Origin of the sequence: Haloarcula amylolytica JCM 13557 (assembly GCF_000336615.1) — an archaeon.
Classification (GTDB): domain Archaea; phylum Halobacteriota; class Halobacteria; order Halobacteriales; family Haloarculaceae; genus Haloarcula; species Haloarcula amylolytica.
This window is the reverse complement of sequence record NZ_AOLW01000050.1, coordinates 1-178,929: the sequence shown is the minus strand read 5'-3', so window position 1 is coordinate 178,929 and position 178,929 is coordinate 1. Positions and strand designations below refer to the sequence as shown.

The 178,929-nt window shown below is 61.0% G+C and carries 180 protein-coding genes, 24 tRNA genes, 1 other RNA gene and 4 pseudogenes; 119 read left to right on the top strand and 90 right to left on the bottom strand.

Going from position 1 to position 178,929, the window contains the following annotated elements; genetic code table 11:
- Window positions 1–359: 359 nt before the first annotated feature.
- Window positions 360–1,055 carry a ThuA domain-containing protein gene (locus tag C442_RS19020; protein ID WP_008313289.1) on the bottom strand — a complete coding sequence of 232 codons (696 nt, stop codon included), beginning with the start codon at window positions 1,053–1,055 and terminating at the stop codon, window positions 360–362.
- 107 nt (window positions 1,056–1,162) lie between these two features.
- Between C442_RS19020 and C442_RS19015 the strand changes: the two genes are divergently transcribed.
- On the top strand, window positions 1,163–1,537 hold the full coding sequence (locus tag C442_RS19015; protein ID WP_008313286.1) for a winged helix-turn-helix transcriptional regulator: 375 nt from the start codon (window positions 1,163–1,165) through the stop codon (window positions 1,535–1,537).
- A gap of 46 nt (window positions 1,538–1,583) precedes the next feature.
- Window positions 1,584–1,994 carry a CoA-binding protein gene (locus tag C442_RS19010; protein ID WP_008313284.1) on the top strand — a complete coding sequence of 137 codons (411 nt, stop codon included), beginning with the start codon at window positions 1,584–1,586 and terminating at the stop codon, window positions 1,992–1,994.
- 252 nt (window positions 1,995–2,246) lie between these two features.
- On the opposite strand, the gene C442_RS19005 is transcribed toward C442_RS19010, so the two are convergent.
- Entirely contained in the window at window positions 2,247–2,630 is a 384-nt protein-coding gene (locus C442_RS19005) for a thiol-disulfide oxidoreductase DCC family protein (protein WP_008313281.1), read from the bottom strand.
- 92 nt (window positions 2,631–2,722) lie between these two features.
- Window positions 2,723–2,875 carry a hypothetical protein gene (locus C442_RS21885; RefSeq protein WP_161606638.1) on the bottom strand — a complete coding sequence of 51 codons (153 nt, stop codon included), beginning with the start codon at window positions 2,873–2,875 and terminating at the stop codon, window positions 2,723–2,725.
- 73 nt (window positions 2,876–2,948) lie between these two features.
- On the opposite strand from C442_RS21885, the gene C442_RS19000 reads away from it, so the two are divergent.
- A complete protein-coding gene (locus tag C442_RS19000; RefSeq protein ID WP_004516243.1) occupies window positions 2,949–3,191 on the top strand; it encodes a BolA/IbaG family iron-sulfur metabolism protein in 243 nt (80 codons plus the stop codon).
- Window positions 3,192–3,263: 72 nt separating this feature from the next.
- Window positions 3,264–3,602 carry a glutaredoxin family protein gene (locus tag C442_RS18995; protein WP_008313275.1) on the top strand — a complete coding sequence of 113 codons (339 nt, stop codon included), beginning with the start codon at window positions 3,264–3,266 and terminating at the stop codon, window positions 3,600–3,602.
- A 24-nt stretch (window positions 3,603–3,626) separates the two neighbouring features.
- Here the strand turns inward: C442_RS18995 and C442_RS18990 are convergent, their stop codons facing one another.
- A complete protein-coding gene (locus tag C442_RS18990) occupies window positions 3,627–3,806 on the bottom strand; it encodes a DUF5786 family protein (protein ID WP_004516241.1) in 180 nt (59 codons plus the stop codon).
- 174 nt (window positions 3,807–3,980) lie between these two features.
- On the opposite strand from C442_RS18990, the gene C442_RS18985 reads away from it, so the two are divergent.
- Window positions 3,981–5,903 (top strand): beta-CASP ribonuclease aCPSF1, encoded by a 1,923-nt coding sequence (locus C442_RS18985; RefSeq protein ID WP_008313270.1) that lies wholly within the window; start codon window positions 3,981–3,983, stop codon window positions 5,901–5,903.
- 12 nt (window positions 5,904–5,915) lie between these two features.
- Here the strand turns inward: C442_RS18985 and C442_RS18980 are convergent, their stop codons facing one another.
- From C442_RS18980 to moaA, 3 genes are read right to left on the bottom strand one after another with little or no spacing between them, the layout of a single operon-like run.
- Window positions 5,916–6,929, bottom strand: a complete 1,014-nt coding sequence (locus C442_RS18980; RefSeq protein ID WP_008313269.1) for a DHH family phosphoesterase — start codon at window positions 6,927–6,929, stop codon at window positions 5,916–5,918.
- 55 nt (window positions 6,930–6,984) lie between these two features.
- Window positions 6,985–8,070, bottom strand: coding sequence for a putative sulfate/molybdate transporter (locus tag C442_RS18975; RefSeq protein WP_008313267.1), 1,086 nt, complete (start codon window positions 8,068–8,070; stop codon window positions 6,985–6,987).
- Window positions 8,071–8,121: 51 nt separating this feature from the next.
- Entirely contained in the window at window positions 8,122–9,204 is a 1,083-nt protein-coding gene (gene moaA, locus C442_RS18970; protein WP_008313265.1) for a GTP 3',8-cyclase MoaA, read from the bottom strand.
- A 109-nt stretch (window positions 9,205–9,313) separates the two neighbouring features.
- On the opposite strand from moaA, the gene yqeC reads away from it, so the two are divergent.
- Window positions 9,314–10,033, top strand: coding sequence for a selenium cofactor biosynthesis protein YqeC (gene yqeC, locus C442_RS18965; protein WP_008313263.1), 720 nt, complete (start codon window positions 9,314–9,316; stop codon window positions 10,031–10,033).
- Between the two features lie 26 nt (window positions 10,034–10,059).
- Here yqeC and C442_RS18960 read toward each other — a convergent pair whose 3' ends face one another.
- Window positions 10,060–10,665: a molybdenum cofactor guanylyltransferase gene (locus C442_RS18960; RefSeq protein ID WP_008313262.1), complete on the bottom strand. Its 606-nt coding sequence runs from the start codon at window positions 10,663–10,665 to the stop codon at window positions 10,060–10,062.
- A gap of 78 nt (window positions 10,666–10,743) precedes the next feature.
- On the opposite strand from C442_RS18960, the gene C442_RS18955 reads away from it, so the two are divergent.
- Genes C442_RS18955 through C442_RS22955 form a run of 6 tightly spaced genes read left to right on the top strand, consistent with a single transcriptional unit; the run spans window position 10,744 to window position 14,276 of the window.
- Window positions 10,744–12,516, top strand: a complete 1,773-nt coding sequence (locus C442_RS18955) for an aldehyde ferredoxin oxidoreductase family protein (protein WP_049943107.1) — start codon at window positions 10,744–10,746, stop codon at window positions 12,514–12,516.
- Window positions 12,513–13,301, top strand: a complete 789-nt coding sequence (locus C442_RS18950; protein ID WP_008313258.1) for a DUF7124 domain-containing protein — start codon at window positions 12,513–12,515, stop codon at window positions 13,299–13,301. The genes C442_RS18955 and C442_RS18950 overlap by 4 nt, the downstream gene beginning before the upstream one ends.
- A 48-nt stretch (window positions 13,302–13,349) precedes the next feature.
- Entirely contained in the window at window positions 13,350–13,616 is a 267-nt protein-coding gene (locus C442_RS18945; RefSeq protein WP_008313256.1) for a hypothetical protein, read from the top strand.
- Complete coding sequence (locus C442_RS22325) at window positions 13,613–13,756, top strand: hypothetical protein (RefSeq protein ID WP_004591875.1); 144 nt, start codon at window positions 13,613–13,615, stop codon at window positions 13,754–13,756. Before C442_RS18945 ends, C442_RS22325 begins: the two co-directional genes overlap by 4 nt.
- Window positions 13,753–14,097 (top strand): hypothetical protein, encoded by a 345-nt coding sequence (locus C442_RS18940; protein ID WP_008313253.1) that lies wholly within the window; start codon window positions 13,753–13,755, stop codon window positions 14,095–14,097. Before C442_RS22325 ends, C442_RS18940 begins: the two co-directional genes overlap by 4 nt.
- 44 nt (window positions 14,098–14,141) lie before the next feature.
- The gene (locus C442_RS22955) at window positions 14,142–14,276 is read left to right on the top strand and encodes a hypothetical protein (RefSeq protein ID WP_008313251.1); all 135 of its coding nucleotides are present in this window, start codon (window positions 14,142–14,144) and stop codon (window positions 14,274–14,276) included.
- Window positions 14,277–14,337: 61 nt separating this feature from the next.
- Here C442_RS22955 and C442_RS18935 read toward each other — a convergent pair whose 3' ends face one another.
- A complete protein-coding gene (locus C442_RS18935; RefSeq protein ID WP_008313249.1) occupies window positions 14,338–15,555 on the bottom strand; it encodes a DUF7405 family protein in 1,218 nt (405 codons plus the stop codon).
- 97 nt (window positions 15,556–15,652) lie between these two features.
- On the opposite strand from C442_RS18935, the gene C442_RS22320 reads away from it, so the two are divergent.
- From C442_RS22320 to C442_RS18925, 3 genes are read left to right on the top strand one after another with little or no spacing between them, the layout of a single operon-like run.
- On the top strand, window positions 15,653–15,802 hold the full coding sequence (locus C442_RS22320; RefSeq protein ID WP_167320682.1) for a hypothetical protein: 150 nt from the start codon (window positions 15,653–15,655) through the stop codon (window positions 15,800–15,802).
- Window positions 15,802–16,077, top strand: coding sequence for a hypothetical protein (locus tag C442_RS18930; RefSeq protein WP_008313247.1), 276 nt, complete (start codon window positions 15,802–15,804; stop codon window positions 16,075–16,077). Before C442_RS22320 ends, C442_RS18930 begins: the two co-directional genes overlap by 1 nt.
- Entirely contained in the window at window positions 16,070–16,303 is a 234-nt protein-coding gene (locus C442_RS18925) for a hypothetical protein (protein ID WP_049943106.1), read from the top strand. Before C442_RS18930 ends, C442_RS18925 begins: the two co-directional genes overlap by 8 nt.
- An 8-nt stretch (window positions 16,304–16,311) precedes the next feature.
- Here the strand turns inward: C442_RS18925 and C442_RS18920 are convergent, their stop codons facing one another.
- A complete protein-coding gene (locus tag C442_RS18920) occupies window positions 16,312–16,938 on the bottom strand; it encodes a TorD/DmsD family molecular chaperone (RefSeq protein ID WP_008313246.1) in 627 nt (208 codons plus the stop codon).
- Window positions 16,935–19,070 (bottom strand): hydrogenase iron-sulfur subunit, encoded by a 2,136-nt coding sequence (locus C442_RS18915; RefSeq protein WP_008313245.1) that lies wholly within the window; start codon window positions 19,068–19,070, stop codon window positions 16,935–16,937. Before C442_RS18915 ends, C442_RS18920 begins: the two co-directional genes overlap by 4 nt.
- Window positions 19,071–19,303: 233 nt before the next feature.
- Between C442_RS18915 and C442_RS18910 the strand changes: the two genes are divergently transcribed.
- Genes C442_RS18910 through C442_RS18895 form a run of 4 tightly spaced genes read left to right on the top strand, consistent with a single transcriptional unit; the run spans window position 19,304 to window position 24,829 of the window.
- A complete protein-coding gene (locus C442_RS18910) occupies window positions 19,304–22,705 on the top strand; it encodes a formate dehydrogenase subunit alpha (protein ID WP_008313244.1) in 3,402 nt (1,133 codons plus the stop codon).
- 11 nt (window positions 22,706–22,716) lie between these two features.
- Complete coding sequence (locus tag C442_RS18905; protein ID WP_008313243.1) at window positions 22,717–23,379, top strand: 4Fe-4S dicluster domain-containing protein; 663 nt, start codon at window positions 22,717–22,719, stop codon at window positions 23,377–23,379.
- Window positions 23,376–23,786, top strand: coding sequence for a hypothetical protein (locus tag C442_RS18900; protein ID WP_008313242.1), 411 nt, complete (start codon window positions 23,376–23,378; stop codon window positions 23,784–23,786). The genes C442_RS18905 and C442_RS18900 overlap by 4 nt, the downstream gene beginning before the upstream one ends.
- A complete protein-coding gene (locus tag C442_RS18895; RefSeq protein WP_008313241.1) occupies window positions 23,783–24,829 on the top strand; it encodes a cytochrome b/b6 domain-containing protein in 1,047 nt (348 codons plus the stop codon). Before C442_RS18900 ends, C442_RS18895 begins: the two co-directional genes overlap by 4 nt.
- A 30-nt stretch (window positions 24,830–24,859) precedes the next feature.
- Here C442_RS18895 and C442_RS18890 read toward each other — a convergent pair whose 3' ends face one another.
- Window positions 24,860–25,258 (bottom strand): hypothetical protein, encoded by a 399-nt coding sequence (locus C442_RS18890; RefSeq protein ID WP_008313240.1) that lies wholly within the window; start codon window positions 25,256–25,258, stop codon window positions 24,860–24,862.
- An 89-nt stretch (window positions 25,259–25,347) separates the two neighbouring features.
- On the opposite strand from C442_RS18890, the gene C442_RS22315 reads away from it, so the two are divergent.
- The gene (locus C442_RS22315) at window positions 25,348–25,524 is read left to right on the top strand and encodes a hypothetical protein (protein WP_008313239.1); all 177 of its coding nucleotides are present in this window, start codon (window positions 25,348–25,350) and stop codon (window positions 25,522–25,524) included.
- 670 nt (window positions 25,525–26,194) lie between these two features.
- Here the strand turns inward: C442_RS22315 and C442_RS18885 are convergent.
- From C442_RS18885 to C442_RS18875, 3 genes are all read right to left on the bottom strand, one after another.
- Window positions 26,195–26,959, bottom strand: coding sequence for an IclR family transcriptional regulator (locus C442_RS18885; protein ID WP_008313236.1), 765 nt, complete (start codon window positions 26,957–26,959; stop codon window positions 26,195–26,197).
- A 337-nt stretch (window positions 26,960–27,296) separates the two neighbouring features.
- Window positions 27,297–28,160 carry a fumarylacetoacetate hydrolase family protein gene (locus C442_RS18880; protein WP_008313235.1) on the bottom strand — a complete coding sequence of 288 codons (864 nt, stop codon included), beginning with the start codon at window positions 28,158–28,160 and terminating at the stop codon, window positions 27,297–27,299.
- 465 nt (window positions 28,161–28,625) lie between these two features.
- A complete protein-coding gene (locus tag C442_RS18875; protein WP_008313233.1) occupies window positions 28,626–29,228 on the bottom strand; it encodes a class I SAM-dependent methyltransferase in 603 nt (200 codons plus the stop codon).
- Window positions 29,229–29,328: 100 nt separating this feature from the next.
- Here C442_RS18875 and C442_RS18870 point away from each other — a divergent pair, with 100 nt between their 5' ends.
- Window positions 29,329–31,014, top strand: coding sequence for an acyl-CoA synthetase (locus C442_RS18870; protein ID WP_049943105.1), 1,686 nt, complete (start codon window positions 29,329–29,331; stop codon window positions 31,012–31,014).
- 402 nt (window positions 31,015–31,416) lie between these two features.
- Here the strand turns inward: C442_RS18870 and ffs are convergent.
- Together ffs and C442_RS18865 are read right to left on the bottom strand one after the other, a co-directional pair.
- Window positions 31,417–31,729, bottom strand: an RNA gene (ffs, locus tag C442_RS21145) — signal recognition particle sRNA.
- 79 nt (window positions 31,730–31,808) lie between these two features.
- Window positions 31,809–32,222, bottom strand: coding sequence for a DUF7548 family protein (locus tag C442_RS18865; RefSeq protein ID WP_008313228.1), 414 nt, complete (start codon window positions 32,220–32,222; stop codon window positions 31,809–31,811).
- Between the two features lie 79 nt (window positions 32,223–32,301).
- On the opposite strand from C442_RS18865, the gene C442_RS18860 reads away from it, so the two are divergent.
- On the top strand, window positions 32,302–32,577 hold the full coding sequence (locus C442_RS18860) for a DUF5798 family protein (protein WP_008313225.1): 276 nt from the start codon (window positions 32,302–32,304) through the stop codon (window positions 32,575–32,577).
- Between the two features lie 74 nt (window positions 32,578–32,651).
- Window positions 32,652–32,726 (top strand) — tRNA-Arg (locus C442_RS18855).
- 280 nt (window positions 32,727–33,006) lie between these two features.
- On the opposite strand, the gene C442_RS18850 is transcribed toward C442_RS18855, so the two are convergent.
- From C442_RS18850 to C442_RS18830, 5 genes are all read right to left on the bottom strand, one after another.
- Window positions 33,007–33,423 carry a PIN domain-containing protein gene (locus tag C442_RS18850; protein ID WP_008313223.1) on the bottom strand — a complete coding sequence of 139 codons (417 nt, stop codon included), beginning with the start codon at window positions 33,421–33,423 and terminating at the stop codon, window positions 33,007–33,009.
- A 9-nt stretch (window positions 33,424–33,432) separates the two neighbouring features.
- Window positions 33,433–33,663: a hypothetical protein gene (locus tag C442_RS18845; protein ID WP_008313221.1), complete on the bottom strand. Its 231-nt coding sequence runs from the start codon at window positions 33,661–33,663 to the stop codon at window positions 33,433–33,435.
- A gap of 410 nt (window positions 33,664–34,073) precedes the next feature.
- On the bottom strand, window positions 34,074–34,952 hold the full coding sequence (locus C442_RS18840; protein ID WP_008313218.1) for a mechanosensitive ion channel family protein: 879 nt from the start codon (window positions 34,950–34,952) through the stop codon (window positions 34,074–34,076).
- Window positions 34,952–35,200, bottom strand: coding sequence for a YhbY family RNA-binding protein (locus C442_RS18835; RefSeq protein WP_008313216.1), 249 nt, complete (start codon window positions 35,198–35,200; stop codon window positions 34,952–34,954). The genes C442_RS18840 and C442_RS18835 overlap by 1 nt, the downstream gene beginning before the upstream one ends.
- A gap of 52 nt (window positions 35,201–35,252) precedes the next feature.
- Window positions 35,253–35,540: a ribonuclease P protein component 4 gene (locus C442_RS18830; RefSeq protein ID WP_004591847.1), complete on the bottom strand. Its 288-nt coding sequence runs from the start codon at window positions 35,538–35,540 to the stop codon at window positions 35,253–35,255.
- A gap of 508 nt (window positions 35,541–36,048) precedes the next feature.
- Between C442_RS18830 and C442_RS18825 the strand changes: the two genes are divergently transcribed.
- Window positions 36,049–37,098, top strand: coding sequence for a glycosyltransferase family 4 protein (locus C442_RS18825; RefSeq protein WP_008313211.1), 1,050 nt, complete (start codon window positions 36,049–36,051; stop codon window positions 37,096–37,098).
- A 23-nt stretch (window positions 37,099–37,121) separates the two neighbouring features.
- Here the strand turns inward: C442_RS18825 and C442_RS18820 are convergent, their stop codons facing one another.
- A complete protein-coding gene (locus C442_RS18820; protein ID WP_008313208.1) occupies window positions 37,122–38,444 on the bottom strand; it encodes an MFS transporter in 1,323 nt (440 codons plus the stop codon).
- 120 nt (window positions 38,445–38,564) lie between these two features.
- Here C442_RS18820 and C442_RS18815 point away from each other — a divergent pair, with 120 nt between their 5' ends.
- Entirely contained in the window at window positions 38,565–39,668 is a 1,104-nt protein-coding gene (locus C442_RS18815) for a glycosyltransferase (protein ID WP_008313206.1), read from the top strand.
- Between the two features lie 16 nt (window positions 39,669–39,684).
- On the opposite strand, the gene C442_RS18810 is transcribed toward C442_RS18815, so the two are convergent.
- The 4 genes from C442_RS18810 to gatC form a co-directional block, all read right to left on the bottom strand.
- Entirely contained in the window at window positions 39,685–39,870 is a 186-nt protein-coding gene (locus tag C442_RS18810; RefSeq protein WP_008313204.1) for a hypothetical protein, read from the bottom strand.
- A gap of 41 nt (window positions 39,871–39,911) precedes the next feature.
- Entirely contained in the window at window positions 39,912–41,057 is a 1,146-nt protein-coding gene (locus tag C442_RS18805; protein ID WP_049943104.1) for a M48 family metallopeptidase, read from the bottom strand.
- A gap of 206 nt (window positions 41,058–41,263) precedes the next feature.
- The gene (gatA, locus tag C442_RS18800) at window positions 41,264–42,541 is read right to left on the bottom strand and encodes an Asp-tRNA(Asn)/Glu-tRNA(Gln) amidotransferase subunit GatA (protein WP_008313199.1); all 1,278 of its coding nucleotides are present in this window, start codon (window positions 42,539–42,541) and stop codon (window positions 41,264–41,266) included.
- Window positions 42,542–42,820, bottom strand: coding sequence for an Asp-tRNA(Asn)/Glu-tRNA(Gln) amidotransferase subunit GatC (gene gatC, locus C442_RS18795; RefSeq protein WP_008313198.1), 279 nt, complete (start codon window positions 42,818–42,820; stop codon window positions 42,542–42,544). It lies immediately after the preceding gene.
- Window positions 42,821–43,044: 224 nt separating this feature from the next.
- On the opposite strand from gatC, the gene C442_RS18790 reads away from it, so the two are divergent.
- Both C442_RS18790 and C442_RS18785 read left to right on the top strand, forming a co-directional pair.
- A complete protein-coding gene (locus tag C442_RS18790; protein ID WP_008313196.1) occupies window positions 43,045–44,019 on the top strand; it encodes a transcription initiation factor IIB in 975 nt (324 codons plus the stop codon).
- A 43-nt stretch (window positions 44,020–44,062) separates the two neighbouring features.
- Window positions 44,063–44,539: an NUDIX hydrolase gene (locus tag C442_RS18785; protein WP_008313194.1), complete on the top strand. Its 477-nt coding sequence runs from the start codon at window positions 44,063–44,065 to the stop codon at window positions 44,537–44,539.
- Window positions 44,540–44,546: 7 nt separating this feature from the next.
- Here C442_RS18785 and C442_RS18780 read toward each other — a convergent pair whose 3' ends face one another.
- From C442_RS18780 to C442_RS18765, 4 genes are all read right to left on the bottom strand, one after another.
- Complete coding sequence (locus C442_RS18780; protein ID WP_008313192.1) at window positions 44,547–45,641, bottom strand: asparagine synthase C-terminal domain-containing protein; 1,095 nt, start codon at window positions 45,639–45,641, stop codon at window positions 44,547–44,549.
- On the bottom strand, window positions 45,641–46,327 hold the full coding sequence (locus tag C442_RS18775) for a PHP domain-containing protein (RefSeq protein WP_008313190.1): 687 nt from the start codon (window positions 46,325–46,327) through the stop codon (window positions 45,641–45,643). The genes C442_RS18780 and C442_RS18775 overlap by 1 nt, the downstream gene beginning before the upstream one ends.
- 248 nt (window positions 46,328–46,575) lie before the next feature.
- Window positions 46,576–47,811 (bottom strand): TIGR04347 family pseudo-SAM/SPASM protein, encoded by a 1,236-nt coding sequence (locus C442_RS18770; RefSeq protein WP_008313188.1) that lies wholly within the window; start codon window positions 47,809–47,811, stop codon window positions 46,576–46,578.
- The gene (locus C442_RS18765) at window positions 47,808–48,122 is read right to left on the bottom strand and encodes an Htur_1727 family rSAM-partnered candidate RiPP (protein WP_008313186.1); all 315 of its coding nucleotides are present in this window, start codon (window positions 48,120–48,122) and stop codon (window positions 47,808–47,810) included. The genes C442_RS18770 and C442_RS18765 overlap by 4 nt, the downstream gene beginning before the upstream one ends.
- Window positions 48,123–48,516: 394 nt before the next feature.
- On the opposite strand from C442_RS18765, the gene C442_RS18760 reads away from it, so the two are divergent.
- The 3 genes from C442_RS18760 to C442_RS18750 are packed head-to-tail and all read left to right on the top strand — an operon-like array spanning window position 48,517 to window position 51,184.
- Window positions 48,517–49,545, top strand: coding sequence for an ABC transporter substrate-binding protein (locus tag C442_RS18760; protein ID WP_080504343.1), 1,029 nt, complete (start codon window positions 48,517–48,519; stop codon window positions 49,543–49,545).
- On the top strand, window positions 49,542–50,384 hold the full coding sequence (locus C442_RS18755) for an ABC transporter permease (RefSeq protein WP_008313184.1): 843 nt from the start codon (window positions 49,542–49,544) through the stop codon (window positions 50,382–50,384). Before C442_RS18760 ends, C442_RS18755 begins: the two co-directional genes overlap by 4 nt.
- Window positions 50,375–51,184: an ABC transporter ATP-binding protein gene (locus tag C442_RS18750; RefSeq protein ID WP_008313183.1), complete on the top strand. Its 810-nt coding sequence runs from the start codon at window positions 50,375–50,377 to the stop codon at window positions 51,182–51,184. Before C442_RS18755 ends, C442_RS18750 begins: the two co-directional genes overlap by 10 nt.
- A gap of 247 nt (window positions 51,185–51,431) precedes the next feature.
- On the opposite strand, the gene C442_RS18745 is transcribed toward C442_RS18750, so the two are convergent.
- Window positions 51,432–52,583: a multicopper oxidase domain-containing protein gene (locus C442_RS18745; protein WP_008313182.1), complete on the bottom strand. Its 1,152-nt coding sequence runs from the start codon at window positions 52,581–52,583 to the stop codon at window positions 51,432–51,434.
- A gap of 211 nt (window positions 52,584–52,794) precedes the next feature.
- On the opposite strand from C442_RS18745, the gene C442_RS18740 reads away from it, so the two are divergent.
- The 3 genes from C442_RS18740 (at window position 52,795) to C442_RS18730 (ending at window position 53,920) form a co-directional block, all read left to right on the top strand.
- Window positions 52,795–53,172 carry a helix-turn-helix domain-containing protein gene (locus C442_RS18740; RefSeq protein ID WP_004591803.1) on the top strand — a complete coding sequence of 126 codons (378 nt, stop codon included), beginning with the start codon at window positions 52,795–52,797 and terminating at the stop codon, window positions 53,170–53,172.
- A 2-nt stretch (window positions 53,173–53,174) separates the two neighbouring features.
- Window positions 53,175–53,474, top strand: coding sequence for a DUF7521 family protein (locus C442_RS18735; protein ID WP_008313181.1), 300 nt, complete (start codon window positions 53,175–53,177; stop codon window positions 53,472–53,474).
- Between the two features lie 149 nt (window positions 53,475–53,623).
- A complete protein-coding gene (locus C442_RS18730; RefSeq protein ID WP_023843329.1) occupies window positions 53,624–53,920 on the top strand; it encodes a DUF7521 family protein in 297 nt (98 codons plus the stop codon).
- A gap of 1 nt (window position 53,921) precedes the next feature.
- Here the strand turns inward: C442_RS18730 and C442_RS18725 are convergent, their stop codons facing one another.
- On the bottom strand, window positions 53,922–55,235 hold the full coding sequence (locus C442_RS18725) for a hypothetical protein (protein ID WP_008313179.1): 1,314 nt from the start codon (window positions 55,233–55,235) through the stop codon (window positions 53,922–53,924).
- A gap of 89 nt (window positions 55,236–55,324) precedes the next feature.
- Between C442_RS18725 and C442_RS18720 the strand changes: the two genes are divergently transcribed.
- A complete protein-coding gene (locus C442_RS18720) occupies window positions 55,325–55,609 on the top strand; it encodes a DUF2249 domain-containing protein (RefSeq protein ID WP_014040729.1) in 285 nt (94 codons plus the stop codon).
- On the top strand, window positions 55,606–55,878 hold the full coding sequence (locus C442_RS18715; protein ID WP_008313175.1) for a glutamyl-tRNAGlu reductase: 273 nt from the start codon (window positions 55,606–55,608) through the stop codon (window positions 55,876–55,878). The genes C442_RS18720 and C442_RS18715 overlap by 4 nt, the downstream gene beginning before the upstream one ends.
- A 2-nt stretch (window positions 55,879–55,880) precedes the next feature.
- Here the strand turns inward: C442_RS18715 and C442_RS18710 are convergent, their stop codons facing one another.
- Together C442_RS18710 and C442_RS18705 are read right to left on the bottom strand one after the other, a co-directional pair.
- Entirely contained in the window at window positions 55,881–56,195 is a 315-nt protein-coding gene (locus tag C442_RS18710) for a cupin domain-containing protein (RefSeq protein ID WP_008313173.1), read from the bottom strand.
- Window positions 56,192–56,425: a DUF2249 domain-containing protein gene (locus C442_RS18705; RefSeq protein ID WP_008313171.1), complete on the bottom strand. Its 234-nt coding sequence runs from the start codon at window positions 56,423–56,425 to the stop codon at window positions 56,192–56,194. Before C442_RS18705 ends, C442_RS18710 begins: the two co-directional genes overlap by 4 nt.
- A gap of 89 nt (window positions 56,426–56,514) precedes the next feature.
- Here C442_RS18705 and C442_RS18700 point away from each other — a divergent pair, with 89 nt between their 5' ends.
- Window positions 56,515–57,051, top strand: coding sequence for a hypothetical protein (locus tag C442_RS18700; protein WP_008313170.1), 537 nt, complete (start codon window positions 56,515–56,517; stop codon window positions 57,049–57,051).
- A gap of 193 nt (window positions 57,052–57,244) precedes the next feature.
- Window positions 57,245–57,568 carry a hypothetical protein gene (locus tag C442_RS18695; RefSeq protein ID WP_008313168.1) on the top strand — a complete coding sequence of 108 codons (324 nt, stop codon included), beginning with the start codon at window positions 57,245–57,247 and terminating at the stop codon, window positions 57,566–57,568.
- 23 nt (window positions 57,569–57,591) lie between these two features.
- Here the strand turns inward: C442_RS18695 and C442_RS18690 are convergent, their stop codons facing one another.
- Window positions 57,592–57,957 (bottom strand): hypothetical protein, encoded by a 366-nt coding sequence (locus C442_RS18690; protein ID WP_008313166.1) that lies wholly within the window; start codon window positions 57,955–57,957, stop codon window positions 57,592–57,594.
- Between the two features lie 362 nt (window positions 57,958–58,319).
- On the opposite strand from C442_RS18690, the gene purL reads away from it, so the two are divergent.
- Window positions 58,320–60,536 carry a phosphoribosylformylglycinamidine synthase subunit PurL gene (purL, locus tag C442_RS18685; protein WP_008313163.1) on the top strand — a complete coding sequence of 739 codons (2,217 nt, stop codon included), beginning with the start codon at window positions 58,320–58,322 and terminating at the stop codon, window positions 60,534–60,536.
- Here the strand turns inward: purL and C442_RS18680 are convergent, their stop codons facing one another.
- From C442_RS18680 to C442_RS18670, 3 genes are all read right to left on the bottom strand, one after another.
- Window positions 60,537–61,751 carry a sensor histidine kinase gene (locus C442_RS18680; RefSeq protein WP_008313161.1) on the bottom strand — a complete coding sequence of 405 codons (1,215 nt, stop codon included), beginning with the start codon at window positions 61,749–61,751 and terminating at the stop codon, window positions 60,537–60,539. It abuts the gene before it with no gap.
- 3 nt (window positions 61,752–61,754) lie between these two features.
- Window positions 61,755–62,966 carry an FIST signal transduction protein gene (locus C442_RS18675; RefSeq protein WP_008313159.1) on the bottom strand — a complete coding sequence of 404 codons (1,212 nt, stop codon included), beginning with the start codon at window positions 62,964–62,966 and terminating at the stop codon, window positions 61,755–61,757.
- A 93-nt stretch (window positions 62,967–63,059) separates the two neighbouring features.
- Window positions 63,060–63,251 carry a DUF7550 family protein gene (locus C442_RS18670; RefSeq protein ID WP_004591771.1) on the bottom strand — a complete coding sequence of 64 codons (192 nt, stop codon included), beginning with the start codon at window positions 63,249–63,251 and terminating at the stop codon, window positions 63,060–63,062.
- A 117-nt stretch (window positions 63,252–63,368) separates the two neighbouring features.
- On the opposite strand from C442_RS18670, the gene hisF reads away from it, so the two are divergent.
- On the top strand, window positions 63,369–64,184 hold the full coding sequence (gene hisF / locus C442_RS18665; protein WP_008313157.1) for an imidazole glycerol phosphate synthase subunit HisF: 816 nt from the start codon (window positions 63,369–63,371) through the stop codon (window positions 64,182–64,184).
- A 298-nt stretch (window positions 64,185–64,482) separates the two neighbouring features.
- Window positions 64,483–65,331: a toprim domain-containing protein gene (locus tag C442_RS18660; protein ID WP_008313155.1), complete on the top strand. Its 849-nt coding sequence runs from the start codon at window positions 64,483–64,485 to the stop codon at window positions 65,329–65,331.
- 2 nt (window positions 65,332–65,333) lie between these two features.
- Here the strand turns inward: C442_RS18660 and C442_RS18655 are convergent, their stop codons facing one another.
- The 3 genes from C442_RS18655 to C442_RS18645 all read right to left on the bottom strand — a co-directional run bounded on the left by C442_RS18655 (window position 65,334) and on the right by C442_RS18645 (window position 67,359).
- Window positions 65,334–65,618 carry a DNA-directed RNA polymerase subunit L gene (locus C442_RS18655; RefSeq protein ID WP_008313154.1) on the bottom strand — a complete coding sequence of 95 codons (285 nt, stop codon included), beginning with the start codon at window positions 65,616–65,618 and terminating at the stop codon, window positions 65,334–65,336.
- Between the two features lie 95 nt (window positions 65,619–65,713).
- Window positions 65,714–66,016, bottom strand: a complete 303-nt coding sequence (locus C442_RS18650) for a C2H2-type zinc finger protein (RefSeq protein ID WP_008313152.1) — start codon at window positions 66,014–66,016, stop codon at window positions 65,714–65,716.
- Window positions 66,013–67,359: a hypothetical protein gene (locus tag C442_RS18645; RefSeq protein ID WP_008313150.1), complete on the bottom strand. Its 1,347-nt coding sequence runs from the start codon at window positions 67,357–67,359 to the stop codon at window positions 66,013–66,015. Before C442_RS18645 ends, C442_RS18650 begins: the two co-directional genes overlap by 4 nt.
- Window positions 67,360–67,518: 159 nt before the next feature.
- Here C442_RS18645 and C442_RS18640 point away from each other — a divergent pair, with 159 nt between their 5' ends.
- The 4 genes from C442_RS18640 to C442_RS18625 all read left to right on the top strand — a co-directional run bounded on the left by C442_RS18640 (window position 67,519) and on the right by C442_RS18625 (window position 70,645).
- On the top strand, window positions 67,519–68,382 hold the full coding sequence (locus C442_RS18640; RefSeq protein WP_008313149.1) for a cytochrome c oxidase subunit 3: 864 nt from the start codon (window positions 67,519–67,521) through the stop codon (window positions 68,380–68,382).
- A 42-nt stretch (window positions 68,383–68,424) separates the two neighbouring features.
- Window positions 68,425–68,667, top strand: coding sequence for a DUF7385 family protein (locus C442_RS18635; RefSeq protein ID WP_008313147.1), 243 nt, complete (start codon window positions 68,425–68,427; stop codon window positions 68,665–68,667).
- A gap of 54 nt (window positions 68,668–68,721) precedes the next feature.
- On the top strand, window positions 68,722–69,357 hold the full coding sequence (locus C442_RS18630) for a PGF-CTERM sorting domain-containing protein (protein WP_008313146.1): 636 nt from the start codon (window positions 68,722–68,724) through the stop codon (window positions 69,355–69,357).
- Between the two features lie 247 nt (window positions 69,358–69,604).
- Window positions 69,605–70,645 carry an NAD(P)-dependent alcohol dehydrogenase gene (locus tag C442_RS18625; protein ID WP_008313144.1) on the top strand — a complete coding sequence of 347 codons (1,041 nt, stop codon included), beginning with the start codon at window positions 69,605–69,607 and terminating at the stop codon, window positions 70,643–70,645.
- Between the two features lie 51 nt (window positions 70,646–70,696).
- On the opposite strand, the gene C442_RS18620 is transcribed toward C442_RS18625, so the two are convergent.
- The 4 genes from C442_RS18620 to C442_RS18605 form a co-directional block, all read right to left on the bottom strand.
- The gene (locus C442_RS18620; RefSeq protein WP_008313142.1) at window positions 70,697–71,002 is read right to left on the bottom strand and encodes a DUF7562 family protein; all 306 of its coding nucleotides are present in this window, start codon (window positions 71,000–71,002) and stop codon (window positions 70,697–70,699) included.
- A gap of 367 nt (window positions 71,003–71,369) precedes the next feature.
- Window positions 71,370–71,443, bottom strand: a tRNA-Thr gene (locus C442_RS18615).
- Window positions 71,444–71,521: 78 nt separating this feature from the next.
- Window positions 71,522–71,935, bottom strand: coding sequence for a universal stress protein (locus C442_RS18610; RefSeq protein WP_008313140.1), 414 nt, complete (start codon window positions 71,933–71,935; stop codon window positions 71,522–71,524).
- Between the two features lie 86 nt (window positions 71,936–72,021).
- Entirely contained in the window at window positions 72,022–73,002 is a 981-nt protein-coding gene (locus tag C442_RS18605; protein WP_008313138.1) for a class I SAM-dependent methyltransferase, read from the bottom strand.
- Window positions 73,003–73,077: 75 nt separating this feature from the next.
- Here C442_RS18605 and dph5 point away from each other — a divergent pair.
- Window positions 73,078–73,822, top strand: a pseudogene (gene dph5 / locus C442_RS18600) (diphthine synthase).
- Between the two features lie 22 nt (window positions 73,823–73,844).
- Here dph5 and artA read toward each other — a convergent pair.
- From artA to C442_RS18570, 6 genes are all read right to left on the bottom strand, one after another.
- On the bottom strand, window positions 73,845–74,846 hold the full coding sequence (gene artA / locus C442_RS18595; protein WP_008313136.1) for an archaeosortase A: 1,002 nt from the start codon (window positions 74,844–74,846) through the stop codon (window positions 73,845–73,847).
- A gap of 147 nt (window positions 74,847–74,993) precedes the next feature.
- Entirely contained in the window at window positions 74,994–77,795 is a 2,802-nt protein-coding gene (locus C442_RS18590; RefSeq protein WP_008313134.1) for a DUF7282 domain-containing protein, read from the bottom strand.
- Between the two features lie 621 nt (window positions 77,796–78,416).
- Window positions 78,417–81,197, bottom strand: coding sequence for a DUF7282 domain-containing protein (locus C442_RS18585; protein ID WP_008313132.1), 2,781 nt, complete (start codon window positions 81,195–81,197; stop codon window positions 78,417–78,419).
- A 506-nt stretch (window positions 81,198–81,703) separates the two neighbouring features.
- The gene (locus C442_RS18580) at window positions 81,704–82,456 is read right to left on the bottom strand and encodes a VOC family protein (protein ID WP_049943102.1); all 753 of its coding nucleotides are present in this window, start codon (window positions 82,454–82,456) and stop codon (window positions 81,704–81,706) included.
- 72 nt (window positions 82,457–82,528) lie between these two features.
- A complete protein-coding gene (locus tag C442_RS18575) occupies window positions 82,529–82,969 on the bottom strand; it encodes a TIGR04206 family protein (protein WP_008313130.1) in 441 nt (146 codons plus the stop codon).
- 106 nt (window positions 82,970–83,075) lie between these two features.
- Window positions 83,076–84,185 (bottom strand): OBG GTPase family GTP-binding protein, encoded by a 1,110-nt coding sequence (locus C442_RS18570; RefSeq protein ID WP_008313129.1) that lies wholly within the window; start codon window positions 84,183–84,185, stop codon window positions 83,076–83,078.
- A 159-nt stretch (window positions 84,186–84,344) separates the two neighbouring features.
- Between C442_RS18570 and C442_RS18565 the strand changes: the two genes are divergently transcribed.
- From C442_RS18565 to rpl12p, 5 genes are all read left to right on the top strand, one after another.
- Complete coding sequence (locus tag C442_RS18565) at window positions 84,345–84,545, top strand: VNG_1110C family protein (protein ID WP_008313128.1); 201 nt, start codon at window positions 84,345–84,347, stop codon at window positions 84,543–84,545.
- A gap of 139 nt (window positions 84,546–84,684) precedes the next feature.
- Window positions 84,685–85,173, top strand: a complete 489-nt coding sequence (locus C442_RS18560; RefSeq protein WP_004957037.1) for a 50S ribosomal protein L11 — start codon at window positions 84,685–84,687, stop codon at window positions 85,171–85,173.
- A 237-nt stretch (window positions 85,174–85,410) separates the two neighbouring features.
- Complete coding sequence (locus C442_RS18555; protein ID WP_008313127.1) at window positions 85,411–86,049, top strand: 50S ribosomal protein L1; 639 nt, start codon at window positions 85,411–85,413, stop codon at window positions 86,047–86,049.
- 1 nt (window position 86,050) lies between these two features.
- Complete coding sequence (locus C442_RS18550; protein WP_008313126.1) at window positions 86,051–87,097, top strand: 50S ribosomal protein L10; 1,047 nt, start codon at window positions 86,051–86,053, stop codon at window positions 87,095–87,097.
- Between the two features lie 17 nt (window positions 87,098–87,114).
- Complete coding sequence (gene rpl12p / locus C442_RS18545) at window positions 87,115–87,462, top strand: 50S ribosomal protein P1 (protein WP_008313124.1); 348 nt, start codon at window positions 87,115–87,117, stop codon at window positions 87,460–87,462.
- Between the two features lie 184 nt (window positions 87,463–87,646).
- Here the strand turns inward: rpl12p and C442_RS18540 are convergent, their stop codons facing one another.
- From C442_RS18540 to C442_RS18530, 3 genes are all read right to left on the bottom strand, one after another.
- Window positions 87,647–91,450, bottom strand: coding sequence for a DUF7289 family protein (locus C442_RS18540; RefSeq protein WP_049943101.1), 3,804 nt, complete (start codon window positions 91,448–91,450; stop codon window positions 87,647–87,649).
- Window positions 91,451–92,050: 600 nt separating this feature from the next.
- Window positions 92,051–93,079 carry a tyrosine-type recombinase/integrase gene (locus C442_RS18535; protein WP_008313120.1) on the bottom strand — a complete coding sequence of 343 codons (1,029 nt, stop codon included), beginning with the start codon at window positions 93,077–93,079 and terminating at the stop codon, window positions 92,051–92,053.
- Window positions 93,076–93,300, bottom strand: a complete 225-nt coding sequence (locus C442_RS18530) for a hypothetical protein (protein WP_152418493.1) — start codon at window positions 93,298–93,300, stop codon at window positions 93,076–93,078. Before C442_RS18530 ends, C442_RS18535 begins: the two co-directional genes overlap by 4 nt.
- 412 nt (window positions 93,301–93,712) lie before the next feature.
- Here C442_RS18530 and C442_RS22680 point away from each other — a divergent pair, with 412 nt between their 5' ends.
- Complete coding sequence (locus C442_RS22680) at window positions 93,713–94,036, top strand: helix-turn-helix domain-containing protein (RefSeq protein WP_049943099.1); 324 nt, start codon at window positions 93,713–93,715, stop codon at window positions 94,034–94,036.
- A gap of 309 nt (window positions 94,037–94,345) precedes the next feature.
- Window positions 94,346–95,701 (top strand): hypothetical protein, encoded by a 1,356-nt coding sequence (locus C442_RS21630; protein ID WP_152418492.1) that lies wholly within the window; start codon window positions 94,346–94,348, stop codon window positions 95,699–95,701.
- Window positions 95,702–95,917: 216 nt separating this feature from the next.
- Here C442_RS21630 and C442_RS18520 read toward each other — a convergent pair whose 3' ends face one another.
- From C442_RS18520 to C442_RS21620, 8 genes are all read right to left on the bottom strand, one after another.
- A complete protein-coding gene (locus C442_RS18520) occupies window positions 95,918–96,907 on the bottom strand; it encodes a hypothetical protein (protein ID WP_008313115.1) in 990 nt (329 codons plus the stop codon).
- The gene (locus tag C442_RS18515; RefSeq protein WP_008313113.1) at window positions 96,900–97,733 is read right to left on the bottom strand and encodes a hypothetical protein; all 834 of its coding nucleotides are present in this window, start codon (window positions 97,731–97,733) and stop codon (window positions 96,900–96,902) included. Before C442_RS18515 ends, C442_RS18520 begins: the two co-directional genes overlap by 8 nt.
- Window positions 97,730–98,284 (bottom strand): hypothetical protein, encoded by a 555-nt coding sequence (locus C442_RS18510; protein ID WP_008313110.1) that lies wholly within the window; start codon window positions 98,282–98,284, stop codon window positions 97,730–97,732. The genes C442_RS18515 and C442_RS18510 overlap by 4 nt, the downstream gene beginning before the upstream one ends.
- A gap of 22 nt (window positions 98,285–98,306) precedes the next feature.
- Window positions 98,307–98,468: a hypothetical protein gene (locus C442_RS21880; protein WP_161606637.1), complete on the bottom strand. Its 162-nt coding sequence runs from the start codon at window positions 98,466–98,468 to the stop codon at window positions 98,307–98,309.
- Window positions 98,468–100,321, bottom strand: a complete 1,854-nt coding sequence (locus C442_RS22310; protein ID WP_008313108.1) for a hypothetical protein — start codon at window positions 100,319–100,321, stop codon at window positions 98,468–98,470. Before C442_RS22310 ends, C442_RS21880 begins: the two co-directional genes overlap by 1 nt.
- A 39-nt stretch (window positions 100,322–100,360) precedes the next feature.
- A complete protein-coding gene (locus C442_RS18500) occupies window positions 100,361–100,759 on the bottom strand; it encodes a hypothetical protein (protein ID WP_008313106.1) in 399 nt (132 codons plus the stop codon).
- Window positions 100,756–101,127: a hypothetical protein gene (locus tag C442_RS18495; RefSeq protein WP_008313104.1), complete on the bottom strand. Its 372-nt coding sequence runs from the start codon at window positions 101,125–101,127 to the stop codon at window positions 100,756–100,758. The genes C442_RS18500 and C442_RS18495 overlap by 4 nt, the downstream gene beginning before the upstream one ends.
- Window positions 101,128–101,604: 477 nt before the next feature.
- Window positions 101,605–102,426: a hypothetical protein gene (locus tag C442_RS21620; protein ID WP_152418491.1), complete on the bottom strand. Its 822-nt coding sequence runs from the start codon at window positions 102,424–102,426 to the stop codon at window positions 101,605–101,607.
- Between the two features lie 250 nt (window positions 102,427–102,676).
- On the opposite strand from C442_RS21620, the gene C442_RS21615 reads away from it, so the two are divergent.
- Complete coding sequence (locus tag C442_RS21615) at window positions 102,677–103,456, top strand: hypothetical protein (RefSeq protein WP_152418490.1); 780 nt, start codon at window positions 102,677–102,679, stop codon at window positions 103,454–103,456.
- On the opposite strand, the gene C442_RS18485 is transcribed toward C442_RS21615, so the two are convergent.
- On the bottom strand, window positions 103,403–105,220 hold the full coding sequence (locus C442_RS18485) for a hypothetical protein (RefSeq protein WP_239642334.1): 1,818 nt from the start codon (window positions 105,218–105,220) through the stop codon (window positions 103,403–103,405). The genes C442_RS21615 and C442_RS18485 overlap by 54 nt on opposite strands.
- A 152-nt stretch (window positions 105,221–105,372) precedes the next feature.
- On the opposite strand from C442_RS18485, the gene C442_RS21610 reads away from it, so the two are divergent.
- A complete protein-coding gene (locus tag C442_RS21610; protein WP_152418489.1) occupies window positions 105,373–105,612 on the top strand; it encodes a hypothetical protein in 240 nt (79 codons plus the stop codon).
- Here the strand turns inward: C442_RS21610 and C442_RS21875 are convergent.
- Together C442_RS21875 and C442_RS18480 are read right to left on the bottom strand one after the other, a co-directional pair.
- The gene (locus C442_RS21875; RefSeq protein ID WP_161606636.1) at window positions 105,603–105,746 is read right to left on the bottom strand and encodes a hypothetical protein; all 144 of its coding nucleotides are present in this window, start codon (window positions 105,744–105,746) and stop codon (window positions 105,603–105,605) included. The two genes, C442_RS21610 and C442_RS21875, sit on opposite strands and share 10 nt — an antisense overlap.
- A 194-nt stretch (window positions 105,747–105,940) precedes the next feature.
- A tRNA-Ala gene (locus tag C442_RS18480) sits at window positions 105,941–106,012 on the bottom strand.
- A gap of 210 nt (window positions 106,013–106,222) precedes the next feature.
- Between C442_RS18480 and C442_RS18475 the strand changes: the two genes are divergently transcribed.
- Genes C442_RS18475 through C442_RS18455 form a run of 5 tightly spaced genes read left to right on the top strand, consistent with a single transcriptional unit; the run spans window position 106,223 to window position 109,551 of the window.
- Window positions 106,223–106,828 (top strand): DUF7287 family protein, encoded by a 606-nt coding sequence (locus C442_RS18475; protein WP_008313100.1) that lies wholly within the window; start codon window positions 106,223–106,225, stop codon window positions 106,826–106,828.
- A gap of 1 nt (window position 106,829) precedes the next feature.
- Window positions 106,830–107,417, top strand: a complete 588-nt coding sequence (locus C442_RS18470; RefSeq protein WP_008313098.1) for a DUF7288 family protein — start codon at window positions 106,830–106,832, stop codon at window positions 107,415–107,417.
- Complete coding sequence (locus C442_RS18465) at window positions 107,405–108,382, top strand: DUF7261 family protein (RefSeq protein ID WP_049943097.1); 978 nt, start codon at window positions 107,405–107,407, stop codon at window positions 108,380–108,382. The genes C442_RS18470 and C442_RS18465 overlap by 13 nt, the downstream gene beginning before the upstream one ends.
- Window positions 108,372–108,815, top strand: coding sequence for a DUF7266 family protein (locus C442_RS18460; RefSeq protein ID WP_008313095.1), 444 nt, complete (start codon window positions 108,372–108,374; stop codon window positions 108,813–108,815). The genes C442_RS18465 and C442_RS18460 overlap by 11 nt, the downstream gene beginning before the upstream one ends.
- Window positions 108,808–109,551 carry a DUF7289 family protein gene (locus tag C442_RS18455; RefSeq protein ID WP_008313093.1) on the top strand — a complete coding sequence of 248 codons (744 nt, stop codon included), beginning with the start codon at window positions 108,808–108,810 and terminating at the stop codon, window positions 109,549–109,551. Before C442_RS18460 ends, C442_RS18455 begins: the two co-directional genes overlap by 8 nt.
- Before the next feature lie 8 nt (window positions 109,552–109,559).
- On the opposite strand, the gene C442_RS18450 is transcribed toward C442_RS18455, so the two are convergent.
- Both C442_RS18450 and C442_RS18445 read right to left on the bottom strand, forming a co-directional pair.
- The gene (locus C442_RS18450; protein ID WP_049943109.1) at window positions 109,560–111,296 is read right to left on the bottom strand and encodes a polymer-forming cytoskeletal protein; all 1,737 of its coding nucleotides are present in this window, start codon (window positions 111,294–111,296) and stop codon (window positions 109,560–109,562) included.
- 141 nt (window positions 111,297–111,437) lie between these two features.
- Window positions 111,438–113,204 carry a DUF7289 family protein gene (locus tag C442_RS18445; protein ID WP_442905015.1) on the bottom strand — a complete coding sequence of 589 codons (1,767 nt, stop codon included), beginning with the start codon at window positions 113,202–113,204 and terminating at the stop codon, window positions 111,438–111,440.
- A gap of 296 nt (window positions 113,205–113,500) precedes the next feature.
- Here C442_RS18445 and C442_RS18440 point away from each other — a divergent pair, with 296 nt between their 5' ends.
- From C442_RS18440 to C442_RS18425, 4 genes are read left to right on the top strand one after another with little or no spacing between them, the layout of a single operon-like run.
- Window positions 113,501–113,971, top strand: coding sequence for a 30S ribosomal protein S15 (locus C442_RS18440; RefSeq protein ID WP_008313088.1), 471 nt, complete (start codon window positions 113,501–113,503; stop codon window positions 113,969–113,971).
- Window positions 113,972–115,090, top strand: a complete 1,119-nt coding sequence (locus tag C442_RS18435) for a hypothetical protein (RefSeq protein WP_008313086.1) — start codon at window positions 113,972–113,974, stop codon at window positions 115,088–115,090.
- Window positions 115,087–115,317 (top strand): KEOPS complex subunit Pcc1, encoded by a 231-nt coding sequence (locus C442_RS18430; protein WP_008313084.1) that lies wholly within the window; start codon window positions 115,087–115,089, stop codon window positions 115,315–115,317. Before C442_RS18435 ends, C442_RS18430 begins: the two co-directional genes overlap by 4 nt.
- Window positions 115,310–115,951, top strand: a complete 642-nt coding sequence (locus C442_RS18425; protein WP_008313082.1) for a 30S ribosomal protein S3ae — start codon at window positions 115,310–115,312, stop codon at window positions 115,949–115,951. The genes C442_RS18430 and C442_RS18425 overlap by 8 nt, the downstream gene beginning before the upstream one ends.
- Window positions 115,952–116,142: 191 nt before the next feature.
- Here C442_RS18425 and C442_RS23125 read toward each other — a convergent pair whose 3' ends face one another.
- The 3 genes from C442_RS23125 to C442_RS18410 all read right to left on the bottom strand — a co-directional run bounded on the left by C442_RS23125 (window position 116,143) and on the right by C442_RS18410 (window position 119,807).
- Window positions 116,143–116,430: a plastocyanin/azurin family copper-binding protein gene (locus C442_RS23125; protein ID WP_394324897.1), complete on the bottom strand. Its 288-nt coding sequence runs from the start codon at window positions 116,428–116,430 to the stop codon at window positions 116,143–116,145.
- Between the two features lie 232 nt (window positions 116,431–116,662).
- Window positions 116,663–117,808, bottom strand: a complete 1,146-nt coding sequence (locus C442_RS18415) for a 5-(carboxyamino)imidazole ribonucleotide synthase (protein WP_008313078.1) — start codon at window positions 117,806–117,808, stop codon at window positions 116,663–116,665.
- A 25-nt stretch (window positions 117,809–117,833) separates the two neighbouring features.
- Window positions 117,834–119,807, bottom strand: coding sequence for a flippase activity-associated protein Agl23 (locus tag C442_RS18410; protein ID WP_008313076.1), 1,974 nt, complete (start codon window positions 119,805–119,807; stop codon window positions 117,834–117,836).
- A gap of 151 nt (window positions 119,808–119,958) precedes the next feature.
- On the opposite strand from C442_RS18410, the gene ribH reads away from it, so the two are divergent.
- Both ribH and C442_RS18400 read left to right on the top strand, forming a co-directional pair.
- Window positions 119,959–120,372, top strand: coding sequence for a 6,7-dimethyl-8-ribityllumazine synthase (ribH, locus tag C442_RS18405; protein ID WP_008313074.1), 414 nt, complete (start codon window positions 119,959–119,961; stop codon window positions 120,370–120,372).
- Window positions 120,369–121,529 (top strand): pyridoxal phosphate-dependent aminotransferase, encoded by a 1,161-nt coding sequence (locus C442_RS18400; RefSeq protein WP_008313072.1) that lies wholly within the window; start codon window positions 120,369–120,371, stop codon window positions 121,527–121,529. The genes ribH and C442_RS18400 overlap by 4 nt, the downstream gene beginning before the upstream one ends.
- A 329-nt stretch (window positions 121,530–121,858) precedes the next feature.
- Here the strand turns inward: C442_RS18400 and C442_RS18395 are convergent, their stop codons facing one another.
- The 3 genes from C442_RS18395 to C442_RS18385 form a co-directional block, all read right to left on the bottom strand.
- Entirely contained in the window at window positions 121,859–122,569 is a 711-nt protein-coding gene (locus tag C442_RS18395; protein WP_239642333.1) for a hypothetical protein, read from the bottom strand.
- A 94-nt stretch (window positions 122,570–122,663) separates the two neighbouring features.
- Entirely contained in the window at window positions 122,664–123,092 is a 429-nt protein-coding gene (locus C442_RS18390) for an adenylyltransferase/cytidyltransferase family protein (protein ID WP_008313068.1), read from the bottom strand.
- A complete protein-coding gene (locus C442_RS18385) occupies window positions 123,089–123,586 on the bottom strand; it encodes a Mov34/MPN/PAD-1 family protein (RefSeq protein ID WP_008313067.1) in 498 nt (165 codons plus the stop codon). The genes C442_RS18390 and C442_RS18385 overlap by 4 nt, the downstream gene beginning before the upstream one ends.
- Window positions 123,587–123,680: 94 nt before the next feature.
- On the opposite strand from C442_RS18385, the gene C442_RS18380 reads away from it, so the two are divergent.
- Window positions 123,681–125,594, top strand: coding sequence for a DHH family phosphoesterase (locus C442_RS18380; RefSeq protein ID WP_008313065.1), 1,914 nt, complete (start codon window positions 123,681–123,683; stop codon window positions 125,592–125,594).
- A 26-nt stretch (window positions 125,595–125,620) separates the two neighbouring features.
- Here C442_RS18380 and C442_RS18375 read toward each other — a convergent pair whose 3' ends face one another.
- A complete protein-coding gene (locus C442_RS18375) occupies window positions 125,621–127,246 on the bottom strand; it encodes a phospholipase D-like domain-containing protein (RefSeq protein WP_049943096.1) in 1,626 nt (541 codons plus the stop codon).
- Window positions 127,247–127,288: 42 nt separating this feature from the next.
- Window positions 127,289–128,563 carry a HEAT repeat domain-containing protein gene (locus C442_RS18370; protein ID WP_008313061.1) on the bottom strand — a complete coding sequence of 425 codons (1,275 nt, stop codon included), beginning with the start codon at window positions 128,561–128,563 and terminating at the stop codon, window positions 127,289–127,291.
- Between the two features lie 125 nt (window positions 128,564–128,688).
- On the opposite strand from C442_RS18370, the gene C442_RS18365 reads away from it, so the two are divergent.
- The 6 genes from C442_RS18365 to C442_RS18340 all read left to right on the top strand — a co-directional run bounded on the left by C442_RS18365 (window position 128,689) and on the right by C442_RS18340 (window position 134,378).
- Complete coding sequence (locus C442_RS18365; protein WP_008313060.1) at window positions 128,689–130,311, top strand: uracil-xanthine permease family protein; 1,623 nt, start codon at window positions 128,689–128,691, stop codon at window positions 130,309–130,311.
- A 2-nt stretch (window positions 130,312–130,313) separates the two neighbouring features.
- Window positions 130,314–130,736, top strand: coding sequence for a hypothetical protein (locus C442_RS18360; RefSeq protein ID WP_008313059.1), 423 nt, complete (start codon window positions 130,314–130,316; stop codon window positions 130,734–130,736).
- A gap of 46 nt (window positions 130,737–130,782) precedes the next feature.
- The gene (locus tag C442_RS18355) at window positions 130,783–131,433 is read left to right on the top strand and encodes an AIR carboxylase family protein (RefSeq protein ID WP_008313058.1); all 651 of its coding nucleotides are present in this window, start codon (window positions 130,783–130,785) and stop codon (window positions 131,431–131,433) included.
- Between the two features lie 157 nt (window positions 131,434–131,590).
- A complete protein-coding gene (locus C442_RS18350) occupies window positions 131,591–132,004 on the top strand; it encodes an NADH-quinone oxidoreductase subunit A (protein WP_008313057.1) in 414 nt (137 codons plus the stop codon).
- Window positions 131,997–132,689, top strand: coding sequence for an NADH-quinone oxidoreductase subunit B (locus C442_RS18345; protein WP_008313056.1), 693 nt, complete (start codon window positions 131,997–131,999; stop codon window positions 132,687–132,689). Before C442_RS18350 ends, C442_RS18345 begins: the two co-directional genes overlap by 8 nt.
- Window positions 132,690–132,695: 6 nt before the next feature.
- Window positions 132,696–134,378, top strand: coding sequence for an NADH-quinone oxidoreductase subunit D (locus C442_RS18340; protein WP_008313055.1), 1,683 nt, complete (start codon window positions 132,696–132,698; stop codon window positions 134,376–134,378).
- A 22-nt stretch (window positions 134,379–134,400) separates the two neighbouring features.
- Here C442_RS18340 and C442_RS18335 read toward each other — a convergent pair whose 3' ends face one another.
- Together C442_RS18335 and C442_RS18330 are read right to left on the bottom strand one after the other, a co-directional pair.
- Window positions 134,401–135,588 carry a cytochrome P450 gene (locus C442_RS18335; protein ID WP_049943108.1) on the bottom strand — a complete coding sequence of 396 codons (1,188 nt, stop codon included), beginning with the start codon at window positions 135,586–135,588 and terminating at the stop codon, window positions 134,401–134,403.
- A gap of 85 nt (window positions 135,589–135,673) precedes the next feature.
- A complete protein-coding gene (locus C442_RS18330) occupies window positions 135,674–135,925 on the bottom strand; it encodes an MTH865 family protein (protein ID WP_049943095.1) in 252 nt (83 codons plus the stop codon).
- 91 nt (window positions 135,926–136,016) lie between these two features.
- Between C442_RS18330 and C442_RS18325 the strand changes: the two genes are divergently transcribed.
- Window positions 136,017–136,871 carry an SAM-dependent methyltransferase gene (locus C442_RS18325; RefSeq protein WP_008313051.1) on the top strand — a complete coding sequence of 285 codons (855 nt, stop codon included), beginning with the start codon at window positions 136,017–136,019 and terminating at the stop codon, window positions 136,869–136,871.
- A 225-nt stretch (window positions 136,872–137,096) separates the two neighbouring features.
- On the top strand, window positions 137,097–138,557 hold the full coding sequence (locus C442_RS18320; protein ID WP_008313049.1) for an amidohydrolase family protein: 1,461 nt from the start codon (window positions 137,097–137,099) through the stop codon (window positions 138,555–138,557).
- A 21-nt stretch (window positions 138,558–138,578) separates the two neighbouring features.
- Here the strand turns inward: C442_RS18320 and C442_RS18315 are convergent, their stop codons facing one another.
- Entirely contained in the window at window positions 138,579–139,517 is a 939-nt protein-coding gene (locus C442_RS18315) for a UbiA family prenyltransferase (protein WP_080504340.1), read from the bottom strand.
- Between the two features lie 191 nt (window positions 139,518–139,708).
- Between C442_RS18315 and C442_RS18310 the strand changes: the two genes are divergently transcribed.
- The 10 genes from C442_RS18310 (at window position 139,709) to C442_RS18265 (ending at window position 149,715) form a co-directional block, all read left to right on the top strand.
- Window positions 139,709–140,734 carry a hypothetical protein gene (locus C442_RS18310; RefSeq protein ID WP_049943094.1) on the top strand — a complete coding sequence of 342 codons (1,026 nt, stop codon included), beginning with the start codon at window positions 139,709–139,711 and terminating at the stop codon, window positions 140,732–140,734.
- Window positions 140,727–141,269 (top strand): hypothetical protein, encoded by a 543-nt coding sequence (locus C442_RS18305; protein WP_008313043.1) that lies wholly within the window; start codon window positions 140,727–140,729, stop codon window positions 141,267–141,269. The genes C442_RS18310 and C442_RS18305 overlap by 8 nt, the downstream gene beginning before the upstream one ends.
- Before the next feature lie 474 nt (window positions 141,270–141,743).
- Complete coding sequence (locus tag C442_RS18300; protein ID WP_008313041.1) at window positions 141,744–142,808, top strand: complex I subunit 1/NuoH family protein; 1,065 nt, start codon at window positions 141,744–141,746, stop codon at window positions 142,806–142,808.
- Window positions 142,809–142,854: 46 nt separating this feature from the next.
- Window positions 142,855–143,316, top strand: coding sequence for a NuoI/complex I 23 kDa subunit family protein (locus C442_RS18295; protein ID WP_004518194.1), 462 nt, complete (start codon window positions 142,855–142,857; stop codon window positions 143,314–143,316).
- A gap of 293 nt (window positions 143,317–143,609) precedes the next feature.
- Window positions 143,610–143,879, top strand: coding sequence for an NADH-quinone oxidoreductase subunit J (locus tag C442_RS18290; RefSeq protein WP_008313036.1), 270 nt, complete (start codon window positions 143,610–143,612; stop codon window positions 143,877–143,879).
- Window positions 143,876–144,232, top strand: coding sequence for a hypothetical protein (locus C442_RS18285; protein ID WP_008313034.1), 357 nt, complete (start codon window positions 143,876–143,878; stop codon window positions 144,230–144,232). The genes C442_RS18290 and C442_RS18285 overlap by 4 nt, the downstream gene beginning before the upstream one ends.
- The gene (gene nuoK / locus C442_RS18280) at window positions 144,229–144,531 is read left to right on the top strand and encodes an NADH-quinone oxidoreductase subunit NuoK (protein WP_004518191.1); all 303 of its coding nucleotides are present in this window, start codon (window positions 144,229–144,231) and stop codon (window positions 144,529–144,531) included. Before C442_RS18285 ends, nuoK begins: the two co-directional genes overlap by 4 nt.
- 3 nt (window positions 144,532–144,534) lie before the next feature.
- Complete coding sequence (gene nuoL, locus C442_RS18275; RefSeq protein WP_008313032.1) at window positions 144,535–146,628, top strand: NADH-quinone oxidoreductase subunit L; 2,094 nt, start codon at window positions 144,535–144,537, stop codon at window positions 146,626–146,628.
- Window positions 146,629–148,164, top strand: coding sequence for a complex I subunit 4 family protein (locus C442_RS18270; RefSeq protein WP_008313030.1), 1,536 nt, complete (start codon window positions 146,629–146,631; stop codon window positions 148,162–148,164).
- On the top strand, window positions 148,165–149,715 hold the full coding sequence (locus C442_RS18265; protein ID WP_008313028.1) for an NADH-quinone oxidoreductase subunit N: 1,551 nt from the start codon (window positions 148,165–148,167) through the stop codon (window positions 149,713–149,715).
- A gap of 41 nt (window positions 149,716–149,756) precedes the next feature.
- On the opposite strand, the gene C442_RS18260 is transcribed toward C442_RS18265, so the two are convergent.
- A complete protein-coding gene (locus C442_RS18260) occupies window positions 149,757–150,704 on the bottom strand; it encodes an MBL fold metallo-hydrolase (RefSeq protein WP_008313026.1) in 948 nt (315 codons plus the stop codon).
- Window positions 150,705–150,852: 148 nt separating this feature from the next.
- On the opposite strand from C442_RS18260, the gene C442_RS18255 reads away from it, so the two are divergent.
- The 21 genes from C442_RS18255 (at window position 150,853) to C442_RS21595 (ending at window position 155,261) form a co-directional block, all read left to right on the top strand.
- On the top strand, window positions 150,853–151,122 hold the full coding sequence (locus C442_RS18255; RefSeq protein WP_008313024.1) for a DUF7553 family protein: 270 nt from the start codon (window positions 150,853–150,855) through the stop codon (window positions 151,120–151,122).
- A 48-nt stretch (window positions 151,123–151,170) separates the two neighbouring features.
- Window positions 151,171–151,245 (top strand) — tRNA-Val (locus C442_RS18250).
- A gap of 759 nt (window positions 151,246–152,004) precedes the next feature.
- Window positions 152,005–152,080, top strand: a tRNA-Gln gene (locus C442_RS18245).
- 12 nt (window positions 152,081–152,092) lie between these two features.
- Window positions 152,093–152,165: transfer RNA gene (locus C442_RS18240), tRNA-Asp, on the top strand.
- A 209-nt stretch (window positions 152,166–152,374) separates the two neighbouring features.
- A tRNA-Pro gene (locus tag C442_RS18235) sits at window positions 152,375–152,447 on the top strand.
- A 3-nt stretch (window positions 152,448–152,450) separates the two neighbouring features.
- Window positions 152,451–152,536: transfer RNA gene (locus C442_RS18230), tRNA-Ser, on the top strand.
- A 173-nt stretch (window positions 152,537–152,709) separates the two neighbouring features.
- Window positions 152,710–152,795 (top strand) — tRNA-Ser (locus C442_RS18225).
- 80 nt (window positions 152,796–152,875) lie between these two features.
- Window positions 152,876–152,957: transfer RNA gene (locus tag C442_RS18220), tRNA-Leu, on the top strand.
- A gap of 3 nt (window positions 152,958–152,960) precedes the next feature.
- A tRNA-Leu gene (locus C442_RS18215) sits at window positions 152,961–153,042 on the top strand.
- 31 nt (window positions 153,043–153,073) lie between these two features.
- A tRNA-Leu gene (locus tag C442_RS18210) sits at window positions 153,074–153,155 on the top strand.
- A gap of 3 nt (window positions 153,156–153,158) precedes the next feature.
- A tRNA-Met gene (locus tag C442_RS18205) sits at window positions 153,159–153,233 on the top strand.
- Window positions 153,234–153,261: 28 nt separating this feature from the next.
- Window positions 153,262–153,335: transfer RNA gene (locus C442_RS18200), tRNA-Ala, on the top strand.
- A gap of 4 nt (window positions 153,336–153,339) precedes the next feature.
- Window positions 153,340–153,412: transfer RNA gene (locus C442_RS18195), tRNA-Tyr, on the top strand.
- A gap of 38 nt (window positions 153,413–153,450) precedes the next feature.
- Window positions 153,451–153,577 (top strand) — tRNA-Arg (locus tag C442_RS21605).
- Window positions 153,578–153,580: 3 nt separating this feature from the next.
- Window positions 153,581–153,713, top strand: a tRNA-Glu gene (locus C442_RS21600).
- 1 nt (window position 153,714) lies between these two features.
- Window positions 153,715–153,787 (top strand) — tRNA-Val (locus tag C442_RS18185).
- 3 nt (window positions 153,788–153,790) lie between these two features.
- Window positions 153,791–153,863 (top strand) — tRNA-Ile (locus tag C442_RS18180).
- A 240-nt stretch (window positions 153,864–154,103) separates the two neighbouring features.
- Window positions 154,104–154,176, top strand: a tRNA-Cys gene (locus C442_RS18170).
- 3 nt (window positions 154,177–154,179) lie between these two features.
- Window positions 154,180–154,255: transfer RNA gene (locus C442_RS18165), tRNA-Glu, on the top strand.
- A gap of 62 nt (window positions 154,256–154,317) precedes the next feature.
- Window positions 154,318–155,139, top strand: a complete 822-nt coding sequence (locus C442_RS18160; RefSeq protein ID WP_008313023.1) for a nucleotidyltransferase domain-containing protein — start codon at window positions 154,318–154,320, stop codon at window positions 155,137–155,139.
- A gap of 50 nt (window positions 155,140–155,189) precedes the next feature.
- Window positions 155,190–155,261 (top strand) — tRNA-His (locus tag C442_RS21595).
- Window positions 155,262–155,339: 78 nt separating this feature from the next.
- Here the strand turns inward: C442_RS21595 and C442_RS21870 are convergent.
- Window positions 155,340–155,483: a hypothetical protein gene (locus tag C442_RS21870; RefSeq protein WP_161606635.1), complete on the bottom strand. Its 144-nt coding sequence runs from the start codon at window positions 155,481–155,483 to the stop codon at window positions 155,340–155,342.
- Between the two features lie 245 nt (window positions 155,484–155,728).
- On the opposite strand from C442_RS21870, the gene C442_RS18155 reads away from it, so the two are divergent.
- From C442_RS18155 to C442_RS18130, 6 genes are all read left to right on the top strand, one after another.
- A tRNA-Arg gene (locus C442_RS18155) sits at window positions 155,729–155,803 on the top strand.
- A gap of 56 nt (window positions 155,804–155,859) precedes the next feature.
- Complete coding sequence (locus tag C442_RS18150) at window positions 155,860–157,389, top strand: TROVE domain-containing protein (RefSeq protein ID WP_008313021.1); 1,530 nt, start codon at window positions 155,860–155,862, stop codon at window positions 157,387–157,389.
- Window positions 157,390–157,406: 17 nt separating this feature from the next.
- Window positions 157,407–157,481 (top strand) — tRNA-Gly (locus C442_RS18145).
- Window positions 157,482–157,538: 57 nt separating this feature from the next.
- A complete protein-coding gene (locus C442_RS18140; RefSeq protein ID WP_008313020.1) occupies window positions 157,539–157,823 on the top strand; it encodes a hypothetical protein in 285 nt (94 codons plus the stop codon).
- Between the two features lie 168 nt (window positions 157,824–157,991).
- A complete protein-coding gene (locus C442_RS21130; RefSeq protein WP_008313018.1) occupies window positions 157,992–158,579 on the top strand; it encodes an RNA polymerase sigma factor in 588 nt (195 codons plus the stop codon).
- A gap of 17 nt (window positions 158,580–158,596) precedes the next feature.
- A complete protein-coding gene (locus C442_RS18130) occupies window positions 158,597–159,367 on the top strand; it encodes a hypothetical protein (RefSeq protein WP_008313017.1) in 771 nt (256 codons plus the stop codon).
- Window positions 159,368–159,720: 353 nt separating this feature from the next.
- Here the strand turns inward: C442_RS18130 and C442_RS18125 are convergent, their stop codons facing one another.
- Window positions 159,721–161,286, bottom strand: a complete 1,566-nt coding sequence (locus C442_RS18125) for an ATP-binding protein (RefSeq protein ID WP_008313015.1) — start codon at window positions 161,284–161,286, stop codon at window positions 159,721–159,723.
- A gap of 335 nt (window positions 161,287–161,621) precedes the next feature.
- Between C442_RS18125 and C442_RS18120 the strand changes: the two genes are divergently transcribed.
- The gene (locus C442_RS18120) at window positions 161,622–163,604 is read left to right on the top strand and encodes a vWA domain-containing protein (RefSeq protein WP_008313014.1); all 1,983 of its coding nucleotides are present in this window, start codon (window positions 161,622–161,624) and stop codon (window positions 163,602–163,604) included.
- Window positions 163,605–164,002: 398 nt separating this feature from the next.
- Here C442_RS18120 and C442_RS18115 read toward each other — a convergent pair whose 3' ends face one another.
- Window positions 164,003–164,275, bottom strand: coding sequence for a hypothetical protein (locus tag C442_RS18115; protein WP_008313012.1), 273 nt, complete (start codon window positions 164,273–164,275; stop codon window positions 164,003–164,005).
- A gap of 286 nt (window positions 164,276–164,561) precedes the next feature.
- Here C442_RS18115 and C442_RS18110 point away from each other — a divergent pair.
- Window positions 164,562–164,900 (top strand): annotated as a pseudogene (locus C442_RS18110) (ISH3 family transposase); the annotation flags it as partial.
- Between the two features lie 87 nt (window positions 164,901–164,987).
- Here C442_RS18110 and C442_RS18105 read toward each other — a convergent pair.
- Window positions 164,988–165,653 (bottom strand): annotated as a pseudogene (locus tag C442_RS18105) (transposase); the annotation flags it as partial.
- 122 nt (window positions 165,654–165,775) lie between these two features.
- On the opposite strand from C442_RS18105, the gene C442_RS18100 reads away from it, so the two are divergent.
- The 3 genes from C442_RS18100 to C442_RS18090 all read left to right on the top strand — a co-directional run bounded on the left by C442_RS18100 (window position 165,776) and on the right by C442_RS18090 (window position 169,489).
- Entirely contained in the window at window positions 165,776–167,344 is a 1,569-nt protein-coding gene (locus tag C442_RS18100) for an alkaline phosphatase family protein (RefSeq protein ID WP_008313005.1), read from the top strand.
- Between the two features lie 12 nt (window positions 167,345–167,356).
- Window positions 167,357–168,550, top strand: a complete 1,194-nt coding sequence (locus tag C442_RS18095) for a glycosyltransferase family 4 protein (protein ID WP_008313003.1) — start codon at window positions 167,357–167,359, stop codon at window positions 168,548–168,550.
- Window positions 168,551–168,646: 96 nt separating this feature from the next.
- Window positions 168,647–169,489: a polysaccharide deacetylase family protein gene (locus C442_RS18090; protein ID WP_008313001.1), complete on the top strand. Its 843-nt coding sequence runs from the start codon at window positions 168,647–168,649 to the stop codon at window positions 169,487–169,489.
- Window positions 169,490–169,524: 35 nt separating this feature from the next.
- Here the strand turns inward: C442_RS18090 and C442_RS18085 are convergent, their stop codons facing one another.
- The 4 genes and pseudogenes from C442_RS18085 to C442_RS18070 form a co-directional block, all read right to left on the bottom strand.
- On the bottom strand, window positions 169,525–170,427 hold the full coding sequence (locus C442_RS18085) for a methyltransferase domain-containing protein (RefSeq protein ID WP_049943092.1): 903 nt from the start codon (window positions 170,425–170,427) through the stop codon (window positions 169,525–169,527).
- Between the two features lie 140 nt (window positions 170,428–170,567).
- Window positions 170,568–171,405: pseudogene (locus C442_RS18080) on the bottom strand (transposase).
- A 223-nt stretch (window positions 171,406–171,628) separates the two neighbouring features.
- Entirely contained in the window at window positions 171,629–172,858 is a 1,230-nt protein-coding gene (locus tag C442_RS18075) for a glycosyltransferase (protein WP_008312997.1), read from the bottom strand.
- A 180-nt stretch (window positions 172,859–173,038) separates the two neighbouring features.
- Entirely contained in the window at window positions 173,039–174,034 is a 996-nt protein-coding gene (locus C442_RS18070; RefSeq protein ID WP_080504339.1) for a glycosyltransferase, read from the bottom strand.
- A gap of 71 nt (window positions 174,035–174,105) precedes the next feature.
- Between C442_RS18070 and C442_RS18065 the strand changes: the two genes are divergently transcribed.
- Both C442_RS18065 and C442_RS18060 read left to right on the top strand, forming a co-directional pair.
- Complete coding sequence (locus C442_RS18065; RefSeq protein ID WP_008312995.1) at window positions 174,106–174,924, top strand: formyltransferase family protein; 819 nt, start codon at window positions 174,106–174,108, stop codon at window positions 174,922–174,924.
- Complete coding sequence (locus C442_RS18060) at window positions 174,914–175,705, top strand: polysaccharide deacetylase family protein (RefSeq protein WP_008312994.1); 792 nt, start codon at window positions 174,914–174,916, stop codon at window positions 175,703–175,705. The genes C442_RS18065 and C442_RS18060 overlap by 11 nt, the downstream gene beginning before the upstream one ends.
- Before the next feature lie 135 nt (window positions 175,706–175,840).
- Here the strand turns inward: C442_RS18060 and C442_RS18055 are convergent, their stop codons facing one another.
- A complete protein-coding gene (locus C442_RS18055; protein ID WP_008312993.1) occupies window positions 175,841–176,053 on the bottom strand; it encodes a hypothetical protein in 213 nt (70 codons plus the stop codon).
- Between the two features lie 326 nt (window positions 176,054–176,379).
- A complete protein-coding gene (locus C442_RS21590) occupies window positions 176,380–176,676 on the bottom strand; it encodes a hypothetical protein (RefSeq protein ID WP_152418487.1) in 297 nt (98 codons plus the stop codon).
- 435 nt (window positions 176,677–177,111) lie between these two features.
- Here C442_RS21590 and C442_RS18050 point away from each other — a divergent pair, with 435 nt between their 5' ends.
- Window positions 177,112–178,566, top strand: coding sequence for a hypothetical protein (locus tag C442_RS18050; protein ID WP_008312992.1), 1,455 nt, complete (start codon window positions 177,112–177,114; stop codon window positions 178,564–178,566).
- Window positions 178,567–178,929: the final 363 nt, after the last annotated feature.

Sequence of the window (178,929 nt, the reverse complement as noted above, 5' to 3'; positions counted from 1 at the left end):
CTGCCACACCGTCTAGCTCGTCCTCTAAACTCTTGATTGCCCCCGCGCCAGCGTACCCCGCACCGAGCACGACCACGTTCTCTGTCATAGGCCATTCTCCGAAGTCATTAGATACAAACCCTTTGGAATCGGTCTACGGCTCCGCTGTTGTCCGCGCATGCTGGCTCACGGTCGTGACCCAGTCCCCTAAGTTTGCAGTCGCCTTCGGTCACCCTCCCGAGGTAAAACAGCACCTACCGTTCCGAAAGACGCCTCCTAATCACCTATTTACAGAGACAGTCTGTCCTTTCCGGTCGGCCAATCAAACAGAGGGAGGGGTAACCGGGAGCCGACAGACAGCACAACGGTTGTCCTGACCGTCAGGACTGTCCAGCACAGCGGTGGTCGGTCTCATTCGGCGCGGCCCACGTAACAGCGTTGTGCAGGAGCTTCTGGACGACCGGCCGGTGATACACTGGAAACGTCTCGTGGCCGGGTTGGAAGTAGAATATCCGTCCTGCATCACGATAGTAACAACACCCGCTGGGAAACACTGTGCCGTCGCCACACCAACTTACAGTCACCAGGGTGTCCGGTATCGGCAGGTCGAACCCCTTTCCGTAGATCTCGGCTCGTTCGAGTTCGAACTCCTCGGGAAGCCCGTCGGTAATTGGATGGCTCGATTCGACGACCCAGACGTGCTCGCGCTCGCCCTCCTCGCGCCAGCGCAGGGTGCCAGTCGTTCCCATGAGTGCCTCGAACGGCTTCGATTCGTGACTGGAGTGGAGCGGGATGAACCCCATTCCGTCACGGACAGCCTGCTCGACGCGGCTCGCAGTCGCATCGCTGACAGCATCGTGTGCGACATCTCCCCACCACAGTAACACGTCAGTTTCGGCGAGTACCTCCTCGGCTAGTCCGTTGGCAGGGTCATCGAGTGTCGCTGTCTGAACAGTGTGGCCGTACGAAGTAAGCATCTCAGCCAACGTCGTGTGGATCCCGTCGGGGTACATCGCATTGGCCGGGCCTGTCGCCCGTTCGTGCCGGTTTTCGTTCCACACGGTGACTGCAACCATACAAGAATACACTGAATAACCGGAGAAAAATATAATTACTCTCTCATGGCTGAGCTACCTGCACAGGGGTAGTTATTAGCCGGCCGCGGCCGAAATCCCGACAAGATATGAGTGATTCACCGGAGAAGCTCTCCGTCTGGTGTGCTGGCGAAGAGTGGTGTCCGATAACCACGACGGCGTCCCTCATCGGGAAGAAGTGGCACCCCGTCATCATCCACCGACTGCTTGATAACGGCCCGTCAGGATTTAACGAACTCAAAGAGAACGTCGACGGGATTTCTTCCAAAGTGCTCTCTGACAGCCTCGAAGACCTACAGGAGAAAGGGCTCGTCGACCGGGAAGTAATCAACGAACAACCGTTTCGCGTCAATTACTCGCTCACCGAACACGGGGAGTCACTTGAGTCCGTAATCACCGAAATGGCAGCGTGGGGCCAGACATACCTGCAGGAACCGACAGAGGCCGACGAGCCTACGGAGTAGGTCGTGCAGGCAATCGCTTTTGTTGCTGCCCGGCGAACATCCGTGTATGCCCGTTAATTCGGACGACGAACTCCGAGAGATCCTCGAACTGGACCGCGTCGCCGTCGTCGGGTGTTCGACCAGCCCCAGCAAGGACGCTCACGAGATCCCGAAGTACCTCAACGAACAGGGGTACGAGGTGATTCCGGTCAATCCCTTCGCAGACGAGATATTCGGACAGAAGGCCTACGACTCGCTGTCAGAGATTCCCGGCGAGATAGACATCATCGACGTGTTCAGGCCAAGCGACGAGGTCAGCGACATCGTTGACGCGGCCCTGGAACGGGACGACGACGCCGTCATCTGGCTCCAGCTCGGCATCCACGACGACGAGGCCGTCGAACGTGCCGAAGCGGCCGGCCGCCGCGTCGTCCAGGACCGCTGTATGAAGCCGACCCACCAGCAACTGATGGCCTGAACAGGCAGATAACGGCTGAATGCGGTTGACACAGCCGTCGCCCGTACGGTCAGTCTGTGTCTGGGCCACATCCGGAGTGTGCTGCCGTGGGAGCCAGAGGGTACTGGCTCGTCCGGGTGCTGTTCCACCGGGCGCTGGCGGTTATTTACCTGCCGGCGTTCCTCGTCGCGGCCACGCAGTTTCGGTGTCGATTCTGCGCTACGTCAGCCCGGTCAGCGAGGGCGATCTGCAACACGCCAGGGTCCGGGGTCGTCAGTTCGTGCCGTCCCTGCGCGCTGGCGGCGTCTTCGACATGACCTTCCCCCACTTCGAACGGTTATCGGCGACCTGTCGATAGGCCCGCTCGCGGAACCGCTCGTAGTCTTCGAACTGCCGGAAGAACGAGACCAGCGGCCGCGCCGGCTTGCCTATGTCAGTGTAGGTGAGCGCTGTCTCGATGGACTCCCCACAGGAGTACACCTCCTCCCCGGTCACCAGATGCGAGCAGGACTCGTAGTCGTCCGGAAGTCGCTCCAGCAGGTCGTCGTCGAGGTCGGAGAACCCGACGATTTCGAGGTCGGACCGCTCGTCGATGAAGTCCGCCCACCACGTACAGAAGCCGCAGTCGTCGTCGTAGACGAGCGTTGCGTCGCTCATATCCGACCTACGTACCCGAGGCACAAACACCTGTGGTTCAGCTGGCGGGAATTTACAGCCGATCACCACAGACACGGACATGAAGCGGTTCGTCAGACTGATTGTTGATCGTGGCCGGCGGGCTTGCCTTGGTGGTCGCGCTCTGGACGGTTTGGCTTGTGGCCTCGTTCTCGGCAGTCCGGTTCGGCGGGGTCGCGCTCACCCTTCTGGGACTGGCCGCCCTCGGAGTCGGTATCGGCCGGCAACTGTCGCTCAGTTAGTGACCGCGGCATGACTGTGACGCCAACTGTTTTGCCTGCCGCTCTCTTCAGAGCGCGTATGGACGAGGATGCAGTCGCCGAACTCATCGAGGAAGCGCTTCCGGAAGCACAGGCGACGGTCACCACACCGCGGGACCCCGACGACGACAAACACTACGCCGTACGCGTGGTGTCCCCGGCGTTCGAGGGAGAATCACTAGTCGACCAGCACCAGCTCGTCCACGACGCGCTGGGGGACCATCTCACCCGCGACATTCACGCTATCGAGCTGACGACACTGACGCCCGAGGAAGCCGAGTAGTCGAGCGTCCCGACGCTGTGGACTCGCTCGCCCCGTCGGTACGCCTTTATTGCCGACGCCGTTAGTGTGGGTATGGCATTCGAGCCCGAAGAACTCTCGCCCGAAGAGGTCACGGACCAGGTAGACAGCGTCATCGAGGACAACGAGGTCGTGCTGTTCATGAAAGGCAACGAGCTGATGCCACAGTGTGGCTACTCGAAGAAGGCCCTCGCACTACTGCAACAGCACCGCGACGACATCGAGACAGTGGACGTGCTCAAGGCAACCGACGCCTATCGTGAAGCCCTGGAGCGCCACAGCGACCGCGAGACTATCCCCCAAACGTTCGTCGACGGGGAGTTCATCGGCGGCAGCGACATCCTCGAACAACTGGACGAGCGCGGCGAACTCGCGGAAAAAGTCGGCCAGTAAGCGCAGTCGGGAGTGGCGGCGGCGTTACTCCTCGTCCTCGTCTTTCATGTCGCCGAGTTTGTCGACGAGGTCGCTCGTGGTCGCCTCCGTCTCGAAGGAGACCGACCCGTCGTGGTCGTTCTCGTGGACCGCAACGCCCTCGCTGTCGTCTGCGTCTACGTCGTTGTCCTTCTGTTCGGATTCATCGTAGCTACCAAAGCCCATACAACTACAACTCGCAGTCCCACACTAAAATTCGCCGGTTCCTGCCGAGACACGACCATACAATGACATACCGAGACAAGCAAAGGTTCTTTACCGTGCTTGCACTCCCGCTAGATAACGGCAGTCGAGAGCCGTGGTTTTACCGACGGCTATCGGGCCTCCATCTCCAAACTTATGAGTTCCGCAGACGAGACACTTGATCGAATCAAAGCACAGGTCGAAGAAGAGACACCGGACGACATCGAAATCGAATCCGTCGCGTTCGAGGGACCGGAACTGGTTATTTACACGCCGGACGCGCAGACGGTCGCCAACCGCGACGGGATCGTCAGAAACCTCGCACAGACGCTGCGCAAACGTATCAACGTTCGCCCCACGCAGGAAGCCCTCGTCCCGCCGAACGAAGCCCGGGCTCGAATAACGCAGACGATTCCCGAGGATGCCGGCGTCCAGAACCTGGATTTCGACCGCCAGACCGGCGAAGTGTTCATCGAGGCCGAAAAGCCCGGCCGCGTCATCGGCCGCCACGGCGCGACCCTCGACGAAATCTCCGCTTCCGTCGGCTGGACCCCCGAAGTCGTTCGGACGCCGCCGATGGAGTCCTCGACGGTCTCGAACGTCCGGAACTACCTCAAGCAGGAACGGGAGGAACGACGGGACATCCTCCAGCGCGTCGGCCGCCAGATCAACCGCCCCACCACGGCCGACGAGGACTGGGTCCGACTCACTACGCTCGGCTGCTGTCGGGAGGTCGGTCGCGCGTCGTTCATCCTCTCGACGCCCGAGTCACGCATCCTCATCGACTGCGGCGACAAGCCCGGGGCTGAGGGCGAGGTCCCGTATCTCCAGGCCCCCGAAGCCCTCGCGGCGGGGCCGAACTCCATCGATGCCGTCGTCCTGACTCACGCCCACTTGGACCACTCCGCGCTCATCCCTATCCTGTTCAAATACGGCTACGACGGCCCGATCTACACGACCGCGCCGACGCGGGACCTGATGGGGCTGCTCCAACTGGACTACCTCGATGTGGCCTCCAAGGAGGGCCGCACCCCGCCTTACGAGAGCCAGCAGGTCCGGGACGCGCTCAAACACACGATTCCACTGGAGTTCGGCAATGTCACCGACATCGCGCCCGACATCAAGCTCACGATGCACAACGCCGGCCACATCCTCGGCTCGGCGGTGTGTCACTTCCACATCGGCGAAGGGCGGTACAACGTCGCCTTCTCGGGCGACATTCACTACAAGGACACTCGGCTGCTCGACGGCGCTGTCAACGACTTCCCGCGGGTGGAGACGCTCGTGCTTGAGTCGACCTACGGCGGGAAAAACGACTACCAGACCGACCAGTCCGACTCCGAGCGCGTCCTCAAAGACGTCATCAACGAAGCCTACGAGAAGGAGGGCAAAATCCTGATTCCGGCCTTCGCTGTGGGGCGGTCCCAGGAACTCATGCTCGTCCTCGAAGAAGCGATGCGAAAGGGCGACATCCCGACGATGCCGGTGTACCTCGATGGGATGATCCGCGAGGCGACGGCCATCCACACCGCGTACCCGGAGTACCTCCGCGAGGACCTCCGTCAGCGCATCCTGTATGAGGACGAGAACCCGTTCCTCGCCGAGCAGTTCGCACAGGTCGACGGCGGCGACGAGATGCGACGGGACATCACCGACGACGAGCCGGCTATCATTCTCACCACCTCCGGGATGGTCACCGGCGGCCCCGTGATGTCCTGGCTCCGCCTGCTGGGCAGCGACCCTGACAACACGATGGCCTTTGTCGGCTATCAGGCCGAGGGAACGCTCGGTCGCCAGATCCAGCGCGGCCAAGACGAGATCACGCTCGGCGATACCAGCGGCCCGCGAGCGGAACGGGTCAGCCTCAAGATGGGCGTCGAAACGGTCGACGGCTTCTCCGGGCACGCCGACCGACAGGGACTGGAGTCGTTCGTCGAGACGATGCACCCCCGGCCGGAGAAGATCCTCTGTGTCCACGGCGACGAGTCCTCGACGAACCAGCTCTCCTCGGCGCTGTACCAGAAGTTCAACATGCGGACCCACAACCCGAAGAACCTGGAAACGTTCCGGCTGTCCTGAGGGCTGCGCTGATCAGTTCTCTTCGGAGAGGTTCAATCCGGCAAACAGCCGCGCCGAAATCACCTGCTCGACGATATCGACGAGCACGGTGTCGTCGCTCGTGTAATCGGCGAAGATGCCGAGCGGCACCTCGCCGCCGGCCATCTCCCGATGCCCGCCCGCGCTCCCCACGTCACTCAGTGACTCACTCAGAACGTCACCGATGTTGACCCGGGAGTCCGTCGAGCGGGCGCTGAGCTGGATAGTGTCCTCGACGATGCCGAAGACGATGGCCGTATCGACGCCCTCCAGGGTCGCCAGGTAGTCGGCCGCCTGCGGCAGTGCGTCCCGCTCTGGCGTCCGTCCGACGTGTGAGATCAGCACCGAGCCGCGGACCGTCCGGTTCCCGATGGCGTCCGCGATAGCGTCGACAGTTGCGCCGCTGATCGACGGCGAGGAGAGTTGTCGCAACAGGTCCGAATCAGCCGCCGCTGTCAGAAAGCCGGCCGCCCCGTACTCGTCCGGCGTCACGCCGCGAAGGAAGCCCAGCGTCTCCCGTCGAATGGCAAACAGTAGCGCCGTCGCCAAGCGGCCGTCGAGTTCGATGTCGAGGTCCCGCAGGTACTCGGTCAGTATCGTCGCCGTCGCCCCGATCTCCACGCGGTGGTCGATGAACCTGGCCGCAATGTCCTCGGCGGGATGGTGGTCGATGACGATATCGACCGAGATGTCCTCGGGAACCCGGTTGTTCGATCCCGGAATCGAGTGGTCGACGAAGGCGAGCAGTTCCGAGGATTCCCGGTCGGTCACGTCGGCTGCATCGAACTCCTGGATGTCCATCTCCAGGAGATTGACGAACGAGCGGTTCTGCTGGTGTGAAATCTCGCCGCTGTAGAGGATTCGCCGCTCGTCGATGCCGACGGCGGCCGCGATACGGCCGAGCGCAAGCGCACTGGCCAGACAGTCGGGATCGGGGTTGTTGTGACAGACGATGGTAAGTGACTCCGCCTCTCCGAGCAAGTTTTCGAGTTCCGTTGCGGGACGCATCTATCAGTCGACCCTTCGGGCTCCTGATACAAGCGTGTGGGGGCCGGCCGTCGAGTCACACCCGGGCGCGCAGTTGCTGGACGAGAACGCCGAGGGCGAACGCGAGACCGAGGTTGACGAGTACGCCGAGAACACCGATTGCCGCGACCACTACGAGGTCATCTGTTCTAGAAACGCCGGTCCAGCCCAGTTGGAGCGCGATTAGTACCAGAATGACCCCGAGTAGCGCCGTCGGGTAGGCCGCGATGACGCCGACGGCGAGGAACACGGTCAAGACGTAGCCCGCGCCGAGAATCAGGTTCGCGCCGGGCGTTCTGGCCCCGAAGGCGTACTTTCCGGCGACGCCGCCGCTCCCGTGACACATCGGGAACGCACCGAAGGGGACCGCGACCAGATTCATCAGCCCCATGCTGTTCGAGAGTTGGTCCGCGGACACGTCCCGGTCGAAGTAGTCCGCAAGCAGGACTGACGTGGCGATGGCGGCGTTGCCGACCGTGACCGCAATCTGAGCGAGGACGGCCTCTGCCGTCTGGACCGACAGTGTCATGCTTGGAAGCATGAACATGGCGTCGACAGCGGGGACGGCCGGCGTCGGCACGCCGGTCTCCGCGAGGGCGAGGACGACGCCGAGGACGAAGACGGCGAAGGCGCTCTGCCCACTGTAGCCCAGAAGTGCGAAGACGGCCACAAGGCCGACGGCAACGGCCAGGAGTGTTGGGTCGCTGAGCCCGAGACCGATGCCCGTCTCTAGCAGGACCAGTGCGACGCCGAGTTGGACCCCCCGGACCACGGTGTCGTCGACGTACCGATTGACCGTCCCGAGCGACCGCGTGGTACCGAGTACGAGCAGGATGCCCGCCAGCAGGAGCCCCGCAACGACGAGTTCACCGGTGGAGATAGTCCCGGCGATGACCAGCGCGGCGAAGGCCTTCATCGGCTCGACCGATATCGGGACGCCGTAGTACAGCCCCCAGACGACCTGAAAAACGCCGAACCAGACCAGCATGACCGGGAGCGAGAGCTCCGTCAGCACGGCGACGGCCACGACGACCGGGAGCACCGTCGCGGAGTCCCCGACAGCGCCGGTGAGTTCGTTCCACGACAGTGAAATCGCGGTTCGGTCGCGGAACGGGAAACTCATTCTGGCCGGTCTTCACGATGGAAAAACAAGAGCGTTTGCCCGCGGCGACCGCTACTCCGAGTACTCGTAGGGCGCACGGTCCCCGTCGGTGTCGATGTACTCCTCGTTTATCTCCCACTCGCCGTCCTCGGTTTCGACCATGTACTCGCCGTAGTAGGGGACGCGGGTGTCGACCGTCTCGCGGAACGCGGCGCGCATCGACTCCTTTGTCGTGCCGATGTCCCGCAGGTCGTCGTTGCGGTTCAGACAGCCCTTGAGATAGCCGTCGTGGGTGAGCCGTACGCGGTGGCAGTTCGCACAGAAGTTCTCGTTACCGACGGGGTCGACGATCTCGACCATGCCGCTGTTCTGGTTGTTGACTGGCTCCGTCTGAACGCCGCCGTCGGACGCGGCCAGCGAGGTGGTCGCGCCACTCCCTTCGACCGCCGCCTCGTTGCTGTGTATCCAGTAACGCCTGCGGTCGTGCATCTCGCGGTGTTCGACCGTGTCCGCGCGGTCTTCCAGCCAGTCGTGGACGCGGTCGATGTCGATGGCCCACTCCGGATGGCCGGCCAGTTCCGGCATGTACTCGATGAGCTGGAGCTGGAGCCCGGGGTTCTCGGCGACGTGGTCGACCATCTTCGGGACGTAGCCCGCAGTCGGCTCGAAGACGACCATGTTGAGCTTCACCGGCGCGAGGCCGGCGTCAAGCGCCGCTTCGACGCCTTCGAGGACGCGGTCGTAGGCCCCGCTCTGTGTCAGCTCGGCGAAGGCCTCGCTGTCGAGCGCGTCCTGGGAGACGTTGACCCGCTCAAGGCCCGCGTCGACGAGGTCCGGGGCGCGGCCGGGGAGGAAGGTGCCGTTGGTCGTCATCGACACCTCCATCTCGTCGGGGGCACGCCGAACAATCTCCTCTAAGTCCTCCCGGAGCATCGGCTCCCCGCCCGTGAACTTCACCGAGTCGACGCCGAACTCGGCGGCGACTTCGAGGAAGGCCACGATGGTGTCGGCAGTGAGTTCGTCGTCCTGTGCCTCCATCGGGCCCCGTGTGTCGCCCAGCCCCTCGTTGTGGCAGTAGACGCAGTCGAAGTTACACCGGTCGGTAAGGGAGACGCGGACACCGGAGACCTCGCGACCGAAGTCGTCTTCGAGCATTTCCTTGCTAACTGTTCACAGCACAACCTCTTAAATGACGTGACTGGTCCGGTTCCGTTATCGTGCGCACCAGGGTAACGGTTAATCCGACTACTGCCGTGTAGTGCGTATGGACATCGTCGACGCGCTGGACGCGCAGCACGGGACCACCTGCCTTGTCGGCGCTGGGGGGAAGAAGACGACGATGGCAACGCTCGCACGTCGCCTCGACCACGCTGTCGTCTCTGCGACGGTCCGGATTCCGATTTTCGACGGCTGGGTCGAGAACGTTGTCGTGACGGAAACCCCGCGGGAAGCAATCGAGGATGCGACTGCGTGGCCGCTGGGCGTCGTCCCGACACAGGAGCGGCCGGACCGCTACCGCGGCTACGACCCGGAAACTGTCGCCGACTTGACCGACATCGACCACCCGGTTCTGGTGAAAGCCGACGGCGCGCGGATGCGGGAGTTCAAAGCGCCGAGCGACCGCGAGCCACAGCTACCCCCGACGGCGTCGACGGTCGTGCCTATCGCAAGCGCCCACGTCGTCGGCGAACCGCTGACCGACGACCTCGTCCATCGCGTCAACGAAGTAGCCGCGATTACCGGGCTCGACCCCGGCGACGAGATTCGACCGCGAGATGTCGCCGCGGTCCTCGCCAGCGGCCGCGGCGGGCTGAAAGACGTCCCCGCCGGCGCGACAGCGATTCCATTGCTCAACATGGTCGACGACGCTGACCTCGAAGCGAGCGCGCGGGCCGTCGCCGAGGCGATTCACGACCGCGCCGACGTGCCACGCGTGGTGCTCGCGGAAATGCGAGCCGACGACCCGCTGGTGGCAGTCGTCTGAGACGAGCCGACACCGGCCCCGTTCGTTCAAAACTGTTCGGCCGCGGCCTCGAACTCCTCGCGGGTGTTGAGGTTCTCGAACGTCTCTAGCGTGGTGTGTTCGAGCACGTCCTCGCGCTCGACGACGACGTAATCGAGGTCGAAGACGGGTTCGACGACCTTGTGCTCGCCGCGTTCCAGCGCTCGCCGGCAGGCCGCCCGCATCGCCTCGGCGTGGTACACCGCCTGTGTCGTCTGGAACCACTCGTCCGGTCGCGGCACTGCGGCCTCGTGGGACGCCGCCCGCTCGAACAAATAGTCGACAAAGCCCGGGTCGACGAAGGGCATATCGCACGCGACCACGGCGGCGTACTCGCTGTCGACGGCCTCCAGCCCGGTCGCGATGCCCGCCATCGGCCCCTGGTCCGGGTCCGCATCGAGTGCGAACGTCGGGTCGAGTGTATGGCCCGACAGCGCCGCGTCGATAGCCTCGACCTGGTCCTCGCGGCAGTTCACGACGAGGTCGTCGACGACCTGTCCCAGTCGGTCGGCGACGCGGCGAATCATCGGTGTCCCCGCGAGGTCGGCGACGGCCTTGTCGCTGTCGCCGAACCGCGTCGACCGGCCGCCCGAGACGATGACTCCTGCGCGCATACCCCGACTTCTCGGGTCTGAGGGAAAGGTGCTTCGCGCTGTGGGTAATCCTTTAGTCGACAGCCGGCAGAGTGTGGGGTGATGACAGTGGCCAATCGGGACCGGATGCTCTACGTCGATCTGTCGTCGGCGTCGGTCGAGAGCCGTCCGGTCCCCGAGGCCTGGCGTCGCCAGTTCGTGGGCGGCAAGGGACTCGGCGCTCGGTATCTGTACGACGAACTCGACGCCGGCACCGACCCGCTGGGTCCCGAGAACGTCCTGCTTTTCATGCTCGGCCCTGTTTCCGGGCTGTTGCCGGGCGAGACGCGCTACGCGGCGGTCACGAAGTCGCCGCTGACCGGCGGCTTCCTCGACTCCTACGCGGGCGGGACGTTCCCGGACACGCTGGCTGGCGCACTGCAGGACCACATCGGGATTCTGGTCACCGGTCGCGCCCAAGAGCCGGTCAAGCTCGTCGTGGAGGACGACGGCGCGACCGTCGAACCTGCTGAGACGTGGGGCAAGGACACGGCCAAAACCGACGCGGCGTTCCCCGACGGGGCGGTGGCGTGCATCGGCCCGGCGGGCGAGCAGGGCGTCGCGTTCGCGACCATCGCCTCCGACGGCGGCGAACACCACGCCGGCCGGGGCGGTGCCGGGGCCGTGATGGGTGCAAAACGATTGAAAGCAGTCGTCGTCCGCGGCGACCCGCCGACGGATCTCGCGGAGCTACGGGAACAGTACGCAACCCGATATCGCGAGGGCGACACCGGGCAGTGGCTCCACGCCAGCGGCACCGTCGAGACGGTCGATTTCGCCAACGAGGTCGGCGCGCTCTCGACGCATGGCTGGGAGGACGGCCAGTTCGAGGGGGCCGACGGCGTCGGCATCGAGGCCGTGCAGGAACTCGCCGCGGGTCGGGAGTACGACGACGACGGGAGCCCCGGCGGCTTCCGCGTCGAGACGGAGAACGGCGAAACCGTCCCGCGCGGGGCGACGGCGATGAGTCTCGGGGCCGGCCTGGGAATCGACGACTTCGACGCCGTGGCGGCGCTTGGCGAGACCTGCAACCGGCTGGGGCTCGATCTCATCAGCGCCGGGAGCGCCGTCGCGTGGGCGATCAAAGCTGGCGACGCCGGCCTGCTCGACGAGTCGCTCGATTACGGGAGTCCCGACGACGCGCGGGCGCTCCTCAAAGAGATCGTCGCACGGGAGACGATGCTCGGCGACGCCCTGGCCGACGGCGTCGATGCGGCCTCGGCCCGGCTGGGCGGGGACGACCTCCTGCCGACGGTCAAGGCCATGGAACTGCCGGCGTACGACCCCCGCGGCGCACGGAGCATGGCGCTGGCGTACGCAACCAGCGACCGCGGGGCCTGTCACCGGCGGGCGCTCCCCATCGAGCGGGAAGCCTTCGACGGCGACTGGAGCCCCGAGCGGGCGGCCGCGGCCGTCATCCGCGAACAGGACCAGCGCTCGGTGCTGTGGTGTCTCGTCGTCGATGACTTCGTCGGCGACGCCTTCGAGGACCTCGGCGCGGAGTGGCTCGACGCTGTCGGCCTAGATACGGATGGCGACCTCGCGACAGTCGGCGAGCGGGTGTGGAATCTGACGCGCCTGTTCAACGTCCGCGAAGGCGTTTCCCGAGCCGACGACGAACTTCCGGCGAAGCTGCAGGAACCGCTCGACTCTGGCCCGAACGCTGGCGCGGCAATCGACGCCGAGTCGTTCGACGCGATGCTCGACGAGTACTACAGTCAGCGCGGCTGGGACGCCGACGGCCGGCCCACATCCGAGACAATCGAGCGACTCGGCCTCGCGGACGCCGTCGACCAATCGACACTACCAGCGGACACGACACTCGGAGAATGACAGACGAAATCGACCTCGACGAACTCGACGTACAGGACGACGAGGAGACGCCGAACCGGGGCGACTGGTTCTGGAGTGGTGAGGGCGACCCAGAGGACGAACCCGACCCCGGAGCGACTGGGACCGCATCGGTGCGGCCCGACAGCAACGCCGAGGCTGAGAGTCCCGGCGCGGCCGCAGGAACGGGTCCTGCTTCGGACACTGGTGTCGGAGGGAACGGCGGAGATACCGCCAGCGCGGACCCCGGAGGCCAGGCGGTCCCTCACGTCCCGCGGGAAAACAAGGACAAGCCGGTCGGCATCCCGACGGACAGCGGCGGCGCGGGCGGCGCGGCCGCGACCGACACGGACCCGGCCTCGAACGTCGCCGAGGACCCCGCTGCCGGCGAGGAACCCGTCGAAGCGAGCGGTCCCCACGGCGGCGGCATCGACGACATGACGATGGCCGTAACCTACGACGCGGCCCGGCAGTTCGCCGACCCGCAACTGGTCTTCCGCGAGGCGCGGGCGTGGGCCGACTGGGTTGGTATCGTCGGCGACGTGGAGGCGTTCGTCATCAACAAGTTCCAGCGTGACCACGGCATCGACGCCGACTTCTTCAGCGGCGCGGGTCAGGAACCGGCCGAACGCCTCGCCGACATCGACGAGCACTCGATGTTCTACGCCGAGCGGATGGTCCTCGTCGGCCGTCCGGACGACGAGCCCATCGCCGACCGGACGGGCTGGGAGTTTATCCCGCTCGCCGACGCCGCCGAGAAGGCGGAGTGGGAACTCGCTGACGAGTAACGCCCTATATTTATAATGCTTGCTGGTCATTGTCATACACGAACGACAATGACACTCCGAACCGCGGTCCACCAGTCGAAGATACTCACGTTCGTGGTATTGGGTGCGTTCGTCTGGCTGTTACTGACACTGTTCGAAGTACTGTCGGCCATCGACTTCGCGACCGGAACAGCGACGTTCGTCGGTCAGAACGCGCTGGGCGGCATCGCCGGGGTACTGGTGTTGGCCATCGTGCTCGGCGCGCTCGTGGTCCTGTACTCCGAGATAACCGAGTCGGACCCGGCCCCACAGTCGTGGCCCCCGTCCGAAGAATGACGTACTACAGTTGCGAGGAATGCGGCCAGATGATCGACCTCTCGGCGTTCGAGGGGCAGCCGCGCCGACAGAACTGTCCGGTGTGTGAGGAGACGACGCTGTGGACGCCCGAGTTCGAAGGCGAGGGGGTGTCGTTTTGACGCTCGTCTTCGAGGTAAGCGACCGCCTGTACGAGGCGGCCCAGGAATGGGCCGACCGGCGGTTAGAGGACATCGACGCGGCGATGGAAACGAAGGTCGAGCAGGCGCTGCTGGAGATTGAACACCTCGTCTCACAGTCCCACGACGTGGCGTTCGAGGTTGACGGCCGCGAGGTACAGTACGAACCGACAGAGGAACTGGCCGCGTTGCTCAGCCGACAGGCCGAGGAGAGCGGCCTCGACGAGAACGCGGTCCTGAAGATGCACGTCGACCTCTACGCGAACGCGTTCCTCGACGAAGTCACGGACGAGCAGAAACCGCCGGGAACGCCGTCTGAGTGACGGCACCAAAACTTAAGCCCGGTCACTACGACAGATGATATACAATGGCACACGAAGAGAGTGAGTGGAAGCCGAAGGGTGCGACAGAGACGTTCAACGACTTCGAGGTCTGGGACCACGGCGTCTGGCCGGGCGACGTGAACCAGAACGACACGACGACGGACGACGACGAGGAGTGAGCCGCTGCCGACGTCAGGTCTCGCACTGTTTTCGTGGCCCCTCCCTATACGCGAGCGACAGCTACGGGGCCGGGAAGGCCCGTTTGTCACGCGGCGGGACGTAGAAGTTCGAGCGTGACGCAACCTCGATAAATTCCAGCAGGCCGTTGTTCTGTCGGTCCCGGAGGTCTTCGTGCTCTTCTCGGAGCCACCAGCCGTTCATCGCGTCCCGAACTTCCTCGAAGTCCCGCGGGCGTTCCTGTAGAGACAGGAAGTGAATCCCGGCCTGGCCGCCGTCAATCGTGTTGAAGTCCCGCCGGAGGACAATCGGCTCCCCGTCCTTGCGGGCGCGGGCCACCTTCTCGAAGTGGCCGACCTCGCCCTCTGTACTCGCGTGCTCGCGGACCATGTCGGCGAAGGGGAGGGCACCTCTGTCGATGTCCTCCGGGGAGAACTCCGCCGAGAACAGTCGCTTGACGCGGTCGGACTGGGCGAGTTCCCACCAGTTGTCGAAGGCCTCGTTGATTCGCGAGAGGTGTATCGTCGTCCCGCCGGCGTAGGGGCCGTCGTCGATGGTGACGCGGTCCTCGCTGGCCTGCGTCCCGGCCCGGCCGGCGAAAAAGCCCGAGAACATATACGACTCCTCGGGGATGTCGGCGGGGACGCCCTCCGCGTCGGCGTGGGCCGCCGGAAGCCCCTCGCCGATGAAGCCGCCGCGGCGGTCGGCGACGGAGAACACGTCGCCGAGTCGACCCTGAATCTCCGCGTCCGCGAGCGTCGGCCGCGTGTCGAACATCGCCGATTCGGCGGCCGCGAGGTGTGAGGGAACGTCGCTTGCGAGGACGAGCATTGCGTCGAAGGCCTGCAGATCGGGATCGTCCGTTCGGGAGAGGACCCGCGGGCTGCGTATCGGGGACGAATCGAGCGACCCGTAAGTATCGAAGTAGCTCGTCCCCCAGCCAAGCATATGCAGGAGTCCCGAACTGGTGAACTCGTAGGCGTCTTCCAGCGTTCGCATCGCTAGCTCGACAGTCTCCGCGGCCGGATCTGACGGTGACCCGTCGAGGTCGAGCATGAACAGACGGAAATGACGCGGCAACAGGTCGTTGCCGGCGGCATCGCTCCGAAGGCGCTCGTTCCAGGCGTGTTGCCGTATTGGGAGTTCGTCGGCTCGGGGGTTCGGGTCCAAGTCACCCGTCGGCGACTCCGCTTGCCTGGCCAGCAGGGACGAACAGCCGCTGAGACCGGCCGCTCCGGTGAGTGCGGAGAGTCGGAGCAGCAGGCCACGGCGTGATGTCATGGTATGCTATCACAGGGGTAGGGCTACGTGGAGAAAAACTTTGTCTCAAGACAACAGGTCACAATGGTTTTTTACTTGCCAGTCCGTACCATAGTTCATGTTAACTATCCCCATACACTCGGAATCAGGGCTCAACCTTCCGTTTCCACCCGACATGGGCGCGATGGTCCTCGGTGTCGGCCTGGTCGTCCTCGCCGTCATTACGTACGATATCTATCAGCAACACTGGAACGGGGAGGGAACCTGATGGCCACCGAGCAATCGAACACCCGACTGACCGCTGTCTCGCTCCTCGGATATCTCCGAATCCTGGTCTACACCCTCGCCACGCTGCTGGCGCTGTCACTGCTTGTCGTCGGAACAATCGGACTCATCGCCGAGCTCAAGGGAAGCTGGCACTGGGAGATCCACCTCAAATCGACTATCAGCTACATCGGTCTGTTTGTCAGCCGTCTGCTGGCCGTCCTCGTCCCGCTGTTCGTGGTCCTCGTCGTCGGTCGGCGGGTGGTGCCCGATGCGTGAGCGACTGCGTGCGAACCCCTTTGGCGTCGTTGCGGCGGCGTCGGTCACGCTCCTCTGCGTACTGGTCGCGGGCGCGGGCGCCGTCGCGGTCGTCGCACGGTCGGTCAACTCCTGGCGGTCGCTCTTTTTCATGGAACAGGCGATGGCGTTCCTGCTGCCCGCGGTGAAGGTCCTGCTGGTCGTCGGCCTCATCGCAAGCACTGGGCTCGTGCTCCGTATCCGGTAGCCGTCCTGCTACCCGACCTGCGCGACGATTTCGTCCTCGAAGCGGACCAGTCCCTCGCAGATGAGCGCCGCCGCGAGGAACAGCCCGTCGTCGGCCTCCTTGCGCATCTCGTCGGTGAAGTCGACGACCCACTCGCTGAGGTGTTGCTCGATGAACACCCGCTCGTAGCCGACGGTCTCCTCGTCGCCCTCGCGCTGGCGCTCAATGAGATACCGCAGGAACGCCATCTCGACGGCGACGAAGTCGTTCTCTTCGGGGTAGTCCTCGGGGGGTGCCCATCCCGCTGCGGCATAGCTGGCGTCGACCTCGGCCAGGCCTTCGCCGATGAACTCCGTGTCCGCCCGATAGTTCGTCTCGTGGGGCAACACCGGCGGCCGCGGGCCGACGAGCAGGTTCGTGTACTCCCGTTCGAGGTCGTCCTGCACCGCCGAAACCGACCGGTCTGCGTTCTCGTCGATCCACGTCGCAAGCACCTCGAAGCCCTCGTCGAGTTGATCGTTGATGGAGTCTTCCGGCAGTTGAACCTCGCCGCTCAACAGCCGCTCGACGAACGCTTCCTCGGGCACGTCCCAGAACACGTCGATGACGAAGTCCACCAGTTCGAGGCGGGCCTCGTAGACGGCCGCGTCGTTCATCGTTTCTCCCCCTGGTCGAACAGCAGGCGACTCCGACAGTCGCTACAGTACTCGAAGACGCTGTGGTCGGCGTCGGGGGCCAGCCCCTCGACCTGGTCGCCGACCTCTTCTTCGATTTTGTCAGCGGAGGCGACGCTAGTGAACGGGGTGCCACAGCGGATACATTCCAGCATGTCGCCCTCGTGGACGGTCACCCAGGCCTCGCCGTCGCGGTTCTCCGGTAGCAAGGAGAGGTCCAGGCCATCGTGCATCGTAATCGCCGTCTCCGGACACCCCTCCTCACAGAGGCCGCAGTTCACGCAGTCCGCGTGGTTGAACGCCAGTTCGCCGTGGCCGGTTCGCTTGATGGCGTCGGTCGGACAGAGGGTCGTACAGGTCGGCGTCAGGGTACACGCGTCGTTGACGTCCATGACGCCGAAGTCCTTCAGCCCGCGAATCACCTCGCGTTCGGGTTCGACGTACTCCATGATGGTCCGGACGCTCTCCAAGGTCCAGCCGTGGGAATCGAAGTCGGGGTTCGGCCGCGGTTCCTCGCGGTCGGTGTCGCTGCGGCCGGTCGCCTCGTAGTCGCCGGCCGGAATCGGGGTCTCGTCGAGGCCGAACTCGACGAACCCGGACAGCGACTCGACGAAGGCCGCAGGGTTGCCCGCTTCCGGGGCGAAGAAGCCCACACGGTCACCGAGTCCGAGGTCGGTCGTCGCCCGATTGAGCCGGTCGACCAGGTCCTGCTTGGGGTCCGGGCCGGAGTGGAGGCAGGAGCCGCCACAGCCGACGATGGCGACACCGTCAGCGCCGGCCGCCAGCGCGTGCATGACGTGGGCCTCGCCGACGGTGTCCGTGCAGTTGACCCGGACCGGGAGAATCGGCGGGTAGTCGAGGTCGCCCGACCGGACGGCCTTGCGGCCGTGCGCGCGGAGCCGTTCGGCGGCGTACTCCGAGCAGACGAACGCGACGACCTGCGTATCGATACCGGCGCTGTCGCCGCGCGACAGCAAGCCCTCATCCGAGTCGTCTTCCAGCAGCGCCTCGACCTCGCGGGCGAGCCGTCGGTTCGAGGGCTCGCGGAGCTGTGTCGCGCCCGTCGGACAGGAACTCGTGCAGGCTCCGCAGTTCTCGCAGGCCACCTCGTCGAACTCCACGGAGTCGATAGTCGGCCGGTCGACCGCGCCGTGGGGGCACGCGTCCACGCAGGCCGTACACCCCTCCTGGCTGGACGCCCCCGCGGCACACACGTCCATGTCGAGGTCGAGGAACTGCGGCTTCTCGATGCCGCCCACCTGCGATTCGACTGCGGCGATAGTTCCGGCGTCGACCGGCCCGGTGTAGAAGCCGAGCCGGCCGCCGTGGGCGTCGTCGCGGCCCCCGGGATAGATGACCTGATCGACCTCGACGGTGCGGGTAACCCCCTCCAGGTCGATAGCGTCGGTCGGGCAGGTGTTCGTCCATTCGCCGTCCGGTGCGTCAGGGTGAATATCGACGGGGAACTCGGTCACCATCCCGTCCGGCCCCTCTCGAACGCAGTCCATGCAGTCGATGCAGTCGTCGGTGACGCGGGCTTCCAGCGTGAGTTCGTACTCGCCGTAGGAGCCGTCGATGTCGACGACGCGCCCGCGCTCCATCGTCACGTCACCGAGCCCTTCCACGTCGGCGAAGTCCCGCCCGTCCGCAATGAACAACACGTCGGCGTCGTCGGTCAGTGACCGCGCTGCTTCCGGATCACCAACGACGGCGACGCGGTTCCCGGCGTCTTTCGACACCGTCCGCGACGGCGCTTCCTCGCTGAGGCCGGCCCGCTTTGCATTGATGAGACGGGCCGTCTTGTCGGTGGCCGCGGCCCCGTCGTGGACCCAGGCGTTGGTTTCCCGGTGGTCGACGAACACCGATGCCTCGGGGTGAAGGCCGTGTTCGTCGGCGAGCCCGCGGATGCGGTCCTGACACGACGGCTCCGGTGTCGTCGCGATGACCTGATCGAGGTCGTACTCCTCGATGACCTGTGACATCCCGGCCAGGCCGTCCTGACAGAGCAGTTCGGAACTGGCCACGACGTCGACACTGTCGACGCCGTCCCGTACCGCTTCGAGGTCGATATCGCACGATCCTCCACAGGAACACACAAAGGCGCCCGTGTTCATTAATCATGCAAAACCCTGTCCCGGTAATAGACCTTGCGGAGTGTTCACACATCTATTCATGAATACAACCCCAAATATTTGGCCGGGTGGAAAATTTCATGAATTATTATGGCTAACTATGACACATTTTATCATGGATGACATCGAATTTGTGGCACGTCTAGAGAGACAATGACAAACCAGATCTCGTGGCAAACACGGACAGCATCGGTAATGGGTGGGCACCATTCACCATGAGTACACAACAGGAACCAGTCTCACTGGATCTCGACCGGCGCTCGTTCATGAAGGCGAGCGCCCTCGCGGGCGGGGTCGCCCTCGGCGTCAGCGGCGCTGGTCGGGCGCTTCAGGAGGACGGCGAGGAAACGGACGGGACAGACACGGACACCGAACTGACCAAGACGATCTGTAACTACTGTTCGGTGGGCTGTGGCTTCCGTGGTGAGAAGGAGGGCAACTCCTTCGTCGGCATGGAGCCGTGGCATGAACACCCGATAAATGCCGGGTCGTTGTGTTCGAAAGGGGCCGGCATCTACGAGACCGAACATTCCGAGAAGCGTCTCAAACACCCGATGATACAGGAGGACGGGGAGTGGCGCAAACTCGGCTGGAACGAGGCCTACGACCGTCTGGCAACGGACATCCGGGCGCTGTGGCCGGATGACGATACCCCCCCGAGCGAGGCTGTCGACGTCGACGCGGAACACAGTCGCGAGAGCGTGATGCTGCTGGGCAGCGCCCACCACTCCAACGAGGAGGCCTACGCCATCCGAAAGCTGGCGGCGTTCATGGGCACGAACAACATCGACCACCAGGCGCGTATCTGTCACTCCACGACGGTGACGGGACTGGCGAACACCTGGGGCTATGGCGCGATGACCAACACCGTTCAGGACTACCGGAACTTCGACCTGAACATCATCATCGGCCAGAACCCCGCCGAGGCACACCCGATTGCGATGCAGCACATCCTCGAAGGGCAGAAACGCGGCGGGACCATCCTCAATCTGGACCCGCGGTTCACGAAGACGTCGGCCCACGCCGACGAGTTCATGCGGTTCCGTCCGGGCACCGACGTGGCCCTAATGATGGGTATCATCAAAGAACTCCGCGACAAGCACGGACTCGCGATGGACCCCGACGCGGACGATTCGGGGCAGAACATGCTCACTGACCGCGTCCAGGGCTGGGAGGACGTCGACGCCGAACTCGACGAGTACGACAAGGAGACGGTCGAGGAAATTACCTGGGTGTCCGCCGAGGACATCGAGCGCATCGCCGACATGATTGACGAGGCCCGGCCACACGTCCAGATCGAGTGGGCGATGGGTGGGACCCAGCACAACAACGGGACCCAGAACATCCGCTCGTATGCGATGGCGAGCCTCGCCTCCGGGAGTGCGGCCCGGAGCGGCGGCGGCCTCCAGGTGATGCGCGGACACGCGAACGTCCAGGGGGCGACCGATCTCGCGGTCGCGAGCCACATCCTGCCGGGGTATTACGGCCTCACAGCCGGCGGCTGGTCGTGGTGGGCCGAAATCTGGGACCGTACCCCCGAGACCAGCGGCTCCACCTCGTTTGCGGACCTGTACAACCGGTTCGAGCTGATGCCGCCGGAGAAGTACGTCCGCCAGAGCCCGAACTACGAGGGCAGCGAGGACGCGAACGAACTGCCGCCGAGCGGCGATCACGGCCCGGACAATCCGGCCGAGAACTCGATGATGTTCCAGAACGGGCTGACGGTGGCCCGCTGGTTCGAGTCGGCGCTCGATAAGGCAGACCGCTATCAGGAAACGCCGATCTACCAGCCCGACCAGACGAAAATTGCGTTCTTCTGGGGGCACTCGGCGAACTCCATCAGCGAGATGGAGCAGATGAAAGAGGGGATGGAGAACCTCGACCTGCTGGTCGTTGTCGACGTGTTCCCCTCGGTCGCCAGCGTCCTGCCGGACTACGAGGACGGACCGCCGGTGTTGCTACTGCCGGCGTCCAGCCAGTACGAGCACCACCGGTCGCTGACCAACACGAACCGGTCGGTGCAGTGGTCCGAACCCGTCCGCTCGCCGGCCCACAACTCCAAGCCGGACCTCCAGATCATGCAGGAACTGGCCGGCTATCTGGGCTTCGGCCAGCACTTCGACTGGGGCGCGGGCTCGGAGCTGTACAACGGGAAGTCGAGCTACGAGGGCGTCGTCCGCGAGTTCAACCTCGGGACCAACACTATCGGCTACCGCCAGACCCCCGAACGGCTCCAGCAACACCTGGAGTACGACTGGGCGTTCTCCAACGAGGACCTCAAAGGGGCCGAGGGGACGCCGGTCGCGGGCGAGTACTGGATGCTCCCCTGGCCCTGCTGGGGTGAGGACCATCCGGGCACCCCCATCATCTGGAACGACGACTTGGACCCCAACAACGGGGGGCAGGACTTCCGGACCCGCTGGGGCGTCTCGGCACCGACCCCGGAGGACTGGGACGCGATGCCGACGGACGACGAGTACCCGATGCAGAACACGCTCGACGCCGTCGGCGACCGATACGAGAGCCAGGAGGAGGCGCTGGACCTGACCCGGGCACCGTACAACCCCGAGTGGGCCGACGACGACGACACTGCTGCAGACGGCATGATTCACGGCATCCCGGAGTATCCGGGCTGGAAGGTGACGCCGCCACAGAGCCTCGTGGACCCCGAACAGGAGGTTCAGCCGGACGAGCTCACCATCCCGCAGCAGTACGCACTCGATAACCAGGAGTCGGTGTACACCGCCGCGCAGGCGCTGAACGACCCTGAAACCGGGAGTTCGGTGTTCGACGAGTACCTCGAAACGATGATCGGACAGGGGGTCGACCCCGAGTTCTACGAGGAGTACGATTACAACCAGCCCGACGCGCCGACCGGACGCGGCCGAGCGCGGGCCGTCGTCTGGAGTTTCCTCGACAAGGTACCGGTCCACCGCGAACCCATCGAAGGGCCGGACACGGAACTGCTGAACGAGTGGCCGGCCAACGGCCAGCAACGGAACTTCTATCGGCTCGACCAGAACAACCTCGAAGAGCAGGAACAGGCCACGAACATCATCCACAATCAGGACGACGGGCCTGATCTGGACATGATCATGACCAGCGGTCGGCAGGTCGAACACCAGGGCGGTGGTGCGGAGACGCGGAACAACATCCACACCGCCGACCTCCAGCCGCATATGTACGCTGAGATAACGCCGAACAAGGCGGAGGAACTCGGCGTCGACGGCGGCGACCTCGTCGTCATCTCCTCGACGGACCGCGGCTCCGTGCTGGTGAAAGCCCGCGTGACGGACCGGCCGAACGACCAGGAAGTGTTCCTGCCCTACCACTGGGGCGGCGTGTTCAAAGGCGAGAGTCTGGAGGACAAGTACCCCGACGGCCACGTTCCCTACGCCATCGGGGACTCAGCCAACGCTATCACGTCCCGCGGCTACGACGTGGAAACCCAGATGCAGGAGACGAAGGTGTCGATGGTCGCGGTCAACCCGGCGACGCCGGCGGTGCTTGACCAGTACAACATCGACGTGGACCTCGATCTCACGTTCCCGCAAGACGAGAACGACGTCGGGACACAGAAGGACTTCGACGTCCGCGACAACTCGACGGTGAAATGAGGTGAGCTAGTATGTCAACAGGCAACGAAGTGATGCACGACGGCGTGATGAGTACCGGCGAGGACGCGAGGATCTTCCCGGACGTCGAAGCGTGTATCGACTGTGGCGGGTGTGTCGTCTCCTGTAAACGAACGTGGGACGTCCCACGGGACGAACAGCGAATCAGTATCGCGACGATGCTCGAAGGCCAGGAGGCCGCGTCGGGGCTCAACGCCAGCAGCGGCAAGGCGATGGAACAGGGTGAGTCACCCGGCGAGACCGCGGTGCCGATGCAGTGTTATCACTGCGAAAACGCGCCGTGTATCTCGGTGTGTCCGACCGACTCGCTCATCTCGAAGGAGAACGGCTTCGTCCGGGTCCGGGACGACCTCTGTATCGGGTGTCAGTACTGCCTCTCGGCGTGTCCCTTCGGCGCGCCGCAGTTCCCGAACGAGGACGAGGGCGTCGCGAACCTCGTCGGCAGCGGTGGCAACATGGACAAGTGTACCATGTGCGAGGAACGCCAGGACGTCGGCAAGGGGCCGGCCTGCGCCGAGGAGTGTGCCACTGACGCCATTCTGGTCGGGACGCCCGCCCAGATATCGGACGAACTGGACAACAGGGACAGCGGCACGTTCTTCAACGACGTGGCCATGGACATCATCTTTGGCGAGGACGCCAGTGAGTTCCAATGACTGACAGGGACGACCTTCCGGAGGTGAACGGGTATAGCCGCGTCTCGGTGCTCATCAGCACGGTCGTCGGCCTCGTGGTCGCGGGGCTGGCGCTGTTCTGGGCACAGGGATTCAGGATCGGCTACGAGTCGCTGTACCGGGTCAATCCAAGCGTCGAGGGCGGCGGTATCGGCTCGGACTGGGTGTTCGGCAACACCATCCCCGCGCTCGACTTCCTCATCGCGCTCATCCACGCGGCCGACGTCATCCTGGGTGCGTTCATCCTCGTGATGGTGTTCATCCACTGGGCGGCGTTCCAGCGGCTGGCCGACCAGATGCGTGAGCCGGGCGAGGACGTCAGCGAGGCCGTCGCGGCCGACGGTGGCTCGCCGAACAGTGGTGACAGACAGGGGGGTGACGGCGCATGAGCAATCTCGACCACGGGAAGTTCACGCGCGTGACGACCCTGTTCCACTCGCTGCTGGGGCTGGACGTGTTCCTGCTGTTTTTCACCGGCTACGCCATCATGTTCAACGACGAACTGTGGTGGATGCTCACGCTGATGGGCGGGGCCTCGGGTGTGACGGCGATCCACCGTATTACCGGCATCGGGCTGATTGCGCTCGTCGTTTTCTGGATCACGCTCCAGATTATCTCCTCGACCGGCCGGAGCAACTTCTCGAAGATCCTCCCCGCGAAGGATGACATCGACGCGTTCATCCAGGACATCCAGTTCGTGCTGGGCCGGGCCGACGAACGCCACCCGAGCGCGCGACAGTTCGCCGGCTACAAGGCCGACGAGGTCCCGCTGCTGTCCTACATCGGCAAGGGCGTCGTGTTCATCTTCTCCATCGAGCTGACCCTGCTTGCGATTTCGGGCCTGCTCATCTGGAGCAAGACCGGACTCGCCGCGATGTTCCAGACCAAGGCGGCCGCGATGGCCTTCGTCACGTTCCACGGCCTGCTGGGCGTCATCATGCTGATGGGAGTCATGTTCCACATCTTCGAGCACGGGATGCATCCCGCCTTCTACCCCGTCGAGACGAAGGCGTTCATTCCTCGAAGCATGGTGCCAGAACACCACGGCGACGACGAGGAGCCGGACACCACGGGCATCGAACGGCTCTCGCTGTCCCCGTCCTGGCGAACTGTCTCGACCATCTTCGGTGCGATGACCGTTATCGGCATCGTCTCGGTTCTCATCGGGAGCATCTTCGACGAGGGCTATCCGGTGCCGCGTGAGCTCGCAATCGGCGGCGGGCCGGCGAGCATCCTGTTGACTATCGGTATCAACCTCGGCATGATCGTCCTCGGTGTCGGGCTCGTGCTGTCGATGTACGGGAACGTCCTGCGCATCCGCTGGGAACAGCAGTTAGAGGAAGAGCGGGAACCGCCGGCCGCGGCCGACGGGGGCGAACCCCAGACTGACGGCGGCCAGCCGAACACTGACGACGCTGCGTCCGAGAACTGAATCGCCCGTGCGCCGTTTTTTGCCGTGCGACTACGCGATCAGTGCCTGTCCTTCGGGCGATAGCTCGACGTCGACGTCCTGCCGGGTCTGTTCCTGAATCTGATTCAGGTTCCGAGTCAGGACCTGGAGGATGTCTTTCGGTTCCGGGTAGACGAGCATGTTGCCGTCGCCGTCTTCCATGACCAGTTGTGTATCCGAGAGTGCAACCTGGTCACCCTCGATGCTGGCGACGATGACGTCCAGCGCCTCCGCGCCGCCGGGGTCGCCTTCCGTCACCTTCGTGATATAGAGCGCATCCAGTCCGATGAGGTCCTTGTACTCGCGGACCTGTTCGGCGCAGGCGACCATATCCTGTGTCACAGCCGTCTTTTCGGCGTTGCCGTGATCCCCCTCGTGGCAGTGTTTACAGATTCGGAGTTCGAGACGCATGCCCCTGTCTATGTGATTGGCTCTCATTATCGTTGTGGAGGGCGCGCTCAACCACTAGTGTTTACTGTACCGCTGTGAAATGGTATCATATGGCATCAGCGCTCAACGCGGTGTATCTGGCACTGGTCGTAGTCGTCGGCGTCGTCGGAACGCTTTTCGTCGCAAGTATCAGGTCCGCCGACGTGCGGTCCCGGTGGCTCGAACTGTCATCGATCGGGATCGTGGTACTGTTCCTGCTGTCCCTGGGCGTCCAGTTCCTCGCGTAACCGTACCCGATTGCCGGGAGACACTGCCGAAGCGATAGCCATCGTTGTGTCTCTGCCAAGCAAGATCCATCGACGGATGGCTCGAACTCTAGCTCAGTACCGGCAAATATAATCCAATCTACCCAAACTTATGAATATATTTTCCTTTATCTATTTTTCAGGCACTGAATTAGCGCTATATCTCGGAGACTCGTATATAAATACAGTATTTGGGTGTACTCCCCCGAAAGTCGGTGGGTTTAGCTACTACTTAGAACGTATCCAGTGATAGGAAACCGATAGTCGATATCCCTCGTTTAGAGTAACAGTAGTACATCCATTATTGAGATAGGGACCGCGTCAGGGGCGTGGTACTATATAGTACCACACGGTGTAAGATAGCGTTGGAACGTCGTTCACTCATGATGAATGATACGTATAGTGGCTATTTATCAAACAAAACCTAGAACCGGCATCTATGAGATGAAAGCCGGAACTCGTGTCTACTCGTTCGTGTCGCGGGACCGAAACACATGCTCGAAACGCCTTCCAGACATACTTCCAGTACCCTCCTGACTAGTCTGTGCTGTTCTGCAATCACTGGCCAAGGACGGTGCTATTGTCGAAATACGCTGTTTAATTACCGCTGTCACAATACTGTACTACCGTTCACCTTTTCTGAACACTGCTGTTACGAATAGGTAACGTTCAGCTCGATGACGTTGGCGACTTCCAGTACCTTCTGTGGGAGTTCCTCGCGGAACCGATCGCCACGGAACCGATTTGTCGGTCCCGAAACGCTAATCGCACCGATGATTTCGTTATCGTGGTTGAGCACTGGGGCAGCGACACAGCGGAGCCCTTCGAGACGCTCTTCGTCGTCGAAAGCGACGCCGCGGTCCCGGACGTCCGCTAGCTCTTGCTCCAGTTCCGCTCTACTACTGATCGACTTGCTGGCCTCCCCGCCGAGTCCGTGGCGGTCGACGATCGCATCGACCCGTTCGGTCGACATATGTGCGAGGATCGCTTTTCCCAGCGCTGTCGTATGAAGCGGAACGCGTGTTCCGACGTGGGCCTTGACCTGGACAGCTTTGTCTCCCCGAGCACGGTACAGGTACGACCCGCGGCCGTGTTCTTCGACGAGAATATTCGCGAGTTCGCCGGTTTCTGCGGCCAACCGATCGACCTCTGGCTTCGCGATCCCGAACAGTTTCTCCCGGTGGCGGGCGTATGCCCCCAGCTCCAGAAACCGGAGCCCTACCTCGTACACACCGTCCCTGTTGACAACGTACTCCTCCTGTTCCAGCGTGCTCAGATAGTTGTGAACCGTGCTCTTCGGGATGTCGAGATGCTGGGCCAGTTCGGTGACACCGGCCCCGTCGAGGTCTTTCAGTGCGTCAAGCACCTCGAACGTCGTCTCGGCGGATTTGACTGGGTTTTGAGCGGTCTTTGCCATACCCGATCATGGTACGCCCTCGTATTAAACAGTTGTTCAAACATCTGGGACAGAGCGGTGACCTCGATGCCACACCGGTTTCTGTCACGACATATCGATGGCATATCACCGCACACAGACACGTACGTTCCGGCCGATTGTCGCAAGTAGAGATACCCATAGAGCGTGTAGGCAACCGACGGGTGACAAAACTCTGTTGGGACAAATCCTCACAGCAGACCGACACACAGGCACGCAATCGGAACCAGTCGAGGGCCGAGTGGGGTATCACGCTGTGAAACCCCATGCGAAGGGGTTCCCAGAGAGACCGCGGCCCCGCTCCCGGTTCACTAGCCGCTCAGACGACCGTGACGGGATTTTTCAGCGTTCCGATAGACTCGATGTCGATGGTGACTTCGTCCCCTTCCTGCAGCGTAAAGTCGTCGTCGGGAACGAGCGAGGTCCCGGTAAGTAGCACCGATAGTTCGGGGACCGCGTTGTGTGCGGTGTAGTACGAGACGAGTTCCTCGCAGGTGCGTTTCATCTCGCTGGTGTTGGTCTCCCCGTGGTAGACACGCTCACCGTCGCGGTGGATCGACATCGAGAGCGCCAGCGAGTGTGGGTCTTCGATGTCCGTGACGACGGCCGGGCCGACCGAACAACAACGGTCGTACACCTTGGCCTGAGGGAGGTACAGCGGGTTCTCCCCCTCGATAGACCGACTGCTCATGTCGTTGCCGACAGTGTACCCGACGATTTCTCCCTCGTAGAGAACGATCGCAAGCTCGGGCTCGGGCACGTCCCAGTCCGAGTCGGCCCGGATACCGACTGCTTCGTTGGGGCCGACAGTCCGATTGGGCGTCGACTTGAAGAAGATCTCCGGTCGCTCCGCGTCGTGCACGTACAGATACATCTCCGGCGTGTCGCTTTCCTCTGTCCGCGCTTCTTCACTGATCTGGTACGTAACGCCGGCGGCCCAGACTTCGTCGGCAGTGACGGGGTCGGTAGCATCGGCTTCGAGTCGCCGCTCGGACACCGCTTCAGCGGCATCGAGATGGCGGGCACTGAGTTCGTCCGGTGCAGTCTCCGCAATCGAGGCCGACTTGAGGAGGTCACGGAACGTGCGGAGTTGCGGTTTGACGCTGGTCAAATCGTACACACCGTCCCCAGTTTCGACCGCTAACCGCTGTGAGTTCCCGTCGCGTAGCTGGTAGTACCTCATACAGAGTAGCAAACTGCAACAATACATCAATCTTGCGCTGCCAACGGCTTATTTTCTGCCTGTCGCAAGGGGACACAGACACTAGCTGTGGAGGGCATCAGTTGGAGAGCATCAGTTACCGGCGGTAGACATATAGTCGGTACAAACGGCACTTTTCACAGAGATACACAAGAAACTCCCTTCCGTCGGTCGGTAATCCATTTCCCATCAGGCGAACTGCCGTTCAGTAATACGGAACATCACGGATGACAGACGTACATACGTTATTCTGGTGTCCCAGTGAGTCTGTCGTGAGAGATGGACCTCTATCGAGCCACAGATCACGTCCGAAGTTGGACTTGAGTTCCCTAAGTACCACGTAATCTTCTAATTACGCTCATTCTCTTGCCGAATAGCACATATATAGGACGTACTTATCAATATCTAACTTCATATGCCCTAATATAGGCCTATCTGTGTAACTCCTCACTTAGGTGCCTGAAATATGCGGACGGTGTCCCGCTTCCCATCCATCGAATCCACTTCAGTAAGTCCACAGTCTGTGAACACCGCGTTCCAGTCCCGATAGTACAGCGGGACGTTGTCGTCGACGTAGTTTACTTCACCCGGGTCGCCGCCCTCGTTCTCGACGGTGATCAGCAGGTCATCGACGATACGCGCCAACTCCTCGAACGCCCAGTCCACGTCCGGGTGGAGGTGCTGCAGCGTCTCGACGGAGAAGACGACGTCGTACGCGTCGTCCGCGACATCCGTGACGAACTCCTCGATAGCCATCGCGTGGAACGAACCGGTGGCCGCAAGGTCGGGGTACGTCTCGGCGAGGACATCTAACGCGTCGGCGTTGATGTCGACCCCGGTCAGATCCGAGTAGCCAGCGTCAGACAGTGCAGCGAGGTGCCGCCCGGAGCTACACCCGACCTCCAGAATAGCCGCGTCCTGCTCGACGTGCTCCGCAAGTATCGACTGCACTAGCTCACTCGTCTCGTCCGCTCCATAGTAGGCATAATACGCGGGGGAGTATTCGCCGGACCGGTCGGCCCACTCCTCGCGGATGTCGGTAGAGTCCACGGTCAAGTCGGGAGGGGAAGACGGAAAGTTCTGCCGGCTCGGTCGCAGCGGCGGTGGTTCGACCGAAAGACGCAACAGCCACCCAGCCGACCGGTATGCCATGGTCTGGACAGTGATGCCGGACTTCGAGGGGTACGACGAGGCCCGCGATCAGTTCAGCTGGGACCTCCCGGCGTCGTACAATCCGGCGGTCGATTTTCTGCAAAAACACGACGACCCCGACAGGGTGGCGCTCGAACAGGCATACCCCGACGGGCGGCGCGAGCAGTACACGTTCCGCGAACTGGACGAGCTATCGGACAGGCTCGCCGCGGGGCTGGCCGGGCTCGGTGTCGAGGCCGGCGACCGGGTCGGCGTCGTCGTGCCACAGAAGCCACAGAACCCGATCACACACCTGGCGAACTGGAAGCTCGGAGCCGTCTCGGTTCCGCTGACGGTCCTGTTCGGGACGGACGCACTCCGGTATCGGCTGGACGACGCCGGCGCGACCGCCGCGGTTATCGACCCCGCCGTGCGCGACGATATCGATGCAGTCCGGGACGACTGTCCGGCGCTGGAACACGTCGTCGAGATCGAAACCGACGCACCGGCGAGCGATGTCCACGCCTTCGAGGATGTGCTCGCCGCGCCGGAACACACCGATATCGAACCCTACGAGTCCACGCCGGACACCGATACGGCGATACTGTACACGAGCGGGTCGACGGGGCCGCCGAAAGGCGTCCGTCACGCACACGCGCTCTGGCTCGGGCGAGCCGCAGCCGCGTACAACTTCTTCGATCAAGGGCTGGGACCGGACGCGACGGTCTGGACGCCCGCGGACTGGGCCTGGGGCGCGGCGCTCGGGGGGACGCTCTTCGCGACGTGGCACCACGGCGGAACCATCGTCGGCTACCCCGCCTCGGGGTTCGATGCCGAGGAGGCGTTCAGCCTGCTTTCTGAGTTCGGCGTTACCCGGTCGTTCATGCCGGCTACCGCCCTCCGAATGCTGATGGACGTCGAGAACCCGACGGCGGCGTACGACCTGGCCATCGAGACGTTCGCCGTCGGTGGCGAGTCGCTGACGCCCGAAATCGTCGACTGGGTGGCGGAGACGTTCGACTCCGTCACCATCAACGAGTTCTACGGCCAGACGGAGCTGAACCTCGTCGTCGCCAACAACTCGAACTGGTTCGACACCCAGCCCGGCAGCATGGGTAAGCCGCTGCCAGGATACGATTTGACGATTCTGGACCCCGACGCCGCCGACCGCGGCGTTGCTGAGCCGCTCTCGACCGGCGTACTCGGCGAGATAGCGCTGCGACCCCACGACCGTTCGGTGTTCTTCGACGAGTACTGGAACATGCCAGACAAAACCGCAGCCAAGGAGGTCGAGGGCTGGTTCGTCACCGGTGACCTGGCCCGACGGGACGACGACGGCTACGTCTGGTTCAAATCGCGCAAGGACGACGTCATCATCACCAGCGGCTACCGCGTCGGCCCGATGGAGGTCGAGAGCGCGATTCTCGAACACTCCGACGTGGTCCAGGCGGGCGTCATCGGCGTGCCCGACGACACGCGCGGCGAGATCATCAAGGCCTACGTCGAGGCAGCCGAGGACGCGCCGAACCACGATACGCTCCGGACAGAAATCCGGTCCGTCGTCAGAGAGGGCCTCGCCGAGTACGAGTACCCTCGCGAGATCGAGTTCGCCGATACGTTGCCACAGACGACCAGCGGGAAGATCCGGCGGAAGGAACTGCAGGAGTGGAACGCCGACGACAGTGCTGCCGGCGGGCCACCGTAGTCTCCAGTGTGGCTCTCGGTAGTCATAGAGCGTCCGAAACCAGTTGTGTATGATGGATACTGTCGACTTCAAAAGGTAAGTTGGGAGCCGATATGCAAAGTTGTGGTGTGAAAAGACCATAATCGATAGAAAATAGAGATTCCAGTCCTATCTGCTGTTTTTGGTGTTTACATTCTAAATATACAGAGCTAAATCTGAAGGACATATCTAAGACACCCCTTCATTGGTGTCCCTCTGTAGTGTGTTGGTCAATCATAAGCCGGGAGCGTGGTCCAGCGGATGGTGGACCGCGGTCGTCAACCTCCGTTGACCGGCACCCGAGCGACGTACAGATTGCGTCGATAGCTTTCGGAAAACGACTGCAATACGGCTGCTCGGGGAAATTAAACGCAGGTATGAATGGAACGGACAGCCAGGATGGCCCGGCGTTCGGACGCGGGTAATCCCGTTTGCCTCCTCCACCCCGCGACCCCACGAGCGACGGGTGTTCGATGGTCCGCTGCTCACTTCCGTGCCTGGCGGAGTGCCATCGTTTAACCACATGGGCGCACCCCTGCAGGTGCGACCACGCGGACCGCCGTCCCCGTGGGACGAGGCTTCCACGTTAGCTTACGGGGTCCACGTCCGTCAGACCGGACGCCCCCGGTGTTCGGTCCCCGCTCAAGACCACAGTGCGGGCGAGGAGGGGGGCCTAGCCCCCCGACCTAGTCCATCTGAAACTCCGCCGCCGCCCCATAAGGGCCTTTCGGATGCGCCCACAGACCGCTGGACGACGCGCCGGTGGGCAGACCGGCCTACAGCAGGTCCAGCGCCCGGGCGAACCATGTCCCACCGAGCGGGATGAGCGCACCTGCGAGGACGACACCCCAGCGGTGGTACTCCATCAGTGTCGACTCAGTCAGTCCCAGCACGAGGCTCTCGGGAACGGTGACTGCCCAGAGGACGCTGAGGGCGACGATGAACACGCCCATGCCGATGCTGGCCCCCGCCGCGACACTCGGGTCCGACCGACCCTCGCGGCCGGCCGCCAGCACGATGATACAGACGAGCGCGAATACGCCCGGTAGCAGCGGGGATAGCGCCCCTGAACTGTAGTACGCCCCCACGGCACTGGTCGTCTCGACGAGGCCGTACGGGACCGCAAGTGCAAGGAGATACAGAACGCAACCGACGATGCCGACAGCCGGAGCGAGCCGTAAGTCGTCCATACCGTTGCTCGGTCCGGCGGCGTCATAACAGCGACGTTCGAGCGAAACGAGGAAATGTCGCCTCTCCGTAACCGTGGCTATGGGACTGGGTTCCACCGCGAAAAAGATACAGAAGGTCGCCGACATCGCCGAGGACCTCTACAAGAAGGTCAACGAGCTGAAGTCGCAGCTGGAGGACCTGCGCAGCACCGTCGACGAGACGAACACCCGCGTCGACGGGATGGAACAGGAACTGGCCGAACAGCGCGCACTCATCGAGGCACTCGCCGAAGAACGAGGCGTCGACACGGAGGCTGTCGTGGCCGAGGTCGCTGCTGACACCGACTCCGACACGGCTGAAGCGGTTTCGGAGTAATCCCGTGACTGCGGTCCCATGGCGCGGCGGAACCGGTTGGTTTAAACCATAACGTCATCATACCATTGTACGTAGGGCGCTTAGCTCAGCTTGGACAGAGTGCTTGGCTTCGGACCAAACCGTCGGGGGTTCAAATCCCTCAGCGCCCGTGATTTCTGCGCGAACGACAGTGAGCGGTGAGGAGCGTCGGCTGCGGGATTTGAACCACGCGAGACGAGCGAGAGCGAGTCTCGCAGTCGGGTGCAAATCCCGCAGCGCCCGTAACGGATTTTCGAGGGGCAAATCGACAGACTGCGAAGGATCGGTATTGCTCTTAAGTGCAATGTTGTTGCTTTCGTTCGATAACCAAACGGTTCGGAACGGAGCTTGTGCCTTCTGGTGGATTTCCTCCATCTCCACTGCGCGCCGCTGAGAAACTCACTCAGGCGTTTAGCGGGTGTCAAACGAGTTGATCACGTCGGTCGTCGAGTAAGTCTCGACCAGATTCTGGTCGTTAAAGTCGGAATCATCGCTCCAGATGGCTGCATCGTTGGCAATCGCACACGCCAGATAGAGAACATCGTCCGGGTCGGTGTCACCGATTGCTTCCTTTGCCTGTTCGATAGCTTGGTAGAAGTCGTCACCAGGAACAACTTCGATGTACTGGAACAGGAGGTCGATGAATTGTGTCACTCGGTCCGGCTCCATCCCGGATTTCTTCACGATTAGCTCCTCGTAGTTCTCGATTTCTTCGTGGACGAAGGCGGGTGTCAGGAGGTCGGGTTCGAGTGTGACGATGAGCTCACGCGTTTTTGAGTCAGCGATGAGTGCAGAGATGACGACGTTGGCGTCAATGACCAGCTTCATTTGTCGTCTCTACGCCGATTCCTCGTCAACGCGCTTACGTCCGCTCTCGTTTATTTTGTCGGCGATTTCCTGTACGTCGCTCTCGGTGAGATCGCTCTCACTGGTGAGTTCGTCCATCACTTCGAGCGCCTCGATTTTTTCTACTATGGCCTGTCGCGTGACTTCGCTCCAGTTGATTTCCGGGTGGCTCTCCATTCGCTCCTTGAGGTCGTTGTCCACATTGACGGTGATACTAGGCATACAGAAACCTATGGGTTCACAGATTACTGTATTTTTCGGTGTATCTAAGAGCGCTCGAATTCGGTTGCCTCACGCCTATCAAGGGGATTCGCTCGCCCCACGAACGAGCGCCCTCAGCGCCCGTGATTTCTGTGCGAACGACAGTGAGCGGTGAGGAGCGTCGGCTGCGGGATTTGAACCACGCGAGACGAGCGAGAGCGAGTCTCGCAGTCGGGTGAAAATCCCGCAACGCCCATCGCAGATCTTCTCCACCCAAACCGTCCGACAGCGGCGGCTTAGTTCTGCCAGTGAACGGAATGGACTTACTGTCCCGAGGTGACGGAGGCCGCGACCGAAGCACGAGTATGGCGATACCGACACGGTAGCCAGATACCCCGGCCATTTACAGCCAAAATACGCTACTGTGCGGTTCAGTCGTCGGCCGGCTCCACGACGCCGTCGAGTCCGGTCATCTCCAGCCCGCCACCGATGGTCCGGTTCGGGTACGGCATATTGATGTCCTCGGCATCGAAGCGTTGCTTGACTGCCTTGACGTATTCAGCGCGCGTCTTGACGAAGTCGGACCGACTCGGGTTCTTGATCCAGATACGGGACTGCAGTCCGACGGAGGAGTCACCGAGTTCAACGAGGCGAACCGATGGCTCGGGGTCGTCCATAATCTCCGGGTGTGCCCTGGCCTCGTCGAGAATGATTTCAGTCGCCTCGTCGATGTCGTCGTCGTAGTCGATACCGAACACGAACTTCAGTCGGAGTTGCTCCTTGGCGACGGGGTTCTTGATGACGCCATCGGTCAGATTCGAGTTCGGCACGGTCAGCAGCTCGTTGTCGAAGGTCCGGACGCGGGTAACACGGAGACTAATGTCCTCGACGACGCCGGAGTTGCCGTCCCACTCGATCCAGTCGCCGATCCGGAACGGCTTGTCGGTGTAGATGAACACGCCGGCGACGAAGTTCTGGATGACGTCCTGCATCGCGAAGCCGATGGCAAGCGTCGCCGCGGCGGCGATGGTTGCCAGCGACTGCAGGAAGTTCCCGTAGTCGGCCATCCCGAAGGCGACGGAGATGGCGACGAACACGACACCGATGCTGACGACCTTCTTCAGCGGCCGCCGTGCGTGGGTATCGAGGTCCCGTGACTTGAGCGAGCGGTCGACGATGGGGAGCACTATCGCCTTCCCCAATGCGTAGACGAGGACGAAGGCGACGACGAAGACCACTGCCGAGGCGATGGACCCGGCCGCCGGTACGCCGAAGCCATTGAGTAGGTCGGTGAGCGGTTGGACCTGCATCATTTCTCGAACACCGCGGTGTGGCCCCGCACTTGAATCACCTCAGCGTTGACCATCTCGGCCAGGTCGTCAGCGAGTTCCTCGGCCGTTGTGCCGCCCCGGGACGACCGGAGGAACTTGACCTTCACGAGGTCCGTGTTTTCCAGTTGGTCGTCGAGTTCGTCCGCTACGGATTCGATGCCGTGTTTGCCAACGCGGAGCGTCGCGTCGAGGTCGTGTATCCGCGACTGTCGAGAAGAGTCACTCATGTACACCGTTTAGCGAAGACAGCCCCTTAAAACCAGCAGTCGTAAAGAATCCTCAGTCGTACGGATAGCGGGACTGTGCCCCACAGTCACACGTAATGACGACGTGGCCGGACTGGGTCCGGGATCGGGCGTTGTGTCCGTGCAGCAGGTACGTGTCGCAGGCGTCACACGTCGACCGCTCGAACGACCGCGGCAGGCGCAGGCGGTGGCGTTCGGCGACCCGACGAGCCCGGCGGACGTACGACCGGGCGCGCTCCTCGTTGCCGGCCTGGACGGCCTCGCGAGCGAGTGACTGGAGGCGCTCGATCCGCTCGCGGGCGATGGTCGCCTCGTCCGTCATTGCCGGTACTGTGTCGGCGGCGGGAAAATGCCTTCCGAACGAGCTAGCAATTGTCGACGCACGGTTTGGTAGCTTTGTGAACAGCCAGAAAGCCCCGAGACGCTGGGCTACTGCGACTCTCACGGCTCGCTTCGCTCGCCGTTCGAGTGGTCGCGGCGCGGAGCGCCGCGCACTCGCTGCGCGCTTCTTCGCTCCCTACCGTCGCTCATGCAGTGCTTGCTTCGTCTCGAACGCCCAGCGTCTCGCCCCTTTCAGTCCCACCTGTGACTGTTCGACCAGCCGACACGGGTGGGACTGAAAGGGGCCGCGCTATCGACGAACCCCGGTGAAGCAAGCACTGGACTGAGTGAACGGAGTGAGCGAGGGAAGCGCACAGCGAGCCGCGGGAGTCGATAGCGCGGGGGCTTTCTGGCTGTTCTGAACGTTTGTTTGGTAAGTAAACGCTTCTAATCACAGCCCCACAGGTGAAGTCGATAGGATTTTCGGCCCGGCCGGAGAGCCCCGAGACGTGCGCGTCCTGAACTATCTCGAACTGGCCGACCGCCTCGACCGGTCGGGCATCGGCACCGCCGTTGACCACCAGCGGGCGGCGCTGTCCGAGACCGACATCGAGGTGGAGACGACGCCCTGGCAGGAGGGCCATCCGGCGTGGGCACTGGGTGGCAATATCGCCTTCAACGACCCGGTGTTCCGCGAGTTCGACATCGCCCACTGCAACATGATCGGACCCGGATCCGTCGCCGTGGCGCAGCACGCGGCGCAGGCGGACATCCCGCTCGTCCTGCACGCTCACGTCACCCGCGAGGACTTCCGGGACAGTTTCCGCGGGTCGAACCTGGTCGCGCCGGCGCTGGGCCGCTATTTGAAGTGGTTCTACTCCCAGGCCGACCTCGTGCTCTGTCCCTCCGAATACACGAAGAACATACTCGAATCCTATCCCGTCGACGCGCCCATACGGCCGATGTCGAACGGCGTCGACATCGACGCGCTGGCGGGCTACGAGGACCTGCGCGAGGACTACCGGCGGCGCTACGACCTCGGCGGGATGGTCGTCTTCGCTGTCGGCAACGTCTTCGAACGCAAGGGGCTGACGACGTTCTGTGAACTCGCCCAAGAGACGGAGCACGACTTCGCGTGGTTTGGCCCCTACGACGCCGGGCCACAGGCCTCCAGGACCGTCTCGCGGTGGGTGAACGACCCGCCCGAGAACGTGACCTTTACCGGGTGGATCGAGGACATCCGCGGCGCATTCGGGGCCGGCGACGTGTACCTGTTCCCGACGAAGGCCGAGAACCAGGGCATCGCCGTGCTGGAGGCGATGGCCTGCGGGAAGGCGGTCGTCCTCTCGGACATCCCGGTGTTCCGGGAGTACTACGAGGACGGCCACGACTGTCTCATCTGTGCGGACGAATCGGAGTTCCGCGAAGCGCTGGAGCGTCTCGCCGAGAACCCCGACCTGCGGGAGCGACTGGGCGAGAACGCCAAAGAGACGGCCAGAGAGCACAGTCTGGACCGGGTCGGCCGGCGGCTGGTCGAGACGTACGAAGAACTGGCCTGAGCGGCGTTCGAAGCCGACGATTGTTACGCCGAGAGCGGTTCGCTGTCGACAGACATCGTCGGCGAGCGCCGCCAGACGACCGCGACCAGCGCCGCGCCGACCAGCACCAGCCCGCCTGCGACGCCGAACGCCAACAGGAAGTCGTAGCCGCCGAGCCAGCCGCCGAGTATCGACCCGCCGCCGCTCGCCAGCCCGGAGATCGCGGTGTACAGCCCGAGCGCCTCGCCGCGAATCGCCGGCGGCGCGAGCTGGGTGACGACGCTGGCCGCGGTGACGGCGATGACGGCCCAGGCGACGCCGATGAGGACGAACACGATGCCGTTGACCGCTGTGCCGACGAGCGTGACCGGGAGGAGCAGTCCCACGACGGCAACGGCCGGATGGAGCGCCGCGCGGGCGAGCAGGCCCCCGACCTGGAGCCCGCTCGGGCTGTAGCGTTCGGCGAGTCCACCGGCGCGGTCGTACCACAGCGCCGAGCCGACGCTGGAGACGAGATACAGCGCGAAGACGAGTCCCGATTCGTAGCCGAGCGTCCGGGAGAGATACAGCGGTAACGGCCCCCAGAACACGCCGAAACCGACGAAGAAGGCGACGACGGCCCCGAAGTAGATGGTCAGCGAGGGGGAGAACCGGGCCGCGACTTCTCGGGGGTGTATCGACCGCGTGAGCCAGTACAGCCGCCCCTGACCGACCGGGAACGTCGCACTCCGGACCGGGAGCCGACGCGACCGGGCGATGGCCCGCGCCACCCGACTGGGCCGCGGCCGGTCGAGTTCATCGGGGTCGGACGGCAGCCACTTCGCCCCGAGAAACGCCGACAGACCGACGGCAGCCGCACACAACCACAGGAGCGACTGCTGAGCGGGGATCTCCCCAAGCGGTCCCGAGAGCAGCGTCGTCCACACGAGGCCGAGGACTAACCCGCCGGCCCACCCCCAGCCCTGGTAGCGGTTCAGGACAGCGAACCGCGCCGGCCAATCTCGCTCGACAGTTCCGGCGGTGACAAGCAGCGTCAGCACCGGCGCTGCCGCGCCGGCCGCGAACCACAGCAGGCCGTTGCCGACGATGACCAGCCACGGCTGTTCGGTGAGCGAGACGAGCAACAACGCGGAAGTCGCCAGCCCCAGTGCGAGGAGGACGAGCGACCGCCGCTTCCCCGTTTTGTCAGCGACGCGTCCGAAGATGAGTGCGCCCGGCGCACCCGCGGCGGCGGCCACCCCGGCGAGGACGCCCAGCATGAACGTCTCGCCGCCGATGGCGACGAAATACAGTGGAACGAGCAACGAGCCCGCGCCAAACGCGACCGATGCGATTGCCCAGGCGTACAGCCAGCCGTCCCGATCCATTACCCCAACTGTGCCACGGTCCCCCAAAAGAACTCTGGCACCCGCCAGCGAGTGACAACTGTCTGACTTATGGCGTGCCAATGGCAACGGTTTAAGGCCTGGTCCTGCTACGCCGCGGCGATGACACTGCCGCACGTCGCGACGTTCACCGACACGTACTTGCCGACCGTCAATGGGGTGACCTACACGGTCCAGACGTGGCGGGACCGCTGGCGCGACCGCGGCGGTCGCATGGGCGTGGTCTATCCGAAGAGCAATCACGACCCGTCCGAGAACGAGTATCCGGTCCGGAGCCTTCCGTTCCCCTTCTACGAGGGGTTTCGCCTGGGCATGCCACAGATACCGAAGGGCGTCCGGGACGCCGAACTGGTCCACGCCCACACTCCGTTCAGCCTCGGGATGGCGGGCCAGCGACTCGCGGGCAAACTCGATATCCCGTTCGTCGCGTCGTATCACACGCCGACGAGCGAGTACGCCGAGTACGTCTCCTTCAACGGCGCTGTCGAGTCAGCGGTCCGCTCCAGCGCCGAGAGCTACGAACGCTGGTTCCTGGGCCGAGCCGACACCGTGATCGCGCCAAGCGAGCGCGCGGCGACTCACCTCCGAGAGGCTATCGGCCTCGATACGACGGTGACGGTCGTTCCGAACGGCGTCGACACGACCGTGTTCGAACCGGTCGACACGGCCGACTTCCGGGACCGCTACGACCTCCCCGATAGCCCTATCGTCGGCTACACCGGCCGCCACGGCTACGAGAAGTGCTTGGAAGACATCATCACGGCCTGCGAGGGGTTGGACGTGACTGTCGTGTTCGGCGGTGACGGCCCGGCCCGTGAATCACTCGAAGCGACGGCCGAACACAGCGACGTCGACGTGCGCTTTCTCGGCTTTCTGGACCGGACGGAACTCCCCGAACTGTACACTACCCTAGACGTGTTCGCGTTCCCCAGTCCCGTCGAGACGCAGGGTCTGGTCGCCCTTGAGGCCAACTGCTGTGGCACGCCGGTTGCGGGCGTCGACGCCGGCGCGCTCAGCGACACCATCGAGGACGGCGAGACCGGCTACTCCTACGACGAGGGCGACATCGACGGCTTCCGACGGGCTATCGAGCGCGTGCTGGACGATCAGGAACGGCTTCGGGAGCGCTGTCTTGCCCGGCGAGGCGTGATCAGCGTCGAGCACGCCATCGACAAACTGGCCGACGTGTACGACAGCGTGCTGTAGCGCTTGCCGGCCCAACTCAGGCCCGCGAGTGCGACCAGCCGATACCGAAGGCCAGCCCGTTCAGCGTCCCCAGCGCCAGGCCGAGATAGAAATCACCCAGCGAGACGGCCAGTATCAGGCCGGCCCCGATTCCCAGTGCCAGCCCCTTCAGGACTGTCGGCCAGTGGAGCCAGCTGAGTCGCCCCTCGGCGTCGTCGCTCATACGCTCTCTCGGGCCGCCGGCGAGTAAACTGTACCCCTTCGTCACGATTGCCCGCGCCGGTCGAGGGCGGACTGTCGCTCCGCCAGTGCAGCGATACGGTCGTCGGCGTCTGGATGCGACCCGGGCAGGACTCGTTCGGTGATGCTGTGCCACCGGTGGGCGAGCCGTTCGGCCCGTCCGTTCGGTGCGGTCTGCTCATCGGCCGTAATGGCGTGTGGAACCACACAGAGCTCTCGGACGCCGGTCTCGGCGGTCCGGATGTCCGTGTCCGGGCGCTGGTCGTCTGTCAGCGTCTCCAGCGCGCTGGCGAGCGCCGCCGGGGAGCCACAGATGGCGACACCGCCCGCGTCCGCGGCGTACTCCCGAATCCGCGAGAGGAGTCGGTAGCAGGCCGTGCTGGCGAGATACAGCGTCGCCGTGACCGGTATCGCGATGACAGCGAAGAGCAACATCACGAGGTGGATGTTCCCGCCAGCGACCCACGTCCCGTCCTCGTCGTCGCCGCCGAGGAACCAGTGGCAAAGCACCGAATACTGCAGTGTTCTCCCGAGCGTGCGAGTGAACAGCGCGCAGACAGTCGGGAGGAACGCGGCCGCAGTCATGACGAACGCGTCGCCGTTCTTCAGATGGGCCAGTTCGTGAGCGATGACGGCGTCGAGTTCCGCGTCGTCGAGGTGGTCGACGAGCGCCGTGGTCACGAACAGCGTCTGCTCGCCGGGCCGGCTGGCGACGTAGCTGTTGGGCGTTTCGGAGTCGATGACTGTCACGTCCGGTGTGGCCATATCCGCCGTCTGTGCAAGCCGAGCCACCCGTTCTCGGAGGCGGTCGGCGGTTTCGCTGCGCCGTATCTTCGCCCGCATCGCGTCGACGGACTCGGGCTCAGACGCCGGGGACTCGGTCGCAGTTGTTCCGGAATCCCGGAGCGTCATCCGGTAGCCGTAGATGGACTGGACGGCGAGGACGAGCGGCGTCCCGACGAGGACGACGGGCCACAGCGGCACGATGTCGAACCCCATCGTCCAGAACAGCGTCCCGGTATCGTAGCCGACCAGCGGCAGGAGACCGAACGCGACGTGGCCCAGCACGTACGCGACGGCGACAGCCACGGCGTCGAAGGCGACGAGCACCACTACGAGCGCGAGGAGGCGTGCGCGGAGGGACCACGTAGTGGACGGAAGGGGAGCCATAATTGTTCGTTCGTTATGACGAACAAAAAGCGTACGGGGCTGCTCGGATTCGGCCTCAGGCCAGTGCGCTGCCGGCCCGGATAATCTCTCGTTCGACGACCACCTTTTTCTGCGTCGGGTTCGCGTCGCCGCAACGCGGCTCGCGAACCGCTCCTTGAAAAACGTGGGCGAAAAAGCGCTCGTTCGCTCCTCGCTCACTCGCGTGCCTATGCTAGTGCACTGCCGGCCCGGATAATATCTCGTTCGCCAAACGCCGGTCCGACCAGTTGCAGCCCCACAGGTAGCCCGTCTCCGGTCTCGCCGGCCGGAACCGAGATAGCCGGAAGGTTCGCGAGGTTCACCGGGGTCGTGTTGGCGTCGGCCAGATACATTGTGAGCGGGTCGTCCAAACTCTCGCCGCGTTTCATCGGTGGGACAGGCATCGTTGGCGACGCGAGCACGTCGGCGTCCTCAAGCGCCTCGTCGAAGTCCTGCTTGACCCAGGCGCGGGCGTCCTGTGCCTTCTTGTAGTACTTGTCGTGATAGCCCGCCGAGAGGGCGTACGTTCCGAGCAGAATTCGGCGCTTGACCTCTTCACCGAAGCCCTCTTCGCGAGCATTTGCGAAGGATTCGTTCCAGTTGCCGTCGTAGCCGCCCGATTGCCCGTATCGGACGCCGTCGAACCGCGCGAGATTCGAGGAGGCTTCCGACATGGCGATGACGTAGTACGCCTCGACGGCGTGTTCGACCGAGGGGAGGTCGACCTCGTGGTAGCTCGCGCCCTGGGCTTCGAGGTCGTCCATCGCGTCCCAGAACGTCTCGACGACTTCCTCGTCGGCCCCGTCCAGCAGTTCCGTCGGAACGCCGATAGAGAGCCCGTCGATGTCGCCGTCGGCGGCCGCCGCGTAGGAGCCGTCGCTCTCGGGCGCTTCCTGCGTCGTCGCGTCGTGTTCGTCCGGTCCGGCGATGACGTCCAACAGTTCCGCGGCGTCCTCCACGGACGGCGCGATGGGCCCGATCTGTTCGAGGCTGTTGGCGTAGGCGACGAGGCCGTACCGGGAGACCAGCCCGTAGGTGGGCTTGATGCCGACGACACCGCAGAAGGCGGCCGGACAGCGGATGGAGCCACCGGTGTCACTGCCGAGTGCGAGGTCAGCATCGCCAGCAGCGACGACGGCGGCCGAGCCACCGGAGGAACCGCCCGGCACGCGGCCCTCGGCGACGGGGTTCTCGACGGGGCCGTATGCGGACGTTTCGGTGGTCGTCCCCATCCCGAACTCGTCCATGTTCGTCTTGCCGGGGATGGTCGCGCCGGCGTCTTTCAGCCGCTCGACGACCGTCGCGTCGTACGGCGGGACGTAGTCGGAAAGCATCGCCGAGCCACAGGTCGTCCGGACGCCCTCGGTAGAGATGTTGTCCTTGACCGCGACGGTCTTGTCCGCCAGCGGGCCGTCGTCCGCGCCCTCGATGGTCTCGTCGGTGACGTAGCCGTTGTACGCCGTCATCTACGACACCTTCGGCCCTTTGAACTGCCCTTCTTCGGTATCACTGGCGTTCCGGAGCGCGTCCTCCTGCGAGAGGCTCTCGCGTGTCTCGTCGGGGCGCATCACGTTCGAGAGGTCGGCCTCCCGTTCTGTCTCTGGGACGTCGTCGAGCGCTTCGAACGCGTCGAGGATGTCGCCAAACTGCTCGGTGAACCGCTCGATCTCGTCGTCTGCGAGGTCGACACGGGCGAGGTCGGCGACGTGCCGGACCTCCTCGGGATCGACGGCGGGGTCGCTCATGTCGGGCCGGAGTGCTGGATGCGCGGTAAGCGTTTCGAAACACCGGGCAGATATATAGCATAGTTAATAATTGTGGAAGCGAATACACAAGAATTGCCAACTCTTGTTTCCCCTTCGGAAAATTGGACTTCTGAAACGGACAAAAGTTTTAAGTCGCCGTAGATACAACAATAGGCTACAACACGTTTTTCGGGTACGATACCCGGTTGTCCCACCCCCAACAAATGACCGATACCAGCATCCGCCGATACTCGAACGAGCGCGAGACGGAGACAGAGCAGACGGACGAAGAGGAGTCGGAGACGCTCGTCTGTCCGGAGTGTAACGGGTCGTTACTGTCCGACAGCGAGCGCGGTGAAACGGTGTGTGAGGACTGTGGGCTGGTCGTCGAGGAGGACGAGATCGACCCCGGTCCCGAGTGGCGCGCGTTCGATTCGAAGGAGAAAGACGAGAAATCCCGTGTCGGTGCGCCGACGACGAACATGATGCACGACAAGGGCCTGTCGACCAACATCGGCTGGCAGGACAAGGACGCCTACGGTAACTCCCTGTCCTCGCGCCAGCGCGAGAAGATGCAGCGACTGCGCACCTGGAACGAGCGGTTCCGCACTCGTGACTCCAAGGAGCGCAACCTCAAACAGGCGCTGGGCGAAATCGACCGGATGGCCTCTGCCCTCGGACTGCCCGAGAACGTCCGGGAGACGGCCAGCGTCATCTACCGCCGCGCACTGGACGAGGACCTGCTGCCTGGCCGCTCCATCGAAGGCGTCTCGACGGCGTCGCTGTACGCCGCCGCGCGACAGGCCGGGACGCCGCGCTCGCTCGATGAGATTGCCGGCGTTTCCCGCGTCGAGAAAGACGAAATCGCCCGGACCTACCGTTATGTGGTCCGCGAACTCAGCCTCGAAATCCAGCCGGCCGACCCCGAGAGCTACGTCCCGCGGTTCGCGTCGGACCTCGACCTCTCCGAGGAGGTCGAACGGCGCGCCCGCCAGCTCCTTCAGAACGCAAAGCAAGAGGGCGTCCACTCCGGGAAGTCGCCGGTCGGTCTCGCCGCCGCTGCGGTGTACGCCGCCTCGCTGCTCACCAACGAGAAGGTGACTCAGAGCGAGGTCAGCGAGGTCGCCAACATCTCCGAGGTCACCATCCGCAACCGCTACCACGAACTGCTGGAAGCTGAGGACAACATCCACCCCTGAGCGGTATCGTAACCGAAACAACCGGTTAGGCCGTCCCGTCGGTATGGAGACCACTCGCCATTTTGTCGCGACTGTCTACGTCGTCAGCGACGGTGCCGTCGCGCTGCATGAACACAGCAAGCTCGACATGTGGCTGCCCGCCGGCGGTCACATCGACCGCGACGAACTGCCCCACGAGGCCGCGGTGCGCGAGACGCGCGAGGAACTGGGCCTCGACGTGGACCTCATCGCACCCCAGCAAGACATCGAGAGCGAGACGGTTCGCTCCATCCCACAGCCACAGCACTTCCTGCTGGAAGACATCAACGTCACCGCCGAGGGCGAGGTCGGCCACCAGCACATCGATTTCATCTTCTACGGCCGGGCGGATAGCCGCGATATCACGCCGGGGCCGGGCGAACAGCCGGCCGATGACTGGGAGTGGTTTTCTGTTGACGACTTGCAGGCCCGGGGCGAGGAACTCCCGGCTGACGTGGTCGAGGTCGGCCAGCAGGCAATCGAAGCGGTACGCGAGCCGTAGCCGTGACTCACTCCACGAGCGACTCGACGTACTGCGTGACGTGGTCGTCCATCCGGCGCTTGTAGCCGGCCTGCCGGGCCAAACGGTCGAGTTCCCGGGCGGCGAGTGAGCCGTACTGGGCGGCCTTCTTGTCCCGGTTCGCAATCTCGCCGGGAAGCGAGTGGCGTGCGGCCGCCCGCAGCGCGACCTTCCGCGTCTCGCCGTCGACGAGCAGATCACCGTCCAGTCGGAGCGCGGCGTCGACGACGCGGTCGTGTAACAGCGGTGTCACCGGCTCGACGCCGGCGGCCCGCAGTGCGAGCACGTCCCGCTCCAACTGGTCGGGGAGCGAGCCGATGACCTCCCGCTGTGCCCCGCGGACGGTGTCGGCTTCTACGCGGGGGTCCTCGGGGGCCTTTGCGACTTTTGCGTAGCCACCGAACAGCTCGTCGGCTCCCTGGCCGAGCGCCAGCCGGTCGAAGCCGTCGGCGGCGACCCGTTCCGCGGCGAGATACAGCGGGAGCGCAATCTGGACCGCCATGGCGTTGGTTCGACCGGTGGCGTGTGCGATTTCGGGGACGGCCCGCTCGATAGCGTCGTGGGTCAGTTCGACGACCCGAACCTCGGTTCCCAGCAGGTCGGCAGCCGACCGCGCCGCTTCAACGTCGTGGCTGTCGGGGAAGCCCGCGACGTACAGCGGCGCGTCGAGCCGTGCCGCGAGCAGCGCCGAGTCCACGCCGCCGGAGAACGCTATCGCGAGGGAATCGGTGTCGACGGCGTCGATACTCGTCTCGACGACGGCGCGGACCCGCTTGATGGCTGTCTCGCGGTCGCTGAACGGGTCGGGCGACGGGAACGACCACCGCTGTCGGGTCCCGTTGTCGTCCCGAATATGACCGGCGGGGAACGACCGCGGGTCGGCCAGCGCCGTCGGGTCGTGGCTCCACTGCTCGGGGTCGAGGCGCTCCCTGTCAGAAACAGTCCGCTCCACGAACAGCGGGTACCGCCCGAGAACGTCCCGGAGGAGCGTTCCGTCCAATTCGCCCGCGAACCCGCCGCTTCCCGGCAGCGCGTCGCCGCTTTCGAGGGCGTCGGCGACGGCGTCCGTGTCGGCTCCCTGCATCACTGGAGTAGCTCCGCGATACCGTTCTTGACGCGCCGCTTCGCTCCGCCGGCGGCCTGCCGGAAGCTAATCCGCCACGGCGTCCGCTTGCCCTCGACGGTCGTCTTGCCCTCACGGATGGCGTCGAGAATCGCGTCGGCCGTTCGTTCGTCCGTGCCGACGTTGGTGACTGCCTGCCCGACCATCTCCGCGATGTGGGCGTCACTGCCGGCGGTCATCGGCAACCCTTTGCGACGAGCGAACCGCTCGGCCTGTCGGTTCGACCGTCCGGTCAATAGCCGCGAGTTGTACACTTCGATGGCGTCGGCCGTCGCGAGTTCGGCCTTCGAGATGTGTTCCAGTACGCCGTGGCGGGACTCCTGGAACGGATGCGGGACGACCGCGAGTCCCCCCTGATCGCGAATGCGGTCGAGCGTCTCCTCGAACGGGAGGTGTGGCGGAATCGCCTCTTGAATCCCCAGGGCGAGGACGTGTCCGGCGGCACATGTGACCTCCATCCCGGGTATCCCGACGAGGCCGTACTCCGGGGCAAGTTCGGCCGCCCGGAGGCTGGCGTCGATTTCGTCGTGGTCAGTCACGGCCAGCGCGTCCAGACCGACGGCGCTGGCTTGCTCTAAGAGGAGCTCGACCGGGTCCCGGCCGTCGTACGACAGCGACGAATGCGCGTGTAGCTCAACCGACTGCACAGGTGTCGATAACGGGGGGCAGGGCAAAAACGCCCCGGTCCGCCCCCGTTCTCACAGAGAACAAACCGGCCGCCGTGTCCATGGCGGCCGAGTGCCCGAAGAACGCCCATCTGTCCCACGAGACTGAGCGTGTGCTTCCCGACGATACGACCGTCAATCGACGGTCGCATGTTGCAATTACTGATGTGCAAGAATGAGTGAGCTCCCTCAGCTTGGTGGGGATTAAAATGGGGTTAGATGCTGCCGACTCAGTCGGCCGAGCTCCCGCTCGCCACCGAGTTCTCGCCGGTATCGAACGGCGGCGACCCGTGGATCTCCGTCTCCTCCAGATAACACTGCGGGTCCGGGGCGAACAGGTCGTCTTCGACGGTGAGTGCCCGGAGCCGGGAGGCCCCGCGGCAGACCTCGGCGTAGCGGCAGTCGGCGCATTTGCCCGTGAGGTGCTCTTCGCGGTTGCGGAGTGCCGAAAGCAACGGGTTCGACTCGTCTTCCCAGATGGCGCCGAACGAGCGGTCGCGGACGTTCCCCAGCGAGTACCCCTGCCAGAACTGCGTGAGGTGGACGTTGCCCTGGTAGTCCACGTCGGCGACGCGTTCGCCGGTCGGGTCCCCGCCGTTGACCCGCAGATACTCGTACACCCGCTGGGCCTGTGCCTCGCTCATGTGCTCGCGGGCGTACTCGACGAGGTAGGCCGCGTCAGCGTAGTTGCCGACCAGTAGCGTCTCGATCTCCTCGCCGCGGTCGTGGTACTCGCGAGTCATGTCACAGACCCGCTTGACCGCCTGCCGACGGTCCTCGGGCGTGAGGTCGGCGTCGACAATCTCGGTCCCGCGGCCGCCGTAATCCAGATGGTAGAAACAGAAGCGGTCCACGCCAACGTCGGTCAACAGGTCGACAACACCCTCCAGATCAGCGGCGTTGCGCTCGGTGATTGTGTACCGGAGGCCGGTTTTCAGTCCCGCGTCCAGGCAGTTCTCTATCCCCTGGACCGCGCCCTCGAACGCGCCGTCGACCCCACGGAAGTCGTCGTTTCGCTCCGGCAGGCCGTCGACTGAGACGCCGGCGTATTTCAGCCCGGCGTCCTTGAGCGACTGGGCGCGCTCCTCGGTGATGAGCGTCCCGTTGGTCGAAAGCACCGGGCGGACGCCGACCTCGTTCGCGTAGGCGACCAGTTCTTCGAGGTCCTGCCGGACGAGCGGCTCGCCGCCGGAGAACAGCACCACCGGCGCGCCGTAGTCCGCTAGGTCATCGAGCAGTGCTTTCCCCTCAGCAGTCGAGAGTTCCCCGTCGGCGATTTCGGTGTCGGCGGCGGCGTAACAGTGGTCACAGTAGAGGTTGCACTGCTTGGTGACGTTCCAGACGACGACGGGCCGACGCTGCTTCTCGTCCCTGATCTGGCGTTTGGTCGACTCGTCGGCCGCGTCGTACCGGAGGCCGTCCCCTTCAGCGTCGAGGTCACAGAGCAGTTTCGAGACAGAAATCATCGGTTCTCACCCCGGAGCGTCTCCGATTCCATCTCGTCGACACTCATGGTGGCGTCGTCCCCCGTGTTCCCCGTTCCGAGCGTCGCATCGTCCGTCTGGTACCGCTGGGTCTCGTCGGCGGGACACAACCACAGCGTGACGGCAGTCCGCGCGAACAGCGACGATGCCTGCTCTCTGGCGATGTCTGTGGACGGCGCGCTGACGCTTCCGACGTGGGTGAGCGGGTCCGCCGTGTCCTCGCGGACGAACACCTCCCACTCGCGACTCGTTGCGCCGCGCGGGGCGTCTACCTCGTGGTCGAACTCTTCCATACCCCTCTGTTAGACTCCCCCAAAAAAACGGGGCTAGCGCGTTCTCAGCTACTGGGAACTACTCAGTCACCAAGCACTGAAACGAAGCGAACGCTGGCGAGGAGACGGCAGCGGCACGAGTAACTGCGACGGGAGTGCAGTGGGGCATCATATTGGCCGTCCGACTGCAGCAGAAATCACTTTCGGGCTTCTCGACCGTGGTACCCCAATACAGCGTACTGTTTCCTGTTTCGGCAGTGATGATTCACTCAGATTACAAACGGTCATCGGCTGCGTCTGTTTAGCGCTGAGTCCGAACTGAACACGGCGATGTCTTCACCCGCTCCCGAGTTATTAGCTAAATCATATTGGATCACAGGTATTATTATAATCGACTCTTAGATTAATAACACCGATGAAGCAGATCTCACGCCGAAGACTACTCCAGAAAGCAGGCGCGACCACGGTTGCTGTGACGGGGATGGCTGGCTGTCTCGGTCAAAGCGGCGGGTCACTCGACTCGGTAACCGTCGCATACGTGCCAATCTATCCGAATATGCAGCATTACGTGATGGAGCAGGCGGGCTACTACGAGGACATCCCGGCAGACATCACAATAGAACGGTTCAGCTCTGGTCCCAGCGTCGTCAAGGCGTTTGCCAGCGGAGATGTCGACGTTGCGCTCTTCGGCATTACCCCTGCAATGGTTCTCGTGGACAGAGGCACCAACGCCGGTATCCTTGCAGCCAATTCGAAAAACGGTTTCAAAATCATGGCGACGACCGAGCTGGTAGCCCGCTACGAGCAGGAAGGGGCTGCCACATTCGAGCGCTTCGAACAGGAGTATGGCCGTAAGGTACGGTTCGGTGTCCCGCCGGACGGGAGCGTCCCCGACACCGTGCTTCGGTACTGGATCGAAGCGGACCTCGATATCGGGGAGATGGACACCGTCGTCGCCAAGTCGACCGTCCCGCCAGCGAAGGCGGTCCAGACGATCCAGTCGGGCGACATCGACGCGACGATCATTCAGGAACCGTTCGCGACGCTCATCAGTCAGGACGAGGGCTTCGGCGAACTCGCCTGGTCCGGAGAGATACTGGAAGACCATCCGGTCACGGTGTTGTTCGCAAATCAGCGGGTGATCAACGACAGCGTGGTCGCGCAGTCGCTGGTCGAACAGCACGCTGCGGCGACTGAGTTCACGACAGACGCGCCGGATACAGCGGCAACCCACGCTGCATCAGTGATCGGCTCGGGGGTAAGTGAGGACCTCGCCACGGCAGCCATGGACTCCAGGGCATCTGCGTTCGTTTCAGATCCCCACGCGATCACTGATCAGACCGAGACGATGGGGGCGTTCGTCGCAACCGTCGGAAACATCGAAGCGCCGGTCGCGACTGAGAACCTCTTCGCGTTCGACCCTTACGACGCTATTCAAGAATGACCCACCGAACAAACCACAGTCCCGACACGGTGGTCGCCAACAGTTTCGAGAGTGACCTACAGCGGTATCTGCGCGGGCTGGGCGGTCTCCTCGTGTTCCTCCTCGTCTGGTGGCTCGCTGCGGTGACGACACAGCCGTCCTATCTGGTGCCGGAACCGCTCGATGCAGCGCACGCATTTGTCGACCTGTTTGTGACTTCGACTACGATTGCCGTCCCCATCTTGGGTTCCCACCTATTGCTGCCGACCGGGCTCGCACACCTCGCACAGACGTTGTTCCACTACGTTCCTGGCCTCCTCCTCGGTGCCGGGTGTGGTATCAGTCTCGGGCTAGCGATGGGCTGGAACAGCACATTCGACGACTGGTTGCAGCCGCTCGTCCGGATGCTTCGACCGATTCCCCCACTGGCGTGGGTGGTCTTTGCGATTGTCTGGTTCGGAATCCACCATACCGGCGCGGCGTTCATCGTCTTCGTCGGCGCGTTCTGGATCAACTTCTACGGGGCGTACGGTGGCGTGGACGGTGTTTCACCTGAGCTGACCGATGCCGCCTCGACGCTCGGTGTGGAACGCGACCTCTCGATGCTGAAACTCGTCGCACTACCGAGCGCTGCCCCTCAGTTGTTGACCGGGTTTCGGACGAGCATCGGTCGGTGCTGGATGATCGTCGTCGGGGCCGAACTGTTTGGCGCGCCCGGCGTCGGCTACGAGATCATCAACGCCTCGAACAATCTCGCGATGGCAACCAGCGTCGCGTACATGTTCCTGATCAGCCTGGCGTTTCTCTGTATGGACGTCGGGTTCCGACTCGTCGAACGGAGGGTCCTCGCATGGCGCTGAGTGGGGGACGGTCCACCGACCAGGAGTCCAGTGAGAAGATCAGCGTTCGGAACGTCAGCAGGTCCTACGAGTCGACCCGAGCGCTCGAAGGAGTCTCCCTCTCGGTCACAGAGGGCGAGTTCTGCTGTGTGGTCGGTCCATCGGGATGTGGGAAGACCACGCTGTTGCGGGCGATCGCGGGCCTCGAAAATCCCGATAGCGGTTCAGTTCTGGTTGATGGGGACCCGGTCACCGATCCAGGCCTGAACCGTGGCATGGTCTTCCAGGAGTACGCACTGTTCCCCTGGCGAACCGTCCGTGGGAACATCCGGTTCGGCCTTGATCGCCCCGCGTGTAACTGCCCGGACTGTGAGGCACGAGTCCGGGAGCTGATCGACCTTGTCGGCCTCAAGGGCTTCGAGAACGCGTATCCGAAGGAGCTGTCGGGCGGAATGAAACAGCGTGTCGGGATCGCTCGTGCTCTCGCTGTCGATCCGGAGATCCTGTTGCTGGACGAACCGTTCGCCAGTGTCGACGCCCGGACGCGTGACCACCTGCACGGCGAGCTCCTCGATATCTGGAGTGAGACCGAACAGACCGTCGTGTTCGTCACCCACGACATCGACGAAGCAGTGACCCTGGCTGATCGTGTGGTCATCATGGACGCCGACTCCGGAACTGTGCGATCTACGCTCACTGTCGATATCGACCGTCCACGCCAGCGGACAGCACAGGAGTTCATCGAATACGTCGCCCGAATCAGGGATGAACTCGGTAGTTCGGACGGTGCCAGCGAGGCATCCTCGATGAGTAACATCTGATGTTAAGACGCTCTCTCGACACACCAGGGAGTCCTCTCTGGCTGACTCCGACAGTGTACTGTTCGTATAACCGAAGAGCTCTGGCGACGACGCATGGCAGTTCATTTGCAGAAGAATTCGATATAGCAGTACCTGGTTTATCGGCGGATCACGCCTGTCACCATCGGACGGAACGCAGTGCCTCAGATCTAGCCGGAATGTCCCGCGAAAAGACCAATCAACTCACGCAGCCAATCGAAACGTCGTCTTACGCTTCGTAGCCGGCGTAGTCCATCAACTGTTTGAAGATGTCGGTGTCCATCGCCTCCTTGTAGACGACACCGGTGATCATCCCACCGGGGTAAGAAGTCCCGTTCATCGCGTGGCTGACCTTGTGACAGTGCGCGAGGTAGATGCCGGGGTCGGCGTCGGCCTCGAACTCGATAGTGTGCCGACCGGCGGGCGGGATGCTAGTGATGTCCTGGTCGTGGCGGGCGGCTTCCGGAATCTTCCCGCCGTCCTTGTGGGTCACCTGGAATCGGTGGTTGTGGATGTGCATCGGGTGGTCCATGTACCCGTTGTTACACATGTGGATGCGCACCGTGTCGCCCTGCTCGACGATGATCGGCGAGCCGTCCTCCGGGTGCAGCGTCCGCGGCGCGGACTTGCCGTTGACTGTGAACGTATCGGGGCGGCGGTTGCGAACGTCGTAGCTGGCGTCCATGCCGGCCATCTGGCGGTTGAGCCGGGAGTCCCACTCCTTCAGCGTCATGAAGTACTCCTTGTCGGCCGGTTCGTACCCCTTCGGGTCGACGCGGAAGATGCCGTACATCCCCATGTCGATGTGGCGGTGAGTCTGGTAGTGGCAGTGATAGAGATGCGTGCCCGTCACGTTCGCGGGGATGGTGTAGGTGTGTTTCTCGCCGGGGTCGATACGGATGCCCGTCGTGGTCGGGACGCCGTCGTCTTCCCATTTCTTCCGGACGGCGTGGAAGTGGACCGTGTGCGGGCGCATGCCGTCCGTGTTGTCGAAGGTGACCTCCATGTCCTCGCCCTCCGTCGTCCGGAGGATCGGACCCGGGACGCTCGGTTCGCCGTCGTCGGCCTTGAACGCCCACACCTTCGGGAGTTCGACCGGGCCGCCCATGGATTCGCCGGGATGGGCTTCGTGTTTGGCCGGGACAGAGGAAAGCGTCACTTCGCCACCCTGTTCGTCGACGTTGACGATCTCAGGCGGCGACGTGGTCGGGAGGTCACTGTCGGATTGTGCTGGAGTTGTGCTGGTGTCGACTGACTCTTCGGTCGGAACCTCACCCGGGGCGGTACAGCCCGCAAGCGCGACCGTGCCACCGAGGCCGGAGGCTTTCACGAAGTCACGACGGGAGATGCCCGATCCGGGTGCGCCAATCTGGTCTTCCATAAGCAACTGTGGATAAGATACCACAGTATAAACCCCCGAAGGGAGTTCTCAGACCGACAGAAGCGTTCTCAGTTGCTGGGAACGAACGAACGGTTACAGATAAGTGCCCCATATATTGCGTGCTGTGTGGCGGAAACGTCGGCTGTGTCGGGCGGTAAGCGCTCCCGAGTCGGTTACATTAAACGTCTTGGGCGGGCAGTGTCGAGCAAGGATGGTCCGGGACCCCTTCGCTGACGAGGAGACGCCGGAGTTACAGACGGTCCTCGACGCACTCGACGACGAGGACTGTCGCGCCATTGTCAGCGTACTGGAGGAACCGTTGACGGCGAGCGAGATATCCGACCGGAGCGGCGTACCGCTATCGACGACCTACCGAAAGCTCGAACTACTGACGGAGTCCTCGTTGCTGTACGAGGGCGTCGAAGTCCGGTCGGACGGCCAACACGCGAGCCGGTACGCGATCGACTTCGAGGAGGTCGTCATCAGTCTCGACGAGGAACTGTCGCTCACCGTCGACATCTCACACCGCGCTCGGACGCCGGACCAACGGCTCGAAAACCTCTGGTCTGAGGTGCGAAAGGAGACATAACCATGGTACACATCCCAAGTTCACAGGTCGGCATCGTCGTCTCGAAGACACTGATCCTCATTCTTGGCGGACTGATTACGTACTACTCGTATCAGGCGTACAGCCGGACGAAAAGCCCCCAGCACAAGTGGCTCACCTACGGGTTCGGGGTGGTGACCCTCGGTGCGTTTGCCGGCGGTGTCCTCGACATCTTTGTCGGCAGGTATCTCGGCCAGCAACTGCTCGCTGTGAGCGTGTTCACGTCGAGTTCGCTGACGGCCATCGGCCTGGGTATCATCCTGTACTCGCTATACGTTCGGTAGTGACTGCGCGGCGCGGTGCTAGATTCGTCTCTTGGTTCTCGATTTCGCTCGGAGCGGGCAACTAGTCCGTATTACGTCGTGACACTGGTATTCTCACCGACTGGAAACGCTACGGACGGTATATTTATGCGGACGTGTCAATCAGAGCCATGCTTGGAGCGAACGCAGTGTTGTTAATCGGGATGAAGACAGTCACGCTGTTCTGCGGTGTGATACTGACGACGTTGACATACCGCGCATACCGCCGCACTCGAGCACCGGCGATGCGAGCGCTCTGTCTCGGTATCGGGTTCGTCACACTGGGCGCAATACTCGGGGGGAGCCTCCACCAGTTCGTCGGCATGCCGGTGGCACAGAGCGTCACTGTCGAGGAGCTGTTCACCGCTGCCGGGTTCTTTATTCTGACCTACTCGGTGTACACTGACCAGCCGACCACGACGAACTGAGTTACGAGTCCTCGGCGGGTGTGTGTTCACGACCGGTCAGCAGTGTTGGCAGCGATTGCGGGCTGTGTTCGACGAGGACAGCGACGAGGTTGCCCGCGAACAAGACGGTCCCGAAAAACGCGAGCCCCCCGGCGACCAACGCCGTGCCGTCCGGTGTCTCAAGCCACTGACTGCTCACGAGGAGGCCGTACGCAGTTATCAGCGTCACACCATCTATCGCCGCGATTCGGTGGTCGTACAGGTCATCGACCATCGGCACGTCCTCGAAGCCGAGGCGGTCACTGTACCGGTGGACCCAGACGATGAACGGGACGACGTGATACAGCGTCCCGAGGACGACGAAGCCGACGCCGCCGACGAGCAGCACTGTCGACGGCTGACCGAGCAGCCCGGCGTACGCGAGCGGGTCGTTCCACCATGCGAACATCGTCAGCCCCGCCCAGAGAAACAGCGACAGCGCTGCGACGCTGTATCGGGTCAACATCGGGGACCACTCGACACGCGCCCCGACGAGCTGTCGCGCCAGGAGCACCGCCACCACGCCAAGGCCAGCAGCGACGAGAACCGCGCCGAACCGGGCCAGAACGGGTGACCCGATCAGCCGACCGCCAGCGAGCGCAAGGACCCCAAGCGGATAGACGGCCGTCTCCGCCCGCTGGACCGCTGCGTCAACCTTGCCGGTGTCGGCCTGCGTGAACATCGGGGCCAGCTGTGCCAGCGCGCCCGCGACAGTCGTCAGGACAGCACCGAACACGGCGAGTGTCCCGTGGGCCAGCAAGAGCCCCTGCCTGCCGATTCCCAAAAGCGGGAGGACGCCGGCGGCGTGGTCCAGCGCCAGCACGATCCCGGCAGCCGTCACGAGGGCGAAAAACAGCAGTGCCCAGCCGAAATGAATCGCCGTGACGTCGGGCTCCGCAGCGAGTAGCGTCCGTCCGATGTTGTAACAGAGCGTCCAGACGCCGATCAGCGCGAACGCTCCGGCGACTGGCAACACTGCAGGAGTCGCTGTCAGGAAGCCAGCGGCCAGACCCGCGATCCCGACCGCCGCGAGTGGTAACTGCGCAGCAGCGAGGCGGCGCGAATGGAGTTCGATTCCACACCAGACCGGAACGAACTGCGTCAGTGCGCCCATGATGGTGAGACAGACCCACCCCGCGAGCAGGAGGTGGACCTGTGCGAGGTGGCCGGCCCGACCCTCGACGACGCCGACGGTGACACCGGCGACCAGAAACGCCAGCGCGACGACGAAATGACGCAGCGGAACCGTCATCGGCGGGGCGGCGTCTGCGTCCACGTCGGCAGGTATTCCGCTCATTGCTGTGTAGTATGACCCTGTCCCTGCTGGCAATGTGGCCGAATATGTTCGGGGAAAGGGTCGGCCCGTTCACAACCGAACGCAAACACATGACGTCGAACCACCAGCCAACAGAGCAGATCGCGGCCCTGATTTCGGAAACTGGTGCGCCCGGTGACGCGCCGACGGAACGCCTCGATGTGCAGTCGCTGGGGCCGCCAAAGCCGCTCAAGCAGACACTAGAGCGGCTTGCGGACCTTGACGACGACATCGTCCTCGTCCAGTTCAACGACCGCGCCCCACAGCACCTCTATCCGAAACTCGAGGACAGAGGCTACGAGTACGAAAGTGTTGAGACCGACGACGCGACAGTGACAGTCATCTGGCACAGATGAATCAGAACACGGAGCCGCCTGTCGACGTCGAAGAAGCGATCGCTCGGATCGACAGCCGTGGTGCGAAGATTCAGCGGGAGCAACTCGAACGGACGCTGTCACAGCTACAACAGGACGGCGAACTGACGGCTGACCAGCGGCTTGCGGTCGAAAAACTGAGCGAACGGCTCGTCGACCGATTGCTCGCCGTCCCCCGGGCAACTCTACAGGACGCGGCGAGGAGTGCGGACGACGAGCGGATCGAAACCGCGATTTCCCTGTTCGAGTGAGCCTACTCCGACGACGCCAAAACGAGCAGTGCCTCGCTGTCCGCCGTTGCGGCGGGGGAGATGTTCTGGTCACCGTCGAACCGGACGACGTCGCCGGGAGAGAGCGACACCGTCTCGTCGCCGAGCGTCAGGTCCACGGCGCCCGAACGGAGGAGGAACACGATGTCCCGACCGGGATGCTTGTGGGCCGGAATCGACTCGCCCGCGCCGAGCGTCAACCGGACGGTCTTTGGCTCCCCGTCGAACAACCTCGTCCGGCCGTCCCCGTCGCCGTCGAGCGTTGCTCGCTCCGTTTCTGTGACGGTAGATTCGCTCATTGTTTCGGGAGGTCGGCGACGAACTTCTGTGGGCCGTCCTGCTCGCACCGGTAATTCGCCGCGTCGAACGCCTCGACCTCGGCTTGCATCTCGTAGAACAGCGGCTTCGGCTCGTGATCGTTGATAATCCGAAGCGTCTCCCCTGAGGACAGCGCCTCGAAGGAGTCGTGTATCTTCGAGTGTCGCTCCGGCGGCGGCGTCTCGCGCAGGTCGAGTGTGGTTGCTGGCATCACCTGAGCGTTCGCCGGGCGTCGGTGAGGGGGTTCCCCCGAACACGTTCGGGAGTAGGTCCTGATGGATGCCGCCCGTTCGTTTCAGTATGAGCCTTCTCTCCGGCCTCCGTGGCGGCTCAGACGTCGGGTTCGATAGCTACGGGACGTTCGTTCCCGAACACAACCCTGACCCCGGCCCGTTCCTGTCTGAGACAGCAGTACTGACCGGCACCGACCACGCCGCGTTCCACCGACTCACGATGGACCTGTTCGACGAGCGCGGCGTGTACGACATGACTTTCGGGTACAACCTCGCACGGCTGAACCTCGACCATCGGCACCCGGACGCGGGCTTCCGCTACGGCCGTGAGACGGACGACAGGAGCGTGTTGCGAGCCGAGTTCACGCCGACGACCGAGTTCTGCCCCCAGAGCGACACGCTGACTGTCGGCGCGTTTCGCGCCTGGAACGGGCTGTCGGACCGCCACGAGTACGACCTTGTCCGCGTCCGCGTGAGCCCTGGCCACCACCAGAGTACGAGTATCAACGACAAACTCCAGCAACTCGAAACGCGGTACCGGAAAACCGGTGAACTCCGGACGGACGATGCGGACGAATCGTCCGACGAGAGCGTGCCGTTCTGACGGCTGAGTACATGGAAAACGTTATACGGTTTGCTGGGCGACATATCGTAAGCTGAGCCGACTGGGTGGGATATCGGTGGCTTGGTGGGATAGTGGAGGGTCCCTCCACGACAGAAAGCAACAACCTATCAAAAAACGATGGTATCGGAGTACTTACAGTGCGGCGTCGCGGCCCGCCGGAGGCGGAGCCGAGATGGATAGCGATATCTTTCGGGATGCGGACGGAACCTACAACAAGCGGCTTCTGGGACTGGTCCTTCTCGTTTTACTCGCCGTCGTCGGTGCTGGCGTTGGGACCCTCGGTCTCACCGACAACAGCGACGCGACTTCTGAGCCCGCCACCGAGATGACGCCAAGCCCGACGGAGTCGACACCGGACGGAACTGACGCCACTTCGACCGAAAGCGGCGGCAGTGCCTCCCCACCGCCGAGCGCGCTCCTGTCCGAAACTCCGACAGAGACTCCGGCTAACAACCAGTCGGACGGGACCACCGCGGGCAACGCGACGGCTGAATAGTCCGGCAGTAAAACGGCGGTTCCTCAGGAAAACAGCAGATTGAGGTTGAACCCGGTCACGGCGAGCCCCATCACTGTCAGAAGCACCGGCGGACCGTAGTAGAGCAACGGGTCTTCTTCGAGCACGCCGCCCCAGATGCTCACGCCGAGACAGCAGTATATCACGAGGAGTTTGAGGCCGAGGAAGCCGCCGCCGCCGAACGACTGGATCGCCCACCTGATCGCGGGATTTGCCTCGGTGAACGTCGGGACGAAATAGACGATGGCGATAGTGGTAACCACGTCACCGACACCGTACGTCGCCAGCGCTACCGCCCACACGCTGGAGAAGGACCGGCCGGAGAAAGAACTCCCTTCCAGCGTCAGCCAGTCACCGTCGGCAGCACCCATACTGTGTTGGGGTATGGCCAGCGGTCATATATACTCCGAGTGCCGGTTATCGTATTTGAAAACCTGGACTTCGATGTGACGCCTCCGGAGATATTGAGCCAATAACCTCGTATAGCCACTCCAACGGCCCATATTACCCTCTTGATACCCATGACCGATTCTCAGTAGCCACTCGTATTCAGCTGTGAATCTCAGTTATTGGGAGTGGGTGTCGAGTCGTTGTACAGGCGCGCCTCGACGGTCGCCGTTCGCTGAGCTGCCGACGCGAGTTTCGCTGCGTTCCCGGCCAGAGTGTACGTTCGCGTACTGCCGGCGCGGGTGCATGGAAAGGGACTTATCTTGTGGGCGGCCACGACGAGGTAATGAGCCTGTCCGACGCGGACCACGAACTCGTGGTCGAGGAGATCGGTCGGGAGCCGACCCGGGCGGAGGCCGCTCTCTTCGAGAACCTCTGGAGCGAACACTGCGCGTATCGCTCCTCTCGCCCCCTGCTGTCGGCGTTCGACTCCGAGGGCGATCAGGTCGTCATCGGCCCCGGCGACGACGCGGCCGTCGTCTCTCTACCGACCAACGGCGACGGCGAGGAAATGTACATCACGATGGGCGTCGAGTCCCACAACCACCCGTCCTACGTCGACCCGTTCGACGGCGCGGCGACGGGCGTGGGCGGGATCGTCCGCGACACGCTGTCGATGGGGGCCTACCCCATCGCGCTGGCTGACTGTCTGTACTTCGGCGATTTCGACCGTGAGCACTCCCGCTATCTCTTCGAGGGCGTCGTCGAGGGCATCTCCCACTACGGGAACTGCATCGGCGTCCCGACAGTGGCCGGCAGCGTCGCCTTCCACGACGACTACGAGGGGAACCCGCTCGTGAACGTGTCCTGTATCGGCCTGCTGGAGCCCGAGCGGACCATCACCGCCGAGGCCCAGAAGCCGGGCAACAAGCTCGTTCTCGTCGGCAACGCGACGGGGCGAGACGGGCTCGGCGGGGCGTCCTTCGCCAGCGAGGACCTCGCGGAGGACGCTGAAACGGAGGACCGACCGGCCGTGCAGGTCGGCGACCCGTACTCGGAGAAGCTACTCGTCGAGTGCAACGAGGCGCTGCTGGACGAGGAACTCGTCGAGTCGGCCCGCGACCTTGGGGCCGCTGGCCTCGGCGGCGCGTCGTCCGAACTGGTCGCCAAGGGCGGCCTCGGCGCGCGCATCGAACTCGACCGCGTCCACCAGCGCGAACCGAACATGAACGCCATGGAGATTCTCCTCGCAGAGAGCCAGGAGCGGATGGTGTACGAGGTTGCGCCCGAAAACGTCGACCGCGTCGCCGAACTCGCCGAGCGGTTCGACCTCGGCTGTTCGGTCATCGGCGAACTCACCGAACCGGGCACGAACTACGTCTGTACGTTCGAGGGGAGCGAGACAACTGTCTCGGACAAGTCGAGCGGGCAGCGCCCGCGAGACAGCAAGACAGTCGTCGACGTGGACGCGACGTTCCTCGGCGACGGCGCGCCGATGAACGACCTGCCGAGCAACGCGCCACCGAAACAGGAACGGGACCTGCCGACGGTGTCGCTGGACGAGGCGTTCGAGCAAATTGTCGGTAGTCCGAACTGCGCCTCCAAACGGTGGGTGTACCGCCAGTACGACCACGAGGTGCAGGTCCGAACGAGCGTCCTGCCCGGCGACGACGCCGCGCTGCTCGCCGTTCGCGAAGCCGAGACCGGGCTGGCGTTCTCCGCCGGCGCGGACCCCAACTGGACCGACGCCGCGCCGTATGAGGGCGCACGCGCCGTCGCGCTGGAGAACGCCACCAACGTCGCCGCGAAGGGCGCGACGCCCCACGCGGCCGTGGACTGTCTCAACGGCGGCAACCCCGAGAAACCGGACGTCTACGGCGGCTTCAAGGGTATCGTCGACGGCCTGGCGGACATGTGCAGCGACCTCGACGTGCCGGTCGTCGGCGGCAACGTCTCGCTGTACAACGATTCACAGGACGGGCCGATTCCGCCCACGCCGACGCTCGCGCTGGTCGGGGTCAAGGAAGGCTACGACGCCCCGCCGCTGTCGCTGTCCGGCGAGGGAACGCTCGTCGTCGTCGGTGACACCGCGCTGGAAGGCGAGGCCGACCCGCGACTCGGCGGCTCCGAGTACACCGCGCAGTTCGGCGGGACCGACCGCTTCCCCGCCCTCCCGGCGGACTCAACGGACGTTGTCGAGACGATTGCCGAGGTTGCCGACGCCGACCACGTACTGGCGAGCCACGACGTGAGCCACGGCGGGCTGGCAGTGGCACTTGCGGAGATGGTCCACGAGGACGCCGGCGCGTCGGTCGACATCGAGCCGGTCGAGCGTGGCAGCCAGAACCGACTCCTGTTCAACGAGCGGCCCGGCCGCGTCGTGTTCGAGACGACCGACCCGGCGGCGGTCCGAGAAGCCTTCGACGGCGTCGCCCCGGTGACGGAACTGGGCGAAGCAAACGGCTCGAACCGGCTCGATATCACTGTCAACGACGAGACGCTGGCGTACGACGCTGCGGACATCGCCGACCTGCGGTCGGTCATCGAAGACGAACTGGCCTGATTACCAGCGGACATCGAACCGCGCACCGCCCCTCTCGCTCTCCGAGACTGCGACCGACCAGCCGTGCGCTTCGGCGATGCTCTGAACGATCGACAGGCCGAACCCTGTCCCGTCCGAGTTCGTCGAGTAGCCGTGTTCGAACACTAGCTCACGGTCGTCCGGTGAAATGCCGGGGCCGTCGTCGGCGATGGAGAACCCGTTCTCATGTGTCTCGGGCGCGGAAACGACGACGGTGCATTCCGCGCCCGCATGCTCGATGGCGTTCCGGTAGAGATTCTCGAATAGCTGCTGGAGGCGCTCGGCGTCCGCCTCGATGGTCGCGTCGGTTTCGATGGTAAGCGTTGCGTCCCCGGTTTCGACCTGTTGCCACGCGTCGCCTGCGACGGCTTCGATGGAGACGCTCGTGGTCTCTCCGACGACCCGCCCCTGACGAGCGAGCGTCAGCGTGTCATCGAGGATCCGTGCCATCCGCTCGTGTGCCGCGGCGACCTCCTGTAACCCCTCCCGAACAGCCGCATCCTCGATGTCGCCGAGCAGGAGGTGGGTGCGGCCGGATGCGACGTTCAACGGGTTCCGAAGGTCGTGGCTGACGATACTGACAAACTCGTCAAGCCGCTCGTTCTGGTGTTTCAGCTGTTGTTCGCGGCGCTTCCGTTCAGTGATGTCGGTGTATATCCCGTACCCTTCCAGCTGGCTGCTGTCACGGGTGACGATGGTACTCCGGAACAGGTAGGTCCGTATCTCGCCTGATGCAGTCGTCCGCCTGACCTCTTGCTCCGACTGGCCGGTCTGTTCCCACCAGTCTGTCCTGATGACTTCGGAGTCGGCTCCGGGCGGCGCGAGGAGTGTCCGAAGCTCCGTTCCGACTGCATCCGTCTGGTCGTAGCCGAACGTGTCCGCGAACGCTTCGTTGATCGACTTGACGTACGGTTCTCGCTGCTCAAACTCGACGACGACAGCCGGGTTTGGGATGTTCCCCAGGAGCGCGTCAAACCGTTCCTGTGCCGCCAGCTGCACGCGGAGTTCACTCGCGACGAGTGCGACGTATCCCTCGTTGTTGTGCTGGATTATATCACAGATATCCTGTGCATCCGTGTCGTCTATCTCCGTGTCGCCACTGATACCCAGGTCAGCCATCGCGTCGTCGACGATAGCCGACGCCTTCTCGATGCCGACCGTTTCTGCGAACTTTGAGACGAGTCCTGTTCGATTCATCTGTTACTCCGGCAGTGCAAAGAGCACCGTTGTCGTGTTGTGAAAGCCACTGAGTTGTCCGGCCTGCATACACAGCTCTCCGTACGTCTCAAACCCAGCAACTGGGGCCGACAGGGTCGATGTGATACCATCGACAGTCGCCGAAAACGCGTCGTCGAAGAGAATCTGACGACACGCGCAGTCGTAGACGAACGCGCCAGCGATGGGACCGTCACACAGCGAGACAGCGTCGGCAGCAGCCTGTTCGGCGGACGCGATCTGGTCAGCTTTGTTGCCATGCATTACGCGGAGGACAGTTCCCTCCGGAATATCGACGGCAAACTGCAGTGCGCCAGTCTCTTCAATCGCAGTCCGGGGCCAGCGGATCTTGTAGGTTTCACCCTGGTCGATACCGAACAGGTATTCGACCATGAGCTTCCTGAGCGCCGTCGAACCGACTGGGACGTCGTCGACGGCTACCCCCGTTGTCTCCACAGCGTGGTCTCGAACAGCGTCTTTCCATACCGCAAACGCTGGTTCACCGTCGAGTTCGTGAACCACGTTCCCGGAGACCTCGGTTACCTCCCACGGTTCTGAGATGGGGCTGTGGCCGTGGTTGACGGTAATGATCGGACGCTTTTCGCCGGAGACGAGTACGATAACGACTGCGTCGTCGACAACCGACTCGTCGCAAAACACTGGTGTCGACTCCATCCGGAGACCGTCAGACGCTGCCCCACCTGCGAATTCGACATAGGGGCCAAGCCGTCGCTGGACTGACAGCGACAACTGTTCACCGACGCCCGACAGCCCGTCGTGGAGGACGATCGCTGACTGGTAGGGTTCCTCGATATCGTCGGGAAGCGCTCGGACAGCATCTCTGACAGCCCCACGGGTGTTCTCGCTGAGACCGGCGGCAAGGGCCGTATCGAACCGGAACGAATCACTGGTAGCGAGCGTGACGGCCACGCCGGCGTCCATCGTTCGCTCCTCAGTGAACGTTCCGCCAGCCGTGCAGCCGACAACGGCTGTCTCGTCGTCGACGAGCGCATTCACGCCCGCCAGAACGGCTTCGGGGTCGAACCCGGAACTGGCAAACACCTGACAGAAGTCCACCCGCTCGGCGTCCAGTCGGTCCCGAGCAGCGCTGGTCGCCTCTCGACCAGCGCGCGTCCCAGCGGTCGCCACTGACGTTCCCGTTGCGACCGCTGTACTCGCGCCTGACTGGGGCGACATTGTACAACAGTTATTCGCGCGGAAACCTATATACTCTCCCCAGAAGTATCAGAAATGATATCCCTGGCGGCCGATGTGGTCATACCGACCTGCTCAGGCCAGCGCCAGCGCGATACCGAACGTAAGCACCAGTCCGACCAGCAGGACGCCGAGCCCTGTCCCGACCTGCGACATGGTGAACGGGCTCTGTGGGGCCGTCGACCGAAGCGGCGGTTCTCGCGCGGGCAGTTCGACGTGTTCAGGGTCGTAATCCGGCCGGTCCTCTTCGTGGTGGTCGTCTGCCATGAGCGGTGATTCTGGTGCGTCGTACGTGTAGCTGTCGGATTGTCACTGCGTACTCGGCCAGACACTTGCACCAGTCGAAACGGTCAAACGGCGTTGCGTCGAACCCACAGGTATCGAATGACGCTCACGAAACGGATCATCCCCTGTATCGACGTCGACGTGGACGAGAACGGGGACGCGGCGGTGTACACGGGAGTCAACTTCGAGGACCTGGAGTACACTGGCGACCCGGTAGAGATGGCCAAGGCCTACAACGAGTCCGGCGCCGACGAGTTCGTCTTCCTGGACATCACCGCCTCCGCCGAGGGCCGCGAGACGATGCTCGATACAGTGTCGGCCGTGGCCGACGAGGTGTTCATCCCGCTGACCGTCGGCGGCGGCATCCGCACTCGTGACGACATCAAAGAGACGCTGCGGGCCGGTGCGGACAAGGTGTCGATCAACTCCGGCGCTATCGCCGAACCCGACCTGATCAACGAGGGCGCGGCGGCCTTCGGGAGTCAGTGTATCGTCATCTCCGTCGACGCTCGCCGTCGCTTCGACGATGAGGGCGAGTACTACACCGAGGTCGACGGCGAGTCCTGCTGGTTCGAATGCACCGTCAAGGGGGGCCGCGAGGGAACCGGGCTGGACGTCGTCGAGTGGGCGACCGAAGCGGAGGAACGCGGGGCCGGCGAACTGTTCGTCAACTCCATCGACGCCGACGGGACGAAAGACGGCTACGACATCCCGCTGATGCAGGCCGTCTGTGATACCGTCTCGACGCCGGTCATCGCATCTTCGGGCTGTGGCGGCCCGGAAGACATGGAAGAGGTGTTCGTCGATGCCGGCGCGGACGCCGGTCTCGCTGCCTCCATCTTTCACTTCGGCGAGTACTCCATCGCCGAGACCAAGGAGTATCTCGACAGCAAGGGGATTCCGGTCCGACTGTAACCCCGTCTCAGACATAAGGTAGCAATATTAAATACCCATACCTGTCATTATATCGGTATGACGCAGTTCTCCTGTCGGTTCGGATGCCCCGGTTTCCTCCGCGTCTCGGCGTTCGATATCGGTTCTCGCTGCCAGCGGCCACACTCACCCCGGTCCCTGGAAGCAGGCGTCAACGGGGTCGAACGGCCCCGATGAGTCAGCCCACGACTGAGCGACTGTGGGGGAACGTCTCCCCGGAACCGCAGCACTGTGGCCTGGCATCGGGCAGGTTTTATTCGCCCAACACGGAGAATCAACAATGAAATGGCGGTGCGAATGGTGTGGCAAACCCCACGAGGAGGACGACCCGCCGTGTGACAACTGCGGGCACGGCTCCTTCGAGGAAGCCGTGACGCAGGTCAACGAAGAGGTCGTCGAGGGCGGGCCCAGGTGGGTCTGTCTGGACTGCGGTCGCCAGCACCAGAAGAACTCCCCGCCGTGCAAACGCTGTGGCGGGAGTAACTTCGAGCGGCGGACGGGACCGCCGGAGGACGATCCGCTCGATGAGATACAGACCGGCTGGCTGGACGTGCTCGAAACGAAGTACGCGATCGGCTACGCCGCCGTGGCACTGCTGCTCGGCCTCATCGTGCTCGCTGCTGTGGGCGGTATCACGTTGCCGGGCTTTGCCGCCGAAACCCCCACCGGCCCACCGTCGATCGCGTCCCCTGCCGGAAGCGGCGACACCGTCGACTCGCTCTCGCTCGCCGAGGTTGAGGACACCTACGTCGACGTGTACAACGTCCGGCGGTCGGGCGTCGGCGGCGGAACAGTCTCGCGGAACGCGACCATCGACGACGCCGCGGCCTACTACAACAAGGGCCGCGTCGACGCGCGATACGACAACGCGGAGCGACCCACGCGAGAGGGAGTATCCCGGTTCCCGCTCCCCTGTGACCGCCCAGCAGTGGTCAGCTACGAGGTGGCCTACGACCGAACGCCGCAGTCACTCGACCGGTTCCGGAACGAGACGGCGCTGGCGACCGCGCTCGTCGACAGCTACCTCGAGCGGGGTAACAGGATTCAGACGTCAGACGCCGGACTGATCGGCCTCGATATCCACGTCGGTCCGGACGAACGCGTGTTCGTCACGTACGTGCTCTGCTAGAATTACGCGGCGGCTTCGAACGCGTCAGTGAAGTTGTCCGCCTTCTCGATGACGGCGTCAGTCCCGTCTTCGAGGGCTTCGAGCGCGTCGACGCCCTCCTCGGTTTTGATGGTCAGGACCGGGTCTGTCTGGCCACCGGATTGTTCCGGGTTCACGTCGTAGGTCGCCGCTGTGACGCCCGCTGTCTCCAGCAGCGCCCCCTTGATGACGTTCATGAACGTGTGGTCCTCACCGGCGATTTCGATAGAGAGTTCCGTGTCGGATTTGTCGATAACGCGAAGGTCCATACCCACTGTTTGGTCACCTGCGACCCATCAACGCTTCGCTTCCCGTCTGCCGGCCAACAGCGAGGCTCCAGACCGAGCGGACGATACGGCGTCGGTTAGACGAGCGCGTACACCATCAGGAAGCCGAAGTAGATGAGCACGAGCGCGCCCAGCGCCTGCAGTCGGAACGCCGAAAGCGACGCTTCCTCCTCGTCGTGGGCCGCCCGGAAGGCCTCGACCTCCTCGTCGTCGAGTTCGCTGGGGTGGGCCAGGCCGCGGTGGAGCGCGAGCCAGGACTCGCGGGCGAACGGCCGGCCGCAATACGAACAGGTGTAGGCTGTGGCGTCGGCCGGAACGTCGTATGTCTCGTCGATGGCGGTGCCTGTCGCTGCCGCTGATTGGGTTGCTGTGTCAGTCATAGATGGGGGAGTGCCACCTCCGGCTGGGAGACGACCCAGAGGCTCGTCATCGTGTAGAACACCATGACCGCGATGAAGGGGTACTGCGACCGAATCGCCTGCAGCCGTGCGGGAAACAGGTCGTACGCGGCGGCGTGGGCAACCCAGATAGCGACCAGATGACCGATGATGACCGACGCGAGCGCAATCGCGCCGAACCAATCCGGTAGTTCGATGGTCGGCACTACTGCCGGGTCCGCGAACGGCGACGTGAGCGCGACGGCCAGCGAAGGTGCGAGCACGAGGAAGTACCCGAGGTAGTGCGCGAAGTGGTAGCCGACGGCGATGGCGATAAGCGGCGGCGCGAACCGCTGTGCGAGCACTGCCGGAGCCAGATACGTGTCCGACATATCGCGGGAGAGCCGGACCGCGAGTTGATACACGCCGAGGAAGCCGGCGAAGCCGATCCCGAGCGCGACCGGGTACAGGAGGTGCGGCGGGACGCCAGTGTCGACGAGTGGTGTCGTCAGGTCCCGCCAGGCCGGCGTCGTGACCAGCCCGTCGTAGGTCGTGACCCACAGCAGGGCGACCACGAACGCCACCTCGTCCGGACCGTCGACCAGCCGCGGCGTCGAGAGGTCCATGCCGGGGAGCCGAAGTCGGAGTCCGTCCTCGCCGCGGCCGATGGGGGCAAAGCGACCGTAGTAGCGGAACACCCGCTCCACTGGATCGGCGTGAGCGAACCAGTCCTCGGGTCCGAACACGAGCGCGCCCGCGAGCGTCAGCACCGAGTAGCCGGCGACGACCGACGCGAGCAGGCGCGGCTGGTCGGCGAGCGGGCTGACCACCTCAACCCACACCAGTACGAGCAGGCCGCCGACGGCGGGCCACGACCCGACGCGGGCGGGGTAGGTGCGGTCGAGCGACGGGAGGAGGTCGGCGAGCGTCTTGAACGGATTGAGCGTCGCCCAGCTGTTCCCCACGAGGTACGTCGTCATCGCCAGCCCGGCCCACCAGCCGACCCAGACGAGCAGTATCGCGAGGTTCGTCCGGGCGTTCGTCGGTCCGAGGAAGCCGACGACGAACACCGCGGCGAGTCCGGCGAGCCCGAGGAGTTGGCCGGCGAGCGTTAGGACACGCTCGTAGTCGCCCGACAGCGGCCGCCCCCAGTCGTGGATGCGCTCGACGAACGCCCGGTCGGTGACGAACGAGGCCAGCAGGAACGACGCGCCGACGGCCGCACCACCGGTACTCAGGAAGAGCCACGTCGGTATCGTCAGCGATTCGCGACCGCCGCCGGCGAGACTGCCGCCGTGTGCGCTCGCCGTCCCCGTCGCGGCCAGCCAGCCCAGCCCACACACCACCAGCGCGACCGTACGACGCCTCCCAGATGTCATCGTCGGCAGTTGGGCCTTCGCCCCCGTGTAGCTTCCGGGATGCCGGCGGGCCATTCAGAGACGGAACCGGGCCAATCCGCAGTGAATTGGATGGGCTTTTAGTATTCCGTTCGCAAGGGCCCTAGTATGAGTGTCTCCGATGAACACGCGGACGACGGGCACGGGGAGCATCACCTCCCGGCGACGGAGGACTGGCCCCACGGGTTCGGCGAGGCCAGCTGGTGGCCCTTTGTGACGGCGATCGGTGGTTCGGGAATCTACGTCAGCGCGGCCCTGCTCGTGCTCTCGATGGGCGAGAACGCACTAGTCAGCCAGACGGTCGGGGCGGGAGCGATGGCCGGGAGCGTCGGCCTCTTCCTCGTCGGCATCTACGGCTGGCTGTATCACGCCTTCGTCTCCGACTTCTGGGAGCGCGGGACGGACTACCACTCGGACAAGACGCTGAAGTTCGCCATGCTCCTGTTCCTCGGGAGCGAAATCGCCACCTTCGGCGCTGGCTTCGTGTACTACTTCATCGTGCGTGGCGGCGAAGTCTGGGCGCAGGCGGCAGTGCCAGAGGTGTTCGGCTCGCTGGTGATCGTCAACACGCTGATTCTGATCGCCAGCTCGGTGACGCTTCACTACAGCCACATCGCGCTCCGGAACGGAAACCGAAGCCGGTTCCTGAAGTTGCTGGGCGCGACGCTGCTGCTGGGCATCGTCTTCATCGGCGGGCAGGTGTACGAGTACTACGAGTTCATCGTGCACAAGGGCTTCAGCATCGGTGGCGGCATCTACGGCTCCGCCTTCTACGGTCTGACGGGACTCCACGGCCTCCACGTCACGATGGGGGCTGTCCTTCTGGGTATCGTCTTCGTTCGCGCGTACTACGGGCAGTACTCGGCTGAACGGCACACCTCCGTTTCGACGGCGTCGATGTACTGGCACTTCGTCGACATCGTCTGGATCTTCCTCGTCGTCGTGCTCTATATGGGCGCGAACCTGGTGTAGATCGCCGACGAGTTTTAGACGGCCGACACTCGTTTCACACGCATGGACCGGCTAGACGTCAGCGGGAGCTTCGACGTACACGAGTACCGCCACGGGCTCAAGCTGCTGAAAGACGACCGTGGGACCATGACGCTGTCGAACCGGAAGGGGTTCGCCTGTCCGGCCTGTGGCAACGAGTTCGAGACGCTCTTTATCAGCGAAAAGCGGGCGAACACCTTCGGAGACCCCGGGTCGCCCTTCTGTCTGGTCCGAACTGACGACCAGCTACTGGTCCTGACACATTGAGCCGTATCGCCCCCGGTAACAAGGCTTATTCCGTCCGCCCCGATTCGGTGAGGTATGCATCGAATTGTCCCTGCGGTCGGTCTCGCTGCCCTCGTCGTCCTCTCCGGCTGTGTGACGGCGACGGTTGACTCGACAGTGGCCGGAGACGGCACAGTTTCGGAGTACGATCTGACTCTCGAAATGTCCCCGTCGGTGTACGACGGGCTCCAGAGCCAGGCCCAGCAAGAGGGCTATGACTCGGTTGAAGGATATCTCCTGGCCGACGTGAACACCAGTCGGATGGCGAACCAGACGTACGAGCAAGAGCTGGAGGGTGAGAACGTCACGCTCTCGATGACGTTCACGGACTGGAACCCCGGCCCGGAAAGCGACGTGTCGGTCAACGCTAGCGGAGGCAACGTCACGTACGAAGACCGGACGTTCGTCACTGCGAACGAGGATACCGACGTGGCCTTCGGCGATGGCGTCGCAGTCGAGTACCAGCTGACGATGCCTGCCGACGTCTCGTCCTCGAACGCCGATATCGTTCGGAACGAGACCGCTGTCTGGGAGTACGAGGCTGACGAACCGGTCGAGGAACCGATCCGCGCGACCAGCCCCGCACCGTCGTCGGCCTTCGGCCCCGGAATGGGGATTCCCGTCGCCGTCGTGGCACTGCTCGGGGCCGCACTGCTAGCCAGTCGGGACTGATACTGTCGGCTGTACCTCCCTGAAGATACTCGCTACCTCGGGGTAGCAATATTCTCCACGAGATGACAGCCGGTAGTCTGTGTAGCTGAGAGCGTCATCACACGCACCGTTTCTTGTACCTGGCTTCGGAGTCTACAGACGCTGGCCGGGTGGCTGATACTCTTCTCAGACAGTGGAACGGGCGATACCGCAATGTATATGATATTTTATATGGATATTTAATGTCGTTTCGCCCGGATACAGAACGATGCGCGCAGCCAGACTCCACGAGTACACGCACGATATGTCGGACGGGCTCTCGATAGACGACGTAGATGCGCCACAGGTCGCATCCGGGGACGACGTCATCGTCGAGGTCGAAGGGGCCGGGTGGTGCCAGACTGACAATCACATCATCGAGGGGATGTGGGACCAGTACGTCCCGCAGGACCTCCCGATGACGCTGGGCCACGAGAACGCCGGGACAGTCGTCGAGACCGGCGACGACGTCGACATCGTCTCGGAAGGCGACCAGGTCATCTGTCATCCGGTCCAGACCTGTGGCACCTGCCGACCGTGCCGGCAAGGTGAGACGATGTACTGCGAGAACGACGCGTTCAACGGCCTGACGACCGACGGCGGCTTCGCCGACCAGCTACTGACCAGCGACCGGTCGGTCATCCCGCTGCCCGAGGGCGTCGACCCGGCCGACATCGCCCCGCACGCCGACGCCGGTATCACGGCCTACCACGCGGCGAAGAAAGCCGTCGACGGACTCAATCCGGGCGACACTGCAGTCGTCATCGGTATCGGCGGGCTCGGCCACATCGGCCTGCAGTGCCTCGACGCGATGTGTGCCGCCGACCTCGTCGCCGTCGACATCAAGCAGTCCGCCCGCGACCTCGCCGACGACCTCGGCGCACACTACACCATCGACCCCGAAAGCGAAGACGTTGCCAGTGAGGTCGAAGCCATCAGCGACGGCGTCGGCGCCGCCCAAGTGCTCGATTTCGTCGGGGCCGACGAGACGACGGCGCTCGCGCCCGATATCTGTGCCGCCGGCGGCGACCACCACATCATCGGCTACGGGGGCCACATCCACGAACCCGCGCAGGCGCTCGTCAACGGTGAGTTCGCCTATCAGGGCAACATCGTCGGCCAGTACACCGAACTCCAGGAACTGGTCGCGCTCGTCGAGCGCGGTGCAGTCGACCTGCACACGACCCAGTACGACCTGGGCGAGGTGAACACCGTCGCACAGATGCTCGAAGACCGAGAGATCGACGGTCGGGCGGTCATCACGCCCTGAACGGCCTGTGTTGTGGTGTCGTATCGCCGGACAGGGCACCCTTTTTTCGGCTCACCGACCGTCGGCGCGGGTCTGTTCCGTTTCGTCGGCTAGGTCGTGATAGCGCCTGAGAAACGCGTCTCGGCTCACGGTCCCGGCACCGGCCGCTTCGAGTCGGTCTTCCAGCCCGCTCCGGTCGAAGTGACAGTACTCCCGATAACAGGGCTTGCACAGATACTCGAAGGACTTGTTGTCGCGGTTCCAGCGGTCGCCGTACTTGTCGTATTCCCGGGCATCCGACCGGGTGACCGTTTCACCGCAGGCGATGCAACGGACCTCTGCATCGGTGTCGCGATGCCAGGCGTTTCTGAAATCCATCAGATCCACACTCCGTCTAACTGTCCGCAAGTGTGTCTGTCGTGCCGCTCTCGCCGGCACACCGCAGTACCCGCCGGTAATCCGTACTGTGTGACCATCGTTTACAGCTAGAAGTACCGTCCAGCAGTCCGTCGCCGTATCGCGTCACTGATGAGGGTCGTTTTTATGCGGCCTGTGGAGCCCCGTCAGACCAGCGACGGAGTACCTACGGCTGCTGACAGGTCATCTCCGGTAGGAACCGTACTTGTCAGAACAGCACTCGAAAGCGGAAGCCGGTGGAGGGAGTATGAACAACGGTCGGAGCAAAGCTCTTCACTGCTTCAAATCCCAGATTGGCTTTCGCTCGTCACGTTCGTTCCTCGCAGAAAGCCGGTGGAGGGATTTGAACCCTCGGCCTAATCCTTACGAAGGATTCGCTCTGCCAGTCTGAGCTACACCGGCGCGTCACTCGCGTACATCAGTTGTTGGACGCATAACCGCAATAAGGATTGCGAATCGGGACCACCGAGAGGGACGTTCTCACTCCGCTCGGGACCCGACGACGGTGACCGGGTCGTCCGCCTCAAGCAGGACCTGCTGGGAGACACTCCCGAACACGGCCTTGCCGGTCGGCGACCGCTTCCTGGACCCCATTACGATCTGGTCGACGTCGAACTCCTCGGCCAGATCGATGATGCCGTCCGCAGGCGGCTGCTGACCCTCGGCCAGCTGGACATCGACGTCGTGGTCTTCGAGGTAGTCACGCACGAGGCGCACTGTCGAGATGCGCTCGACGTTGCGTATCTCCTCGGGCGCTTCCGCCTCTTCTTTTGTCAATGCGTGCGTAATGACGGCCTCGATGTCGGTCTCAGCAGCCGGTAGCTCCGCGACGAAGGCGGCCTGGCCGCGGGCGCGGTCCTCATCGGCGTCGACGGGGACGAGTATTGTGTACATATTTTACCCTCCTAGATACAAGCGTCCGACTTCCTCGTCGTTAAGCAGTTCGGTCCCCGTACCGGTGATGATAATAACTGTTCGTTTCAGCGTGTCAGTCGAACGTCGAAGACGATGTTGTGTTCCTTCGGGGCATACGACCGGACAGTGTGTCGCGTTTCGACCGTCACGTCGTAGGCCGGCTCCGCAGCCGCCCGGATCGCTCGCTCGCCGGGCCCGAACAGGTCGTCCTCGTGCTGGATATCGTAGTAGTGAAAGACACAGTCGTCAGCCGCCAGGCGGACGGCGGTCTCCAGAAACTCGTCGGCGCTATGGGGCAGATTCATCACGACGCGGTCAGCCCAGCCCTCGTACTCTCCGGCGACCTCTCGTACGTCGCCACAGATGCCCGTCACGCGGTCGGCGACGCCGTTGCGCTGTGCGTTCGCCCGGAGGTACTCGATTGCCGTCTCGTTGATGTCTGTTCCGACGCAGGTCGCGCCGCGTTTGGCGAACGGAATCGCGAACGGGCCGACGCCCGCGAACATGTCGAAGGCCTGCTCGCCCTCGCTGACCTGTTCGGTGACACGATGGCGTTCCGTCGCTAGCCGCGGTGAGAAGTACACCTCGGCGAGGTCGAGGTCGAACGTGCAGCCGTACTCCCGGTGGGTGACTTCCGTCCCTTCGCCAGCGAGTACGTCCCAGTCCCGGACCCGCTGTTTGCCTTTGATCTTCGACGCGCGGTTCAACACCGCTCGCACGGGCAGGTCTGAATCCATAATCGCGTCGGCAATCGCCCGCGCCCGGTCGGCGTCGTCCTCGTCGACAATCGCGACGTCGCCGATGCGCTCGTAGCTCGGGTCGAAGTCGAGTCCGTCCGCCGGCATCGTCTGGCCCTCGCGGACCGGCGGGTCTGCCTCCACGACGACGAAGTCCGACGGCACTGCTTCGGGGTCGGTGACGGGAACGTATAGCTGCCCGTCGACGACCGTGATGTCGTAGCCGTCGTCGACGAGGTTTGCTTCGGCGAGGCGTTGGCGCGTCTCTTCGCCGGCCTCGCGGGGAACGCGAACGCAGGGAACGCCCATACTCTCTCTCCCCGACCGCGGGCGGTAAGCCTGACGCTTCGCGCCCTTTATGCCCGACGGCGACCCACTCCGGATATGCTCACATTCGTCGGGCTGGGCCTCTACGACGAGCGCTCGGTCACGGTCGCCGGCCGCGACGCCATCCGAGACGCCGACCGGGTGTTCGCGGAGTTTTACACGAGCCGGCTGGTTGGTACCGACCTCGAAACGCTGGAGGACGTACTGGAGACGAGTATCGAAGTCAGGGACCTGTCTCTTATACACATCTCTGANCGTCTTCTGTACTGCCGGGGATACGATGGTCTCGACGACACACACCGACCTCCGACTCCGCGCTGCTGACCGCGGTATCGAAACCCGAATCGTCCACGGAACGACAGCCCAGACGGCCGCCGGCTCACTGACTGGCTTACAGAACTACCGCTTCGGGAAGGCCACGACGCTCCCGTTCGAGGACGCCCACGGCGGTGACGGCGTCCCGGATAGCGTCGTCGCCACCATCGAGGACAACCGGGAGCGGGACCTGCACACGCTAGTCTATCTCGACATCAAGGTCGACGACCCCCACTGGGACGAGAGTGACGACACGTACATGACTGCCAGCAAGGCCGCCGCCATGCTATCCGAGCGGTTCCCCGACACGCTCGGCGTCGTCGTGGCCAGAGCCGGTAGCCCGGACCCGCTGGTGGCCGCCGATACGCTCGACGCTCTCGCCGCACAGTCATTCGGCGAGCCGCTACATCTGCTCGTCATTCCCGGTTCGCTCCACCCGCTCGAAGCTGACGCACTGGAATCGATTGCTGGAGCAGAATTAGAATAACGGCCGTTCCTCCCGACGCAGTTCAGTCGTCACCGGGTGTCGCGGGACTCGATTCCGACTGGTTCTTTTCGAACGCCGTTCCGAGGTCGTACTCCGTGCCGGTCACCAGGAAGAGGAGGTCCTCGACGATGACCGTGAGTTCCGGTAGCTCCCGCATCAGCACCCACGTCAGCCCGACGAGAACGATGACGGAGCCAAACTGCGCCAGAATCCGGTCGACGATGTAGTAGGACACCAGCTGTGCGTCGCTGAGGCCGAACAGCGCCATGACCGTTCCCGGGAAGAACTGCGCCTTCTGCAGGCCAAAAGCCAGCGCGATTCCGAGGTTTCGAATCAGATTCAGTACGTAGATGATGCTGACGGCCGCGACCAGCACGCGGAGCTTCCGCCGCCACGGAGCCTTGACTGCCAGTATTCCGCCGGCGAAGATAGATATACTGCCGATACCCGTACAGGCCAGAATGATGGTGTACGTTATCGGACGCTCGTTCCCGTCGAACCAGAACGTGTTCTCGTAGGGGTACTGCTTCGAGGCGATATCGATGCCGTTGTGCGAGAGCCCGTCGACTACCACTGGGTCGTAGCCCAGTACGGTCATGAGGAAGGAGACCTGCCCGGTGACGATCTCGATGATGGTCTGGCGGAGCGGCCCGATGGTGAGAAACGGTACGTAGATGACGCCCATGAGGCCGATTGCCCGGGTCAACACCAGCAGCGACTCGCGGCCGTTCCAGAGCAGATAGCCGGTGTACAGCGACAGGGGGACGGCGATGACGCTCCCCAGGCCCTCGACGACGCTCTTCTGTATCAGAATGAAATGCGGGGCCAGGACGAGCCAGTACGCTGCGAACAAAGCCCAGCCGACTGTTCCGACGGGACGGGCCAGTCGCTCGTCGTACTGGGCGACAGCCACGCTTCCCAGAAACGCCGCGAGAACGAGCCACATCAGCGGTTCCGAGACTGTGACCGGGTCGAACGACAGTCCAGCGATGTCGACGCCTGCTTGCAGGACTGTCTCACTCATTGCTCGTACGTTAGCCAAACCGGCGTATATGTTTTGTCGTTGCGCTACTGTGCGGTGTCGTCGTCAGACCGACCTATCGGCAGTGCCGCCGCTACTCACGTAGCGCGCGAAAGAAAGAACGGTGTTCAGAGACCGGAGCTGTTCCGGTTAGTTGTTGCGTCGGACGGCGAGGAGCGCAGCGGCGACGAGTGCGATGAGCGCGATGGCTGCCGTGAAGCCGGGACCTTCCGCGGCGGTGGTCTCGGACTCTTCGGTGGCCGGCTCATCGGTTGCCGGTGCGTCAGTTTCCTCTTCGGTTTCCGTGTCCGGTGCTTCGGTTTCGGTTTCCGTGTCCGGTGCTTCAGTCTGGTCTTCCTCGGCGCCGACAGTCACGTTCGCACTGTCCGTGACGGCGGAGCCGTTGGCGGTGTACGGACCGTCAGCACCCGGGAAGTCGTACGCTTCGTTGCCGTTGGTGTCGAGGTGCGGCATCGCGACCGCAGTGAAGTCCTCGTCCATCGGCTCGTCGAGCGTGATCGTGATGTCCTCGTGGCTGCCTGCCTCGAGGTACTCGGAGTTCCCGACGACGTCGCCGGATGCGTTACCGGCGTGGACTGCGATGAAGCCACCGGCGGACAGCTGTGCGCTGTCGACGACGACTTCGCTCCCGTCGGATTCCTGGTCACTGATGCTCACAGAGGCCGTGGCGGCATCGGTGAGCTGTCCGTCTTCCTCGTCACCGAGCGCGTTGCCGTTAGTGTCGAGGAACTCCGCGGTGAAGTTCGTGCCGGCGGACTGGTCGCTGAAGTCCAGCGTTGCGGCGAACGTCCCATCAGCGTTGACCGTCGTTTCAGGTCGCTCGAGGAACGGGTTGGATTCGCTTTCGGATTCGACTTCGACCTCGATCTCTGCACCAGGTGCAATCGAGGTTGTGCCAGTGATCTGCTGGTCAGCAGCAGCCTGTGCCGTCACAAGACCGTTAGTCGTATCGATGGATGCATCTCGTTCAACGACGCTGTAGTCGTCGTCAACACCATCGTTATCATTTTCGAATGCACCGTACGGCGTCACGGTGAAGTTGGCCGTAATCTCGTCGGTGTCATCCTGACTGCGGATAGAGTTGCCGCCATCGTACTTTGCCAGTGCCGTTTTCACTGCAACGAAGTACGTGTTGTTGTCAGGGTCGTCGACAACGACCGTGTTCGTGTCGTTCAAGACTAGCTCCTCATCGTCGGTGTTTGCACCAACGTTGGTCTTTTCGACCGAGAAGTTCAGTGCGTTCTCCCCGTTGGTACGGCTAGCGTCCTCGGAGATGGTGTTCTGCGCACCAGCCGCTAGGAATGCCTGCGTGACATCATTCGAGTTGTTAACCTCCTGCTGGTATTCGAGGGCACCCTCGACACCAGAGGCAGTTATTTCGTGGACGACGATCGACTTGTTCGCGATTTCGTCCGACTGCGTCAGGTTCTGGCCGATACGGTCACGAATATCGATGTCATCGTCGTCAAGTTCGGCGTCGCGAGGTGCAACCCAACTACGCATACTCTCGGTCGAGCGCTCGCTCAGTCGGAGCGTCCCGACAGCATCAGCACTGCCGCTCTGAGACGTGCCTGCAGTGACGTTCAGGTTGTAGCTGGAAGCTTCGATTGTCTCGTCGTCGAGACTCTTACGGTCTTTGGCGAAGCTGCCAGTCTCCATGACGCTGTTGATTTCGTCGTCGCCTTGGACGAAGAGAACGTCACTAGCCGAAATGGTATTACCGTCGGTCGTGTTGCCGGCCAGTCCAGCGAGGTAGCTGTTGAACGAGACAGTGACTTCGCCGTCACCGTCGTCGTCGTCAATGGTGCCAGAGATGGCGTAGTTGTCATCGTCTTCATCGCCGACGAAGACAACAGCTTCATCTTCGTTATCGAGCTGGTAGGTGATGTTGACTACGTCACCGCGCTCGTCGGTCACAACGCTGCTCTCGAAGCCGGCGTCACCGTCTTCGGATTCGGAGACGTTGATCTGGTCGGTAGCGACCGTGATGTTCGTCTGGCGGTCAGTGACTTCGACCGTGTACGGGCCGTCGTCAGCGTCGAAGCCGGGCGTCTGGTTGATCGGGTCGAAGGTGAATGCGGTGTCGTCGTTGCCTGACAGGGTGTCGATCTGCGATGAGACCCTGTCACCGCTGTCGTCATACAGCGTTGCGTTGGCTTCTTCGCCACCGCGGTTGATTGTTGCGTTAGCGATGATATCGTCTTCATCGGTGATATCATTGTCGTCAGCTTCGACGTTCAGGTTGAGGTCACTTATCTCGATTCCTGCGCTCTCATTCCCGATACTGATGTTGTATTGCTCGCCGGCATCGAGGTCTTCAGTATCGTAGCGGTAAACATCGCTATTCGAGTTGACCGAGTCAGAAGCAACGAGGGAGCCATCATTGACCGAAATCTCGAAGTCGTTTCCTGAGTCTGCCCGCTCGAATGCGAGTGACTCGCCGCGGAACACAGTTTCGAAGCTGAGTTCGTTCGGATTCGGCTCATCGGCCGTGATGGTCTGTGACGTCACGTCGATGTCTTTTGCGACCAAATCGACGTTGTCGCTACCAGCCGAGACACCGTTGAGTCTGACATCGACCTCAGTATCAGGCGTGATGTCCTTCTCAAGAGGAATCTCGATCTGCTGGTTGTTTTGGGTAATTCCCTTGCTGGTATCAACGTACTCGCCTGGATTGTCCACACCGTCAATCACGACCTGGATGTCACCGTTGTTGGTCGTGTTGGCGAGCTGCAGGGAGGTACTGATTGTATTGTTCGTTACCACTTCGATTACATCTCCAGAATCGGAGTTGTACTCCGTTGCCTGCTGGATCTCGACGTTCGCGGCGGCGGCTGCGCCACCGGAGAACGCGATGGTCCCGGCGAATACCGAGAAGACCATCAGCGCCGTGAGGAACAGGCTGCGGATTTTTTCGTTTGTATCTGTCATAGTTTGTGTTTGCTATCGGGCGACCCCAGCAGTTTTCCACCTGGTCGGAACGCGGCCACCGAAGCCACGCATAGACCGAACCGGCGTACTCACTTCTGGCNAGCAGTTTTCCACCTGGTCGGAACGCGGCCACCGAAGCCACGCATAGACCGAACCGGCGTACTCACTTCTGGCGTCATGGGTAGGGGTATCGGTACATTACCCGAAGTGCGGTAAATGCTTTATGGATAAAGGTTACATCCAAATTACATGTCGGTGTCAGGTAATAATTATTTTAAACTGGTATGTGTACTTGTTCTGGATATTTATTTGACTATTCCTGAGACCTGATCTGAGAAACACGCCTCCCGATTCGACCGGCGGTCGTTCCACCACTCGACTACGGACGGGTCCCAAACGATTGCCGAAGCCGCCCTCGCAGTGGCGGACATCGAGGAAGTGTCCGGCAGGCGCTGGGTTACTGCCACGTTGCGCCAGCGTTCGACTGTGATCCAGTCACGACTGCCGATGGGGCAGTTAGCCGTTCAGAAGCGGACGGCCGAGTCGATCTGCAGTCTGTTTGCACTCTTCACGTAGCGTGCGAAAGAAAAGAACGGTGTTCAGGGACCGGAGTTGTTCCGGTTAGTTGTCGCGTCGGACAGCGAGGAGCGCAGCGGCGACCAGCGCGATAAGCGCGATGGCTGCCGTGAAGCCGGGACCTTCCGCTTCGGTGGTCTCGGTTTCGTCAGTTCCGGGTTCCATCGTGGTCGGCTCTTCGGTCGGCTCTTCGGTCGGCTCTTCGGTCGGCTCTTCGGTTTCCGTCGGCTCTTCGGTTTCCGTCGGTTCCTCGGCGCCGACAGTCACGTTCGCACTGTCGGTCACGGCGGAGCCGTTGGCGGTGTACGGACCGTCAGCGTCCGGGAAGTCGTACGCTTCGTTGCCGTTGGTGTCGAGGTGCGGCATCGCGACCGCGGTGAAGTCCTCGTCCATCGGCTCGTCGAGCGTGATCGTGATGTCCTCGTGGCTGCCTGCCTCGAGGTACTCGGAGTTCCCGACGACGTCGCCGGATGCGTTACCGGCGTGGATTGCGATGAAGCCACCGGCGGACAGCTGCGCGCTGTCGACGACGACTTCACTCCCGTCGGATTCCTGGTCATTGATGCTCACAGTGGCCGTGTCTGCATCGGTGATCTGTCCGTCTTCTTCGTCACCGATCTGGTCACCGTCGACGTCAAGCGTCTGTGCGGTGAAGTTCGTTCCTGCCGAGTAGTCGCTGAAGTCAGCCGTGGCAGTGAACGTCCCGTCCGATTCGACAGTCGCTTCAGGTCGGTCGAGGAACGGGTTAGACTCACTCTCGGACTCGACTTCGACTTCAAGCTCGGAGCCAGGCGCGACCGTGGTTGTTCCAGTGATCAGCTGGTCAGCAGCAGCCTGAACTAGCACGAGACCGTTGGTCGTGTCGATGGATGCGTCACGGTCAACAATGCTGTAGTCGTCGTCAACACCGTCGTTGCCGCCGCTCAGCCCAGTATCCTGCGACACAGTGAAGTTGGCCACCAGCTCGTCATCTTCGTCATCGTCGCGGATCGATGTGCCACTCTCGAATTCTGCGTTCTGCGTCTCCACAGCGACGAAGTACGTGTTGTTGTCAGGGTCGTCGACGACAACAACATTGGAGCTGTTGAGGATGAGCGGGTCCTCATCTGCGTTTGCACCGACATCGCTGCGGTTGACGGTGAGGTTGAACGCGTCATTGTTACCAGCACCGCCGCCAGTGGACCGGAGGAAGGCCTGGGTCCCACTGGAAGAGCCGTTGACTTCCTCTTCGTAGGCGAGCGGGCCTTCGACACCGGAAGCAACGATCTGGTGGACAACGAGGTCACCGTCAGCGATGTTATTCGATTGGGTCAGGTTCTGGTCGATACGATCACGAATGTCGATGTCGTCATCGTCGAGCTCAGCGTCCTGTGGGGCCACCCAGCTACGCATGCTTTCAGTGGAGCGCTCGCTCAGTCGGAGCGTTCCGACGGAGTCAGCACTGCTGTCCTGAGACGTGCCTGCAGTGACGTTCAGGTTGTAGCTGGAGGCTTCAATCGTCTCTTCGTCAAGGCTGCTGCGGGTGAAGGAACCTGACTCTTCGACACCAGTGATTTCGTCGTCACCCTCAACGTAGAGGATGTCATCCGCGGAGACATCGCCGACGTTCTCGCTTGTGCCAGCGAGGTAGCTGTTGAACGAGACAGTGACTTCGCCGTCACCGTCGTCGTCGTCGATAGTTCCGGAGATGGCGTAGTTGTCGTCGTCGTCGTCGCCGACGAAGACAACAGCTTCGTCTTCGTTGTCGAGCTGGTAGGTGATGTTGGCTACGTCACCGCGTTCCTCCTCGACAACACTGCTCTCGAAGCCGGCGTCGCCGTCTTCGGATTCGGAGACGTTGATCTGGTCGGTACTGACCGTGATGTTGGTCTGTCGGTCAGTGACTTCGACCGTGTACGGGCCATCGTCAGCGTCGAAGCCGCTTGTCTGGTTGATGGGGTCGAAGATGAACGCAGTGTCATCGTTGCCCGACAGGGTGTCGATCTGCGATGAGACCCTGTCACCGTTGTCGGCGTACAGCGTTGCGTTGGCTTCTTCGCCACCGCGGTTGATTGTTGCGTTGGCAATGATGTCGTCCTCGTCGGTGATATCATTGTCGTCAGCTTCGACGTTCAGGTTGAGGTCGCTGACTTGGAAGCCTGCGCTCTCGTCGCCGATAGTGACGTTGTATTCCTCGCCAGTGTCGAGGTCCTCAGTGTCGTAGCGGTAGACGTCGCTATTCGAGTTGACCGAGTCAGAAGCGACGAGCGAGCCGTCGTTGACTTCGATCTCGAATTCGTCACCGGTTGACGAGGTAGATCGCTCGATTGCAAGCTTCTCGCCACGGAACACGTTCTGATAATCGAGACCAGCTGAAGTGTCGCCATCGGCTGTGAGCGTCTGTGACGTCACGTCGATGTCTTTTGCGACTAAGTCGGTGGTGTCGCCGCTGGCGGAAGCTGTGACTCCGTTAAGTCGGACATCTACCTCAGCGTCAGGCGTGATGTCTTTCTCAAGGGAGATCTCGAGCTGCTCACCGTTTTGGTTGATATTACCTCCATTCTGGCCAGTCTCTACGTACTCGCCTGGATTGTCCACACCGTTAACAACGACTTGGACGTCGCCGTTATTGGTTGAGTTGGCGAGCTGCAGGGAGGTACTGATTGTACTGTTCGTTACCACTTCGATTGTATTTCCGCTATCAGCATTGTACTCTGTTGCCTGCTGGATCTCGACGTTAGCGGCGGCGGCTGCGCCACCGGAGAACGCGATGGTCCCGGCGAACACCGAGAAGACCATCAGCGCCGTGAGGAACAGGCTACGAACCTTGTCTGAATTTCCTGTCATAGTTTGTGTTGTATTGCTATCGGGCGACCCCAGCAGTTTTCCACCTGGTCGGAACGCGGCCACCGAAGCCACGCATAGACCGAACCGGCGTACTCACTTCTGNAGCAGTTTTCCACCTGGTCGGAACGCGGCCACCGAAGCCACGCATAGACCGAACCGGCGTACTCACTTCTGGCGTCATGGGTAGGGGTACAGTCTAAACGATAGGTGTCTGTTGTAAATGTTTTGTGGTAAGAAAATCCAACTGTCATGAATAGTCAGGGCACGAAGGCGCCGTCAGTGGCGATTAGATGTGGTTTAAGAATCTTGTAGGTCTAGAACAGGATCGTCATTCGGGTGTCTGACGCCCCAGATTTACATATCGGAGGTGGTTTCGCTGGCCTGAGACGCATAGGGCTTCACAGACCCTCACTGCTCGCTCAGGAACGACTCCGCAGACGAATCTCCTTCTGACAGCTACCGCGCGAGAATAGATTAGAACAGACGGTTAGTACCGACCAGTGCCGTCAGTTGGTCACGATTTCGATTTCGCGGCCGTCGGGGTCTTTGGTGAACGCATAGCGGTCGTCACAGCTCTCGGGGTCCCGGTAATCCTCGGCGTGGCGCCCCATCAGCGTCTCCCACGCGCTATGGAGGTCATCGGTTCGAACCGCGAGATGCCCCCAGGCATCGCCGAGTTCGTACGACCGGCCGTCGTAGTTGTAGGTGAGTTCGACCGACATCGCCTCTTCTGGGGCATTCTCGGGCTTGAGGAAGTACAGGGCGAAGTCGTCGAACTCCTCGCGGCGGAACAGGTCGTAGTCGAGCTTTCGGGTGTACCAGCCGATAGCCTGTTCGGCGTCTTCGACACGGATCATCGTGTGGTCCAGCGACCACTTCGCGCCGTGGTCCCGTTCGACGATCTCAATCTCGTGACCGTCGGGGTCCGTGACGAAGGCGTAGGAGCCGCCACAGGAGTCCGGGTCGCGGTAGTCCTCGACGCCGGCGTCCATCAGCTCGTCGTAGGCCTCGTACACGTCGTCACAGCGGACGGCGATGTGTCCCCACGCGTCGCCCATCGTGTACGAGCGGCCGTCGTGATTGTACGTCAGTTCGAGCAGTGCACCTTCGTCGTGGACGTCTTCCGGACCGAGGAAGACGTTCGTGAAGGTGTCGGCCTCCCAGCGGCCCTTCTCCTCGTAATCGAAATACGTCTGGTACCAGTCCAGCGACGCGTCCAAGTCTTCGACGCGCATCATCGTATGATCGAGTGACCACATACGCGGCACATGGTGCGAGCGAGCGAAAAGGCTACCGCCACAGGTGGTTCCGTCCGGATTCGATACCGCGGCTCACTCCGTCGCTGTGTCGGCCCGGATGGCCGGCAGGTAGTACCACCAGACCACGGCGAGCATGACGAGAGAGCCGACCGGGACAGCGACGTAGTCGAGCCGTCTGTTGAAACCCAGAAACACGGGGAACTGCGTCAGACCCGCACCGGCGAGAGCGAGGGCGGTGACCCGAACGTCCTCACGCCAGACGACACCGGCAACGGCGCTGGCCAGGGCAACGAGATACAGCAGGACGCCCGAGCCCCACGACTCGATAAACTGCGGGAGCGCCCCGGTGAACCGAACGAAGTAGCTGTAGACCGAGAGCAGTTCCGGCGGGTTCGTGTTGAACAGGCCAAAGGAGAAGACGAGCGTCAGTTCCGCCCCGATTTGCACCACTGTCCAGGGGACGAGGCCAGCAACGACGACGGCAGCAAGACGGCGTCGGGGACCGTGGTCCATACGTGGTGGCAGGACTCTAGACGCATGAACGCATCTACTTCAGAAGGGATGGATATTGTCTGAAGGGATATTCGCTCACACGCGCGCACGCGAGCGCTGACAGATTTTACCGGTTGGCGACGATCCGCAGGATATCTTCGTCAGCGAGTTCGTGGTCGCGCCCGACCTGCTGTTCGTCGTGCTTGGCGCTTGGACCGGTCACACGAGCGAATCGGAAGCGCTCGTCGAAGCTCCCGCCGAGTTTCTCGCAGGCGTCGTCGACGGTGTCGCCTTCACGGAGTATCAGCGGCTCCTCGCGGTCGACACCGCGGCCCGGCTTGTCCATGTAGATCCGGATGAGGCCGAGTTCGTCCCAGATGCGTTCGGTGAGGCTATCCAGTCCCTTCTCTTCCTCGGCGCTGATGAAGATTGCCTCGTCGGGGTCGATGTCCCGCTCCCGGAGCTCGTCTTCGACTTTGGGGAGGTAGTCGGGCTCGATGAGGTCGGCCTTGTTGACAGCAACGAGGGAGGGCAGATAGACGCGGTTGTCCATCACGCCGTCGATGAGCTGGTCGATGTCGATCTGCTCGCCGATGGTCACGTCGGCGTTGACGTAGCCGTGCTCGCGCAGGACGGCTTTGACCGTCTCGTCGTCGAGTTCGACGCCGGTGGCCGTGTTGACCGAAATCCCGTCCTTGCCCTTCTTCCGGACGTTGACCCACGGCGGGTCCTGGTCGAGTCGGATCTTGTTCTTGTACAGTTCTTCGCTGAGTCGGTCGTACTGGTCGATCTCGAAGACGGAGATGAGGAAGACGATGAGATCCGCGGTCCGGACGACGGACAGCACTTCCTTGCCGCCACCGCGGCCGCCGGCCGCACCCTCGATGAGCCCGGGAACGTCGAGAATCTGTATGTTCGCCCCCTTGTACTTGAGCATCCCCGGATACACGTCGAGCGTCGTGAACTCGTAGGCCCCGGTCTCGGACTCAGCGTTGGTGAGGGCGTTTAGCAGCGTCGACTTCCCGACGCTGGGGAACCCGACGAGCGCGACGGTCGCGTCGCCGTGTTTCTCGACGCCGTAGCCACCGCCGCCGCCCGAAGAGGCCTGCTGTTCGAGCTTCTCCTTTTTCTCCGCGAGCTTGGACTTCAGCCGACCGATATGGGCCTCTGTAGACTTGTTGTAGGGAGTGCTGGCGATTTCATCTTCGAGTTCCTGAATCTCCTCTTCGAGCCCCATTAGGTGTATGTCGGCCCCTCACACCGAATAAGGCTTTCCTCCCTCGCCGATGCCACCCCGGCAGCACGCGTCATCGGACCCGCCCTGCCGTTCAGAATGGTCAAACGACCCTCATGTAATTCGACACACCTATAGGGTATCCTCCGTCATGTGTCGATAATGGGAGCGGCGAGTCGGTTCCGCGACAGCACGCAGATACTGCTGCCAGTCGGTGCGCTCGACGGGATTCGCGAGGAGTTGGAACAGCGGTTCACTGTGAGCGTTCATCAGGAAGGTGAGCAGGTTCGGATAATCGGCTCCCCAGTCGAGATCAAAGACGCGAGCGATTTCCTCGCACGCAACGGCGTGACGTTCGCCTGAACTGACTGGGATTTAATTCTTTGCCGCGTTGGCCGTCCTGCCTGTGGGTTCCTAACGGTGAGTGTTCGTGCGTGTGGAGACCTCACGCAGCGATCCGTGAAACGCAATCCTTTAAACCGCCGCGAGGATTCCACTATGTATGGCTGGAACTATCGAAGTCCTCGTTCCCGGTGGGGAGGCCAACCCTGGCCCGCCACTCGGTCCGGAACTCGGCCCGACACCGGTGGACGTGCAGGCAGTCGTACAGGAAATCAACGACCAGACGGCAGCGTTCGACGGCACCGAAGTCCCCGTCACCGTCGAGTACGACGACGACGGCTCCTTCGAAATCGAAGTCGGTGTCCCGCCGACGGCCGAACTCATCAAGGACGAGGCCGGTTTCGAGACCGGCAGCGGCGAACCGCAAGAGGACTTCGTCGCTGACCTCTCCGTCGACCAGGTCAAACAGATCGCCGAGCAGAAGCATCCCGACCTGCTCTCCTACGACCTCACGAACGCCGCGAAGGAAGTCGTCGGGACGTGTACCTCCCTCGGTGTCACTATCGAAGGCGAAAACCCACGCGAGTTCAAGGAACGCATCGACGCGGGCGAGTACGACGACGTGTTCGCGGCCGAAGCACAAGCGTAAGTCGGACCGCTGTGCGACTGGCGTGTGTTTTCCCTTGCTTTCGACGCTGTGAGCTACTGCACAGTCAGTGGGACCGTCACCAGCGACTGGTCCCTGAGAACCGGAAACACGCCCGTCAGCGGTCCTTGGGCTGGTTCGACGGGTTTAAGTGTCGCATTGGCGTCTACCCGCACGAGACAGGCATCCGCCTGTTTCACTGACCCGTAGAAGCCGATTGGCGTACTACGGAGGTGAACAATGGCAGATCAGGAAATAGAGAACGCAGTCTCGCGCGCACTCGAGGACGCACCTGAGCGGAATTTCCGCGAAACGGTCGACCTCGCTGTGAACCTGCGCGACTTAGATCTTAACGACCCGTCGAACCGCGTCGACGAGTCCGTCGTGCTTCCTGCTGGCACCGGCCAGGAGACCACAATTGTGGTCTTCGCCGAGGGCGAAACCGCCCTTCGTGCCGAGGAAGTCGCAGACGACGTACTCGACGAGGACGAACTCGAGGAGCTCGGTGGCGATGACGACGCCGCCAAGGACCTCGCCGATGACACTGACTTCTTCATTGCGGAGAAGGATCTGATGCAGGACATCGGTCGCTACCTCGGGACCGTCCTCGGTCCGCGTGGGAAGATGCCGGAACCGCTCGACCCCGACGACGACGTCGTCGAGGTCATCGAACGCATGAAAAACACCGTGCAGCTCCGCAGCGGGGAACGGCGAACGTTCCACACGCGGGTCGGCGCGGAGGACATGTCCGCCGAAGATATCTCGGACAACATCGACGTTATCCTCCGCCGTCTGCACGCGGACCTCGAGAAGGGCCCGCTCAACATCGACAGCGTCTACGTGAAGACGACGATGGGGCCTGCGATGGAGGTGGCCTGATATGAGCGCCGAATCCGAACGCAAGACCGAGACCATTCCCGAGTGGAAGCAGGAAGAGGTCGACGCCATCGTAGCGATGATCGAGTCCTACGAGAGCGTCGGCGTCGTCAACATCGCCGGGATTCCGTCCCGACAGCTGCAGGATATGCGACGTGACCTGCACGGGACCGCCGAACTTCGCGTCTCCCGGAACACGCTGCTCGAGCGTGCACTCGACGAAGTCGACGACGGACTCGAAGACCTCAACAGCTACATCACCGGGCAGGTCGGGCTCATCGGGACCGACGACAACCCGTTCTCGCTGTTTCAGGAACTCGAGGCCTCCAAGACGCCCGCACCCATCGGTGCCGGCGAGGTGGCCCCGAACGACATCGTGATTCCGGAAGGCGACACGGGCGTCGACCCCGGTCCGTTCGTCGGCGAACTCCAGAGCGTGGGTGCCGACGCACGCATCCAGGAAGGCTCCATTCAGGTCCTTTCTGACTCGGTCGTGCTTGACACCGGCGAGGAAGTCTCCCAGGAACTCGCGAACGTCCTGAACGAACTCGGTATCGAACCGAAGGAGGTCGGTCTCGACCTCCGCGCCGTCTTCGCCGACGGTGTACTGTTCGAACCCGAGGAGCTGGAACTCGATATCGACGAGTACCGGAGCGACATCCAGGCGGCTGCCGGCCGAGCGTTCAATCTCTCGGTCAACGCCGACTACCCGACCGCGACGACGGCCCCGACAATGCTCCAGTCCGCTCGTGGCAACGCCAAGAGCCTCGCGCTCCAGGCGGCCATCGAGGACCCCGAGGTCGTGCCTGACCTCGTGAGCAAGGCTGACGCACAGGTCCGTGCGCTCGCCTCGCAAATTGACGATGAAGAGGCACTCCCGGAGGAACTCCAGGGCGTCGAGGCCGACGTGGCGACAGAGGAACCGACTGACGACCAAGACGAGGACACCGCATCCGAGGACGACGCGGACGCCGACGACGCGGCCGAGGAGGCCGACGACGATGACGACGACGACGAAGACGCCGGCGACGCGCTCGGAGCGATGTTCTAACAACGCACACTACAACAATGGAATACGTATACGCTGCACTCATCCTGAACGAAGCTGACGAAGAGATCAACGAAGACAACCTCACTGACGTGCTCGAAGCCGCGGGCGTCGACGTCGAGGAGTCCCGCGTCAAGGCCCTCGTCGCCGCCCTCGAGGACGTCGACATCGAGGAGGCCGTCGACCAGGCCGCTGCGGCACCGGTGCCGGCAAGCGGCGGCGCAGCCGCACCTGCCGAGGGTGACGCTGACGAGGCCGACGAGGCCGACGAAGAAGCCGACGAAGAGGCTGCCGACGACGGCGGCGACGACGATGACGACGAGGACGACGAGGCAAGCGGTGAGGGCCTCGGCGAACTCTTCGGCTAACTCGGTTCAACACAGCTCAGTTTTTTCTTTGCGTGCGCTCGACCGGTGAGAGGAGTCAATACTGACCCCGCCGATAGCCGTATCTCTATTGGACAAGTATGCTGAGCCACGACCGGGCTGTAATCCAGCGTGTACCGCCTGACACACGAGTCTGATTACACCGAAAAACGGGTCTGCTACGGCCTTAACTACCGATCGTAATCGTATCGGAGTCAATCGAGATGGGTGAGTCGTTAGTGGTTGCGCCACTCTCGTCGACTTCCTTCAGGTAGATTTCACCCGTCGCAGTATCGTCAACCGACCCACTGGCCGTGTCGTTGTACACTGTGACTTCGTACGTGTAGTATCCGGGATCGAGGTCGGTGTCGTAGCCAGCCCACGCCGGATACGCGTCGGATCCCGTAAGGTCACCGCTACCCGCTGTGACGTTCTCAGTGCCTGTGTAAACCGTAGTGCCGTCACTCTTGTTCTTGACGGTGAGGGCCACTTCACGTTCGTCGCCGACAGTTCCCTCATTGTTGACTTCAACGGTGATCCGTTCTGCACCGCCGTTCCGTTCGATGAGTGTGGCGGTATTGTATGTCTGTGCGCCGATATTGATGCCCTGGGTGTCGTTTACCACGACACTCGACCGACCGACGAAGAACGACTGCTTTGCTGAGGTGCTGTTCCGCGTCTGCACGTAGTACGTGTGGTTGCCACGGTCAGACGGTAGACTGAGGGTTACTTGCTCCGTATCTCCGTTTGTGAGCAGCGAGGTTGTCGCGGAGTCAGACACTGTGAACGTCGAACCCGCGTCGTCGGTGTTCTTTGCATAGAGTTTGATCTCGGCGGTTCCGCCTTCCCCACCGACGTTCGTGATGTCGACCGTAGCGTTTGCAGACTCATCGTTGTCGATTGTGCTTGTGGCACGAACAGAGTCGACTTGCATGAACTGTTCGTCGATGTCGCCGACGTAGATGTTTCCACCCCATTGCTTCCCAGTAGCGGACTCGGAGCGGTTAGGGTTCGTGAGATTGAACCTGTACTGGTACGACTGACCCGGTGTCTTACTTGCAGTCGCTAGCTCAACGTTGAACTGCGCCGTTTCGTTTACCCCGATCTCCGTATCTTGCGTCTCGGCTGTGCTTCCATCGAAGGTAGGCGTAAGCTTTGCACTACCGGCGGCGGTACCGACGTTTTTGACCGTCACCGTTGCCTCCGTGTCGTCTGTCTTCGGGGTACGGGCGGGGACATCAACATCAACGAAGCTGAATCTCGGCTCCGCAACCTCATTCTCGATGGAGTTGGTTCTGAATATAACCACTGCGTCGTTGTAGTCGGGGTCGCCGTAACCGTATGCGTTTTCGGGGTTTGCGTTGTCCTGCGAGAGCTCATAGAGGTACACGAATTCACCGTCGGCGAGATTAAGCCTCGCTGAACCGTTGTCGAGTTCGGTAAGCCGTTGCTCGCCAAGCATATCCGTCAGTTTTCGCTGTGCCTTGCCAGCTTGACCGTAGCCGGGAATTACCTCCCCATCGGCTAATATATCTGCGTTCGTGCTGCTCTCGTCGGTAGAAATCCGGACACTACCGGGGCTGCTGCATCTCTTAGTGTAGTAGTTCGTACCGTCTATCTTGAATCGAATGTCCGTGTACGTCGTTTCATAGCAATGGTACGACGTGGCGGTGACGGAGAAGTTCGAATTCGCTTCGAAAGTCTTCGTGAACTCGTATGGGTCCGGATAGTCGTCGTTAATCAGCCGCCGTTCAGCATGGGGGCCGTTCACATCGCCGTCTTCGAAGTCGTATCCCACATCACGCCACAGTGGAATCTCGTGGTCGCCGGACTGGTTGTTGACGACCAGATCCATGTCTACTTTCGTGTGCGTAATCTGATAGCCGTTACTGCCCTCAAGCTCAGCTCCCTTGAGTTCGATTGTTGCGTTGACCCTCTCGGTGGTAGTCATGCCACCTCCGTCACGCTCAACCGCAGTATTCGACCGCACGTTCAGGATTCGCCAGGCAGTCTGGTTTCCAGTGGTGAAGTTCACTCGATAGAGTCCGTCTTCGGACGGCGCTGTAACGGTCTGTGTGACCGTCGTACTCTCCCCCGGGTCAAGCTGCTCGTCCGTTGACTTGTCGGCTCCCCAGTCTCTGCCGATGCGAAGCGTCTGGGAGCCTGCCGTTCCGCCAGTGTTAGTGACATTGAAGCTGACCTCGGTCTTGTTTTCCGGTTCGACCGGGTTGTCGACGCCAAGACCGGTGATATCAAACACCGGTGGTGCCGACGCGCCGACAGTGAAGGTCCCGTAGCTGCGGTCGTCCGGTGTCTCGACAATATAGGTGTAGTTACTGTATGACGGAGCGGTAAGCGGACCGCTGGTGAGAGTTACCGTCTCTTTTTCTGAACCGCTGTTGGTTCCATTGAGTGTGAGCGTTTTCTCCTTCGATTCAACCGTTGTATCCGACTCGTTTTTTATGTGTATTTTGACGGCGTCGGACTTACGGATGTTGCCGGTATTTTTGACTGTCGCCTCAATCGTGACCGTGTCACCGCTCTTTACGCCGCCCGGTGGCGAAACCGATGTCACCTCGAAGACACCGACGTCACCGACAACGAAGTAGTGGCCGTCGTCGCTGTACTGCGAATACGTGTCGTCGTCCGTCGCGACTTCAATATCGTAGGTCCCGTTCTCGCTGGTCGGCATCGCTGAATCAAAGTCAACTGTCCGAGTGTTGCCCGGATGGACTGTCACGTGCTGTGTGGCATTCACCGAACCATTAACCAGAAGTGTGACGTTCTGTTCGGCCGTCATACTGCCGTTGTTTTCGACTGTGACATTCGATTCTGGGACCTGGTTCAGCCGTGCTGTCGCGGGGATTGAGGCACTAGTTATGTTTAGCGACGGTGACCCGGGCACAGCCGTGTAGTTGACTAGCTTGTAGGCCTTGTCTTGCTCAGATGCCACAGTGAAATTGTATACGCCACTGTCGGCATCTATCGACTTGCTCACTCTGGCTGAATCTCCACCGGTAAGCGTGACCGTGGCTGTCGCATTATCCGACGCCCCGGACCGATTCAGCCTGATCTCTTGGGTGTCTTGCAGACCACCAGTGTTCCGTATCGTTGCATTCACCAGTGCTTTTTGATCGTCTGATGGGTCTTCTTGCACCGACATATTCTGTACTTCAAACTCCGGGTCGCTCACGTTACCGAGCGCAAATCTGATGTCGATGGTCTCACCAGGCTCCACTGAACTCGGAGTTACCTTGACGTACTTGTCGTCGTATGCACTCTGTGCCCAGTCCGCCCACGCGCGGGCGTAACTGCTGTTCTCGATTGTCAACGTAGCGTTGGTGACCTGTGACGGGGCGCAGGTGGTGCTCGGCGACGAAGAGTCCCACGAGCCGTTCCGTACGCCTTCGTATGTAGCCTCAGTGAACAGTGCCGTCTGAAGTGCTGCTTCGTGTGATCGATTCGCAGTCGTGTTCGACCGAATCGCAACCGAACTGCCCCCAATCTGCTGCCCGGAGATATTCGCGAACGAGACTGACAGCGCCCCTTTATCATAGTTCACAGCCGGGGGCGACGACATCGTCGCGCCCGACTCGGTCATCCGCCACACACCGCCACCCTGATAGCCGACTTCTTGGCCGTTTTCCTGATACTGAAGCGTCTGCAACGAACGGTTCCCCGTCGAACAGGTCGAGTTACTGTTCAACGTCAGATTGTATGTCGCATCGTCTGTAACAGCGACATCAGACCGAACCCGGTCTGGGACTTCAACTGATTCACTGGTATCTGAGCGCTGGAAGCTCTGATCAACCGACAGCAGTACCTCCTCAGCGAGTTCGACGTTCGCGTCGTCGTTGACATCTCCGATAGTCTGTTGCCCCACTTGAACGATCAGTACGGCACCAATGATGACTGCACTAGCCAACAACACCACACCCAGAACGTGCGATACACCCCGGTCTCCAGCCCCCCGGCTGCCCCACTCGAACATACTTATTTACATACCAACTATTGCACATAAGTTTACTGTTTCACCCATACTAATAACGGTTCCATCGGTGACCTACTGAGGTTAAACAGCAGGTATTCCCTCTAACGGGACCTACCAGCGGTATACACTACCGGCACCGTGTGTCAAATTCTAGATCCACTGACATTATAATATCCCCGGAAATGTCATATATTAACCAAGATTGCTATGCCATATTTTGGAACGCTTGTGATATGTGACAACACTAAACAAGATTTAGTGGACTAAGTTTCCTTATTATTCGTATACGGTGGACTGGACGGTACTTACGTAATGCGAATTGAGCCCAACTTGACCTCTTAATTGAATCCGGCAGCAACGGGTAACGGTTGGTTTAGTAATGTCTCTAGCTGGTTTTCTCCTAATATCTTGGTTAGACAGTATTGTGCCCTCGATTGTGTGGTTTATTATAGAATCCGCCGGGCTACATCCCAAATCAGCCTACCTGTGTTGTCGATCTCTCATCCACGACGGTAAAATTAGGATGGACTCGCCGGGTTGTTAGCCTATTCGAGGATGCGCATTTCCTAGATTCATCCGTTGGAGTGTACTGGTTCTGAATCATGCGTCGTCGATGAACTCCCGTCGAACCTCCATCTTCTCGCGCTCGCTGCGCTGGTCGTAGTGCTGGTCGAGAACGTCATTCGAGACGTTCATTCGATCCGAAACGACCTCTTCCGGTGTCCCGTCTCGGAGGTGCTTCGTGATCGAACCGCGGCGGATACCGTGTGGAGATCGGGACGACGGGCAACCGCTGGCAGTGTCACGAGTCATGTACTCACAGCTCTCCGGGTTCTCTCCGTGTAGACACTCACCGACCATACAGGGCCGAGTCCACTGGTAGACAGCACTCCGGATAGGTGTCTCACTCAGACGGCCCCGGTCACTGGTGATGAGCGGTTCCCGACCGTATTCGTCGGTGACCGAATCTCGGTGGTTCTGGATGTACTCCTGAATCACTTCGGCGTAGAAGTCACCAACAGCAATCGACCGCTCGGCAGCTCGTCCGTTCTTCAGGGGAGTTCCTGTCTCCGGTCGGTGCCGCAGTTGTAGGTACTGCCCATCAGCATCGAAGTCGTCTAGGTCGAGTGACCGGAGGCTACCGAGGCGAATACCAGTGTGCCAGAGGATTCCGAAGATGACGTGTTCGCGGGAAGCGTACTGGTAGCGGTTCAGGTGGTCGAGGATCGCTTCTGCGTGTTCGGTATCGAGTTTCTCATCTTTCGAGGCTTCCTCGGGATCGACCTCCGGGAGCAACACCCGTTCACGCATTCCCAGTTCGACTGCGTCGATGCTGGCACAGAATTCGAGGAACTTCCGCAGCGTAGCGAGGATGCCCCGAAGGGTAACCTTAGACACTTCCCCGTATTCGCTTCCTTTGCCCTGTCGACGCCAGACTCGGAACTCATGTAGATCGCGTCCAGTCAGCTCGTTCATGTTCTCGATTCCCTTCGACTGGGTCCACTCGATGAACGAGTTGAGCCGGTATCGCTGGTTCGTGAGGGATTTTTCAGACAGCTCCGGTTCTCGGTGATCGAGGTAGAGGTTCACCGCAGTTGCAGGAGCTATCGGTTCGAGATCGTCGCTCACACTTCCACCCCGTCGGCGAGTAGCTGGCGAGCTGCTTGGTGGGCGGAGATGTCCTTCGGTTCGTCACCGAGAGGGTAGCCGTCTGAGTCACGCCCCATCTCTTCGAGTATTCTCGAAACCGAAGGTGCAGGTCCGTCCTGAATGAGTGCGTGCCGAACCTGTTGTGCAGCAGCAACCGCTTCGGCAGCGTCTAGGGAATCATCCGGGGTCCGGCGTGGCACTTCAGATAGACCGAGCATCCGGTCGCAGTGTGGGCAGGAATGGCGACGCTGGTGGGAAGTGGCGTCGGCATATGAGTCGTACCGCTTGGAGAAGTTACAGTCAGGACACCGAACGCGGTACTCCGTACGTGGGCGAACAGCGGATTTTTCAGCGGGCGATTCGACTACTCTCGTGCGGGGAGTACTCCCCGTATCGGTTCCGTACGACATTGGTTTGCCGGGCGGAGCCACTTTCTGGGCCGTGTCCTAGCACGGCCCGGTTCTCGATGGCCGAGGGCCATCTACGGGCGGCCCGCAGCTACACTGTTACTTGGAGAGTGCATAAATGTATCGAACAGCTATATATGCTCAATTGGTAAGTAATTGTAGAAAAGAACTGAATTAGGTAGGAAGAGTAGAATACGTTATTCAAATGCGCTTATCCGGTTCGTGGCAGAGTGTGTGGGACGACCGTATCCTCGAATGGATGCGAGAGAACGAGGGTACGGGGACGCCCAAGGAAGTCCACGACAGTGGGTTAGTCCGTGTTTCGAGAACCCAGATCGGCCGTCGAATGAAGAAACTCGCCGAGCATGGACTTCTGACCCATGTTGGGAATGGAGCTTACGTGATCACCGAAGAAGGAGAAGCATATCTCGACGAAGAATACGACGCCGAAGAAGGCGTCTATGTCGAAGGTGAAAACGATCTATCGGAGCCGTCCTCCCCTGCAGAGCCAGAGACAAACGACGTGTAGTTAGCTCTCCACTATGACGATACGAAAGACCGCCCGTTGGCAGCAGTGTATCGACGATCGGATACTGGAGAAACTTCGAGATGAATCAGTTTCAACCCCACGCCAAATTGCTGAACATGATCGAATCCATGCCACAGAAGCACAAGTCGTAGAACGGTGTCGAGTTTTAGCTGACGCCGATCTAATTGCGTTTCTTACTGAAGACCAAGATTTTGTTGAGATCACAACCGAAGGACAACAGTATTTGAAAGGCGAGATTGATGTTGAATTATATCCTTACCCACGCCATCCACGACTAATGGAGTCAATATGAGTGATAATGATTCAGATAGGATGATAGATATGGCAAGAAGTTTTCGTAATAACCGAATTAGGAATGACTTAGAAGAATTTTTACAGAGAGCCGAGGATACATTTGAATCTTTAGAAGGGAGAGAAGTAAATTATAGATTTTTGGTAGGCTCTGGTGATACTTTGACTTTTAAGATAGGGGAACATACAGATATGAAAGATTTTGACGTACGAATGCAAAATAGAATAAAAGAGTGGAAAGAAACGCGTGATTTAATCGATTCTATTAAACAAGACCTCGGATTTGATATAGATGACCGTTACATATACAATATTGTTCGCGTTTGTTTCAACTACCACCGAATTTCTGATCGTAATTGCGAATACGATGTAGATGAGATCTACAATAATATAGTATTAGACTCGGAGGGGAAGTCAAAAACTAGAGGATTCTATTTTGTTCAATCAGTCAATGTTGAAAATGAGATAATTATAGACAACAACTTACGAATACTGCCTATTCGGAAGGCGGACGGAATATACAAAGAAAGGATAGATGGCTTGGCTTCAACACATGGTAGTCCAATATCTTGGGGGTTCCCGACATCAATAATCAGATTAGATGTAACAAATTCGCCGAAGTATGATGCCATTAACGCATCTCAAGCTGCGAGCATAGATTTTCTCATCAAGTTGTTAAGGATACTTGGTCCGAGTAATGCAGATGTCTGTTTCAGTAAAATTGAGCCGGTATCATACTTGGATACCGGTAGAACATCGACAAATTCGGGCAGGGATACACATCCCAAGTTGAAGTTTTCTCCAATTGATATTAAAAGACTGAAAAATCTCAGGAACCTTCTTGAGGAATATTACGACGGCAATAGTCGTGAATTCACATCCTTCTTTTCTGTCCCGTTCCAACATTATGATACTTCTATTGAACAAAGAACCCGACAGCATTCTAGTATCGCATTTTCCGTAATTGGACTGGAATCATTATATAAACAAAATACGAAAAGTGAGTTGAAATCCAGTAAGGGAATCGCACTCAATGCAGCCTTTGTATTAGGGTCTGCAATAGATTCTCTTGATCCTCACACAGTTAAGCAGGATGTCCTTGATGCATATAACAAAAGAAACAATTTTGTACACGGAGACCACGGCTCTGAGAATACAGAAAAGAGGCAGCAACACCGAATGTGGGATTATCTGAGATTCTCACTAGTAATATTTACAATACTACATAGTCGTGGAATTATATCCCAAAACGCTGGACTGAATCTCGATGATTCTTATATAAACCAGGATGAAAGGGGCAAAGTCCAGCGTCAATTACGGAACATAGACTTGAATAGCTACGTACAGATATAGTCAAAATACTACTATTACTCTATATTCCAGCAGGATTGCCCCCGTCGCTCCGCTCGGGGGCGTGCGCTCACAGGCTCGCTCGGCCCCCCATGTGAGGGGGGCGCTTCGCGTCGCTGTTCGCTTGTGGTGTTGGTGTAATCACAGACACAACGTACCCAACCACTGAAAGCGGTGGGTCGGCGGGTGGGTGGGCGACGTGATCGAGGAGATCGTCGGCTACGTCGTTGGACCGAGTTCTTCCAGACGGTCGCCGAAGTGATCCCAGTTGTCGAACCCGTGCCACACGTCAGGGTCAAGATCCCACTTCCAAGAGGCAACGTCGTCTGGGTCGTAGCTGTGAAGTGTCGGTTCGAGATCCGTCAGGTCGGCATCGAAAAGCGGGGAATCAGGCCGGTCTGCGTCACCGTCCCAGTTGGTGTAGAAGTCGACGACATCCGGTGCTGATTTCCAGAACGCCAAGTTGGTCAGTCGCTTGCACTCGGGGACAACGTCTTTTCCGGTGTGTCCGACCGCACCGACGACCTCAACGCCGAGTTTGCTCATGGCCTTCAGCGCGGGAGCGTACTGGGTACTCACTTCGCGGCTGTAGACTCTGGCATCCATGTACCGGCTGGCTTCATCAAGGACGAACGTTTTCGGAACGTCGCGGTTCTCGACGAGGAGCGTCATCAGCTCGTGCATCGTCGAGACGTAGCGGTCAGCGCCTTCCCAGGTCTTGGAGTTCGAAATAACCAGCACGTCGTCCCAAACAGCACGAGCCATATCCGAGGCGAGCAGGAACATCGTGTTCGTCTTGCCAGTGTTGGGTCGGCCCGCAGCGAGAACCGTTGTCAGTGTCCCGTCGGCATCGAGCCGATCCATCAGGCGAGCGGTCACCGTCAGCGACGACGCGTCGAGTTCCTGTTCAGTGATGCCGACAAGATAGGAAGCGAGCGACCCGTTGCCGTTCTCGATGGCACGGGTAGCCGCTTCGGTGTGGTATTTGGACTGGAGAACGTCGGAGAGAGAGGTTTGCCCGAACGACCGGGAACCGCTTACCTCAGCACCACGGTCGAAGAGTGAGGAGACGAACGACAGGGTCGCTCGGTCTGCGTCATCAGCCACGACACCGGTATGCTCGTGCAGTGACTCACCGCCCTCGATGTTCCCAGCAACGACCTCGTTGAGTTTGGCCGCCGTCAGTAGTCTCTCGTCGGAGTCAGTCATCAGCTGAAACACCTCCGTCGCCAGCACCAGCGAGGTCGGCGAGGTCCTGGTCGAGATCGACACGAACGCCCGGAACATCAGACTCCGGAGACTCGTCGTCCTCAGTGTGTCGAATCTTCCGGTCAAGTCCGAACTGCTCGATGGCCGAATCTATCTCGTCGGTCAGTGCGTCACCTTCATCGGGCAGTGTCCCGCGCTCGAACGTCGACACGATACGGAGAACCGCTTTTCTGGTGGCGTTACGGATGATCGTAAACGCCTGAGCTTCGATAGCGAAGCCGCGCTTGGCATCGGCTTCGAGCTGGCCGCGACACTCTTCGACAGCCTGGAGTGTTCGCATCAGCTCCCGGTCAGAGAGGGTTCCGCGCCAGCATCCTTCGACGGTCTGGGATTCGAGGTCGACGTTCTTGCCGAAGGCAAGATTGGGACTCACCCAGTCGAGTTGTCCGTCCTCGACGGACCACTCGCGGAACCGTTGCCCTGGAGTCCGGAAGATGCCGCCTTTCGTGTGGCGGGCATCTATGTCGACGAGCCAGACGTAATTCGGGTCCCAGAGCAGCGACCGGACTTTCTTCCCGGTCGGCCGTCCGACCAGCGGAATAGTCACGAGCGCACAGAGTCCGATCAGGCGCAGACTACGGGGAAGTTCGTAGCCGAGAATCGACGCGATAACGAACAAGACGATACCGACACCAGACGCGATCAACAGCAGGTTGTTCGTGAGCCACCGGAACAGTCGATAGGTCCGACTGTGGTCCGGGCCAGGGTCAGCGTTGTGCGCCATCTCGTCGCGGTCGAGATCGGGATTACTCTCATCGTCGGTCATGCCAGTCGCTCACCTCGCTGGGCCGACCCGATTTTCGCGGAGACGGCTTCATACAGGACGGCAATCACGACGCCGAGCGCACTGCCGAGGGCGGCGTTACGAACGTCCTCACCGCTCCACGGGCCAGTGATGATGAAGGAGTTGGGCTTACGGAGGTAGTGGAACCGCTGTTGTTCGATGGACTGCTCAGTCCAGAGTGTGACGCCACCGCTCGATGGTACTTGAACCGTAGTCGTCGTATCGGCGTCGACGACAGCAGCACGGAATGAGACGCTACCCGCTTCCGAGCCATCATCGACCTGCGGGGCGACACTGACGACTTTGTACTCGTCCGACCAGAAGTCGATGACCAGCTGGCCGTCCGCGTAGTGGTAGTCAGTCACGACAACGTTCTCATCGACGACGAGTTCGACATCACTGGGTGCGCCATCCGGTGCAGAGACGTTCGTCGAGGCCGCCGTTTCGTTCGTTGTTTCCTGCGCTGCCGCTGGTGCAGCGAGAGCGATACAGCTGACGATCAGTATGAGGAGTATGGGCGTACGTGGGTTCATGCTCGAAAAATCTGCGAGTTGGTCACCAGAACCAATCAAGCGGGGGTTCCGGGAGCCAGGACGACATCAGATCAATGGCTGGCCCGATCACGTCGACGGCCCCCGAGAGTTGCAGCGCGACGAGTCCGACCAGAATGAGCCACACGTCACGGGGGACGAGCTTGAGAGCCAGCCAGTAGACCATCAGTTGTTACCTCCCGTTCGCCGCTGGCTCACGGCGTAGAGTGTACCAACGCCGACCAGTACCAGCACAAGTGACGATGACGAACCTCCGAGCAGACCACCGCCAGCAGAGCCACGAAGATTCTGCTCACGCGCCTCGATCTCCGCTCGGCGCTTCGCCAAGTCATCGTACTGCTGTTTCAGTTCGGTGACGTTGGTTGTCTTGTAGGTGGTTTTCTGGATGGTGACGTTCTCAGTGGTTTCACCTCTTGTTGTGGTGATTCTGTCAATGGTGAACGTCCCGTCCAGTTCGACGATTTGGTCACTGGTGACGACGTACTGCGTGCCGCCGATGTTTGCCGTATCGTAGGTTGTCCTGTTTTCGAACTGCCCGCTGCCAGGGTTCTCCTGAGAGAACAGGACGCCCTCGTACTGCGTTCCGTCTCCAGTGGTGACGTTGAAGCTCCCGATCTGGTCGAAGTTCTCCGGAGAGTTCGCCCCCAACAGGGTGAGCTGGGCCGCAGTCCAGCCCTGGAAGTCGTCGCCTGCGGATTGCTGGGACGCCAACACGTAGGGGTCCACGAGGTCGCTATTATTGATTTCACCACTCTGATAGGCGTTATAGGTGTTTTCCGCCAGCGTGTCCATTTCGTTTTGTACCTGCGTATTCTGTGATTCTATTTCGGCCCATTTGGTGCTGTAGTCCTCGAAATTGATGATTTCGAGGTTGTTGTAATTACTGTTCGGAGCCGTAATTCTGAGTCCTTGCCCATACTTTGACCCATCTGCGGCTTTTGTGTGGTTAACCCGCCCAGTGGCCGGACCAACGTGAGTAGTGGCAGGAGTGACACCATCGTAGAACTCCCGGTGTTCCACGTATATGGTCCTATACTCGGTGGTTTCGCCATTTACGAGCGATATTGTCTCTGTCTGAGAACCAGACGGGTCATAGATAATATAGGCTTCTCGACCGCCTCCGCCGACGCCCTTCACTCCGAGATCGGGGGCAGTGCTTGAGTCAGGACGTGGCGGTGCAGTTAGACCGCTCTCACTTTCCATAACGTCCGCAAGATATTCTGCGTTTGTGGCCTGCTGAGTCCACTCAGACGCCAAATTTTCCTGTTTCGTGGCGTAGTAGTCTGCCACGGCAGACTTAGCTTCGGTTTTGGCCGCTGCCTTGCTACTCCCGTTGTTGAGTGCCTTGATATAGGCGTTCTTGCCGATGATGCGAGCCTGAGTCTTTGTATCTGACAGGTAGTTGTCCAGCGTATTGTGGTAGTTGTCTGCCTGCTGTTTGCTGTTCTGAGCGGACTGGTACGCATCGATATGCGTTTGCTGTGCATCCGTACCGGTCGTGTTGACGCCTGTACTGCCCGGCTGTGCCGTGCAGTCCAGATACGTGACACCCGAGGTCATGCTACCGAGTCTATCGGACGTGTCGCACGTCAAATCAGAGTCGCCGCCGGTCGTCCCGACGACCGTCCGCACGAGGTTAATACCGCCGAGAAGCCCGCTCTTAGAGTCGAACGTCGGTTCGCCGCCGGAGTAGCCCGACACCGTGACGTTCACCGATTCATACGCACCATCGTTGAAGAACAGCAATTGATCTTCTTTGAGGTTCGCCGTGTTGTACGTTTCGCGCGCTAACACGGTCGTTCCGGTGGACGGTCCACCCTGCGTGGTGTACTCGACGGTGAACTCCGTGCCGCCGTCGAGGGCGCTGGTATCAACAATCAGCGTCGTTGGGGAGCCGGTGTACTCGTAGGTGACTGGCCCGCTGTCCGTAGCCGTCTGTGCCAGCGCGGGACCGACACCAGTAACGACTGTCGACAGGACGAGCAGGCCAGCCAGCAAGATCGAGCGTGCGTGACTCATCGGGGTTCACCTCCGAAAGAATAGCGTCGTGTCATCGGTTTACTGAACAGCGACTCCCCAGGAGACGACCGTGGCGACGAACGCCAGCTGCATCCCGAGCGGGTCACCCAGGGAAGTGAGGAAGTCGTTCACCGCTGGCAGGTACTCGTTGCCGAGGATGACAGCGGGACCCAGTGCGATGGCGATCTTCTCCCAGTCCTCGTAGTACTCGAACTGCTTTGTCTCGGAGCTGGCAAACGCCGCAGCGAAGGCCCCGAGCGAGATCAGTAACGAGTGCTGTGTCGTCAGCGTGTACGACAGCCACGGGAGTTCGACCGTGGTGATGCCGCCGAACTGGTAGAGGCTGGCCGCGACGAACGCCACCGACAGCATGGCGGGCAGACTACGGATGTTCATGTAGTCGCTCACCATGTCGCTCGCTCGATTCTGGTAGCTCATTCAGGCCCTCCAGCAGGGAGTTCCCGGACCTTCCAGATGTCGTACTCCTGTTCCTCGCCGTCCTCGTTCGTGAACGTACTCGTCTGTTCGGTGTGCTTGATGCCGACTACGTCGCCCTCGCCGAGGTCGTTGTCGTCGAGCGCGTTGTCGATCTGGCTGTTCGACCACATAGCGACCACGTCGCCGATGCCACGGGCCAGCTCGATGACGGTCGTGTCGTACTTGCCGCAGTTGGGAGTGAGTTCCCGAATTTCACCGACGACCGATTCGCCGGGTTCGAGGTCAATCCACTCCGAATCGTAGTCGTCAGAAGTGCTGTTGTCGACCGGTTCGAGATCGTCGAAGGATGGCGTTTCCTGAGTTGCCATACACAGAACGATTCGGAGGATATGGACTTAACTAGGGGTCGGAGGCTCGGTGAAAGTGAAGAGAAGGGTTTGAGGCATCGATAAAATACTATAAGTACGATAGCACCAACTCAGATTCCTCTCATCTTGTTCAAAATTTGGAGCCGACTGTATTAGATTAGATCATCAATTCTGTCATGGCAAGGGTGAGAAACAATTCAGCCAACAGTTAGTTGAGAAGTCTGAAGAGAGAAACTAGCTGATAGGTAATCGATCTATCCAAATATCTGAGTTATAGTATTTGAACAGAATCGTCTAACTCAGAATAGAAAAGCTGAGTACCTATGGATCAGGCGGTTAACTGCCCTTCGAGACTTTTTGACCATCGAAGATGATTCGTGAAACCCGCTCACGTCGTTCTTCATCATCTTCGTTTTGTTGTGGGGGCATACTTACTACATGTTTGCGGCTGGTAGGGTAAATAGGTTGGGTAAGAAATTAGCCGATATCACGCTCCAGCTGTCTACCCACTTCCTTGATCTGGGATAAATATCCAGAGGCCAGTGTAATTGCGAACAAAGCAAGCATGGCTATTATATTCAGAAAGAGTGGGACATCGTCTATAAGAGCAGAGTATGTTCCGAGAGCAAGATAAGTTAATGCATATATTAAAAAGAGCAACATTGATGTCGAATAGAATGCATTCAAAGTTTGAGTTGAATTATTATCGTTTATCCACTTGGCATAACTTTTAATCAGTACTCTGTCAAGTTCTTCCTTATTCAGATCTTCCTCAAGTGTAGTTATTATATTCTGCTTCCCGATTCCTGGTTTAAAATTAGATGCGGTGTATGTGAGTCCTGCAGAGACCGTTGATAGTATCAGTAGGAGTATACCATTTCCTAAATAAATATTTATAAAAGCATCTAAATTAAGAGAATTAGTTCTCGTTGAAAATGTTAACGCAGATATGAAGAGTCCGACCAGTAAAACATTCACTCTCAAAACACGGATTGCTTTAGTGTCTATATCATTCAGCGTCTCTATCTGCGCATCAATGGTCTCTCTTGCTTCACTAATGCCTGTCTGAAGAGCAGACTCCCCTGTCGGATCATATCGAATACTCGCTAGTTCTTGCGATAGGTCAGAGTCGTTTCCAAAAGAAAGAGAGAAGAAAATTAGTAAAATCCCAATAAAACCTGAAAGGAGAGCAGAGACAGCTACGCCCTCATTGAATGGGAGAGTGGATGAGATAACAGGTGCTACAAAAAAGAGAGTGAATAATCCGAAAAAGAAGGATTCACCCTGTGGGGATTCCATTTTGATACAGAAACTCACTGTGGGATATTATACTTAGGGTATCAGTTATTGAGAGAATCGTACTGACGAAAATACCAGATAAATAAGATATGGTAACACCTATCTTACTGTGACTCTGTATGCGCGATTGTATCCAAGAATTAGTATAAGCAAACAGCTTGCTGGATTGTATTCACACTACATCTCATTTTTATTGTAATCATTCAACCGGCCGATATGAATATAAGATACGATTTCATTATCTAAACAAATGGGTGAATTAACAATTGGTAAATTGAAAGACTATTTCCAAGTTAATCTGTTGAGGGATGGCTTTGCAGCAGTATTTGGACCAATTACTATCGTTTTGCTTGTGTTTTCTGCTGAACAACTTTTTGAATATTTCCATCCATATGTGTCACCAAATGAGATTGACGGGATCGTCTACCTGTGGCTGCACACTATTTCGCTCTTTTTCATTCTTGGTTTCGGAGGTGTAGTATTATTGCGATCTTTATCAGTCATTCGTAAGTCTGTGAGAATCTTGTGGAACATGAGTACTCCGCCATTTTCTACATCAGCGGACAAATCAACATCAAAAATAAGCCCTTCTATTGTTGAAAAAGCTAAAATAATAAGTATTGCTGGACTTTCTATTGGTGCATATTTAGCATTCCTTCTCCAGATCATCGGGTTTGTTCCATATAGACAGGGGATGATCCTGACAGGGCCACTTGGAAGGTCAGCACCAAATGTGACGGTTCCAAGGGCTATTTCTGAGATGCCTATCATAAATGATCTCGTTATTCTTGGTGATTTCATCGCTAGTCCACATACTCTTGGCTATGTAATGATCTCTATATCTGTGGCACCGATTGTTGTCGGATTCTGGAACCTCACGTACTTATTTTTCAATTATCGTAAGATCGAGGATCAAAATCCGAACGCAATCAAACAGGACAGAATCTTATTTAGATGGATGCCTTATGTTGGATTGCTAGAATTCGTCATTATTACGTGGATGTTCGGAGCCTTCTGGTTCCTTCACTGAATCCTCAATTTCTCCGAGGCTACCAAACCCAGACTCCAACACATTAGTCGGAAGATCCCAGTAAGAATAAGCACCAATGTAGTCAACAATACATCGGAAAGAATTATCAGAGGGCAGTGTTGAACAAACCTGCGGTTGTTCCACATCGGAAATCGCCCGCTCTATGGCAGCGTCGAGATCGTCAATGTCGTCCCAATGCCGACGCGCGAGACTGTCACGTATCTCGCTCTCGCTCGCGGCTTGGACTGAGTCGACCGAACACCACCGAACTGACTCACGAACGTTGGGATCTTGCAGGTGGTCATTTGGGTCAATACCCTCCGTAATCGGTTTTGAGCAAGACCAGAAGCGCCGGTTTGTCGCCCAGTACAGTGCAAGCTTCCAAGTAGCCGCCTTATCAGAGTACGTCTCTCGGTCATCGTCGGCCTGCTCGAAAGATTCTGTGGCGTCAAGCAACGAGCCGAACGTCGCGCTCAGGTACTTGCCAAGATACGCGCCAGCAGTTGATTCTTTCTCGTGGCCGTCGTCGCCGAATTCTATCAGCTCGTGCGACCGGGTACGCTCGCGTACCCAGTCTTCGCCGTGATCGTGGTCGCCGAAGCGATACCAGTCGACGAAGCCTTCGTCGCTCTGGAACTCCGGCTCCAGGTCGTCGAGGTCGTCACGGTAGGTCAGCGGATACACGTCGACAATCTCGCCCTGGTCGTAGTCGGCCCACTTCGCAGCTACTTCTGGTTTGTCGCAGAGCCACGGCATACCGTCCTCGTCACGGGTTGGTACGTCGAAGAACAGGACGTGCAGGTGCGGATAGCCTTTCTCCGTAAACTCCAGGGCCTTGATGTAGTCCGGTCGGTCACGCGGTCGCCCGGTCACTTCGCTATCGAGATCATGCCGCCAGCCTGGGATGGCCGAACGTCGGGTATTGTCTTTCGTCGATGGGTCGGAATCGAAGTAGGACAGGAGCCGATTGAAATTCTCGTTGATAGAGTCGATTCCGTCGAGTAGCGAGTCTTGGCGCTTCGGGTCGGTCGTCAGTGTCACCAAAACAGCGTTTTCAGCGTTCTCGTACCCGTATTCGAGTGCATCGTTGAACCGTGCGAACTGTTTGGAAACACGGCCCTGGTCGTTGAAGCGGGTCTTGTAGTCCTTCGTCATCCGCTTGGTTGACTCACCGCCACGCCGGTCGACGAAGTGGACATCGAACAGGAGTTTGTAGTCTTTGATACGATTGAGGTAGGATGTAAAACCGTCCTTCAGTAGCTCCCGGAGGTCATCGTCGACAGAATCGACCTTAGCGAGGTAGTTCCGCAGAAACTCTCTGTCGTACTTGATCCCCTCTTCGTTGGCTGTTTGAGTAATGCCTTCTGTAATCAAGTCAAGAAGGCGGAGGGTCGGGGTCACCATCAGGACCCCTGAAGACTCGGATTTCCGTACGTAGGGGGTTTCAGGGGCTACAAGGTCGTCTATGAAGCGGTATGCAAACTGGTAGTCGGGGTCGGAGCCTTCGACGCGCTCGCAAGCTTCGGGTGAGATACCTTTGACGGCGTACGAAACAACGTGTGACAGCGGTGTACCCTCCGGATGCGCCGCAATAAACTTCGCTACGCGTACGCGATCTTCGTCGCGTTCTGTGAGAGTTCCATCAAGCAATTGGCCGTGACCGAGAAGGTCGCGCTCTTCGAGAAGGTCTGCTAAGACGGGAGTGTTACATCTATCCGCGAGGTCGAGACCGCCCAGGTGTCCCGGCGGCTCGACGACGCTCATTTGGGACCATCAGAACGGGCGTCCGTTCGTCGGCTGCCCAGTGTGTCGTTGTTGGGATTCCCCTCACCCTCCGGGTTCGGGGGGAACGCTCGGGCTTCCGGGTCGCCCCGCGAGGGGGCGCTTCCAGTTGGTCGAACTGGTGCGGACGGCGATTGGCGCTCGCCGACCGTTCCGGGATGCTCACTCCGTTGCGCTTCCGGGCGTACCAGCTCTCCCGTTCCCTCACTGGTGGTGAGTTTGTCACCAGTTTCAGGGGCGTTGTCGAGTTCGAGAAGAATACAGGACTTGCAGCGATGGCGCTGCGCTGGGAGACTATCGGCGTGATTTATGCACTCTTCGTGGCAGTGGCTACAGAAGTATTGAGTATAGGACGACCAGTCCGTCACTGCTGACCACCGTCCTCGACGCGCTCGATAGATCGACGAACATCGTCGTCGGTTGCCTCCAGGAGGCGAGACGCACGGACGAACTCATCACGAGCGAACGGCCAGTCGGCGGGCTGGGCGAGATCGCGTTTAGGCGACACGCCGACCACCTCCAAGAATTGTCAGAGAACCGTACTCCCTCGGAATAATCGCGTGACTGCGAGGGGTGCATCCGGATCCCCGGTGAACTCTCTTTCTCCGGGGAGGCTTCTCGAACCCCAATTGTGCCGAAAACAGAGAGAAACGGCGCTCTCGCCGTATTATTAATTCCCTGTTTACCGCGGTAAAATACGGATGGACTCGCCGGGATTTGAACCCGGGGCCTCTCCCATGCCAAGGGAGTGATCTACCCCTGATCTACGAGCCCTTGCGTGCATTGTCTGCTTCCCGATGGGATTGCTTAAACCCATCGAAGCACCGGGACATAGAGAACCGGCCCCATGGTCTTGGTTAGACCAGTATTGCGTCGGCCTCGCAGAGTGCGTAGAAGTCTGGTAATTGGTGTTACAGTACGGCCATAATGGCTATAACGACTGAGGCCATCCCTACAGTAATCTCAGTTTAGTGAATCAGGCTCATGAACCGTAGGAGAAACGAGACGCAGTCTAACGACCGGCGTGTCGGCCGGTCACTCTGGATCGAAGAGCACCGGCGCGGGCAGACGACGCTGGACTTCGCGATCGGTATGAGCCTGTTTCTGAGCGTCCTGATATTCATCTTCCTGTTCATTCCGGGGCTGTTGTCACCGTTTTCTGCGGGGGTTCAGGAGGAGACAGTCACGACCGACAGAGTCGCCGATGGGCTCACAATGGGGATGCTCGGTTCGCCACAGCAGCCGTACGTCCTGAACGAACACTGTACGCGCGAGTTCTTCGCTGGGAACGCACCACCGTCAGGATGCGGCTACGAGTCCGGCGGGAGTGCGGAGGAACGGGTCGGACTCGACCCGGCTCGGGAAAACGTGAACGTCACAATCCGGGGGAACGCGACGGGGACACCAGCCGCCGACGAAATTCTGTGCTGGGATGGAGCGAATCAGGCACTCGTCGAAGCTGGGGCCGGCTGTGGGACGGTACTCACGACTGGTGGGAACCCGCCGACAAACAACGACGCGTCGGTCACTGCGTTGCGAGTGGTCTCGTTGAACGGGCAGGATGTCACAGTACGCGTGGTGATGTGGTAGCATGCGCGCGCAGGCACACACGCTCGAAGCGATCGTCAGCGGTATGGTGTTGCTGGCAAGTCTGGTGTTCGCGCTACAGATGACAGCGGTGACGCCGCTGTCGGCGAGCACGTCGAGTCAACACATCGAGAACCAGCAGCAGGCGATCGGCCACGGGGTCCTCGCCTCGGCGGCGGCAGAGGACGCACTGAAACCGGCTGTGCTCTACTGGGACAACAGCACGGCGCAGTTCCACAACACGGCCGGTGGTCGGGAATACTACACGAACGGGCCGCCGGACAATCGGTTTGGGGAGTTGCTAGAACGCGCGTTCGACCAGCGGGGAATCGCGTACAACGTCTATCTCAGGTTCCAGAACACGCAGGAGCGAACCGTCACGACCCGCTACGTCTACAGCGGCGAACCGAGCGACAACGCGGTGCGTGCGAGCCACACAATCACGCTCATGGACGACGACCATCTGCGTGATGCGGACGGGACGCGCAACAGCACGCGGATCGGGGATCCAGCGACCGATTATACGGTTTCGGACACCGGAAAGAACGTCTACAACACCGTCAGCGTGGAGGTGGTCGCGTGGCGCATCTAGACGACGAACGCGGACAGATAATCCTTATCGCCGCATTGGCCCTGGCGGTGACGTTCATCGGGCTTGCGCTGGTCGTCAACTCCGCGATCTACACGCAGAACCTCGCGAGTCGGGGCGAGGTTGCAGGGAGCAACGACGCGCTGGAGATGCGGGCGATGGTGGAGACGAACGTCGGGCAGGGTGTCACCGCGGCGAACAGGTACAACCACTCGACCCAAACAACACTCGAAACCAGTGTGCGTGAGAGCATCCGGACCGTCAGCACACAGACGGAACGCCAGCGAGTCACGAGCGGGACGCTGGTGAACGTCACGCTCGCCGGCTCGCCGACCTACGGCACGCGGATCGCCCAGACCAACACGTCACTGTTTGAATCCGGCGAGGCGACACCGAGCGCCGATTGGATGGTCAGAGAGCGGGTCACGCGCCCGGGTGACGGAACGAACGCGACCAGACGGTTCGTCATCAACGCGACACAGCTCCCCAGTTCGGGAAGCGAGTTCGTCGTCGTAGCGAACGGTACCGGCGGCAACCCGAAATGGACGATGCGGGTCTGGGGTGATGTCGGACCCAGCGGGACGGTCAACGTGGAAGTCGACACACCGAGTGGCACACAGACGTGTGCTGTCCCTATCGAGGAGCCGTACGCCCACATCGACGTGACTGGCGGAACAGTGCAGGGTGAACCGTGTCTCGCGCTCCAGGGCGGGAGCTTCGACGGGCGGTTCGCCCACGGCGTCGGCGACGAGTACAACATCACCTACGAGTCAGGCGACCAGATCAGGGGGAACTACTCGATGGTTGTCCGCGATAGCAAGCGGGCCTACACGCTCGATACAGCGCCAGCGTCGCCGTTCAGCACGACCGCAATCTACGATGTGACCGTCCGCTACCGCTACGACACGTCGAACCTCCGGTACGAAGCAAAGATACGGGTGGCCCCGGGTGAGCCGGATGCGTCGTAACCGTGCCGTCTCGACGACGCTGAGCTACACGCTGAGCCTGGCCATCGCCTCGATTCTGGTGTCCGGGCTCCTCATTGCCGGCGGCAACTTCGTCGAGAATCGGCAGGAGCAGGTCATCAGGGACGAACTCGAAGTCGTCGGACAGCAGGTCGCCGCCGACATCGCCCGTATCGACCGGCTGGTGGTCGCTGCCGACGACGACCCGACTGCGCGGCTGAATCACACGTTCCCGGCGCGGGTGAGTGGAACCGGCTACCGGGTTTCGATTGACGCCGGCGCCGATGAACTCGCGCTCGAATCGACGTCGCCGGACGTGTCGGTGACTGTGTTGCTCAAAACCCGGACAGACCTAGGGGACTCCAGTGCTGGCGGCGGTGTTATAACCGTGTTCTACGACGAATCGAACGATCAACTGGAGGTGCGAGATGGCTGACCGCGCCGTAAGTGAGGTGCTGAGCTTCGCCCTGGTGTTCAGCCTCATCGTGGCATCGATAATACTCGTCTCAGTGAGCGGGCTGGGGGCGTTACAGAACGCTCGGGACGCGGAGCAGATGGAGAACGCCGAACGGGCGTTCGACGTGCTCTCCGACAACATCGCGGACCTCCACAAACAGGGCGCGCCGAGCCGTGCGACGGAGGTCAGCCTCGGTGAAGCCACGCTCAGGACGGGCGAAAACACGACGATATCGGTACAGGTCCACGACGGGACTGCCCCCAAAGACGTCGGGACCTGGGAGATACGACCGATCATCTACGCCGGCAGCCAGGAGCGAGAGCTCGTCTACGAGGCAGGGGCAGTGTATCGGACGAACCGGGACGGTGGGGTGCAAAAACGGACGCCACCGATACTCGTCTCAGACGACCGCGTGCTCATCACCGTGGTCGGCACGACCGCCAGTGGCCAGCAGAGCCTGGGCGGGTCGACGGTGCTCGTCCGGACGAACCACCGGAGCAGCAACGTCTCGTTCGCCGATACCGGTGGGAACATCGAACACGTCAACGTCAGTGTCGACTCGACTCCACAGCGCGAGGCACTCTGGCAGTCGTACTTCGAGCAGGAAGGGTTCGCCTGTGGGGCCGACGGCTGGTGTAACTTCACGTCGTCTTCCGGCGGCATCCAGCGGACGTACGTCGTCTACCACGACATTGCGGTCGACATCGACCAGTAGCCGGTCGACTACCCGCTGGTCACGTTGATCCGGTTCTTCGAGACGTGGAGGTACGTCAGCCGGATGATGTTCGTGTTCTTCGGGACGGCCCGCTCGTTTCTGAGCGCCCGGTCGTAGTGGACCAGTCCGCCGTTATCCACCGTGACTGACCCGGCGACGAGGCCGCCGTACAGCTCCGCCTTCTTGAGTGAGACGCTGCTGGCACCGACGCCGCCGGCGGGTGCGTAAATCACGCCCTCGAACTGCGGAGTATCGGTGTCCCCCTCGATGACGGTGTCGAAGTCCGACTGACCGTACACCCAGAACTGCTTGGAGTTATTGGCGTTGTCGATGTTGACGTCCCCGGTGCGATAGATGTGGAAGTGGTGACCGCTGGCGGACGTTGCCTCGCCTTTGACGTAGAGGCGGACTTTCCCGCCACCGTTGACTTTTATCTGCCCGTTGTTCTCGATGTAGACGTAGTCCCGGACGGCGATGGTCACGTCGTCACCACCAGTGTTAATCGTCAGCGTCTCGCCGCTTAGCGTCAGGTCTTCCAGGTAGTAGGTGCCTGCGCCCAGCGTCTGGTCGCCGCTGTCGAGCTGGTTCCCCGAAATGCTGCTGGTCGCGCCGTTGTCATTGGTATCGCTTGCGTTGGCGACTCGCCGGTTCACCAGGCCGTCGATAGCGCCGGCTCCCTCGACGCCCGAGATCTGTCTGACATCGCCGTTGACAGTGCCCTTGATATGCTTGGTAGTCGAGTATTCCACGTCACGGGTGACGACGCCGCTTCCCTTGACCTCGACTCCGTCACCGGACCGAACGGAGCCGTCCACCTCGCTGTTCCCTTTCACGTACACGTCACCGGCTGTGGTGATCGTTCCGAACGACCCCTGTGAGGTCGAGTAGTCGCCGACAGACGAGTTGTAGCTGTCCGTTCGAGCGGGGTCGGTACCGCTACCGGAGAGCGTAATCTGTCCGCCGGCGGACGTTGCCGCGACGGCGCTCGTCACTTCTCGCGGCCCCGTCGGCACGACCAGTGTCGTGGTCACGCTGTCGTTTTCGTGGTCGTAGTACGCGTCGCCGTCGGTCCGCTCTTCGAAGTAGCGCCCCCATGACCGGTAGTACTCGCTCTGGACGGTGATGTTGACCGTCCCGGTATCCAGCGGATTGCTGTTCCCAGCTGCCTGGTCGGGATACACCTGCGTCGTGCCGTCCTTCGAGATACTCGCCCGCGAGCCGAGCGAGCGGTCACCGCGGACGGTGATGAGTGGGAGCGTCAGCGTCGCGTCCCGGTAGTAGAACTCCGGCGGTGAAACCATGACACTGCCGCTGTCGGAGCGCCGCCACACCCCGCCGCCCTGATAGGCGACTTCCTGGTTCCCGTTTTCATAGACAACCGCGCCGAGGCGCTCGTCCATCAGCGTGACCGTGGTCGGGGGCGAAGCAGAGTGGTTGGTGATATTGACGGTCATCCGACCGGCAGTGTCGTCGATTCGGTACGTGGATCTGTCCGTCCCGACGAGAGACACCCGCTGGCTGTCGGCGTTCCCAAGCGCCACCAGGGCCGCCTGGGAGTCCAGTTGGGTCATCCCCGTCTCCGCCCGGGAGACGTCGAGCCCGGCCTCAGTATCGACCAGCGCCGTCGCTCCCAGGCTGACAACGACGCCGGAACCGACGATGACGAGACTGAGAACCAGTATCAGCCCGAGCGGGGCTGATTGTGCCCGTTGGTGACCCCGACCCTGACCCCAGGGGAATCGCATTATCCGACAGTAGTTATCACAGCTGATAAGGCTGCTGGCCACCTCGTCGATAGTCGCCACCAGCGACTGTCTATGGCAGCCACAACGAAAACCGACCGACGCCAAGTGCTACGGTAGTGATGAAGTGAGGTGTGTCGGCGGTCAATTGGACGTGATATTGACGTCGTTCGTCGAGATGTGGAGATAGGTGATCGCAACTACACTCGTGTCTTTGGGAATTGTGCGCTCTTGTTTGAGTGCCCGGTCAAAGTGGACTCTGCCACCCTTTTCCAGTTCGACTTGGCTGGTGACCGCACCGCCGTAGAGTTCGCTCTTCCAGATCTCGAACGTGCTCGTTCCGGTCTTTCCCCCCGGCGCGTAGATGACGCCGGTGACTCTGGACTTATCTGACCCTTTCTTCTCCATCCGGGCCTGGAGATTATCTTTGCCGTAGATCCACACTTGCGTCGACCGCTCACTGACCGCGCCGGTTGTCCTGATCTCGCTCGCCCGTGTGAAGAAGTGATAGCCGTCAGCGCTCCCGCCCGACGCGGGCGACTCGCCCTTTACGTATATCTTCACCTGATTCGGGCCGGACACCGTGATATCGTTCCCGGTGTTCAGGCTCACGTAGTTCTCGACACCAATGATCACATCTCCACCAGTCGTGTCGAACTCGACGTCGTTGCTCAGGTCGATCCTGTCGACGTGATAGCTACCAGCAGACAGTGTCGTCGCCCCCTCTGTGCCGTCGATAACGCCGTCGTCGGCTATGGTTCCCCCGTTATCGTTCGACGACGACAGGTCGTCGACCTGTGTGTCGACGTGGGAGTTGATACTGGTGGTGTCGCCGAACGAACTGATCTGTTCGTCGGAGCAGGACCCCGAACACGCTCCGTGTTTGTCCTCGAACGCGTCCGCCCATTCCACCCGGTTGCCGTTGAACGTCATCGAGTTACTACTGAATTCGACGCGACCGCCCGAGGTGATGTTCCCGTTCAGTTCCGCACTCCCGGTGACGGTGACATCACCTGCCGTCGTGAGATTGCCGCTGTCACCGGCCTCGGAGGCGTCGTACCCGTCCCCGTCTGCCGACGTATAGCTGTCGGTAAATGCATCGTTCCCGCTCAGTTTGATCGACCCGGAATCACTCGTCGCGGCGACGGCGTTCCGGACTTTTCGCGGCCCTGCAGGGACCTTGAGAACGATCGAAACACGACTGCTGTCGGGCTGGTACGTCACGTCACCGTCCGTTCGCTCCTCGAAGTATCCGCCCCACGCTCGGTAGTACTCGCTCTGGACGGTAACGTTGACTTTCCCGTCTTCCAGCGGGTTCGTGAAGTTCGCGTTTCGCGTGGTGTTCGGAAAGTGCGACGTTGTTCGGTTGTGGGTGATCGACGCGCTGTCTCTGATTGTCCCGGACCCGCTCACTGTCACGAGAGGGAGCGTCAGCGTCGCGTCCCGGTAGTGGAACTCGGGCGGGGACACCATCACCGACGTTCCGTCACCGGTTGACCGCCAGACGCCGCCTCCCTGATACGCGAGTCGCGTCTCGTCGCTGCCGTGATACGCCACCTCACCCATCGATTCGTTGAACACAGTCGTCCGGCTCCCGGACGTTGTATTCTGATAGGAGACGTTCATCCACCCGGCATTCTCGTCGATACGATAGGTGCTCGAACTGCTCGCGGGAAGCGAGACCTGTTGCACGTCCGTCTGTCCCAGCGCTACGAGCGCGGTTTTGGAATTGAGTTCTGTCAGCGACTTCTCGGTTCGTTCCACGTCGAGTTGCGTTTGCGTGCTCGTAATTGCGTCGGCACCCAGTGCAACGACCGCCGTCGTCGAGATAATCATCACTGCGAAAACCAGCGCTAGTCCGAGCGGAGCACTCTGCCCGCGACTGCCGAGTCTCCGCCCAGCGCTACCCATACTGCGCATATCTACCCCAACAAATTACTTAAGATAGGCGGGCGGGTTATCAATTGTAATACTGCGGAGTGTTTCGGCTGTGGGACGTATTTGACGACTGTGTCGCCGTTTCGAGACGCGACCGGGAAGCGGAACGGTTTAGTCGCGCCCTCTCAGAAAGGGAGATGGGAACAGCACGACCGCAAATCTGACTCGCTGTGAATTTTCACAGCTCGGGATTGCGGCCGTGTTCGGCACTGTACAGTGCCAATACGCCTCGTAACGAGAGCGGTTCGTGCGGTTCCAACCAGATTACAATGGCACGAATGCATACACGCCGTCGCGGTTCGTCCGACTCGGACAAACCGGCGGCAGACGAACCCCCGGAGTGGAGTGACGTCGACGAGGACGCCATCGAAGAGCGCGTCGTCGAACTGGCCGAACAGGGCCACTCGCCCAGCGAGATCGGCCTGAAGCTGCGCGACGAGGGCGTTCAGGGGACACCGATCCCTGACGTCTCGCTCGCGACCGGCAAGAAAGTCACCGAGATCCTCGAGGAGAACGAAGCTGAGCCGGACCTGCCGGAAGACCTTCGGAACCTGCTCGAGCGGGCCGTCCGCCTGCGCGACCACATGGACGAGAACCCCGGTGACTACCAGAACAAGCGTGCGCTCCAGAACACGCAGTCGAAGATCCGACGCCTCATCGACTACTACCGCGGTGACGAGGTCGACGAGGACTTCACCTACAGCTACGACAACGCCGTCGAAGCGCTGGGTCTCGAATAGATGTCGGCGACCGGTCGGGAACCGACGCCAGCCACGTCGCCGGGCGACCTCGCCGGGTCGCTCAGTGAGGCCACCTTTGTGCGCCTCGTCAGCGACGCGACCGGCGAGGCGCTGGCCGCGACTGGCCTGCTGGCACGGGCACTGGATGACACGCCGTTTCAGGCGAGCGTCGTCCGCCCGTTCGAGGACCCCGACCGGACCACGGAAACCGACATCACTGTCGCCATCGGTCGCACGCAGCCGACTGCCGACGTGACGCTGACCGACCGCGCCGCCGCGACTGCCTTTGAGACCGCCCGCGAACTCGGCGGAACGGCTGACCCCGCGCTCGCTCTGGCCGGCACGATTGCCGCCGGAGAGGTCGACGGGACCGTCGCCGAAGCCGCCGAGCAGGCGGGACTCGACCGCCGACCCGGCGTCGCAGTGCCGGGCACGGACCTCGCGGACGGGCTGGCCCACTCGACGCTGTTCGTCGCGCCCTTCTCGGGCGACGCCGATGCAGCACGGGCCACGCTCGCTGACCTGAGCGCCGACGCGAACCAGTCTGCGGACCGCTCGGCCGACGACCACCGACGCCTCGCGTCGCTGGTCGCCCTGACTGTCACTGCGGACGCGCCGCCACGGGCCGCCGACGCGGTCCAACGCGCGCTCCGCCCGACGATGGGTGGCCCCTTCGAGACGGTCGGCGGCTACGCCGACGTACTCGACGCCGTCTCACGGGAACAGCCGGGCACCGCCGTCGCGCTCGCGCTCGGCCACGAGGCCGTCCGCGAGGACGCGCTGGCCGCCTGGCGCAGTCACGCCGCGCGCGCCCACGAAGCAGTGTCCGAGGCGACCACTGGCCGGTACGACGGCCTGTTCGTCGCCCGCGGCGACGCGATGCCGACCGGCACCGTCGCTCGACTGTTCGCGGACTTCCGCGCACCGGAGCCGGTGACGCTCGTCGTCACCGACACGGCGGCCGCGGCCCGCGCCACGGACGGCCGGGACGTGTCCGAGACGATGCACGCCGCCGCCGAGACGGTCGGCGGCGACGCCGTCGGAACAGGCGACCGGGCACGCGCTCGGTTCGACGTTTCGACGGCCGATTTCATCGAAGCGTTCCGGGAGGCAGTATGAGACGGGCCGAGATTCGCACGACGCACGACTCGCCCGAACGCGTCGCACGCGCGGTGCGGCCCGACAACACCGACGAGATGACCACGCGCGTCGAGGGCGACACCGTGGTCACGACCGTCGAGCGGGACTCGACCGGCGGCCTGCAGGCGACTGTCGACGACTACGTCGTCAACATCCGGGTTGCAGCACAGCTCGCAGACCAACACACACAATCCAACCATGAGTGAACGAAGCGTTTCCAAGCGCACAGAACAGAAACGGTGGTACACCGTGCAGGCTCCCGAGCAGTTCGACCGGGAGGTTCTCGGTAAGACACCGGCAGACGAACCGGACAAGGTGCTCGGACGCACCATCGAAACAACGCTCGGCGAACTGACCAACGACGCCAGCGAGAACAACACGAAGCTGACCTTCAAGATCAACGAGGTCGCCTCGGACTCGGCGTACACGGAGTTCATCCGCCACGAACTTACGCGGGACTACCTCCGCTCGCTCGTCCGCCGCGGCTCCTCGAAGGTCGAGGCCTACATCACCGTGCTGACCACGGACGACTACCGCGTCCAGATTCAGCCGGTCGCCGTGACGACGAAGAAGGCCGACGCCTCCCAGGAGAAGGCCATCCGCCGGACGATGATCGACCTCGTCCGGGAGACGGCCGAAGACCGCACCTTCGAACAGCTGATCGACAGCGTCGTCGAAGGGCGTCTCTCCTCGGCTATCTACGGCGAAGCCAAGGACATCTACCCGCTCCGACGCGTCGAGATCAAGAAGACCACGCTCGAAGCGCGGCCAGAAGAAGTCGCCGCCGAAGAGGAGACAGCCGTCGACGTGGACGAGGAAGACGTCGACGTCGAAGCCTAACGCGTTCCAGCACCGACGTTCGATTTTTCTGCCGGAGTGAGAGACCGAGCCCGACAGCGACGCAGCGGACCTGCCCCTCTTCTGTGACGCTGTTGCCGACGGTCGGAGTTAGCGACCGATACCCCAAAACAGCGCGTAGAGGACCCACTCAGCGCAGACAGGAAAAAGACTCGACAAAATCGACAGCGCCGCTACTCGCCGCTCGTCACCGTTTCGGGGTTTTCGGTCACGACGACGGTCCCGACCATCCCGGCTCGCTCGTGCGGGATACAGAAGTAGGGGTACTCGCCGAGTACCTCGAAGGTGTGGGTAAACTCCTGGCCCTCGTACATCGTCCCGCCGGAGGAACTCCCCCAGTTGTCGCGGGCCGCCTGTTCGGTGTCGAAGCCGCCGGAGGCGAAGTAGTCGGCGTCGTCGGGGATGTCGTCCTCGTAGGCCGTGACCGAGTGGCCCTGTTTGCTCGTGTTGAGCCACCGCACGGTCGTCCCCGGTTCGACGGCGATGCGAACCGGGCGAAACGCCTTCGCGGACATCCCCACGTCGTAGTCGGTGTCAGCGCTCCCACCGCCGAGGCAGCCGGCGAGCCCTGCGACCGCCGCCGGGCCGGCCGCACGGAGAAGATCCCGTCGCTCCATACCGTGACTCAGGACCGCATAGTCAAAGACCGCTCGGTTCTGGACTGCGGAGAACCCCGGTGTCAGTCCGTCGCGGTCACTCGAAAGTCAGTCCGTCGCGGAGGTCGCGCGCGTCGGCGAGCAGGCCGTCGCGGTCGTCAGCCGTCAGCGTTACGTGCCCCATCTTCCGGAGGTTGTACACCTCGCGCTTGCCGTACCAGTGCAGGTGCGCCCGTGGCGTCTCCAGTATCCCGTCTTCGCCCCGCAATGCTGCCGACTGGCGCTCCGAAACGTCCCCGAGGATGTTCGTCGACACAGTGGGGAACCGCTGGTCGGTCGATCCCAGCGGTTGGCCGGTGACGGCCCGCAGGTGTTGCTCGAACTGCGAGGTGTGACAGCCCTCGATGGTCCAGTGGCCGGAGTTGTGCGGTCGCGGCGCGATCTCGTTGAGCAGAATCGCGCCGTCGGTCGTCTCGAACAGCTCGATGCCGAACACGCCGCGACCGTCCATCACGTCGAGCACGTCGTGAGCGACGTCTCGGGCGCGCTCGCGGACGGCTTTCGACGCTCTGGCCGGCGCGACGGACTCCCGGAGGATTTCCTCGCGGTGAATCGTCTCGGTGACCGGAAACGTGTCCCGTTCGTCCGCACCGCGACAGCCCATGACCGCGAGTTCGCGCTCGAAGTCGACCATCTCCTCGACCATCGCGGGGCCGGCGATGTCGTCGACAGCGTCCTCGACGTCTTCCGGGCCTTCGACGCGGATGTTCCCGCGGCCGTCGTAGCCGCCGGTCCGGGCCTTGAGCATCGCGGGGTAGCCCAGTTCCTCGCAGGCCTCGCGGAGGTCGGCGGCGGTGTCGACGGCGCGAAACTCGGGGACCGGAACGCCAGCGTTCGACAGCCGGCGCTTCTGGACGAGTTTGTCTTGAATCGTCCGGAGCGTCTCGGGCGCGGGGTGGACCGGCGTCCCGGTCTCCTCGGCGACCCGTTCGAGAACGTCCGGGTCGGCCAGTTCGATCTCGAACGTGAGGTAGTCGGCGCGCTCGGCGAGTTCCCGCAAGGTCGCCTCGTCGTCGAAGTCGCCGACGATCTGGTCGCGGACGACCGGTGTTGCCGGGCAGTCCGGCGTCGGGTCGGTCACGAGCAGTTCGAGGCCGAGCGGCGCGGCCGCCTCGCCGAGCATCCGGCCGAGTTGGCCACCGCCGACCACGCCGACGGTCGGCCCTGGTGACGTGAGCGTCATACCGCGCGCTTTCACAGCAGCAGGGTTAACCGTTCGGTTCTCGCCCGTAGGACTCGTGGACCCACACCGTCATGTCGTTCGAGCCGTACTTCGTTCGCATTCGGTGGGTCTTGGGCACGTACCCGGCGGCTTCGAGCCGTTCGGTGGGGACCGTGCTGTCGATCTGCTGGGTAATGACTATCGGCGGCTGGTCTTCTTGCGCCTGTTCGGCGAGCGTGTCGGGTCGGTTCTCACACGAGACGTTCACGTCGTCGGCCGCGTAGTACCACGGCAGCGGCAGCGAGTTGTACCACTGCAGACAGGTCGGTCTGGTGTTCCACCACGAGTCGTTCCACTCACCGCGGTCTTCCTTGACGTACGCGTCGTCGCCGTCGTAGGCGTCGCCGCGCTCCCCGTGATACATCACGACATCAGTGCCGTTTCCGCTGGCCGTCGCGATTCGGTCCATCTCCGCCAGGTCGTCGCGGAGCGACTCCTGTGGCTGGGCGTACTGGACCAGCGGATTCCCCTCCAGGTGTTCGTTGGTGTACACCCGCGTGGCAGCGGTGTTGACGACGAGGGCCGTAACGAGCAGGACGATAGCGGCGGCGATGGCAGCGCCCGTCACGTCGTCAGTCGACAGCGACTCGTTCCCCCACCGGATCACGGCGGCGAGCCCGACGGCGGCCGGAATCGACAGCGGGACGACGACGTGGACGGCGAGCCACGGCGCGCCGATGTCGGTCCCGATGGGGTACCCCAGAATCGAGACGTAGCCGCCGTAGGCCGCGAACGGGACGAGATGGCGCGGCTCGACGGTTCCGAGCCGGTCGAGCGCGTACCCGAACGCCGAGAACAGAAGCAGCGGTGCCGCGGTGTAGCCCAGCGCTTTCAACAGTACCTCGTAGTGGCCGTCGACGCTCTCGTAGAACGTCTCGATAGACTCGACGAGGCCCGTCTCAGTGGTCGTGGCTTTCTCCGAGGCCGGCGAGAACCACTCGCTGTACTGGTCGACGACGCGCTCCCAGGTGGTCCCGACGAGTTCCGGGAACAGCGACGGGTTCGTCACGCCTGACCAGAAGTTCACGTCGCCGCTTGCGGCAGGGGCTGGCGGGTGTTCGATGCCGGCGACGCCGGCCCCGCGAGGGGCGTAGAAGAACAGCGAGACGAGGCCGAACACCAGCGCGGCGAGGACGATGTGGCTCGCGTACGCCGCGAGGACGGACGCGGCGCTGTCGTGGCGGTCGCGGAACGAGCGAACCGTGCCGACGACGAGTCCTACGTCCGCCCGGACGCGACCCGCCATCCGCCCCCAGATTGCGCCGACGGTCGGGACGCCACGGAGGAAGCCGAACGCGTCGCGGTAGCCGTTCGGGAGGACGAGCACCTTCGCCAGCAGGAGACCGGTCGCGCCGAGCCACGTCAGCACGTAGACGATGGCGTTCTCCTTCGAGGCGAACCCCAGTGCCATGAACGCCCCGACGCCGTAGAGATAGCGCGCCTTGCGGGTATCGACGAACCGGACGAGCAGGCCGAAGGCGGTGAACATGAATGCCGCGACCAGCACGTCGCTGCGCATGAACCGCGAGAAGTACAGCAGGACCGGATTGAGTGCGAGAAACACGGCCATGAACACAGTCTCGTCGGACCGGAGGTGTTCGCGAAAGAGCAGCGCTGTCAGCGGGAGGAGGCCGCCGACAATCGCCACCGGTAACCGCATCGTGAAGTCAGTCGGCGCGGCGACGGTGAACACCCAGCTATCGACGTGCTGGATGAACGGGCCGTGGATGATGTAGCGGTACGCAAAGGAGCCGGAGTCGCGGAGATGGAGCGCCCAGTAGGCCACGCGGCCCTCGTCGAAGTGAGCGACGCGGCTCCCGAGCGCCGCGACTCTGAGGACGAGTCCGAGAAGCGTCACAGCGACGACGAGCTTCACAGTGGCGCGGGGGTCGTCCGCGAACCAGGACCGGGTCCGGTCCCGGAAATCGTGGAGGGCAGACAGCGGGGACGACTCAGCCATATCTGGCTCAAGCACATGAGGCATTAGAATCCTTCTGGTTTCTATAACATGTTTTTAAGCTACTGCTCCGTCGCAGCGGCCGGCACAGCGGTCTAGGGCTTTGCAGGCACGGAACGGTAGTTCTTTAGTCGCCCCTCCCCGGGAATCAGGTATGGTGCAGCTCGGGCTGGTTGTCGCCCAGTACGACAAACACGGGGCAGTTATCGAGGAGATGGAGCACGGGGCTTACGAGGCCGCTGCCGACAATGACGCCGAGATCGTCGCAGCGATTGACGTCCCCGGGTCCTACGACACGCCGCTGGCAGCCGACCGGCTCGCGCGCCGGTCGGACGTCGACGCCGTGGCCGTCCTCGGCGCGATCATCAGCGGCGACACCGACCACGACCAGGTCATCGGCAACGCCGCCGCACAGGGGCTGACCGACGTGTCCCTCGACCGCGACACCCCCGTCACGCTGGGCATTATCGGCCCGGGCATGAGCCAGGACGAAGCCGAGGCCCGAACCGACAAGGGGGCCTCGGCCGTCCAGAGCGCGATCGACCTCGCCACGGAACTCGAACAATGACTATGGACTTCGCTTCCCGCGTCGAACGTGTAGAACCGAGCGCGACCCTCGCGATCAGCAACAAGGCCGCAGAGCTTGAGGCCGAGGGGAAAGACGTCGTCGACCTGAGCGTCGGCGAACCCGACTTCGACACGCCGGAGAACATCAAAGACGCCGCCAAGGACGCACTCGACGCCGGCCACACCGGCTACACGTCCTCGAACGGCATCCCCGAACTGAAGGAGGCCATCGCTGACAAGCTCCACGATGACGGCCTCACTCAGTACGACCCGGACAACCTCATCGTCACGCCCGGCGGCAAGCAGGCACTGTACGAGATATTCCAGACCGTCATCGACGATGGCGACGAAGTCGCCCTGCTTGACCCGGCCTGGGTGTCCTACGAGGCGATGGCGAAACTCGCCGGCGGGACGCTGACCCGCATCGACACTGCTGCCCACGACTTCCAGCTCGAAGGCGCACTGGACGACCTCGCCGACGCCGTCTCCGACGAGACGGAACTGCTCGTCGTCAACTCGCCGGGCAACCCCCACGGCGCGGTGTACTCCCGCGACGCGATGGAGGGCGTCCGCGACCTCGCCGTCGAGCACGACATCACGGTGATCTCCGACGAGATTTACAAGGAGATTACCTACGACGGCGTCGAAGCCATCTCGCTGGGCACGCTGGATGGGATGGAGGACCGAACCATCACGCTGAACGGCTTCTCGAAGGCCTACTCGATGACCGGCTGGCGGCTGGGCTACTTCGCCGGGCCGGAGGAGCTGATCTCCCAGGCCGGCAAGGTCCACTCGCACTCGGTCTCCTGTGCCGTGAACTTCGTCCAGCACGCCGGCGTCGAGGCCATCACGAACACGGACGACGCCGTCGAGGAGATGCGCCAGGCCTTCGCCGAGCGCCGCGAGTTCCTCATGGAACTGTTCGAGGACCACGGCGTCCACGTCCCCGAGCCACAGGGCGCGTTCTACATGATGCCGGAGATTGCACCGGACGGCGACGACACCGAGTGGTGCGACCAGGCCATCTCGGAGGCCCAGGTCGCCACCGTCCCCGGAACCGCGTTCGGGACGCCCGGCTACGCTCGCATCTCCTACGCAAACAGCAAGGAGCGCCTGCAGGAAGCCGTCGACCGCCTCGCCGAGGCCGACCTGATCTGACGCGCGAACTGTCGTTTTGCGAGCGGTTTTGCCCCGACCAGCGTTCGGGAGTCCTACCCGCCCGAGCCAGTCTGGGACCCTGTCGCTGATTCGGGTACCGGTACTCTGGCCGTGGCCCTTCGGACGACGCGTCGTCCGGCGAGTGCGCGCTGGCGGTTGCGGTCGGCATCGACAGTTCCGGTGAGCGTATCGTCTCGGAGGCGGCTGTCACTGTTGCGCGATGAATCCTGGGGTTAGACTGGAACCGGGACTCACTCACATCATGCCTCCAAGAACTGTGAGCACCACGTTCGTATCTCGGGCCGGAACAGGGACGGCTGCGTCACCGATTACAGTGTCCCGATAGCCCGGTGGCGACGAAACAGGTAGTAGCAGCCGATTATAGGGTACACTATCGGCCCGGGAACCAGGAAAAAGACGCCGAGATTGACGTAGTTCCCCGGATTAGGCTGCCACGTCCCGGACTGAAGGCGAACGTAGGTCGCATCGCGGTAGATGGCGACAGAGAACGGTACCGCGGTGAGGATACCGACCCCAATCGAAACAAGTCCGATACCGACGCTTCCGCTCGAAACAAGTACGCCCCCGAGAGCGAGGCAAACGGGCGGCACCACGGCCCCGATAGCGACAACCGTCCACCACCAGTCCCGGTCGACCCAGTCGACGACATACTGATGGCGTTTGTACAGGTGGTGAAGTTTCATCAGGTAGCCGAGGAAGAAGCCGGCGACCACATACAGGACTGGATTCGGGTCCCAGTCCACGTCTGCTTCCTGCACTTTCTTTGTATCAAAGTAGAGGAAAACCGGCGTTACGAGCCACGATATCAGCGCTACAACAATGCCGCCGAGGTACCAGACGCCGAACGTCCCGAAGATGCTGGCCATCCCGAGGGGCCCGGTACCCACACTCTCGCCCCCTATCCCGACAACGATCAGCCCGAGACCGAGGAATCCAAACAGGAGCGTCGGCAGGAGCAGCAGTATCTCTACAGCGCGGTACGACCGCGAATCGACATCGTTGACTGTGACCATCCCCATTGTATCGTCCCAACTGGCGATTACATTAGGGATATAGTAGCGTAAAATAATTTTGCTAATGGACTGATAAGAGTGGGGGAACTGCGGAACCGAGTCAGCTACGCTCGTCGACAATCCGGTCGATAATCCGGCCTGTCGACAGGAGCCGGTCAGCCGCCTCTGCTTCCAGCGGGCTGGCCCGGCAGATGTCACAGTCGAGGCCCCGGGCGGACAGCGCCGCTTCGAGTTGCTCGTCGTCGTGGTGCTGGTCGTAGCCCAGCGCGATGATGTCCGGTTCGATGCGTTCGATGGGAACGAAGATGTCCTCGGGATGCCCGAGGTGTGCTTCGTCGACCGGTTTGAGCGCGCTGACCATCTCCCGGCGTTGCTCGTCCGGGACGACCGGCGGCTCCTTGTGGGTGACGTTGACCGAGCGGGCGACGATGACATGCAGTTCATCGCCCATGTCGGCGGCGTCCTGCAGGTAGTGGACGTGACCCGGGTGTAGAATGTCGAACGTCCCCTGTGCGACGACGCGGGTCATTGATCGAACTCCTCCTCGCGTAGCTCCGCGTCGATGTCGGACTGGTCGAAATCGAAAAAGGACTCCTCCGGGGGCTCGACGTCGAGTACCGGGAGGTCGACGACCGAGCCGTCGCTGTCGAAGGCCTTCCAGTCGTCGCGACCGTACGGGTAGCCGATGATAATGTGGACGTCGCCGCGCCCGAACGTGGCGAGGTCGGCGTCACTGGGCTTGAGGACGCCGTTCGGATGGGAGTGAATCGACCCCGCTGCTCGCATGTCGTTCGGAACCATGCTCGTCTTGACGGTCGCGCTGACCGGGTTCGACTCCGTTCCCGGAATGACCAGAACGTCGGTCAGAACGGTCCCGTCGTCGTCGAGCCCGAGCTTGCTGGCGTCATCGCCCCGGAGAAAGCCCATATACTCGTTGGGATGGGCCTCTTCGGAGGCTGCGAGCGCGAACTCGAGTGCGGACTCCGCGATCCCGAGTATCCCGCTCGTTCGGAACAACCCCATACCACTGGGTCGGGTCGGACGCTTTTTACGCGTTGTGTTCGTCCCTCCGCGGATTCCGAAGAGTACAAACGGGGGAGCACCGAAGGATTGACAAATGTCTTCGCCAACTGGCACCGGTGACGGTGCTACGGTCCCCGACGGCGGGACCATCGTCTACGATCTCGCGGACCAATGTACGTCCGACGATCTCGAAGAAGGCGCACTGTACCACGCAACTGTCAACGGCACCGTCGAATACGGCGTGTTCGTCGATCTCTCCGACGCTGTCTCCGGTCTCGTCCACGACTCTAATCTTCTGGGCCAGTACGACGTGGGCGAGGACCTCATCGTCGAACTCGGCGAGATCCGCCCCGACGGCGACCTGAGCTTCGAGGAAGTACGGGCCGCCGACTACGAGGAACAGCGCGTTGCCCACGGCAACGCGACCACCGTCGCCGACCTCACCGACGCTACCGGTGAGACGGTCATCATCGAGGGCCAGGTCGTCCAGATCAAACAGACCGGCGGCCCAACCGTGTTCCAGGTCCGGGACGAAACCGGTATCGTCCCGTGTGCCGCCTTCGAGGAGGCCGGTGTCCGTGCCCACCCTGACGTCGAAATCGACGACATCGTCCGCGTCTCCGGACGCGCCGAGGAACGCGACGACGGCCTGCAGGTCGAGGCTGAATCGCTGACCGTCCTCGACGGTGAGGAAGCCGACGACATCGAGAGCGACCTCGACGACGCACTGGCCGAGGCCGCAGAGCCGGCCGACGTCGAGCCGCTGGTCGAGTGGCCCGCCTTCGAGAAGCTGTGGGACGACCTCCGCGAAGTCGCGACCGAACTCCGCAAGACGGTGCTTTCGGGCCGCCCGATTCGCATGCGACACCACGCCGACGGCGACGGGCTCTGTGCGAGCGTCCCGCTACAGGTCGCGCTGGAATCGTTCATCGCCTCCCAGTACGAGGACGCCAGCGCGCCCCAGCACCTCCTCAAGCGCCTGCCGAGCAAGGCCCCCTACTACGAGATGGAAGACGTGACCCGGGACCTCAACTTCGCCCTGGAGGACCGCACCCGCCACGGCCAGAAGCTCCCGATGCTGCTGATGCTCGACAACGGCTCCACCGAGGAGGACACACCGGCCTACCGTAACCTCCGGCACTACGACATCCCGGTGGTCGTCGTCGACCACCACCACCCGGACCCCGAGGCCGTCGAGCCGCTCATCGAACAGCACGTCAATCCGTACCTCCACGACGAGGACTACCGCATCACCACGGGGATGCTGTGTGTCGAACTCGCCCGGATGATCGACCCCGACCTCACCGAGGACCTCCGACACGTCCCCGCGGTCGCGGGCCTGTCGGACCGCTCAGAGGCCGAGGCGATGCGCGACTACATCGACCTCGCCGGCGAGAAAGACTACGACGAGGCCGACCTGCGCGACATCGGCGAAGCACTGGACTACGCGACCCACTGGCTGCGCTACAACTCCGGCGAACAGCTCATCACCGACGTGCTGAACGTCGACTGCGACGACCGAGACCGCCACGGGGAAGTCGTCGACTTCCTCGCCGACCGGGCCGAGCGCGACGTCGAGGACCAGCTTGACGCCGCGATGAGCCACGTCGAGCACGAGCGCCTCGACAACGGCGCGCACCTCTACACGATCGACGTGGAGAACCACGCCCACCGCTTCACCTACCCCGCTCCGGGCAAGACGACCGGCGAAATCCACGACCGGAAGGTCGCCGAGACGGGCGATCCTGTCATCACCATCGGCTACGGCCCGGACTTCGCCGTCCTGCGCTCGGATGGCGTTCGCCTGGACATCCCGCGGATGGTTACCGAGCTGACCGAGGAGGTCGACGGCGGCGGCGTCTCCGGCGGCGGCCACCTCGTCGTCGGCTCCATCAAGTTCGTCAAGGGCCGGCGGGAGTCGGTCATCGACGCCCTCGTCGAGAAGATGGCCGAGGCCGAGATCGACGAGGAACTCGGGAGTTCGACGGCGCTGCCGGAAGAAGTGTAACGCCGCTCGACACGCGATACCCGTTTTTACGCCTCGAACGAAACCCGACGAGCGGCGAGCCCGGCGACCACGATGAGTCCGAGCAAGGCCACGAGTGCCCCAATCGGCGTGTCGAACCCGCCGGCGTCCCAATCGGCGTCGAAGACGGCACCGAAGTAGTCGGCCGCGTCGCTGCCGTGAAGCACCAGTACGACCTCGCGATTCGACGTCGCTGCCGCCTCGTTCCAGTTGAGGCTGCCGACGACGACCCGTTCGTCGTCGACGACTGCGCCCTTCGCGTGGATCTTCTCGTAGCGACCGTCCGGGTCGGCCACCTTCGCCGTCAGCGGCGCGTCGTTTCGCTTGGCCCACTCCTGAAACCGCTGTGCCGTCTGCTCGTTCTCCTCGCGGACGTACCAGGCGTCACTCAGCAGTAGGCGGACCTCGACGCCGCGCGACGCGGCCCGGCGGAGCGCCCGCAGAAGTGGGCTTTCCCAATCTCCGACCGTCGGCTGGATGACGTCGATGGAGTCGTCCGCGTCGTCTATCGTCGCGACGAGTTCGTCCTGGGCATTGTCCGGGGTAACCAAGAGGTCCGTCCGCTGGACGGCCACCGACTCCGTCCGGAACTCGCTCGGGTACGAGCCCGTCGCCGGCTCGCCCTGCTCGAACTGTCGCCCCTGGCGGTACTCCCCCCACCGCTCGCTGTCCTGCCAGCCGGCGTCAGATCGGAACGTCTGATTCAGCCCGTCGACGACCCGCGGCTGTGCCGTGACCACTCCCCAGCCCCGGCTGCTGTTGCCGCCGGTTCCCGCGGGTTTCCAGTTCTCCGTCAGCACGACGGCCCGCCCGTCGGCGACGGCGTACTTCGCGTGGTGGTAGCGGTATCTGGCGCGCGGGCCAGTCACTACCCGAACCGGGACGCCGGCGTCGGTCAGCCGGTCGAGGGTGCGGGCTTCCGCGGCGGTGCGGCTCCCGACCGGTTCACCTTCGAGAAGGACGCGGACCGTCGCGCCGCGGCGCTGGGCGGCGATGAGAGCGTCGGCGACCCTGGCCGAGGAGAGCGTGTAGCCGGCGAGGTACACCCGTTCGGTAGCGTTGCGAATCGGTTGCATCGGCGCAGCGGGCGAGTCCGGAAGCGTGAACGCTTGTACCTCGCCGCCGGCGGCCCTGACGACCGGACGGGCCGTCGCGCCCAGCGGCCGCCAGCGAATAACCGACCCGTTCACAATACCGAGTTCCCCCTCGACGGCCTCGGTGTACCGAACGGCATCGACAGTCCGATTGGCACGCTGAAGGCGAACCCGCTCGCCGCCGTTTGCCAGCGCGAGATGTCCGTCGAGGCCGACGACCGGCCAGTCGGTGAGTTCCCGTGTCCGGTTCGGTGCCGTCGAGAGGACGACGCGCCCGCCTGCGCTGGTGTTCGGAATACCCGCAGTCCCGTCGCCGTCGGTAATGGCGTACTGCCCGATGTCGGTCCCGTCGGGAACGTCGAGGACGACGAACTCCCCCGCGTCGCCGCCAGCGACAGGGTCCGGGTACACTGCGTGAATCGACGGCTCCGCAGGACGGCTGGCTGTTGTGCCGGCTTGAGACGCCTGTCCAACTGCGATATGGGGACCTAGCGCGGCGAGGACGAGCACGCAGCAGACGAGTGGAGCGAGCGACCGCATCGGGGCGTCTGGCCCCCCGTTCGTATAAAAAGGTTCCCTGACTCAGGCGCTTGACGCCTTCTCGGCTTCGGCCTGGACGATGTACGCGCGGTCGTCCGTGTAGCGGGCAGCCTCCTCGAGTGCCGTTTCGGTCCCGATCTGTCGGAGCGCCCACGCGGCGGAGGCACGCACGGAGTCGCTGTCGTCGGACTCGAGTATGTCGCCGAGCGGCTCGATAGCGCGGGTGTCACCGAGCAGGCCCAGAGTGCGGGCGGCGACCGAGCGGATTTCCTCGCTGTCGGCGTCGAGTCGGTTTGCGACCGGCTGGACCGACTCCGCGCTGCCAATAGCGCCCAGCGCGCGCAGCGTGACTTTCTGGAGTGCGGGGTCGCCGTCGCCGTCGATGTAGTCGTGCAGCGTCTCGGTCGCACGCTCGTCGCCGATCTTCCCCAGTACCTCGATTGGCCCTTTGTCGCGCTTCTGGGCGCGCTGGTGCATCGCGTCGAAGGCCGGCTCGGCGTCGCTGCCGAGGTTGTACAGGAGGTCGACGATGTATCCGTCGAAGAACTCCGAGCCGAGTTTGTCGTAGGCGAACAGGACCTGTTCGAAGTCCCCCTCCTCGGCGTGGAGCTTCGCGGCGTTCCACTCCGGCGGGAAGTCCTTCCGGTTCTCGTTGGTCAGGATGTCGTAGAACCCGCGAGCGTCGAGTTGCTCCTGTACCGTGAGGTCGTCCCAGACTTCGGCTTCGTCCAGCCCCGTTTCCAGCGTTTCCGCCGCTTCGAGGAGTCCTTCGATAGTCTCCGTGTCCTCGTCGGGGTCGAGGTTTGCCGCTTCGATGGCGTCGGCGACTGTAGCCAGCGCATCCCCGGCGGCGACGAAATCGCCGCCCGTGTCGGCGTCGTGGTCGACGAACTCGGCGCTTTCGTCGAGGAACGTCTCGACGGCCTCCTGGGCCTCGCCCTCGCCGTCGTCGGTCCACTCGCTGTCGGTGACGGTGTCCGCTGCGTCGGAAACGATAGTGACCACGTCCTCGGCGTAGGGGCCGCGCTGTGCTTCGAGGTCGTCACGCAGGTCCGAGAGCTGGGACTCCAGTTCCTTGCGGGGGTCCTCGGCTTCGTCGTCATCCTCGTCGGGCTCGGGCAGGTCGGCGGCTTCGAGGTCGCTCTCGATGTCGTCGAGGGACGACTCGACGTCGTCGAGGTCGGCCTCCGTCTCTGCGGCCTCAAGCTCCTCGCCGGCCTCTGTGAGACGCGATTCCAGTTCTTCGGCGGTCACGTCGATCTCGTCTGCTGCCTCGGCGTCGTCCGACGCGTCGGCATCGTCGTCCCCGTTGCTCATGTCCAAGACTGTGTCGGAGCGGGCCAAGAGCGTTTTCCTTTCGAGGCGGGCTGGACAGTCCCGTCCCTGCCGGGCCAACGAGCAAAGAATATGTATCGGGAGTTGCAGTGCCATGGGTAGCGAGCATGACTGACGCGACACCGCCGGACGACGGACAAAACCCGGCCACACCCGAGGAACCGGAAACCGCCGGCTTCGTCGAGTACGGCATCGACGACAAGCCGCCGCGAAAGCAAGCGATACTGCTCGGCGTCCAGCACTACCTGACGATGATCGGCGCGTCCGTGGCGATCCCGCTCGGACTCGCGGGCGCGATGGGAATGTTCGAGGCCGCGCCGGACCAGGTCGGCCGTCTCATCGGGACGTTCTTCGTCGTCTCCGGTATCGCGACGCTCGCCCAGACGACGCTCGGAAACAGATATCCCATCGTCCAGGGCGGGACGTTCTCCATGCTCGCGCCCGGGCTGGCCATCATCGGCGTGCTGGCCCAGCAGGGGGCGGACTGGCAGACTATGCTCGTCGAGTTACAGGGGGCCGTCATCGTCGCCGGCATCGTCGAGGTAGTGATCGGCTACAGTGGCCTCATGGGGAAGCTGAAGCGGTACGTCGGGCCGGTCGTCATCGCGCCGGTCATCGCGCTCATCGGACTGTCGCTGTTCAACGTCCCACAGATAGCGAATCCGAACTTCGGCGACCCCGGGACCGGCCAGAACTGGTGGCTGCTCGGGCTGACAATGCTCTCGATCATCGCGTGTTCGCAGTACCTCGACCGACGCCACCGGGCGTTCAAACTCTTCCCCGTGCTACTGGGTATTCTGTTTGCGTGGAGCGTTGCGGCCGTGCTCTCAATCACCGGCGTCTTCGCCGCCGACTCGATCAGCTACGTCTCGCTCGGGTCGGTCACGAGCGCACCGCTGGTCCAGCCCATCTACCCGTTCCAGTGGGGGCTCCCGCAGTTCACGCCGGGCTTCGTCGTCGGGATGTTCGCCGGGATGCTCGCTTCCGTCGTCGAGAGCTTCGGCGATTACCACTCCGTCGCCCGCATTGCCGGCCGCGGTGCGCCGAACAGCCGCCGAATCAACGACGGGATCGGGATGGAGGGTGTCGGCAACGTGTTCGCCGGCATCATGGGCACCGGCAACGGCTGTACCTCCTACACCGAAAACGTTGGTGCAATCGCTATCACCGGCGTCGCATCCCGCTACGTCGTGCAAATCGGCGCCGCGGTGATGATTCTGGTCGGGTACTTCGGGCCGGCGGGCCAGTTGTTCGCGACGATCCCGTCGCCGATCATCGGCGGCCTCTACATCGTCATGTTCGGCCAGATTGCCGCCGTGGGCCTCTCACAGCTCAAGTACGTCGACCTCGATGCCAACCGGAACGTGTTCATCGTCGGCTTTGCGCTCTTTGCCGGCCTCGCAGTGCCCGAGTACATGAGCCAGGTCGGGCAGGGGATGGACGTCGGCGGTGCGACAGCCCTCCAGCAGGGCCTGGCGGCTGTCCCGGTTCTCGGCGGCGTCCTCGGGACTGATGTCGTTGCGACCACGCTGTTTGTCATGGGCGGCACCGGGATGGTCGTCGGCGGCATCGTCGCCTTCGTCCTCGACAACACTGTGCCCGGAACCCGTGAGGAGCGCGGCCTCGCGGCCTGGGCCGCGCTCACGGAGGACGACAGCGAATACGTCTCGTCACTGGACCGCATCCGCGGCCGCGGCGGCGACCGCCCGCCAGCCGTGAGCGACGACTGACCGTGGAGGACGATAGCGACGATATGGCTGCTGACACCGCATCGCCTGTTAGCGACGAGCGGTACGCCGGCACGCTCCGAACCGGCGGGACTGTCATTCTCGGTGCTGATCGCTTGGTGGTCGACCGTGGCGACAGTCCGGTGGTCGTCGACCTCGACGACGTGGTCGAGGTAAGTCTTCAGGACATCGACTGGTTTCTCGCGGTGATGAGCGCCGCGCTGGTCGGGTTCGGCCTGCTGTCGCTCGACCGGTCTGTCCTCCTCGGCGGGGCCTTCGCAGTCGCCGGCGCCGTCAGCCTCGCGCTCACGTACCGCAAGCGGTACGCACTCAGGATACAGGTCACCGGCCGTACCGATCCACTCAGGTGCTTCCCTGCAGAGCCACAAACGCTCCTTACTGAACTGGAGCAGGCATTGGCCGACTGAGCGGAAACCGCCTACACTTACGCCGGTCCCGGTTCCAGTCCGTCGTATGCCCGCAGACAGCGTCCAGTCGCTCATCGACCAGTTACACGAAGAAGCGGAGATGGACCGCCCGAACGACCTGACTCCCGATGTCGGCATCGTCATGGGATCGGATTCTGATCTGCCGACGATGGCCGGCGGGCAGGGCAAGCGACCCGGGGCCTACGCGGCGCTCGCCGACGAACTCGGCTTCGAGGAACAGACGGACTACACCGACGCGCCCGAGAGCCGCTTCACGTTCGAGACGTTCGTCTGCTCGGCCCATCGGACGCCGGACCTGATGTACGCGTACGCTGAGACGGCCGAAGACCGCGGTATTGACGTGATTATCGCCGGCGCTGGCGGCAAGTCCGCGGACCTGCCGAACATGACCGCCAGCATCGCCTATCCGCTGCCGGTCATCGGCGTCCCCGTGCAGGAGAAATCAGTCGACTCGGTCATCGGGATGCCACAGGGCGCACCGCTGACCGCGGTCGACGCCGGCAAGTCGTTCAACGCCGCGCTCTCCGCGGTACAGATTCTCGCACGGCAGCACGACGAACTCCGTGACCGTCTCGTCTCGTATCACGAAGGCCTCCAGACCGACGTCGGCGAGGCGTCGCGCGACCTCCACGAACTCGGGACGCCCGGGTTCAAGCGCGAGTACTGGGACGAGTGACAATCGAGGGGGCGTCACACCCCGGGAGGTGCGGCAGTTACAGGTCACTTGCCATCCGAGAGCGCGTCGGCTCTTAAAGACCCACAGGGCCGAAAAACCGAACAATGAACCCTTATATGCGAGTACTTCTAACCGGCAGACGATAGGAGATACCGGAATGAGTAATCCATGGATCGCCATCGGCGCGCTCGCGGTCGTGGCGCTAGCCATCCCACTGACGATGATGGCAGTTTCGAGCCTCTTGCGGCCCAGCGTGCCGGAACAAGGCAAACGCACCACCTACGAGTCCGGTGAAGTGCCGACTGGCAGCAGTCGACAGATCAAGTTTAATATCCAGTACTACATGGTCGCGCTGCTGTTCGTCGTCTTCGACATCGAGACCGTCTTCATCTTCCCGTGGACGGTCATCTACAGCGACGCCGTCGCTGAGGTCGGGATGACCAAGGCACTGCTACCGATGGTCGTATTCATCGGGATTCTCGCCGTCGGACTCGGTTGGGCCTGGCGTAACGGCGCAGTTCAGTGGGTGCGCAGTCCGCGCGCCACGAAGGGGGCAGACACATATGAGTAGTGACCAGACACCACCGGCCGCGAAAGACGTATCGACACAGGAGGCCCGCATGGGTGACGGGGCCGACGACCGCTTCAACTCGACGCTACGCGAGGCGTTCGGGTCGACGCCGTTCATCCTGACCAAGTTCGACAAGTTCATGAACTGGGTCCGGGGCTCCTCGATGTTCATGCTGCAGTTCGGGATCGCCTGCTGTAGCATCGAGATGATCCACACCTACGCGATCAAACACGACCTCGACCGCTTCGGGTCAGGGGTGCCACGCGCGTCCCCGCGCCAGGCGGACGTCATCATCGTCCCAGGGACCATCGTCTCGAAGTTCGCCCCGCGGATGAAGCGCGTCTACGACCAGATGCCCGAGCCGAAGTTCGTCGTTTCGATGGGGTCGTGTACCATCTCCGGCGGCCCGTTCCAGGAAGGGTACAACGTCATCAAGGGCGCGGAGGAGGTCATCCCGGTCGACATCCACGTCCCGGGCTGTCCGCCCCGCCCCGAGGCACTCATCTACGGCGTCGCCAAGCTACAGGAGCGCATCGCCGAAGGCGAGTCCTCGCCGGTGACGGTCAAACCCTACGAACTGGAGCAGTTCGGCGACCTCGAACAGGACGAGCTCGTGGATAAACTCGCCAGCGAAATCGACGAGGAAGACCTCGTCATGCGGTACAACTGGAACGACTCTCCCTAACCTGCCATGAGTTTAGAAAAACCATCACGCGATACGGCGCTCGACGTCGGCGTTACGGAGGACGGCCTCGATTACGACGCGCTCGCGGACCTGCTCGGGGGCCACGTCCTCGACCGCGAGGAGCACGTCAACGCTGAGGGGTTCGTCATCCGTCCCGACGAGGTCCAGGAAGTCCTCTCGACGCTGAAAGAGGAGGCCGGGTTCGACCACTGCGCCTGTGTCACAGCACAGGAGTACGACGACCGGTACGAATCCATCTACCACCTGCGGAAGTACAACGACCCGACACAGGAGCTGTCGATTGTCGTCCCGTCGCCGAAGGACGATCCGCACAACGAGTCGGCCGCTCGCGTCTACGACACCGCGGACTGGCACGAGCGAGAGGCGTACGACCTCGTCGGCATCGACTACGACGACCACCCGGACCTGCGTCGCATCCTCCTACCCGAGACCTGGCAGGGCCACCCCCTGAGTCAGGACTACAACCAGGACCAGCCACAGATCGTCTCACTGCGCGAGCACGCGAACCCGCTCAAGGACGACAAGCGCAGCGAGGACGATCCGGACACGATGTTCGTCAACATCGGCCCGCACCACCCGGCGACCCACGGCGTGCTCCACGTCGAAACGGTGCTCGACGGCGAGCAGATCGCCGACCTCGAACCCGACATCGGCTACCTGCACCGCTGTGAGGAGCAGATGTGCCAGCAGGGTACCTACCGCCACCAGATCATGCCCTACCCCGACCGGTGGGACTACATTTCCGCCGGAATTCTCAACGAATGGGCGTACGCGCGCGCGGCCGAGGACCTCGCTGATATCGAGGTGCCAGAGTACGCGCAGGTCATCCGGACGATGGCGGCGGAGATGTGCCGAATCGCCTCCCACGAGCTCGCGCTGGCGACGTTCGCGCTGGACGTGTTCGGCGACTTCACCGCCGTCTTCCAGTACGGTATCCGCGACCGCGAAATCGTCCAGAACCTGCTGGAAGACCTGACCGGGCAGCGGCTGATGTTCAATTACCTCCGACTGGGCGGCGTCGCCTGGGACCTGCCCGAGCCCCGCGAGGAGTACTTCGAGAAGATTCGCGACTTCCTCGATGACCTCCCTCACAAGCTCGAGGAGATCCACGACCTCGTCACCGGCAACGAGATCTTCCAGATGCGGTGTGTCGACACCGGCGTCCTCTCGCCGGAGCAAGTCAAACAGTACGGCGCGACCGGTCCCGTGGCGCGCGGCTCGGGCGTCGACTACGACCTCCGCCGGGACGACCCCTACGGCTACTACGACGAACTCGACTGGAACGTCGTCACCGAGCAGGGCGGCGACAACTTCAGCCGCGTGCTCGTCCGCCTCCGCGAGGTCGAGGAGTCGGCCCGCATCATCGAGCAGTGTGTCGACCTGCTGGAGGACTGGCCCGAAGACGACCGCGAGATTCAGGCCAACGTCCCACGGACGCTCCGCCCGGACCCCGACAAGGAGATCTACCGCTCCGTCGAGGGCGCGAAGGGCGAACTCGGCATCTACATCCGCTCGGACGGGACGGACAAGCCGGCCCGGTTCAAGATCCGCAGCCCGTGCTTCTCGAACCTGCAGACGCTGCCGGAGATGGCGCAGGGCGAGTACATCCCTGACATGATCGCCTCGCTCGGGAGCCTCGACATCGTGCTCGGAGAGGTGGACCGATAGGACCCATTGCCGGGTCGATTTCCTAATTAAATTCTACCGGGAGAGATTCGACAGCATGCATGAAGGTGTTCTCTATCGGTGTCAGATCATCGGTTATTACACGGATGTCGTCGAGTCGTTCCATCATAACCTCGAGAGCGACTCGCGTCTCTAACCGGGCGAGGGATCCTCCGATACAGGAATGAACCCCGTACCCGAACGCGATATGTGGGTTGGGCGATCGGGAGGGAATGAATTCCCCGGGCGAATCGAACTTCGCTGGATCGTGGTTGGCTGCCATCGGCCAGGTGAGTACGAAGTCGCCCTCGGAAATACTCTTGCCGTACAGTTCCATGTCCCGTGTCGCGACGCGGCCCGCTGCTGGGACTGAACTCCGGTAGCGGGCAACCTCCTCTATCGCGCGGTCAAGACCGTCCCTGTCATCCGACAGCGTCTCGAATAAATTTTCGTCGTCGTAGTTGCCGAAACAGCGGATACAGTTACCGATAAACCCTGTCGTCGTGATGTTCCCAGCGATCAACATCAGGGCACAGTAGCCCAACATGTCGCCTTCGGAGATGGGCTCCCCGTCGATTTCGGCCTGGGTGAGAATCGATATCAAATCGTCCTTGGGTTCCTCTTGCCGTCGCTCAATAATATCGAGGAAGTAAGATGCCATCTCGGTACCAGCCCGCTTCTGGTCAGCGACAAGGTCGTCTACAGACGTCGTTTCGGCTTTGATGAGCAGGTCGGCCCATTTCTTGAACTGGTCGCGATCCTCCGGCGGGACGCCCAGAATGTTGGCGATAATGATGACTGGCAGCGGGTACGCCAGGTCCCCCACTGCGTCCATCTCGCCTTTGGATTCGATATCGTCGAAGAGAGATTGGGCTGTCTCCCGAATCATCGGTTCATAAGCATTCACGGCCTCAGATGTGAAGAAATCCTCAACCACGCCTCGCTTCTTGCCGTGTTCGGGCGGATCTGAATTGAAGAAGGTATCTCCAATCAGGTTCTGTTGATCCGTTGGCAGCGGACTCTGGGAGGAGAACGCCTTGGGGTCACCCAATACGCGCTTGTTGGCCTCGTACGAGAACACGTCCCATCGTCCTGTGTGTTCGTCCCAGTGGAGATGTCCGTCACTGCGCTTTCGGTCGAAAAAGTCGAACGGTTCCAGTTGGGTCGCTTCGTCAGTCATCCCAGTCGGATTCGGAACGACAGGTTCATTCATATCGTTTTTTTCTAGGTTCATATGGTGTTGTTGTGAGTTTGTTATAGCAGATAGTGCTCAGATCGGGGCGCTCCCCAGAGCGTAGTCAGAGTAACCCCTCGTTTTCCATCTCGACCATGACGTCGTCGACGAAGGCTTCTGGTGTGTCGTACGGGAAGTCGACTTCCGGTAGCTCGGTCGTCAGTTCCATTGCGGTAATCTCGAATTCCCCCGATTCGATGCGCGTCTCAGCCCCATTTGGGAGTGCGGGAATGAGGTCGAATGGGCCAGTAATCGGGTATTCAGTGTTTTCTACAGCTGTGATCAGTTGACTGCGAACGTGACTTTTGTCAACCACATCTCATTTAATGCCACACAGGTAAAAAAACTTAATTATATTTAGAAGTCAGTTCGAAAACCATTTATTGAAAAAATCAGATTGATAGAATATGACGGTAGGTGTCAACCAAGATGAAATTAAAGAGTACTATGCACAGTGTCACTCCTCGCTCGACGAGGGGTGGATTCAAAACTCACATCGCGGGGTCCACGTCGGTTACTACGAAAACGAGGACGACGATCTAGATACCGCTGTAGAGAACATGACTCGCGTGACCGCCGATGCGGTCGATATCGGCCCCAAGGACGATGTACTCTGTGCGGGCTGTGGTGTCGGTGGACCGGCAACGTGGTTAGCGAAAGAACGTGGGGCTTCAGTTACCGGGATCAATATCAGTGAACCCCAGTTGGAGCTAGCTAGAGAGCTCGCGCAGGAACTCGGAGTCTCGGAGAACACAGCCTTTCAATACGGGGATTTCACCGAGATGGAGGCAATTCCGGACGACGAATTCGACGTCATCTGGGGACTGGAAGCTATCTGCCACGCCGACGACAAAAGAAAGTTTCTTCAGCAGGCAAAGCGCGTCCTCCGAGACGGAGGCCGAATAGTCGTCGCAGACGGGTACGCGCACAAGCCCACGTACGAAGGAAAAGAAAAGAAGTGGATGGACAAGTGGCTCTACGGCTGGAAATGTCCCCACCTCGCCACTGTCGACGAGTTCAGCACGTATCTCTCGGACCTGGGTTTTACTGACGTGACACAAGAGGACGTGACGGAAAATATCGTGCCTTCCCTGGAGGTTATGTTCCGATACAGTCTCTTCGCCATCCCCATCGGAAAGATACTCAGTGTCTTCGGAAAGCGTTCAGAGACGGAACTGGAGAACATCGTCGGCTGTTACTACCAGTACAGAAGTATTAAGAAAGATTTGTGGGGGTACTACATTATTTCGGCCGAACTGTAGCCGGCTGCAGGTTCGCTGTCCTGTCGGTCCACAAATGCGGCAGTTGCTGGCAGGCGTCTCTAGATAGACCGCCCTTGGTACCGCCGCCGACCTCCTCGCAGTCTCTCCTGTCGTATAAAAAATGTTAACTCTCCAATTCGAGTAGCCTAATTCGGTTTCAAATGGTCTCTACCACACCCCACCGCCCTCGTGTCACGAGATCGTGTACCACCTGGAGGATTGAGCATGACTGACTTGCTCATTCATGACGCCTTCGTTCTCACAGTCGACGATCAGAACACCGTGTTCAAGGAGGGCACAGTAATCGTTGACGAGGACGAGATTATAACCGTGCGCAGCACCGAACCCCCGGACAGGTCAGCCGACGCTGACAGGGTCATCGATGGCACCGGGAAGATAGTCATGCCAGGGCTGATCAACGCGCATGCTCACCTCGAACCGAGCGCACTTCGCGGCCTCTACAGCGACATCGGCTACGAAGAGCTGCTCGTCGATATGATTGTTCTCTGTCGGCAGCTAGTGGATACCGAACTCGACTACCTCGCGGAAGCGGGGTTCAAACTGGCTGCCCTCAACTTCATCCGAAGTGGAATTACGACGGTCAGCACGATGGACATTCGGCCGGAAATCGGTGTTCCAGTACTCGGAGAAGCTGGTATGCGTGCCACCATGGGACCGATGATAACCGACCTGTTCTGGGACGAACCGGCCGGCCGACAGCTGGACCGTGCTGAAAGTTTCGTTCGGGCCTATCACGATACGTACGATGGTAGGGTTCGGGGGATGTTCTGCCCTCACGACGACATTACTCTCACACGTGACATGTGGGAATCAGTGGCCGAGTTAGCTAGTGGATACGATGTAAGAGTGCATACACATTTGCTTGAGGACAGCATCTCCAATCTGAATGCTCGCGTCAACGATGGCGAGGATTCACTCGCACTACTAGAAGATGTGGGCCTGTTGAACGACCGACTGGTCGTTGCTCACTTCCGTAGTGCCGACGAGGAGGACGTCCATCGAATCGCTGAAACGGGGGCGAGTATCGTCCATTGCCCGTCGGTATTTGCCTACTGGTCGCCGGATGAAACCTGTGACTGGATGCCGTTGCCCTCCCTCAGGGAACGCGACGCTACGATAGGCCTGGGCCTCGACGACCACTACTTCCATGATAGCTTCGACATGTTCGGCGAGGCTCGCCAGACCCGGCTGATGGCGAACCACGAGTGGACGGCGAACCAAATTCAGTCGCCCGAACTGATCCGGATGCTTACTTCGAAGGGTGCAGCGGCGCTCGGTATTGACGACCATACCGGGTCCCTTGAACCGGGCAAGAAGTCTGATCTTATCGTCCTGGATGTGGACGACCCGTGCTGTAAACCCCTCACAAATGTCTCCTCGCTGGTAACCAACATGGTGACGAGACAGGATGTCGAACTGGTCGTCGTCGACGGGACCGTGCTGTTTGAGGACGACGTTGTGCGGACGATGGATGGGGAATCAGTCGTCCGGGAAGCGGAACGGGCCCTGCAACGGTACGAAAACGAGTCCGGCTGGGATATCTCGATCACTGGGGTCTCTCGACCCGATGTTCTCTCGACTATCCGTGACTTACCGAAACGCGGTCCTGCCCACCTCATCGGTCGGTTAGCCTACCAGAAAGTCAAAGAAACATTCACATTCTGAGTGGCCGCCCAGCGGCTGGCCTCATGCATATATCGCGTAGTAGGTTGACGCGAGTGTCGTCATATATATCGCGTTGACGATATCGAGCCGGTGTGTCAGCCGCGCCGTCGAAATATCGTGCGTCACGAGTAGTCCGGCAGCACAGAGGCTGACAACGCCAATTATCACTAGCACTGGCCAAATGGTAACACCGATGACAAACGCACCGAGTAGGTAAGAGATCGGGAGGCTCACGACGAGGAACCAGCGAACCCGGTCTGTCCCGTACGATACGACGAAGTTCTCCACACCCGTCGCGGCGTCCTCTTCGACGTCTTTGAGGTCTTTATATGACAGGTTCAACATCATGAATACCGTCACGATGGCCGCAAAGCGCCAGACAGCGCCGCTCGGCACCGAAACGACAGTCCCGCTCCCCAACATCACCGCCGTCGCACCCATCAGACCGATAGAACCCATACTTCCGATGCCACTGGCCTTGAGCCGGAGGGGCGGGACAGAATAGACGACGTTGAGGACAATCATACAGACAGCCGCGGTAAGTGCGACGAAGCTGAGTAACGCTGCATACGAGAGACTGAATCCCCAGAGAATGACGGCCGCAAAGACTGTCTGTCGGTCACTGACTTGGCCTTCGACCGTGGCACGGTCCTGATCTGAGGCGGTGTCCGATTCTTTATCGTACAGGTCGTTCATGAACCACGACCCGGACCACGAGAGACAGACCGCTGCACTCCCCGCGAATAGTGCCGCCGAGGATATCTTTACCGTTCCCCCGGCCACCTCCAATACGACAGCGACGCCGAACAGGGCTTCGTAGCCGAGTGTCGCCGGAAGCATCTTGGCAAAGCGGTCAAAGAGTAGTCTGACTGCCCGCTGATCAGCGTAAAAACTGCCACCGATACAGACACCCAGAACTGTAGTCACCACTACAGTCGCAATCGCCGTGCTACTACCCATCAGCAAGACACCATCCCGGAACGGGTTGCGCCCCGACGGGTGACTGTACAGACGTTCCCCACGAGCAGTGTCGCAGATAATCTGACCATTGTAACTCTATCTCAGTCCCGCAGTTATCTTTGCTTGTATTTTATTTTAGCGAACGATAGGTAATCGAAAATATTATAAAAATGCGATATGTTCAATTAGTTGTGTTTATCGGGATAGATCACTCCACGACCGGCGTGAAAACGTGCCTCCTTTCCTCGGGCGGGGTAGACGACGTGTTTACCATCGAACGCTCGCCAGACGAGGATACAGATTGGTCCTACATTGAGACGCTACGTGACTACGTATCGATTGATGATATCGAGATGATCGCTTACGGGTACAGTATCGGGGACAACCTTGATACTGTGACCGACATCACAGCAACAGAGAACCGGGGTATCGTCGATACGTGTGGTCTAGGTCACGAGTTCGGCACGGGAACGCTCGTGTACGATGAACTCAAGCAGTCCGATATCCCGACAACAGTTTTCCCCGGGGTCCACGACGGACTCGAAACCGTCCATCCATACTTCTGCCACTACTCTCCCCTGGCAGGCGCTGACAAGTTTGCCACTGCGCGGTATGCCCAAGAAATGGTTACGAACAGTGGCCTCGGCTCGAGTGTCGAGGGCGAGACGTTCATCGCAGCGAACGTCAGTTCCTCTTCGATGGCCACGTACGTCGACGACGGCGAGATTCGTGGTGCGTTCCACTGGATGGGACTCATCCACGGGTGGGGTGACATCGAGTGTCTCAGACAAATTCGAGATGGCGAGCAAAATATACACGACGCGTTCATGAAATCGGGTCTTCTCTATCGCTCAGATTATGATTTCGAGGATATCAAAGGCGTCCCCTGTGCTGACCTTCTCGAGATGGTGTACTACGCGACGCTACACAACGTCTACTCCCTCATTCCGTTCGCTGAGCATCATGGTACGGGACTTGATGCCATCGTCCTTAGTGGTCGACTCAGTCGAGTGAAAGAACCTTTCGACATTCAGGATCGGCTCACGGAGGCTCTTTCAAGTATCGCATTGGTCCACACGTGCCAGGAATTATCGACTGCTCTCGGTGCTGCGTTCGTGGCCCGGGATGTCGCGCGCGGGAATCCCAGCACACTCGGTGTTCCGATAGAATTCGACGCCTCGAACGTCACCAAGGGAGCGACTGCTACGGATGACTAGGGTCTTCATTGCGGGACCGATAGATTTCCGTGACCTTTCAGAGCTTGTCGAGTACCGTCTATCTTTCAAACATCAGCTCGAAGACGCTGATTTCACGCCCGTCGACCAGTATTCCGGTGCACTCGAGAAATTTTCGGACGTGACCGAGGACGGAACAGTTCTCGAAGACATCCTCAACAACTTGGGTAGCTTGCCCGATGAACCGTATGTCCACGCTGTCGGGCACGCCATTGGGGAGACATCGATAGAAGAGATACTGTCGAACCCCGACCGGGTCCCGGAGTTGGCGCCGGGATCGGTTATCGCCGATATCGTCGAGCGCGACCTCGAACTGTTGCAGTCCTGTGACGCACTACTCGCGTATTTCCCGTCCCCTTCCTGTGGAACCACAGTCGAACTCCTGCATGCGGTTGACCACGACATTCGCGCGCTCGTGGTCAGCGACTCGCCCCCGATGTTTGTCCAGCATTACGCCGACGAGTGCTACGAGACGTTGCAGCCTGCCGTTGCGGAGTTGGAACAGCGGTTTCAGTAGCTTGGTCAGCAACTACCACGTCGCATTCGCAGCCGAGACAGAACTGACCAGGGCACTCTGTGGTCCCCGAGTTTGTCCATTTCGGAACCACGTCCTCAACAGTCGCCTCCTTCGGACCGTCAACCACCGGAAACCGGTTTGTTGCATGAACTATAATGGCCAGCTGTCGGCAGGTTGGGGGATTCAGCGATCCCACCCACTATTTCGAAAGCGCTTTACAAGCATACACACAACTAACACCCATGGAACGGCAGGAAACTGCGCAATATCGTCAATTACAAATATGACACTCCCGACGATTCGTCTTCGAATCATCTCTCCGCCGGACACAATACAACTCGGTGAGGATTGCAGACTTGACGGGCCTGTCGGAGGACCGATATCGGCGGTCGAGAAATCGGCAGAACCTCTGACTCGCGCGGGTCATGACATCCATGAACCGAGCACCCAGACCGCCGTCAGAGGTGGTAACTGATGAGTTCGAGGGCACTCGTACTCCAGAGTAGTGGTACTCCGTTCCCGGATCTTATAAGTGGTGTCTTCGGGTTAGATCAGTTCGGTATCCCGGGTGAGTTTCTCGCGGCTATCATCGGAGCCACCTTCGTCGGCTCGCTGATGCTTACCCAGACGGCTGTGGTCATCTGGGCCAAGCGGAAGATCACTGCGGCGTTCACCGACCGCATCGCCATCAACCGCGTCGGTCCCGCGGGACTGTTCATCATCGTGGCCGACGCCGTCCGCCTACTGTCGAAGGAACTCATCGTTCCCGAAGGCGTCGACCGACCCGCGTGGGACCTCGCACCGCTGATCATCGCCAGCACCGCACTGCTCGGGTTCGCCGTGATCCCGATGGGCAGTGGCATTCACCTCGCTGACCCCGAAGTCGGTCTGGCGTACGTGTTCGCGACGGCCTCGATGGCCTCCGTCGGCCTCGTGATGGCCGGCTACGCGTCGAACAACAAGTACTCGTTCCTCGGCGGGCTGCGCGCGGTCGCCCAGAACCTCGCCTACGAGATCCCGCTCATTCTGACCGGCGCGTCGGTCGTCATCTTCGCCGGGTCGCTCCAGATGAGCGAGATCGTCGCCGCACAGCAGCAGTCGCTGATCGGCCCGCTGCCGTCGTGGTACGCGTTCGTGAACCCCTTCGCGTTCGTGCTGTTCATGATTGCGAACCTCGCGGAGGTCGGCCGGAACCCGTTCGACATCCCGGAAGCGCCGACCGAGATTGTCGCCGGGTACCAGACCGAGTACTCCTCGGTGTACTTCGTCCTGATCTACCTCGGGGAGTTCATCCACATCTTCCTCGGCGGGGCGATCATCGCTACAATCTTCCTCGGTGGACCGGCTGGTCCGGTCCTGCCGGGTATCGTCTGGTTCCTCATCAAGATCTGGGGCGTCTTCCTGTTCACGCAGTGGGCCCGTTCGGCCGTGCCCCGCGTCCGGATCGACCAGCTTATCGAGATCGGCTGGAAGGGAATGCTGGTGCTATCGCTGGCGAACCTACTGCTGACCGCGGTTATCGTCGGGGTGACCGTCTGATGACGGCCACGCGAACCGACCCACGAGCGACCGGAGGTGACCTGTCATGATCGGAATCCTGAAATCAATGGCGACGACGATGAAACACGCCCTCGACGGGGAGACGTTCACGGTGGAGTACCCGGACGTCGCTCCCGAGGTGAGCCCTCGCTTCCGCGGTGTCCACAAGTGGAGCCAGGAGCGGTGTATCTGGTGTCGGCAGTGTGAGAACGTCTGTCCGAACAACACCATCCAGATCGTGATGGACGAGCAGCGCAACGGCGAGCAGTACAACCTCCACATCGGCCAGTGTATCTACTGCCGGCTGTGTGAGGAGGTCTGCCCGACCGACGCTATCCTGTTGACCCAGAACTTCGAGTTCACCGCAGATACGAAAGACGAGTTCGCGTACGACAAGGAGCAGCTCAAGAACGTACCGTGGTACAAGGACATCGACCCGCTCGAGTCCCGCGAACCCGACCGGGGCGCGTGGATCGGCGAGGGCGACGGCGAAGTGGACTACCAGTAACTCCTTTTGCGACGGCTTTCAGCGGTTCTCTGTCGGGTCAAGCGTCGTTGCTGAACTGTCATCTGTACGTGACTCGCCGAAACGACCGTCCGCTCAGCGAGGCCGACCTTCCAGTATCACTCCCTGGGTAGAGCTACGGGCTCCACCGCTGCAACCTATCCGCGAAGTGATAGGTGCTCGCCAGCAGGCCGGAAGTGCCCCGAAATCTGGGGGCCATACCGGCAAACAGTGGCTCTACTGGCGAGACGAAAGAGGAATCTTCAAAGGGACGCCGCAAAGAGTCTCCAAGTAAGATGGCACTGGCAGAGTCAATTGCGTTCGCGCTGTTCGCTATGGTAACGGTGGGCAGCGCTGCGGGCGTCGTGTTAGTCCGGGACGTCTGGCACTCGGCGCTGTTACTGGGCGTGTCACTCATCAGCGTCGCAGTGTTCTACGTCATGAACCAGGCGGCGTTCGTCGCAACCATGCAGATCCTGGTGTATGTCGGCGGCGTCCTCATCCTCATCACCTTCGCGGTGATGCTGACCCGCGAGGACGAGTCGGTGATTGAGGTGACACCATGACCACAAAGCCCGAACTACAGACGGAGGGGAGTTTCGTCGCTGGACTGGCCGCAATCGCCCTGTTCGTCGTTCTCGGTGCAGTGTTCATGGGCGTCTCGTTTCCCGCGCCAGCGGGCTTCGGCGAGGGAGCGGCGATAACCAAAAGCCTCGGCGCGGCGATGTTCGACATCGAGCCGGGCCTGCTGGTCGGCGACGCGGCCGTTCCCGCCGAAGGATTCCTCGTCGCGTTCATCCTCATCGCGATCGCCCTCGACGCGGCCCTTGACGGCGCGCTGATGCTGGCGAAACGCGACAACGAGGAAGAGACTGTCGTCGCCGATGGCGGCACCCACCACGGAGGTGACGACTCGTGATTCCCGCTGAGACGTACCTCCTCCTGTCGGCGGCCATATTCTGTATCGGCCTGTTCGGCATCCTCACGCGACGGAACGCGCTCATCTTCCTGATGTCCGTCGAGCTGATGTTGAACGCTGCGAACATCAACCTCGTCGCGTTCTCGCTGCAACACGGGAACCTTACCGGTCAGGTGTTCAGCCTGTTCACGATGGCACTCGCCGCCGCAGAGGTCGCCATCGGGATCGGTATCATCCTGGTCCTGTACCGCAACTTCACAGACGTGGACGTGACGAAGGCGACGACGATGAGGTGGTAACAGATGGCTGCATTCACATACGCTCCGGCGATTGTCCTGCTGCCGTTCGTATCGTTCCTCGTCGCGCTGTTTGCCGGCGACCGCATGCCGAAAGGCGGCGCGCTCGCGGGCATTACCGCGACGGGCGGATCGCTCCTGCTGTCGATCTGGGTCGCGCTGACTGTGGCCGGCGGCGACGTCCACAACGAGATACTGTACCAGTGGACCACGAGCGTCGAGACGCTCCAGCTCAACTTCGGACTCCTGCTGGACCCGCTGTCGGCGCTCATGCTGCTCATCGTCTGTCTTATCTCGTTCCTCGTCCACATCTTCTCGCTCGGCTACATGAACGACGAGGGCGAGACCGGTCTCCCGCGCTATTACGCCGGGCTCGGCCTGTTCACGGCGAGCATGCTCGGGTTCGTCGTCGCCAACAACCTCCTGATGGCGTTCATGTTCTTCGAGCTGGTGGGCCTGTGCTCGTACCTGCTCATCGGCTTCTGGTTCCGCGACGACGGCCCGCCGAGCGCCGCGAAGAAGGCGTTCCTCGTCACCCGCTTCGGTGACTACTTCTTCCTCATCGGCGTCGTCGGCATCTTCGCCACCTTCGGGACCGGTCTCTTCGCCCCCATTACGCAGGGCGGCGAAGTGGTCGCCGAGAGCTTCCCGATGCTTGCCGAACACGCCATCGTCGACGGCGAGACGGCAGGCATCGCGATGCTTGAGACGGTCGGCATGGGGCCACAGCAGTGGTTCACCGTGCTCGGCCTGCTCGTGCTGGGCGGTGTCGTCGGCAAGTCCGCGCAGTTCCCGCTGCACACATGGCTGCCCGACGCGATGGAAGGTCCGACGCCGGTCTCAGCGCTGATCCACGCGGCGACGATGGTCGCGGCCGGTGTGTACCTCGTCGCACGTATGTACGGTTTCTACGCCCTCTCGCCGACGGCGCTGGCCGTCATTGCTCTCATCGGCGGCTTCACCGCGCTGTTCGCGGCGACGATGGGTCTCGTCAAGCAGGAGATCAAACAGGTGCTCGCGTACTCCACCATCTCCCAGTACGGGTACATGATGCTCGCGCTGGGCTCGGGTGGCTACATCGCCGCTGTCTTCCACCTGACCACCCACGCCGTGTTCAAGGCGCTCCTGTTCCTCGGCGCGGGGTCGGTCATCATCGCCATGCACCACAACGAGAACATGTGGGACATGGGCGGCCTGAAAGACCGGATGCCGGTGACCTACTGGACGTTCCTCGCCGGCTCGCTCGCACTGGCCGGCATCGTTCCCTTCGCCGGCTTCTGGTCCAAGGACGAGGTGCTGTACGAGGCACTCATCCACGGCTTCGGTACTGAGGGCGGCCTCGGGACGGCCTACCTCATCGCGTACGCGATGGGGCTGCTGGCCGTGTTCTTCACCGGCTTCTACACCTTCCGGATGGTGTACCTGACCTTCCACGGCGACGCCCGCTCGGACACCGCACGCGACCCCGAGCCCGTCCGCTGGAACGTCAAGGGCCCGCTGACGGTGCTTGGGATTCTCGCCACGACGATCGGGTTCATCAACATGGCCCCGGTCGCGAAACTCACCGGCGCTGAGATCGACTTCCTCCACAAGTGGCTGAACGGGCCGGAGAACGGTGGCTGGCCTGCGGCGCTCAACACTGGACTGCACCACTACGAGGGCCTCCTGCACGATGTTTCACACGTTGTGAAGGGCTACCCGCTTGGAGAGACGCCGACACTGCTCGCTTCTGCAGGCGTCTCGCTCGGGCTGGCACTCGCCGGTGTGCTCGTCGCGCGGACCCTCTATGCCGGTGCTGACCCGGTCGAGCATACGGACAAGCTTGGCGGTCTGAAGACGCTACTCATGCACAACTACTACCAAGACGAATATCAGGTGTGGCTCGCGACGGGTGTCACCTACCCGCTCGCCCGTGTGATGAACAAGTTCGACCAGGGTGTCGTCGACGGCGTCGTCAACGGCATCTCCAGCGTGAGCCTGTTCGGCGGCAGCCGCATCCGACGTATCCAGTCCGGCGTCGTCAGCAACTACGCGACGCTGCTGACGCTTGGACTCGTGCTTTTGCTTGCCGCCTTCGGCATCATGGGAGGGTGGTTCTAGATGTGGGTTGCCGCGCTCCTGCTCGTGACCCTGCTGGGAACCGGCCTCGTGTTCCTCTCGCCTGACCGGTACGCCGGAAAGCTCGCCGCGGCTATCAGTGCGGTTCCGGCGCTTGGCAGCATCTACATGTACTGGGTGTACCTCACGCAGTACGGCGGGACGGGCAACGCGCTGCTGTCGCCCGCCGACATCGCGTTCGGCCAGCAGCTCCCGTGGATCACGCTGGGTGAGCTGGAAGTGTCGTACTACGTCGGCCTCGACGGCATCAGTATGCCGCTGCTCGCGCTGACGACAGTGCTGACGACGCTCGCCATCGTGTCCGCGTGGACGCCAATCGACGAGCGCCAGTCCCAGTTCTACGGACTGATGCTGTTCATGGAAGTGAGCCTCATCGGCGTGTTCTCCGCGCTCGATTTCTTCCTCTGGTTCGTCTTCTGGGAGGGCGTCCTTATCCCGATGTACCTGCTCATCGGTATCTGGGGCGGGCCGCGTCGGAAGTACGCCGCGATCAAGTTCTTCGTCTATACGAACGTGGCGTCGCTGATCATGTTCGCGGGTCTGTTCGCACTCGTGTTCAGCACCGACCTCACGTCGCTGTCCCTGCCCGCGATGGCCGAGGCGTTCCGCACCGCAAGCGGCCTGCCGACCATCGCCGGCATGAACCTGATGACCATCTCGTTCATCATGATGTTCTTCGGGTTCGCGGTGAAGGTGCCCGTCTTCCCGCTGCACACATGGCTGCCCGACGCACACGTCGAGGCCCCGACGCCGGTGTCGGTCATGCTGGCCGGCGTCCTCCTGAAGATGGGGACCTACGCACTGCTGCGGTTCAACTTCACGATGCTCGCTGACACGGCGCGCCAGCTCGCCGTGCCGCTGGCTATCATCGGCGTCGTCAGCGTCATCTACGGCGCGATGCTCGCGCTGGCACAGCGCGACCTCAAGCGCATCGTCGCCTACTCCTCGATTTCCTCGATGGGCTACGTCATCCTGGGCCTGGTCGCGTTCACGCCCTACGGCATGGGCGGGGCGACTTTCCAGATGATCGCCCACGGCCTCATCTCGGGGCTGATGTTCATGTGTGTCGGTGTCATCTACAACACGACGCACACGCGCATGGTCGGCGATATGTCCGGCCTCGCGGACCGGATGCCATGGACCGTCGGCATCTTCGTCGCCGCCGCATTCGGTTACATGGGCCTGCCGCTGATGGCCGGCTTCGCCGGGGAGTACTTCATCTTCCAGGGGTCGTTCAACGCACCGACGCTTGGCGGGGCCGCGCCCGTGCTGACCTCGCTGGCGATGTTCGGCATCGTCATCGTGGCCGGCTACCTGCTGTGGGCCATGCAGCGCACGCTGTTCGGGGCCTTCAGTCTGGAGACGGATTACGAGGTCAGCCCGGCCGCGTTCCACGACGTCGCGCCGCTGGCCGTGTTGCTCCTGCTGGTCATCGCACTCGGTGTCGCACCGGATCTCTCCTTTGCCATGATACAGGACTCGATTTCACCGGTTCTCGAGATCGGAGGTGGTGCATAGATGGTCGCACTTCCTGACTGGATGGCGCTCGCCCCGGCACTTTCGCTGGGCCTCGCCTCTCTGGTGTTGCTGCTAGCGGACTCGATCGACCCGGACTCGACGAACACGGGACTGCTGGCCGGGATCTCGGGAATCGGCTCCCTGCTTTCCTTCGGGTTCGCCGGCTGGTTCATCACCGCCGGCACTGGAATCGCCGATAGCACTGGCGTCGCGCTGTTCAACAATCAGCTCGTCGTCGACCAGATGGCCCTGTTCTTCATGGCCATCGTCGGCAGTGTCACGACGCTGGTCGTGCTTGCGAGCTACGACTACATCGCCGGCCACGACTACCAGGCCGAGTTCTTCTCGCTGGTGCTGCTGTCCGCGACCGGGATGAGTCTCCTGAGCGCGGCCAACAGCCTGGCGACGGCGTTCATCGCCCTCGAACTGGTGTCGCTGCCGTCCTACGCGCTCGTCGCCTTCCTCAAGCACAACAAGGGAAGCGTCGAAGCCGGGCTGAAGTACTTCCTCATCGGCGCGGTGTCCTCGGCGATTCTCGCCTACGGCATCTCGCTGGTGTACGCCGCGACGGGCGTGCTTCGGTTCGACGGTGTCGCGACAGCCATTTCCAGCGGCACGGTCCAGACCATCGTCGACGGCTCGATACAGGCACAGTCCGGCGATCCGGCCGTCCCGATGGCTATCCTCGGCGTCGGTATCCTGATGATTATCGGCGGCGTCGCGTTCAAGACGGCCTCCGTGCCGTTCCACTTCTGGGCACCCGAAGCGTACGAGGGCGCGCCGGCGCCGATCTCGGCGTTCCTCTCCTCGGCGTCGAAGGCCGCCGGCTTCGTGCTGGCGTTCCGCGTCTTCGCCGTCGCCTTCCCGATCGGTGACCTGCTCGCCGCCGGCGGCGCGATCAACTGGGTGATGGCGTTCCAGATCCTCGCCATCGCGACGATGTTCGTCGGGAACTTCGCCGCCGCGACCCAGGAGACGGTCAAGCGGATGCTGGCCTACTCCAGTGTCGGCCACGCCGGCTACGTCCTCATCGGACTCGCCGCCGTGTCCGGTTCCGGTGAGGGCCTGAGTCTCAGCATGAGTGCGGGGATGTCCCACCTGCTCGTCTACGGCTTCATGAACACGGGCGCGTTCCTGTTCATCGCGCTGGCCGAGTACTGGGGCGTCGGCCGCCGCTTCGAGGACTACAACGGCCTCGGCAAGGAAGCACCAGTCGCCTGCGCGGCGATGACGGTGTTCCTGTTCAGCCTCGCCGGCCTGCCGATCGGCGGTGGGTTCTTCTCGAAGTTCTACCTGTTCCAGGCGACGCTCAACGTCAGCGCGTGGTCGCTGGCCGCCGCGCTCATCATCAACAGCGCGCTCAGCCTGTTCTACTACTCCCGCGTCGTCAAGGCGATGTGGATCGAGGAACCGACCGGCAGCCGGACCATCGAGTCGTACCCGATGGGGCTGTACACCGCTGTGGTGGGCGCCGCCATCGTGACGGTGCTCCTGCTGCCCGGCTTCAACCGCGTCTCCGAGATCGCGTTCCAGGCAGCGCAGTTGCTGTAGACGCCTGGCTATTTTCTTTCTCACACGCTTGTTAGCGAGGCTTACGCCGACTCGTAGACGAACACGCCGCCACTCTCGCGCTTCTCGACGCGGTCGGTGACTTCGAGTACGTCCAGGTGGCCGACAGCCTCGCTCATCCCAGCGAAGTACTCCGTAGCGGGCAGGTCCCCGAACAGCGCCGTCATCACGTCACTGGGTGTCGTCGCCCCGCCGGAGACGATGTCGGCGACCTCCGCGGTGCGCTGGTCGTGTTCCGCGAGGATGTCGTCGATGCGTTCCTGCGGTGATGCAACGGGCTCGCGGTGGCCGGTGAGAAAACGGTCGTGGCCCTGCTCGCGGAGCCACCGGAGCGAGTCGTTGAACGCCGGCAGCACCCGCGGGCGCGTCCCGCTCTCGTCGGGCACCTGCAGGAACGGGTTGGGCGTGATGTCGCCCAGCACGTTGTCGCCGACGATCGCCTCACGGCGACCCTGAAAGTCGTACGAGAAGATGATTTCGCCGGCGGAGTGGCCCTGTACGGTGTCGACCGTGAGTTCTGTGTCGTCGACGGTAGCGATATCACCAGCCGCGAGCGCGCGGTCGGTATCGACGCTCTGGGCGTAGGGCAGGAACGCTTCCGGTAGCTGTGTGACCGTCTCGGCAGTCTCGCGTGAGACGCCACACCGCTCGAAGAAATCCGCGAAATAGGACTGTTCAGTGTGTAGCTGCGCCGCGAAATCGCGCATGATATCGGCTGCCGGCTCGCTGGCGAGGACACGCGCCCCCCGCTCGGCGAACCGGTTTGCCATGCCGAAATGGTCCGGATGCGGATGTGTGACCAGTACCTGCTCGATGTCATCCGGCGACAGCTCGCGTGCTTCAAGCGCCTCAACCAGACGCGACCACGCTTCCTCGCTGTCGGGTCCCGGATCGACGATGGTTCGTCGCGCGATATATGCATTGACTGGCCCGACCTGAAACGGCGTGGGAATCGATACCCGTGTGAACATGTCTCCCCGTTGCAGGTGCCGGCGCAAAACAGTTCGTACCCGCGGGACACGTTTACCATCGTGGCCGCTCGCAGTCCCTCGATCAGCCGTGATTGGGGACTGTGTTCCGGGCACAAGAGATATATTCGTCCTTCGCGTAAGGTCATATATGAACAAGCACTTCGAAGACGCACGATACTACCTGAAGCGCGCCGGCAAGACCGCCACCAAGGGCGTCAAGGAAGAACTCGAACCGGTCGAGGAACGGTTCCGAGAGCTTACTGGGAAGGAAGCCGAGCCCGAACCCAGCCGACTGGAGGCCGTCAAGGCTGACCTGAAAGAACTGCAGGGGAAAGCCGAAGGCGAAGCCGAGGAAGCGATCGCTGACGCCCGCAAAAAGATCGGCGAGTACCGCGGGAAGGAAGAGCCGGAAGCGTAGTCGGAAAGCAATTCTTAAGGGATACGCTCGAATAGAGTCGAGTGTATCGGGTTGGTGATCTAGTTCGGTTATGATACCTCCTTCACACGGAGGAAGTCGGCGGTTCGAATCCGCCCCAACCCATACGCGGTGCGTACGGACTGTAACCGACAGTATTCTGCCGCCTCAAACCTTCTATCGACAGAATCGCCTCTAGAGCGTCGATTTTCGGCGCGACGGAAATTCGGTAACTCGTTCGTCTGTTGCACGGGGGGTTCCTCCGTCCGGCGGTCCGCATATATCATATGAGTTCTCCTATAAAAATGTGGAGGCCGACTTGCTCTCGACTCCACAATCTGTGCTATTCGTGACGACGCGATATCAGGGGCATCTGCCGCTGCTCTGATCTCAGCTCGCCAGTCCCTGTGCCTATTCGTAACATACCTCGCTCAGAATTAATACACCCCGGGTCATGACGAATAATTAGACTCACAGACGAGGTGACTCGACATGCTGACTGCTAAACCCACTCCGCGACTCGCATCCCTACCGATAGCTGCGGGTGGCCCATGTTTGCTACGCGGTCAGCGTGTGGAACCGGACAGTAATTCCTGGATGGAATATGCCGTCGAGCAACTCGGCGCGATTCCGTCCGGTGATGTCCGGATGTCATCGCCCGCATAACGCGGCTCCTCACGCGGACTACCCGCTCGGAGCCGGGGAACACGGGCCTGCCGCCTGCTCAAGCTTGCTAGTGTCGTCCATCTCGGGCGAGCTGGCAGGCGCGCTCGCGGCACGTTGACTCTGTTCGCACCAGATAGCGGTGCGGACCTGTGACCGTTGTGGGCCGACCACAGCGCCGTCACGAGCACACAACAGCCACAGATAGCGGCGGCGCTGCGCAGCCCCGGAGTCTCCGTTGGCGAGGGACGCGGGACTTTGGATCCCGAGGTCGGGAGTTCGATTCTCCCCGGGGCGATAGCCATCGCGTGCCGACGTGGTGTAATTCGGAAGCATACGGTCCTGTCACGGCCGAGATTCGGGTTCAAATCCCGACGTCGGCGTCAGACAAAGCGGTCGGATGCCCATCGAGGCAGGCACACGCGGTCGACAATGCTGTCGGCTGCAACGGGCCCGGAAGGGTCTGGAACCTGCATGGACCGGTGTGGCATTCGAGACTGAGCTGACAGTCGAAGCACGCCCCTGCGAGGACGGCAGCGAGCGGTCGCTTTCGTCCTCGCACCCACAGACGAATAGACACACAACCACTTTCGGGTCGATGGTCCAGCGGCCGACGATTCGTGCCTTGGGGGCACGAGACCGAGGTTCGAATCCTCGTCGACCCATTTGCCGCGATGGTCTAGCCTGGTCGGACGCCTCCCTGCTACGGAGGTATCCTGCAAGGGATTCCCCGGTTCAAATCCGGGTCGCGGCGTCCGCGCGAGCGGAGCGAGTTCGGGCTCGGGAGAACGGCGTTCTCCCGGCGTCCTGCTGTCAAGCAGGGTTGCGGAACATCCCCTTTGAGGTGAGACAGGCAGACAGGTGACTGCGCTCGATTTGAAATCGAGAGCCGCGAGGCTTCGGAGTTCGATTCTCCGTCTCACCGTTGGCGGGGTTTCCCTAGTTCGGCCAAGGGGCCGTGCTGGAACCACGGTGCCCGCGAGGGCACGGGTGTTCAAATCGCCCTCCCGCCGTCAGGTGGATTCGTGGTCCAAAGGCAAGACACCCGCCTCCAGAGCGGGCGATGGCTGCTCGATTCGGTCCGAATCCATTTTCCGCGGTAGCCAAGCGGCCAACGGCGGCGGGCTTAAGACCCGCTGAACAGCTCTTCGAGGGTTCGAATCCCTCCCGCGGAATGCGTCGCCATACCCAAGTGGTCAACGGGGCACGGTTGAGGGCCGTGTGTGCAGACTATCGCAGGTTCGAATCCTGCTGGCGACATGCCGGCCTCAGTGCTGGCTCTGCTGTGTGCGTCGCCGTACCCAAGTGGCAACGGGAGGCGGCTCAGAACCGCCGGCGTAGGTCCTGCCGAGGTTCGAATCCTCGCGGCGACACTCTGCGGGATTGGGTAGCCTGGCCGATCCCGGCTGGCTCATAACCAGCAGACCCACGTTCGAATCGTGGTCCCGCAATCGCAGTTACGGCTAGCGCGCCTTCTGTGGGCCCCTAGCTCAATTGGCAGAGCGCCCGCTTCGCAAGCGAGAGGCTCCGGGTTCGAGTCCCGGGGGTGTCCATCTACTTCCCGTGGTCAAGCGGTCTACGACGCCGCCCTGTAGAGGCGGAGACGCACGTTCGACTCGTGCCGGGAAGATCTGGCAGTTGGCTGTTTGGACAGTTGACTGCCGCTGTGGGACGGTGGAAGAGCTTGGTTCACCAACTCTCTCAACGGGTTTTCACCGGAACTCCGGTGCGACGCTGAGAGTTCCTTCGTCACGCTTCTAACGTGGTCACGCAGGTTCGAATCCTGCCCGTCCCATCTGCTCCAGTGGAGTAGCGGCCAAACTCACGGCCCTCTCACGGCCGAGCCCCCGGTTCGAAAACCGGTTGCTGTTTTCGAGCCCTGGAAGACGAGCAAAGCGAGTCTTCCTCCGGTTCGAATCCGGGCTGGAGCATTGGCAGACAGTCCAGTGGAGTGGACGTGCCGCTCACATCGGCAAGATCGCAGGTTCGAATCCTGCTCTGCCAATGCAGGCGCGTAGCTCAGTGGTCAGAGTCCCTCGCTGATAACGAGGTTGTCAGCGGTTCAACTCCGCTCGCGCCTATGCGGTCGATACACTGTGGGCCCGGAGCATATGAGAACATGCGCCGACTTTTAATCGGCAGATAGCGGGTTCAAATCCCGTCGGGCCCGTTGGAATCGCCCCACGATTCCACCACTGTTTCCTAATCTGCCGGGCGGTCCCGCGTGGTGCGGGAACTCGGCTGTTACCCGAGTTGTGCGAGGTTCGACTCCTTGGCCCGGCGTGGGGCTTGCACTCCCCCATCCACCGCACTGTCTTCGTGCCACGATGGCAGAGCGGTCAACGCACCCGCCTGCAGAGCGGGTTCTCGTCGGTTCGAATCCGACTCGTGGCTTGCGCTCCCGGAGTCCCCGCTGGCGAGGGATGCTACCCTTTCAAGGTAGAGGTCAGGGGTTCGATTCCCCTCGGGAGCACTATCGGGCGCTGCTGCGACCCGAGGAACCAATTACGACGCAGGAACACGAGGTACCAAGCTATGACTATCGAACATCTGGACTTGGAGTATAGCGCGGAAGACATCAGAGATTTCATCGAAGCCGCCGTCGCCACGCGGGGCTCCGAAAACCGCCCCCGGTTCTACGCAATCACCGGGAGCCACATTTACGGCTTCGACAGCGCCGAGAGCGATATCGACGTCCGCGGTCTGCACATGGCTCCAGCCGAGTCGTACGCGTACCTCGATACCCCGGCCGAGGAAGTCACCGTCAACATGGACGGGACGACCGAAGGTTTCGAGGAGTACGCCGAAGTCGACCTGCGGAGCTACGAACTGAAGAAGTTCGCACAGTTCCTCCAGTCGGCGAACTACAACATCGTCGAACTGGTCTTCGAAGCGCCGACGGTCATGAACGGGATGCCACTGGAGATGGACGCGCTGCAGGACCTGATCCGGGAGTTCCTCCCGATGAACGTCCCGCACGCGTACCTCGGGATGGCGAAATCCAACTACTACAAGCATCTCGACCCGGAGAAAGCCGAGGGGTACGACCCGCGAGCGAAGAAGTTCCTCTACGTCTACCGCGGGCTACTTGGCGCGCAGTACGTTGTCGACTACGGGGACATCGAGGCCGACATCTTCGAACTCGCAAACGCTGTCGATGGCGGCGATGCCGAGCTTGTCGAAGACCTTGTCGCGCAGAAGCGCTCGGGCGACTCGACGGCTGTTCCGGATGCTCTCGAAGAAAGGGCTCGGGATGCGATTACCGGGCAGTTCAACGCTATCGGCGAGTTTCCGACGCCGGACAAGAGCGGCTACCGAGAAGCGCTGGACAACTGGATGCGGAAAGTCCGCGCGTGATTCTGCGTCTCTGATTGTGTCGTGCCTCCTTGGCGGGGCAGTACTGCGTGGCCGGGTTGGGGTAACTGGCAACCTCCGGCCCTGTGACGGACGAGCAGCGAGTTCGAGTCTCGCACCCGGCCTTCGGGACACCGTCGAGGCGGTGGGTTACTTCCTCTTGCAAGGAGCGGCGATTCACCCACTGCCGATTTCCCGGTGTCCTACCATTCGTCGGCGGCCGTCGAGATGGAGTGTTCCTTCCCGGCATTTGGCGGGTTCGACTCCTGCATCGCTCCGTCGATCTTCCGGCCGTCAATTATTCGTGGCGACCGTCGAGTCGAAGTGTTCCTTCGATCTGGTTCCATCAGGTTCAAGTCCTGACGGTAGGCTCTACGGCCTATCGTTATGTCCGGACAAAGGGACCGTCCCGACACCGGACCCACTTCGATTATTTCCCGGTCGCCACCACTCATGAGGTGGTCGCCGAGCTGGAGTGTTCCTTCGCTTGTGGAGCGACAACTCCGGGTTCGAGTCCCGGGAGCGGACCGGCCGCTCTGGTGTAACTGGTAACACAGTATCTCTCACTCCGGCGATTTTCCGACCACCGCTTGTCCCTGTAGCTCAGTTTGGAACGAGCACCGGCCTTCGAAGCCGGGTGTCACAGGTTCAAATCCTGTCAGGGACGTTCCCCGCTCTCGGTGAGCGGCTGTGGGCGTCGACTGTTGCGACGCCAGTGATAGCATGCAACTGAACGAGACGAAACAGACGGTCGCGGAGGCGACACGCACCACCAACCACGAGGGCGGTGAGGCGTTCCGGCCTGCGGACCCACGACTCGCACTGTACAAACGAACAATCAACCAGCTGCTCGAAGATTCATACTACGAGGACGATACCGAGCACCTGCGGGCGGTCGTCGAGTGTTTCGACGCTGTGGCGGCCGAAGACCCGGAGTTCGTCCTGAAACTCGCCGCGTACGCGCGTCAGGAGATGTACCTCCGGGACATCCCGCAGGTCCTGCTCGTCCTGGCGGCGAACGACGCGCGGTTCAAAGATGACTCGGACGAGTCGCTCATCCGGGAGTGGACGCCGGCGATCGTCCAGCGAATGGACGAGACCGCGACTTCGCTGGCCGCCCACGACACGCTGTTCGGTGGCACTGCACCGTGGCCGCTGCGGCGCGGTATCGAAGATGCGGTGGTCGAGATGGCCGACGCGTACACGCTGGAGAAGTACGCGCTGCCACGGCGGGAGGTGACGCTGCACGACGTGTTCAACCGTGTCCATCCGACGCCGGTCGACGACGAGCAGGAAGACCTGTTCGAGCGGTTCATGCGCGGTGACCTCGACGATTACCCGGATGTGGAGCCGCTGCCGTCGCCGAACACGTGGGAGACGGTCATCTCCGAACGCGGGAACACGGCCGACGCGTGGGAGCAGCTCATCGAAGACGAGGAGTACTCCCTGCCGATCTTCGCCTCGATCCGGAACCTGCGGAACATGCTCGAAGCCGGCGTCGACGAGGAGACAATCGTCGGGCACCTGGAGCTGGAAGCGGTGCAGCGTGCGCCGCTGTACCCGTTCCGGTACTACCAAGCATACAAAGCGCTGCAGACCGCTGGCCTTGACGCGCCCGAGGTCGAGCGGTGGCTGGAACAGGCCGTCGACGTGGCCGTTGAGCACGTCCCTGACGACCTCGGCAACACGTTTGTCGGGGTGGACCTCTCGGGGTCCATGACCGCGGCGCTCTCCGATCAGGGCACACTCCAACGGAAGGAAATCGGTGCACTGTTCGGTGCGGTGCTTGCCGACCAGGGTGCCCGCGTCGGCGGGTTCGGGTCAGAGTTCCAGACTATTTCCACCCACATCGATACGCCAGTCCTGCAGCGACAGAGAGCAGTCATGGGTATCGATGATGAGGTCGGGAACTCGACGAACGGGTGGAAAGTCCTCGATTACCTCCGGCAGGAGGGTATCGAAGTCGACCGAGTCGTCCTGTTCACCGACATGCAGATTTGGGACTCGACGGCTCGACTGGTCGACGGCGACCGGACTGTCCGCGAGGCCTTCGAGGACTACCGTGCAGCGGTGGCACCGGACGCATCGCTGTATATGGTCGACCTCGCGTCGTACGGCGACCTCGCAACGCCGGAAGGCTACGAGGACGTGTACAACGTCTCGGGGTGGTCCGAGCAAGTGCTGGAGTTCATCGGCTACGCCGAAGAACCGGTGCAGGTCATCGAGGAGATCGATGACTTCGAGCCAGCATGACTGCAGTTTCCGATTTTGCGCGAGTAGTGGAGTCTGGCCTACCACGCAGCCGTGCCATGGCTGAAACAGGCGTTCAAATCGTCTCTCGCGCATTCGGAGCGAATCATGGCGGGACGGTCCCGCCGGGTCGCTCCAATGGAGGTACTACGATGGCAATCACCAGTGACAACGACACGCGACAGACTACGACCCTAGTCGTCACCGTCCGCGTTCCGAACGGGGCGGACGGCGACCTCACGACCAACGCAGAGCGGCGGCTCTCGCGCGCCGACGGAATCCTCGCTGTCACTGTTGAGGCCCTCCAGGAGCTACAACCAGGCCTCTCTGCTACCGAAGCGACTGTCCGCGTCACAGTTGAAACAGGTGAAGCCCGAACGACACAGTCAGTCGAAGACACACTCGCCGGACAGACTGGTGTCGAAGTTACGGATTAGTTCGTCGGCTTTCTCATTCGTATCGCTGTATTGACCGAACCGAGTCAGAATGTATCCTCTGCTGAGATTTCGATAGAGCCAGTTGCAGGCATAATGGAGTAATGTCGGGAATGAATAGGATACGGGCGATAGATTCTTTGCTGATTACTACAAATATGTAGTGAGATCATGCCACATCAACCAACTGTCTCTGAAGAAAGAGAACTTGGATTTCCACGCCATCTTCCAGATCAAGAGGCCATACTAATAGGCCGAATCGGTGGAGACAGCGACTTGAGCGGTAACGCAGCCTATTACATACATGGTCAGAATGATGTCCTAATTGGTCAATATAAACAGAAGGAGTTCTGGCCAGAGTATGCTGTTGGGTGCGAAAGCAGGTTGATGTCTGCCTGCGTTCGAGAATTCAGTACGGCTAACATAGAGACTGAACTATCGAGTATTGGGAAGGCCCTCTTACAGGCATGGCACTTCGGTGATCTCACACCGCTCAGTCACAAACAAGCCCACGTATATGCACTCCGGGAGAGAGGGAAATTCAGTCGGGATGAGACAGCTTCCATACTCAGCATCTCACCAAACACTGTCGATACTCATCTACAACGAGCCAAAGAAAAATTGAGTGCAGCGGAGAATCTCGTACAGTTCGTTCGTGTGGATTCAGAGGACCTCGCTAATGCGCATCCAGATTTCTTTGATGAATCCGACATCGACGACGATACGAGTAGTTCAAACGACCTCACTCCACTCTCCTAAGACGTGAGGCACGCTGAATGAGTCGCTTTCCGTCGCCGACGCTGGCAGACCGTCTCGATGACCGCATCGAAGAACTAGAAGACGGGTTCATCCGCCTCGGAGATGATGACACTCCATTTACGCTGTGGGAGGGCGGTGAATCATTAGAAGAGGCGCAAACTATCCATGGTGATCGGCCTGAGGCAGAACAACAGCGGGATGAAGAGTCCAATGAGCCACTCACACGATGTCTATCTGAATGGGAGGAAGACATGGGCAAACTTGATTTTCCGCTCGTTGATACGATTCCCCTCTCTGAACAACTTATTCGTGCGAGCCGGGTGGCAGATTTAGCGCTTAGTGAGGAGTTTGTTGATGAAATTGACCGCGAGGTTGAGTTTCGTGATGAGACTGTACGGGGGAAGTACTGGCGAGGAGTACAACTAATCGAGGTTGGGACCGATTCTGATGATTTCCCTGGTTTTCAGAGAGGGGTCGTACTCGCACACGAAGTGGGCCACGCATTCTACGAGGCTTGGAGTCCTGACAGCGGAATCGAAGAGCAACCGAGACTGTTCCGAACAGACGATGAAAAGGGACAAGCACAGAAACTCTCTGAGCGGCTCCATGGCCCTATGATTGAGACAGATGGCCCCTTTGTTGATTATCGGCAGGGCAGCGACGAGGAGCTCGCTGCCGCTGTGTTCGCTTCCAGAATTATTGAACCGATGGCAGCTCAGCGAATCGCACCTGATGCAGTTCGACGACTTGAAGAAGCCTTTGGAGAGTTGTCTGATAGATTATTCTGATGGCACTGTCTAGTTGAGGGATTGAGAAGTGAGCAGGCTGTAGTCTATAGTCTCAAACTACTATAGGTTTTCTCACAGGAAACGGATGTACTAATCTCTGTGGAAACTGTAGGAATCCTAATCTCTCTATACAGGTAGCGAATGGCCAATTACTGTACTACCTGCCCATATGGGCAGAAATACCGTTTTTTAAATAGTCACAGAGCATGAGCGAGTCTATGACCGTTGCCGCCTATGTTCGGGTCTCGATTACCGACCAGAACTTGGACCGACAACTGGAAGCAACACACAATTACGCAGTCAACGAACTCGGCTGCGATCCGTCTACCATGGTTCAGTCTCTGGTTGCGCCTCTAACAAAGTAAAAGGTACAGCCAGTACGGAAGCTGAATGATATTCTCGTCTACTTGTTGGATTGGTTCCGAGCCGTGAACGGTATCGCCTGCGAGGAGGAAACCCACCGGTGCGTCATATTCGTCTTGGAACTCCCGGACGGCGGCAAGTGCCGTGTCCCTGTCGCGCGACCGATAGGCAAGTCCGATTGGAACAGGCGTGTCTCCGATTTCGAAGACGAAGTCGACTTCTCCGTCTCGTCCACGCCAGTACTGAACATTTGGTGTCGTGTCGTTTCCTTGCGTGGCGTTAACGCCGTAGGCGAAACGCATCGTGTGGTCGAAGGCGGCGACGCGGGCGAGGTCTGCTTCCCGCTGGAAATCGTTGCGAACAGCCGATGCATCACCATCAGAAAGGGCTGTTGCGAGGCCGGTGTCGCGGAGGTAGAGTCTGACGCCGCGCGGGCGACTGTTGTCGTACTCGGTGACGCCAGTGAGTACGTATAGTTCGCTGAGTGCGGGGAGGTAGCTGTCGGCGATTGTGCGTCGGTCGACGTCGAATAGCTCGACGAGTTCCTGGTAGCGGAACGATTCTGTCGCGCGGTTCCGAGCGGCCAGTGCGCAGAGGCGCTCCAGGTCGGCAATTGTTTGAATTGATTCGAAGCCGGGGACGTCCTGATACAGGGCTGCCCTGACGTTCTCGCGGAGACGCTCGTAGTCTTTCGGTGTGAGGGCGCTAGCTGATTCGACAGCGCCGTCGTGTTCGTAGCTGATGATGCCGCCCATCGTCAGGTACTCGACGACTTGCGACTGTACCCGGCGTTCCGCGTCGCTGACTTTCTCGTACTTGCGCTGCAGTTCCGCCGCAAGTCCCGCAGTGTCCGCGTCGGCTATCGCTGTCGGGAGACTGTTCTCGCCTGCGCGTATCGAACTCGGACTGACGCGGTTGTCTTCGGCTTCGAGGTCGGGGTAGAGTGTGAACAGGTAGTCTCGGAACTTCTCGGGGAGAATCGGTTGCACGTCGTACGCGCCCGGGGAAACTTCGCTATCGGCGAGTTCTCGTTCGATTTGGACCTCGGCGCTGGCTGTCATGATGACGTGCCGGTCCGGTGTCTGCTCGATGAGTTTGGCGACGGGGTCTCCCCATCCGTCGATTGTTGGTTTGTTCGCGTGTTGGATCTGGTGGATATCATCGAGAAGGATGAACTGCGGGCCGTCGTCTGGAGTGCGACCGTAGACGCGGCTTTCGTAGTAGCGGACTGCGCGCGCGAGTTGCTCGTCGGACTGCAGCTGATAGAGTGGGTCCGCGTCGAATGGGAGATAGAGGAATTGCTCGGGGGCGTCGCCGGTGTCGATTCGGTGCTGGATGAACTGGTGGAGGAGCGTGGTTTTGCCGACGCCGCGCCGGCCGACCAGTGCGAGGATGGATTGGTCTTCGAATTGGCTTCCGGACGCGTTCGGACGTGCGAGATGGTAGAAGTCGCTTTTCTGCCGTGCAGGAAGGTCGAAGGCGTCGGCCCCGTTGTCCCACCAGGGGTTGTGTTGGTGGAGGGACTCGACTAAGGCGTCACCGGCATCGATGGACATTGGGCTGTTGCCTATTCGACGAGCGCCATCGCAATGATTGTTACGACCGTTTACTCACCGTCGCAACGGTGGGTTTGCGGGTCGAAACCACTCGATACGTCCTGTTTGACCCTCGATCAGAATTAAACAACATCGTACTGTAGATTACACTGGCTTATCCAACTCTATGATGCGTGCTGACGAAACATTTATATCAGCATGAGGCATAATGTTGGGTGTAAGTGTGACAAAAGCACCACTGTGATGGTGCTTATTGGCTTGCACGCGAGGGAGGCGCGTGTATCGTCGTCGAGGACCCGCAGGCTGCCCGGGTGAGCGGCAGCTATCAGCAAACAATGGATGGGATATTCGCGGACGTACGGCCCGGCGCACGACTCGACCTCACGGTCGAGTTCATCACTAAACGACCACTCGCCTGCGACGGAGCGACAGTTTGCCGCCTGCTCGTCACCGACCAGGCAGGCGACCAGTTCAGCATACTCGCCACGCCGGATAGCGACTCGCTGTGGGATCTCGAAACCGGCGAAACGTACGAGATTACCGGGCTCCTCGGTGCCGCGCCCGTCGACACGTCACAGGCGATCGCACACGAGTGCCCGCACTGTGGAGACCAACTCCGGGCAGGGCAGGCAATCGACGCTGCCGGGTCCGCAGTCGTCGACGCGGCCGAGAAACTCGGTATAGACCGTCGGTTCGGTATCCTCGACGAGACGGCCTCGGTTAAGACTGTTGACGAGGACACCGGGGCTGTCGACGACTGGCTCCCGATGCAGGACGACCAGCCAGTTGAGACGCCTGACTTCGTGTGTACGTCGTGTGGTCGCCACGTAGCTCAGCACATGCTCGCACGTGACGAGGAGCCGGTCCTCGAAAATATGGAGGCAGATGCGAGCATGGGTACGATGAACGACAGCATGGCGAGTCCGGAGACAGTCGGCCTCGCCGCAGGTGGCGCGAAAGACGTGACGAACTTCCGCGAGAACGTGGCGAACGGGTACACGCCGGAGCCCGAAGCGATCAGTGACGAGGGGCTGTTCTACGACTACTACTTCGAAACGGGTGAGCGGACAGCGACGGACTCGCTGTTCGCCCCACGGTACGCCGCGGCAGTCAGCGACCACCCGTTGTCCGGAGAGACCGAACAGTACCTCTCTGTCGGTCTGGATTCGACCCTGTCTGTCGAGGAGTTCGAACGACCGCGACTGGACCTCGTGGCGGTCCTCGACGTCTCGGGGTCCATGTCCAGCGCGTTCGACCAGTACTACTACGATGAGCAGGGACGCCGGCGCGAGGCCGAGAGCGGGAGCGAGACGAAACTCGCAGCAGCGACGCAGTCGCTGTGTGCGCTTACCGAGCAGCTCCACGCCGAGGACCGCCTCGGTGTCGTCCTGTACAATCATCGGGCACACGTTGCGAAGCCGCTGCGCGACGTTGGGGCGACGGACATGCCCGCGATTCGACAGCACATCCGTGACATCGCGGCTGGCGGCAGCACGAACATGGAAGACGGGTTCGAGGCGGCCGTCGATATGCTGGCCGACGGAACCACCAGTCACGACCTCGAACGCCGCGTCATCTTCATGACCGACATGATGCCCAACACCGGGGAGACCGGGGCGAACGAGCTCACCGAATTGTTCGCCGACGCCGCCGCTGACGGTATCCACACGACGTTCATCGGGATGGGGCTGGACGCGAACGCCGAACTGGCCGACACGGTGTCGGGGATTCGCGGCGCGAACCACTACTTCATTCACTCCGCCGACGAGTTCGAACAGCGACTCGGCGAGGAGTTCGACTACATGGTGACGCCGCTCGTCTTCAACCTCGACCTGGAATTGGACGCGACGGGCTACGAAGTTGAAGCCGTCCACGGCTCGCCGTCCGCTGACGATGCGAGTGAGCAGCTGATGCACGTCGGGACGCTGTTCCCCTCTGCGAAACAGGACGGGCAGGCCCGCGGCGGGGTCGTCCTCGTTCGACTCACGCAGACGGCGGCGGACGCGACACTCGAACTGCAGGCCTCTTGGACGGAACGCGACGGGGCCGAACAGACCGAGCGCGTCGCCGTATCGATGCCCGAAGACGGAGCGGCGTTCGCACACGACGGGGTCCGAAAGGCGGTAGCGCTTGCTCGGTACGCTCGGGAACTCCGCGCGTGGGCCCGTGACGTCCACGACCGGGCCGACAACGCGACGGGTGTCGACGACTGGTTGCTCCCCGACCAGCGCGGTGAGCACGAGCGCGAGTCCGTCCCGCTGGTCGTCCCCGACGAGCACACGGAGCGGTTCGGTCGGCTCCGATTAAACTCAACGTAGACGCGGAAGTCGAGTTTATCAATAAGGATCATCAAGGCGATGTTACCGAAACGTACGTTGCTCTTTTAGATCTGGTAGATCAGAATGGATTCGATCCGTCAAATGAGGATGTCTATTTCATTCCAGAATCTGCCCTCAGGAATGATGAGTTCGTCAAGCGGAAACCCTCTGATGGGCATTATTTGCTAACCATTGATCTTAGTACGTTTCCAGCGAAACGTTGGCGGAACAACTGGTCCGCTTTGCTCCCGTCAGAAGAGGACGGCGTACAACGAAGCTGTGAAGATAATAAGCCCGGGTTCGGGAGCAACGACCCGCAGAGGACAGACCTCCAGCGAATAGCGCGTGACTGTGAAGAAATCTTCAGTGACTGATTGGTTTCTGTTGGTGATTGCAGTCTATTCAACGGCACTAACGATTGCCGCTGGTGGAACGTTGCCGTCTATGATGAGTTCGGTGTGACTGATGTCGGTTTGTAGACTTGCTGCGATGTCGGCTGGTGTTTCGACTTTCGTGATGTTCTCTTGGTATTGTTCAATGGCTTCTTCGGGTGTGTCTGACTGCATCATGATGTGTGGGCCGACGTGGTGGTAGTCTATGAGGTCTGAGACGTGACCCATGTCGGCGATGTACAGTTGCGTGGTGAGTTTCTCGACGTCGACGACGACCACCGTTTCGTCGGAGATGAGAGGCGTGTCAGTTTGTGAGGGGAGGAAGTCGGCGACGAATTGGCTGTCGATGTGGCAGTATGTGACTTCAGTTCGGTCGAATGGGAACGGGTCGTCGTAGCCGAGCTCGCTGAGGACTGTTTCGATCGTGTCTGTGTCTTGGTTCGTCGAATCTGTTGCTTTGATGCCGTGTTGTTGTATCGAGTCAATATTGCCTTGCTGCGTGGTGTGGAAGGCATACTCAGTACTTCACAAAGCCGGTTAGTTGAGAGGTCTGCTTGCTGAAGGTGTGTCCAATACCAAGCAAGCAGACGGTGAAATCCACGAGGACCAGCTTCTTAACTTCCTCGTCAACACGTTTGACGAGGAAGTTGATCTCGGTCTCAGCGACAATGCTGAAATTGAAGCTGAGGATATCTACGAGGTCCTCGTCGGCGCTTGCGCCGACGGGACCTCGGTATCTGAACTCTGTGAGACCAGTGAAGACTCTCCTCATCAAAACACGATTCTGTACCACCTCCGCGAGAAGTTCGACCTAACGTCGGTTGAACAAGTCGGGAACGCACTCCTACAGAAGGACGTTCTAGAGGTTCTTCCCAAGCAGGTGGAGGTCTGTATGGACCTCCACNCTTTCGAGAAAATAACGAAACGCGTCAGCTTCGCAAAGAAGTGGTGCGAGCAGTTCCTTGACTTTCAAATGTTATCTTAACCATTACAGCAGGTGGTCGTGCCAGTCAAGCGTGTCGTAGGCGCTATCTCCAAGCATCCACATCGGTTTGGCGACGGCGAGCGCGTCACGCGTGACGCGCATCGCCGTCTCTTCTGGCGCTTGCTTACTCTCAGTGAACTCCGCTGCAATTGGGATCTTTGACCCGGTCGAGACGATCGTGCAGCCGTAGCCGTGGTAGTACTCGTCGGCGGTTGGATCGTAACACTTCGAGGCGTCTTGATCGGCGGACATCGCCCTCACGTCGGTTGAATCGATGGAGTAGGTCAAGTCGAGCAGGCCGCGGCAGGCGGCCTGCTCGACGAGTCGGTCAAAGACCTCCTCGACGACGTGTTCGAGGTCGGTGAGAAAGCGATCGACCGCGTCTCTGGAGGGCGGTCGATCGAAGCCACAGCCCAGCCAGACGACCGTGTTCCGAAGCTCTCATTCAACGGGACGGATCCCGTAGATGTCGTGGTAGTAGCAATCGAGGAAGCCACGCATCATTTCTGGTGGCTCATGCTCTCGTGTTCGCCCCGTCTCCGCCGGGGCGAACACGTCGAAGTCTTCGAGAAACTCGAACGAGAGATACTCGAACAACGCTAGTGTCTCCGTCTCCGCGACATTGAAGAACGACTCTACCGAAGGATCATCTTGCAGGGTCGCTGAACTCATTCCACCTCAGCGTTCACCCTGCTCTTTGGTGTGGTAATCGTTCTATGATACCCTCCTTCTTGATGCTATGAATCCGAAGACACTTGCGAATCCTCAAGTAGCGTCGCTATAGATACCGTCGTATGACTGAGCGGATCGCATTGATAGGGCTTGACGGCGCGACTTGGGATCTTCTCCGCGGCTGGCTTGAGGACGACACCCTCCCGAATCTCAAGTGTGTCTATGAGGACGGCTTCTCCGGAACGCTTAAAAGTACGATTCCGGCGAATACCAGCCCTGCTGTTCAGAGCCTCTACACTGGGTGTGATCCGGCGACACTGGGATTGTTCGGATTCCAGAAACCGGATGGTACGACCATCTCACTGCAGGACGTGACCGTCCCGAAACTCTGGACGGTCCTAGGCGAGCACGACCGAGCGTCCTGCATCGTGAACGTCCGGACCACGTTCCCTCCCGACCCGGTCAACGGCGTCATGTTGAGTGGGGACCCGATGCCGGGAGAAGACTCCGACTACGCCTACCCGCCGGAGCTCAAACAGGAGGTTGCCGGCTTCCGCTGTCAGGAGAAGGACGACCGGATGCACAAGGACCTGGTCCCTCCTTATGAGCACAACGAAGAGGTGTTGCAACACGCCAAAGATATCTTTACCCATCGGTTCGGAACATTCCGAGAACTGGCAGCCGATGGTGACTACGACTTCCTGATGTACTGGATCGGCGAGACGGACTTCCTCCAGCACCGGCTCTGGAACAACACCGACGACCTCAAAACATTCTACGAGGTACTCGACGAGAAGCTCGGCGAGTTCCTCGCGGAGTTCGACGGCACGGTCATCTTCCTGAGCGACCACGGGTTCGAAGGTCCTCCCACAACGGTCTTCTACCTTAATGAATGGCTCCGGCGGGAAGGCTATCTCACTGTCCCAGGCGGTCGCGTGGGAGCCCGACTGCTCGGCATCGGCCAAAACTTCGCGAAGCAGTATATAAACAAGGACCTGCTGATGCGGGTCCTGTACTTCCGCCAACAACGGATGGGTGATTCCGCCACCGATACCGACGCCGACGACCACACTCTCGGCATCAATAAGCCCCACCTCCAGATACCCGGCATTAGTTCACGGTCAACCGCACAGCTCGCGACGAATTGTGGTATCGAGATCCATCCAGATGAGGACCAACGGTCCGTTGCAGATAACATCAAATCTAAACTCGTATCGCTCACCGACGACCAGGGGACCCCCGTTATGAAAGAAGTCTTCCACCGAAGTGAAATCTACGACGAGGGGCCGTACTTCGACGATATTCCGGACCTGTTGTTCCAAGCATCGGAGCATGTGACTGTCAATCCGGAGTTATCGAGTACCGTCTTTGAGACGATTCCGTCCGGCAACCGGTCGGGACGTGGTCGTCACGTCTATGCACGCAACGGCGTGATATTTGGGTCGGGGCCAGCCGTTAAATCCGCACGGGGGATCGAGGCGGACATTACGGACGTAACGCCGACAATCCTCCACCTGTTCGGGCTCCCCGTTGCCGAGACGATGACTGGGTCCGTCATCACGGAAATCTGTCCGGACAATGGCGCGAACGTGCAATCGGACAGCTATATCAGCGAATCCGAAATAACACGGATCGACGAGGGGGAACAGGAAGAGATGGAAGAGTGGCTTGAGGACATGGGCTACATCTGAGCCCGCCGCGTGATGATCGAGTCGTTACACCTCGGGATATTCAACGCGAACACGCTGTACCGCGAGGACAGTGGCTACACGACTGACGGCAGCGTGGTGAAGCTCTACCAACGGTGGGAGGCCTATTTCGAGAATGTAGACCTCTGTTCACCGGTCGTCACGGGCAAGGAAAGCGGGAGTGTCGATGTCGGGTCGGCATTTCATATCGTCTCACTCACCCAGTGGCGGAACCCTTGGACGCTTCGGACACTCGAACTACCCATACTACTCCGTGACATCTGGCGGGCGTTCGACGATCGCCATCAGGAGTGGGATTTCGTCTTGATTCCGACGACAAACATTTTTGGGCAGGCCGTGTATGCAGTGGCCTCGGTGTTCGATGTTCCCGTGGTCGTGTACCTCCGTGGAAACGTGACCAACGAGGTCCTCGGTGGGCACGAAGGCGTCGCCAGAGTGGTCGCAACTTTGTGGATCCAGTACCTGGACTACGCAGTGAATCACATCGTTCGGGATAGTGCGGTACTCACTGCCGGCGACGAATTGAAACGGGAGTACGAAGCGCTGGCCGGGCGTATCGAGTCGATAGTCCCCTCGCTCGTCAATCGCGACGACATCGTTACCCCGGATACACGGATCTATCCGGATAATGACGACCCGATCAGATTACTCTATCTCGGTCGCCTCGTTGAGTACAAACGCGTACAGGATGTGCTGGCGGCGATGGCCGAACTCCGCTCCCGTCCACGTGCGTACGAGTTAGAAATCGTCGGTGACGGGCCCTACCGGGAGGCACTCGAACGGACGGCCGATGACCTTGGTATCGCGGAGGACGTGACGTTCACGGGATACGTGAGCCACGAGAACGTGTACGATGCGTATGACCGCGCTGACATCTTCGTACTCCCGTCGAGCAGTGAAGGCTCTCCCAAGACCGTCCCCGAGGCGCTCGCTCGGGGCTGTCCGATCGTGGCGAGTGCGGTTGGGAATCTTCCGTCACTACTCGCCAACGAGACCGGAATCACCTACAACCCAGGAGATATCGACGCATTGGTTGATGCACTAGACCAGCTAGGCACTGACGAGGAGTATTGGAAGACGTTAGTCAGACGTAGCGTGGCACGGGCGAGTCAGTTCACAGCTGAAACACATGTACAGGCGATCGAAAACGTGCTCTCGGACACGTACCCCGAACTGGGCGATTTCTGAGAGGCGACGTGACCGTCACGTAATGTGACTGGACAGACTTCCCGAAAGCGGTGTTCTCAACAGATATTTAGCTGGGTGGGAAACAAGGAAAAGTGAATGGAGCCAATCGACGTTGCCATCACTTTCGACATCGAGCGCGACACGTCGATCGAAGCCGTGATGCCGAAGATTATCCGGCTCTTCGAACGATACGACGCTGTCGGGACGTGGTTCCTGAAACACGACTATACCGACCAGTTCACCGAATACACTGGCGCCGTCGTCGAGGACTTCCCAGATATCGCTCGTGCCCTCGCCGATGTGGGGGAGATCGGGACGCACATTCACTTCCGTGACGTCGATGGAACCTTCTCGATGGCACCAAATCTGCAGCGAGACCTCCTCGAGCAGGCCACCGAATCCCTCCGCAGCAGGGGGTACGACGCCACGTCGTTCCGGGGTGGAAACCTGTGTGCAGATACAACGACACTGAATATTCTTGAGGATCTGGACTATGCGGTCGATAGTTCCGTGCTCCCGGGCCACTACCGTGAACTTCCGGATGGCGTCGTGGTTGATCATCGTGGCGAAGTTGGCAATCGACCGTATAGGCCGGCTCAAGAGTCCCATACGACCCACGGCGACCGGGCCCTGCTGGAGGTTCCCGTCTCCGGTCTCTCCCCGCTTGACTCGATTTCAGTCGATCGGTCCCTCACAGGCGTATACAACCGGGCCGCCGACCACCGACCGCTGGACCGGTTGCTCCCGCCGATGTACCACCTCTGGGGGTGGATGAGCCGCGCACCCATTGTCCTGCTATTCCATGATCACGAGTTCGGGACTGATGATGGGAGCCTTGTCGTACTTGAGCGATTCCTTCACTCGGTCGCTACATCCCCGTGGTTCCAGTTCGCTACGGTCGGTGATATCGCGGCCGGCCGGCGGTCCGGGAGCCAGTAATCGTCTATGCTGGCGCATCCTCGGAGAACTTCCGCTTAGTTAATAGCAATAATCTTGAAACTCCGACCGAGGAGAATGTCTTCGGAGTCGACACCGGTCTCCGCTCGAACTGTGTCAGTGACCTCGGCGTCCTCCCAGATGAATAGGTCGCGGTTCTCCGTCGGGAGGGTCAGGTCCGCGTCGTACTCAACCAAGTGGTTGCTCCGGTCGGAGAGATAGATGTGCACTTCATTGAACATGGACTCGAACGTCTCAAAGATGGCCTCGTAGTCGTCCGGCCCAAATAAGCCGAGTTCCGCAGGATCCCAATCACGGAGGTGTGCCCACGGCCGGGGTACGCCGTCCTCGAAGGCAGGATGGGTACAATTGGGGGTATTGTAGCCGTGCAGCGACACCTCGTTCCGGAAATTCATGTTCACGTACCCATCCGAGGATACGACCCGGGCAATCTCTTCGATTATCTCCTCGTAGTTGTTGATGAGGTGGAATGCACCGTTTGAGTAGAAGGCATCGAACGAGTCGGCATCGTACGGAAATTGTTTCCCATCGTACGTGTCCGGCCGTGTGTATTCCGGAGTCGGCTCCTCGTAGGCGAACCAGTCAAGATATCGATAGTAAACCTTCGCACTCAAGTAGCGGAACAGCCCTCTGGGGACACCTGCATCCGTGACCTGCTTGGCGAGTGGGTCTGTGTAGAAGACATCGATGATATCAAGACCAGTAGCAGTATTGGCCCGACCGTCGAGAAGTGCGACAGTGGGATAGTGATAGCCACAGCCAAAGTCCAGCACACGACAGTCCGAGAGGTCGGCACCGCCGATTGCTTTATGTTCAGCGATGTATTTCCGATAGACTGAAAAGTAATCGTGATACGCTGTGTAGCTCTGCCGTCCGATATTGTGTAATGCTCGTTTAGTAGTTCCAATAGTATCGTTCATATCTGGATTCGTGGAAGACACGTCGCTTCGTTTAATCGCTACAGCGGACAGACTCTAGTGTCTCACTTCAGTTGTTCGGTTACTGATTTCGGTAGGGTTGGCTCTCTTAATCGCTTATCGTTAAGAGATTGTTGATGAAGTCATAGTGCGGTTTTGAGGGTGATTTTGAGTGCTTCGTCATCGTGTTTGCGGCGAACGCGCTGGCATAATTGAAGTCCTCTTAGATACGGCGTGAGCTTGTCTTTGGAGACGCCTCTCGCATATGCTGACGTAAAAGTCGTCACCAGCGTATTCGCCTTCGCCGTGGATGAGTACTCCCGGTCGAAGGCATCGTCCTCATCGAGTGGGTCGTAGACTCGAAAGCCGTCAGTGTAGACAGTTAGCGGCTCCTGTTGGCGGTTGCTAAGCAGGAGTCGAATCGTCAATTTGTCGGAGCTTTTTGCCGAGTGAATGTACGTCTCTCCAGTACCACGATCGGCGAGGATGAACACCGGCAGCTTGTCCTCGTGGTACGTTCCACGTCCACGCTTAGATAGGCCACGCGGGCACGATCGATCGTCGCGCTCGCGGCCTTTTTTCTGAAGACACTTACAGTTCGTCGATCTCCACCGGGCCGTCGAGCTGTGGTCGAGGCGCGTCCAGCGCTTCCTGCGGTCGCTGGACGCGCCGATAGACCGTTTTGTAGGTGACGGCGATTTCAGTGTCCAGTTGCCGAATACTGGCGTTCAGCCGGATGTGAGTGTAGACTGTGAGATACCCTTCCTGAGCGGTATCGTCGAGTACCCGAAGACCGTGTCAGTCTTACCTTTGAACGTCTGGCCGCAATCCTTACACATATACCGTTGATAGAGCCGATTGCTGCCGTACCGAATCGGTGATTCGGCATAGCGGCGGGGGAAATAGACGCCGTCACCCCAGCGAATCTGTGCCAGCAGATTTGCGGACCGACGCTCCGAGGAACGTCTTCAATAGGAACATCGTTCGTCGGGTGGCGCGGCCGCGCTAACTTTGCCCGCTTTGAACTCCACCTACGCCTGAGAACTCACCGACAATCCTCTACACAAGAGCGTTCCTTTTTATTTTTGTAGACGCCACTCGTTTCGCGCTCCTCGGTTTGGTTCTGGAAATCTTCGGCAAATACAAGAGGCGTACGATTGGTTCGCCCCATCCCGATTCAGCTGTCTGGCGGACTTTTATGACTTCAGCTCTGGGGATCCGACTTGCAGAGCGCTCTTGAAAGGATTTCCAGCAGTCGCTGTCTGTTCGCTTCAAAAGTCAATTGTGTCGCGGTTTTCTGCCCCTCCGTCGCGAGATGAAATCGAAGGTTAGCGTCCTCCCTTACCGTTTCGATGGTGTCCATAAGGACATCCACGTTTCTCGGGTCAACCAGCATACCATTTCGACCATGGTCGATCAGTTCAGGGAGTCCACCCACCGCCGTCGTGACGACTGGTAAGCCACGGGCCATCGCCTCCGCGACGACTCGAGGAAGCCCCTCCGTTTGTGAGGGCAACACAAAGATATCCGCGTCATCGAAGTATGCCCACAGGTCCGGGCCCTTCGGGACGAACCCGTGGAATGTTACCGCGTCGGTGATACCCAATTGGGCTGCTAACTGCTTGAGCTGGGTAGCACTCGGCCCGGACCCGACAACGTGGAGGTGGACCGTATCGTCTCTCGTATCGAGTCGCTGGAAGCCACGCAACAAGTCGTCTATTGCCTTCTCCTCGGAGAGCCGGCCAACGTAGAGCAGGTCTGTGGCATGATCGGAGACGGTTGGTTCATCAACAAGCAACTCCTCGGGGACGAGCGGTGTGATGACGTGGGCGCTGTCGGCGTCGTAGCCGTACCCCCCGATGGCGTCCGAGAGGTCACCGATCGTAAGTAACACGACATCATCGTTAAACGACATCTTCCCGAAGAGTTGGTCGTACGCTTTGATTGGCGTCCCGATCAGCAGACTACGCAGTAGTGCTCCATCGGTTCTAGCCGCGACCGTCTTGCGTTTGTCTCCTCGCATGAGCAGGAAATGGGGTTTCCCGTAGACGTAGTAGGAGATCGGCACAGTAATCGCGCCAAGTGTACTCGGTGCGACCGTTCCGATGATGTCGGCCTGACGAACCGGCTCGGACCGGACGATATGCAGGAGACGTGGCACCACACGATGGATCGATCGGAGCAGGTCGGTCGGGCCATGGTAGAACGGAAGATGGATGATGCGCACGTTCGCAGGTAGATCGTGCGTCGTTCTCCCGGTACCCTCCCCAACGGGCAAGCAGATGTGGAGTTCCTTGAAGATGCTGCTGGCCTTGAAGAGGAAATCGATAAGATTCGTGTAGTCCGAACTGTACTGGTCGGTCGCTGGGTCGTACTTGATTTGCTGATTCACGAACAAGACTGCCCGACACTCCGCGAGTGGCTTCACAAGCATCACGTGGCAACCTCATTATATCGGTTCTTTTCCTCAAGGAACGGGATAGCGCCAAGATTGCCGAGCACCGGTGAGCGTCGTCGGCATCGGGGTGGAGCTCGGGCCCACTGGTACCTCGTTTCCGCTGGGATTCCTGCGAACTCGTTCGTTATGAGGTAACACACTGACATTTTGTTTGGCTCACCGGTCCTTCGTCTCGTCCGACGAGACATCCGTCTCGTGGCCGACACTCACTGTGCTCGTCTCCGGGATGCCGACGGACGGCTCCGTGCGGAACAGCGTTTCGTAGACGTAAGCACGAATGGCGTTCGGCACGAAGCGAATTGGCACTCGGAATGCGACGTTACGAAGTGCCTGCAACGGCGAGATGAAGCCGAGCGCTACAAACTCTCGCTGGAGGCGTAGTTCTTCACGCGCATATTCCCAGCCGGCACGGCGCTCGTACATCTTCTCGCCCGTTCGTGCCTTGACCAAGACTTCGGGGATATTGGCAAACCGGGCGCCGTTGACGAGCATCCGAACCCAGAGGCCGTAGTCTTCCATGCGGTCGACGTCCCGATAGTTTCCGATATCAAGGGCCGCAGTCCGTTTGAATATCACCGTACTCTGGGAAACGGGCGAGCGGGTCTTCGCTAGGTCACGAATCTCCTCGTGATCCGTCGGAAGGGTACGCACACCGAGCTTCTCGCCATTCTCGGGGTCGAATTCAAGTAGCTGCGCTCCGACTACGTCAACCTCGGGATTGTTCTGCAGGTAGGTTTCCTGCCGCTCTAACCGTGTGGGGACACAGAGGTCGTCAGCGTCCATCATCGCCACGACGTCACCCTGGCAGCGTTCCACCCCGACTTTTCGTGCGAGGGCTCGTCCTTGGTTCTCTGCCAGTGGGACGTGCCGCACGAACGAATACTTAGACTCGAAGTTATCGATGATTGTTTGGTTGGTTTCCGGTACTGGCCCATCACGGACGATGACTAGTTCGTCGGGAACCCGTGTCTGGGAGACGATGCTTTCGATAGCTTCCCGCAGTGCATCCGGGTCATCACCACCGTACGTTGGTAGAACCACCGAGATATTGACCATCGCAGGTTGCCAGTCGATTTCCCGAGCAGGTGTATAAAACCGCGGATTTGTTTCCCCTGAGTCCGCCGGTGGTTTGCGGCGAACGTCTTGCTGCATATCGGACAATCCTCAAACGGCCATCGGTGTGTCCACTGCACTTATGGTCGGCGATAGGGATGTGTTGGGTGATGACTACTCCACAGACGGTGCTTCTTCGCCACCGAGAGTCGCGGTTCGACCGGGAGGTGGTCGGCCGCTGGCTTGCCGCGACGACCGATCTAGTCGGCGAGATTGTTATTGAATCGGACTGGACACGACAGGTGAACACCCTGAAACACGAGTTGCGGCGATCTGGAATTACTGGCCTCCTTGATGCTATCGCGTATCGGCTGTACTATCGTGCTGCTCTTAAAGACAAGGAAATGCCGAAGATTGACGCCCTCATCTCGGACGCGCAAGCGGAATATCCAGATTTTTCGGTACCGGAGTACAGCGTTGTAGACCCAAATAACGAAGAAACGGCGAACATCCTCCGAAATTTGACTCCAGATCTGATGCTTGCCCGGTGCAAGGTGTTACTCTCTAAATCGGTCTACACGATTCCTAACTACGGAACATTCGTCATTCATCCAGGAATCTGCCCAGAGTACCGCAACCAACACGGCTGCTTCTGGGCGCTTGCCAACGGCGAGGACGACAAGGTGGGATTCTCCCTCATCCGCATTAACGATGGTATCGATACGGGTGAGATCTTCGCTCAAGACGGGACCACTTTCAATCCTGTGGACGACGAACACGTCTACATCCAGCTGAAGGTGGTTGCGGACAACCTTCCCTCGCTCACGCCTGTGATTACCGCGGTTGCTGATGGAGAGGCGGAGCCGATTCCAGCAGACGACCGACAAGGAGCCCTATGGGGGATGCCAAAGCTGAGCGCGTGGCTGACTTGGAAGCGCCGTGTCCAACGGTTCGGTATCAATGCGTACAACTCAACACATGATTCGTGATCTCCTCGGCTCGCCCACCAGCGGCCTGGCGCTGTTGTATCATGATATCGTCCCACAAGAAGAGGCAGACACTTCCGGATTCGTCACGGATGGCTCGTGGCGATATAAACTCGCTCCCGAGATGTTCGACCGCCATCTCTCGACCATTGCTGACTCGGCGTTCGAACCGGCGTTAATCACTGACAATCCCCCAAACCGCCCTGTGTACCTCACGTTTGACGATGGAGGACGGACGGCGATGGAGGCGGCCCGTCAATTGGAGGCGTACGGGTATCGAGGCCATTTTTTTATAGTGATTGATCGGGTCGGAGAGGACGGCTTCCTGGACTGGAATCAGATTTATGACCTCGACCAGCGAGGTCACTGTATCGGTAGTCACACTATGACTCACGCCAATCTGCTCAAGGCGAATACACAGAGATGTCAGCAGGAACTAACGGAGTCAAAGGCTGCTATCGCGGCAGAACTCGGACAATGTCAGTCAATTTCCATTCCACTGGGGGCATATAATGAAAAGGTTTTCAAGGCCGTATATGAATCGGGCTACGAGTATATATTCACCTCAGAACCTGTTCGGATTCCACGGGACCATCTGAACCACCGATTGGGGCGCTGGAATATCTGGTACGAGACGGACCCTGATGAACTTGCGGCAATCCTCGAGGCGTCACCACCTATCGTCCTTAAAACTGCGGTTCGCTGGTACGGTGTCAAGTTTATCAAGCGACTGCTCGGTTATGATCGGTTCATTCGGATTCGAGACATTGTTGGGCTTAAATAGATCATATATTTCCACAATATCCAGGTGAATATAATATGACGAATTAGTGCCACTCTGTAGACGGAAGCGTATCTGTTTTAGCGGATTCGATAAACAGACGACTGTAGAGACGTGACAACGTGATCAACGAGGTCGCTATTCCTCGTAGTACCAGACGACGTTTGCCATATCGATCTGGTTGTTGTTGTTCTCGTGCAACAACTGGAGATCGATACCATCCTCGAAGTAGATCCCACCGTAGGGACGGAGTAAGTCACTCGCCCAGACAAGCCGATAGTTGCCTGAGTTCCAGTTGTTGATACCAACCATTGTCGGCCCAAAGTAGATATTGTTCTCCTCGCCGTTCATGCCCCAGCCGCCGAAATGAATGTCTTTTGAGCCGGGGAAGTGATTGGGTAGTACGTTCCTCCATCATACGAAGCCCGGATGTCGGATTCAATTTCGAGCCGATTGGAATTTGGATTTTCCTAGAACTGGTTTAGTCCTACAACCTACCCGCTCCCGCTGGATTTGGATAGGTGCGAATAATTTTCAGTCCCACCGACGTTCGCAAATCCGTCAGCGTTCAGGACTTGCGAATTGGTTTTGAGTTTGTGGTTTGGCATCTCTGCTGCCGGTCACGGTTCGTAGACTACAGACGAGAAAACGACCTGCTCAGTGCTGCGTGTTGCCGTCTAATCAATTCGGATATCTGACTCCACTGGGATCGGGAATTTGATAACAAAACTCGCTTTGTAGACAAGGGTTTGGATTTTAATCCACTCCACTGAACTGATGTAATTATACGGCAAATCCCTCCTGTGTAGGCTGACACTTGCGGAATATCCTTGAGCCGAGGCAACTCCGGTCCCAAATCGGATGCTTGGCGTTGTTTCCCAGTCGAAATATCTCTCGAAGTAATTATCATTTAGCGAGGCCCCATCTCCGCTGGTATCTATCACAAACCAGAGAGTTTTGACCACTCCAGTCATGTTGAAATCATGGAGGGTGTGGGTTATATTTTCGCTTAGAGTCTGATTCTCCGTAAATTCATTTTGCAGATTGTTTTTGTTCGTTGGCTGTTGGACCGACGCCTGGTTTGCGCGGGAATATCTATTTCGTGCTATTTAGGTCAGCGATATCTACTTGCTCTGCAACGAATAATTACGCTTCGGCGCTTCTTAGGAGATGGTTCGGCTGTGATGAACCGCCTCTCGACCGGTGGGGAGTTCGGCGGTTGGGAGGGCAATCTGGGTGAGCGGACACCGTCTCGGTTCAGCGGGTGAGAGAGAATCCGTCAGAACGTTTCTCACCCAGAATCCGGCTCCGAGGAAGGTCCGTGGGAAAGAACGGATGATCTGATAACGTCCACCAGACGACAGTTCATAGTCGGGGATTTTAAATACGCTTGCAATTTGGCGTTCAGTATGAATAGAACCCTTCGTATTAATTGGCAACCGATTCTCGTCGCCCTCCCTGCTCTACTATTCGTTCCATTATTGGATACGCTCATCCCTATGCACTTTCACAAGTCGCGAGAAATCGCCGGGTATTTCCAGTCGCTGGCTTTCTCACGGATGCCGATTAACTCGTTTTTCATTCTCACGCCATCAGAGAGCTATTCGGCATTGCATTTGCACAGCACCCTCGCGTCTCCACTGGTCGCACTCGGCTACCACGAGGGCGGCCGATTGATTAGTCTCCTGTCTATACTTGTCGCGTCGATAGTGATTTTCAAGTTCGTGTCGTATCTCGCTGACTATCGAGCGGGCCTGTTAGCTGCCGGATTCTTCTGGCTGTTTCCCCTTACCCAACGCTTCGCGTACGCCTACCTCCCCGAATCGTTGAGTATCGTTCTGACGACCGCCGCCCTGTTCTTGGCGTATATCGACGCGGAGCAAGAGCGGGAATTGTATTTTTACGCCTCAATCATCCTGTTATTACTGGCGATCACCAATCATCTGTGGGAAGCCGTTATTCTGGCGCCGATCGGAGCCATCTACTGGGCCACCCAGAAACGACGCAAATTTGCCACTTTTGCCGCGATCGGCGTCACCTGGACTGGGGTGATCCACCTCTTGACGAAGTTACAACCCTCAAATACCTCTCAGCTGACCAACTTCGGAACGCAGACCAACGGCGCTCTCTTCCTCCAAATTAATTGGTGGCTCACGTATCTCCCGTCCAACAACTGGTATCTGAGTGACAGTCTGACCACTTTTCAGATATTTATGAACGTCGTCCTGCCACTCACAGTGGCCAGCACCATCGGGTGGGGAATCTACTATCTGCGTTCGAAATCGAATCGGGCGCTGATGCTCAGCGCGTGGCATTTCAGTGGCATAGTCATCCCGCTCGCGCTTGTCGGTGGTTACCATTTAGAGTATTTCATGTGGGGGACACTCGCCCCACTAGCCGTCAGTTCTGGTCTCGTTCTGCACAAGGTTCTGGACACAGCGCTTGAATCGAGTTACGCCGATACGAAAACGGTAGTTCTCGTCTACTTACTGCTCGTATCAGCATCCGGGGCACAAGTCTGGCACAACGAATACGGCCCGCTGGATGACGAAACGCCGCCCCAGGCATCTCTCGATGGTGTTGCCGAATACGAGGGGTACGCTGCGGGACGGCAGATGGCTGGCCATCAGATGACACCCAAAGACATCACGTTCGTGGGGCCTGAATTTGTGGATGGTTCATACAATAACTATGCCCATGATCACGGGCGAGTAGTAGTCTATTCGGACCTACTGTTGAAAGAACGGTCACGCGTCGCCACTGACGGGGGACCGACCTACGTCAACGAGACCTCGATGGTGGACGACTGCGTATTCTTAGTTGAGCGGGTCAACGACGAGTTGTTCGTTCGTCGCTGCAACTGAAACTCAGCCGTGAGACGCGAGCAGTAACTGCTGTTCATCGTTTCTATCGCAGGCTAACGTCGGATCTACTTCTTGAACGAACCTGATCTTGCTTCGTGTGCCTTTGTTCCTGAGTGAACTCGATAATTAGCTCGGTGACTGACGGTGTCGGATTCTCTCATACCACATCGTCGGCGAAAATAAACGCCACCTCGTCGTCGTTCGGATCCAAGACGCTCTACTCCGGATGGACGGTTCCTCGTAGCATTCGACAAACACGTTGACGAGCGTATCCAGTTTCAGTACTTCACAAAGCCGGTTAGTTGAGAGGTCTGCTTGCTGAAGGTGTGTCCAATACCAAGCAAGCAGACGGTGAAATCCACG

Bases quoted from the DNA above. Each gene is read 5' to 3' on its own strand.
- C442_RS18740 (WP_004591803.1), top strand. From the start codon at position 52,795: ATGGTCCGGGACCCCTTCGCTGACGAGGAGACGCCGGAGTTACAGACG.
- C442_RS18150 (WP_008313021.1), top strand. From the start codon at position 155,860: ATGCAACTGAACGAGACGAAACAGACGGTCGCGGAGGCGACACGCACC.
- C442_RS18510 (WP_008313110.1), bottom strand. From the start codon at position 98,284: ATGAACCCACGTACGCCCATACTCCTCATACTGATCGTCAGCTGTATC.
- C442_RS18500 (WP_008313106.1), bottom strand. From the start codon at position 100,759: ATGAGCTACCAGAATCGAGCGAGCGACATGGTGAGCGACTACATGAAC.
- C442_RS18050 (WP_008312992.1), top strand. From the start codon at position 177,112: ATGAATAGAACCCTTCGTATTAATTGGCAACCGATTCTCGTCGCCCTC.
- C442_RS18440 (WP_008313088.1), top strand. From the start codon at position 113,501: ATGGCACGAATGCATACACGCCGTCGCGGTTCGTCCGACTCGGACAAA.
- C442_RS18805 (WP_049943104.1), bottom strand. From the start codon at position 41,057: ATGGCTCCCCTTCCGTCCACTACGTGGTCCCTCCGCGCACGCCTCCTC.
- C442_RS18650 (WP_008313152.1), bottom strand. From the start codon at position 66,016: ATGACTGACACAGCAACCCAATCAGCGGCAGCGACAGGCACCGCCATC.
- purL (WP_008313163.1), top strand. From the start codon at position 58,320: ATGAGCCTGTCCGACGCGGACCACGAACTCGTGGTCGAGGAGATCGGT.
- C442_RS18325 (WP_008313051.1), top strand. From the start codon at position 136,017: ATGACGGTAGGTGTCAACCAAGATGAAATTAAAGAGTACTATGCACAG.
- C442_RS18345 (WP_008313056.1), top strand. From the start codon at position 131,997: ATGAGTAGTGACCAGACACCACCGGCCGCGAAAGACGTATCGACACAG.
- C442_RS18620 (WP_008313142.1), bottom strand. From the start codon at position 71,002: ATGGATTTCAGAAACGCCTGGCATCGCGACACCGATGCAGAGGTCCGT.
- C442_RS18695 (WP_008313168.1), top strand. From the start codon at position 57,245: ATGGATAGCGATATCTTTCGGGATGCGGACGGAACCTACAACAAGCGG.
- C442_RS18160 (WP_008313023.1), top strand. From the start codon at position 154,318: ATGACTATCGAACATCTGGACTTGGAGTATAGCGCGGAAGACATCAGA.
- C442_RS19020 (WP_008313289.1), bottom strand. From the start codon at position 1,055: ATGGTTGCAGTCACCGTGTGGAACGAAAACCGGCACGAACGGGCGACA.
- C442_RS22680 (WP_049943099.1), top strand. From the start codon at position 93,713: ATGCGCTTATCCGGTTCGTGGCAGAGTGTGTGGGACGACCGTATCCTC.
- C442_RS22315 (WP_008313239.1), top strand. From the start codon at position 25,348: ATGGCATCAGCGCTCAACGCGGTGTATCTGGCACTGGTCGTAGTCGTC.
- gatC (WP_008313198.1), bottom strand. From the start codon at position 42,820: ATGAGCGACCCCGCCGTCGATCCCGAGGAGGTCCGGCACGTCGCCGAC.
- C442_RS18475 (WP_008313100.1), top strand. From the start codon at position 106,223: ATGAACCGTAGGAGAAACGAGACGCAGTCTAACGACCGGCGTGTCGGC.
- C442_RS18430 (WP_008313084.1), top strand. From the start codon at position 115,087: ATGAGACGGGCCGAGATTCGCACGACGCACGACTCGCCCGAACGCGTC.
- C442_RS18925 (WP_049943106.1), top strand. From the start codon at position 16,070: ATGCGTGAGCGACTGCGTGCGAACCCCTTTGGCGTCGTTGCGGCGGCG.
- C442_RS21130 (WP_008313018.1), top strand. From the start codon at position 157,992: ATGCCACATCAACCAACTGTCTCTGAAGAAAGAGAACTTGGATTTCCA.
- C442_RS18985 (WP_008313270.1), top strand. From the start codon at position 3,981: ATGAGTTCCGCAGACGAGACACTTGATCGAATCAAAGCACAGGTCGAA.
- C442_RS18715 (WP_008313175.1), top strand. From the start codon at position 55,606: ATGAATCAGAACACGGAGCCGCCTGTCGACGTCGAAGAAGCGATCGCT.
- C442_RS22955 (WP_008313251.1), top strand. From the start codon at position 14,142: ATGGCACACGAAGAGAGTGAGTGGAAGCCGAAGGGTGCGACAGAGACG.
- C442_RS18055 (WP_008312993.1), bottom strand. From the start codon at position 176,053: ATGAACGGCGAGGAGAACAATATCTACTTTGGGCCGACAATGGTTGGT.
- C442_RS18780 (WP_008313192.1), bottom strand. From the start codon at position 45,641: ATGCAGGGAGCCGACACGGACGCCGTCGCCGACGCCCTCGAAAGCGGC.
- C442_RS18590 (WP_008313134.1), bottom strand. From the start codon at position 77,795: ATGACAGATACAAACGAAAAAATCCGCAGCCTGTTCCTCACGGCGCTG.
- C442_RS18355 (WP_008313058.1), top strand. From the start codon at position 130,783: ATGCCCGCAGACAGCGTCCAGTCGCTCATCGACCAGTTACACGAAGAA.
- C442_RS18335 (WP_049943108.1), bottom strand. From the start codon at position 135,588: ATGAATGAACCTGTCGTTCCGAATCCGACTGGGATGACTGACGAAGCG.
- artA (WP_008313136.1), bottom strand. From the start codon at position 74,846: ATGAGTGAGACAGTCCTGCAAGCAGGCGTCGACATCGCTGGACTGTCG.
- C442_RS18905 (WP_008313243.1), top strand. From the start codon at position 22,717: ATGTCAACAGGCAACGAAGTGATGCACGACGGCGTGATGAGTACCGGC.
- C442_RS18960 (WP_008313262.1), bottom strand. From the start codon at position 10,665: ATGCGCGCAGGAGTCATCGTCTCGGGCGGCCGGTCGACGCGGTTCGGC.
- C442_RS18890 (WP_008313240.1), bottom strand. From the start codon at position 25,258: ATGCGTCTCGAACTCCGAATCTGTAAACACTGCCACGAGGGGGATCAC.
- C442_RS18605 (WP_008313138.1), bottom strand. From the start codon at position 73,002: ATGGGCGTTCCCTGCGTTCGCGTTCCCCGCGAGGCCGGCGAAGAGACG.
- C442_RS18735 (WP_008313181.1), top strand. From the start codon at position 53,175: ATGGTACACATCCCAAGTTCACAGGTCGGCATCGTCGTCTCGAAGACA.
- C442_RS18640 (WP_008313149.1), top strand. From the start codon at position 67,519: ATGAGTGTCTCCGATGAACACGCGGACGACGGGCACGGGGAGCATCAC.
- C442_RS18975 (WP_008313267.1), bottom strand. From the start codon at position 8,070: ATGAGTTTCCCGTTCCGCGACCGAACCGCGATTTCACTGTCGTGGAAC.
- C442_RS18495 (WP_008313104.1), bottom strand. From the start codon at position 101,127: ATGGCAACTCAGGAAACGCCATCCTTCGACGATCTCGAACCGGTCGAC.
- C442_RS18265 (WP_008313028.1), top strand. From the start codon at position 148,165: ATGGTCGCACTTCCTGACTGGATGGCGCTCGCCCCGGCACTTTCGCTG.
- C442_RS18750 (WP_008313183.1), top strand. From the start codon at position 50,375: ATGGCGCTGAGTGGGGGACGGTCCACCGACCAGGAGTCCAGTGAGAAG.
- C442_RS18575 (WP_008313130.1), bottom strand. From the start codon at position 82,969: ATGGACCACGGTCCCCGACGCCGTCTTGCTGCCGTCGTCGTTGCTGGC.
- C442_RS18710 (WP_008313173.1), bottom strand. From the start codon at position 56,195: ATGAGCGAATCTACCGTCACAGAAACGGAGCGAGCAACGCTCGACGGC.
- C442_RS18895 (WP_008313241.1), top strand. From the start codon at position 23,783: ATGAGCAATCTCGACCACGGGAAGTTCACGCGCGTGACGACCCTGTTC.
- C442_RS21880 (WP_161606637.1), bottom strand. From the start codon at position 98,468: ATGGTCTACTGGCTGGCTCTCAAGCTCGTCCCCCGTGACGTGTGGCTC.
- hisF (WP_008313157.1), top strand. From the start codon at position 63,369: ATGACGCTCACGAAACGGATCATCCCCTGTATCGACGTCGACGTGGAC.
- C442_RS21590 (WP_152418487.1), bottom strand. From the start codon at position 176,676: ATGACTGGAGTGGTCAAAACTCTCTGGTTTGTGATAGATACCAGCGGA.
- C442_RS18425 (WP_008313082.1), top strand. From the start codon at position 115,310: ATGAGTGAACGAAGCGTTTCCAAGCGCACAGAACAGAAACGGTGGTAC.
- C442_RS21870 (WP_161606635.1), bottom strand. From the start codon at position 155,483: ATGGAACCAGATCGAAGGAACACTTCGACTCGACGGTCGCCACGAATA.
- C442_RS18455 (WP_008313093.1), top strand. From the start codon at position 108,808: ATGGCTGACCGCGCCGTAAGTGAGGTGCTGAGCTTCGCCCTGGTGTTC.
- C442_RS18395 (WP_239642333.1), bottom strand. From the start codon at position 122,569: ATGGGGATGGTCACAGTCAACGATGTCGATTCGCGGTCGTACCGCGCT.
- C442_RS18400 (WP_008313072.1), top strand. From the start codon at position 120,369: ATGACTATGGACTTCGCTTCCCGCGTCGAACGTGTAGAACCGAGCGCG.
- C442_RS18565 (WP_008313128.1), top strand. From the start codon at position 84,345: ATGGGAGCGGCGAGTCGGTTCCGCGACAGCACGCAGATACTGCTGCCA.
- C442_RS18390 (WP_008313068.1), bottom strand. From the start codon at position 123,092: ATGACCCGCGTCGTCGCACAGGGGACGTTCGACATTCTACACCCGGGT.
- C442_RS18660 (WP_008313155.1), top strand. From the start codon at position 64,483: ATGAAATGGCGGTGCGAATGGTGTGGCAAACCCCACGAGGAGGACGAC.
- C442_RS18815 (WP_008313206.1), top strand. From the start codon at position 38,565: ATGACACTGCCGCACGTCGCGACGTTCACCGACACGTACTTGCCGACC.
- C442_RS18845 (WP_008313221.1), bottom strand. From the start codon at position 33,663: ATGCCTAGTATCACCGTCAATGTGGACAACGACCTCAAGGAGCGAATG.
- C442_RS18820 (WP_008313208.1), bottom strand. From the start codon at position 38,444: ATGGATCGGGACGGCTGGCTGTACGCCTGGGCAATCGCATCGGTCGCG.
- C442_RS18125 (WP_008313015.1), bottom strand. From the start codon at position 161,286: ATGTCCATCGATGCCGGTGACGCCTTAGTCGAGTCCCTCCACCAACAC.
- C442_RS18075 (WP_008312997.1), bottom strand. From the start codon at position 172,858: ATGCTTGTGAAGCCACTCGCGGAGTGTCGGGCAGTCTTGTTCGTGAAT.
- C442_RS18850 (WP_008313223.1), bottom strand. From the start codon at position 33,423: ATGAAGCTGGTCATTGACGCCAACGTCGTCATCTCTGCACTCATCGCT.
- C442_RS18760 (WP_080504343.1), top strand. From the start codon at position 48,517: ATGAAGCAGATCTCACGCCGAAGACTACTCCAGAAAGCAGGCGCGACC.
- C442_RS18365 (WP_008313060.1), top strand. From the start codon at position 128,689: ATGACTGACGCGACACCGCCGGACGACGGACAAAACCCGGCCACACCC.
- C442_RS18515 (WP_008313113.1), bottom strand. From the start codon at position 97,733: ATGACCGACGATGAGAGTAATCCCGATCTCGACCGCGACGAGATGGCG.
- C442_RS18745 (WP_008313182.1), bottom strand. From the start codon at position 52,583: ATGGAAGACCAGATTGGCGCACCCGGATCGGGCATCTCCCGTCGTGAC.
- nuoL (WP_008313032.1), top strand. From the start codon at position 144,535: ATGGCTGCATTCACATACGCTCCGGCGATTGTCCTGCTGCCGTTCGTA.
- C442_RS18870 (WP_049943105.1), top strand. From the start codon at position 29,329: ATGGTCTGGACAGTGATGCCGGACTTCGAGGGGTACGACGAGGCCCGC.
- C442_RS18385 (WP_008313067.1), bottom strand. From the start codon at position 123,586: ATGGGGTTGTTCCGAACGAGCGGGATACTCGGGATCGCGGAGTCCGCA.
- C442_RS18410 (WP_008313076.1), bottom strand. From the start codon at position 119,807: ATGGCTGAGTCGTCCCCGCTGTCTGCCCTCCACGATTTCCGGGACCGG.
- C442_RS22325 (WP_004591875.1), top strand. From the start codon at position 13,613: ATGACGTACTACAGTTGCGAGGAATGCGGCCAGATGATCGACCTCTCG.
- C442_RS18630 (WP_008313146.1), top strand. From the start codon at position 68,722: ATGCATCGAATTGTCCCTGCGGTCGGTCTCGCTGCCCTCGTCGTCCTC.
- C442_RS18550 (WP_008313126.1), top strand. From the start codon at position 86,051: ATGAGCGCCGAATCCGAACGCAAGACCGAGACCATTCCCGAGTGGAAG.
- C442_RS18765 (WP_008313186.1), bottom strand. From the start codon at position 48,122: ATGGAAGAGTTCGACCACGAGGTAGACGCCCCGCGCGGCGCAACGAGT.
- C442_RS18060 (WP_008312994.1), top strand. From the start codon at position 174,914: ATGATTCGTGATCTCCTCGGCTCGCCCACCAGCGGCCTGGCGCTGTTG.
- C442_RS21620 (WP_152418491.1), bottom strand. From the start codon at position 102,426: ATGGAATCCCCACAGGGTGAATCCTTCTTTTTCGGATTATTCACTCTC.
- ribH (WP_008313074.1), top strand. From the start codon at position 119,959: ATGGTGCAGCTCGGGCTGGTTGTCGCCCAGTACGACAAACACGGGGCA.
- C442_RS18755 (WP_008313184.1), top strand. From the start codon at position 49,542: ATGACCCACCGAACAAACCACAGTCCCGACACGGTGGTCGCCAACAGT.
- C442_RS18445 (WP_442905015.1), bottom strand. From the start codon at position 113,204: ATGGGTAGCGCTGGGCGGAGACTCGGCAGTCGCGGGCAGAGTGCTCCG.
- C442_RS18340 (WP_008313055.1), top strand. From the start codon at position 132,696: ATGAGTTTAGAAAAACCATCACGCGATACGGCGCTCGACGTCGGCGTT.
- C442_RS18560 (WP_004957037.1), top strand. From the start codon at position 84,685: ATGGCTGGAACTATCGAAGTCCTCGTTCCCGGTGGGGAGGCCAACCCT.
- C442_RS18655 (WP_008313154.1), bottom strand. From the start codon at position 65,618: ATGGACCTTCGCGTTATCGACAAATCCGACACGGAACTCTCTATCGAA.
- C442_RS18725 (WP_008313179.1), bottom strand. From the start codon at position 55,235: ATGAGCGGAATACCTGCCGACGTGGACGCAGACGCCGCCCCGCCGATG.
- C442_RS18415 (WP_008313078.1), bottom strand. From the start codon at position 117,808: ATGACGCTCACGTCACCAGGGCCGACCGTCGGCGTGGTCGGCGGTGGC.
- C442_RS18555 (WP_008313127.1), top strand. From the start codon at position 85,411: ATGGCAGATCAGGAAATAGAGAACGCAGTCTCGCGCGCACTCGAGGAC.
- C442_RS18140 (WP_008313020.1), top strand. From the start codon at position 157,539: ATGGCAATCACCAGTGACAACGACACGCGACAGACTACGACCCTAGTC.
- C442_RS18065 (WP_008312995.1), top strand. From the start codon at position 174,106: ATGACTACTCCACAGACGGTGCTTCTTCGCCACCGAGAGTCGCGGTTC.
- C442_RS18570 (WP_008313129.1), bottom strand. From the start codon at position 84,185: ATGGGGCTCGAAGAGGAGATTCAGGAACTCGAAGATGAAATCGCCAGC.
- C442_RS18300 (WP_008313041.1), top strand. From the start codon at position 141,744: ATGAGTTCGAGGGCACTCGTACTCCAGAGTAGTGGTACTCCGTTCCCG.
- C442_RS18130 (WP_008313017.1), top strand. From the start codon at position 158,597: ATGAGTCGCTTTCCGTCGCCGACGCTGGCAGACCGTCTCGATGACCGC.
- C442_RS18945 (WP_008313256.1), top strand. From the start codon at position 13,350: ATGACACTCCGAACCGCGGTCCACCAGTCGAAGATACTCACGTTCGTG.
- C442_RS18520 (WP_008313115.1), bottom strand. From the start codon at position 96,907: ATGACTGACTCCGACGAGAGACTACTGACGGCGGCCAAACTCAACGAG.
- C442_RS18450 (WP_049943109.1), bottom strand. From the start codon at position 111,296: ATGCGATTCCCCTGGGGTCAGGGTCGGGGTCACCAACGGGCACAATCA.
- C442_RS18285 (WP_008313034.1), top strand. From the start codon at position 143,876: ATGACCACAAAGCCCGAACTACAGACGGAGGGGAGTTTCGTCGCTGGA.
- C442_RS18435 (WP_008313086.1), top strand. From the start codon at position 113,972: ATGTCGGCGACCGGTCGGGAACCGACGCCAGCCACGTCGCCGGGCGAC.
- C442_RS18675 (WP_008313159.1), bottom strand. From the start codon at position 62,966: ATGTCGCCCCAGTCAGGCGCGAGTACAGCGGTCGCAACGGGAACGTCA.
- C442_RS18980 (WP_008313269.1), bottom strand. From the start codon at position 6,929: ATGCGTCCCGCAACGGAACTCGAAAACTTGCTCGGAGAGGCGGAGTCA.
- C442_RS18260 (WP_008313026.1), bottom strand. From the start codon at position 150,704: ATGTTCACACGGGTATCGATTCCCACGCCGTTTCAGGTCGGGCCAGTC.
- C442_RS18770 (WP_008313188.1), bottom strand. From the start codon at position 47,811: ATGATTTCTGTCTCGAAACTGCTCTGTGACCTCGACGCTGAAGGGGAC.
- C442_RS18720 (WP_014040729.1), top strand. From the start codon at position 55,325: ATGACGTCGAACCACCAGCCAACAGAGCAGATCGCGGCCCTGATTTCG.
- C442_RS22320 (WP_167320682.1), top strand. From the start codon at position 15,653: ATGTTAACTATCCCCATACACTCGGAATCAGGGCTCAACCTTCCGTTT.
- C442_RS18460 (WP_008313095.1), top strand. From the start codon at position 108,372: ATGCGTCGTAACCGTGCCGTCTCGACGACGCTGAGCTACACGCTGAGC.
- C442_RS21630 (WP_152418492.1), top strand. From the start codon at position 94,346: ATGAGTGATAATGATTCAGATAGGATGATAGATATGGCAAGAAGTTTT.
- C442_RS18610 (WP_008313140.1), bottom strand. From the start codon at position 71,935: ATGTACACAATACTCGTCCCCGTCGACGCCGATGAGGACCGCGCCCGC.
- C442_RS18865 (WP_008313228.1), bottom strand. From the start codon at position 32,222: ATGGACGACTTACGGCTCGCTCCGGCTGTCGGCATCGTCGGTTGCGTT.
- C442_RS18070 (WP_080504339.1), bottom strand. From the start codon at position 174,034: ATGCAGCAAGACGTTCGCCGCAAACCACCGGCGGACTCAGGGGAAACA.
- C442_RS18670 (WP_004591771.1), bottom strand. From the start codon at position 63,251: ATGGCAGACGACCACCACGAAGAGGACCGGCCGGATTACGACCCTGAA.
- C442_RS18830 (WP_004591847.1), bottom strand. From the start codon at position 35,540: ATGACGGACGAGGCGACCATCGCCCGCGAGCGGATCGAGCGCCTCCAG.
- C442_RS18835 (WP_008313216.1), bottom strand. From the start codon at position 35,200: ATGAGTGACTCTTCTCGACAGTCGCGGATACACGACCTCGACGCGACG.
- C442_RS18990 (WP_004516241.1), bottom strand. From the start codon at position 3,806: ATGGGCTTTGGTAGCTACGATGAATCCGAACAGAAGGACAACGACGTA.
- C442_RS18370 (WP_008313061.1), bottom strand. From the start codon at position 128,563: ATGAGCAACGGGGACGACGATGCCGACGCGTCGGACGACGCCGAGGCA.
- C442_RS18290 (WP_008313036.1), top strand. From the start codon at position 143,610: ATGGCACTGGCAGAGTCAATTGCGTTCGCGCTGTTCGCTATGGTAACG.
- C442_RS18730 (WP_023843329.1), top strand. From the start codon at position 53,624: ATGCTTGGAGCGAACGCAGTGTTGTTAATCGGGATGAAGACAGTCACG.
- C442_RS18540 (WP_049943101.1), bottom strand. From the start codon at position 91,450: ATGTTCGAGTGGGGCAGCCGGGGGGCTGGAGACCGGGGTGTATCGCAC.
- C442_RS18485 (WP_239642334.1), bottom strand. From the start codon at position 105,220: ATGAGCGTCGTCGAGCCGCCGGGACACCTGGGCGGTCTCGACCTCGCG.
- C442_RS18090 (WP_008313001.1), top strand. From the start codon at position 168,647: ATGGAGCCAATCGACGTTGCCATCACTTTCGACATCGAGCGCGACACG.
- C442_RS18920 (WP_008313246.1), bottom strand. From the start codon at position 16,938: ATGAACGACGCGGCCGTCTACGAGGCCCGCCTCGAACTGGTGGACTTC.
- C442_RS18095 (WP_008313003.1), top strand. From the start codon at position 167,357: ATGATCGAGTCGTTACACCTCGGGATATTCAACGCGAACACGCTGTAC.
- C442_RS18860 (WP_008313225.1), top strand. From the start codon at position 32,302: ATGGGACTGGGTTCCACCGCGAAAAAGATACAGAAGGTCGCCGACATC.
- yqeC (WP_008313263.1), top strand. From the start codon at position 9,314: ATGGACATCGTCGACGCGCTGGACGCGCAGCACGGGACCACCTGCCTT.
- gatA (WP_008313199.1), bottom strand. From the start codon at position 42,541: ATGACGGCGTACAACGGCTACGTCACCGACGAGACCATCGAGGGCGCG.
- C442_RS18320 (WP_008313049.1), top strand. From the start codon at position 137,097: ATGACTGACTTGCTCATTCATGACGCCTTCGTTCTCACAGTCGACGAT.
- C442_RS18100 (WP_008313005.1), top strand. From the start codon at position 165,776: ATGACTGAGCGGATCGCATTGATAGGGCTTGACGGCGCGACTTGGGAT.
- C442_RS18950 (WP_008313258.1), top strand. From the start codon at position 12,513: ATGACAGACGAAATCGACCTCGACGAACTCGACGTACAGGACGACGAG.
- C442_RS18375 (WP_049943096.1), bottom strand. From the start codon at position 127,246: ATGCGGTCGCTCGCTCCACTCGTCTGCTGCGTGCTCGTCCTCGCCGCG.
- C442_RS19015 (WP_008313286.1), top strand. From the start codon at position 1,163: ATGAGTGATTCACCGGAGAAGCTCTCCGTCTGGTGTGCTGGCGAAGAG.
- C442_RS18810 (WP_008313204.1), bottom strand. From the start codon at position 39,870: ATGAGCGACGACGCCGAGGGGCGACTCAGCTGGCTCCACTGGCCGACA.
- C442_RS18880 (WP_008313235.1), bottom strand. From the start codon at position 28,160: ATGAGGTACTACCAGCTACGCGACGGGAACTCACAGCGGTTAGCGGTC.
- C442_RS18380 (WP_008313065.1), top strand. From the start codon at position 123,681: ATGTCTTCGCCAACTGGCACCGGTGACGGTGCTACGGTCCCCGACGGC.
- C442_RS18690 (WP_008313166.1), bottom strand. From the start codon at position 57,957: ATGGGTGCTGCCGACGGTGACTGGCTGACGCTGGAAGGGAGTTCTTTC.
- C442_RS18350 (WP_008313057.1), top strand. From the start codon at position 131,591: ATGAGTAATCCATGGATCGCCATCGGCGCGCTCGCGGTCGTGGCGCTA.
- C442_RS18930 (WP_008313247.1), top strand. From the start codon at position 15,802: ATGGCCACCGAGCAATCGAACACCCGACTGACCGCTGTCTCGCTCCTC.
- C442_RS18910 (WP_008313244.1), top strand. From the start codon at position 19,304: ATGAGTACACAACAGGAACCAGTCTCACTGGATCTCGACCGGCGCTCG.
- C442_RS18470 (WP_008313098.1), top strand. From the start codon at position 106,830: ATGCGCGCGCAGGCACACACGCTCGAAGCGATCGTCAGCGGTATGGTG.
- C442_RS19010 (WP_008313284.1), top strand. From the start codon at position 1,584: ATGCCCGTTAATTCGGACGACGAACTCCGAGAGATCCTCGAACTGGAC.
- C442_RS18085 (WP_049943092.1), bottom strand. From the start codon at position 170,427: ATGAACGATACTATTGGAACTACTAAACGAGCATTACACAATATCGGA.
- C442_RS18635 (WP_008313147.1), top strand. From the start codon at position 68,425: ATGGACCGGCTAGACGTCAGCGGGAGCTTCGACGTACACGAGTACCGC.
- C442_RS22310 (WP_008313108.1), bottom strand. From the start codon at position 100,321: ATGAGTCACGCACGCTCGATCTTGCTGGCTGGCCTGCTCGTCCTGTCG.
- C442_RS18785 (WP_008313194.1), top strand. From the start codon at position 44,063: ATGGAGACCACTCGCCATTTTGTCGCGACTGTCTACGTCGTCAGCGAC.
- C442_RS18305 (WP_008313043.1), top strand. From the start codon at position 140,727: ATGACTAGGGTCTTCATTGCGGGACCGATAGATTTCCGTGACCTTTCA.
- C442_RS18580 (WP_049943102.1), bottom strand. From the start codon at position 82,456: ATGTGGTCACTCGATCATACGATGATGCGCGTCGAAGACTTGGACGCG.
- C442_RS19005 (WP_008313281.1), bottom strand. From the start codon at position 2,630: ATGAGCGACGCAACGCTCGTCTACGACGACGACTGCGGCTTCTGTACG.
- C442_RS18935 (WP_008313249.1), bottom strand. From the start codon at position 15,555: ATGACATCACGCCGTGGCCTGCTGCTCCGACTCTCCGCACTCACCGGA.
- C442_RS18680 (WP_008313161.1), bottom strand. From the start codon at position 61,751: ATGAATCGAACAGGACTCGTCTCAAAGTTCGCAGAAACGGTCGGCATC.
- C442_RS18270 (WP_008313030.1), top strand. From the start codon at position 146,629: ATGTGGGTTGCCGCGCTCCTGCTCGTGACCCTGCTGGGAACCGGCCTC.
- C442_RS18915 (WP_008313245.1), bottom strand. From the start codon at position 19,070: ATGAACACGGGCGCCTTTGTGTGTTCCTGTGGAGGATCGTGCGATATC.
- moaA (WP_008313265.1), bottom strand. From the start codon at position 9,204: ATGCTCGAAGACGACTTCGGTCGCGAGGTCTCCGGTGTCCGCGTCTCC.
- C442_RS18120 (WP_008313014.1), top strand. From the start codon at position 161,622: ATGGATGGGATATTCGCGGACGTACGGCCCGGCGCACGACTCGACCTC.
- C442_RS18625 (WP_008313144.1), top strand. From the start codon at position 69,605: ATGCGCGCAGCCAGACTCCACGAGTACACGCACGATATGTCGGACGGG.
- C442_RS18295 (WP_004518194.1), top strand. From the start codon at position 142,855: ATGATCGGAATCCTGAAATCAATGGCGACGACGATGAAACACGCCCTC.
- C442_RS18585 (WP_008313132.1), bottom strand. From the start codon at position 81,197: ATGACAGGAAATTCAGACAAGGTTCGTAGCCTGTTCCTCACGGCGCTG.
- C442_RS18900 (WP_008313242.1), top strand. From the start codon at position 23,376: ATGACTGACAGGGACGACCTTCCGGAGGTGAACGGGTATAGCCGCGTC.
- C442_RS18840 (WP_008313218.1), bottom strand. From the start codon at position 34,952: ATGCAGGTCCAACCGCTCACCGACCTACTCAATGGCTTCGGCGTACCG.
- C442_RS18995 (WP_008313275.1), top strand. From the start codon at position 3,264: ATGGCATTCGAGCCCGAAGAACTCTCGCCCGAAGAGGTCACGGACCAG.
- C442_RS18885 (WP_008313236.1), bottom strand. From the start codon at position 26,959: ATGGCAAAGACCGCTCAAAACCCAGTCAAATCCGCCGAGACGACGTTC.
- C442_RS18700 (WP_008313170.1), top strand. From the start codon at position 56,515: ATGAGCCTTCTCTCCGGCCTCCGTGGCGGCTCAGACGTCGGGTTCGAT.
- C442_RS19000 (WP_004516243.1), top strand. From the start codon at position 2,949: ATGGACGAGGATGCAGTCGCCGAACTCATCGAGGAAGCGCTTCCGGAA.
- C442_RS18790 (WP_008313196.1), top strand. From the start codon at position 43,045: ATGACCGATACCAGCATCCGCCGATACTCGAACGAGCGCGAGACGGAG.
- C442_RS18705 (WP_008313171.1), bottom strand. From the start codon at position 56,425: ATGCCAGCAACCACACTCGACCTGCGCGAGACGCCGCCGCCGGAGCGA.
- rpl12p (WP_008313124.1), top strand. From the start codon at position 87,115: ATGGAATACGTATACGCTGCACTCATCCTGAACGAAGCTGACGAAGAG.
- C442_RS21615 (WP_152418490.1), top strand. From the start codon at position 102,677: ATGGGTGAATTAACAATTGGTAAATTGAAAGACTATTTCCAAGTTAAT.
- C442_RS18255 (WP_008313024.1), top strand. From the start codon at position 150,853: ATGAACAAGCACTTCGAAGACGCACGATACTACCTGAAGCGCGCCGGC.
- C442_RS18315 (WP_080504340.1), bottom strand. From the start codon at position 139,517: ATGGGTAGTAGCACGGCGATTGCGACTGTAGTGGTGACTACAGTTCTG.